Source organism: Candidatus Chlamydia corallus (assembly GCF_002817655.1).
GTDB classification, from domain to species: domain Bacteria; phylum Chlamydiota; class Chlamydiia; order Chlamydiales; family Chlamydiaceae; genus Chlamydia; species Chlamydia corallus.
Genome location: NZ_NWQK01000002.1, coordinates 230,064 through 392,662, shown reverse-complemented (window position 1 = coordinate 392,662; position 162,599 = coordinate 230,064). Strand labels below are relative to the sequence as shown.

The window sequence follows — 162,599 nt, the reverse complement described above, 5'->3', positions numbered from 1 at the left end:
CCACCAAAAACCCCCCCCCCCCCGGCAGAAAGAGTAAGCTTCTTAGCGTAAATAGCCCCACCATTAGCTACCGCTTGGTTATCCGAGAAAGTCACGCTTTGATTCCCCGATATCGCAAGATCGGCATCTCCAGAAAGAGCTCCACCGTTTCCTGTAGTCCCCGTAACACTGTTTCCAGAAAATACAAGGGCACGGTTTCCTGTAATAGTGCAATTTCCTGTGCTATTTATGGCTCCACCAGAAGCCTCAGCAATATTTTTTGAAAAGAGAATAGGAGCAACATTATTTGTAATATCTACAGTACCAGCTGCATGAATAGCACCGCCTTTCTTCCCTGATGCAGTAGCTTTATTCTCTTCGAAAGAAATGGATCCTGTATTGCTTGTTAGCGAAAGATTCTTTGTAGAAATCGCCCCACCATCTTCACTACAGTAATTCTGTTTAATAAGAAGTGTTCCGTTCTTATTAAACGTGAGGTCTCCTCCACACTTAATGGCTCCTTTCCCTGTTGGAGTCGTAATTACGGATGATGGAGCTGCTAAGAAGGTAAGACTTGAAAATCCTGTTAGAGAAAGATTTTTATTAGCTGTTGAGACAGAAAGAGCCGCACCCGTAGCGCTAGACTTTATGTTTTGAAAAGAAAGTGCATAGCCCCCTCCAGTAAAGGTCAGGCCTTCAGCGGAATCAGAAAAACAACTGTTAGTTAAAACTGTAGTATTCCCAAGATTTTGCAGTGATACATCCCCTGTAAGAGTATAGTCTACTCCGGCAGTCGTAGCTTTGGGAGTGTAGTTTCCTGAGTTAGTATTTCCATCAAAACTATCCGAGGGACCTAGATTTTCAGCAGTAGCTGCAAACACTGAGGAGCAACTACTAAAACACGCCAGTGTTGAAGAGATCACTAACCAAGAAAATCGTGATTTCATAAGCCTACTTTATTTTTGAGTATTTTAATTGCAGCATATAAAAAACGAAACTCAAAGAATCAAGTTAAAAATTTTCGAATCTGTTTTGTCATCTTTAACTTGATTTGCTTATTTTTTTTCTATATTCATCCAAACAACTCTCTAAAAAACAAAAGTACTACCATGAAGTCTTCCATTCCCTGGGTTTTACTTTCCTCTGCCCTGACTTTTTCTTGTCACTCACAATTACTGGGTACCGAGGAAATCTTATCATCAGCAGATAGTTTCGATGGAAATACCAATTCTGGAACTTTTACCCCAAAATCTACAGCCTCAGTATATTCTTTATCAGGAAATGTTTTCATTTCATTTCCCGGAAAAGGAACTCCTTTATCAGACAGCTGTTTTAAGCAGAGCACAGACAATCTAACCTTCCTAGGAAACGGTCATAGCTTAACGTTTAGCTTTATAGATGCTGGGGCTCATCCTGGTGCTGCTGCATCGACAGCAGCAAATAAAAATCTTAGCTTTTCAGGGTTCTCGTTATTGAGTTTCGATGCTTCTCCTAATGGGAAGGTTACTACAGGTCAGGGAACTCTTTCCTCAACAGGAGGTGTAAATTTAGAAAATATTCATAAATTGGTGGTTTCGGGGAATTTCTCCACTGAAGATGGAGGTGCTATCAAAGGAGCTTCTTTCTCTTTAAGTGGACTTTCTGGCGAAGGAATTTTTAATGACAATTCATCGTCAAAAAAAGGTGGGGCTATTGCCTCTAGTGGAAACACTCGCATAGAAAATAATACGGGTTCTGTTAGATTCTTGTTTAACAAAGCGACTACTTCAGGAGGCGCTCTCAATAATGAAGGCAATGCTATACTATCAAACAACAAGTTGCTCTATTTTGAAGGAAACTCAGCAAAAACCAATGGAGGCGCTATCTTCAACAATAGCGGATCCTCAGAACTCACAATATCTGACAATGCGGGTCTGATCTTCCTCGCAAACACAGCTGAAACTAGTGGTGGAGCCATCTCTGCAAAAAAACTACTACTCTCTTCTGGAGGCTTTACAGAGTTTAGGCAAAATAATGTCTCAGCAGCAACTCCTAAAGGAGGGGCTATCAGCATTGAAAACTCAGGAGAACTCAGTCTTTCTGCAGAGACTGGAAACATTACCTTCGTCAGAAATACGATTACAACATCTGGTAGTAGTGATGCTCCTAAACGCAACTCGATCAACATAGGAAGCAACGGAAAATTTACTGAATTGCGTGCTGCTAAAGGTCGCACTATTTTCTTCTATGATCCTATTACTTCAGAAGGAACCTCATCAGATGCATTGAACATTAATAATGGCCCAGTAGGAGCTCCTAATCCATATCAAGGAACGATTCTATTTTCTGGAGAAACTCTAACAGCTGCGGAAGCTAAGGTCACTGAAAATCTAAAATCTTCATTCACGCAGCCCGTTACTTTATCAGGAGGTAAATTATTACTACAAAAGGGAGTGACCTTGGAAAGTACCAGTTTCACTCAAGATATAAATTCTCTCCTTGGCATGGACTTAGGTACGACACTACAAACTACATCTGGAAGCATTACAATCACTAACCTAGGAATCAATGTAGACTCATTAAATCTTAAGCAACCTGTGAGCCTTACAGCAAAAGGTACTGGCAGTAAAGTTATTGTATCTGGAAAACTGAATCTTATCGATTTTGAAGGGAACATTTATGAAAATCATATGTTTAGTCATGATCAACTCTTCTCTCTATTAAAAATCACGGTTGACTCTAATGTTGCTACTAACGTTGATACCAGTACGTTAGTCCCTACTCCTGCTGAACATCCTAGTTCCGAATATGGATATCAAGGAAGATGGAATGTCACCTGGACTACAGATACAACTAAAAATACAACAGAGGCAACTGCAACTTGGACCAAAACTGGATTTGTTCCCAGTCCTGAAAGAAAATCTGCCTTGGTATGTAATACACTATGGGGAGTATTTACTGACATCCGCTCTCTTTATCAGTTGGTAGAACTTGGTGCTGATGGTATGGAACACAAACAAGGCTTCTGGATCTCATCAATGACGAATTTCCTACATAAGATTGGAGATGAAGAGCGTAAAGGCTTCCGTCACACTTCTGGAGGTTATGTACTTGGAGGGAGTTCCCATACACCTAAAGACGACATATTTACCTTTGCATTCTGCCATCTCTTTGCTAGGGATAAAGATTGTTTTATTGCTCATAACAACTCCAGAACGTACGGGGGAACTATATTCTTCAAGCACTCTCATACCCTACAACCTCAAAACTATTTGAGATTAGGAAGAGCAAAGTTTTCTGAATCAGCTATAGAAAAATTCCCTAAAGAAATCCCTCTTGCTTTGGATATCCAAGTTTCCTTCAGTCATTCAGACAACCGCATGGAAACTCACTATACCTCATTGCCAGAAACAGAAGGCTCTTGGAGTAACGAGTGTATAGCTGGTAGTATCGGTCTTGACCTTCCCTTTGTTCTTTCTAACCCTCATCCTCTTTTCAAGACCTTTATTCCACAGATGAAAGTCGAGATGGTTTATGTATTACAAAACAGCTTCTTTGAAACCTCGATCGATGGTCGTGGTTTTAGTAGTGGAAAGCTTCTTAACCTTTCTGTTCCTTTGGGTATGAAATTCATTCAAGGAGATCTGGGAGACTCCTATACGTACGACCTTTCTGCATTCTTTGTTAGCGATGTCTATCGTAAGAATCCTCACTCTACAGCAACTCTTGTGATGAGCAAAGATTCTTGGGCAATTCGCGGAGGCAATCTTTCAAGACAGGCATTTTTGCTGAGGGGTAGCAACAACTATGTTTACAACTCCAAGTGTGAACTGTTTGGACATTACGCTATGGAACTCAGGGGATCTTCCAGGAACTATAACATTGACGTGGGTACCAAACTCCGATTCTAGCCTATTAAAACTCCCTAACTACCCTTGCTAGGGAGTTTTCAAACTTTCTTATTCTAAATTCTTTGAAATTAAATTTATTTTCCCAAAAGAGAAACTTAAAAAATAAAGCTTGGACGTTTGTTAAAAAAATGATTTTCTAAAAATTTATAATTTTGTTTTTAAAAAATAGTTATGTGATTAACATACAACAATCTATTCTTATTGACTTCTTTTTTTCCTGTTTATTAAAGTTACCTAAACTTTATTGATTTAACGAGAATACCATGACCCTACTTCGCAATCTTCTTACGTGCTTGACGGTATTTCTCACTCTTCCCGCAACTGCACAAGTCGTATATCTTGATGAAAATGACAGCTATAACGGTTCTGTCGATACTAAGGACTTAGATCGTAGAGTTACCTGTCATCCAGAAGGAACTTCTTATATCTTTTTAGATGACGTTGGCATTTGCAATGTTCACCATAATGAAAAAGATAGTGGGGTCTTTGTAAATCAATCTGGCGACCTCTTTTTCATGGGCAACTGCTACAACCTTACCTTCAAAAACCTTATGACTGAGGGTTTCGGAGCTGCAATTTCAAATAGAGTTGGAGACACTACTCTCACTCTTTCTGATTTTTCTATCTTAGGGTTTAGTTCAGCACCCCTACTAGATCAAGGACGAGGAGCTATTTATAGTCTTGGTTCGGTTGTTATCAAAGATAACGATACGGTTACTTTCTGTGGGAACTTCTCTACATGGAATGGGGGTGCTATTTATACTCCCTATCTTTTGGGTTCTAAGGCGAAACGTCCTTCGGTGACTCTCTGCGGAAACAGATACATGTCGTTTAGGAATAATGTTTGCCAAGGTTATGGCGGTGCCATTTACACTCACAATCTCAATATAACGACCGAAGGATCCACTTTTTTTGAAAATAATCACGCGTATCACGAAGTAAATACTCACGGAGGAGCCATTGCTATTGCCCCAGGAGGATCGATCTCTATATCAGTGAAGGAAGGGAACCTTAGCTTCAGAGGAAATACTACATCGAAAGACAGCAATACAATAAGAAGCTCTATCCATCTTCAATCTGGAGCACGCTTCGACAACCTACGTGCTGTTTCAGGATCTGCTGTTTATTTCTATGATCCAGTAACCACCAGCGAGTCGCATACAATTAGAGATCTTGTAATCAATGCTCCTGAAGAAGAGCAAGCATATGAGGGGACCATTGTTTTCTCCGGATGTTACCTTAATAATGATGAAATTTTCGAAGAAAATCTTACCTCCACAATCGCGCAAGACGTGACTTTAGCAGGAGGAACTCTCTCTGTATTAGATGGGGCTACCCTGAAGCTGCATTCTTTTAAGCAAGAAGAAAACTCTGTGCTTGAGATGTCTCGAGGAAGCTCTCTGATCTGTTCTGGGGACAATCGAGTTCTTAGTCTTAACATCCTGATTGAGGACAGCAGAAACTTTATCCCCGCCAGGATTTGCGCAGAAGAAAACCAGGCTCTTGTTTCGCTAGACAAGCTTAAAGTTACCTTTGCACCTTATTGGTCTCTCTATGATCTTTCTCAGTTTAAGGAAGAATTTTCTATCCCTCTTCTTGAACTTTTAGGACCTTCTTGTGATAGTCTGATCCTATCAGAGACTACTTTAGATAGAGCCGAAATCACAATGACGTATGAAAATATTCAAGGCTGGTGGTCTTTAACCTGGCAACAGGAAAACCCTTCTTTAGATAAAAACAGAAAGATAATACCAACAAAGAAAACTATTTTTCTTACCTGGAATCCTCAAAAAACTTCTCAGCCATAGCTTACGAGCAACCTCTCTGGAGCGATTCCGAAGCTCTATATTTAGAGAGGTTGACTAAAAACAAAATTTAAAGAGGATCTTTCTGAGAATTTTATGGTAACTATCTACTTTAAAATTCTCTTAACTACCTTTGGCTTTCAAAAGCTGCTCTTTAAAGTTCTCAAAAACCTAAGTTTTTTTTCAATCATTCTTCTAAACAATATATGTAGAAAGTAAGAAAGAAAGTCCCTATACAACGGCTTTCAATCTTAAAGCTATTAAAATGAAGAGATTACAAGAGATTCTTATTATACTTGTTTTTTTACAGCTTTTCCCTTATTTGTAGGCCAATCTAGTTTCATCTCTACATGCAAATGAAAAGGTCTATTCGTAAGTTTTTAATTTCTACAACACTGGCGCCATGTTTTACTTCAACAGCGTTTACTGTAGAAGTTATTATGCCTTCTGATAATTTTGATGGATCGAATGGGAAAATGTTTCCCTACACAATACTTGCAAATCCCAGAGGAACGACTTGCATTTTTTCAGGCGATCTTTACATATCTAATCTTGATAATTCGATATCTAGAACATCTTCCAGTTGTTTTAGCAATACGGCAGGAACCCTTCAAGTCTTAGGGAAAGGAGTGACTTTTTCTTTCGTAAACATCCGTTCTTCGGCAGACGGAGCTGCGATTAGTAATGTAATCACTACCAATCCTGAAAAATACCCGATGAATTTTTCGGGATTCAATCAAATAATCTTCGAGAATTGTGAATCACTGACTTCAGATACATCCTCAGGGAGTATCAAAGCTCATGCATCAGCGGTTTATTCCACAACGCCAACAACCTTTAGAGACAATGGCACTCTACTATTTCAATACAACCGTTCTGCAGGACCTGGTGCAGGAATTAGAAGCACAGGCATTACTATAGAAAACACCAAAAAACGCCTCCTTTTCAACGCTAATGGATCAATTTCGCATGGAGGTGCTCTCACAGCATCTGCAGCGATCAACCTTACGAACAACCCAGCTCCTGTGACTTTCTCAAATAATGCTACGGGGGTCTATGGAGGTGCTGTTTATCTTCCTGCAGGATCTATGTTAACTTCTGGGAATAGTTCAGGAGTCACATTCGCTAATAATAGTGCGCGCTCTGGAGGAGCGATTTTTGCTAACGGAAACGTTACCTTTTCTAATAACAGCAATCTTACGTTTCAAAACAATACAGCTGCCCCAGAAAATTCTGTTGCTCCGCCGCCAGCGAATCCCCCTACTTTAGGCTATGGTGGAGCGATTTACTGTACTCCTCCAGCTACACCACCACCAACAGATATTAAGCTTATTATATCTGGAGAAAACACGGTAGCATTCCTAGAAAACATAGCCTCAGTACAAGGCGGAGCACTCTATGGGAAAAGCATCTCCATTGCTTCTAATAAATCTACAACATTTCTTGGAAATATAGCTGGAAAAGGAGGCGCTATTGCCATACCACAAGGAGGAGATCTTTCTCTATCGGCAGATCAAGGAGATATTTTCTTTAATAAGAACCAAAGCTTAACTAGTGGCACAGCTACTCGTAATAGCATTCACTTCGGGGAAGATGCAAAATTTTCTACTCTAGCGGCTGCTAAAGGCTACAACCTATTCTTCTATGATCCCATTACATCAGACAATTTATCTAGTGGGACAGCCGCTCCTTCTGTTATCGTCAATCCCAAAACGAGTACTGATACTGCATATTTAGGGAACATTGTTTTTTCAGGAGAAAAACTCAATGCTGATGAAGCAAAGATCTCTGCAAATTTTACATCTACACTGAATCAAAAACTTGAACTTCAAGGAGGAACCTTCACTTTGCGAGACGGTGCAACCTTAAATGTTCATACCCTCACACAAAATGCAGCGTCAACCCTTTTCATGGATGCAGGGACTACGTTAGCAACTACAAATACTAATAACACTGACGGTACTATTACCTTAAATAATCTTGTTATCAATTTAGATTCTTTAGATGGCACTAAGGCTGCTCTAGTCAATGTGCAGAGTACAAATGGAGCACTTACGATATCAGGAAATTTAAAACTAGTTAAAAATTCTCTGGATTCCTCTGACAACCATGAGATGTTCAATAAAAATTTAAACCAAGTGCCAATCTTAGAGCTTAAAGCAACTTCAGGAACTGTGACTACTACAAATTTTAGTCTCAGCTCCAATGGCTATCAGCAGTCTCCCTACGGCTATCAAGGAACTTGGGAGTTTGCCTTAGATGCAACGACGAATAAGGTCACAGGAACATGGAAAAAAACTGGTTATATTCCCCATCCTGAGCGTCTTGCTCCGCTCATCCCGAATAGCCTTTGGGGAAATCTTCTAGATTTACGAGCTGTAAGCCAAGCTTCAGCAGCGGGCGGTGAAAATGTTCCTGGGAAGCAACTCAGCATTACAGGAATCACAAATTTCTTCCATGCGAATCATACCGATGAAGCGCGTAACTACCGTCATATAGGTGGAGGCTACCTCGTCAATACCTACACACGTATCACTCCAGACGCTGCGTTAAGTCTAGGTTTTGGACAACTATTCACAAAATCCAAGGATTACCTTGTAGGTCATGGTCATTCTAACGTCTATTTCGCGACAGCGTATTCTAATATCACAAAGCCTCTCTTTGGATCATCACGTCTCTTTTCAGGATGTACTTCCCGAATTAGCTATAGTCTTAGCAATGAAAAAGTAAGGACGTCGTATACAAAATTACCCAAAGCCCACTCCTCTTGGAGCAACAATTGCTGGTTAGGAGAAGTCGAAGGTAACCTTCCTTTCATTCTCTCTTCACGTATTTTAAACCTGAAGCAGATCATTCCCTTTGTAAAAGCTGAAATTGCTTATGCGAATCACCGAGGCTTGAAAGAAAATAGTCCTGAGGGAAGGATTTTTGGGAAAAGCCATCTAATCAACGTAGCGGTTCCCGTAGGTGTTCGGTTTGATAAACATTCTCACAATCGACCAGACTTTCATACTATAATCGTAGCGTATGCTCCAGATATCTATCGTCACAATCCCCACTGTGATACGATCTTACCTATTAATGGAGCTATGTGGACCTCTGTAGGGAATAATTTAACAAGAAGTGCTTTGCTAGTACAAGCATCAAGTCATACTTCAATAAATAACGTTTTAGAGATCTTCGGGCACTGTGGATGTGATATTCGCAGAACTTCCCGTCAATATACTCTAGACATAGGAAGCAAATTACGATTTTAAATCTTATTTAACGACAGGGTTGAGGCATGCCTCTTTCTTTCAAATCTTCATCTTTTTGTCTCCTTGCCTATTTATGTAGTGCAAGTTGGGTGTTTGCCGAAACTAGACTGGGAGGGAGTTTTGTTCCTCCAATTACGAATCAAGGTGAAGAGATCTTACTTACTTCTGATTGTATCTGTTCAAACTTCTTAGGAGCGAACCTTTCAAGTTCGTTTATCACCAGCTCGAGTAATCTCTCCCTATTAGGAAAGGGCCATTCCCTAACGTTTTCTTCCTGTCAAGCTCCCGTAAGTAGCACCTATGCGCTACTCTCTGCGGTAGAGACCCTATCCCTAAAGAATTTTTCTTCTATTAACTTTACAGGCAATCAATCTACAGGACTTGGGGGGCTGGTTTATGGAAAAGATATCGTTTTCAGCTCAATCAAGAACTTGACCTTTAATGCCAACCGTGTGCCCTATTCTCCAGCATCTGTAACGACGATAGCAACTCCTGCAGTCACCACAGTAAATACAGGAGCTGCTGTTCTCCAACCCACAGAATCGCTGACAATTGAAAACATTTCAGGATCGATAACGTTTTTGGGTAACCTTTCTAACTTTGGATCTGCGATTAGCAGCACTCCAACCACGATTGTCAAGATCATGAATAACTCTGCTTCGATGAATTTCTCGCATAATTTTACTTCTTCAGCGGGCGGTGTGATCTATGGAGGGCAATCTCTCCTATTTGAAAACAATACTGGAAGTATCACTTTCTCAGGAAATTCTTGTGTCCACAGCTTAAAAGGCATCACTCCCTCACGAGGAACATATGCTTTAGGAAGTGGTGGCGCCATCTGTATCCCTACGGGAATTCTGCACTTTAAAAACAATCAGGGTCCATGCACTTTTTCTTATAATGGCACGCCAAATGATGCGGGTGCGATCTATGCTGAAACCTGCAACATCACAGGAAACCAGGGAGCCATTACCATTGATAGCAACACTGCAGCAAGAAATGGTGGGGCGATTTGTGCTAAAGTGCTCAATATCCAAGGGCGCGGCCCTATCGAATTCAAGAGAAATCGCGCGGAGAAAGGCGGCGCTATTTTCGTAGGTCCCTCTATTGGAGATACTACGAAAACAACATCGACCCTTACTATCTTAGCTTCTGAAGGAGACATTACTTTCGAAGGAAACATGCTTAATACAAAGCCTGGGATTCGTAATGCCATTACTGTAGAGGCTGGGGGTGACATTGTATCTTTGTCTGCTGCAGGAAGATCTCGTCTTGTATTTTATGATCCTATTACACATAACCTGCCGGCAACGAGCGCAACTAATAAAGATATTACGATCAACGCCAATGGCTCTTCAGGATCTGTAGTCTTTTCTAGCAAAGGGCTCTCCTCAATAGAACTATTGCTTCCTGCAAATACTACAACTACACTTTTGGGAACAGTAAAGGTCGCTGGGGGAGACCTTATTATTAAAGATAATGCTATTGTCAACGTGCTTGGCTTCGCTACCCAAGGTTCGGGTCAACTTACCCTAGGCTCTGGAGGAACCTTGGGGTTAGCAACAGCTACTGGAGGAGCAACTGCTGTAGACTTTACCATTGGGAAGCTAGCTTTTGATCCTTTTTCTTTTTTAAATAAAGACTTTGTTTCGGCATCGATAAACGCAGGTGCCAAAACGGTGACCTTAACAGGAGCCCTAGTTCTTTCGGAACACAATGATAATGAGCTTTATGATACGCCATTATTGCAATCCTCAGTGGCAATTCCTATAGCTATTTTTAAAGGAGCAACTGTTACTAAGACAGCGTTTCCTGAGGCAAACATTGTCACTCCAAGTCACTACGGCTACCAAGGAAAATGGTCCTACACATGGTCACGTCCCCTGTTAATTCCCGCTCCTAATGGAGAATTTCCTGGAGGCCTTAATCCTGAGGCAAATACCCTTTTTGTTGTATGGAATTCAGACACTCCTGTTCGTTCTACCTATATCTTAGATCCGGAGCGTTATGGAGAAATCATCAGCAATAGCTTATGGATCTCCTTCTTAGCAAATCAGGCATTCTCAGATACCCTACAAGATGTTCTTTTGGCAGACCATCTCGGGTTATCCATAACAGTGAAAGCTTTAGGAACCTATGCTGAACACACACCTAGACTAGGACACGAAGGCTTTTCAGGTCGCTACGGAGGCTACCAGGCTTCGCTATCTATGAACTACATAGACGAGACTATCCTAGGGTTTTCATTCGGCCAGCTCTATGGAAGAACAAATTCCAATCCCTATGATGCGCGTTGCTCAGAACAAATGTATTTACTATCTTTCTTTGGACGATTCCCTCTAGTGATTAAAAAAAGCGAAGCATTGATCTCTTGGGAAGCTGCCTATGGATATTCAAAAAATCACCTGAACACTACCTACACGAGGCCTAACAAAACTTCAAAATCTCAAGGGAAATGGCATAACAACAGTTACTATGTTCTAATTTCCGCGGAACATCCCTTCCTAAGCTGGTGTCTTCTTACAAGACCTCTTGCACAAGCTTGGGATCTCTCAGGATTTGTTTCTGCAGAATTCCTTGGGGGTTGGCAAAGTAAGTTCACAGAAACTGGGGATTTGACACGTAGCTTCAGTAGAGGTAAAGGGTACAATATTTCCCTTCCTATAGGATGTTCTTCTCAATTGTTAACACCATTTAAGAAGGCTCCCTCTACACTTACTATCAAAGTTGCCTACAAACCAGATATATATCGCGTAAACCCTCATAATATTGTTACTGTGGTCTCCAACCAAGAGAGCACTCCTATATCAGGAGCAAACTTACGCCGCCATGGTTTGTTTATACAAATCCATGACTTAATAGATCTCTCTGAGCAAACCCAAGCCTTCTTAAACTATACCTTTGATGGGAAAAATGGCTTTACAAACCATCGTGTCTCTACAGGAGTCCAATCAACATTCTAAAACTCTAGGCTCTGCTTAGAGTTTCTTATATCCTCGAATAGACTTCTTAAACTCATCTACAGTTCAAATCCAAGATTTTAACTTTGAATTTAAAGAAAATTCAACCCTAAAAAAAATCTATTCTCAGGAGAAGCAAACAGTAGTTGCTTCATATTCCCTTTACGAAAAGAGTCTCTTATCAACACTACTTTTCAACTTTTTTAACATTGACAATCCAGGGCATTCAAAAATCCTTGTGACAGGAATACCCAGCTTTCTTCTTGATTATCGTGACCAAATGCTACTTCTCATGTTTCATCTTCGGATTTTATAGCAGATCCAATTCGAGAATTCGCTTCATCTGATGCACACTCATTATCAGAAATAGAAAGATGCGGACTAGGGAGAGACAAAGAGCCTTTAGGATATAAGAACGCAACTTTTTTAGCCAATGCGTCAAATGATGCACAATTCACAATGATTTTATGATCCTCATTGGTGGGATAACTCTACTCTCTTCGAGAATTATGCCCTGAGAGCTTGTGTAGGGTATAGTTACCAAATTTGAAACATAAGATACTAAAGCATCTATCGCATGATCCCCTTACAGCAACTCTTTCATAAACAAAAAGACCAGGGTTATGGAATCTCCACATAGAATGTTTCATCGCTGCATCTAAGGTAAAGGTAAGATTTTTCTCGGTGGAGATTCTCTTACACAGGAGTGCTGTCAACTGCTCTCCAAATAAAGATTCGGTTACTGTTTCTTCTTTATCTTTGATGGCCTGTGCATAGGCAAGTGCACTAAAAACGAAAGCTACATGTTGAGCTAATTTTAGATTAACAAGTAAGTTACCAATACTAAGAAAAGAACTGATTAAGACAATTAAGGTAGATTTAGGATGTTAATTAAGAAGTATCTTATTTAAAAGGTTTAGGAGCCCGCGCTTGCAAAGCAGAATATAGGCGCCGGAATTTTATAGACCCTAGTCTAGGTCCAGACACTGCAGAAAAATCTGGGTCTTCCAGCAAACTAAAAAATTTATTTTTAATTTCTAGAGCCAGGGAGCGAAGTTCTGGATCTTTCCAGTTCCAGAGAGCCTGGCGTATTGCAGAGTCTAACGAAAATAGGAAATTATGTTCTGCAGCGATAGTATTGCACGCATAGATACAATCGCGATGTTCTCTTCTCAACAAGTCTCGCGAAGGCTGGCTCATTATGATCTCATCAAGACGGGTAACATGTTTTTCTTTGCGAGAAGTAAGATTATCAGGAGCTTCCCCTATCTCTGGATCGTACTGACAGTCGTTACAGTGGCTTTTTTGGACGCACCATCCAGCTTCTTTTATTGCAAAAAATGAACATCCAGCGGCATAGATATCCGAAGCCTCTTCCATTCTAGAGACGCAAATCCCTTCCGAAGCTAGCTGCAAACAACGCACATCTGCAGCACTAACGGGATCCTCAAAGAGAAGGATTGTGAACGATTTCCCACTTGTATTGTTACTTAGTATCTCTTGTGTATCCACATTGAGGCCTTTAGATCCATACGAGAAAATATTTAAATAAGAATATCCCTTACTCTTAGCCCGCCGAATCCATGATTCTCTTTCTACTTCATCCCAATTTGGAGTCTCGGGATAATTACAAAAAATCGTAAGGACATTCTTTTCAGGATGCGTAGAAGAAACCGCACATAAAAATCTTATCGATATTTCTGAAACACCAGAAACAACGTTTACAGAAACGGGCTGAAGATCGGGGCTGGCTATGTTACCTGGATCTAAAAAAGCCGAAAGTACTGAATCACGTAGCTCATCATTTTCCAATTCAGCAAGGTACGAGTGACAATAATATTCTTGAGATAATGGGGCATAAACCCTTTCTGAGTCCATGAGGAGCCCTGATTTATTCGGAGATAGAGGTCCAAGCGTTCCTAATCCACTAGAGGGAAGCCCCAATTTAAGAGTATAGGAATCGCTCTCTCTAATCCAAGGAAGATCCCATAAAGACACCAACTCTTTCTCTTCTTCATTTTGAATATGAATCCAGGGAGCGTTATTCTTAACATGTTCTAAATTTTCACTAAACCGACTCCAGGCTTCTCCAGGCTTTGTGCGTCCATGATATGCTATCCAAAGGTCAGGATGCGTTTGTACATTTTCCTCTGACTCCTCAGAATTTACAAACTGTATTTTAGAATTCAAACCGAAGTTACAAAGTTCTTTTTTCTCTTCTTCCGTTACGTTGTTCCTTCCATTATTATCGACTAAAGAGACGCAAACAGCAGCTTCTGGATAGAGTCTTTGAGTCTCATTACAAAGGCGCGCTAAGTTAAAGAGCTCGCCCACCTTTCCCATGCTTACAATATGAATTTTCTTTACTTCGGGTCTAGGGAGGTTTAAATATGCCTTAGCTAATTGACTCTGCATGCTGAAAAATGTTTCCTTCCAAACTGCTTCGTTTCTAGAACACTGTGATATCGTTGGAAGTGAATCTTGCCACGAAAAAGGATAATCCCGAACCATTTCTCTAGCCCATGTGCCTAGAGAACCTTCAAGAGAAACAGATTTAAAAGGTGCTTGAAGAATTTTGCCATGAACCTTATCCCGATCTTCCGGAGCTATAGTCGTTCTCTGACTCTTTAATACCTCTGCCACACGAGCAATATGGTCTCAACCTGCAACCTTCTCTGTTTTAAGAAGACCAACTATATCAGAAACAAAAGTTGGTTTTGTAACTTCCCTCTTTACACATGTGGAAATCAACCAGTCTATCCCCATGATAAGGTGCCCTACAATTGGGATCCCTTTGATCACCCCTAACGCAAATTCTGAAATTCGTGAACAAAGAGGTAGAGAAAAATCAAAAGCTCTAGAAAAGTGCCCTCGGACTATAGATGCCCAAGCAGACAAACAAGAAATCATAATAATTTTAAGGATAAAAAGTTAAGTTTGAAGAATTTTAACAAATAGTATCACAAAAAACCATGAATAAAATTTCAAAAATTATTTATATTTAAAATTAGAAATAAATGTTAAGAAAGGCCTAGTAGATTAATCGGCAGGGAATTTTGGCTTTTGAGCTACTACACATGGGTAGTGCAGAAGAATCTCCAAGAGGAATCGATAGTGCGGATTACTCAGCTTAATCTCACTCTGTGCAAGCTACAGACAGTTTATAGTATTGGTGTGTTTCTTGCCCACCTTTGGCATTTATTCCTTGAGTTTTCAGATAGAAAGTTAGATTTTGAAAGAATTTTTCTCCCAAAGCACGCCTCTCAATAGAGAGACGTTCTGGTATACGAAACCTCGATACAGACTGTCGGATGGCGACGTCTAAAGAAAAATCGAAATTCTGTTCCGAGGTAATCTTATTGCAAACACCAATCTCACAAGTCTCTCGCTCTACTTTCCTGAACTCTGAGGACCCAACCTTATGCCTTTCACAACACATACTGGCTATTATAAACCAGTCCTTCCATGCACTTTAGCTTGGTCTTTAGGATTCACAAACTCAGACCACCTCTGTTCAGAAAGTAAAGTTCCCAAAGTTTATAGAAACAGGACGAAGATTTTCCTTGCCTAGATTCTTGGGATCTACAAAAGTTGACAACAATAAACAACGAAGCTCTTCATTTTTTAAAATTAAGAGATATGAAGGGCAAAAATGCCCTCCAGATAAAGGCTCGTAAACTCTATTGGAAATAGAAATAAAAGTGCTTGACTAATCTAGAAGCACAAATATCTAAATCCTATAGGTCCTGTTTTTTTCAGAAGAATCAAAATTATATCGCCTAGAGATAGTGAGAGACTCCTTCCTATCATCCCATACACCCAGAAATCCCTAATTCAAAGTATTCAGATTACCAAAAGTAACTCCGAAGAATAATTGATAGATTATAATCCTTAAAGCACTTTTTCTGAATACTTTAATCATTTTTCCAAAGGGTGATTTACTTTCACCAAAAATCTCAAATTAACAGCTCGTTTTAAAAAAGATAAAAGTAGACAAATATTTTGCTAAATAAGTCGATTTTAAGATGATTAAATAAATTATAGACAATAAACCTATTCAATATTTATTAAGAACTTTTCTCTCTAGTTATGAATAGCTATGCGATTTTTTTGCTTTGGAATTCTAGTACCCTCGCTCTTTGGTTGTTTATACGCAAATGAAAGTTTTGAACTTCCTTTGCGGATCTATACTACGTTAAGTCCTGCACATCAAACATCCCCTCAGCCAGGATTCACTCATAACGAAAACCAAGATCTAACAATCTTAGGAAATCACAATGATTTCATTCTGGATTATAAATACTATGAGTCCAATGGAGGCGCTCTTACCTGTAGGAATCTTCTTATCTCTGAAAATAAAGGGGATCTATACTTTGAGAAGAATGTCTGTCCAACTTCTGGGGGAGCGATTTATGCTGCTGAGAATTGCGTTATCTCTAAGAACCAGAACTACTCATTCACCACAAATTTAGTTTCAGCAAATCCTACAGTAACTTCAGGAGCATTATTTGGTGGAGCTCTGTTTGCAACAAATTGCTCCATTACAAATAACCTAGGACAGGGAGTCTTTCTAGATAATCTCGCTTTAAATAAGGGAGGCGCTATTTATACTAGAACAAATTTATCTATTAAAGACAATGAAGGCCCGATTCTAATCAGCCAGAACCAAACACTAAATTCTAAAAGTTTAGGAGGGGGTATCTTCAGTGGGAACTCTATAAATATAGAGGGAAATTCCGAGCCTATACAAATTATAAATAACTCGGCTGGATCAGGAGGTGGTATATTTTCTTCCCAGACAATCACTATCTCCTCAAATAAGAAACTTGTAGAAATTAGCGACAACTCTGCATTTGCAACAATAGACTATCGGCCAAACTACAATCCAGGAGGAGGAGCCTTTATTACCAACACTTGCATAATAGAAAACAACCGTGGAGGGTTAATCTTTAACAATAATAAAAGCCAGTGTAACGGCGGAGCCATTTATGCTAAATCTATCATTATCACAGGAAATGGCCCTATACACTTTTTAAATAACTCTGCAACTTGGGGAGGAGCTCTGCTCAACCTTGAAGCAGGTTCCGCGAATAGCCACTTCTTCTTATTTGCAGATTATGGTGATATTGTCTTTAACAATAATACAACTACAAGGCTCGCCCCCAGTCCTTCGTACAGAAATGCTATTTACTCGACTCCAAATATAAATCTACAAATAGGAGCCCGTGTAGGCTATAGCGTCATTTTCTATGATCCCATAGAAAATGAACATCCTACATCCTTCCCAATACTATTCAACTCTAAGTCCGATCAGAAAGGCACGGTTTTATTTTCGGGGGCAAATGTAAACCCTAACTTCACTGATGAAAGGAACTTTTTTTCTTATTTATGTAACACCTCAGAACTACGTCAAGGAGTCCTTGCTATTGAAAATGGTGCGGGACTGGCCTGCTACAAGCTATCCCAGCTAGGCGGAACCCTGCGGTTGGGTAATGGTGCAGTGATCACCACTCTGGGAACTCTTCGAACAGGATCCTCAATACCAACGACATCAGGAAGCATAATAACTTTAAATCGCATTGCCATTAACCTTCCTTCTGTTCTTTCCTTTCAAGCTAAGGCTCCAAAAATTTGGATCTACCCCACAAAAACAGGATCCACCTATACTGAGGATTCGAACCCGACAATCACATTATCTGGGACTCTTACTTTAGTAAATAGTACCAATGAAGATCCCTATGATAGTATTGATCTCTCACAACCCCTCAATAGAGTTCCCCTCCTCTATCTTTCCGATGTAGCTGGACAAAAAATTAACTCTTCACAACTTGACCTATCCAAGCTAAATTCTGAAGAACATTATGGTTATCAGGGAACCTGGTCGACCTATTGGATTGAAACTACAACACTAACAAATGCTGCATCTCTAATAGGCGCCAACACAAAACACAAGCAACTCTATGCAGACTGGACTCCCTTAGGATACCGTCCTCATCCTGAACGCCGAGGAGAATTCATTGCTAATACCCTATGGCAATCCGCCTATACTGCTCTTGCAGGCCTACAAGCTCTTCCCTCTTGGAATGAAGAGAAAGTCTTAGCGGCTTCCTTACAAGGAATAGGCCTTTTAGTTCATCAGAAGAGCAGGGAAGGTTATAAGGGTTTTCGTAGTCATACTACAGGTTATAGCACAACAAGCTGTGGAAAACTTTCTTTAGGGTTTGCCCAGTTTTTCTCCAAAACTAAAGAACAGGAGTCCCAAAATAGAATATCGTCTCACACCTACTTCTCTGGAATGCGTTTAGGAAGCACTCTCCTCAAAGAGTGGGTAAGCTTATCTTTATCTTTCGCTTACACGTTTAGCTCACAACATACTCATACTATTTATCATGATCTCCTTAAAGGGAGCTCTGATGGATCCTTCTACAATCATACCTTAGGAGGGACTCTCTCCTGTGTTTTCTTGCCACAACCTCAAGGACATACTTTGCAGATCTATCCCTTTATTACTGCCTTAGCAATCCGAGGAGATCTAGCTACATTTAAAGAATCTGGAGACCATGCTCGCGAATTTTCCACACACCATCCCCTAACTAATATCTCTCTCCCCGTAGGGATACGCGCTTCTTGGAAAACCTGGCATCAGGTTCCCATGTTCTGGCTAACGGAAATTTCCTACCGTCCGACTCTCTATAGGCAGGACCCAGAATTACATTCTAAATTACTAATTAGTGGAGGTACTTGGACGTCTCACGCAACCCCTGTAGCCTATAATATTTTGGCTATCAAAGTGAGAAATAATATTCAGATTTTTCCTAAGGTAATACTATCTCTAGACTATTTTGCTGATATTTCTTCATCTACCCTTAGTCAATACTTAAATGCTGCAAGTATAATCAGATTTTAACAATAAATGATCTAAAACGTAATGGTCTTAAAAAACATAAAAAATAAAAAATCTCTAGAGTCAAAGACTACCCATACTTTCTTATCCTATCTCGGGACTTTCACGACCTTCACTCTAGGGATCACTTCTTCAGTTTATAGTCTACAAACTGACTACTTTGCAAAGTACGCTTTAGAGAAAAAAGAAGAGTATCGTAAGAGCTTCCCTCTCATAGACTCTCTGTCTAACCTTATGGGAGTTTCTTCAATTACTACGTTTGTTGGAAATAGGCATAATTCATCCGAAGACATTGTACTTTTTAACTACAAGTCTATCGATAACATCCTCTTCATTTCGACATCAAGTGGAGGAGCCTTGTCCTGTAAGGATTTCACATTATCAAATGTTAAAGACCACGCCTTCTTCAGTAAAAACCTAGCGCTTGGAAATGGAGGGGCAATTACTTGCGAAGGAGGCTGTACCATCACTAACAATAAAGGGGTCCTCGTTTTTCTCTGTAATACTGCTATCAAAAATAATAGAATAGAAGAAGAATCAAAGCCTAAAGGAGGAGCCATTGCCTGCAGAAAAGACTGCACGATTTCTTACAATCAAGGAACTCTGTACTTAATCAATAATTACTCCACTTACTGGGGAGGTGCAATCTACACTCTAAGACAATGTAACATTCAAAACAACGCCTCACCAATACTCTTTTTCAATAATACTGCTATCAACCATACTCTTAATAGCGGAGGGGGGGCTATTGATAGTGAACATACAACGATTTCTAACAACACTCGCCCTATTTATTTTAAAAACAATCATTCTAGCAATGGCGGAGCCGTTAAAGCAAATTCCACCTTTACGATCAAGAATAACTATGGCTCGATCATTTTTAATAACAACTCGGGATCTTCTCCCGCCTTAGATTATGGTTCAGGAGGAGCCGTCTATGGAACAATAATGTCTATAGACAATAATCCTGGAATTATCGTTTTCAATAATAACCGCTGCGATCGCGATGGCGGAGCTATTTGTATAAAATCTTTGACAATCAAAAATAGTGGTCCCGTGTATTTCACTAACAATCAAGGAACTTGGGGAGGCGCTATTATGCTTCGCAAAAACAGCACTTGCCTACTCTTCGCTGAACAAGGAGATATCGTATTCCAAAATAATAAGATTTTCCAAACTACATTTGGTAGATACAACGCGATACATTGTACCCCAAATAGTAACTTACAACTTGGAGCTAGTAAAGGACGTAAAACTGTTTTTTTTGATCCTATAGAACACCAATATCTAACTACAAATCCTTTAATTTTTAATCCCAATCCTAACCATCAAGGAATGGTATTATTTTCTTCAGCATATATCCCAGAAGACTTTAATTACCTATCTAATTTCATTAGCTGTTCGAAAAATAGCGCTGAGCTCCGTAATGGCGTACTCTCTATTGAGGATCGTGCAGGATGGGAGTTCTATAAATTTACTCAAAAAGGAGGTGTCCTTAAATTAGGACATGCAGCCAGCATCGCCACAAGTAGCAATGCTGACACTCCATCAACCAGTGTCGGCTCGGAGATCATTATCAATAACCTCGCGATCAACCTTCCCTTGGTCTTAGAAAAAGGAACAGCTCCTAACCTATGGATTCGTCCTACACAATCAGCTGCTCCTTTCACAGAGGACAATAATGCTAGAATTACTTTATCAGGACCTCTCACTCTCTTAAATAAGGAAAATCGCGATCCCTACGACAGTCTTAATCTCTCTGAGCCTTTACAAAATATTCGTCTTCTATCTCTATCCGATGTAAATGCGCGTCACATCAATACAGATAATTTCTATCCTGAAAGCTTAAATGCAACAGAACATTACGGTTATCAAGGTATCTGGTCTCCCTACTGGATAGAGACAGTAACAGCAACAAATAGCGCTTCTATAGATACTGCAAACACCCTGTATAGAACTCTTTATGCTAATTGGACTCCTACAGGATATAAGGCGAACCCTGAATACCAAGGAGATCTTGCCGCGACTCCCCTTTGGCAATCCTTCCACACAATTTTCTCTCTATTAAGAAGTTATGATATGACTGATGATCATTATATAGAGAGGGGTTTTTTAACAACTCAAGGAACAGCAGAAGGCCTCTTTGTTCATCAAAACAGCACCACCCAGGCTTCAGGATTCCGGATCGACTCTACAGGATATTCCTTACAAGCATCCACTCAGACTGTTTTACATCGGAAAATCTCCCTAGGCTTTTCACAGTTCTTCAGCAACACTAAAGAGATCGGTTCAAAGAACACTGTCTCTGCTCACACTATAGTTTCTTCACTTTATCTTGAGCTCCCTTGGCTTAAAGAGACCTTCGCAACATCTGCAGCGTTAGCTTATAGCTATGGGAACCATCACCTCCACAGCCTACATCCCTCACATCAAGAACGAGCCGAAGGTAGATGTTATAGTCACGCATTAGCAGCAGCTCTCGGCTGTTCTCTCCCTTGGCAACAAAGATCTCATCTCCTTCTCAGTCCTTTCATCCAGGCAATTGCGATTCGCTCTAATCAAACAGCTTTTGAAGAGATTGGTGACAATCCTCGAAAGTTTATCTCTCGAAAGCCTCTCTATAATCTGACTTTACCTCTAGGAATCCAAGGAAAATGGCATACAAAATTTCATCTATCCACAGAATGGGCTCTAGAAGTTTCCTACCAACCTGTCCTCTACCAACAAAATCCCGAAGTAGGTGTAACTCTACTTGCGAGCGGAGGTTCCTGGGATATCTTAGGACTTAACTATGCTCGCAATGCCCTAGGATATAAATTGCGTAATCAAACGATACTTTTTCCTCATGTAGTGTTCTCTTTGGACTATCAAGGATCGGTCTCCCCATCAACTTCTACGCACCATCTACAGGCAAGAACCATTTTAGGATTCTAATTTACAAAGAAAAATACAATTTTTAATTTGTAAATCTTTCATATCCGAAGGACAACTCTATAAACCAAAGCACCTTAACATAAAAACAGCTTTTTCCTGCCTTTAAGCAGGGTAAAGCATTAAAAATGTTACACAATACTTTAAAACTCAATGTGTAAACAAGTAATAGAACTTTGTTTTAAAGCTTCTAGACAACAAACAAATAATTCTCTATGGAAAAGACAATCTCTCATCACAGTTTGGATATCTATGCGCCCCATTCACTTTGGGATTCTATTTACTGTACTATGCTGTTCCTTATCAGGGAAGGAAATTCCTAACCTTTGCTCTTTTCTGAATTCCAGAGCAAATATCTCAGCTCTTCGAGACTCTTCAAACTTTCCTCTGAATTCGAATCACCTTACCTCTATTTCCACCTTTCATTCCGCGAATCCTTTTGATGGATTCAGCCATGATACAAGTCAAGATGTCCAAATTTCAGGCTATTCGAAACCATGTATTTTTGCTTATCAAACTTACGAATATAGTGGGGCAAGCATCGCTTGCAATACTCTTATGATCTCTAACAATAAGGGTCCTGTGCGTTTTGAGAATAACTTCTCTATGGCGGAAGGAGGAGCCATCTATACTAGAAAGACTTGTACCCTAACTAAAAATCAAGATTTAACCTTTAAAACGAATACCACCAATGTAACCGCCGCAATAACTACCGCCCCAGCTGGATTAGGAGGAGCCATCAAATCAGAGTTCCCTCAATATTCTTAATAACTTTGGGAATTGCATCTTTGCAAACAACCGTGCTCAAAACAAGGGTGGTGCCGTTTATGTAATCAACGATTTATCAATTAGAAAAAATACTGGTGTTATTTCTTTCAAACAAAACAACACGTTAACGCAGATAAGCTCTGGAGGAGCGATATGGTCTAAAAATCTTGATTTATCTGATAATTCTCAGCCTATCCAAATTATGTACAACGCTGCAGGTCAGGGTGGAGGATTTTTTACAAATCTCAACACTATTATATCTGGAAACAAAGAAAAAATAGAAATTAGCAATAACACTGCATTTGCAATAGAATTTATTTTTATTGATATGTCAGATCCTTGGAATCCTGGTGGGGGCGGTATTATGGCTAACTCCTTAATCATCGAAAACAACGCAAAAGGCCTGATCTTTAACAATAACAACGGAACGCGTAATGGTGGAGCGATCTACAGCCGATCTCTTATTATACAAAACAACGGTCCTATATCGTTTACTAATAACTCTGCAACTTGGGGGGGTGCTCTCATCAATCTTTTTTCGGAAAGTACTCCTTCAAATTTTTTCCTGTCTGCAGATCATGGTGACATTCTATTCGATAACAATATAGCCACAAATTCATTTCCTCAACCTAGCTATAGAAACGCGATCCGCTGCAGGCCTGGAATTAATTTAAAGCTGGGAGCAAGTCGAGGCTATAAAATCATCTTTTATGATCCTATAGAACATGAGCGGATTACGGATAGCCCTCTGCTATTTAATTATGAACCCCATCACGAGGGAACTGTGTTATTTTCTGGAGCTAATGTAGATCCCGACTCAACAAATGAATCAGACTTCTTATCAAAATTTTCAAACACTTCGCAACTCCAGAGAGGCGTTCTAGCTATTGAGGATCGGGTAGCCATGTCTTGCCAAACCATCTCACAAACAGGCGGAATCTTACGTCTAGGAAACGGAGCTCTAATCAGAACAAACAGTTCAGGAAGCTCGATAAACTTTAATTCGATTGCTATTAACCTTCCCTCAGTGTTAAAATCGGAAGCCATAGCTCCAAAATTCTGGATTTACCCCACACAAACAGAGCAAGTCTATTCCGAAGACACTTCTTCTAGCATGACTCTCTTAGGCCCCTTAACTTTTTTAAATGATCAAAATGAAGCCCCCTATGATAGCCTAGATCTTTCTGAACCCTTGAAGGAAATTCCCCTCCTCTACCTCTTAGATGTCACTCCAAAACAAATCGATACCTCAAACCTCATTGTAGAGGCCATTAACTTAGGCGAACACTATGGACATCAGGGACTTTGGTCTCCTTATTGGGTCGAAACTACTACGATATCAAACTCTAAAACACCAGAAAATACCAATACAAAACACAGACAGCTCTATGCTGATTGGACCCCTACAGGATACCTCCCTCATCCTGAACATCACGGAGAATTTATTGCTAATACCCTATGGCAATCTGCATATACTGCTCTCCTAGGACTCCAAACCTTGCCTCCACAAAATCTCAGACAACAGAACCTCGAAGCCACTATACAAGGATTAGGCCTTCTGATCAATCAGTATAGCCGCGAAAGACGTAAAGGGTTTCGAAACCATACTACGGGGTATGCCGCTTACAACTTCAGTAAAAACTGCAGCTTTACATAGTTTCTCTTTAGGATTTGCTCAAATGTTCTCTAAAACTAGAGAACGATACACTCAAAATAAAACTTCCTCTCACAACTACTTTGCGGGACTCCGTTTCGATAGTCTCCTTTTCAAAGAATCCGTTTCTACAGCACTCTCTATAGCCTACAGTTACGGAAACCACCGTGCACACTGCCAATATACAGGAACCTTAAAAGGATCATCTGAAGCTCTCTTTGATAACTATTCTTTAGTAGCTTCTCTAGCCTGCACCTTCTTGCCAGTTAGAATCACTCATAATCTTAAACTTCATCCTTTCATCAGTGCTGTCGCTCTCCGCTGTTCACAATCCTCGTTTCAAGAAACGGGAGACCACGCAAGAAAGTTTAATACAAAACATCCCCTCTCTGATCTTTCTTCTCCTATAGGATTTCGTTCTCAATGGAACACTTCGAATCATATACCTATGCTGTGGACTACAGAAATTTCTTACATACCTACCCTATACAGAAAAAATCCAGAATTGCTCACCACCTTACTAGTCAGCAACGGAACCTGGACAACACAAGCAACTTCCGTCTCCTATAATACTCTAGCTACAAAAGTAAAAAACGTTTCCCAATTCTCCTCAAGAATAACCCTATCCTTAGATTATTCAACTCAAGTTTCCTCATCAACTGTAAGACAACACCTTAAAGCTGAGAGTCAATTCACATTTTAACACTAAGGAATAAACAGTGAAAGATAACAGATTCTCTATTAAAGTTACCTTCCTTTCTGGAATCCTAATTTTAGGGACCACAATAACAACCTTTGGTATTACTCCCTTATCCGACTACCTTGGTAGTCAAGTAGAGGAAATCAAAATATGCTTTCCTCTACTTGAAGATCTTACCAATTTCTCCCCCAATTCTCTTATAACAACACTCCTTGGAAATACGAAGGATATAACACAAGATTTTACATTTAATAACTATACATCCATAGAAAGTTACCCGAATACAAAAGGAGCTCTCTCTTGCAAATCACTCTCCATAACCAATACAAAAGCTCGAATTCTTTTTTTAAATCGCTTTTCAATTAACAATGGTGGCGCTGTATTTACAGCTGGCAGTTTCAATCTTTCTGACAATCACGGTTTGATCATTTTCTTGAGAAATCAAAGCCTCTCTAATGATAATAATAGGGTTACTGATACTCAAGGAGGTGCTATTTTCTGTTCCAGTAAATGTACAATCTCTAGAAATCAAGGAACTCAATACTTTGTTAACAACATGGCAAAAAAATCAGGAGGAGCGATCGTAGCTAGTCAGATAACGATCAATGACAATACTGGTCCCATGATATTCTGTAATAATACTGCCGCCTATGCTACAACCTATACTATACCCGATACTACAATCAATGTTACGCCCATTACTGTTGGTGGTGCGATTTTCGCTGACACTACCTTTATTGAGAATAATTCTAAGCCTATTTATTTTTTAAGTAACCAATCGGGACTCGGTGGTGCAATAAGAACAACTGGCTCCTGCTCTATCAAAAAGAATCAGGGGCCTATCGTCTTTAACAATAATGTTGCATTAGATCGGCAGACTTCTCCTGACCGTTGCTCAGGAGGGGCAATCTTTTGCTCTGAATTTTTGATAGAAAACAACCCAGGAACTGTCTCCTTTGACAATAATGTTTGCGCACGTAATGGTGGTGCTATCTATACACAATTTATGACTATTAAAAACAGTGGTCCTGTGTATTTCACTAACAATCAGGGAACTTGGGGAGGCGCTGTCTGCATCCATCAAGCTGGTAACTGTACCCTGTTTGCCGAACAGGGAGATATTATTTTTCATAATAATAGAACTTTCTCAACAAATGATAGTAAGCGTAGGCATAACGCTATAAACTGTGCTAATGATACTACAGTATCATTTGGAGCAAACCAAGACCGTTCTATTATCTTCTACGATCCCATACTGCAAAAACATAACGTTAGTTCTATTCAAACTGTCAATCCTGAACCTAATCACTTAGGGACAATTTTATTTTCCTCAGCATACGTCTCAAATACATCTATTTCTCGTGAAGATTTCATTTCGATTTTCAAAAACAACATTGGGCTATATCACGGTACACTTGCTCTCGAAGATCGGGCAGAATGGAAGGTCTATAAATTTGATCAATTTGGTGGAACTCTAAGACTAGGAAGTGGGGCTATTTTTTCTACAACCTCAAAAGAGAATAACAGTATAGGTTCTGAAATCAACATCAATAATTTAGCGATTAACCTACCTTCCGTTTTAAAAAAGGAATCTGCTCCTATGCTCTGGGTTCGCCCCATATCTACAGTAGCACCCTATAGTGAAGATAATAATCCAGTAATCAATCTGTCAGGACCTCTCACACTTCTTACTGAAGAGAACCTTGATCCCTATGACAGTACGGATCTTTCCCAACCTCTCAAGGAAGTCCCTCTTCTTTACCTTCTAGATGTCACAGACAGGCATATCAATACCGATAATTTCCATCCTGAAAGTTTAAACACTGTCCAACACTATGGCTACCAAGGAATCTGGTCTCCCTATTGGATAGAAACAGTCACTATTTCTGACAATTCTTCTGAACAAACGACAAATACTGTCCATCGCCAACTTTATGCTGATTGGACCCCTATAGGATACAAGGTAAACCCAGAAAATAAAGGCGATATTGCCCTGACTACCCTCTGGCAATCTTTCCATAGTCTATTTGCGATACTACGCAATCAAAATTACCAAAGTGAAGTCTCTTCTACAGCCTCAGGAGAGGCTATCGGGCTCTTTGTTCACCAAAATAGCAATTCTAATGCTATAGGGTTCAGGATGGACGCTACGGGGTACTCTTTGGAAGCAGCATCTAATACCTCTAATCATAGATTTGCTGTAAACTTCACCCAATTCTTCAGCAATATCAAAGAGAGTGGCTCTCGCAATAAAGTGGCATCCCATACTACAGCTTTAGCCCTTCAACTCGATACTCCTTGGATGCATGAAAAGTTCTCCACATCCTCATGTCTAGCCTATAGCTACAGCAACCATCATCTCAGAGCCTTTAGAAACTATGGGAAAATAGAAACTGAAGGAAAATGCTACGGCACCACTTTAGGAGCAGCTTTCTCGTGCTCTTTACCTCTACAATGGCGCTCGCAACCCCTCCATTTTATTCCCTTTATGCAAGCTATTGCCGTTCGTTCTAATCAAACAGCGTTTGAAGAAACAGGTGATAAACCCAGGAAATTCGCTACCAACAAACCCTTATACAACTTGACTGTTCCTCTTGGAATTCAAAGTTCTTGGCAATCCAAGTTCCATCTTCCAACACATTGGAATCTAGAACTAGCTTACCAACCCGTCCTCTACCAACAAAATCCCGAAGTCAACGTTAGCCTAGCCTCTAGTGGATCGACATGGCCCATTTCAGAAATGACTCTTGCTCGTAGTGGAATTTCATTCAAATGTAAAAACCACACCTTTATATTCCCTAATTTTTCAGTATTCTTAGATTACCAAGGTTCCGTATCTTCATCGACCTCGACACATTATCTTCAAGCAGGGACAACTATCAAATTCTAGAAATGTTATAGATAATATGAGTGTTAGAGAGTTGCGGAGACTCCCAACAATAAGCATGATCCATCCGCAGAGAAGAAACAAACACCCATGTCTTTTCCTACGAAAATAAAAGAGGTTATTTATAAACCCTCACCGAATAGGTTAGAAAGAAAAACTTGAAACCTAAGCCTCTGATTCGTCACTACTACTCGCACTTACACCCCAGCCTCTTGTTAGCAAGACTCTTGTTGTAGCTACAAGTCCTCCTAATGGCTCGAATTGTAAGGGGTGTACGTATACATGTTGTTCTATGATCTCCGAAGACGGCGGGGTAGTTGTTCTCTCTATCTCTTGCCTAACACCCTCTACACCCTCATAAAGCAAAGATGCTCTTGTTTCTGTTCCATACCCAAAAGATACCCTAATCGAAATACTAGGAATGGTAATAGACATATTCTCAGGTCTTGGAAGTGGGGCAGGGGGCCTATTAAAGAGCCATACTGGGATCTCCTCATAGACAGGTTGAAAAGGAGGGGTAGCAGCAAAGGGATTTTCTGTAACACTAGGAGAAGATTCGGAGCTTTGAGAAGAGGAGGGTCTCTCGGGACTCTGCGCAAAGCGACGTCTATTCATATTCTCCTCAGTAAAAGGATTTTCTGTAATATCAGGAGAATGTATTGGGGATTCCAAGTTGCTGTCCTCTTGAATTCCCTTAGCACGATCCAAAGAGGAAGTAGGAAGTGGAGGAAGTGGAACTCCACTTCTATAACCAGGCTCTCTAGGCTCTCCTGGACGTGTAGGAAGATCATAGATTCCAGGAGTTGGTGGCCTGGGACTCATGTAGGTGTAATCCTCTCCCTCTGGTTCTAAATCAAAATTTCTAGGAGTTTCATAAACATTGCTTTCCTTTTCTTCCCAAGCACCCCTTCTATGGACACGAGGAAGATCATAGATCCCCTCTCTTGGACGAGGAGTATTATACATTTTCTCGAATAAATCTTTCTCATCTTCAAGAACAATAAATTTGATGGTGCTCTCATCACTCAAACTATTGACGACAGACTCAGGAACCGAAAAGACTGGCGGACCACTACTATCTGATGATCCTGAATCCTTATTACTTCCAAAATGCTTCTGTCCCCATTTTGCTAAAGCATACATCAATCCAGAATCGCTATTTCTTCTTGATCGGGATTCGTCAGAAGGGCTTCTCCTTTCGCTCTCATCGACTTCTGAAATAGACCTATCTGAAATAGCATCCTCTTCTGATTCTGAGGACGCACACTCCCCTCTTCGGCAGACGCAACAACGACGAACTGCCTCAGCAACTGCATGACGAGCAATACGCAATCCATTCAGGATCTTACCTAAAATATATAAAATCATTCCTAAACAATACATTAGAACATTACGAAGCGCATCCCATAATCTTCTAGCTAGACTCTCTCGAGTTCCTGCAGAAACCTGAGGACCTTCTCTTTCTTGAGTTAGAGGCAAGACGCTTCTCCCAGTGACTCCATCAAAGTCTAAAGACAAACTTGACCCAACCCTATATACTGCTTCTTCTAACTCTCCAGCAGTACTATCAAATAGGTTTTCAAGAGAGTCTCCGCGACTTATGAGCTCTGCAAGCTCAAGATCCGTCAACTTTGAACAAAGAGAATCGATCTCACTGCTACTTTCTACCCTTTCAAAACGAGCTTCTACCCGAGATTCTGAAGACAAGCCCTTGGACGCAAAGCTCAATTGAAAATTCATTATTTCTATAAGCTGTTGCAATTCAAGTTCAGCTGACAGTTTTTCCTGAGAAGAAAGTTGATTGTCATATCTTACTTCATTCAACTCTGTTTTTAAATATTCCAAACGACATGCGAGATCATCGCAACTTAAAGGCTCGCAATCTGAAGGAGAAGAACCAGTAGGAAGTAGGATGCGATCCCGAATGCGCTGCATCACCAGCTTAAGACCTCCACGACTCTCTATTGAAGAAGAAGAAAGAAACAATCGTGGAGGCTTTTGTGGAGGAGTTCCTGGAGCTCCTTCTACAAAAGAATTCTCACCCGAAACATCTGAGTCCTCTGCCGCCCCAGATTTTTTCTCAAACGCACTTTCTTGAGATGTCGTTCTTTGTGGCATTTTAACAAATGTGCGGCGCGTCTCACGAGTTTGATTCCTAGATCCTTCAGAGAAAAATCCACTAAATGCGTTTAAGACCCTGCCTACCCCAGAGCGTATCCGAGAAAAAAAGCTGGAACTAGAAGAAGATTCTGAGGAGGAGGAACTCGGAGACTCTCCTCCTCCTGCTACACGAGAGGAACCAGTGTTTTGATGAGACGCCTGGGGGGATGACCTCCCGCCATTATCTTGGGAAGGCAAGGAAATCTCGTGTCTGCCGAGTGTTCCCTTAGGAGACGAAGATCTGCTTCTATACCCAGTATTTCTGTTGGGCGGGATCCTTCCCGATCCACCAGACCCTCCTATTCCTGATGCCATAAACACTTCCCAAAAAGAAAATTTTTAAACAATTAAAATTAATTTTATTAAAAAAGAATAAAAAAAACACTTTTAATTATATTAAAAGAATCAATAACCTATTTTTAAAAAAGAAGTTAGAAAGGTTTTATAAAACCTTTCTAACTTCCCTTCAATATAGAAACACTACTTCGTTACTGCCCTTCTCTAGAAAACGACCTAGCTAAGTTTAAAGCATGCTGGACCACAATATCGTCAGGAGATCCAGCTTCCCTATTTGCAAGAAGAAGAGCATTTCTTTCGCTAATTTCTCCAGCCCTCATAGCAAGATTGATTGCGAAACTTAAGCTAGAGAAAGGTCTGTCACCTCCATCGAAAGGATTGTTGTCAAACTCTTCAGCAAAATCTGGTCTCTCCAAATGCGAAAGTTCATACATCGGGATTGATTCCCCGGGCTCTGTAGCGATTCCTTGATTTGCTAACCATTCTGATACCCTTGCTGATACAGAATCATCTCCAGGCTCTAAATCGTCTCCACGTCTATGGAAACATTGGCGAATTGCCTGTGCAGCTGCAAGACGTGCTCGATTCAATCTAGAAGCAAGCCTTCTAAAGAAGGCCGCTACTGCTCGGAATATGCTAACTACAAAATTCCTTAACGCTAGCCAGAATCTACGACTTGCTGGCACTGTGGATGAAGTTCCCTCAGCCTGAGTGGGAGCTCCTGTCTCGTCAGGAGGAGGAGTCCCATCTGTATCAGTAAAACGAATTGTTGCATACTCAACCCCAGTACCACCGCTCGAGAAAATTCCTTCTGAAGGAGCTAACAAGGCGCTTGGGTCTAATGATGCATACTCAACCACATCACCAGCTGCAAAAAATGATTCCAGTTCTTTCTGAGCTGCATCTCCATCGTCCAAGCTACCAATGAGATCACCAACAGGTACTTCATAAGGACTTTTTTCTATCTGTGCAAGAAGAGATTCAACCCCAGAGGTCAAATTTGGCGCTAAGCGACCTTGAGATACTTTCTCAAAGTTTTTTAAAGCTGAACGTAGATCTCTTGCAGCCTTCTGAACATTTCGGTCATCTTTTTCCAAGGGAGAACGTTTTACCCTGGCTTTGATATTAGCTGCTGCTCCTTGAAGTTTTGATAACCGCGAAGGACCTGGAAAAGGGCCCTTTTTTTCTGGATCGTCAATAGAGTCCCCTTCTGGTGTAAAATAGAACTTACTCCTACGCTTTCCTATGTCCTTGTAGTCACTCCACCACGAATAAACCGAAGAACGGTCATCTTCTTCTGGATTGTCAATAGGGTCCCCTTCTGGTGTAAAATAGAACTTACTCCTACGGTTTCGCAGCTCGGCACCTTCACTCTCGAGCCACGAATAACCCGAAGAATGGTCATCGTCTCCTACATCTTCAATAGGGTCCCCTTCTGGTGTAAAATAGAACTTACTCCTACTCTTTCCTATCCTCTTACCTTCACTCGATGACGACAAAGAATCCGAAGAAGAGCTCCCTTCTGTATCTGCATCATACTCTGAAGTCGATATATCCTCTGCAAAATGCATTCGACTGCCATCGGGGTGCGTCGGCATGCTTTCTGAAGTAGAATGCTTCCCTTTCCCAATACGACCTAAAGCTCTCTTAACTTTACCCGTTGCCTCCTGAGCTCTCGATAACAACGAAGTACCCGAAGAAGTGCCCGAAGAAGTGCCCTCTTCTACATCTTCAATAGGTTCCCCTTCCGTTGTAAAATAGAACTTACTCCTACTCTTTCCTGTCTCTTTCTCAAAAACGTCAGGAGAACCAGGACTCTCTGGCTTTTTCTTGTAATGCCCTTCAAAACCATCAAACCCAGGAACACGCTCCCCATGCTCAATGTATGATGGAAAACCAGAAGAAGGTTCCTTAGGCTTTGGCTCTGAAGGTTGTTTTTTGAAAAAATTTTTTACACCCAGCCAAATTTTACTCAACCCAGACTTCCCTGCAGTACCTGATGCACCCTCAGGAGTTCTATCTTTAGGTAACAAGGTTTGTTTCTCTCTTACTGAAGTGTCTCCTTCTGCAAGACTCCCGCTACTGCTAATTGTATGTTCTCCTAAGTTCTCCCGAGGACCTAAACTACTGCTATCCTTGCTGCCCCTTCTCCTAGGAGGAGGGGGAGGAGGAGTTCCTGGACCGCCTACACCACCAACTGCCATAATTGAACCTAAAATGATAAATTATTTTAATAAAACTAATAAACACATTATAAATAAAATAATTTAAAAACAAAATTTAAGTTATATAAATGGAAAATCAATAGGAATTATCTATTTATATAATCAAACAAACCACTAAATATTAAAGACTCGAGGCAGTCACAGAAAAATAAAAAGAGCATCCAAAGATTGAGGATTTTATACTAAAAGACTGAGACTAAGAGTTTCCACTTACATCTACATCAATAAAGTCTACTGGACCATCAAAGTGGAATAGGTCACCTTCGCTAGCTGCCAAGGCATCAATAACTAAATCTGTGGCAATGGAGCGCATTTTATTTTCAGGACTATAGAGAAGCTCACGGCGATTGCGTCGACGCTCATAGAGTTTAATAAGCTCGTCATACAGCCAATTGACAAACTTACTCATTAAGATAGCTCCCGCGATTCCTAAAGTAGCTCCACCAAGAGCAAGAAGACCTGGAATTATAGGAGCTAATGCAGGAACGAACGCAAGGAGCATAGTTCCTATTCCTACACCAAGTAAGATTCCGCCAACAAGGGCGCTCTTGACTTCCCCTCCCTTTTCAAAATCGCGAACCTCCTCACGAATTGCAGCATCGGTCTTTTCGATCTGTTTTTTGTAGACAGTCTTCCACATCTTATTAAACTCTTTATCCGAGACGGTAAGCCCTGATTCAATTAAAAACCTGCGTACACGATTCTTATTTTTTGTCTCTTTCCAACGTAATTTACTGATATTTAATCTCGCTTTCAGTTGGTAGGCAGCGTAGGAAAATCCTGAGGAAACCATAGGAAGTGTTACAGAGGCAACAGCAGATCCTACAGAAGCAACAAGTAGAACTTGCATTGCTGTTAATCCACCAAATCCCGTGACTATAAAGGCAGCAATGCTTGCTAACAGCAACAGCGTAGTAAGGGCAAAGATGACCTTCTGTCTGGTAGTCAGCGAAAGCCTCTTGTTGATTTCCTGAGGAGACATCCTCGTATCAGCAATCAAATCCCCATCTTCGGCTTCTATCACAGAAGTAGAAGTTTCGCTCTCATAATTAGGGGGTAGCTCTTCTAAGCGAATATCTTTTAGAGAGGTATCTACAAAAAGATCTTTTGTTTCTTGGGTAAGAAGCAAACTTCTCCATTTTGCTATACTACTGTGGAGTATTGCCTGCAAAACTGTCGTAATCCCTATAGAAATTAATGGTGGAGATAAAACAAGAGCAATAACAGCAGGAGTTCCCCCTAAAAATACAGTTCCTACAATTGCAAGGAGAATCCCCAAAATGGCAAAACCTGCGCCAAGAGCTGCGATCGACAAAGAAATATAGTGTAGTTTTTTCGCTTCTTTTATGGTTTCTGCTTCTGTAAGCCTCTCCCCCCTAGCTACTTTTTCCGAACGGAAAAACTTAGTATAGATATAGTGACTCATGCTTGCTAATGCAGTTTGACTTCCCCGAGAATAGGCACTGGATCCCAAGCTACCGACTAAACCGCCATACCCTCCAGGGACAAAGTTAGCCCCCACTTTCACCAGCAAACCCATAACAGTAAATCCAGATCCTAAAGCTATAGCACTTTTCACTCTTCTGGATTCCCGCATCCTAGGGGAAATATGGTCACGGACCATGTATACCAGGCTTTTCATTATAGAAAATCCACCAGTACCAACGCCTGAGATAGCGATTCCAAGAAGGATTGCCTGAGGAACTCCAGGTGCTAAGACTGTTAAAGCTACAACAACAACAGCAACCGCCACGAGCAAAACAACCAACCCAGCAAATAGAGTGACAGAATGGGTAAAAAGACTTTTTTGCAATCCTTTATCTTCAGCATTTATATGTGATATTGAATTGGTTGCGGGCAAGATTCTTCCACCGCTCAAAAGAAGCGAAGTTTTCTCGGTTGCTGTAGACAGCGGCAAGTATGGAGAATCGTTATTGTTAACTGGTGGTGTGAACATAAAAGAAATACTAATAATTATTTTAATTATAAAATAAATTATTAATATCAACTATAGGACAAAATAGAACAATTGCCCAAGATTTTATAAACGAAATATTTAAATTTTAATGAAAAGTTACAGAATAAATAACAGTAGCTAGAGGAGGAAGCTCTATATCAAGGCCCCAAGCTACACCACCATCTTGACAAATCACAGGGAGGCGCTTTCCCTTCCCCGAACCTCCAAAACACTCATCATCAGTGTTGAGAAGGAGTTCGCAATGATTTAGGCCCTCACATCTTAAGATATACGAAGGAAAGGTACCCGCACTGAAATGGTGCACACACAAAAGAGCTGAGGAGCGATCGCCTCCTGCAAATCTATAATAAGCAATGACATTGTTTTCTACATCATTGAAGTCTACCCAATGAAAGCACTCTCTTGTGTTCTCTTTCATCCATAGGCAACGTTGGTTACTATACAAAGCATTCAAGGTGGAGACACAGCTGCGCAAAGTTCTGTGGTAGTGTTGATTTAAAAGCTCCCAATCTAAAGGACGATCAGGACACCACTCTCCGTAGTGTCCAAATTCTCCTCCCATAAAAAGTAACTTTTTCCCTGGCAAACAAATCTGGTAACTGAGTAGTAGTCTCATTTGAGCAAATTTGCTCCAAGTATCCCCAGGCAACTTATTCACTAAGCTTCCCTTACCGTGAACCACCTCATCATGCGATAAAGGAAGAATAAAAGACTCATCGAAAGCATACCAAAGGCTAAATGTAAGGTCTTTCTGATGGTATGCACGATAGATAAAATCTTTCATAAAATAATGAAATGTATCGTGCATCCAACCTAAATTCCATTTGTAATCAAAGCCCAAACCACCAGAATCTACGTTCTTAGTGACCCCAGGAAATGCTGTGGACTCCTCTGCAAAGGTAATCACCCCTGGGCACTCCTTGTGAATTATAGAATTCAGGTGCTTCAGAAATTCTATAGCTTCAAGGTTTTCCTTTCCTCCGTAGATGTTCGGGGTCCATTCTCCATCTTGGCGACCATAATCACGATAAAGCATAGAAGCTACAGCATCCACCCGTAAGCCATCGATATGCATCTTATTAAGCCAAAATAAGGCACTTCCTATTAAAAAGTTTGAAACTTCATGACGACCATAATCAAAGGTAAATGTATTCCAATGGGGATGAAGAGCCTGGCTATGGCCCATATATTCATAAAGGGGCTCTCCGTCAAAAGAGGCAAGAGCAAACGCATCTAAAGGAAAATGCCCAGGCACCCAATCTAAGATCACCCCAATGTTTGCTTTATGTAGATAGTCCACAAAATACTGAAACTCCTGAAGAGTGCCGTATCTTGATGTCGGAGCATAATATCCCGTCACTTGATATCCCCACGATTCATTCAGAGGATGCTCAGTGATGGGGAGAAGCTCTACATGAGTATAGTGCATTTCATTGCAATATCTCGCAAGGCGATGGGCCAGTTCACTGTAACGTAAGGGCCTTTGCTCATGCCATTGCCAAGAACCTAAGTGAACTTCATAGATCGTGATTGGCCTTTCATTTTTCTCCGAGCGCCTCTCGATCCAATGACGATCACTCCAAGAGTAACTCTCAGGATCTGCAACAACAGCTACACTCTCAGGCGGGAGATCAAAGCTCTTGCCATAAGGATCTGTTTTTATAATAACGTTCCCCGATGCCGTAACGATTTCCCACTTATATCTTGTTCCCTCTCCTAAACCTGGAATAAAGAGTTCCCAAATCCCTTCATTGGAAATCTTACGTAAAGGATTGGTAAGACCATGCCAAAAGTTAAAATCACCGACCACAGAGACTCTCTGGGCATGTGGAGCCCAAAGGACAAAGAGCACACCAGAGATCCCCTGAACTTCCATAGGAATGGCCCCCATGCGTTCATAAATCTGATAATGCGTTCCTCTATGGAATAAAAAAGAGTCTACGGCTCCCCAAAGAGGAGAAAACGCATAGGGATCATGAGCTAAAAGGCCGTTCTGATGATAGACACGATAATCCCCATATCCGATTCCCTTGGGAACAGATAAGAAAAATAGCCCCGAATGATGGGGAACAGTATCGCGATGCTCTCCTAGGAGCTCAATAGCAACCGTCCTAGCTCCTGGGCGGAAAAGAACAATGCGATCTAACGAATCTTCAGAAGAAAGGATTCCTAAGAGTTTGTGGGGATCTTTCTGTCTTCCAGAGACAAGCAGATCAAGATCCGCAGGACTGATCAATTTATCAACCATGGATGGCTATCTATTTATGGAAACAATCCCATAAATATGCAGTTCCTGCTTTTATCTCCAGAGTTTCTCCTAAAGAAAGTCTCTTAGATCTAGAAAGACGTCGCTGGGACCACTCACGGAGGCGAGCACTACGTAGTGAAGAACAAAACTTTAAAGATACCTCACCACTGTGTTCTGCGTAGAGCTCGACTTGACGAACGGTCTTCTTTGTCCAGACTATGGACAACGTCCCAAGATGAGGAAGGGAAAGATGAATCAAGCGGCCACAAGGAAATTCAGGAGGAAGTGCAGGAAGGATATCTACAAACGATCCCTGTTGTCTCACAAAAATATCTTTGATCACAGCCAAGCTATGATAAAGAAGCTCGAAGGGAACTTTTTTCTCTTCATTCACACCTTGCGGTAAGATTCCTTGAAATTCTTCATCGTAAATCCTAGGAAGAAAGCATTCTGAAAAACCCGCAAGAGCCAGTGATAGCAGCGCAGGAGCAATCTCTGTAGTTTGCTTGTTTAAAACTTTTTGGTGGGTAATTTTTAAAAGGTTGCCGATAGCAGAAGTTTCTATATTCGTATAGGATACCTCAGGAACCATAATAGCCAAACGGAACCACAAAGGAAGAATTTCTTTAAGGTCACGACGACGACGAACCTGCTGCCAATCCGCGTGCTTATGCACACCAAGAGATAACAGGGGCCCTGCTTGTGCCGCCGACGGCAATCTCCCTTTGATAGATTGTGTACACTCGCCAGAGGGAAGCAGGTAATACTTATAGCTCTCGGAAGTAACCACAAGCCCCCCACGATGTAAATCTTGGAAAACAGCAAACCGCTTTAAAGGCCCTTGAACCCCTAGAGTCTGCTCATTTAAAATTTCGTGATCTGAAGAAAATAGACGCCATAATGTTGGAAATACCTGAGCGTATAACAAAGATCCTGGAATGGGTACTTTTTGTCCTGGAACCCTAGTATAGGGCTTAAAATGTTGCATTATATCAATCATACAATCTCTCCAATAAGCCCCTCTTCCTCTACCCTATTGAGACGAACAGAAACTAGAGTATTGATGGCAATGTTTCCCACCACTGGGAAAGAAATCTTTTCAAAATAAGGTGAGTGCCCTACAGCAACCTGACCCACAACTTGCTCCACAAGCACCTGTGTTGTTGCTCCTAGACGCTTGGCCATCTCCTTCTGCCCTACCTTCTTAGCGACCTCAGCAAGATACTTTTTCCTCTCATGAATTACCTGATTAGGAAGCTGATTATCAAAAGTAAATGCCTTTGTACGACGGCGAGCACTGAAAGGAAAACTGTGAACCTTGATAAAACCGACATCTTCGATAATTCGCAAAGTATCTTCAAAATCTTGATCACTCTCTCCAGGGAACCCCACAATAACATCTGTAGTAAAACCATAGTGAGGATCGTAAGCGCGAAACTTCTCTACACAATCTAAAAAATCTGCTCGGGAATACTTACGATTCATTCTCTTTAAAATCGAATTAGATCCCGATTGAAGAACAAGATGCGAAGAAGGACAGGTGTGACGAGATACGGTAATGGCACGGTGGAGGTCTTCAGTGATATCATCAGGATCTATGGATGAAATGCGTATCCGCTCAATGCCAGGAATCCGATCCACTTCGTCTACGAGAGAAGCTAGCGAGTACTCTCCATCGCAGTAATCTCCAATATTAATTCCTGCAATTACAACTTCGCGATATCCTTGCTCTACAACCTCAGAAATCTCTGTTAAAATTTTCTCAGCAGGACGTGAGATTGAACGCCCCCGCAAATAAGGAATAATGCAGTATGAGCAAAAAGAATTACAGCCATCTTGAACTTTGATAAAAGCTCGTGATTTTCCCTCAAAACTATGGATCCTGAATTCAGGGAACGTAGTTTCATAAGGGAAAATCTTTTCTATAAGACGCGATTTCTCCTTATTAGAGACAATCGTGCATTGTCGATCCAAAGAAGCAAAAAACTCTTTATCAGATTCCCCTAAACACCCTGTAACCACAATATGTGCCTCAGGATTCTGACGACATAACTGACGAACAGCATGACGACCTGAACTCTCAGCCGAAGATGTTACAGCACAGGTATTGACTATGCATAGGTCTGCGGGGATTTCAGAGTCTAGAACCTCTTGATATCCTAAGATTGTCAATTGGTCGCGATACGCTTGGATTTCATACTGATTCACCCGACATCCTAAACAGACAAGCTTAAATGTTCCTTTGATTTCTGCAACCGTCATATACCTCTATGGACTTCACTATGTTTAGCCATGCGCGGGTACATTTTAAAATATCACTCTTTTTCTCACTAACAAAGATTCTATCTCGTAGAAGAAAACTACTTAATCCCCTAAAGAATCATACAAGGTTGGCCCGTTCCCTTCCTTGTCTTCAGAATCTTCAGAAAAAAAATAGGAAATGAAAGGACGGAATTTCTTTTGGAGTTCCTTAGGAAGGTACGCTTCGACAACTAAAATATCTTCTTGGTATCTATGAGAGATAACCACGCCAGCATCACAGAGTTCAGTAAATTTTCCATATTCGGGATAGGGAAAATTCAAAGTCACATGCAAGCTTTTCTCCCAGATCACCTCCGCCATTACATTCAGAAGATTCTGAACTCCCTCCCCAGTTTTTGCTGAAATTAATACGGGACGGGGAGAAAGTAAACGTAACTTCGTGGATATTCTTCCTTGAGGGAGCCTATCTACTTTATTCAACACTGTAATGATCTTAGGCTTCTCAATCCCCAATTCCTTAAGAAGATCGAATGTCGTCCGTACATGCTCTAAAGCTAGAGGGTGTGAAGCGTCCACAACATGAAGAAGAACATCTTCATGAAAAGCCGCTTCTAAAGTACTTTTAAACGCTGCTACCAAAGTATGGGGAAGTTGGCGAATGAATCCTACAGTATCGGTAAGCAGAACGTGAAGGCCTCCTGGAAGGATACATTTGCGAGTTTTAGGATCTAAAGTAGCGAAGAGCTTATCCTCAACATAAGTCCCTGCTGATGTCAGCAAATTTAAAAGCGTGCTCTTCCCTGAATTTGTATAGCCTACCAAAGCAAAGGTTGGAATTCCTCTGCGAGATTTTACCTTACGGCGTTCAGCACGTTGTTTAATCACAGCTTTTAGTTGTGCCGACAGCTTGTGGATACGCTCACGGACCATTCTACGGTCTAGCTCTATCTGCTTTTCTCCTTCTCCCTTAACAAAGCCTCCGCTACCCCCTCCAGATTTTTGCCGAGACAGATGGCCCCACATTCTCTTAAGACGAGGAAGGAGATAGCGTGCTTGTGCTAGCTGGACTTGGATATTTGCCTCTGCAGTAAGAGCGCGATTGGAAAAGATCTCCAGGATCAACTCGGTTCTGTCCAAAACCACGAGCCCGAGACGTTTCTCTAAGTTACGTTGTTGGGATGGTGTGATCTCTTCATCTATAATTAAGGTCCCTAGAGAGGGAAATTTTTTCAAGATTTCTTCGATTTCCTCTAACTTTCCCGTATTGAGATAGGTGGAAGCGGAAGGTATTTTTAAAATCCAGGAACGAGTTTCTAAAACGCAAATACCACAAGAATCTGCAAGGGCAACCAACTCATCTAAGTGTTCTGCAACCACCTGAGGATCTGTCTTATTTTGATAACAGGTCACAGCTAAAGCTTGAGAGGCATCCTGTTCCTTACGAGGAAGGTCAAACCTTGTTCCTAAAGAAGTTCCAAAATATTGTGAAGTCTCTTCCTCTCGCTCCTTATCTACATTGTCCAAAGGACCTCCATCCCATCATAAGCAAATGTTACCTCTGGATGCTGGTCACGCTCCGCTTCTAAACAGTGGCTAATATGTGTAATAATTATATTCTTTATCCCCGCACGATCCGCAAAATCTCTAGCTTCTTCTACAGTAAGATGCGAAGACTTGTGTTCCCGAAAAGCAATAGGCATCTCTGATGGCCCAGCAGACAAGATCACTGTGTCTACGTTATCTAAGTAACTGAAAATTTTTGAATCATAGTTATGAAGATCTGTAAGATAGACAAGATTTCCAAAACGGAAACCCATCACCTGACAAGACCTTTGGTAATAGGAAATGTAGGTATAAGGAATTCCCTCAAATTCATCCTGCCCATCTTCCTCATTTAAAATTTTAAACTCTAAAACTGCGGGAAGAGCAGAATCTGGATTATGGGGAGTAAGGAGGTACTCTTTTGTCTTTTGTAAAAACCTATAGGTACTTGCAGAAAGGACTAAAGGCAAAGAACGCTGGGTGACTATATACCACGCACGTAAATCATCAATTCCACCGATATGATCATAGTGAGGATGGGTAAGAAAGACTCCGTGAAGCTCAGAAATACCTACTGCTAACATCTGTGCACGAAAATCAGGACCCACATCAATAACTAAGTTCTTCTTTTGATATTGAATGAGTACCGAAGCTCGTAAACGATGTATTCTTTTCTCTTTACAAACTGCGCACGAGCAAAAGGGCACGGGAATTCCTTCGGGATTTCCTGTACCTAAAAATATCAGCTTACCTATAGATCCGCTCCAAATATCTCTTAACATACCAATTGCTCGTCCGCATTCACAAGCAAATAAAAATTGTCAGCCAGTCTCTTGACTTTAGAACTTAAAGTCAAGAAGTTGCTAGAATTCCAGCTTGGAATTCTCTATAACTTTTTAAACAATGTTTTCCAAATATAAATCACCCGAAGTTCGGATTGGATCTATTTCAGCACACAGCTAAAGTTAGAAAATCAAGAAGTCTTAAAGGCAGGTCCCAGGCCATCTCAAAGTTATTCAGAAGGTAACTTTGCAACAGGTTGAGATAACGCACAGGTTGCAGGATATTCTGTGATCACAGAATAGTTTTCAGCATTTTTCTGTACGCGACGAAGATGACATTGATTGATATATTCGTGTGAGAGGTTCAGCCAATCACGAACTTTAGTTCTTCCGAGGTAGGCCATCAATATCCCAAACAAACATAGAATCACACCAATTCCCCCAATCACACAGGGAATCACCCAACCACTCAATCCCGCAATCAAAGGCGCTTCAACCATCACACCCACAATAAGACCTGCAAGGATGCTGAGCCCGCCAAAGACCCAACTCACAATAGAGCAGATGTCAAAATTCCTTACCCGAGAACAGAGGGCGTACATTTCAGATTCCAGCCTTGGAGTTTCCTTACCCACGGGCTCCAAAGCCCATAAAGAGGTAATAGGTCCGTGTACTGGCAGTCCTTGAAACTTGTGTTGCTTGCAGCGCATCACGTTAAGCACACCTTTAGGAGGAACGCCTTCCACATCAACAACAACAACAGGAACAATATGTGGGCTAACTACCTCGGCACATAACTGACAATAGAAGTACTTATTTTTATATTCATCGATATTCCCAGCACCAGGATAACATGGCAAAGAACCTAACATGCAATCTTGTTCCTTGTTTTAATACAAATCAAACTCTAAGCTCCGAGAGAATCACCAAGAAATTCTTTCAACTGATTATAGACTGGAAAAGGTTCAAACAAAGGCAACGCGCCTAACCAAGTCCTTGTAGGAACAGCTGTCAAATACATCAAAGCTTTCAACCCCTGAAAAGAAACCCCTTGTGCTGCCAAGCCATGAACAAGCATGACCCCTGCTTCCCCGCTTAAAGCAGCTCTTTCATTAGGAAAGCTTCCCCAACCAGATTGTAAACGCATCGCAAAGTGAGATAACATAGAATCCAGGCCTTGCAAACACACAGTGTAGTCAGCCTGGTCTTCTGGAGAGATTTCTATACCACGGATACATTCTAAAAAAGCGGCCCAATCTATCAAGTGGGATAAAGGATATTTATACAAACTGCAGAGGAACCCTGCCTCATTACTAAGGATCTCGTGGCCCAAAAGAATCTGAGCTTCAATCTGTTTTGAATCAATTCGTACAACAGAAGCATACTTCTCAAAGAGCCGTTTCATAGCAAGAACAGCAGACGAAAAATCAACAAAGAGCTTGTCTAACCTCTGACTCGCGTTCTCGCAACACTTTTCTCCCTCAAAACAACTGTGCCTCCAATCTAAAGAAAGCGCACTTACAAGATCAAGTTTCTGACAATAGCGAGAAAGAAATTCCTGTATTTGTGCTTTATAGTGCGTGACATCGATCGCTTTCTCTGGGCATCTTTCTTGTAGATGTTCTAGATGACGATATAAAAACTTCTCAAAAAATGAAGAAGACCAAATGTAGGAGAGGAACGAATCTTTCAGGAAAAGTCGTTCTGGATTTTCCAATGATAAAAGAAGATCGAATTGTAACAAAGCAGCTTCACCTGAACATTCTTCTCTCCGATAGCTAAACATCCCTTCTGCGTCTACACAAAAGGAACCCGAAGCAGCCCAATCGATAAGGGGGGAGGTTGCCTTTAAAGCATCTCCATAGCGAGCAAGTTGCAAAAGATCAGGAGAATAGTACTGCTCTTTTATCAGAAATTGTAGAAGTTCTTCAGCACATTGAGTGACTTCAGAACTGAGATCTATTCCCCTTAGGTTCCACTGTCTTACCAGATATAAAATTATATTGATGTGGACACAGTCCTTCTTTAAAAGGGCAAGGGTCGTGGATAGGGGCTCGAGTTTCAATACGTTTTGCAAACTTTGATCAATATTTAAAGATCGATCGTCAGAATAGACAATGAGAGATTCGGGTAGATAATCATGTAGGAACAATGAGACCAATTCGGAACGCCAGTAATCGTCCCCCAGCACCTCTTGTTGTGGTGTCCACTCTTTTTGTGGAATAATTTCTGCAAGAGTAGATTCTGGACTAGGTCCGAAAGTTCTTCCTAAAACTAGAGCAGAGACAGCAAAAACTATAGCCAAACCTAAAAGTAGGCATCCGAGAGCAAATCCTAAGACAATAGCCCACAACCCTACTTGTGGGAAAACTACAATCATAGCAGTGAAAATCAAACAACTCAAAGCACCTAGAACTAAAGCCACGTAATACATTCGCGATGTTCTTTCCGTCAGTCTTTCACAGGGAGACTGGGTCTCTCCTATACTAGGTAAAGTTAAAGGAAAAGAGGTTGCCATATGTACCCTCCTTACTCGTAATCAATTTCAGAAAGTTGCCATTTTTTGGATAAAGATTGAATCACTCCCTCGCTCTTTAAATCCGCAATGGCCTGTTGCACAGCCTCAATCTCTTCAGGACGGTCTTTAGCAATACCTAAACCGCAGCCCAATACCCAAGATTCCTTAGGAAGCTCCAATCTTGTTGCAATAAGATTGGGAAAGTCTTTAAGAACCACCCGTCCTACGGAGGGTTCTAGAACAGCAATTGGAGATTTCCCATAACGAACCTCCATAATTACTTCCAATGTGCTATCAAAAGAACGAACACAGATTCCAGGTTGGGATAAAAGGTAATTCTCCTGAAACGTTCCTGTTTGGACAGCAACAGAAGAATGCTGTGTTAGAGGAAACACTGGCGTCTCTAAAGAGCGCTTGGAAACGACCGTAAGCTCTTGAACTTCATCGCCATAATAGGGAAGCATTGCGATTTCCTTCTGCCGAGAAGGAGTGATGGACATTCCTGCTAAAATTGCATCAATACGGTGCTTTTTTAAATTTAAAATCAACGCATCGAAGGCAAACTCCCTAATTTCCAGTTGTTTACCAAGTTTTTCGCTGATTACTCTTGCCAAATCTATATCGAAACCTATAACTTTTCCTTGGGCATCTACGTACTCAAAAGGAGGATAGGTAGCATTTGTACCTACAATCCATACACGGTGGGGGTCGGTCTTAGACTGGCAACCTGTTAAAGATAAGAGTGTTATAAAAAAAAATACTCTAAAAAAACGGTTAATTTGTTTCATCATGAAAGCAACGCTCTGTACCCTAAATTTTATCATGTGTTAAAGTTTACATAAAAAAAATAAATACATCAAACTTGAAAAAGTTTTAACTTTGAATAATTTTGATTAAAAAAATAGTTTTGATTAAAAAAATAAGCAATTTTGAATCCTATGACGCCAATCCCCCCGCCTTGCCCCCCCAATGGTAAGGATAATTTTTATCACTTAACAACAAATCCCCAAGACCCTCTGATACTTAGGGTTATACGCACCATAGGATATATTCTTCTCCATATCATCACCTTCGGTCTTCTGCTTCTGATTCACTATTACAAACATCATCAAGCCCCCAGGAAAGGGTTGCCCACTCCTCCGACTCCTCCTATAGAACCCGACCGAAAAACTATAGAAATTGCTAAACAACCTACTGGGAGTCCCGACGACAAAAAGCCTCCTTCTAAGCCTGAATCCCCCGTCCCTCCTACTGTAGAGGTTGCCACACCACCTCCTATCCTACCAGCTAGTAAAGACTATCAGAGCTGCCTAAATAGAATGGTGGAAATGGTAATGAGGCGAGAGCATCTGCCGCTCGCCTCCATCCAAATTGACCCAAATACAGGAGGAATTAATCCTGAATTCATAGCTTCGTATCCCAATCAAGTCGAGAGGGAACAGATGTATTTCCATGTAGAACGTTTACGGGAAACGCTACGAGATCCGCATTGCACACCACAACAACAACGACTGGCTCAATTATCTCTTCAACAAATTGAATATCTAAATACGAACTACTACATTGCTAGTGTACCAGGAGATGGGAACTGTTTTTATCGTGCCTATGCTATAGGCTGGCTATGTGCTCTCTGTAGAGAGTGCGAAATAAATGGGGCCGCATTTGAGGACGAAGCAATACGTGTGCTTACCCTTCCTTTTGCAGCCTCTTCCACAATAAATGAGAATCTCTGTTCAGAAATTGCTGGGCTACTTCAGCTATGCGGCACCTATCCTACATTGACAGACGTCTATAACAAGGTGATTCTTTCTCCTCAACACACTCGAACCTTGATTACCTTTTTACAAAAACTCTCTGTATATGCTGCGCGTCGCGAAATAGCAGCCTCCATCCCTGAAGAGACAGCTAGAGCCATATATATTTCTAATTTGGAGGATGAACTCCTTCCTAAAGCCCTGGAATCTCTTTTTGCAAGTCGTCCTTGTAGTGAATTATTCCAAAATTTCATTGATCACACAGCACTTCCTCATATGCAATCTAACGACGAACTCTTACTGCTATTGGAACATCTCCCAGCTCTCTTCCTCACGGAAGAGGAATTGAACAGACTCTCTCCAGAAGCACAAGCAGGTCGGAGGCAATACGAAAACGAAATCCAAAGGGCTTTTTCTGAACTCAGTGCACATATCGCTGCTTCAGGATGGAACGATATTAGGTTTAACGCTACAATCAAAGATCGCCTTCCTGAAGGAATCAAGAGTCAATATAAACGTTTTCTTGCAAATATGGAACATAGACGAGCTCACCATCGCCCTTGGTCTTCAGCATTTTCCTTTTTTGCTTTCCTACGCACCTGTCCCTCTACGATGCTTGATCAACACTGCGCTGATTTCCACCAAGAAGTAGAGTGGCTGGTGAATGGATTCGTGCCCCCTCAAAAATCTATCCAAGATGTCTTAAAAATAAGCACTGGCTCTCTCCGCTACCTAACAGCTGATATAGATTCTAGTTGGCAACGAAGTGTGCTTGCCTCCAATCTGTTTACCCTCCTAACCACCCATAAAAGCTTGCAGTCAGAAAGCTCTATTCCTCAACTCGAAACGCTGCACACACGCATAGCAAATGTATTAAAAAAGGTGTTATCTACAGCCTTTAAAACTGCTCCTTTAAGCGATCATCCCGATCTACTTAAAAATATGGTAGAGAAACTATTATTCACGATTAGTAATACACAGGAGCTAAAACAACACTTCGATAAAGTCTGTTCTGCAAGAAGTTTAAGTTCCATGCGTCATCTCAGTGATCTAACACCAGAGGAAGACCTGCTCTATACACAAGCAGTACAACTCTTGTTCTTTATTCTCCAGCATCCTCAAGTGGAGACTCGTCGAGAGACTAAAGATGCTGTCAAAGATTTAAAAATGCTCCTGCTTCCCTTCCTACAATATACCTTTAAAAAAGTAGAAAACGAAATTAAACTGAAAAAGCTTTTAGGTTCAATTCTAGGATCTATACTATTAAATCCGCCAGCAAACTATCCTAGTATCCCTACTAATGAAGATTTATTGACCTTCTTTAAGTTCTTTTCCAAGCATCCTGAAGTGATGGTTTTAGATCCTATTCTTGAAAAGAATTGCTTAAATTTTATACAAAAGGTTTTCCCAAATACTAAATTGGAAAATGAAGCTAAACTGTTAATAAAAGAATTTCCTAATACCTTTGGAAATCTATGGAAGGCTTTTTTAAAACGGGTGAATATCCTTGGAACAAAACTGGGTTCACATCAATCCGAAACTCCTTTAAGTGATCTGTTTTCGAAATCTTTCTTAATCTTTTGTTTCCTTACAAACTACCCCCACCTTCTACACAAAAATACTACTTTAACTGCGCAACTGAAATCTTTCCAAAAAGAAGCTCAGGATAGATTCGTTCAGGGACAAAAAGAGCTCTTACATATGTTGCGACACGGATTCGCTCTAGTTGGAGAAACTATAAATCTCTACTCTGAGGCTAGAAAACAGCTGCTGTACAATCTCTTAAGAAAAACCGAAATAAAAAGAGATGGTTTTTGTCGTTCTGCTTTTAGAAGGGCATTTATTGGGTATCTTCATTCGCTAGATTCTACTGTCCTCGCGGACGTCTTGGATGAAGTCAAAGAGCAGGCGGAGGCCAACGATGTTTCCGTTATGACTACTGTACCTTTGCAACGACTTGCTGTTTGTCAGGCCGTCTCTGATCTAGATGCTGTATCGGAAGAAGTCATGCAAAACTTTATCGTGCGACACGGATTTTTAAATACATTCTCTCCAGAAGGAGAGGCTTCTATCTTTTTAATCCGATTCCCCAACCACTATGGTTGTCTCTTACCTAGAAACCCTAGAACAGAGGCCCAGAACTTGGAAACTAATTTATTGAATCCCTAGTTTTGAATGAGGTGCTTATTCTTACGTTTACCTATCCCCTACCGCGCACCCTCAAGCAGCATCCCGATGAGATCCGTACGGTTTGTATTTCCTCAAATTTATCTTTCGGAGGAGAAACACCTATACTCATTGCAGGCCCCTGCGCACTAGAAAGTTATGAGCACACGGTCTCCTCAGGGCTTATGGTTAGGAAAGCAGGAGCTCAGATATTCCGAGGATCGATTAAAAAACCGCGGACTAGCCCATTTTCGTTTCAAGGGTGGGAAAAAGAGTGTGTACTATGGCACAAGGAAGCTCAGCGCATCCATGGTCTCCCTACCGAAACCGAAGTTTTAGATGTCCGAGATGTCGAAATTACTGCCGAGCATGTCGATATCCTCCGTATTGGAGCCAAAAACATGCACAACTCCCCTCTTCTACAAGAGGTGAGCCGTTCACATCGTCCGATTATCCTGAAACGCAGCCCCTCAGCTACTCTCGAAGAGTGGCTATGCGCAGCAGAATATATCCTTTCTTCGTCGTCCTGTCCTGGGGTGATTCTTTGTGAACGAGGAATTCGCACCTTTGAGAACTCTACGCGTTACACTCTAGATCTCAATACCGTGACTCTTCTTAAAGAGATCTCTTCCCTCCCTGTAATTGTGGATCCTTCCCATGCAGCGGGAAAACGCTCTTTAGTTCTTCCTCTCGCATCTGCAGGTCTATCCGCAGGTGCTGACGGCCTTATGATCGAAGTGCATGCGCATCCTAAAACAGCTCTTTGTGATGCAGATCAACAGATCACCCCTGAAGAGCTTCACCAACTTGCTAAAAAACACTTCTCTCACGCAGAGCTGTCTATAGCAAATGCAATTTTTTGAAATTGATGAATGTGCATATCGAATAAAAAATATTTAATTGTCTTTTATTTGAGAATTCTTGAAGTAAAGTTAAATATAAACTTCTAATACTATTAGAATTTACGTTTTATTATATTGAAATGTAAATATTTTTATTGAATAGTAAATACGATTTTAACTATCTGATAGTCAACTGGAAGAACGCAAAAATGCGTCTTTCTACGGAGGTTTATGATAAAACAAGCGTGTAAATTTTACCTTTTACAGTGTTTACTTTGCGCTCTGTATTGGCTATTAAAATATTGCAGAAAGCTTCTTAAGGGCACCCTTCATCATTCTGAAGAAACGTTCTATCAAGCTTTGCTCTCTTCTCTTATCGACCTGCTCTATCAGTTAAAACAGCTCCCCGCTCCTACTAATGAATAATAAGGAATAAAACTAACCCCTCTCCTTCTTGGAAAAGAAGGGGAGGTTCTTATCAAATACTAAGCATAACCTGATAAAAAACTTAGGATCTATTTTGCTCGCAACACCTCAGCAACTGCGCTTTAGATTTTAAAGCGCTTTTTAATTTTGCTTTTCCAAGAAACCTCGATAAGTTCCACAAAGGAAAAAGCTACTAAAGAACCTAGCCAGGCCAGTAACTCTCCAAAGATCCCCAAAGAGACTATTTGAACAAATCCATAGCCCATCGCACCAACAATAACCCCAGCCCAAGCAGCGGCTTTACCAAAACAGCGTTCTTTAGGAGCTAGGAGATAAAAGCCGACAGGAACAGAAAGACAGCAAACCGAAAGGCTGTAGCTTAAAATCAAGACATCTACGATGTTTGTAAAACCAATAGCAAGAAGAGGAGCCAGGACTGCCAAACCTAACACTAAATAACGATAAGAGGAAGCTTTCAAAGTAGGGTATTCTTCAGCAATTAGCTGAGCTACCGCATTCATAAGAGAATCCGCTGTAGAAAGAATAGCAACACCAATGGCAGCAGCCATAACAGCTGCTAGCGAGGGACTGCAAAAATATGCTATGGTGTCAATAAGAGGACATCCCCCAGTAAGGCCTGCTTTAGCCCCTAGGGAACCTAAAAATAAAGGGATAAAGTTAAAGATAAGAAGGGTAAGACCTGCGCCTACAGCGGCCCACTGCAGCCGTTTTGGTGATGAGGCTGCAACACACCTTTGAACCATATCCTGCTCAACAAGCATAAAGAACATAGGCATAAATATCCAGTTAGAAAGCTTCGCACAAGGAAGGGGCTGGAAAGGAGCTAACAAAGGCAAAGTTTCGGGAACTGCGAGCCATACAGAAATACCACAGCATACCACAGCAATAAGAAGAAATCCTGCTTGGATAACATCGGTACGCACAACCCCTCGAAATCCTCCTGTTGAGGTATATGATGCTAAGACAATCCAGAATACCGTGGTTAAATACTTGCCAAAAGCAAAACCGCTAAACAATCTGTCTAAAGCAATCACCTGAGCAACTAAGATGAAAAATAAAGAACTCCCCGACAATAAAAATGCGACCTTACGAAGCTTTTTGGAACCATAGAAAACTTCAAAGATAGCGACTACTGTCGTTAATGATCCCTCTGCTAATCGTTTCCCAGGACCTATCCCTAAAAAAATCAATCCTAAGGCTACTCCTAAAGGATAAAGAATCACCCCATAACCATAGAGAAAGGCCTCTTCTGCAGCTCCAAGAAGCACACCGCCCCCAATTTGGGTGGCGATGAAAGTCATCATCAAAGGAAAGATTTTTAAGCTCCTTCCTGCAAGAAAATAGTTCTCGCGATCTTCTACCTTGCTACCGCCACGACGCCCGACATAGAGACACACTCCCTGAATTCCTATCAGGAAAAATAAAAATAATGAAAAATTCATAAAATACAGAACTCCACAACCTAACTAAACAATAAAAAACAATTTCTCTAAGCAAGCTTACTGCTAGGCTTAAAAATATAAATGCTAGGGAAATTAGGAGTGATGATGGAGATAGCGTCCAGAATAACGGAAGCTTAAAGAGAATAAAGATTCAAAAAACAAATCTAATTTTATATATAAGTTGTACATGACATAAAGGCTCTGAGCCTACGCTCTTCACAAATTATAAAAGCTATCAGATAAAAATCTATAACAAAGTTTTCTATCTCCATAAACTTAGAAATAAACAAAAGGATAATAACAATCTGAAGGAAATCAGAAAAACCCTTCTTGAGAAAGAGGAAATCAAATGAAGCTCTTTCTCTTTTGAGTCTTAAATAAATTATATAATTTTATTTGAAAATTGAGAAAAGAGCACCCGCCGCTGCGCTTCGCAACGAAGGAGCCTCATGATGGCAGCAGTCCAGAAGAAATGGTACCGCATCAAGATTCTCGGAAAAAGCGACACACTCTAAAATTGCTAATTTATCTTGCCAACGACTGTGATTGTAGAGTTCGGAGACCTTTTGCAGGGAAGCACAATCTTTTTTTTGACACAGGGCAGCTAAAGCTCCTTCCAGTTTTGCTGCAAAACAGGCATCGGTAACCAAATCTTCAGAAGTTTTCACATCTCCCTCTTCCCAAAACATTCCAGAAAAAAAACTCCATCCCTGAGCTTGCTGTCCCGAAAGGAAAGTTGCTGTTACCGCCTTGGCTTGGCTATAGCGGGCTACCGCTAAAAGGCGAATCAACTTTCTACCAATCTCACGTTTAATCATATCGGAATATAGAGGAAGAGCATCGTCTCGTACATTCCATTGTGCATCCCATAAAAAATGTTCTATAGCCCAACACATTTCAGGATTTGAAAGATAGCAAGCAATAACATCTCCAGCTCTTTCAATATCCTCACGGCTAACAAGAAGCAAAATCGCAAGATTAGCAGCAGCCTTTCGAGAAGAAAGCGTTCCCAAATATTCTCTTGCCAAAGGAACACCGTGTATTCCTAAAGAACAGAGAGCAGCGGAGGCTGCCTCACAAACAAGAGGCAGAGGAGATCGCAGGCCCTCAACCAAAGAGTCGTAACCCAAAGAGTCTCCGTGCAAATGGAGAAGGGCAGCGGCTTGAAAACGTACTTTCGAAAATGGAGAGGATCGCACCACATGGCGCACTTTATCTAAAAAAGCTTCGTGATGTAAAGGGAGTTGACGACTCCAAGCTAGAGCAGAAAGCAAGAAAGACTCTTGAACTTCAGGGTGCTCTATGGATAATAGTTCGGTGAAAATCTCGCTAGTTTCTGGCAGGACACCGTTCCGCAACACTTCACAAGAAAACAACGCTTGATCGATATCATCCTTAGTTAAGTTGGTCTCTAAAAATTGAGAAGAAAATTCTAATGACGCTTTCCATGCCTCTCGACGCTCTACACCGTCTATAAGCTTGTTCTGAGCACGTTCTCTTAAAAATGGCAACAAATGCTCTATCTGCAACAGAGCAATAACCTGATATGCTGTGATTCGAACATGAATAGAGTCGTCATCACGAGCAAGTTCTGCAAGAGCCTTTTTCAAACTCTCAGAGCCATAGTTCACAGCAACCTGAAGAGCCAATGATCGGACAATAGCACTGTCATCATTAAAACTTTGGAGAAGGAGGGGAACCAATCGAAAATCTCTAGCAAGCCCAATAGCAAGGACACTAACAGCACGGACAGTAACAGCAGGATTTTCTATTCCCTGGCGCAGAACTTGAATTGCGAATTCTTCCAAAACATCCCGATCATAAGCTAACTCTGGGTAGGAGAGCTGACACTTTTTAAAACTTATAAACCAATCATCAAAAGAGGAATTTTGAGCCAAAGCCTTTAAAACTAGCTTAGCCTGAACTAAAGAATACTCTTTAGAATCCAAAAGACGTATGCCCTCTTCTGAAGCTTTTGAAAAATCTTGAATCAACAAGTGGCATCGAAGGGACTCCGAGCCTAACAGTGACCCACAAAAACAAAAGAAAATTAGGCTATAGCACCTAAAGGACGCCCACCTAAAAGATGAATATGTAAATGAAATACGGCTTGTCCTCCCTCAGCACCATTGTTGATAACAACTCGGTACCCTTCGGCAATTCCAAATTCTGCAGCAAGCTCTTGTATGATCTTTCCAGCCTCTGCTATTAAAATCATCTCGTCCTCATTGACATCCTGAAATCTCGGTATAGGTTTCTTAGGAATGATAAGAAGATGAACAGGAGCTTGAGGAAAACGATCTTTTATAGCTATGAAATTTTCATTTTCAAAGACCTTTTCACAGTCTATCAATCCGTCAATAATTTGCTTAAATACTGTCATATAATCCCTCGATCTTGTAACGTTAACCGCAAAGCACTTTGACAACTTTCTCTGTTTGTCCATACAGAAAGGAAAAGACCTTTATGACAGAACACAGCTCCAGGAATACCTGAGACCTTAGATAACTCTTTACCTAACAAGCCAGCCCAATCTTCGGGGAAAGGAACCCGGACTTCCATACGGCGATCTAAATTCGGAGGAATGCCTCGTAAAATCCATTGATCACAGGAAGGAAAACAAACAAAAGCTGCAGGGTGCTTTTCTCCCCCCAGAAAAAAGAAATTTTCCTGCCATGCTAAAGGACGATCAAAATATAAGCACATTTCGTCTGTTTCCATTGCTTCTCTCACAATTCCCCTACAGACACGATCATACTGAAACTTCTTCCTTAGCCGACACAAAAAATCAATGGTAAAATGCAAAGCGCAGGAAAAATCTGCATCTGAACAAGTTTCTTCTTCTTCGCGGGGATTATAAATTTTAATAATATCAGAAAAAGAACAAAAACCCTCGCTGGAGAAGAATCTGCCATTATCTTGTTCATCCACACCGTGCACTAGCGTATTGTTGAGGAAATGATATTCCTCAGAATCCATATAACCACGTTCTTTAAGATAATGCAAAATCATACCCGCACTACTCCAAGATCCATTATAAGAAACTTGGTGATGATCAAAACGCTTTTTCTCTATAGAATAGACGCCACCAACATCACAAACATATTCACATTTCGACAACGCCTCAGGATCTCGAGAACGTATAATTTTACCTTCATCTACAAGATCGAAAATAATGAGGAGAGCACACGCTGTGACCTCATCTGCATGGAAAGAACCATCGTGAGTACCAATGCTTCTTGGAATCTGCATACTTACCATCCTCTTTATCCAATCCTCCATTGTATCCAGAGAGAAATAATTCTCAATTGCAAAGACTGTTCTTTACATTTTACTCAATCTCTCCGAGAGAAAATTTCTTCCCTATTTTCTAAGAAACTTTATTAAGAGGGTTGCTTTCCACTAATCAGTTCTGTGTTATGAGCGATCACTCCCCCTACCAAATTGCAGAAAATTATAACAACAAACACAATGAATTCATTATATGAAATTATTCTAGAAACGCTAGTCTTAGAAACACAAGGGTAATCCTTACCATTTTTTCAACTTTCGAACCTTAAAATATGATGAATTATGTATAATTTACTCCATGCTCGCCATGATGCAGTCTCCCCAGATGGACGGCTCACCTCTCCTTTGAAAAACCTCTCGCCCAATGTTTACGAAGGAGAAATCCTAGTCGAAAATATTCCTGCATACTTTCTTGGATTTCATCTACCCCAACACTGCATACAAGTAAATTTAAAAAGTTCCTTGGCTCAACTCGGCGTCGAAGCCGTTTTAAATCATCTAGAACTAAATATATCCCGAAAAGAAGCTCGTCTACATGTCCTCTTCATGAGTCAAGATCCCATAGCGACTGCTATGTTGGAACTCTTAGAACCTGGAAGCTTTGTCTGTAAGCTCTTTGCTGCTGATGATCGCCGACTCGTACGCTCTCCCTGCTATCTCAATAGAATGTTTACACATACAGACCGTACAGGATTTCCACTGCTACGCTTCGGAAAAAAGCTTGAGCACTTCATCACTCTAGAGATCATTAACGATCGGCTTGTAGTTTTCCTTCCTATTCTTCCAGGAACCATCTGTTACGAAGAGACTATTTATGGATTTCTTCCTCTCATCAGCAAATCCCTAACTCGTCCCTATTTAAAAATACGCAAGTTTCTTCCTTTGTATCAAATTGTAAAAGACCAGGAACCTCTCCCAGAAGATCATAGAATTCTTCTCATAAAAACAGAACCTCTGCATATCAGGACAGTCTTTGCAAGAGTAGTTCAGGACTTACTTCCTAAAGGACTTCGCCACACCTCGGCGGATATTCTTGAACCCACAACACAAGAATCTGGGGATATTTATGAATTCTATGGAAGCACTTCAGAACCTGTTGAGAGAATTCCTTTAGAATTTTTTACTCTTGAGCCTTACAAAGAACACTCTTTTTTCTTCTACAGAGACATGCTCCAAGAAACCTTAGAATCTGCTCAAGAAGTCTTTCGTGTTTTTGAATCAGCACCCAAAGGACAAGATAAAGCGGCAATGTTTATATCTAAGGGTAGCGAGCTTCTTGAGCTCTCTCCAGATTCTTGGATCATTAAACCTCTAACTTCGCTACCAGACGAAACGCATCCTAAGGAAATCCAAAACTACATTGAGAATCAACCTTGCTTCCCTTTCTTAAAAGCTATGGAAACGGATTACATCACAAGCCAGGGAGTCTTGTTTTCCCGATACTTCCCTTCAGCTATCCTGAAGGGAATGTTCCTTTCCAACCACTCTCGCTATTATCTTCAACGTATCTACTTCCAGATTCCTTCTCCAACCTCTGGAGATTTTTTTTCTAATCAAGATCGGATATTCCTTCTCGACTTATATTATGCAGGAATTTCTGTATTTTGGGCAGACTTAGAGTCGAAACGACTCTTGGAGTATATCAAACGCAGAGACAAAGATGTCGGCATGTTTGTCCCTAAATACCAAGCAGAGGAGTTTGCTCAAGCTTACTTTGTAGGGATCCACGGCTCTTGCCTCATTGCTGGAGATTATGATGAGCTTCTCCGAGAGCTTTTGCAAGGAATGCGCTCTCTTTCTCAACAGTTCACTATTCCAGGATTCTCTCCTCATACGCCATTGGCGATTCTTACAGGAGGGGGGTCTGGCGCTATGGAGGTTGCCAATCGTGTAGCCACAGAGCTCTCCATACTCTCTTGTGGTAATTTAATTAGCTTAGACACTACCAACCCCTATGTAGAAGCAAAAATGAGCTATGATCTTCCTTCTCTTTTAGAGCGTCAGGCAGACTTCCACGTAGACCTTGCTATATTCGTGATCGGAGGAATGGGAACAGACTTCGAGCTACTTCTGGAACTCATTAGTATCAAAACGGGGAAAAAATCCCTAGTTCCCGTCTTCCTCATCGGACCCGTAGACTATTGGAAATCGAAAATCACAGCTTTGTACAATGCAAATCATGCTGTAGGAACCATTCGGGGTTCTGAGTGGGTACACAACTGCCTATTCTGCCTATCATCAGCAAAAGCAGGCATTGAAGTCTTTCGTAGATATCTCAATAATACACTCCCTATAGGGCCCGAGCATCCTGTCCCCAAGGAGGGCTTTGTTATCGTTTAGAACCCATAGGTAAGACGGAAGCCGTAGTAATTACATGGTTCATGAATAAATTGCCCTTCTTTAGAAAATCCCTGGTGATATTCTAAAACAGCACGAATTTTCCTACCAATCTCCTGAAATTTGGCCCACTCCATGCCTAAAATATAACTTTGATCTAAGCCAAATTTTTGTTCTTCCCAACAACGGAAATGCATAGCAAAAATCGGTTGAGCGTGTAGATTTCCTTCTCTCAAGCCAAAAGGTCTGAGTTCCGCACCCCATTCACAGTAGAACGGCCGTTCAGGAAAGGAAAGATCCCTACTAACAATATAGCCGCAGCCGCCATAAAGGCGAATCTGCGATGTGTAACGCAGCGAAATAAAGAGATCCACTCCCTCATCACTCAAATTAAACCTCGGGAAATTGGGGTGAGTAAGAATAAACTCGTCTCCTAAATGGGAAGAGAGGTGCCACAGGCGGAGTCTAAAACTCCACTTATCTATAGCCCCCGCCCAGAGTCCAGCGACAAAAAAGTCTGAATTAACCATGCATGATTCAGGGTGATCTAAATCAAAAACAGAAAAGACACCTCCCTGAATTCCGAAATCACAATCTACATGAAATCGAGAAATATCAAAAAGACGCAAGAGAACAAAATCTCCTCCAAAGATGGTAGCCCCTACCCGATTCCCCACCACCTTCTCATTAAAACGAATGCCACTACTGTTGGTAACCTGACGAGGATCTGCAATCAGAGGAGAAAACAAAATGGTGTTCTGAGGTAACCATACTCCTTCCTTGCCACAGAAAATCGGCACTCCTAAAGCTTTCTCTTTAGGGAGCAGCGGGCGGTCCGTGGAGGACCTCGCTACACAGTCACGATAAGGTCGTTCGCAAATCTCTACAGAGCATATGAAGGGGAGATCCCTAACAAAATTGGTAATCGCTTCCGATAAACTCGAATCTACAGGCAAAGAGAAAAGATACGCCCTGTTCTTCTCAATAACAACTTGAGTACGGCTATCTAAAAAATGCATATCTAAAAGGGACTGCGCATAACCTGTAAGATAACAGTCGTTTTCATAATACCAGAGATTTTCTGGTAGTTGATCTGAACGTGAAACAGACTTATTTTCGCATTTGCAATCACGACAAGAAGGTTCTTCCTGAGCTATGCCGCCCATAGAGAGCGTCAAGAAGCTAAAGAGTAAGCCAAACCAAGAATACCAAGAGTGAAAAGCTGTTCCCATCGTAAGGACAGTCTATAGAGAAGAAAGTATTTATTTCGCAATACCCTATAGCAATCCTTAAAACCGAGACACCCCGCCCCTCTTTTCCTGGGTAGGAAAAAAGAGAAGGAAAGAAAAATTTGCAAACAGCTTACAAGAATACCCTCGCATCTTCTGAGTCCATTCTTGCTATACTAACTCCTTCCTATCTAATACAGAACTACGATTCACGAAATCCTAAGTAGAGGAACCTCCCGCGCCCTCTTCTTCTGATTGACTCTCTTTCCAGTGGACATGTTTACTCGTTTTTTCTCCCTTAGACTTTTTTAAGATTCCTTTAGGTTGCTCTATAAAAGTTGTTTCCGCCTCTGGCGATACGGTTCTCCCTGCATCTCTACATTTTTGACTTCGTTTATAGGTTCGCAAACGTATGTAAGAGGGGTGCGGTGGGAAAAAAGTTGCGGGGGAGCTCTTTTTCTCTCCTCGCCCTCCAAAAGTTCTAATCCATTGGAAAAATCTTCGAATAATTCCTCCGCCTTTCTTTGAATGGGAACCTGTTTGCTTAGATTGTTCGAAATGTGATTCTGAAACCCCCATCACTTTCTTCTCTAAAGAAGCTCGCCCCTCCTTAGAACCTGGGGATACTCCCAACAAAGAGCCTTTATGCTTTCTACGAATACCACCACGGCGATGCAAGTGAGAGCTCTGTACACCTGGCGTAGAATGTTTCCCATCTTCTGGAGAAGGATTTCTACCCCCATAACCTTCATAAGGATTTACCCTTACCATAATCACCCAAAAAATTTATTCAAAACTTAAGAGTTAATTATAGTGAATAGATTAGAAAAAAGGACTAAAAAACCTTTTAATAAAGAGAATTATAAATATCTTAATAATTATGTGAAACCAGAAAGTATTTCCTTCTTTTATAGAAATCGCTAAAGAAAAATCAGAAAATGGCTATCCAAAAAGCTAGGGCTTTCTTAAGATGTCTTCCAAGCAAATAAAGACCTTACCTGGAGATGACTTATGCGTAGAAATTCCCATTTCCTCCTTCTCAAGCCTCAGTACCTATTTTCTGAAATTAGCCAGAAACTCGCACGGTTTCGCAGGGAAAACCCAGGGATCTCCATTGTAGATCTCTCTATAGGAGATACAACACAACCTCTTAGTCGCCCTATCACTCAGGCAATCAAAGAATTTTGTGCTTCTCAAGAGAAACAAGAGACCTATCGCGGGTATGGTCCAGAAACTGGATTAGAAAAATTACGCACAAAAATTGCCTCTGAAATCTATAGAAATAGGGTTTCACCTGAAGAGATCTTTATTTCAGATGGTGCCAAACCTGATATCTTCCGCCTCTTTTCTCTTTTTGGTTCAGAGAAAACTCTTGGTGTGCAAAATCCTGTCTACCCCGCCTATAGAGACATTGCCCACATTACAGGAATTCGCAACATTGTCTCTCTATCATGCAAAAAAGAAACAGGTTTTATCCCAGAACTTCCAAAAGAAAAATCCATGGATATTCTCTGTCTATGTTATCCCAACAACCCAACAGGAGCGGTAATCACCTCTCAAGAACTACAAGTACTTGTAAACTACGCAAATCATCACGGCATAGTTATTATTTTTGATGCAGCCTACAGTGCCTTTGTCTCAGATCCTAGCCTACCTAAAAGCATCTTTGAAATCCCTGAAGCCAAATATTGTGCCATAGAAGTCAACTCCTTCTCTAAGCCCTTGGGCTTTACAGGCATGCGCCTTGCCTGGAACGTGATCCCTAAAGAACTCACTTACGACAATAACGAACCTATTATCGATGATTGGAAACGACTCTTTACAACCACATTTAACGGAGCTTCTCTCCCCATGCAAGAAGCGGGTTATTGCGGCCTAGATCTATTTCCCACACCTCCAGCAATCTCTTTATATCTAACCAATGCGCAACAACTTAAAAAAAGCTTGGAAACCGCAGGATTCGCAGTTCACGGTGGAGATCATGCCCCCTACCTTTGGGTGGAACTCCCTGAAGGAATCTCCGATGATCAGGCTTTTGATTTCTTCTTACACCAGTATCACATTGGGGTGACTCCGGGCCACGGCTTTGGTACCTGCGGACAAGGATTTGTTCGCCTATCAGCTCTTGCACAACCAGAGAATATTGCTTTGGCCTGTGATCGCCTCCTCGCAATTCCACTACATGAAACCCTGGTTCTTGCATGATCATTCTACGTAAACTATCTCGATATGTATTTTTCTTTTCGCTGCTTTGCTCTTTCATCTATGTGGTGACCTGTGGTTCCCAGGCAGATAGTGTCTCGTTGCCTAAAATCGCCATTTTCTTATCCTTTCCTCACCCCTTATTAGAAGATTGCAGCCAAAGCTGTATAGAAACCTTGAAAGATTTTGAAAACCTTCCTGAAATTGTTATTCTAAATGCCGAAGACAGTGTCGCAAAAGCAAGGAAAATTGCTCGCTCTCTACATACCGACAAAAATGTAGTTGCTATTGTAACCTTAGGAACAATCGCCACGAAGGTCATGAGTCATATTGAAACACAGAAGCCCGTGATCTATGCCGCCGTTCCTGATCGCGAAACCCTAACTCTTCCTAAAAGCAAAACGAATGTCTATGGAGTTAACGATAACTTAGACATTAACCAGTACTGCTTCGCTATACAGGCCGTAGCTACTAATGCCCAATCTATAGTTTATTTAAAACCTTCCGAACCCTTCCCCTCAGACTTACAAAAAGAAATTGTGAAGAAACTCCATGCCTCAGGAATCGAGGTAATTGAAATCCCCATTACAAGCAGTACCTTTAAAACCCAGATACGCCAGGCTATCGATAAGCGCCCTTCTGCCATCTTTATTCCTCTTTCCCCACTCCCACATAAAGAAGGCACTGCGTTCCTTCAGGAGATCCTCAAAGAAAAAATTCCTATTGTTACCGACGACATCTCCTTAATTGCTGATGGAGCTTGTATTGCCTGTAGTGTGGATTACAAAAAATCAGGAAAACAGATTGCACAAATTGTGCACCAACTACTCAACAATCACAATGTGGAAAGCTTACGTAAAATCACCGCTCAACCTTTGTCATCTACAACCACATTTAATGAAGATATCATCAAATACTTAGGAATTAAGCTTCATAAAACAGAACGTAATCGGTTCTTATCTTTCAAAAGTAAAGGATCAGAAAAAACTGAAAAAGGAAAAAACGTAGCCGTGAGTTAAATACGCTTTACGCCGATCTGCAAAGAAAAAACAATCTCTTGAACTTTTTTAGGAAGGAGAAACTTTTTCTCTCGAGAAGTCTCTCCTGAAATTAAAGTTACATCACGCTTCGGGAGGGAGAGAGCTTCTGCTAATAAGGAAATGACAGCGTCATTAGCTTTACCTTTTTCTGGAGGCTCGGTAACACGGACCTTCAAAGCCTTTCCATCAAAACCTACAATTTTATTCTCTCTGGCTTTTGGAGTTACTTTGACCTCTAGGATCCAGGAATCATCCTCCAAAACAACCCTCTGAAATGTTTAGGCAACCGTTCGTTTCCTTTAACCATTCTGCTAAAGTGTGCAGACAAACCCTTGGGGCCCAATGATATTTCAAGACTCCCTGAGCAAATCCAGGCCCAGCAAGATCGTAACTCTCACCTTTGAAAAGCTGCCCCACCCTACAAAAATCCAAACCTATGAAGGGTTGACTACTTACAAATAAAACTCGCTCTGGAAACGCCTCTTGATAAGAACGGAATAAAAGCAAAGTATCCTTACGATTAGCAACCAATCGATCTTCACCTGGCTTTGCTAGAAGGAAGGTCACTCTTACTCCCGAAGCATTATCACGCCACACTCTAGGTACAAGCATTTGCGCCCAAACAAATTTGGCAATTTCTTCTTCAGAAGATGGCGTTACCTGGTTTTCAGATTTCCAGTTCTCTTCCGTGGGGAAGGGATTATAGCGAGAATCAAAGAAATGTTCTTGCTCTTCAATAGACTGGTAGCGTCCTCGCTGACCACATAGGAAAACTATTTTCTTGAAACGTACACCACGGTGCCACTCGCGCACCAAAAAATCTAAGCGCTGACGTAGCGCTGGCAAAGGTCCACCAAAAACTACAGCACAATCATAAGTTGCAGAATACGAAGGAACAGCTTGAGTCATGTGCAACAATGAGAGGTCGTTGTAGAAAGCATGCTCATCTTTGATCTGGCAAACAGAGACTAATTCTCCAGAAAAACGTTCTTCAGGAGTTAGTGTCCAAGCAGAGGTTGATTCTATTAAACCCTCAACACTATCAGCTTCGGGCAAGCCAGAAACTTCTAGTAAACGATTGACTACTGGAATATACTTGTCAATCGAACATCTGGAATTTACTTTTGACCAAGGACAACACCCAACAGAAATGAGCGTCGTCATTGCGAACAAAGCTACTGCCCATCTTGCTTTTTTCCTATTCATAAAGGGCGCCCTCCTTAACCAGCAATATTAGGCGCCACTATATAACAAAAATTCAAAAAAAACAATAAACAAACAACCGCAATCTTAACTACAAAAACAGGACTAGAAAGTAAAATCTATCTATTCTGATTAGGGGTTTTTTCTTCTCAGGAGATCTGGCTTTATTATAAGACTGTCCCTCCTTCACCTTCACTAAGATTGCCCTGCTGCCCCCTATCTGTTGCGCGGGTTTGATTACGGCGATCCCTGTGTAAAGATTCGGGGCTTGAAGAATCCGCATCAGGTCTTAAAATCCCATCTTCTTCAGACACGTCGCTTCGGCGAGATCCGTCTACTTTCTTGGAACTAGAACGATCCGCAGCAGCAGATTGTTGTTCCTGAGAAGCATCGGGATTAAGGGTTGGTGAAGATCTGGATCCAGGCAAAAGACCCAGCCGTCTCGCTATCCACATCAAAACAAAAGTAATATTATCGTAGCAGCTCGAAATAAAACCTACAAAAGTAGCCCAAAGGCGACGCAATTCGTTCAGAAGCCGTTCGCAACAAGACAAGCTACCCTCAGGAGTGCTACTATCCTGAGAACCAGGAACCTCACTTTGCTTCATAGCCTGGAATTCCTCTAGAGTAGGGATCTCCATTTTTTCAACCTTGAGAAGCAAATCTGTAGAAGTCAGCACAATACTTGGAAGCCCTTTTTCAAAATTAAGATTCCAGTGCTCTTCTCTAGCGTTCAGCTCAAGCCCCAAGAATTCTAGCTGGTCAAGAACAACTTTGGAATCTGCAAACAACAGGTTCAGATCTTCGCGACTGGTTCCCTGTAATTTATGATGCAAATCTGTTAACAGACTTAAACTAAGCCTGGAACGCTTCTCAAATGAACGAACATATCTTAGAAGAGTCTCGTAATCCTTACGCAGCGATTCGAGTCTCTCTAAAGATGCACCCTCAGTACTTCGAGGACTCTCTTCTTTACTTCTACTTGCCCCTGCCCTTGAAGGAAAACAGGCACTTAGTTCAGAAGCAACTTCATTGACAAGTCCCTGGACACTATCGAGATCCTGTAAAAGACCCTGGACACGCTCTACAAGTGAGGTAAGTTGTTCAGAAAATATAGTGTTAGAAGAAGTCTCGGCTACGATTTCTCCCATTGTGCTATTCACTACCTCCGCGGATGTAGCCCCAATCCCTTCAGGAACACTAAGTGCAGTGACTATAGGAAGAGCCACAGCAGAAGTGCCTTGACTGTCATCTCCAGGCGAGACACCTGCACTTTTCTCTGTATCCTTAGAACGAGGTAGTTTTTCTGGTGGAGTCGGGGCTCCAGGTGTTTGATTTACTGACGACATAATATTAAAATTAAAAACACGAATAAATATAGACTTAATTATAAATTAATTATTAAATTTTTAAACAAAATAACAATCAAATTTAAATAATCAATAAACCTTATCCCCTCTGTTAAGTTAAGAACTCAACGCAAACCATTGATCTAGAAAAATCCCTGTGTTAAGATGCTTTCTTCATAGCTAAACCAAAGCCACTAGCTCAAAAGACTCTCGATATAAAATCTCAAAAGCCTGTAACCTTTATATATACAGACCCTTGGCGATCAATCATTCTGAAGACAAAAAACTCTGCTCTATGAAAACTTCCCAACTCTTTTATAAGACTTCAAAAAATGCCAATAAAAATGCCGCCGTTCTTTCAAATGAACTGCTAGAAAAGGCAGGATACTTATTTAAAGTAGGTAAAGGAGTCTACGCCTATACACCTCTTCTATGGCGTGTTGTCTCAAAGATGATGAACATTATTAGAGAAGAGCTGAACACTATTGGCGGTCAGGAACTTCTACTCCCCCTTCTCCAAAGCGCGGAACTTTGGCAACATACAGGAAGATGGCAAGCCTTTGCTTCTGAAGGACTTCTCTATACCCTCATAGACCGCGAAGAAAAGCCTCATTGCTTAGCTCCTACCCATGAAGAAGTAATCAGCTCTTTTGTTGCGCAATGGCTTTCCGCAAAAAGGCAATTACCCCTACACCTTTACCAAATTGCTACAAAATTCCGGGATGAGATTCGCCCTCGATTCGGTCTCATTCGCTCGCGAGAACTCCTTATGGAAGACAGTTATACATTCTCAGACTCTCCTCAACAAATGAACGAGCAATATGAAAAACTTCGCTCTGCTTACAGCAAGATTTTTAATCGTCTCGGTCTTGATTATGTCATCGTTCAAGCTGATGGAGGAAAAATAGGTAAAGGAAAGTCGGAGGAATTTCAAGTTCTCTGCTCTCTAGGTGAAGATACTATCTGCGTAAGCGGTTCGTATGGAGCCAATATTGAGGCTGCCGTTTCCATTCCTCCACAGTACGTATATGATCGTGATTTTCTTCCTATTGAAGAGGTTGCCACCCCAGGAATTGCGACAATAGAGTCTCTAGGAAACTTTTTCTCTATCCCCCTACATAAAATTTTAAAAACCCTTATTGTAAAACTCACCTACCCAAACCAAGAAAAATTTATAGCTATTGGAATGAGAGGTGATCGGCAAGTGAACCTAGTTAAAGTAGCTTCTACGCTTAATGCCGATGGTATTGCCCTAGCCTCTGATGAAGAAATCAAGCGCGTTCTAGGTATAGAAAAAGGATTCATTGGTCCTCTAAACTGTCCTTTAGATTTTTTCTCAGATGAAACGACTTCTCCTATGACTAACTTTATTTGTGCAGGCAATATTAAGGATAAACACTATGTAAATGTAAATTGGGATCGCGACCTCCCTCGCCCTCAATATGCTGACTTTCTAATGGCTGAAGAAGGAGATGGTTGTCCAGAAAATCCTGGCACGCCCTACCGCATTTATCAAGGGATCGAAGTTGCTCATATTTTCAACCTTGGCACAAGCTACACTAAAAGTTTTAAGGTTGCCTTCCAAGATGAACATGGGAAAACCCAATTGTGCTGGATGGGGACCTACGGTATCGGGGTCGGCAGAACACTAGCTGCTTGTGTTGAACAGCTTGCTGATGACCGCGGTATTGTTTGGCCAAAAGCCCTAGCTCCCTTCTCTATCACTATTGCTTTTAATGGAGGGGACGGCCCATCCCAAGAGCTTGCCGAAACTCTTTATAATGATCTAAAAGCTCAAGGCTATGAGCCTCTTCTTGATGATCGTGACGAAAGACTCGGATTTAAACTTAAAGACAGTGATCTTATTGGTATTCCCTATAAGCTTATTTTAGGTAAGTCCTACCAATCTTCAGGAATATTCGAAATCGAATCACGATCTGGAAATAAGTATACCGTTTCCCCAGAGACTTTCCTTGCTTGGTGTCAAGATCACCTAGTCTAGGTCTCGATTTGCGATCTTCTGTAAAGAAATTGAATTTAGCATTCATCGCGCTCGAGTGCTAAATTTCCTTGACCTTCTGACCTCCTTTTCCTATAATGCTCTCAGTTATGATTGTTCTCGTAGGACTCGAGATGGCCAGATCCAAAGTCTCAAAGCGCGATTTAAAAATTCTTGATATCCTCTTTGCAACAACAGAGCTGTATTTAAAAACAGGTCAGCCCGTGGGATCTAAAACTTTAAAAGAGAGTTTTTGTTCTGATTTGAGCACAGCAACCATAAGAAATTACTTTGCAGAGCTCGAAACCCAAGGCTTTCTAAAGAAAAATCATACTTCAGGAGGGAGAATCCCCACAGACCTAGGACTACGTCACTACGTAGATCACCAAGAAGAATCCCCCGAGACTGAGATTCCTGCTCCTGTTTTTGATAAGATTAACCAACTGCCTAAGGAAAGCCGCAATATTATCAAGGATCTACAAAAAGCCATCGAACTTCTTGGGGAAACTCTTGACTTACCCTCTTTTTTTTCTTCCCCGCGATTTGAAAACGATGCAGTAACAAATATTCAAATTACCCAGGTGGACAAACAAAGATCGGTAATCATCCTATCTACTGAGTTTGGTCAGATCTTCACGGACACTCTCTGGTTACCTGAAGCTTTCGACACTCTTTCTATTAAACGTATAGAAAAATTCCTACAAAGCTACATCCGAAAACTTCCTTCCAATGAAGAACTTTCAGAAAAAGAAGAACACCTGAGCATGTCTCTCTATAATGAGGTTGTTGTCCGTTACCTCACGCGCTACTGTAACTTTAGTGAAGAAGACCTCTATCAAACAGGGATGTCCAAACTACTGAAATATGAAGCATTCAAGGATCCAGAAATCCTAGCCCTAGGCCTAGCTCTTTTTGAAAACCGCAGACAAATGTGCGAACTTCTAAATATAGGAATGCGTAAAGGAAAGACTACAGCATTTATAGGGAAGGAGCTCTCAGATATCTTAGGAACTTTTAATTCAGGATGTTCTGTAATTACTATCCCTTATTACATGAATCGCTCTCCGTTAGGAGCTTTAGGTGTCTTAGGCCCAATCAATCTTCCTTATAAAGAAGCTATTCCTTTGCTTAAACTATTTGCTAATAAAATAAATGAAACTCTGACACAGAGTTTTTACAAATTTAAACTATCCTTCAGAAGACCTCGCTCCTCTAACTCTAAGCTTTCGAATGAGCCTATTTTAAGGACAGAGTACTCTTCTATAAAACTATTACCCTCTAAGGAGACGTTATGACAGACACCCCACCTGAGAATGAGGTACTAAGCGAAAGTAATGTTCAAAACAAAAATGAAGTTGAACATTTACAACAAGAAATCGTCACCCTAAAAACCGAATTGCAAGAAAAAAATGATAAGTATCTTATGGCCTTAGCAGAATCTGAAAATTCTAGAAAACGCTTACAAAAAGAACGCCAAGAACTGATGCAATATGCTTTAGAAAACACTTTGTTAGACTTCCTAAATCCGATAGAAAGCATGGAGAAAGCCCTCGGATTTGCCACACAAATGTCTGACGATGTGAAAAATTGGGCCCTCGGATTCAACATGATTCTCAACCAATTCAAACAAATCTTCGAGGAAAAAGGTATTATTGAATATTCTTCAATAGGTCAAAGGTTTAACCCCTTCCTACACGAAGCGGTGGAAACAGAAGAGACTTCTGAAGTTCCTGAGGGGACCATTTTAGAAGAGTTTGCAAAGGGATATAAAATAGGAGAACGCCCTATTCGAGTGGCCAAAGTTAAAGTCGCTAAAGCTCCTAATCCCAAAGAAAATAAAGAATAGAATAACCCCTAGACATTAGGTACCAAACATGAGTGAATACAAAAAATCAAGCAAAATTATAGGTATAGACTTAGGCACAACAAACTCCTGCGTATCTGTTATGGAAGGAGGCCAAGCCAAAGTAATTACGTCATCCGAAGGATCAAGAACCACTCCATCAATAGTTGCCTTCAAAGGCAACGAGAAATTGGTGGGAATTCCAGCAAAACGTCAAGCCGTGACAAACCCAGAAAAAACTCTTGGATCTACAAAACGCTTTATTGGTCGTAAGTATTCTGAGGTTGCTTCAGAAATCCAAACCGTTCCTTACAAAGTTGCTTCTGGATCTAAAGGCGATGCCGTTTTCGACATTGATGGCACACAATATACTCCAGAAGAAATTGGCGCACAAATCTTGATGAAAATGAAAGAAACAGCAGAAGCCTATCTAGGAGAAACTGTCACAGAAGCTGTTATTACCGTACCAGCCTACTTCAATGATTCTCAAAGAGCATCCACAAAGGATGCGGGGCACATTGCAGGTCTAGATGTTAAACGTATTATTCCCGAACCTACCGCAGCGGCTCTTGCTTACGGGATTGATAAAGTCGGTGATAAAAAAATTGCCGTCTTTGACCTTGGCGGAGGAACTTTTGATATCTCGATTCTCGAAATCGGTGATGGCGTCTTTGAAGTTCTATCGACAAACGGAGATACTCACCTTGGTGGAGACGACTTTGATGAAGTCATCATCAAATGGATGATCGAAGAATTCAAAAAACAAGAAGGCATTGATCTTAGCAAAGATAATATGGCCTTACAAAGACTTAAAGATGCCGCCGAGAAAGCAAAAATAGAACTTTCTGGAGTCTCTTCGACAGAAATTAACCAGCCGTTCATCACTATGGATGCACAAGGCCCTAAACACCTTGCATTGACACTCACACGTGCGCAATTCGAAAAGCTGGCAGCTTCTCTAATTGAAAGAACAAAATCTCCATGCATCAAAGCACTAAGCGATGCAAAGCTTTCCGCTAAAGATATCGATGACGTTCTTTTGGTCGGCGGTATGTCAAGAATGCCCGCGGTTCAAGAAACTGTAAAAGAACTTTTCAACAAAGAACCCAATAAAGGAGTCAATCCCGATGAAGTTGTTGCTATTGGAGCTGCAATTCAAGGCGGCGTTCTTGGAGGAGAAGTTAAAGATGTTCTTCTTCTAGACGTCATCCCCCTATCTTTGGGCATCGAAACTCTTGGAGGAGTGATGACTCCTCTGGTAGAGAGAAATACCACAATCCCTACGCAGAAAAAACAAATTTTCTCTACCGCTGCCGACAACCAGCCTGCTGTAACCATCGTAGTTCTCCAGGGAGAACGCCCCATGGCTAAGGATAACAAAGAAATCGGAAGATTCGATCTTACTGATATTCCCCCTGCGCCTCGAGGCCATCCCCAGATCGAAGTCTCTTTCGATATCGATGCGAACGGCATCCTCCATGTTTCAGCTAAAGATGTCGCAAGTGGTAAAGAACAAAAAATCCGTATCGAAGCAAGCTCAGGACTTCAAGAAGAGGAAATCCAAAGAATGGTTCGGGATGCAGAAATTAATAAGGAAGAAGACAAGAAACGCCGAGAAGCTTCAGATGCTAAAAATGAAGCTGACAGCATGATCTTCAGAGCCGAAAAAGCTATTAAAGATTACAAGGAACAAATTCCTGAAACTTTAGTTACAGAAATCGAAGAGCGAATCGAAAACGTGCGTACAGCACTCAAAGATGAGGCTCCTATTGAAAAAATTAAAGAGGTTACTGAAGAGCTGAGTAAGCATATGCAAAAAATTGGAGAGTCCATGCAATCGCAGTCTGCCTCAGCAGCAGCTGCATCGGCAGCCAACGCTAAAAGTGGACCTAACATCAATACAGAAGATTTGAAAAAACATAGTTTTAGTACAAAACCTCCTTCAAATAGCGGTTCTTCAGAAGACCACATCGAAGATGCTGACGTAGAAATTGTTGATAACAACGATAAATAACTAAAATTTTCAATCTAAGTTTCTCTACTCCCATCCTCCTGTGAGGATGGGAGACTTCCTTATAAACAAAAAATAGTCGCATTCTATTCAATTATTCGCTGATCAAGGAGTTGCAATAACAGGGCTTCTTTAGTACAATTGGCTTTGAATTTGAGACTGCATCCTTCACAATAACAAAACCCATGTAGAGGGAAAATTTTGTTGAGGCACTCATTTCACGAGTGAAACTACGGGATTTCTCGTTCAATGTCTTAAAATTACAGGCGGAGTCCAATTGTTGAAAAAACCACAAAGAAAACCAGGGAGAAGAACAAACGGTAAGTTCTTGAAAGTTTTCATTCCAGGAACCCTATTTGTTCACGCTAAAAAAGGTTTCGGTTTTGTTTCTCCCGACAACCCCGAAGAATATCCCTTTGACATTTTTGTCCCCGCTCGAGATTTACGAGGAGCTCTGGATGGTGATCACGTCATTGTCTCCATTTTTCCCTATGCAAGAGACGGACAGAAAATCAAAGGCATGATCACCGAAGTGCTCTCAAGAGGGAAAACTACCCTAGTAGGAACGATAACCTCATTAGTCAGCGCCACATCAGCTCTTGCCTATACAAGCATGGCGGGGTCTCAATCGCTAGTTCCTGTAGAACTCCTCCCCGAACAAACGTATAAAATCGGTGATCGCATTCTTCTCAGCACGCCCCCCTGGACAGATAAACCTCAAGAAGGAGCTCCCCCTCCCCTACAAATGCTCGCGTTTATCGGCCATATCACGAATGCTAAAGCAGATTTCTTGGCAATTCAAGCCGAGTATAACCTAGCTGAAGAATTCCCTCCAGAAGTCATCCAAGAAACAAGTCTTTTCTCTCAAAAACATATTACCCAAGCTCTCCACTCACGCAAAGATCTTCGTGATCTCCTTTGTTTCACCATAGACTCCTCAACAGCCAAAGACTTCGATGACGCTATCTCTCTCACCTACGATCATAATAACAATTACATTCTCGGTGTACACATTGCTGATGTCTCCCACTACGTTACACCACACTCTCACTTAGATAAAGAAGCCGCCAAACGCTGCAATTCTACGTATTTCCCTGGGAAAGTCGTTCCCATGTTGCCATCAGCTCTCTCCGATAATCTCTGTAGCTTAAAGCCTAACATAGACAGACTCGCTGTATCTGTATTTATGACTTTTACAAAATCAGGTCATCTCTCAGATTACCAAATCCTCCGTAGTGTCATTCGAAGTAAATATCGTATGACTTATGACGAGGTCGATAACATCCTTGAAAAGAAACAGGCCCATCCCCTTTCAAAAACCCTCTATGAGATGGCGACTTTAAGTAAAAAGTTCTCCGATATCCGTGAAGAGCGTGGCTGCATTCGCTTTGTCCTTCCCTCATTCACTATGTCTCTAGATAATCTTCAAGAACCCGTAGCTCTGATAGAAAATCGCCAGACCTTCTCCCATAAGCTCATTGAAGAATTTATGCTCAAAGCAAATGAAGTGGTCGCCTATCATATCTCCCATCAAGGGGTGCGTCTTCCCTTTCGTAGTCACGAGCCTCCCAACGATGAAAACCTACTTGCCTTCCAAGAACTTGCTAAAAACATGGGATTTGACATCACTTTGACTCCTACACAAGAGCCTGATTATCAATATCTTTTGCAAACAACATCGGCAGGCCATCCCTTAGAACAAGTTTTACATTCGCAGTTTGTCCGAAGTATGAAAACAGCCTCTTACTCTACAGAAAATAAAGGCCACTACGGACTCAAGCTCGACTATTACACCCACTTTACTAGCCCGATACGTAGATACATCGACCTTATTGTTCACAGGCTTCTCTTCAATCCTCTATCTATAGACCAAACGCACCTTGAGCTCATCGTAAGAGCATGCTCTACAAAAGAAAGAGTCTCTGCAAAAGCTGAACATTCTTTTGAAAACCTCAAAAAAACTCGGTTCATAAATAAATTTTTGCAAGAACAACCTAAAACTACATACCATGCTTATATCATCACCGCAAATCACGAAGGACTCTCGTTTGTAGTGACAGAATTCTGCCACGAAGGATTCATTCCAGCAGCAGAACTCCCTAAAGAATACGCCCTACTAAAAAACAACGCTCTTCTGGAGTCGCTGCCAGATAAAATGAAACCTGGAGCTTCCATAAAAGTAACTGTCAATTCGGTGGATCTTCTCACGCAAAAAATTGTTTGGTCTATAGTAACAACCGCAGACGATAGTCCTAAGAAAGTAAAAAAAACATCTTCCAAGAAAAAAGGAACGAAAAAAAGAACTTCTTAACGTGCTGCAGGAAAATTTTTTCATATCCGAGGATGTGATTACACTAGCTCAAAAGCTTTTGGGACATAAACTCATCACAACAATTGATGGTCAGATTCTTTCGGGATACATTATAGAAACCGAAGCTTATCGTGGTCCTGATGACAAAGCCTGCCACGCCTATAACTATAGAAAAACTCACAGAAACGCAGCCATGTACCAGAAAGGAGGCGCTGCCTACATCTATCGCTGCTATGGCATGCATCACTTATTTAATGTGGTCACGGGACCTGAGGAAATTCCCCACGCTGTCCTCATCCGCGCTCTCCTTCCTGATCAAGGCAAAGAGCTTATGATCCAGCGCCGCCAATGGGAAAATAAACCCCAACACCTTCTCACGAATGGACCAGGGAAAGTATGCCAAGCTCTGGGAATCTCTTTGAAAAATAATATGCAACGTCTAAATACCCTAGGCCTGTATATCAGCAAAGAAAAAATCTCTGGAACTCTAACAGCAACTCCTCGAATCGGCATCGATTATGCCGAAGAATATCGCGATGTTCCATGGAGATTCCTCCTATCTCCAGAATATTCGGGATAAAAGTTTTATCTTAAATAATCCTAAGCTCTGTATAGTAAAGAAACAAACGCTCATTTCCTCGCATTCTGTAGGAGAATCATGAAAAAATATTTTATTACAGGACTCATCATTCTCCTTCCTCTAGCAATTACCATTGCTATTGTTACTATGATCATGAACTTTCTTACCCAACCCTTTGTCGGCTTGGCCTCGGAATTCTTTGAAAAATTCAGTTTCTACACTAAACATAGAGCTCTTTTAAAATTCGTCTTGCAAATCATCCTACTCTTTGGCCTCTTCTTCGCCACAGTTCTCTTAGGCTTTCTGACAAGAATTATGATTTTTAAGTCCGTACTTTCTATCTACGACAAAATCTTACACCGCATTCCCATCATCAAGACAGTATATAAGGCCGCTCAGCAAGTCATGACCACCATATTTGGATCCAAATCGGGCTCCTTCAAACAGGTAGTTATGGTTCCTTTCCCAAACGCAAACACTCATTGCATTGGTCTCGTCGCTGGAGACGCACCAACAGTATGCTGCACAGGACAAAAAGAAGATGATCCCCTCGTTACTGTTTTCATCCCAACAACACCCAACCCTACTTCAGGGTTTCTTACCCTCTTTAGAAGATCTGAAATCGTATTCCTAGATATGAAAATCGAAGATGCTTTCAAATATATCATCTCCTGTGGCGTACTCTCAACTCCTATGGCGTGCCCCTCTTCTCCCCTCCCCGATGGGCTACACGAAGATCAAGGCACCTAAAACACGTCATCTTCTTGAAAAAAAACTCTTCTTTTACTATTCTTTTTCTTATAAAGTACTCCGTATCCTCAATTTCCGTTGTCTGGAGAAATTAAAAAATTCAATATCGAGTTATTTATGACACGAATGAGTAAACAAGCTCGGCGCAGGGCAAAAAGTCCTAAAAAACGCAAACCTAAGTATGCCATTGTGCATCCAGCGCCAGCTCCAAGAATTGCATATAAAATGCATGCCAATGCGTTGAGCAGTGATAGTGTTTTTATCCCAAAAATAGGTTAATTTCTAGAGTAGAATTATGTCTCGACATCGTAGTTATGGTAAATCTGTGAAAGGGGTTACCAAAAGAAATGTTCTAAAACGTTTTGAGCGAGTAGAAGTCTTGCGTAAGTTGGGCCGTTGGAACGATAGCACAGCAAAAAAAGTCACAGGTTTACCTAAGACCCCCATTTTAAAATAAGTTTGTTGTTCTCTGTGTAGGAATTTCAATCGTTTGATGCAGGACAAAATCAAAGTACATGTTTCCAACGAGCAAACAGGTATATCTATTAATTTGGTTTCCGTAGAGAAACTGGTTCTTACGCTCTTAAGCCACTTGCAAGTAGTAACAAATGAAATATTTGTCTACTTTCTAGAAGATAAAGCTCTTGCAAAACTTCATGATGAGGTATTTGGAGATCCTTATTTAACAGATACGATCACTCTACCTATCGATGCTGTAGGATCTGCAGCCTATCCCCATGTTTTAGGAGAAGCGTTCATCAACCCACAGGCAGCTCTTAGATTTTTAGAGAATACGTTGCCAACACATGAAGAAATCTACGAGGAAATTTCTAGATACCTCATCCATTCTATTCTCCATATGCTCGGATATAATGACAGTACATCAGAGGAAAAGAGAAAAATGAGAGTTAAAGAAAATCAAATCCTGTGTATGTTAAGAAAAAAACATGCTTTGCTAACAGCTTAACATGCTCTACATTCTTTTAGCCATATTCTGTCTTCTCCTTTTCCTAGCTTTCGGGCTGACTCAACAGTCTTGTCACGGATCCTCAAAATTTCTAAAAACCTTAAACCAACGTTTCTTCAAAGAGAAGGGGGAATACCCCTCATTCCCCAGCGCTCCCACAATTCTTGCCACTCTTCTCTGCATCTTCTATGGAGCTCTCGGCACTAAAATCTACACCATACTCCCATCAAAAACTCCCTATAAAGACATCGTATTTTGGCCCCTATACTCTCTAAGCGCCCCTATAGCCTATGGGTTCCTACCTGCATGGCTATCTATAAAAATTCCTAAAGAAAGTACAGCGCACCTACGCTTTGTGGCTTCGGTATTGCAACTCTGCCTCTTTCCCTTGCAGCTCCTGTTTTACAGACGCAATCCCCATCAACAAGTACGATCTTCAATATCATTTCAAAGTCAGCTCTCTGAAACCCTTTCTGCTTTTGATAACCTCATTGTCCGTGAAGTCATGATCCCAAAAGTAGATATTTTCGCACTTCCTGAAGAAACTACACTACAAGAAGCTCTTCTACTGGTGAGCGAAGAGGGCTATAGTCGCGTTCCTGTTTATAAAAAAAACTTAGACAACATCACAGGAGTCCTTCTTGTTAAAGATCTGTTGTTACTCTACACAACCAGTCATGATCTCAGCCAACCGATATCCTCAGTAGCAAAACCCCCATTCTATGCCCCAGAAATTAAAAAAGCCGCCTCTCTTCTCCAAGAATTCCGACAAAAACATCGCCATCTCGCCATCATAGTCAATGAATACGGCTTCACAGAAGGCATTGCTACCATGGAAGATATTATCGAAGAAATTATAGGAGAAATTGCAGATGAACATGACGCACAAGAAGATACTCCTTATAAAAAAATCGGAAGCTCCTGGATCGTAGATGGAAGAATGAACATCTCCGATGCCGAAGAATACTTCAATTTGAAAATAGATCACGAAAATAGCTACGATACACTAGGAGGACACGTCTTCCATAAAGTGGGCGCTGTTCCCCAAAAAGGGATGCGGATCCATCACGAAAATTTCGATATAGAAATTATCACCTGCACAGAACGCAATATCGGAAAATTGAAAATCACGCCAAGAAAACGTAAACTCAATATCTCCTAAGAACCTGAAAAACTGTAGGACTTTTTTCTTTGCGCTTCACTATGCCTTTCTCTTGTCGATTTCCCACGCTCCCCCTAACCTCAAACGAAGTTCTAAAATACAATGAATAAAAATCTCTTTGCAAAAAAGCTAAAGATTTATCAGAGTGAGGACTTAAGCCCCCCGTAGAGTTAGAGGAGAACTATCTAGATGAGTGATATCCAAAAAGAAGAACATGGCTCGACAACAGTCTTTCATCTCCAAGGAAAACTTGATGGAATTTCCTCTCCAAAAGTACAGGAAAATATTTCCCAATCTCTAGCAGCAGGATCCAAAAATATCATTCTAGACTGCGCTCATCTAGACTATATGTCCAGTGCAGGTATCCGAGTCTTACTGCAAAGCTACCATCAAGTAGGACAACACTCTGGAAAAATTGTCTTAACTAAGGTTCCAAAAACCATAGAACAAATCCTCTATGTCACGGGATTTCTTTCTTACTTTAAAATATTCAATACCGTGGATGAGGCTATACAAACACTAAACAAAGACGGGGATTGAGAAAAACCTCACTATTAGTATATGATGAGGCTTTTACGTCATAAAGTCCCCCTCTTACTATGCGACGATCTGTTTGTTACGTTACTCCTTCCATAGCTCGAGCAGGGCAAATTTCTACCTGGAAATTTCTTTACTCTCTCGCTACACCATTACCAGCTGGAACCAAATGCAAATTTGACTTAGCAGGAAGTGGAAAGCCGACAGATTGGGAAGCCCCATCTACGGATCTCTCTCAAACTAGAAATGTAATCTATGCAGAAATGCCCGAAGGCGAAATTATCGAAGCAACTGCCATTCCTGTAAAATATAACCCCGTTCCACAGTTCGAGTTTACCCTCCCCTATGAACTTCAAGTAGGAGAAACCCTTACTATTGTTCTGGGAGCTTCTCCGAACAATTCTCAAGTCGATGATGCTGGGAACGGAGCCCAGCTTTTCGCACAACGTCGCAAACCATTTTACCTTTACGTTGATCCTACAGGCCAAGGAAACTATGATGAACCCGATGTCTTCTCTATGGATATCAGGGGAAACGTGTTGAAAAAAATAGAGATCTTTACCTCTTCCTATGTCGTTAAAAATAAACGCTTTGACATCACAGTAAGATTCGAAGACGAATTTGGTAACCTAACAAACTTTTCTCCTGAAGAGACCCGAATCGAACTTTCCTATGAACACCTTAGGGAAAATTTAAATTGGCAACTCTTCATTCCAGAAACAGGATTTGTTATTCTTCCTAATCTTTACTTCAATGAACCTGGGATTTACCGTATACAACTGAAAAATCTCTCTACCCAAGAAATCTTCGTCTCTGCACCCATCAAATGTTTCGCAGACTCTGCTCCTAATCTTATGTGGGGACTCCTTCATGGAGAATCCGAACGCGTAGACTCGGAAGAAAATATTGAAACATGTATGCGTTATTTCCGTGATGATCGCGCTCTAAATTTTTACGCTTCTTCATCATTCGAAAATCAAGAAAATCTAACTCCAGATATTTGGAAACTTATCAATCAAACTGTCTCTGACTTTAATGAAGAAGATCGCTTCATTACCCTATCTGGATTCCAATATAGCGGAGAACCTCATGTTGAGGGAGAGCGTCAAATCCTTCATACAAAGGAAACAAAGTCCCACTCTAAACACAAAGAATACAAACACATTCCCTTAGCCAAGCTCTATAAAAGCACTGTCAACCACGATATAATTTCTGTCCCTATGTTCACAGCTTCTAAAGAACATGGTTTTGATTTTGAGAATTTCTACCCCGAATTTGAAAGAGTCGTAGAGATTTATAATGCCTGGGGATCTTCAGAAACCACAGCAGCCTTAAACAATCCTTTCCCGATCCAAGGTAAAGATACTGAAGATCCTCGAGGCACGGTAATCGAAGGATTAAAGAAGAACCTCCGCTTTGGCTTTGTTGCTGGAGGTCTCGATGATCGAGGAACTTATAAAGACTACTTTGATTCACCACAAGTACAATATCCACCAGGGTTGACTGCAATCATTTGCAATAAATATAATCGAGAGTCTCTTGTCGAAGCTTTATTCGCACGTCACTGCTATGCCACAACAGGACCAAGGATAATCTTGAGCTTTAACATCACCTCAGCTCCTATGGGCTCCGAACTCTCCACAGGCTCTAAACCTGGACTCAATGTCAATCGTCATATCTCTGGCCATGTAGCAGGCACAGCCCTACTCAAGACTGTCGAAATCATCCGTAACGGCGAAGTTCTCCATACCTTTTTTCCCGATAGTAATAACCTTGATTATGAATACGATGATATGGTACCGCTAGATTCAGTAACCCTCAAGGATCCTAACGGCAAAGCACCCTTTGTATTCTATTATCTCAGAGTTACTCAGGTAAACAACGCTATGGCTTGGAGTTCCCCAATCTGGGTAGATTTAAATTAAGAACGCGTCCTAGCAAGGATTTCTTATGATGACCCTCTTTCTTATTGTCTGCTGTGCAACAGTATTGCTGGGAGTCGGTATGGGGATTCTATTTTTAGGCTCACATTTGCTTGGCAGACCTCTATCTAAAGGATGCCAGAAGCCAGACTGTTGCCAAAAAAAAGCATGCGACAAAACAGAACATTGTGGTACAAAGTCTAGAGAAAATAGTACACCCGAGGATTCATCACATGACGATGTACCTCCCACAATGCCCTAAAACTTCTCCCGTATACCCTATAATGGAGAAGCTGGCTTGTCAAGAGCGCTTAAATGGCGAAGAGGCCCTACAACTCTTGCTCCTCGATAACAAAGAAGATCAGCAAGCACTTTGGGATTTTGCACACCACGTTTGTAAACAACGGGTGGGTACTACTGTATATTACTCTTCAACCTTATATCTCTATCCTACCAATTTCTGTGACTTCAGCTGCAAATTTTGTTCCTTCTATGCAAAACCTGGAGACCCTAAGGGATGGTTCCATTCTCCAGATGATCTTCTAAAGCAAATCCAAAATACAAAAACTCCCATTACAGAAGTACACATCGTTGGAGGATGTTATCCCTCCTGCAATCTTCAATACTATGTTGAGCTATTTACTAAAATTAAGGAGCAGGACCCTCGGATCCATATCAAAGCTCTCACTGCAATTGAGTATGCCTACCTCTCCGATCTTCATAACATCTCTGTTAAGGATGTTCTTGCAACATTAAAAACTGCTGGTCTTGATTCGATACCTGGAGGAGGAGCCGAAATCCTCGTCGACAAAATACGTGATTTCTTAGCTCCCAAACGACTCTCTTCCTCGAGCTTTCTGAAGATCCATAAGACCGCTCATCAACTGGGAATCCATAGCAACATCACTATGCTCTGCTACCACAGAGAAGCCCCAGAAGACCTGGTTACCCACATGATAAAAGTGCGTGACTTACAAGACGAAACTCAAAGTTTTAAAAACTTCGTAATCCTAAAATTTGCCCAAGAAAATAATGTCTTGGGAAAAAGATTAAAAAAATTGGGATGTCGTCATGCGATTCCTTTAAAATCTTTAATGGCAGTAGCTCGATTATTCTTAGACAATTTCGCTAATATGAAAGCCTTGTGGAATTACTTAGGTGTAGATGCAGCTCTCGACCTCCTTTCCTGCGGTGCGAATGACCTTTCTTCAACACATTTAGGAGAAAAAGTCTTTCAGATAGCCTCGTCTAAAGAACCTGTAAAAATGGACATCGAAGGAATGGCTGCTCTCATCAAGCAACAAGGGAAAACGCCATGCCTGACCAACTCGAGCCACGTATAAGCTTAGGCTGCGTAAATTATATCAATTCTTTTCCATTTTCTCTTGAACTTATAAAAAGAGACGATCTTGACTGTTTCCTTGCACCTCCTGCAGACCTTCTTAACTTTCTAATCGAAGGGAAACTCGATGTTGCTTTGACTTCATCACTAGGAACAATCTCTCATAAGTTAAGTTATATTCGAGGGTTTGGAATTGCGGCACACCAACGTATCCTCAGTGTAAACCTCTACGCAGCTCCCACCTTCTTTACCTCACCGCAACCTCGAATTGCTGCAACTTTAGAAAGTCGCTCTTCTATAGGACTCTTTAAAATTCTCTGTCGACATCTCTGGCACGTTCCAACTCCTCATATTCTAAGATTTACAACTACAGAAGTTCTCACGCAAACTCCTGCAAATTACGACGGTCTTCTCCTCATTGGAGATGCAGCTCTAAAACATCCCGAAATTCCTGGATTTACAACTCATGATCTTGCCTCAGGATGGTACGATCTTACAAAACTACCTTTTGTATTTGCTCTTCTCCTTCACAGAACTTCTTGGGAAGAAAATCCCCTACCTAACCTTGCCCTAGAAGAAGCTCTCGAGCACTTCGAATCCTCACCCGAAAATGTCCTCCAAAAAGCGCATAAACATACAGGCCTTAACCCGTCTCTTCTTGAAGAATACTACACCCTCTGTCATTACCGTCTAGGAGAAGAACACTATGAAAGCCTAGAACAATTCCGAGAATATTATGGAACGCTTTACCAACAAGTCTGACTGTAGAAAAATCTTTGATTCCATAGCTGGTAAATATGATCTCATCAATACAATACTTTCTTTAGGAATGCACCATTTGTGGAATCGCTCTTTGATTCGGATTCTGGGATCGGAACACTCCCTTCTAGACCTCTGCGCAGGAACAGGAAAAGTCGCTAAGCACTATATTGCCACCCACCCTAAAGCATCGGTAACACTCATAGACTTTTCCTTAGCAATGCTCCATATTGCCAAAAAATACCTCCCGAAATGCTCCTGCTCTTTTATTCATGGCGATATTGCCGAACTACCTTTGGAAAATAATTCGTACCCCCTAGCCGCGATGGCCTATGGTCTCAGAAACCTCTCTGATCCGCATAAAGCCCTAAAAGAAATCTCCCGGGTCCTCATGCCTTCTGGAAGGCTGGGTATTCTAGAACTCACCCTTCCCACAAAAACACACCCAGCCTATATTGCCCATAAGCTCTATTTGCGTGCTATGGTTCCCTGGATTGGGAAATCTTTTTCTAAAGATCCCCACGCCTATACATACCTCAGCAAAAGCATACAGCAGCTTCCTCAAGATCAGGATCTCGAAAACCTATTTTTTAAATCAGGATTTTATATCGGGAAAAAGAAAAAACTATTCTTAGGAGCAGCTACTATCTGGTTGTTAGAAAAACAATAACAAACACGTTGTATCCCCTATTTTCACCTGTCTCAGCAAGAGATATGTCTTTGTTTTAGTTAAATGAAAATGATTAATAATCAGAAACAATTATTAATATCTTACCAAGACAATAAGGCAGTAATTAAGGAAATAAGTTAATTATAATAAGATTGCGTAGAGAAACAATACGCGCATTCTTCTAAAAATAAAGTCCTAACGAAAGTAGAAAGTGTCATGACGTTTTTTTGCGTCCCCGCTTATTACCCTTTGTCTTAGTGACCACTTCATCCTCTTCATCTTCACCAAAAAAATCTCCAGTAGAGAGAGAATCGTAACCAAGCTTAGCTGAAAGCTCTTTAAGAGAAGCAAACCTTTCAGAAAGATTCGTAAGATTTAGTTGGTCCTCAACACGCGTTGAACCACGCAAATTAGCAAGAAATTCTTCTTCGGTATCAAACTTTTCTGAAAAGGTAATCGAAGAAGGAGAGGTAATTTCAGGTAAAAAAAGAAAACGACGAGCGACCTGAGGAACTTTTGTATAGATATCACTCGAAATTGTTGTTTCTGTTTCTACTTTAGCAGATTGTTTCGGAGGACGGCCGCGTTTTGGACGAGGATTTAATGCTTCATTAGAATAGTAAATTTTAGCTTTGTTCGATAACAACTGGCGGGCCTGTGCAATTTCTTTCCCCACCTTTGCATCAAACAAATGTATTTTCAAATGTTCTAAAACATTCTTCGTGAAATCCAGATCTTCCTCAAAAACAAAATGGAACTTATTATTGCGAAGCCATTCTATAATTCGAATTCGAGAACGCTCCACATAAAATTGTTGCCACTTCTCTAGTTCTGCCTCGTGATCATAGATAAACTCTAAAAACTGCTCGCGGGCATTCTTAGATTGCAAAATTTCAAGAAATTTCTCTTTTGTATCGATATCATAAATCTTTTCATTGATAAACGTTTCCATGATCTTTTTTACTTCATAGAACGTTAACTTTGGGATCAAACAATATCGCTCAGCATTTTCTTCCAATTCTTCGTAAATTTTATTTAGATCCTCTTGGTCTTTATCTAAATCTATATAGAGAATAAAACCTTCAACACGATCTAAATAAAAGTCTCTCTCATCGTCAGACTTAGAAAATGCATCCATAAGACGAAGGATTCTTAGAAGAAGAGGATTTTGTGGTACAGGATACGTCATCATAAACTACAATTATAGAAAAATCCTAGTTAGAGGGCAAGATCTATCCCTAAACAGGATTTTAAAAGCTTTGCGTGATAAAATCAAAAATCTAATCTAGCTGTAAATCTCTAGTTACAGGGCCTTCAAGATAGATGCGTCCTCCATTTGCACTAACAGTCATAGGCTCTCCACCCCAAGTGTTAATTCGGATAGACTCCGTCCAACCATAATAGTTCCAAGCAACAAGAGCAGAAGCTACAACCCCTGTTCCACAAGCGGCAGTTTCCCCCTCTACTCCACGTTCATAAGTACGCACACGCAACTGGCAGTCTCCCAGCAACTGAACAAAGTCTACATTTGCTCCTGCAGGAGCAAATACCTCATGATTGCGAAGGAAAGGACCCAGGATAGAAAGATCTAAAGTAGAAAGTTCGGGAAGAAATACAACTGCATGAGGGACTCCAGTATGGATAAAAAATACCTTCTCAGGAAGAGGATCAGGACGCGATTCTAATGGATGAACAGAGAACTGCCAATCTGGCATAGTCATATCCACAAGCACACGATCCCAAGAATAGAAACGTCCTGAATATATGCCACTATCCGTAGATACGGATATGTCTGATTTTCCCATCTGATTAGCTAAGTGGGCAATAACACAACGCAAGCCATTTCCGCACATCATAGGACGCGATCCGTCGGAATTAAAAATAATGAGTTGAGCGTCAGCATAAGAAGAGGGCTTTAAACATAAAAAACCATCAACCTGCGCCTCTTTGCAAAGCAAACAGACCTCTTCAACTTCAGGAAGTGTTTCACCAAGAAGGAAACGATTTCCTGCTCCAGAATATATAAAATAGTTAGAGATCGTTAAAGGAGAATAGAATGCCATCTAATAAACCAAAATCCTTAGCTTCGTTGGCTGTCATCCACATATCTCTATCGATAGCCTTTTCTATGATATCTCGAGATTGATTGGTAGCCTCTACATAGACATCTATAATGCGAGCTTTTGTTTTTAAAATTTCTCTGGCATGGATATCCAGATCTGTTGCCTGTCCTGTAATCGGCCCGCCTATTGAAGGTTGGTGAATCATAATCCTAGAATGAGGAGTTGCAAACCTCCGTCCAGGAGCTGCACATAAACTCAACACCGAACCCATAGAAGCTGCCAATCCCGTAACCACGGTAGTGACTGGTGATGTTAGCATTTTAATTTGATCCCAAACAGCAAAACCTGCATCCACAGATCCGCCAGGACTATTGATCACAAAAACTATGGGTTTTCCAGGATCTTTTAATTCCAAATACCAGAGCTTTTTAATTGCATCCGAAGCACTTTTTTCTGTTACAGGCTCTGAAAAAAATACCCTGCGCGCTTCCAACAGCTCCTTTTCTATAATGTCACGTAATTTATGAACTTCCCCATCTGCCATAAAATAATTTCTCTCCTAACTAAACCAAAGCTTCCAAATCAATTTCAGGGTAGAGCGGGAAACGCACCAACAAGTTGCGAACACGGTCTCTAGCTTCCTGTGCTATGGCTTCAGGAAGTTCGCCCCTATTTTTATTAGAATTCCCTTCAACATGGCGACTTAAATGAATATTTCGCAATACTTTCACAATAATATCTGCAACTTCTTTCATTTCATCGATACCCATACCCAAAGTCGTTAATGCAGGCGTTCCTAAACGTATACCCGAAGTGTCCCACTTGCCAATAGCATCTGAGGGTAACGAGTTCCGATTCACTGCAATTCCTACCGAACTCAATATATCTTCAGCGATTCTTCCAGAGATGCCCAAAGAACTTAAGTCAATCACCATCATGTGATTGTCTGTTCCTCCTGTCAAAAGACGTAGTCCGTGACTTAAAAATCTCTCTGCCAACTGACGAGCATTACTTACAACCCGATGAGCGTATTTCTTGAAGTCTACAGAGAGAGCTTCCTTTAGTGCGACCGTCTTAGCAGCAATTACGTGAGGCAGCGGACCTCCCATCATCAAAGGACACGCCTTATTGAGGGTACTTTCATACTCCTGAGTTGCTAAAACTAATCCCCCGCGAGGTCCTCTTAAAGTCTTATGCGTTGTCGTCGTTACTATGTCCGCATAAGGAATAGGATTTTCTTCATCGATAAAGACTCCTCCAGCAACTAGGCCTGCAAAATGCGCCATATCCACCCAGAGCACAGCCCCACAATCTTCTGCAATCTGTTTTAAAGTTGCGAAGTTTAATCTTCGAGAATACGAAGAATATCCTGCTATCAGGACGGTAGGCATATACTTCTTAGCTAAACGAGAAATCTCTGCATAATCAAAAGACTCCGTATCTGGATTGACATCATAAGGGAAGCAACGCATTAGCTTAGACATCACATTTAAACGCACGTTGCCATGAGTCAAATGGCCTCCAGAATTTAATGAAGGTCCTAAGCAAACACAAGAAGACATTTCAGCCTTAAGTAGGGTGTACTCTTCTTCCGTTAACTCATTCACAGTTTTATAACCCAACTTCTTCACAGCTGGGCTTTGAACTTTGTGGGTTAGGATTGCCATAACAGCAAGTAAATTAGCATCAGCACCAGAATGAGGCTGAACAAAAGCACAACCTGAAGCAAAAAGTTCTTTAGCGGTCTCGACGCATTCCCACTCAATAGCATCTACATTCTCACAACAGGAATAGAAACGCTTAAAGGGGCTTCCTTCACAATATTTATCTGTGAGTAAGTTTCCCATAGCTAGTTGTACTGAAAGTGAAGAGTAGTTCTCGGAAGCAATCATTTTTAAATGGGAACGCTGACTCTTCAACTCATCAATGATTCTCTCCCCAACCGAAGGAAAGGCATTTAGAAGATGGTCAAGAGCCGCTAAATATGCTGTCGAAGCCAAACTTTGTCCTTTTTTCCCCGAAGCATTTTCTAAAAACTTATGCAACAACGAAACCACCGCCACCACCTTTGTAAATATTTCTATTGCGAATTTCTTAAATTTCTCAAAAATTTTTAGTAAGAACTTCTATAGACGAAGCCTGAATAGAAAGAACCTCTAAGTCCAGAAAAAACCAGCCTAGCTTTCAAAATGAAAAATGTCAATCAACGCATTCTAGAGAAGAACTAAGGAAAGAAAGAAAAATCGTTTTCAATATATTATTTTGAAGGTACAAAAACTTAAACCACTTTCTTTTTACCCTAAAACACCCATGACTCTCTACTTAGGATTTAATCAAAAAACAGCTCATAAATACCAAGCGCATCACCTTCCTATTCTTAATCTCTTCCCTTATGCAAAAAACACACCACAAAATAAGCATGCTGTTCGGTTTCTTCCAGAAGCAACCCATGTGATTCTCACTAGCCCTTCATCCACGGGTTTATTTCTTTCCAGAATGGCTCGCCTTGCTTCTAAGTACACCTTAAAAACAAAGACGTATCTCTGTCTAGGAGAGGCTACAAAGAAAAGACTTCTTTCCTTCCTTCCACAAGCTAAGTATACAGTAGCTACTCAGGAAATTGCTGAGGGTCTTTTTCCGCTGCTACAAGCACTGCCTTCCACTGCTCGTATCCTCTATCCTCACTCCTTCCTAGCAAGACGAGTCATCAAAGAGTTTCTTTACAATCGATTTACTTTTTTTTCTTACCCCCACTACACAGTAAAACCTCGAAAACTTAAAAAAGCTCTTCTCTCTCGATATAAAAAAATTATCTTTACAAGCCCCTCAACTGTAAGAGCTTTTGCTAAAATCTTCCCACGATTTCCTGAAAAAATCTACTGGTGTCAGGGATCCGTGACTTTTCAGGAGTTTCAAAAGTTCGCCTCTCCGACGAAAGCTTTTCTATTAGAGACAATACAGGGATCCCAGTGACAAAAAAGTCGATTTTATTTAAACTATTTCATTCTCCATAAAAGATTGAATTCTTATAGTTTATGGCTACTCCAGTTACCCATAGCCCTGGTGCAACGACACCCTCTTTATTTCCCCCAGGAACCCCGTCTCGCTATAATCTCAAACTTACAGTTCTCTCCGTAGTCGGAATTGTACTAAGTTGGCTCGCTCTGATTGGAACAACTGTGGCTATTGGGCTATGTGTCCATCCTCTAGGGTCCCTTATCTTGCTAGCAGCAATTCCTCTATACTTTATATCTCACTGTATTTTCTCTCACTACGCACGTAATATCTTCATAGCTCTACACGTTGTCCCTGATCGCGCCATGTTACAGCAGACTGGCTCTCTAATTCCCGATTTGTCCTACGATTAAAGAAAAAATTTGTTAAAATTATAGAAAATCTTTTTAAAAAAAAATCTTATGTCTGGACCATCACCCACAGAGAAACCTCAAATTTCTGTAACATCCTATGTGCCTCAGGATAAAGAAATTGTACCTAAAAAACAGTTTACTGCGGCAAAAATTTCCACTCTTGTCTTCCTAACCTCTTTAGCTTTAGGATCCCTAGTAGCTGGAATCGCTCTAACTGTAGTTTTAGGGAACCCAGTATTTTTGGCTCTCCTAATTACAACGGTTCTCTTCTCAGTCGTGACCCTCTTAGTCTACCACCAAATGACCTCGAAAGTCTCCCCAGATTGGCGCAAATCCCTGCAGCAATATTTCCAAAATCTAGGGAAAGAATGGCAAGAAAAAACCGTAGACTGTTATTCAAAAGACATGCAATTTTACTACAATCGATTGAATCCTAAATTCAAGCTAGGCATTCAAACAGATTCCGCACAAGCATTCCAACCAACTTTCTTAGCTGTGGGCCTAGGGTGATCGGAAAAGGTCTATCTACAGGCATTATCTTTAACCCAGTAGGCGCAACCTTTCAAATCGATAACACTGCCCAAAACCTTTCTACTATCATCTACTCGACTCTAAAAGATAAAAGCATTTGGGAGAAATGCAAACAGCGAGACGGAGATTCTACAAAAGGAGAGGACCCCTTCTCCCCTACAGAGGTAAGAATTACAACACTTCCAGAAGGAGCCCTAGATCAAACTTTCAATCCGAATCTAAGCACTAAAGAGAAAAAAAATATTCTTCCTACCTTCTTAGGTCATGTACGCGGTCCTACATCTCATGAGTTCCCAAATAAAGAAAACCAGCAAGAATACTATCGCACAGCCCTACTCGCGTACGAGAACTGTCTTAAAATAGCGATAGAAAATCAGGCAGCAATCGTTGCCCTTCCTCTCTTTACCTCGGTATATGAAGTTTCTCCAGAAGAGATTCTTCCTGAAAAAGAAACTCTATATAGTTGGGACAACGAAATGAATGCGTTCTGCAAACGCGCCCTATTGGATGCTGTTCAAAATATGGCCCTACGCTATCCTCAAAAATCTCTACTTGTTTTACTTCAAGATCCTTTTAATGCTATAGAATCACAAAATCGTTCTGCGGAATAATCAACAAAATTTCGACACAAATCCTTTGTAAATTTTAACTAAAAGCTTTCACAATATCCGAAAGTATAGTTTTATTTTTTTAACTAAAGCTATTAAATGGCTTTGCAGGTGTTTTTGCAGGAATAGTTTCCGAATAAAAATTATAAGAATCACTAGATTTTAGTTCTAAGAGAGTGGTATTGTGTGCCTTCTCAAATTTATAAGAATTTTCCTTTAAAAAAAAACGTTCTTTACTTCTTGCTTAAAAAGAGGTAAACTAGCTTTTTCTTCACATGTATCGCATTCCTAAACTCCAGTGATTTTTGGCTTTCATTTAGGAAACTTAAGTAAGGAATAATTTTCATGCATGACGTACTTCTAAGCATTTTGGCCATCCAAGAGCTTGATATTAAAATGATTCGCCTTATGCGCGTAAAGAAAGAACACCAAAAAGAACTGGCTAAAGTCCAATCTTTAAAGAGTGATATTCGTAGAAAAGTTCAGGAAAAAGAACTCGAAATGGAGAATTTGAAAAATCAAATTCGAGATGGAGAGAATCGTGTTCAAGAAATTTCTGAACAAATCAACAAATTAGAAAATCAACAAGCCGCCGTAAAAAAGATGGATGAGTTTAATGCTCTTACCCAAGAAATGACTACGGCAAACAAAGAGCGTCGATCTTTAGAGCACCAGCTTAGCGATCTTATGGATAAACAAGCTGGAGGAGAAGACCTGATTATTTCTTTAAAAGAAAGCTTAGCTTCTACAGAAAATAGTAGTAGTGTCATCGAAAAAGAAATTTTTGAAAGTATCAAGAAAATTAATGAAGAAGGCAAAGCTCTGCTTGAACAACGGACATCATTAAAGCAAGCAACGAATCCCGAACTACTGAGCATCTACGAACGTCTATTAAATAATAAAAAAGATCGGGTTGTTGTCCCTATTGAAAATCGTGTTTGCAGTGGTTGTCATATTGTTTTAACTCCCCAACACGAAAATCTTGTAAGAAAGAAAGACCGTTTAATTTTCTGTGAACATTGCTCACGAATTCTCTACTGGCAAGAATCCCAGGTAAATGCTCAAGAAAATTCCACAGCAAAACGTCGTCGTCGTCGCGCAGCTGTATAAAGTTAATCGGAAGAGAAAGGCAACCGCTGTTTATGTTTTCAAGAAATGTAAAGAGAGGAAAGTCTGGACTTCATAAGAGAAGATACTGGAGAAATTCCAGGGGCCGTAAGGCTACGGAAAGTGCAACAGAAAACAATCCGCTATAAAATTCGTTTTATAGACAGGCTGAAAATTCCTACTTTAGGAGTAGGAGCCGTTAAGGTGACTTAATAGGCATGCAAACCCTATCTGAAGCAAGAGAAAAAAGCTTTTTGTATCTGCAAATATGAGGAGAATCGCTCCCATAGGCTTTTTCAAAATCGCTTGAGGGATCTAGTAATAGCTCCCCTAGATGAATGGTTGCCCTTAAGATAGTTCTCAAAAAACTATCCTATAGACAGAATCCAGCTTACCCTCTCTTCCGATATTTTTTCCCACTCTTAAAGTAGACCTGCCTTAGCCAAGGTATGCATATGCAATAGGCCAGTGACATGTCGATTCTGTTCGCTATCTAAAACAGGAAGAACAGCTACAGGACTATTAGACTCCATAAGTTGCAAAGCCATAGCAATATCAGCATCCTCGGTAATAAATCGAGGAGTTGTAGTCATAACCTCGTCCAAAGATAAAGAAAGTACTTCTCCCCCATGACAAGCTAAAGAACGTCGCAAATCTCCGTCTGTAAAGATCCCTATAAGGCGGAATTGAAGATCCACTATACAAACACAACCACAGCCATAAGCAGAAAAGATTTCTAAGGAAAAACCTACCTTATCCCCAGGATTACAGAAAGGAACCTCTGTTTTGGGGAACATAAAATCTTTAACCTTACCGTTAGCTTTCATCCCAATCTGCCCACTGGGATGATTGTTCCCATAGGTAGCTAAAGAAATGTCACGACTATGGAAAAGCAGCATAGCCAAAAAGTCTCCGAAGATCATTTGACATGTCGTCGAGTTGGTAGGAATTAAATTAAAAGGATCTAACTCAGCAACAGAGGGTAAAATAATCACCAAATCCGATAGAGCCGCTAAATTAGAATAAGGCACTGAAGTAATAGTCACAATAATAGCCCCCCGATTTTTTAGATGAGGAACAGTATCTATTAACTCTTGAGTTTCTCCACTTTTAGAAAATAAACATACAAGATCTCCAGGGCTCACAAGACCAAGATCACCATGCAAAAGGTCTACAGGAGAAAGGAATAAGGCTCGTTCACTTAAAGATTGAAGTGTAGCCACTACTTTCCGTGCTACACATCCACTTTTCCCCACACCAGAAAAAAATACCCATCCAGAATGGTGGAGTATTTTTTCTGCTAATTGCATAGCCTCTTCCGATTGAAAGGCCTGGAAAAAAAAATCTACGGCTTCTTTTTGCTTACCTAGAATATTTTGGCATACACCAGCAGAAATCATCGAAGGATTAATCAGAGGATTCATTCCTGGTTCTCTTTACATTGGCTATAGTTTAGCTCATCGTAACAGACTCCAAACGATTTTTCAATGAGGTTAAAAACTCACTGCCGTAAATACCATCTAATACTCTATGATCAAAGGTAAGTGTAACATAGACCATTTTTCGAATCGCTAAAGAATCGTCATCACGGACGACAACGCGTTTTTGTATTGTGCCGATTCCTAAAATAGCAACTTCGGGATAACGTATGATGGGCATACCAATCAAAGCTCCTGTCATTCCAAAATTAGTGACAGTAACGCTCCCCCCTTGAACTTCACTGGGGTCTAATTTATTCGAGCGAGCCCGTGAAGATAGATCGGCCAATGCCTTGGCAATACTCACTAAACCGCGATCTTGACAATTGTGAATGACGGGAACAACAACCCCTTCCTTATTGAGATTAACGGCAATGCCCACATTTATAGATTTCTTCATAACAATGGTGGTCCCATCTAAAGAACCATTCAATAAAGGAAATTGCCTTAGGGTCTGAGCTAAGCACTGTACAATAAAACTCGTAATCGTTAGCTTCACCCCATGCGTATTCAAAAAGCGTTCGCGTTCACCAGAAATCAGATTCATAAGATCTGTGACATCGACATCTACAATCAAAGATGCATGAGGAACCTCATCGGAAGACTTAGAAAGAGTAGAGGCGATTGCCTGGCGTAACGGAGACATGGGAATGCGATTCTCTTCTCCTCGAAATCTTTCTGGCATAGAAACTTCTCGTACTTCTAAAATATAAGCTTCTAAATCTTGACGAGTGACTCTGCCCCCTTTTCCCGTACCAATGATCTGTTGGAGCTTGTCAAGACCGATTCCCTCGCGTTGAGCTAAACTGAGTACTGCAGGAGAAAACCATCCCGAAGAGCTGGTTCTAGAACAAATCTCTGATCTTATTTCAGAAGAAGTTGGAGAGGATGGGACATTCTGATCAGAAGTTTCGGAAGTCTCCTCAAGTTCTATGAATCCCAAAACATCCCCAGAAGCAACCTCGTCTCCCTCATTTACGCAGAAACGCACTAATCGGCCTTCTTTAGGGGAAGCTAATTCCGTAGCAATTTTATCCGTAGATACTTCAATCACAGGCTCATCTCTAGCCACATGATCACCCAAATTTTTTAACCAACGGATTATAGACCCTCCGGAACTCGTTTCTCCTATTTTAGGGAATCGGAACTCAAATATCATATATCGTCACCTTCTATGTAGTTTCAACGCTTTCCTGTTTTGCGGATTCGGAAGAAGCAAGCTCTCCTTCTCGAGAAGCTACATAAGTAGCGACTACGGCATCCCCAAGGATATTCATGGGAGTGCCTACAATATCTCTTAACCGATCAATCCCAGCAAGTATAGCTATACCCTCCATAGGCAAACCTATAGATGCCAATACAGAACCCAGAGTAATCATACCTCCTCCAGGAATACCAGCACTACCTACTGCAGAGAATGTCGCGGTAACTACCAATAATAACAGGCTGCTTAAGGATAACGGACAATTGTATGCTTGAGCAATGAAAACCGCAGCCATACCTTGAAAAATTGCAGTTCCATTCATATTGACAGTAGCTCCTAAAGGCAAAACAAAACCAGAAACCTCGGTGGATACTCCCAAGTTTTTAGAAACACAACGCATAGTTACAGGTAAGGTTGCAGAGCTGCTCGTTGTAGATATTGCGCAAGAAATCGCATCCATCATCGCGGAGAGAAACTTTGAAAAGGACATCTTGCAGCCGAAACGCACAAGTCCTCCAAAAACAAGTGTCGCATGAAACAAACACGCGAGATAATAAGCAATAACAAATTTTCCTAGCTGCCAAAGCACTCCTAAACCGTGATTTCCAGAAATCCATGCCATACTGGCTCCCACGCCGTAGGGAGCAAAGCTCATGATCATGTTCACCATGCGCAACATGATTTCAGAGAAACCATCAATAAAACGCTCAACAGGACGACCACGTTCTCCAGAAAGCCTTAAGGCAATCCCCAAGAAAATCGCAAAAATAATAATCTGCAATATATTGCCCTCAGCAAAAGAGCGTACAGGATTTGATGGGAAAACTTGAGATACTATAGAAAGGAAATACGTTGCTGTCCTTTTTGAATCAATGACAGTGGTAGCTGCCGAATCCATAGAGGCCTGGGAAAGATCACAACCATTTCCTGGACGGAAAACCCAAGCAAAACATAGGCCAATAATAATAGCGATTCCTGTAGTCGCTAGATACAGGGCGACACTTTTAACGCCAATTCGTCCCAATTTTTTCATATCGCTAATCGAAGCGATTCCTAAAACCATGGAGCAGAAAACTAGCGGATACACTACCATGCTCAATAGATTTAAAAAAATGTCTCCTATAGGTTTAAAAAAGATGGCCTTATCTTCTAAAACTAAACCTAAGGTAACTCCGACAAACAATCCAATAAAGATCTTCATCCATAATTTCATTAGTTACCCCTGTTTTTATGTATTTGATCAATCATGTTCAAAAGAGAAAGCGCGTGGTCTTCATTGAAAGAAAGACGCATTTGCACCTTAGCTATGGGCAACAAGCTCGGCTCTTCTGATAAGAGAGGAAGCTTGACACTATCTTTTTCTGTACACAGTAACCCTTGTCCTTGGCGCATTGCCATTTGCTGACAAAAGTACGTTAATTCTTTTTTTGTTATTGCAGCATGATCAGGCAATAAATACTTTCCTAAAATGTGGATTCCTTCTTCCCTAAGCATATTCAAAAACCCTTGAGGAAATCCTAAACCACAGAAAACACCTACACGCAACTTTCGAAGAACCTCTTTAGGAATATGTTCCCCATTATGCGTCCAAATCACAGAGGCAATTTTAGGTCTCACAAACACCTGAGGAGCATCCGAAACACTCTTCAATAAAGTCTTTGCCTCTTCTTCTGCACCGCCGTTTACAATAATGGCATCAACAGCCTTCAACCGAAGAGGAAAATCCCTCAGTCTACCTTTAGGGAAGAAAGCATGTCCTCCCAAAGGATCCTGACCATTAACTACAGCGATTTCTATATCTTTGTGTAGCTTGCGGTACTGAAGACCATCATCTAAAAGGAGAAAATCAAATTGCTCCGCAGCTCGTGCTGCAGACACCCTTCGATCCTTATGGACCCATACAGATCCCTCAGGTAATTTCTCTGCCATTAATAGGGGTTCGTCTCCTACGTAGGACGCAGAATGTACTTTCGAGTCTACAATAGTAAGTTTCTTTTGCCGACTCGACTGACTTTTATAGCCACGAGAAAGTACACCGCAAGAATACCCCCGGGTCCTCAAAGCCTCCGCCAACCACAATACTGTTGGAGTTTTTCCTGCCCCCCCAACAACGATATTGCCTACACTAATTACTGTGGAACGCACACGATAAGGAGAAGACCAAGAAAAACGATTCCAACATGCCACCAGGCATGAGAAACCTTTGGAGAGAAGATAACCAAACCACCCCCACCCTAAAATACCTTCAAGGCTAATAGCTATGGTAACACGGCGATAAAAAAGAAAGAGAGGTGAAGGAAATCGCTTTTTCATTTTTCCTCTTTTAAACGCACGAATTTCTTTCTCCGAAAATCATGCTTTTTAAAAGATCACAACCTTCGCTGCGTTACAAGGAGATCCAGTATTCCAGAAAAAAGATTAAAAATCAAGTTTACAAAGCTTAATTAAAAAAATTATTTTAAACAAAAAAATCAATATAATTAATTCTATCTCAAAAAGAAAAGTGTCATACTATTAATCCAACGTTGACGAACAATTTCGTAAGCTACAGCAGCTACAGAAGTAGAAAGATTCAAAGAATCTGATTCCCCCAACATAGGAAGAGCAATTGGAGAAAAATCTTCCGAAAACCACTCCTCAGTCAAACCATCTTTTTCTGAACCAAACACTAAAGCAGTGGGTCCAAGATAGTTTTCAGAAAAATACATTTTTTCAGCTCGAGGAGATGTTACAAAAACTGCCCAACCCTCCTGCTTTAATAACTCTCTTACCTCATCACCTGCAAGAGAAAGAATCGGAAGAGAAAAGAGAGCGCCTAAAGAAGAGCGCACAGTATTGGGGTTATACACATCCACAACAGGATTGCATAAAATGACACCGTCAACACCAGCACCATCAGCTATTCTTAAGATAGCCCCCACATTCCCAGGTTTTTCTACCTGCTCAATAATAAGATAGAAAGGCTGGGTATTTCTACGTCGATTCAAAAAATCTTCTTTATTCCATACTCTCTTTTGTATAACCGCAACGAAATTGTCGTGATGTTCCTTAAAAGAAAGTTGGGCCAAAGTAGAGTCTAAACAATATAAAATCTCTATAGAATCTCTTTTGAATTCATTTAAAAATTCCACTTCTTTTTCTGAGAGATGTGTTCCACAAAAAATGTGCTGACATGCATATCCCGCACGCAATGCCTTCTTAATTTCACGGGCGCCTTCAACTAAAAACCATAAACTCTTTCTACAGCGAGAACGTTTTAAAGCCAGAGCCTCCTTAACTCGGGGATTGTGTTTTCCTATGCACTCCATTGAACAAAACTCCCAGAAGGCAATGCTGTGACCCCTTCTCCACAAAAACTTTCCCCGCAAGACCATGCTTCAGAAGAAAGATTTGACAAACTGCGCTTGGCTATGGCTTTTAAAAATTCTGGCGTGTGGCCAGGAGTATGAGAAGTCAAGAGAAAATATGAGGCGTCGTTCGCAATGAGCTGCGAACATAAAGAAAGTAAAGAAAACAGGTCTCTATCTATTTTAAAGACCTCTCCATCAGGTCCACGACCGTAGGTTGGAGGGTCTAAAAGAATCACGCGATATTTTTTATTTCTACGGATTTCTTTTTTTAAAAAAGAAATCACATCTTCAACAACCCAAAAAATACGCTTATCAGGAAAAGTGTTCTTCTCTACATTTCTTTGTGCCCAACGTACTGCCGCTTGGGAACCGTCCACATGGGTCACACGTGCTCCACACTTAGCAGCAAAAATGGAACCCACCCCTGTATAAGCAAAGAGGTTCAGTACCTGACAACCTTCGTGCTTCTGGATAGCTTTTTGCAAAGCAGGCCAGAATCCCATATGTTCGGGGAATATGCCTAGATGCCCAAACGGTGTTCTCTTTAATAGGCAACGCACATCAAAACATGAGATCTCCCACTCTTCAGGAAGACGTTTAAAACTTTTCCAAACTCCTTTCTCTCCTTCACGAATATACTGCAGCTGCGCTTGAGACCAGAGATTCGGTTTACTTTTTGGCCAAACAGCAACACTTGAAGGACGAATCAAAGTCACAGGACCAAAACACTCTAATTTGTTGCCGTCCCCACTATCAAGTAATTTATAATCCATAACTACTCTTTCTCTGCTAAGGCCAAACTACGTTGTATTGCATCTACCTGTACCTTTGTTGACATATCTATCTCGATATTGACTCTCTCTCCCTCTTTCTTCTTTCCTAGAGTCGTTCTTTGAAGAGTCTCTGGAATCAATCCTACAGAAAAAGTATCAAAATCGACCGAAACTATCGTTAAGCTAATACCATCAATCGCAATAAATCCCTTTCCAAAAAGGTAAGGAGAAAGTTCTTCGGAAGTACGAAAATAATAACGATTTTCTTTTATCACGACTATCTCTGTTGTTCCCAAAACATGGCCAGAAAGCAAATGGCCTCCAATCGCGTCTCCCATGTGTAATGCTCCCTCCAGGTTGACTAGATCACCACAGTTCCTTTCTCCTAAAGTCGTACAAGCTAAGGTTTCTGGAATAACATCAAAAAAGATTTTATTTTGATCTCGAGATACTACAGTCAAACAGATTCCATCCACTCCCACACTAGATCCTGGGACTAGAAGACGAGCAAACGCTGGCGTACTTTTGATTCCTAGACCTAGGCCTTTTCCTTGAAATTCTAAAAAACAAATTTCACCTAATTCTTGAATAATTCCTGAAAACATCCCACCTCGTTTAATAACAGAAGCTTTACAACAAAAGCTTTTCTAGAGTAGAATACGATTTTTTCTTCTCAATAAGCAAAATAATTTCACACACTGGCTCAAGATAACAGCAACTTCCAAGGCTGCTACTCTAAGGAAGTATTTTGTCTTCCCTTGATTTCGTGGAAAAAAACTTTGCAACTATAGTCACTTATATTTATCCTAACCTAAAAATCCAGTTTTTCTTAGACTACCTTAACCTAGGAGGTAGCTCCCATGCAGTGTCCTTTTTGCAATCATGGGGAGTTGAAAGTTATAGATTCAAGAAACGCTCCAGAAGCTAACGCAATAAAACGCCGTCGGGAATGTTTAAAGTGTTCTCAACGTTTTACGACATTTGAAACGGTTGAGCTCACCTTACAAGTATTAAAACGTGATGGTCGCTACGAAAATTTTCAAGAATCTAAATTAATTCATGGTCTGAACGCAGCCTCTAGCCACACACGAATTGGCCAAGACCAGGTTCATGCCATAGCTTCTAATGTTAAATCCGAGCTCTTAGGGAAACAAAATAGGGAAATCTCTACGAAAGAAATTGGCGAACTAGTAATGAAGTATCTTAAAAAGTCTGATATGATTGCCTATATCCGATTTGCCTGCGTCTATCGTCGATTCAAAGACGTTGGTGAATTAATGGAAGTCTTATTGTCAGCAACTCCAGATATGGAAAAATAGTTGAATTTTAAAGGAGCAGGGTTGTGCCATTATCAGATGAGGAAATAGAACAGTTTAAGAAAAGACTTTTGGAAATGAAGGCCAAATTGTCGCATACTCTAGAAGGAAACGCTCAAGAAGTGAAAAAACCTAACGAAGCTACAGGGTATTCCCAGCATCAAGCAGACCAGGGTACCGATACCTTCGATCGAACTATTAGCCTAGAAGTCACCACAAAAGAATACGAGCTTCTAAGACAAATTAATAGAGCTCTAAAAAAGATTGATGAGTCTTCCTACGGAATTTGTGATGTCAGTGGAGAAGAAATTCCCCTGGCTAGGTTGATAGCTATTCCCTACGCTACCATGACAGTGAAAGCTCAAGAACAGTTTGAAAAAGGGCTGCTATCTGGGAATTAAGTTCTATGGCCAAACGTTTTCGTAGTACACTGCTAGTCGTTGCCCTGCTTGTTTTAATCGACTGGGTCACTAAGCTAGTTGTCTTATTACAATACAAAGATCTCCAAATTTTAACGCACCCCACCTTATATACTCATAGTTGGGGGCAGTTTTCATTTTCACTTGCTCCTATATTTAATGAAGGAGCTGCTTTTGGTCTCTTTTCAGATTATAAATATTTCTTATTCCTTCTGCGTATATTTATTATTTTCGGCATTCTGGCTTACCTTATATTTAAAAAAAAATCTATATCATCAACAATCCGAGCCGCGCTGATCCTTCTCTGTTCAGGAGCTATAGGCAATGTTGGGGATATTATCTTTTACGGACACGTAGTTGATTTTATTTCTTTTAATTATAAACAATGGGCATTCCCTACTTTTAATGTCGCGGATGTATTTATTTCTTTAGGAACATTGTTACTCGTTTACAAATTTTATTTTCCTACAAAACAAACTGAAAAAAGAGATAATATAGATCCCTTTAAGAGGAAGTAAAATAATTTTTTAAAAAACTTTTTCCGTTGTGATGAACTGTCTCCTATCACTTTTATCTGTCTTTGATGATTTTTTTTGGTCTTACGTCGCCTTTCTTCTAATCATTGTTCTAGGCGTTGGTTTTTCCTGGAAGTCACGGTTTTCTCAATTTACGAAGTTCGCTCAATTTTGTAAGCTTTTTCGTTACTATTCTCAGAATGCTCAAGAAAAAGAAACAAAACAAGGTGTCCATCCTATAAAAGTATTTTTTGCCTCCGCAGGAGGAAATATCGGTATAGGGAATGTTGTAGGAATTGTCACAGCCGCGTGTATCGGTGGACCTGGGGCTCTTTTTTGGGTTTGGATTGCTGGTATTTTTGGGTCTATTGTTAAATATTCTGAGGTATACCTCGGCATCAAGTTCCGTAAGTTAGATAGTGATGGTGTCTATCAGGGCGGGCCGATGTATTTTCTTACCAAGGCATTTAAAACCCCTGTAGTTTCTGTTATTGTTGCGATTCTTCTCTGCATTTATGGAGTTGAAATATACCAGTTTTCAGTCATTACTGACAGTCTTGCCCACTGCTGGAACATTCCTAAAATCTACCCGATGCTAGCTCTTCTCTTTCTTGTTTTCTATGCAATTCAAGGAGGTTTACAGCGTATAGGAAAAATTTGTTCTCTAGTTCTTCCTTTTTTTATGCTTCTTTATTGTGCCCTAGCCCTCTATATCCTAATCAAAGAGTTTTCTACCCTTCCTCAGCTAATCACCACAGTATTCTCTTCGGCATTTAAAGGACAAAGCGCCTTGGGAGGATTTGCAGGCTGTACTGTAGCAACTACCATTCATCAAGGAATTTCACGAGCAGCCTATTCTGGGGATATTGGTATAGGTTTTGATTCCATCATCCAAAGTGAAAGTTCTGCCAAAGATCCCAGGACTCAGGCCCAGCTCAGTATTGTTGGCATTGCCATAGACAACCTGATCTGTACTCTTAGTCTTCTCATGGTGCTGGCTTCAGGCTCATGGTCTCTGGGATTCGAAAACGCTTCTCAAGCAGTAGAACATACCCTAACAAGCTATTTCCCTATGGTAAGGTTCTTCCTCCCCACCTTCTTCTTTGTTACAGGCTATACGACGATCATCTCCTACTTCCTGGTTGGCAAGAAGTGTGCAAAGTTTCTTTACGGAAACCTGGGTACAAAGATCTACACTCTCTACGGTCTTCTTATTCTTCCCCTATTTTGTTTCCTCAGCCAGAATACAGCTTTACTGATCATGTCCGTATCTGGAGCTCTACTCCTTTGCTTTAACCTCTTAGGAGTCTTCCTATTAAGAAAAGAAGTTCAGTTCCCTGAAAAGGTCTCTTCTTTCAAGGAAACCCCACTTTCCACAGAATAAAAACCTATCTTATTCATAGTAAACAGGACAGGTATTTTTAATTTTTTATTAATAAATTAAAGATTAGTTTTAGAAAAAAACACTTCATAGAAAGTAAAATAAAGAATAAAAAGTTGTAATTAATTTTTTATTTTTTATGGATAACTATCTTCTCGGAATCTTAATTTTCTGTTGCGTGCTCCTCTCGATAGGGATGTGCACCATTTTCGTGATGACGATCTTCTTCCTACGCCACATCAATAGAATCCTTAAAAACATCCATCGGATGACTACAATTTTAAATTTCGAAGCTAAAATCCTAGCTCCTTTGATGTTAGGAAAAAAGCTTCTCTGTGGATGGCTAAAAAAAAGAAAAAATCGCGACTCTCTCTCTGAGGATATTGAAGAACTCTTAGATGAAAAAAAGCAGAGAGGTTGGAAAAAAAATTTATGCCAAGGAATTAAATGGTGCGCAGCACTACTCCTCATTTGGAAAGTGTTTCGTAATAAAGATTAAAACGTTGAGGGATATCGTTATGTTCGGGAACAAACACAAATTTAAGAAAACCAAATGCAAACGATTTCGCTGGCTACGAGGTGTTTTATTCGGCGGATTCATAGCTACGTTATTAACATGCTTATTTACTCCTAAAAGTGGAGTTCAACTGCGGAAGAAAATCCTCAAAGTGAAAAACTCTGGGGCTAAAAAAAGTAGAGTGTTATTTAAAAATTCTAAGCAGCATACTAAGTCATTCGCAAAACAGGCTAAGTTGCTTGTTAAAAATATCTCTCATGAACTTCAGGATTTTAAGAAGGGAATCCTGGACGACAAAGATTAAAGTTTCTGATAAGCTCTGCGAGGTCAGAATATCTTCTCAGAGCTTTATCTAGAAAGAAAATTAACAAAACTCATCGCTATAAGATTCCTTGGTTAAGTTTTTATTTCCGTATATTTATTTTTCTTTTCTATGTAAGTTTAGATCTGTATGAGACTATAACTTATTAGGACTCCGACATATGAAGCAGATCCGTCTTTGGGGATTTTTATTTATCTCTTCCCTTTGTCCCCTTTCTTATCTAACAGGGAACGATATCCTCCTCCCTCTATCGGGGATTCACTCTGGAGAAGATCCTGAACTTTTTACTCTACGCAGTTCATCTTTAACAAAAACTACATATTCTCTACGCAAAGATTTTATTGTCTGTGATTTTTTAGGAAATTCTATCCATAAACCTGGAGCTGCATTCCTTAACTTAAAAGGCGACCTCTTTTTTATAAACAGCACTCCACTAGCGGCTCTTACCTTTAAAAACATCCATTTAGGGGCCCGCGGTGCTGGACTGTTTTCTGAATCCAATGTTACCTTCAAAGGTCTTCGCTCTCTTGTTCTTGAAAACAATGAAAGTTGTGGAGGTGTCCTTACCACCTCTGGCGATCTCTCCTTCGTAAATAATACTAGCGTGCTTTGCCAAAATAACATCAGCTATGGACCTGGGGGAGCGTTGCTCTTAGAGGGGAGAAAAAGTAAAGCCCTCCTCTTTAAAGACAATCGAGGAACCGTCCTATTTCTAAAAAACAAAGCTATGAATAGAGATCCCTCTCATCGAGCATACGGAGGAGCCATAAGTAGCGTAAGTCCTGGCTCGCCTATTACCTTTGCTGGGAATCAAGAGATCATCTTTCAAGAGAACGAAGCCGAACTTGGTGGAGCCATTTATAATGATCAAGGAGTAGTAACTCTTGAGAATAACTTTCAAACGACAAGTTTTCTCTCTAACAATGCTCTTTTAGGAGGTGCTGTCTATAGCCGCCACTGTAATCTCTATTCACAATGGGGCGACACCCTATTTACTAAAAACACCGCAGAAAAATTTGGCGGGGCGATCCACGCAGATTATGTTAACATCAAGGATTGCAAAGGTAGTATCGTCTTTGAAGCGAACTCAGCAGCTGGTGGAGGGGCCATAGCAGCATCTTCTCTTTGCGACATCGATGCTCAAGGTCCTGTTTACTTTATAAATAACTCTGCATCTGGATTAGAGGGTGGCGCTATCTATATGCATAGTACTGGATCTATAGTACGCCTATATGCAAATCAAGGAGATATTGAATTCTTTGGAAATAAAGTACGATCGAATTCCAGTAAACCTATAGGTTCAACCTCAAACTTCACAAATAATGCCATTACTATCCGAGGAGCTCCTAGGGAATTTTCTCTCAGCGCTAACGGAGGGTTTAGGATTTGTTTCTATGATCCTGTAATTTCTGCAACAGAAAGTTATAACTCTGTCTATATCAACCACCCAAGATTTATAAAATCTGGAGGGGCGGTTATTTTTTCAGGAGCTCGCCTATCTCCAGAGCATAAAAAAGAAAATAAGAACAAAACTTCAATTATAAACCAACCTGTACGTCTTTGTTCTGGAGTCCTTTCTATAGAAGGGGAAGCGATTCTTGCTGTTCGTTCTTTTTATCAAGAGGGGGGCCTTCTTGCTCTCGGGCCAGGTTCCAAATTGATCACCCAAGGGGAAAATTCTGAAAAAGATAAAATTGTAATTACAAATTTAGGATTCAACCTAGAAAATCCAGATTCTTCAGCTCCTGCAGAAATCCGAGCCACCTCAAAGGCTTCTATTGAAATTTCAGGCATTCCTGTGATCTATGGCCACACAGAATCTTTCTATGAAAATCATGAATACGCAGCAAAATCTTATACAACCTCGATTATTCTATCTGCGAAAAAACTTGTTGAAGCCCCCTCTAGGCCAGGGAAAAACGTCGGAGATCTAGTCATAACTGAATCTGAATATAGGGGATATGGGTATCAAGGCTCGTGGAAATTCTCCTGGTCTCCTAACGACACCAAAGAAAAGAAAACCATCATAGCCTCTTGGACTCCGACTGGAGAGTTTTCTTTGGATCCAAAGCGACAAGGATCTTTTGTTCCAACAACCTTATGGTCTACATTTTCTGGTCTGAACATAGCGTCTATGGTAAATAACAATTACCTCAATAACTCAGAGGTCATCCCCCTCAAGCATCTCTGTATTTTTGGAGGTCCTATCTACCAAATTATGGAGCAAGATCCTAAACAAATTTCCAATTCTCTTTTAGTACAGCACGCAGGTCATAACGTTGGGGCTAGGATTCCTTTCTCTTTCAACACCATACTTAGTGCCGCACTCACTCAGCTCTTTTCTTCCTCATCACAACAAACCGCTGCAGATAAGAGTCATGCTCAAATGCTGATAGGAACCGTCTCTCTTAACAAAAGCTGGCAAGCACTCTCTCTTAAATCCTCGTTTAGTTATACTGAAGACTCTCAGGTAATGAAGCATGTGTTCCCCCATAAAGGAACCTCTCAGGGATCATGGAGAAACTACGGATGGACAGGATCTGTTGGCGTATCGTATGCCTATCCTAAAGGAATACGCTACCTAAAGATCACTCCCTTTCTAGACCTCCAGTATACAAAATTAGTGCAAAATCCCTTTGTAGAAACGGGTTATGACCCTAGATATTTTTCTTCTTCAGAAATGCACAACCTATCCTTACCTTTAGGTATTGCTTTAGAAATGCGCTTTATAGGCTCTCGTTCTTCCTTATTTCTCGAAGTCAGCACTTCGTATATTAAAGACCTACATCGAGTCAACCCACAATCTTCAGCTTCCTTAGTGTTAAATCACTACAAGTGGGATATCCAAGGAGTCCCTCTAGGGAAAGAAGCTCTAAACATTACATTAAACAGCACCATTAAGTATAAAGTTGTGACTACCTATCTCGGGATTTCTAGCACGCAACGAGAAGGAAGCAACCTCTCAGCAAATGCACATGCAGGCCTCTCTCTCAGCTTCTAGAAGTTAACTATAGAAACGAAAAGGGATTTTCAAAACGAGTTGTTATACTTAAAGCGCTCGCTTTTTTATCCCTTGCCTAATTTATTCATCTGATTTATCTATCACTTATCGAGTCTGTGAATATATCTGATAGGTTTTCCTCTATGAAGTGGCTACCAGCTACAGCTGTTTTTGCTGCCGTAATCCCCGCATTAACGGTCTTCGGAGATCCCTCCTCTGTTGAAATAAGTACCAGCCATACAGGAACTGGGGATCCTACAAGCGACGCTGCCTTAACAGGATTTACACAAACCTCAACAGACACTGAAGGCACTACGTATACCTTTGTTGGTGATGTCACATTCTCTACATTTACAAATATTCCTTTACCCCCACCACCACCCCCACCTGCTGATAGCAGTTCTAGTGGAGGTGCAGGAGGAAGTTCTAGTGGAGGTACATCTGTAGTCGGATCAACTTACATAAATTCGTATTTTGATTTTACAAAAGATAGCTTTTTAGATTCCTATCACCTTTTCTTTCCTTCAGTTACAGATATTCTTGCTCATTCACTAGCTTCTTCCAGCGGTAGTAGCAGTAGCTCATCCTCATCCGCAACAACCACTACTCCTGACCCAAAAGGAGGTGCTGCCTTTTATAGTGACCAGCCTAACGGAACTTTAACCTTCACCACAGACTCTGGAAATCCTGGCTCCCTTACTCTTAAGGACCTTAAGATGACAGGACAGGGAGCAGCTATTTACTCTAAGGGGCCCTTAGTATTTACTGGTTTAAAAAACCTAACCTTTTTAGGAAACGCAGCGAAGAAAAGTGGAGGCGCAGTCTATACTGAAGGTGCGTTCACAACACAAGCGATTGTTGAAGCAGTAACTTTTACTAATAACACCTCGGCAGGGCAAGGCGGCGGGCTCTATGTTAAAGGAGCTACCTTATTTAACGCTTTAGACAGTCTCAAATTTGAAAAAAACACTTCTGAACAAGCTGGTGGAGGAATCTATACTGAGTCTACACTAACCATTTCGAACATTACACAATCCATCGAATTTATTTCAAACAACGCTATTGTCCCTCCTCAACCAACGAGCTCTACAGCAACAAGTAGTAGTAGTAGCAGTAGCCCATCGACTCCACTAACCTTCACGCAAGAAATTGCAGGAAACGGAGGCGCTATCTATGCTAAACAGGCTGTTCTAATCTCTGCATATAAGGATCTCACTTTCAAGTCTAACTATGCGTCAGTAGATCCAACTCTTACAGTCACTACTGGTATTACTGGAGAATCTGGGGGTGCTATCTTTGCTGGAGATTCTGTACAAATCGAAAAATGCACGGGAACTACCCTATTTAGTGGCAACAAGGCCAATAAGTCGGGTGGGGGTATTTATGCTATAGGAGCCGTCACCCTAGAAGATATAGCTACTCTGAAGATGACCAACAATATCTCTCGGGGCGAAGGCGGAGCTATCTACACTAAGAAGGATTTAGTTATCAACAATAGCTCTGTGCTCGCTACATTTTCTGGGAACACCTCGACAGATAATGGTGGAGCTATCTTTACTGTAGGCGATATCACCCTCTCTAATCTCATAGAAGTGCACCTCAGTAAAAATAAGACTGGAAATTATTCCGCTCCTATTACCAAAGTGCCTGGAGCCATAACTTCAGTAGTTTCTAGCCCTATAACTACTACAGCTGCTGTCGGTACCTCTACACCACCTCCAACAAACATAGCAAAAGGAGGAGCCTTATATAGTACGAAGGGATTGACTGTATCTGGAATCACATCCATGTTATTGTTTGACAACAACGAATGCCAAAATATGGGAGGAGGTGCTTACATTACCTCGACATTCCAGTGTTCCGATTCTCATCGAATCCAGTTTATTAACAATAAAGCACTTGATCAAGGCGGGGGCCTTTATTGTGGGGATAACATCACATTCACGAACCTCACAGGAAAAACACTCTTTCAAGGGAACACCAGCGATAAAAGTGGTGGGGGGCTCTCTCTTGCCTCAGGGAAATCTCTGACTATGACATCGTTAGAGAGTTTTTGTTTAAATGGAAATACAGCAAAGGAAAATGGTGGTGGTGCGAATGTCCCTGAGAAATTTGTACTCACCTTCACATACACTCCTTCTCCAAGTGAACCTGCCCCCGTTCAACAGCCAGTTTATGGAGAAGCTGTCATTACTGGAAATACAGGAAAAAGTGGTGGGGGCATTTACACTAAAAATGCATCCTTTTCAAATTTATCCGCTGTAACTTTTGATAAAAATACTTCTTCAGAAAACGGCGGTGGTTTACTCACTCAAACAGATACAGATAAAACGGATTGCCTTTTCAGTTATATTACTAACGTCAATATTACCAATAATACGGCTACGAATAATGGCGGGGGCATTGCTGGAGCAAAAGCACATTTTGATCGCATTGACAATTTTACAATGCAAAGCAATCAAGCTAAAAAAGGTGGAGGTATCTACCTTACAGATGCTCTCACCATTGAAAAAGTTATGAGTGGTTCTATTATACAGAATACGGCTACAGAAAGTGGTGGGGGTATCTATGCAAAAAATATCGCACTACAAGCTCTATCTGGAAGCTTCACGATTGCTGATAATAAAGTCGAAACTAATCTTACTACCGCTGGGAATTTATATGGAGGAGGCATCTATTCAACTGGAGCTGTTACACTAACTAACATATCTGGTATGTTTGGCATCACAGGGAACTCTGTTTCTAATACAGGCACAGCCCAGGATGCAGATATACAAGGTGGGGGTATCTATGCAACGACTTCTCTCACTATAAATCAATGTTCTACGCCAATTATATTCGACAATAACTCCGCAACTACTAAGAAAACTACAACAACTCAACAAGTTGCTGGAGGTGCTGTCTACGCTCCTACAGTGACAATCGAAAATAACTTTCAAACCATTACTTTCTCAAATAACTCAGCAAAGTCGGAAGCAACTGCAGCGGCAACTACAGGAAATAAAGATAGCTTTGGAGGAGCGATTGGAGCTAGTTCTGTTAGTTTAACAAATAACCCTTCGTTAACATTTACAGGCAATTATGCAGAAAGTGGGGGGGCGATTGGCTGTATTGATGCTACTGGCGGCTCACCAGCCAATAAAATTTCAATTACAGGTAACAACTCCGTTTTTTTTAAAAATAATTCTGCGTTAAACCGCGGAGGAGCTCTCTGCGCAGCGACTATCGACATCACCAACACGAATGCTTCTTTCACTAATAACTCTTCAAAACACGATGGAAGTGCTATTTGTTGTTCCACAGCCTTAACTCTTTCCGCAGAATCGCAAATTACCTTTGAAAACAATAAGGTAACAGAAACCCAAACAAATGCGACAACTCCTGTAACTAACTTAGGAGCTGCAATTTATGGAAACAATGATACTACAGATGTCACGATCTCTTTATCGGCTCTGAATGGAAATATTCTCTTCCAAAACAACCTATGTACAGCAACTAACAAATATTGCAGCATTGCAGGAAATGTAAAATTTACCAAAATGGAAGCTACGGCAGGAAAAACGATAGCTTTTTATGATGCAGTTAACGTTTCAACAAAAGAAGCAAGTGCTCAGGGACTAACATTAAATTCACAAGCTACGAGTACGGGCACAATTTTATTTTCTGGAGAATTTCACGAACATAAATCCTATATTCCACAAAAAGTGACTTTCGGAAACGGGAAGCTCATTCTAGGTAAAAATGCAGAACTTAGCGTAGTTTCCTTTACTCAATCTCCAGGAACTACAATCACTATGGGGCCAGGGACAGTTCTTTCCAACCATTCTAAAGAAGCAGGCGGAATTTCTCTGAACAACGTCATCATTGATTTTAGTGAGCTCGTTCCTCCTAAAGACAATCAAAAAGCTACAGTTTCTCCACCCAGTTTGAAATTAGTATCGAGGACTACTGCAGATGCCAAGGATAAGATTGACATTACGGGAACAATTACTCTTCTAGATCCCAACGGCAACTTGTATCAAAATTCTTACCTTGGCCAAGATCGTGATGTAACTCTTTTCAATATAGATAATGCTGGAGGAGGGACAGTCACGGTCACTAATGTAACTCTCGAGGGAAATTTAGGAGCTAAAAAAGGATATTTAGGAACCTGGAATTTAGATCCAGGTTCTTCTGGTTCAAAAATTATTCTAAAATGGACTTTTGATAAATATCTACGTTGGCCCTACATCCCTAGAGACAACCATTTCTACATTAACTCTATTTGGGGAGCACAAAACTCTTTAGTTACAGTAAAGCAGGGTATTTTAGGAAATATGTTGAACAATGCAAGGTTTGAAGACCCTGCTTTCAACAACTTCTGGGCCTCGGCTGTAGCTTCCTTCCTTAGAAAAGAAGTGTCTCGAAATTCTGACCCATTTACCTATCATGGCAGAGGGTACACTGCCGCTGTAGATGCAAAGCCTCGCCAAGAATTTATTTTAGGAGCTGCCTTCAGTCAAGTTTTTGGTCACGCGCAGTCTGAATACCACCTGGACAACTACAAACATAAAGGTTCAGGCCACTCTACGCAAGCGTCTCTTTATGCTGGGAACATTTTCTACCTTCCAGGGACAAGGTCCAGACCTATCTTATTCCAAGGTGTCGCGACCTATGGCTATATGCAACATGACACCACAACCTATTATCCTTCTATTGAAGAACAAAATACTGCAAACTGGGATAGCAATGCCTGGTTATTTGATCTGCGTCTAAGTGTGGACCTTAAAGAACCTCAACCCCACTCCACAGGAAGGTTCACGGTCTATACAGAGGCTGAGTATACAAAAATTCGCCAGGAGAAATTCACAGAGCTAGACTACAATCCTAGATCTTTCTCTGCGTGCTCTTATGGAAACTTAGTCATTCCTATTGGATTATCTATAGACGGGGCGGTATCCTCACACGGAATTATTATATACAACAAAGCATCAGCTGCTTACCTCCCTGTGATCCTTAGGAACAATCCAAAGGCCAGCTACGAGGTTCTCTCTACCAAAGAGAAAGACAAGGTAGTCAATGTCCTCCCTACGAGAAACGCAGCTCGTGCGGAAGTGAGTTCTCAAATGTATCTTGGAAGTTACTGGACAATCTATGGCACTTATACTGTCGATGCTTCGATGCGTACTTTAGTCCAAATGGCTAATGGAGGTATGCGGTTCGTATTCTAGGGAATGGGAGGATACGGAGAGAGTGGGATTCGAACCCACGGTACGCGTTAACGCACACACGCTTTCCAAGCGTGCTCCTTAAGCCACTCGGACTGGACAATCTATGGCACTTATACTGTCGATGCTTCGATGCGTACTTTAGTCCAAATGGCTAATGGAGGTATGCGGTTCGTATTCTAGGGAATGGGAGGATACGGAGAGAGTGGGATTCGAACCCACGGTACGCGTTAACGCACACACGCTTTCCAAGCGTGCTCCTTAAGCCACTCGGACATCTCTCCATATTTATAGATTTTCCAGGCAAAAAGACTTGCTGAGAACATATCGTAACCTCTCCATTTTTATCAATACCCGTCTTACTATGAAATTTTTTTACTAAGATCTTCCGTTCTTAGATATTCGTTCTTTATTAAAATTATGCCCCAATAGAATAATGGACCATCTTATCCAACTGCTTTTGTCATGCATAAAGTAATAGTTTTCATTTTCTTTACCCTATATTCGTTAAAAAGTTACGGGAATGATTCGATAGATAAGCCTCATATTCTTGTCAGTGTTGCTCCCTATAAGTTCCTTGTCGAACAGATTGCGGAGGAGACCTGCTTTGTTTATGCCATAGTTACCAATCACTATGATCCCCATACCTATGAACTCCCTCCTCGGCAAATCAAAGAGTTACGACAAGGAGATCTTTGGTTCCGTATAGGAGAGGCTTTTGAAAAAATTTGTGAAAGAAACCTAACGTGCGAACAAGTAGATCTCTCCCAAAATGTTGCCCTAATTCAAGAAAAACCCTGCTGTACTAAGCACACCACAAACTACGATACCCATACCTGGTTAAGTCCTAGAAACCTCAAAGTCCAGGTAGAGACTATCGTTACGACTCTAAGTAAAAAATATCCTCAACACGCGTCTCTATATCAAAGCAATGGAGAGAAACTCCTTAGAGCTTTAGACAAACTTCATGAAGAAATTGTTGCTATTACCTCGGAGGCAAAACAACGCCATATTTTAGTTTCACACGGAGCCTTTGGATATTTTTGCCGCGACTACAATTTCTCTCAGCATACCATAGAAAAAAGCAGTCATTTAGACCCCTCCCCTAAAGACGTTGCTCGCGTATTCCTTGAGATCGAACAATATAAAATTTCTTCTATAATTCTTCTCCAATATTCTGGAAGACGTAGCAGCGCTATGCTGGCAGATCGTTTCCATATGCATACTGTGAATCTCGATCCCTATGCAGAAAATGTCCTTGTAAACTTAAAAACCATAGCGACCACTCTTTCCAGTTTATGAAAATACGAATTCTTGCTGAGGACTTAGCTTTCCGCTATGGAAGCAAAGGACCTAATATCATTCATGATGTTTCTTTCTCTGTCTATGATGGCGACTTTATAGGAATCATAGGGCCTAACGGAGGAGGAAAAAGCACCTTAACCATGTTAGTTTTAGGTTTGCTAACCCCTACATTCGGATCCTTGAAGATCTTCCCTTCTGAGTTAAAGAGTAAGCGAGCCCATGCGATGATAGGTTGGGTTCCCCAACACTTCTCTTATGATCCTTGTTTCCCTATTTCGGTAAAAGACGTAGTTCTCTCAGGAAGATTGTTTCAGCTCTCCTGGCACGGGAAGTATAAAAAGAAAGATTTTGAAGCTGTCGACGAAGCTTTGGATCTTGTAGGACTTTCTGAATACCATTGCCACTGCTTCGCCCACCTCTCGGGAGGACAAATTCAGCGGGTACTCCTAGCACGAGCCTTAGCCTCCTATCCTGAAATTTTAATTCTTGATGAGCCGACGACAAACATCGATCCTGATAATCAACAAAGAATTTTAAATATTCTCAAAAAGTTAAACCATACCTGCACCATTCTTATGGTAACTCACGATCTTCACCATACGACGAATTACTTTAACAAGGTTTTTTATATGAATAAAACTTTGACTTCGTTAACAGACACCTCGACCCTAACAGACCAATTTTGTTGTCATCCCTACAAGAATAAGGAACATTCATGCTCTCTTCGCTAATCCATGATTCATTTCCCCTCCTTATTTTACTTCCCACATTCCTGGCAGCTTTAGGAGCCTCTGTAGCTGGCGGCGTTATGGGAACATATATCGTTGTAAAACGTATTGTTTCTATTAGTGGAAGTATCTCTCATGCAATTCTAGGAGGAATTGGCCTTACTTTATGGATACAATACAAGCTTCATCTTTCTTTTCTTCCTATGTATGGGGCAATTATTGGAGCTATTTTTCTAGCTCTTTGTATTGGAAAGATCCACCTGAAATACCAAGAAAGGGAAGATTCTTTGATTGCTATGATTTGGTCTGTAGGCATGGCTATTGGAATTATATTCATTTCCCAACTGCCCACCTTTAACGGGGAACTCATCAACTTTTTATTTGGGAACATTCTCTGGGTCACCCCTTCCGATCTCTATAGCTTAGGGCTCTTCGATCTTCTTGTTTTAGGAATTGTGGTACTTTGTCACACTCGATTCCTTGCTCTTTGCTTTGACGAGAGGTATATGGCTTTAAACCGCTGTTCCGTACAAATCTGGTATTTCCTACTGCTCATTCTGACAGCAATCACTATTGTTATGCTGATTTATGTCATGGGAACGATTCTCATGCTTAGCATGTTGGTGCTGCCTGTAGCTATAGCGTGTAGATTTTCCTACAAGATGACACGGATTATGGTGATATCCATTCTCTTGAATATATTCTGTTCTTTTGTTGGAATTTGCGTTGCATACTTTTTAGATTTCCCAGTAGGACCTACGATATCCTTGTTGATGGGCATAGGTTATACTGCGAGCCTTTGTGTGAAGAAACCATACAATCCATTAACACCTTCTCCTGTTAACCCTGAAATCAACATAAATGTGTAACTAGGGAAGCGCTTTTGAAAGCTTTGGAGACACTCCTGTTGCTCATCGGGAAGAAGATCATCGATTTTATTTAGAGCTACTAGCATATCTTTCTTTTCAAAATCTGGCTGATAAGAGTGGAGCTCGTGGATCAGCGTTTGCAAGTCATCTTCAGGAGAGTTTCTTTCTCTTTTCGAGACGTCGATGACGAACAGCAATAAAAGAGTGCGTTCAATATGGCGAAGAAAATCCAATCCCAGGCCTTTATTTTGATGAGCTCCTTCAATAATTCCTGGGATATCAGCGATAATCCAAGACTTTTGATATAAGCGGTCTTTGCAGAGAACCAGGCCCAAAGAGGGGGCTAGAGTTGTGAAAGGATATGCTCCGACTTTAACTTCGGTATGTGCGAGCGTATTAAATAGTGTAGACTTTCCAGCGTTTGGAAAACCCACTAAACCAATATCAGCAATAAGTTTAAGTTCCAGCTCTACTTGACGAATTTCTCCAGGTTTTCCTGGAGTAGCTTTTGTAGGAGCTCGATTTACTGCTGTCTTAAAGAAAGAATTTCCTTTACCTCCCCTGCCCCCTTGGCTAACTAGGAGACGATCTCCATCTATAGTAAAGTCATGAAGGATCTCACCAGTTTCGGCATCACGAAGAAGGGTTCCTGTAGGAACAGAAACAATGAGATTCTTACCACTACGTCCTGTACGATTATTCGTTGCTCCTGACTGACCGTCAGGGGCCTTTAAAAAGCGGGTGTTTCTATAAGCTTCGAAAGAATATACATTCGTGGTTGCTTCTATGATTACCGAGCCGCCGTTGCCGCCATTGCCGCCATAAGGTCCTCCCTTAGGAAGATATTTTTCCTTTCGCCAAGCAACAACACCATTCCCGCCTTTTCCAGCACGCAGTTCTAGGGTAATTTGATCTACAAACATGAATACATTCTTATCCTTCTTAAAACAAAAAAAGCTCGGTTTGATGCCTGAGCAAAAAACTGAGCTTTTTTAATATTACTGTAAAAAATCGGAAAGCAAGGATCTAAAGTTGCTCAGGAACAACAGAGATATAGGTACGATTTGTCTTTTTCATTACTACAATACCGTCGACTAGAGCGAATAGTGTATCATCGCGACCACGACCTACATTTTGTGCAGGATTCCATCGTGTGCCTCTCTGACGAACAAGAATACTTCCTGTAGAAACTTTTTGTCCAGCACCCACTTTGACCCCAAGGCGCTTCGATTTTGAATCTCTGCCGTTTCGGCTTGCTCCCTGTCCTTTCTTATGTGCCATAATTCTAAACTCTCTAGTTTCTGTTTATATCACTAACTCAAGGATTTTCACGCGAAGATACTTCTGACGATGTCCGTGCTTACGGTGATAATTCTTGCGTTTTTTATACTTATAGGCGATTACTTTTTCGCCTTTAACATGAGAAAGATATTGGGCCTTTACTTGTGCATTCGCAACCGTAGGGCTCCCTAAAGATGCCTTCGTTCCATCGAATACGAAGAGAACGTCTTCAAAAATGACTTCTTTACCCGAAGCAAGGTCACCTAGCAACTCAACATCAATCACATCGCCTGCGCGAACTTGATATTGCTTGCTTCCTGTTTGAATTACTGCGTAAGGCTCCATTAATTTTTTCCTTATGAATCTTTCTATGCTTAAAGCTAGGCGCTGTTTGCTAAGTTACTTTAGCAAACTTGAGGATTATACAAAATACAAAGTCTTGGATTATAATTTTTAACCCCTCGGAGAGCGCTATCCTCAAGCGGGTATGGCCAGAGCCGGGATCGAACCGACGACACAAGGATCTTCAATCCTCTGCTCTACCATCTGAGCTATCTAGCCATTTGTACTTAGCTATCATAGGAAAACATTCAGTTTAATATCAATGAGATTTCGAATTCATAACTTCTCTTTTTATTCTAAGGGAAACTTCGAGTATCAAGTTTTTATGGAGCATAAAGAAAGGCAGTGGTGGACGCTTCTTTTTTTATATTTTGTGCTCTTCTTGAAAGGATAAATAAATTCTTTACTATAGAATCTAGGGGGAACGTCTCTTGCACTAACCAAAGTTTCTTTTTTTGGAAGACAATGTCTAGACATAGAAAGAAAGTTCGTCGTAGATTATTGGAATGATGCGTGAATTTTAGAAATTCTGTAGTATCTTTTATGAAAGAAATTTCTAAAAAATATACCAGGTAGTTATGGATCGAGACAATGACGTTCCCCTGCCGAAGCCGAAATGGATTTACCGTACAGGCATTGGTCAAGACAGCCACCGCTTTCTCCCAGAAAGTTCCACCAAGCCCTGCATTTTGGGTGGTATAATTTTTGATCATTGCCCAGGATTTCAGGCAAATTCTGACGGTGACATTATCTTTCATGCGATTTGTAATGCCATTTCCTCGGTAACTAATAAACTTATTTTAGGGAAGGTTGCTGATGAACTTCTCCAAACACGAGGAATTACAGATAGCGGCATGTATCTTGAGGAAGCTTTAAAATCTTTGAAGCCCAATCAAAAGATTTCTCACGTGGCAATCACCATCGAGGGGAGCCGACCTAAATTTCTCTGTAAGCTATCTGCACTACGTCAAAATATTGCACAGGCAATGAATTTACCACCTACGGATGTTGGCATTACTGCAACTTCTGGAGAGGGTTTGAGTGACTTTGGCTGTGGAGATGGCGTACAGTGTTTCTGTATTTTAACTCTGATGGAATACTGCGGCTAATAGACGTCAATAACGTAACGATGCTGCTCTCTTAGGGAAGCTAAAGCATCTTTTCCTAAGATGTCTTCTAAAGCGTGTTTTACTTCTATGCCTAAGATTTTACGTCCACAAACAAAGAAAAACCCTCCTTCCTCATAGGCTTTTCTTACATCATCTTTTTGAAGCCTAAGAAGATCTTGAACATAAATCTTTTGGTCTCCTTCTCTTGAGAAGGCTAGAAAGAGTTTTAATTTTCCTTTTTCTTTTGCACGATTCCAAAATTCTCGATAATAGAAGTTTACTTTTTCTTTTCGTTCACCAAAAAACAATAGATTACTTCCTTGATCCTTATTGAAAAGGCGTTCTTCTAAGAAAGCTTTATAGGGGGCAATTCCTGTTCCTGCTCCGATCATAACTAAAGGCTTCCCTTGGGTCTCTCTAGATAGCGTGAAGTGTCTTGTAGGTTGTACGAATATAGGAACAGAATCGTGTATCTGAAGTTTACTACATAGAAACGAGGAGCAAACACCAAAACGCTTTTGATACTTTCCAGGATAGGAAACGTGTTTCACTAATAACTCTATACTCTTGGGGCATACATGTGGTGAGGAGGCTATAGAGTAAAAACGAGGCAGTAGGGGAAAAACGCTCTCAGTGAAAAGCTCTATTGGGATACGAGGACGATACTCCTGAATTGCATCATAGAGCGTGATATTAGCATCTCTATTAGGGAAAAAAGAGGTGAGCTTTGCTGGAATCTTATCAAGATCAACATAACATCTAAAAAATTTTTGGACAGGAACTTTTTCAGAACTTTTTTTTATATTTACAAGGCTCATTGAGGAATAGCCTAGAAGATATAGAAGGTGTTCCGAAGCCTCTTTAGAGTTCTCGGGTAAGACTCCTAAGGCATCCCCTACTTTATAAGATAAAGTCGTATCATTGCTATTAAAGACGATCCGATAGACAGGATCGCTATCATTAGTGGTGGAGTCGGAATCGGAACAAGAAAGTAGCTCACGCAATATTAAAGGGACTTGCTGAGCTTTCAACTTTTCTTGTAAATACATCTCGATAGACAAGCTTGAATTAAGCGGCTTTGATTTTAATATCAACTCCTGCAGGAAGAGCAAGCATTTTCAAAGCATCGATAGTTTTTCCTGTAGGATCTAAAATGTCTACAAGGCGTTTGTGAGTGCGAATTTCGAATTGCTCTCTTGATTTTTTATCGACGTGTGGCGAACGCAGCACAGTATAGACTTCTCTTTTTGTAGGCAGAGGAATCGGTCCTACAACACGAGCCCCTGTCCTTTTAGCAGTTTCCACAATATCTGCTGTGGAACGATCTAGCTGCCCCTGATCGAATCCTTTCAGACGAATACGAATTTTTTGCTTTTGCTGCTTCATACATCCCTTACTTCTTAACAATCTCTTCTTGAATTTTTTGAGGAACCCTAGCAAAGAATGCAGGTTCCATGGTCGATGTTGCACGTCCTGAAGTCAATGATCTCAAAGATGTGGTGTACCCGAACATTTCACTTAAAGGAACTTCGGCATTCACCTGAGCCATTCGTCGAGAAGATTCTTGTCCTAAAATTTTTCCTCGACGTCGGTTGAGATCTCCAATTACATCGCCAAGATGATCTTCTGGGGTAATTACTGCCACCTTCATGATCGGCTCTAAAATTACAGGCTTAGCTTTTCTACAGGCGTCTTTGACAGCCATAGACCCGCAAATCTTAAATGCCATTTCACTAGAATCAACTTCGTGATACGAACCAAAAACAATATTTACCTTAACGTCCACAAGACCATAGCCAGCTAGGACTCCAGTATTCAACCCTTCTTCTACCCCCTTAATTACTGCAGGGATATATTCTTTAGGAATGACGCCTCCAACAATCTTGCTGCAAACTTCGTTTCCTTTTCCAGGTTCATTAGGTTCTATTTCAAGGCAAACGTGAGCATACTGCCCGCGACCGCCAGACTGCTTGACGTATTTTGTTTCGCTATTTCCATTCGTAGTAATCGTTTCTTTATAAGAAACTTGAGGTTTTCCTACGTTAGCTTCAACTTTAAATTCTCGGATCATACGATCTCGAAGAATATCTAAGTGAAGTTCTCCCATTCCAGAAATGATCGTTTGACCTGTTTCTTCATTTGTCGAGACGCGGAAAGTAGGATCTTCTTCGGACAAAGAACCTAGTGCTTGAGCGAGTTTTTCTCTATCTCCTTTGGATTTTGGCTCGATTGCCATATCGATCACAGGATCAGGAAATTCTATACGTTCAAGGACAATTTCTTGATTTTCGTCACACAAAGTATCCCCTGTGACAGAAAACTTCAACCCTACACAGGCTCCAATATCCCCAACGGTAAACTCATCTCTATCAGTACGCTCATTAGCGTGCATTTCTAAAAGACGAGAAATTCGTTCTTTTTTGTCTTTTGTGGAATTTAAAATAGCGGACCCTTTCTTCAGGGTTCCAGAATAGATTCGGATAAATGTAATACGACCCACATAAGGGTCTGTCATGATTTTGAAGGCTAGAGCAGCTAGAGGCCCATCACGTCTTGGCTCTAAACTAATTTCTTGATCTGTTTTAAGATTGATTCCGCGGATATTTCCTCTATCCATAGGAGAAGGCAACCATTTTACAATTACGTTAAGTAATTGTTGTACGCCTTTGTTTTTAAAAGCGGTTCCACAAAGGACGGGGTTGATTTTATTTTCAATAACCCCCTTGCGCATTATCTGATGAATTTCATCTTCTGTAATGCTGTCGGGATCTTCAAGAACTTTCATCATGAAAGCTTCGTTGCCTTCATCTACAGTAGCGAGTTCTTCCAAAAGATCTGCTCGCAACTTTGCACAACGTTCTTTAAGATCCTCTGGTATTTCTTTTTCTTCCCATTTAGCTCCTAGGGTATCATCTAGAAAATAAAGAGCTTTTTGAGAGATTAAGTCAACCATGCCAACAAAGTGGCTTTCAGAACCAATAGGACAATGAACAGGAAAGGCATTCGCCCCTAATTTTTCTTTCATGGATTCTACAGCAGCAAAGTAGTCTGCTCCCATACGGTCCATTTTATTGACGAAGGCAATCCGTGGAACGCCGTACTTGTCTGCCTGTCTCCAGACAGTTTCGGACTGAGGCTCCACGCCAGATACAGCGTCAAACACTGCTACAGCACCATCAAGAACACGAAGAGAACGTTCTACTTCAATCGTGAAGTCAACGTGCCCAGGAGTATCAATAATGTTAATTTTTGCGCCCAACCAGAACACAGTAGTTGCAGCAGAGGTAATGGTAATTCCTCTTTCTTGTTCCTGGGCCATCCAGTCCATTGTAGCTCCGCCTTCATGAACTTCACCGATTTTGTGAGTTCTTCCAGCATAAAAAAGAATTCTTTCTGTAGTCGTTGTTTTCCCAGCATCAATATGAGCCATGATGCCGATATTTCTAATTGCACTTAAATCGAATTCTTGATTGGTCATGAACTTTTTATTTTCTCCGTAATTTAACTCATCCTACCACTTATAGTGAGCGAATGCTTTATTTGCCTCTGCCATACGATGGGTGTCTTCACGTTTTTTAATTGTTGCACCTTGTTTGTTGAAGCAGTCAATCAGTTCGGTAGCAAGCCCAACTTCCATAGATTTTCCAGGCTTATTACGAGCGTGCTTGATGATCCACTGCATAGCCAAACAATTCCTACGGTCACTAGCAACTTCAACAGGCACTTGATAGGTAGCACCTCCAACACGACGGGAACGAACTTCTAAAATAGGCTTTGCATTTTCTAAAGCTTCTTCAAAACCTTCAAGCACATTTTCTAAATTCAATTTTTTACTAAAACGCTCTAGAGCAGAGTAGACAATCTTTCTTGCCACACTTTTTTTCCCATGCATCATAACCTTATTAATAAATTTTTCTAAGATTACGCTGCCATAGATAGGATCTCCAGGGATATTACGCTTTTCAGCGGAGTGCCGCCTTGACATACAATTTAACCTCTATCTTCTAAATCTAGACCAAGAATTTTATATTATTACTTAGGTCGTTTTGCGCCGTATCGTGAACGACTTTGCTTTCTATTTTTTACTGCTGCACAATCTAGAGTGCCGCGAACGATATGATAACGAACACCAGGTAAGTCTTTGACTCTACCACCTTGGATCAACACAATGCTATGCTCTTGAAGATTGTGCCCTTCACCACCAATATAGGCAATGACTTCTTGCCCATTAGACAATCGGACCCAAGCAACCTTCCTTAAAGCCGAATTCGGCTTCTTTGGAGTTTTTGTTTTTACTTGAAGGCAAACTCCCCGTTTTTGTGGACACTTCTGCAAAGCTGGAGATTTCTTTCTAGTTAGACTTGACTTACGCTTTTTACGTATTAATTGATTAATGGTGGGCATGTATCCTTCTCGCTTCAACCTCACTACTACAAGCATGGAAATATAGAGCAAGGCTCTCTTTGTTGGCAAGGGCTTATTTTCAGATGAGGAGGCAACGTATCCTGCTTGAATTTAAAAAAATGCTACCTTTTTTAGGTGAACCATTTTTATCCTTCTTAAAAGAAATTCTAATAAGAACGAATTTATTCTAATCTATATCCAAAGGATCTTAATTTTAAGCGTCTCCTAACAAGGATTGCGCACAGTTAAAGTAGTATTCCATAGAGCCGCGATTTATGTATCCAAATAGGAATCCTAGAATAGGCTCTGTTAAATCTTGATTATAGGTAAAGCTACTTTCTTTGCCTTGCTCTATGATGTGAATAGAATCGTTAGTATAAATAAAGAGCAGAGGCACTGTGTGGGAAAGCAAGTGGGTAGCTTTGGCTAGGTCTGGGATGCCTGCAAGAATTTTAGCGGAATCTTCTGATAAGAAAAGAACTTGAATGTAGTCTAGAAGAGTCCAAAAGCGATTTACGAATTTAGTGACGACTTGCAGGTCACAAAGATCAACAAGTGTCTGGTTATTTTTCCTCTTTGTCTCTTTTAGGAACTTTTCCATACTATCACCATAGAGAACAAGTTGGCCATCAAGGAGTGTATATCCCTGATTGCAGAGGTAGGGGCCAGTCCCTATGGTTGTTTCGTCTTCCCTTTCAGAGTAGAGAAGAGTATCTGGTTGGTTAGGACAGCGTAAAACTAGTCTTAGATATTTTGGCTGTTGTAGAGCGGGTCCATTTTCTTCACTTATCATTCCTTCGGCATAATTTTCTCCATTGCGCATGCATAAAATGCCTAAATTAGAGAGATCTGACTGTGAGAGGTTTAGGGGTTCTTTACGTTTGAAAAACACAGCAGCTTCTGGAAACTTCTCTTTATATATTAAAAAAATTTCTTTTATTTTTGCATGATTTGTAGAAGAAATGGTTCCTATTTGCAGATCACACTCAGTAATAAAGTGTTCCTCTGTTGTAAGAATAATATCAATAAAAGGAGTCCCTAATACCGTCAAATAGGGAGAATCTCCCCAAGAGAAACTCTCTGAAGCTTTTAGAGGGAAGGCAGCTCTTCCTAAGATAAAAATTAGAAGCAATCTGAGGACAACGGGCCGCATACAACCTCAGTAAAAGTAGAACTCCTACTACTAAACTAAAAGTAAGATTTTATTTTAAGTGTTTTCTTACTTTTTTCTTTGTATAATATTTGTTTATATACAAAGGAAATGTACTCATGACCCTGCCCATTAACGGACAGTCGTACCTACAACAACGGTTAGAACCAAAGGTCTTTGACTCTTCACGCAGCCTTGCTATGATTGCCACAGCATTGGTATTTTTTATTCTTGCTCTCATTCTTTCTGGATTGAGCTTGCTTCCTCAAGTCGTCCTCGCCTTTTCGGGAGCTTATTTTATTGTTGGTTCTTTTTTAGCGTTTATTGCTTTAGGAATACTTCTTATTAACTGCATCGTTGATCTCAAACAGTGCATCACGACTTCTTCTTAATTTGAGCATCACAGCTCGTCTTTTTTATTTATTACAAAAGTTTTTTCCTTACTAAGCTGTTTGTAATAAATTAGTTTTCCATATTTACAAGAAATCTTTGCTAAAGACCCTTGCCTTCGTGCCGATGTTACGAATACCCATTTAAAACTAAATAGATGTTCGTAATGAAAAAACTTGTCCGTCTGTGCGTAGTTCTTCTTTCTTTACTTCCGAATGTAGTGTTTTCTTCAGACCTCTTACGAGAAGAAGGGATCAAAAAGATGATGGATAAGCTGATTGAGTATCATGTCGATACTCAAGAAATATCTACGGACATACTATCGCATTCTTTATCTAGTTACATTCAAGCTTTTGATCCTCATAAATCCTATCTTTCGAACCAAGAGGTTGCAGTTTTCTTACAGTCTCCAGAAACAAAAAAACGTCTATTAAAAAATTACAAAGCAAGTAACTTTGCTATTTATCGTAACATGAATCAAGTGATTCGTGAGAGTATTCTTCGTGCGCGACAATGGAGAAAAGAGTGGATCAAGAATCCAAAAGAACTTGTATTAGAAGCATCATCATATCAGATATCTAAGCAACCTACGCAATGGAGCAAATCCATAGATGAGGTTAAACAAAAACAACGCGCTCTACTAGTTTCCTATCTTTCTTTACATCTCTCTGGGGTTCCTGCCTGTCGGTATCAGGACAAAGAAGATCAGCTTGCTGCTTTGTGTGTACGTCAAATAGAGAACCATGAGAATGCGTATTTAGGCATCAACGACCATGGTGTTGCTATGGATCAGGATGAAGAGGCGTATCACTTCCATATTCGTGTAGTTAAAGCTTTAGCTCATAGCTTAGATGCCCATACGGCATATTTCAGTAAGGATGAAGCGTTGGCGATGCGCATCCAGTTAGAAAAAGGCATGTGTGGCATTGGTGTTGTGCTAAAAGAAGATATTGATGGGGTTGTTGTTAAAGAAATCATTCCTGGAGGACCAGCCGCTAAATCGGGGAACCTTCAGCTTGGAGATATCATTTATCGCGTGGACGGCAATGATATCGAGCATCTTTCTTTTCGAGGTGTTTTGGATTGTTTACGTGGGGCAGATGGCTCGACTGTGATCCTAGATATCCATCGTGGAGACAGCAATCATATGGTCACCTTGAAAAGAGAGAAAATTCTCTTAGAAGACCGTCGTGTCGACGTTTCCTATGAATCTTATGGGGATGGTGTGATTGGAAAACTTACGTTACATTCTTTTTATGAAGGAGAAAATCACGTTTCTAGCGAGCAAGATCTGCGTCGAGCCATTCAGGGATTAAAGGAAAAGAACCTACTTGGATTAGTTTTAGATATCCGGGAAAATACTGGTGGATTTTTATCTCAAGCAATCAAAGTTTCTGGTTTATTTATGACCAATGGTGTTGTGGTTGTATCTCGTTATGTTGATGGTAGCATCAAGTGTTACCGTACCGTATCTCCCAAAAAATTCTATGATGGTCCTTTGGCTATTTTAGTATCTAAAAGTTCAGCATCAGCAGCTGAGATTGTGGCACAAACGCTCCAAGATTATGGCGTTGCTTTAGTTGTGGGAGACGAGCAGACTTATGGAAAAGGAACGATTCAGCATCAAACGATTACTGGGGATGCCTCTCATGACGATTGTTTTAAAGTTACTGTAGGAAAATACTATTCACCTTCAGGGAAATCGACCCAGCTTCAGGGGGTAAAATCCGATATTTTAATTCCTTCTCGCTATGCTGAAGATCCTCTAGGAGAGCGTTTTTTAGAGCATCCCTTGCCCGCGGATTCTTGCGACAATGTGCTTCATGATCCTCTAACAGATTTAGATAGCCATACACGTCCGTGGTTTCAAAAGTACTATCTTCCTAATCTACAAAAGCAAGAGACTCTTTGGAGGGAGATGCTACCTCAGCTTATGGAAAACAGTCAGCAGAGGCTTTCTGAGAATCAAAATTTTCAGACATTTTTGTCTCGGATAAAATCATCTGAAAAAATCGATATATCTTACGGATGTAACGATTTACAATTGGAAGAATCAGTAAATATTTTAAAGGACATGATTTTATTACAGTCCAAAAAATAATAGCAATATCTCTACAGTTGATAGCAAAAATTGAAAGATAGCATCCCACGTTTCTAGGATGCTTATGAAATAGTCTAATTCTGAGTCTTGCGATCTAGCAAAGGTGAAGGTCCAGGTGAAGAAGATTTGGCTAAAGCCAAACTACCAAGTACTGGGCTAGAAGCCCTGGACCCTGTTTTTGATTCCGATTTCACATGGCCGAAAATCTTATTTGATTGGTTGAGGATACCGTCATCAAACTGATCTTCTAAAACACCTGCCCATTTTTGGAAAAGCACGAGTTTGTCTGACGTACAAACTTCATCAAAACATAATGATGTAACCAACAACTTAATCAAGCCCACGACTGCAGGAATAATCAACCAAAATGCATTTGCCCCCAACTCACTATGAAAAATAAACATACACGCTAATCCAGCAACAACCAAAAGAATTCCCAAAACGAGCAAGGTAATTTGGAAAGCCCTAGATTGAAAGAGCTTGGATTCACGCACAGGTTGGATAATTTTCGCTTTTACCCATCCTAAGGCGGCATTTACAACGCCAGGGCTGGACGTAATCACTTTTATACCCTCTTTCAGAGCAGTGGGATCCTCTGCTGCTTGTTCTATATTTATAACAGTATTAGTAGCAGCCGCTGCTGCTGTTGTTCCTCCTACGGGATGATTTGATGATGACATACCGTTCTCCTAATGTAGTTTCTAAAGAAGCAGATTACAATACAAAAACATTAATTAAAAATTTTAATTGTATTTTTGCGAAGAGAAGATTAGAAAAATAAATCCCAGAACATCAGAAACTTGGAGAGTATCTTGAGAATAAACCCTACTTTTTGATTCGGTGACTAAAACAAAAAAAACCGTCTTAATGCGTAATGCACTAAGACGGTAATTCTTTGAAAGCTATCCTAGGAAAGGGTGTTCCCACCCTTTCCTAGTCACTTCTTAGAATTTAATACACATGGGTATTTTCTGTATCCGATACTGGTGAGGTCAATGTATCAGAAGAAAGAATGGCTTCGCCACGAGCATCCCCAGGAGCGATACCTTTCAATGTAACAGAAAACTCTACAGATTCCTTGGAACCAAGTTTAGGTAAGGCGTCGAAAACAACGGTGTTACCTGAAATTGTTCCTTTGGTTGGTCCTGAAGAGGCTACTGGTTGAAGTTCTTTTGAGAACTTCAAGATTAAAGATACGTTAGTATCTTCAGCAGAACCACGGTTAGTTACGCAGATACGATAGACTGTATTTTCTCCTACACAGATAGGATCATTTGTATCTAATACGCACATATGGGTAGCTGCAAGACCCTTCCAATGTGTTGTTGCGTCTGCGCAACAAGTACATGTCCCACAGTTAGACTCGCTAGTCACTGCAACCTGGTTTGTAAATCTTCCAGGAACCTGAGCTTTCACTAAGAGTTTAAACTGGAGAGTTTCCCCTGGGCACATCTCTTTAATACGCCAAACCACTTTATTACAACAGATCTCTCCGCCAGGAGCTTCGATTAATGTAACACCAGAAGGAAGGTTATCTTGAATAACGACATCGTGAAGAACCAAGTCTCCAGGGTTCGATACCGAGATAGAGTATTCAACTGGCTTACATACGTAAGACCAATCAGCGCCAGAGATATTTACTTGTACACAAGGCTCATTAACAATTGTAGTTACATTTGCAGAACATTTGTGTCCACCGCAGTAAGTTACAGTAGCCACGTTAGTCACTTGTCCTCTTCTTTGAGGGCAAAATTCAACTGTAAATACCTTTTTATCTCCAGGTCTCATATCTCCTAAATTAAAGGAAAGAACTCTTTGACCAGATGCATGAGAATAGCCATCAGGAACAGGATTATCTACGGTTACGTTACGGGCAGTAGCAGATCCTGTGTTAACTACTTCAATTTTGTAGCATACAGGGCATCTTAAGCAAGCACACTCTGGTCCTTCTTGCTTAATACAAACGGCTGGTTGACCGCATTTAGTATAAGAACGGAGCTCTGGGCAAGCACATACAGTAGCAGCTGTGAAGCAGCAACCTTCTTTAAGAGGTTTTACCCAAACAGCAATTTTGCATTTATCTCCTTGGCCTAGACGATCGATTTTCCAGATTAATTTCCCATCACTTGTGGGAGTCGTTTCTGGATCACTACTTACGAATTCAGCTTCGCAAGGTAGCTGTTGTGTAATCACAACATCAACACAATCTTTTTTGCCGATAGCAAGGATTTCTATGGGGTAAGGAGATCCTACAGTAGCATATTCTGGAACGGACTGGCAAATTTCTACGTTGCAGTCATCGTTTACTTTTACAGAATACAGTCTTCCGTAGCAAGACTCTTGCTGAGCCTCTAAAGGTTGACATCGTCCCTCTTCACAGGGATAAAATTCTTTATCACAAAAAGCTCCACGGCTTTTTTGTTCAACTGGTTGTTTATTTTTACGGACAAGTCTAACCTTCTTCGCTGTCACAGGAACAGGTGCTGGCTGTCTTTCTGCACTAGCGACGATCTTAGTAATCAGAGACTCTGCTACAGCGGCCTCTATACCCCCGCTGGCAAAGCAACTCGCCATACTCGTTAGCGCAAGGACCGTAACTACTCGTCTGATGAGTTTGGACATAGGGATCTCCTATCGCATGTTTATTTTTTTCTTCTGCCATCGGGTAGAACGTTTTGTAAACTCTTACCCTCAACATTTGGGTTTATTATCTAAATTAAGGTAGTCAGGTAACTACATTAAGGTAGTCAGGAATTAGTTTATCTCCTAACTACCTGATCAATTTAAGTAAACAGTTAAGACAACTCTCCTTACTGCTTGCATCGGCCATCAGGTGATGTACAACCTTTAACTTGTGGACCTTGAGGATTGCACTCCGATGAACCACATGGATTAGAACAAGAAGGAACGTAGGATCCACAAGCACTGCCACAGGATCTTTCTTTTTTTCTCATTACTTCACACGGATTGCAAGAGGGTGCGCAAGGATCCTCAAAACAACAATCTACAATGCGGCAGCAGCTACTTAAGCTAACCACACCACAAAACATTGCAGCAATTAAAACAGCTTTCTTCATAAGTTTTTAACTCCTTTCTAATTAGAAAACTTACGTGTCTTATTTATTACTGAAAATTGAACAAAACTTTTAATAATTAATAAAGCACGTTCCCATGAACAATATTACAAATGAAAATAAAAATTTTATCAATTATTTTTTCTAGATAAATCTTTTGAGAATTAATTCTCTTTTTAGAAAAAACTGAATACTAAAATACACCCCTATAATTTTCAAAAGGAAGCAAATTAAGTAAGCTAGAGAAGGTTAAACAAAAAGAATAGTTTATTTAGTAAGACTCTTCGACTAATTTTCTATATTAGAAACACATAGCATTTAGAATCAAAAAGTTGAAATATAATTATTATTAAATAATACAATCAAATCGTTGAATTATAACAAAATAATTACGTAAAATTAAAAAATAAAAATGAGGGGGAGGAATGAAATTATTTTACTTTTGTAACATTGTTTTCCTGATATCTTTATTTTCTGTAGGCTGTACCTACGCACCTCCTCCACGTAGTTATATTCTCGCTCAAAGAGGGAGGCCGCTCGTAAACAAAGCCCTCTCCTTAGAGTTCGCTTTAGCAAAGGCCGTGTTTAACACTTGTTATAATACGAGTAACCTCAAAATAAATAAGTTATGGTAAGAGGTGTGAAGAAAGGGGTCAGGATGGAGCTGCTTAGGAGGTCTTTGTTGATCTACTCCTAAATATACACAATACGCCTTTTATGAATATAAACCGTAGTGGCTGGGTGACCTACAAATAACCACTATAAAAACTTAGAAATCAAAAACAGCTTCTTGGAAATCTTCTCTTTGTATGAATTTATCCACAGCATTAGCGAGTTTCTTCGGAACACCGCCTAAAAGCTTTTCGGCATGCACAAGACGCGCTCTTGCTCGAGGTTTCCCTAAAATTTCTATAGAGTCAAAGAGAGGGAGTCCTTGTTTTTCGCCAGTAATTGCAACATAAAGCAATGGAATGATCGCTTTTTTATGGTGGACATTAAATGCTTGGGCCAGCCACTTAGAACCAAGGTAGCAGGTATCTTTTGTCCATTGATCGCCTTTCTCAAGATACTTTACGTAGCTGTAGAGAAGGAGACTCGCTTTCTCTGGAGAGAGAACTGGTGGAAGAAGTTCTTCAAGACGGTATTTTGGCAATCCTGAGAAAAAGAAAGAAGTCAGGTTCACAAACTCCGCTAGAGTTGTAATCCGAGATTGACATAGGGGAAGAATTTTTAAGAAAAATTCATCGTTAAGCAGCCAATCCTTAAGTTCTTTTAACAAGCCTTCTGGAGAGTCCTCATGGTTGAGGTAATACTTATTCATCCAATCAAGCTTTTGAATATCAAAAACGGCTCCAGATTTGCCAATACGTCGGGGATTAAAATTTTCTACGATCCGCTCGAGAGAGTAGATTTCTTCATCCCCTTCCATGCTATAACCCATGAGGGTGAGAAAGTTAACAAAGGCTTCTTTGATATAGCCCGAGTCACGGTAATAGAAAATAGAGGTGGGATTTTTTCTTTTTGAAAGCTTCGTTCCATCGGGGTTAAGAAGAAGGGGCATATGGAGAAATACGGGAGGCTCCCAGCCAAAAGCTTCGTAGAGTAGGAGATGCTTAGGAGTAGAACTTAGCCATTCTTCTCCTCTTAAAACATGAGTGATTCCCATGAGGTGATCGTCAATCACATTAGCAAAATGGTAGGTTGGAAATCCGTCTGATTTTACTAAAATCTGATCATCAACATCTGCCCAGGGGAAAACGACCCTTCCCTTACTATAATCTTCAAAAACACACTCCCCTGATAAAGGAACTTTCAGACGTATAGTGTAAGGCTGGCCTGCGGCTTCTTTTGAAGCGACCTCCTCTGGAGAGAGGTACCGGTACCTGCGATCGTAGCCACCACGATAACCGAGAGTACTTGCAACCGCACGCATTTCAGCAAGTTCTTGAGGATTTGCAAAGCACTTGTAAACGCAATCTGTTTTTAAAAGAGCGTCTACATACCCTTGATAGATTTTCGTGCGTTCTGACTGACGATAGGGGCCGTAAGGACCGCCTACATCAGGGCCTTCGTCCCACTGGATCCCACACCAACGAAGAGCTGAGAAAATATTTTGTTCATAATCTTCGCGACTACGTGTTCTATCCGTATCTTCGATACGGAGAATCATTTTCCCTTTAAATCGTTTTGCAAAGATTTCGTTAAACAGAGCCATGTAGGCAGTACCTACATGAGGATCTCCTGTAGGAGAAGGAGCTACCCTAACACGGACATTTTCCCAATTCATGTTTCTTTTATCCTTAGACAAGAGAGACTTCATACCCTGAAAACAACTATTTCTTCAAGGGAAATCCTCTCTGTAGAAATGCATAAATCCAAAAATAAAAGAAACTCCATAATTTAATACAAAATTAAGGAGTCTCTCGAGGAATATCCTCAAAGTAGGATTACCCTTAGGTCGGGGAGCGCTTGTAAGGTATCAAAAGGAAAAGCGAATCAATAGTGCTGTAGGTAAGAATCGAAAAATCGAGAGTGAATTAGTGAAGTTCAGGAGAAATATCGGTAGGAGGTTCAAAATTTGGAGCTTGGTGTTCAGCTGGTTCAGCTCCTTTTAATTTTTTAGCTGCTTGCCTACTTAGATACTCGTTTTTATACCTTTCAATCTCGGATACATGAATCACCCAAGCGGCTCCCTTACGCTCTCCTCGTATTGTTCCCGTACGAGTTGCGTAGTACACTTTCTGGACAGGTATTCCTAGAATCTGTGCCACTTGATTTATAGAGTAACATCCCTTACCGTTATCGAAAACAAGCTCTCCTTGATAAAGAGATTTTTTTCGAGAGTAACGATTACGTTTGTACTCTTCTAGATCTTTAATATCTATTTCCCAGCGCGTTTCTTTAGAAGCTCTAAGTTTTTTCTGCTTAATTGCCACATAAATCGCTTGCCTAGTAACGTTATGTAATTTAGCAGCTTGAGTTATCGAAACCCATGTTGTATCTGAGTCTTTGATATTCTCAACTTCTTCTTGTTCTTCTAGTTCGTAGCACCCCTCATGTTGTTCGCACGCCATAAGCTCGCATCCCTCCCCCTCAACATATTTATAATTAAAACAACCGCAACAGTTAGTTTCTTCCTTGTTTTTAGAAGTTTTTAAAGAAGCATTTTCCTAAGAAAAGCTTTATTAATCAAGCTTTTTTGTTAATACAAAGTTTATGTTTTCAGATTAAAATCTTAATAAAGCGTCAGCAGGATTATGATTTATTAATATTTCTTTACGTTATAAAAAAATGTGTTTTCAAAAAAACATGTCCTGGATATCCCCTGAAGCGTTTTTCTAAACCAGGGCTTTTTCTTAAACAGACAAGACAAAATACCAAGAACCAACAAAATATCTACTCTTTTCTTTTCCCTGACGAATTATTTTTTTTTTTAATTCTCCTTACCGATCAGCAATTTACATAAGCGAAAGACAACGAAAAATATAAAGATTTCCTAACACTTTAAAATAAAAGCTCAAAATTCTTGATTTTAAGTCTGCAGTTATTCGAAAACCTACTTTCAGGCTAAAAGGATCAGTCTCTAGTTCTCGAAATGTCTCTGGACATGCCCTGCGATCGCTGTAATGACTTCATCAGAGAGCTCTTCATCATGTCTTAAACCGATTTGAGCTATAGGGATTTTCTTTCCTACACACTCTCTCAAGTTTTTATGATCTAAGAAAGGTTCTGCAAAGCAGGTATGTTTTTCGAATAGTCCGTCACCAATGAGCTTACCTTCGCAATCCTTGCCATAAATAAAGAGCTCTGGACAACGCAAGGTTCTGCTTTTCTTTTCAGAATTAATATTCCAATTGGTAAGATTCGCCATCCAAGGTCCTAGATGCCCAATAAACTGCTTAGCAACTGCTCCTAGAGAGCGGGCCCCACGATCTTTAATGACAAACCAACGGATACCATCACTGCCATCCGTCTTTTCCCTACTTAGGGATTCCGCTTGAATACTTGCCCCTAAAGAGTAGCCATAGGTAATAATTTGACGCGCCCGAGGTCCTTCGGGTTCATCTCTAAGATAGCGTACACATCCTTGAAAAGATTTTACGAGATTTTCTTTTGTTATATTCCCTCGACTCCTCATCACTCCTGGATAGTTGAAGATCAGAACATTGGATTGAGACTCTTCAGCAACACGTAAAATCCAGTCCCTGCCCTCGAGCAACACGGTTCTATATTCTAAGCAGTCGGAATTTCCGTTAGAGATTAGCATCCATCGATCAGGTTTAGCATTGGGGAAGCATATTTTTAATCCGTCAATAAAGAGATCGTCATACTGTAAGAAAATTCTTTGAGCAGACGAGACACGATCTTGGAATGAGGGAGAGAAGAGACGAGCGGCATAAACTTGTCGCAATAAATCAGAATCCCTGCATATGGCTTTACAAATCCAGCCTCCCGCACTGGGAAGAATAAAATTCTGACATATCTTATTGATTACCCAGAAAAGACCGAGGGGGATAAAGAAGATCAAGCCCAGAATAACTTTAACAACAGCCCATATGATATCAAGAAGACGATAAAGATAGGGATGCGCTTCTCTTTGTTTCCAAGAAGTTCGCGCCCGATCTGAAGAGAACATCTGGATGGAAGGTTTAGGATGGGTATCCAATATAGCTGCGTACTGCTCCCTTGTAATAGCTGCTGACATCATTACCTTATTATTTAATACAGGAATTGGCAAGCGAACTATTATAATAAAATAATTGGATAAACCAAAAAGAAAAGTAGCATTTATTTCTATCAATATTACTAATTATTTTAATCAAACCTATCTTGACTCGTTGGATTGAAGAGAAACAAAATCCTTGACTTTCAGTTAACAAAGAATCGTTCTGCTTCTTAAGATTAAAAATTAGATTCTGAGGAAATGCGAAAATCGCGCACAAATAGGTGAATGACACCTGGTGCAGAAGTTTGGGATAAGCGCGGTGTGTACACAACCTCAAGAAGACAATGCCAGCGTGCTTTCAATGCAGCAACGTGATCTCCCATACCGAAGGCTACACCTTCAAGGTTCCTGTCCTTTTGGCTAAGATAGAGCTTAAGATGGTTCCCAGGCAATACTTTTGGGTAACGTACCTGGCGAACTTTTGAATAGAACACGGGCATAGGGTTCCCCTTCCCAAACGGCTCAAACAACTCCATAGAAGCTAGGAGATCGTAATCTATAACATCAAAATCCGCATAGGCATCAATGTCAAGACGAGGAAGTGCATCGCCTTTTTTAAGAGAAGAGTGAACCAGGTGAATGAATTTCTTTTTAAAATCCTCGACCTTATTTTCGTTCATAATCACGCCTGCTGCAAAGTCGTGACCTCCATAAGATAGAAGAAGAGAGGAGCACTTCTTTAACACTCCAAGTAGAGGGAACGATCCTATAGTTCTTGCTGATCCCTTTCCTATTCCTCCTTGGATAGCGATGATTACTACAGGTTTGTTATAAGTTTTAGCAAGACGTGCTGAGATAATTGGAATCACACGAGCATGCCATGCCGTGGATGAGAGAACGATAGCAGCCTGCTTTAAAATCTCAGGGTTACTATTTAAAATCTCTTGAACATCTTGGAACACGTTGGCTTCTATTCTTTGCCTTTCTTTATTTATATTATCAAGCTCTGCAATAAGAGCGTCTGCGCGTTCATTATCTTCGGTAAGTAGAAGTTCCACACCTTTTGCAGGATCATCCAATCGCCCTAAGCTATTGAGTTTCGGCGCGATCTTCAACACAATATCTGTGGAGGTGACTTCACTTCTCTCTACTCCAGACAATACGCAGAGCTTATTCAATCCCAGTCGAGCACCTCTAGCAATTTCTTTGATCCCATAGCGCACCATAACACGGTTTTCTCCTAATAAAACGCCGACATCGGTGATCGTTCCCAATGTCACAAGATCAAGTAATTTTTTCAAACTACCCTGACTCTTGGAAACAAGATTTCTAGAAGTGAGTGCATTCAACACTCCTCTGGCAAGCTTAAAAGCCACGCCTACACCCGTGAGTTCTCGATTAGGGTAGGTATGGTCTCGTAATTTAGGATTTAGGGTGGCTATGCAGTGGGGAATTTTTCCTGTCGGCATGTGATGATCTGTAATGATTACGTCAATACCCTGTCTTGTAATGTCACTCACCTCTTTCCCTGCAGTAATTCCGCAATCTACAGTGATGAGAAGTGAAACTTGTTCCTCTTTCAACTTAGCAATGAGCATGGAGGTCTCTCCGTGTTGCTTAAGTATCGCACCAAGAAAAAAGTAGCTGACGTGGACATCAATTTCTCTTAGAAATTCTACAAGGAGTGCCACACCTGTGATTCCATCGACGTCACTATCTCCATAAATCATGACATGTTCTTTACGATCTCTGGCAAGCAGCAGACGTTCTACAGCCTTAGACATGTCTAAGAACAGTCCAGGATCATAAAGACTAGAGAGATGGTTGTATAAGAATTGATGAATTTCCTCGATCGTTTGAAATCCTCTTGAGATAAAAATCTGAGCAACTGTGGGAGGAAGGTGGAATTCTTTGATAATCATTCCAAGAAACGCAGAATCTTGCTTGGGATGAGTCCAGCACAGGCCTGCTGCAGAAGCATTATCTAAATTTTCCATAAATTTAATACCAAAGAGCCTTTGAGCTTACCAACTGAAAGGACATTTTTATATTGCTAAATGTTAGATTAAGGGTACTTATTTTGCGTTGTTTTCTTTACGAACCATCAATAACAAAAGCGGTGGTGCAATATAAAGAGATGATAATGTTCCTAGAAGAATTCCTATGGTCATAATAAAGGCAAAATTAAAGACAGAGGCTCCCCCTATAAACAACAGCATTAATAACACTGATAGGGTTGTAGCTGTTGTCATCATAGTGCGACTGAAGGTCTTCTGCAAGGCATCATTAATTAAAATATGTATAGGCTTAAACAGGTTTGCTTGGCGATTTTCGCGAATGCGGTCAAAAATGATCAAAGTATTGTTTAGTGAATAGCCCAATACGGTCATTAAAGCACCAATAGCTTGCAAATCTATTTGAATTTTTTTCAAAAAGAAATGTGCTATAAACAACACAGCACAGGTAGCCAAAAGGTCGTGTATTAAGGCACATACCGCGCTAAAAGCGTACTGCCATTCAAAGCGCAAACTAACATATAGCAAAATGATTACTAAAGCTCCTAAAAGCCCAATGCTCGCTTGATAACGCATTTTTTTTGATAGCTTGCTGCTCACTTTTGACCAGAAATTCTGGGTTTCGTTCAGATTTTCAGTAGAAAAATCGAGACCTGTTTCTGACAACAATCCTACAGCTAACGCCAACTCATGATCATTCACTTGAGGACGGGGACTGCTATCCACTTTCGTATAACTTAAAGCCTTATCACTGAAATAAATCTTGATCTTTTCTGAAGATCCAAATGTTTGAATACGAAAATCTCTAGAAGAAAGGCCCGCTTGCTTTAGTTTATCAATAACCTGCCCACGCATTTGAGCAACATCTGTTATGCCGTGCTCTCTTGGATTAAAGGTAAATGCATACCCTCCTTTAAAATCCATACCTAAAACGGAACTCCAAGCTCCAAAACCAAGGGCTACGCAACCTAAAAGGAAAATACTTCCTGAAACAGCCCAAAGTTTTTTGCAACCTCCCAAGAAATCATGTTTAATACCCACGAACTTATTCGCCATATGTAATTGTGTATGTTGGGTTTTATTCATCCACATCATGAAGAAAAACTTAGTCATGAAAAGAGCCGTAAACATCGAAGAGAAAATCCCTAAAATCAATGTTAATGCAAAACCCTTAATTGGCCCCGTATCTAGGAAGAAAAGAAGGGCAGAAGCCAATACTGTAGTCAAGTTAGAATCAAAAATAGCTCCAAAAGCCTTTGTATATCCTTTTTCTACAGATTTCTTAAGACTTTGAGACAATAAAAATTCTTCTCGGATTCTTTCGAATACAAGAACATTTGCATCTACAGCCATCCCCATAGCCAGGACGATTCCAGCGAGTCCTGATAAGGTGAGCGGGGCATCTAAATACTGTAGAGCAGCCCAGATAAGCAGAAGATTCAGCAACACAGCCCCCGAAGCAATGACCCCTCCGAATCTGTAATATACGCTCATTAAAATAATCAACATTGCTAAACCGCAGCATGCAGAAATAATGCCTTGTGTACATTGTTTTTTTCCAAGATCGGAAGAGATCGTTTCTTCGCTGAGAACCTCGGGAACAAAAGACATCGCTCCAGATTTTAAATCTGAGGCGAGTTTGCTGACTTCACGGTGGGTAAATTTGCCAGAAACACTTGCATGATTTTTCAATGGAGCATTTAAAATAGGACTGCTGATCATATAACCATCAATGACTACGGCCATACGCCAACCACGATTTCCAGAATACTGTCCATTCGCAGTACCACTGATCCCTTCTTGACAATATGCAGAAGTCCATTTATGGAAGCTCTCCGCGGGAGAAAGTTTTTGTGCGATTTTCTTAGGACCTGTATCTTTGACTGAGAAATTTAGAACATAGCCTTCCCCCGCAGCAAATTCTGGACGAATGTCTTTCAGAGAAGCTCCCTCTAATGCATAGTTTCTAAAAACAATCACTAAAGGATTTGCTTTTTGTTCTTTGTCTTTTTCGATAGCAATCATCGAAAACGTGGTATCTAAATCTTTGGAGGGCGTTTCGCATCCTACAGGAGAAAAAGCAAGTCCTTCATTCTTAAGTTTACTAATTGCCTCATGAACACTTCGAGGTACATCGACTTCCTCATTAAATAAGATGCTAGCCAAAGTGTTCACTTCTTCAGGGGATGTCGTCCCTCGAGCTTGAGAAGTAAACCAAAGATAGTCTAGAAATCTTTGCACTTCGTAGCGTGAGGAATTGTAAGAAGAGAACCTCTCATTCACAACATGGAAACTCATTTTTGAGGTGCCTAGAATCTCGGATGAGGAGATTGTAGAAGATCCTGGCACACTAAGATGGATGCAATCTCCTTCACGGCGAAGTTCTATTTCCGATATGCCAAGTTTATTCAATCGAGCATATAGCTCGTCGGAAACCTTGAGAATATCTTCTTTATCAGTAAGTTGCTGTCCCTGATGATCTTTAAAAGTGAGGAGAAGCTGACGTCCACCAACAAAATCAATACCAAGACGCAGTACGTTCTCTCCACGAGAAAATTTTCTCATGTTTAGTTTGATATTCTCTAAAAAAAGATTGCGATAAGGAACTGGAGCACTCAAACGTTCCTGAAGATCCATAGAACACTTTGCGTGGCGGTATTGCTCATGCCAACGCACTAAATCACTTTGACGATTCTTTTCAATTTGATTTACAGTGGCAAGGCGATCTTTAATGTCTTTAACTTTTAAAAATGCGCTACCTTCTTTTCCTATGACAAATCCCTCTCCCCAAATATCTATAAATTGCTGCAAAGGTTGCGTAATTTCTAAAATTTGATCTTCCCCGAGAGTCCAGGAAATGGCTTCTGTATGGGAGAAACAGTTATAGAGATTTTGTAAATCTTTTTGGAAATTGTGGAGTTCCTTTCCTCCTCCTTGTTGATACTTTGCAGTGATAGAACGTAGTCCTTTCAGTAAGATGTAGACCGAGCCTTTAGAAAAATGCTTACAGTCTGCATTAGGTGAAAAGATGTAACAACCAAAAGATTCGCTTTCTGCAGGCGGACGACAAAAGATTGGAAAGTTTTCTGGAATAAGATCGCAACATTCAGGTGCAGGCCTATGTAAAAGCAAAGTAGTCAGATGTTCTGCAATTCCTTGGTGCAAACGCTTTCCATGAAGAACGATCTTCCCTTGAGCATCTTTATCCGTCCATGCAAAAGAAAGCCCCGCATCATGATCTTCTATTTGAACTGTCAACTTCTTAGAGAGCCTTTGTTTTTCCATAGCAAAGCGACTTTCAAAATCTAAGATTTGCTCTGCAGACAGGTTCTTACGCTGTGCTAACAAATCAGGATGCAGTTTCACCACAACTTTGCGTTCCTTAGAACAATATTCTATACAACTAAAAAATAACGATGACTCACTACAATCTAATCGATTTCCCTCAATATAAGGGCAGTCTAAACTGCGAACGAATAGGCTTTGAGAAAGAACTTGATGCACACTCCTTAATAGCTTTTGGTCTTCAACATTGACTTTCGTGTCATTTGACAAGAGAGACAGGCGTAATAAAAATGTGCTTTTATCTTGATTAGAAGAAAAGGATTGTTGGCAAAACGCTGAAAGTCGAGAGGAAAAAATCTCAAATCCAGAAGCAAGGCTGTGGGCGTAGTGTAGCACTTGTTCTTGAGGTGCAGTTTCCCAGGTAGAGGGATAATTACAAGAGCAGTCTTTTTGATTCGAAAAAGTGCACTCAGAATACACCTGTTGCAAAATATTTGATATTATCTCCTGTTCATTTTCCGAAGAATACGGAACAAAGGAAAAATCACTTTCTACTAGGGAAGTATTTAAAGAGCTTGCTACCTGTATAACATGGTCTCCATGTTCTTGATTATAGCCAACCACATGGAGTCTCGAAGATTTTATTGGAACGTTAGGCTCTCCATGAACAAGGTTTTCGATAAAGTCCCCTGCATCTTCACTACTCTTAAAGCGAACACTTACAATATCTGGAATCGCAGAATGTTGTTGTATGTGCCCAGATAAATGTAAAGACGAAAGGATCGCGGAGACACGAGGAATGACGTCTTTTCGAACTTGCTGGGCTTGTTTAGTAAAAGATTTAATTATGTGCTCAGCTTCATTCGCATCGATTTTCTTGTCCAGAGGCTTGGCGTAATATAAACATGTAGGCAAAACATAATACAAAGCCAAAGCAAACACGCAAATAATGATAGCGAAGTTTCGCTTAACCTTCTGTTTCATTGCACCGCTCTACTTTTTATCAGGAAATATTAAAACCAAAATACCAGTTGAAAAAAAAATCGTCAAACGAAGAGGAGCCTCTATCTTCAAAGAGAGTTCTTTATCCCAGGTTTGCTGTAAAAGACTATTTTTAATATTACTAAGGTACAATACACGAAGAGGGGTCAAATTAAATAGAAACTATGCAAAATTACGGTTGTCCCCCTCTTCAACAAAACCAGAAAAAGAGAGAGGAACAGGACTCCGTGAAATTGACGAACGACAAGGAGAAAAACGCAATGGTGTTGCGCTTGTTGGATCTGTTAAAACAAACTTTATCCGAATGGAGTCGCGCTTTTGTTCCGCAAGCTGTTCTGCAACAAGCTCTGCAGTGTAGAGGAAAGCAGCCTGCGAAAGCAGTTTTATGGTTTGTCTTTCCTCTGGGGGTAGTGTATCAGGAAGTCCAAGTATAGGGGTGAGTATATAGATGGTATGCTTTTTCACTATAGAGGGATCACCGATTTGATTTAATGCAGTAGAAAATGCTTCAGAATAGGCATCAATATATTGTTTTCCTGGATACTCCTTGGCTCCTGCAGAAACTTCAGGAATATTTACATAAATCACACTTTTAGGATAGGTGCGATGACTCTCTTCGTTTGCTGGACTCCAGGAAATAACTTTAGGTCCCGATTCTTCCTGACTCTCCCCTTCAATTTCAGAAAGTAGCGAAGAAACTACAGAAGGATCTATATCAAAAGTTTTTTCTGACAAGGTAGTCTTCGTTGCGGTCCTTTGTTTTAGTGCAGCTCGATCCATTTCTTGGATTAGAAAGAGACTGGTATTTCTATCTGCTTTTTTTTGGCATATCTTATCAATGATCTCCTGAGACCCTTCACAGATCTCTACTTGAGGACAACCTGGATGATAGTAACAGCCAGGTCGTATTTTCCCCCAAGATTGCAATAGAGAGAGGCATCCTAACCAATTTATAGGTTTTTCAAAAATATTAGTTTTTCGAAACAGAGGAGACTCCAGTCGTAACCATCCTTTAGAGTATTGTAAGTAAGCAATACCTAAAAGAACGCATCCTATAATCATAAGACCTATGCACGGGAAAATGGTCTGACAAACCGCAGCAGCAAAGGCAGCGCATCCTAATAATCCCAAACCCAAACAAGCTAAAACACCAGCAACTATTTTTTTAGATAGGTTTTGTGTATTCGGGAGATATTGCACCTTACTTCCACCTCGCCACCAAATGACCATTTGGGTGGGAAGCAAATCTGAAATGGATATACGAGGGAATTTCATTGAAAGAATCCTTTTATTTTTAATAAAAAACTAGAATTTAATAAAATTAGATTAATAGTAACAAAACAAAAAATTAAAAAAACAAAAGAATTTGCTTTAAAATTCTTATTGAAAAAATACAAAAAACACTTTGAAAACTATTTCGACTTTGAAAAAATGAATGTCAACTTGTCAAGATATTCTAGTTTCTTCTACTATGCAACCTAATATTTTCTACTCTTTGGTTGCCATGAGCAAGCAAAGTATAATTAGATTATGAGGACGCCTAAGAAGCCCCGTTATTGTATTCATTTGAGAAGAAATCTCAGAAGTCTTTATTTTGGAGCAAATATCTGCTTATAGAATACGGCCTCCCCACGTGAATGGCAGGGGAAAAGTCCTTAGGGGTTTTTGTCTTAGGCAAGGGGGTGGATGCTCCTTTCCTAAAAGATAGGTTCGAAAAGTTGTTCCTGAGAACGAATTGTGACTTACGCCCTAATAAATGATTCTGTGGATTTGTCTTTAGCTCCAAAAAATGCTAAACCAGGTGTTCCCTCTCTACAGCCCCTTCCAAAACATGTCGCTATCATTATGGACGGGAATCGCCGATGGTACAAAAAACATCGGGACGAGTATGATTACGCATATACATCGGGTCATTATCATGGTGCCAAGGTCCTTCCAAATATTTTAAATGCTGTTCTGGATTTAGGGATTAAAGTTCTTACCCTCTATACATTTTCTACAGAAAACTTTGCGAGACCCAAAGAGGAAGTTCGAGAAATCTTTAAAATTTTTTATACCCAGTTAGATAAGCAGCTTCCCTATCTCATGGAAAACGAAATTTGCTTACGCTGTATAGGAGACCTTTCCAAACTCCCTAAAGTTATACAAACAAAGATAAACCAAGTCATCCGCATGACAGCACGATTCTCCCGTTTAGAATTAGTATTAGCTATTAACTATGGTGCAAAAGATGAGTTAGTCCGTGCATTTAAAAAATTACATCTTGATATTTTAAATAAAAAAATATCTTCTGATGACCTGTCAGAATCTTTGATTAGCTCTTACTTAGACACATCAGGACTCACGGACCCCGACTTACTTATCCGTACAGGGGGTGAAATGCGTGTCAGTAATTTTCTATTGTGGCAAATAGCATATACAGAACTCTATATTACTGAGGTCTTGTGGCCAGATTTTACGCCTCAAGATTTGTTTGAAGCTATTAACGTCTACCAGAAAAGGTCAAGACGAGGAGGGAAATAGGTGCTTAATTTAAATAAGTCTAAATCGAAGTCCAGTGCGTACGGAGATTTATTTCAGCGTGTTGTTGTTCATTCGTTAGTACTTACATTTCTAGTTCTTCTTCTCTATAGCTCCCTATTTCCCCTAACTTCTTTTGCTTTAGGGTTTATTACCGCAACTTGTGGTGCTGTAGGTACCTACGAGTACTCTTCAATGGCCAAAGTAAAAATACAGTACCCATTAAGAATGTTTAGTGCTGTCGGAACTTTTTTATTTTTAGCTTTAAGTTTTCTTTCAATTCGCTGGGGAAGCATTCTCCCAGAGTTCTTCCAAGCCCTTCCTTGGACCCTACTCATCATCTGGGTCGTGTGGAGCATCTTTAAGGTTCGAAAATCTAAGATTGGAGCTTTACAGCTATCGGGAGTCACGCTTTTTTCTATTGTATATGTAGGCATTCCGATACGTTTATTCTTATACATCCTCTATGGGTTTGTTCATACACAAGAACCCTATCTTGGGATTTGGTGGGCTTCTTTTCTTATTGCTACAACTAAAGGTGCTGATATCTTTGGTTATTTCTTTGGCAAGGCCTTTGGAAATAAGAAAATCACCCCACAAATTAGCCCTAATAAAACTGTGGTAGGTTTTATTGCAGGCTGCTTAGGAGCCACGCTTATTAGTTTTGCTTTCTTTCTACAAATTCCCTCTAGGTTTATGAATTACTTCCCTATGCCTGCAATTTTAATTCCCCTAGGACTCGTTTTAGGAATCACGGGGTTCTTTGGAGACATTATCGAATCCATATTCAAGCGTGATGCTCATTTAAAAAATAGCAACAAGCTCAAGGCTGTTGGTGGTATGCTGGATACGTTAGACTCGTTGCTTCTGTCAACACCAATTGCGTACTTGTTTTTACTCATAACCCAATCTAAAGAGTTTATTGGATGATTATTACCATTGATGGACCTTCAGGAACAGGGAAAAGCACAACAGCAAAAGCTCTAGCAGAGCATCTCCATTTCAATTACTGCAATACAGGAAAGATGTATCGCACGTTAGCGTACGCTCGTTTACAATCTCCTTGGGCAACTCTCCCTTTGGCACAGTTTTTAGAAGAACCTCCGTTTTCTTTTACTTTTGCTACAGGCCAACCTTTAGAGTCTTTTTTTAATGGTCATCTCCTTACCTCTGAACTAACGACTCAAGAAGTCGCAAACGCAGCATCAGAACTCTCCCAACTTTCTGAAGTGCGTACATTCATGCAGGGTTTGCAACGACGCTATGCTCAACTTGGCAACTGTGTATTCGAAGGAAGAGATATGGGATCCACCGTCTTTCCCGATGCAGATTTAAAAATTTTTCTAACATCAAGTCCTGAAGTGCGTGCTCAAAGACGCTTAAAAGATCTCCCTGCAGGAACTCTTTCTCCTGAGCAATTGCGGGCCGAGCTTATCAAGCGTGATCTTAGAGACTCGCAACGTACTCATGATCCCCTAGTCATCCCTGAAAATGGTATAGTAATCGACTCTTCAGATTTGACAATAACCCAAGTTCTGGAGAAGATTTTAGCTTTACTATTTCGACACCAGCTATGATTTTCCGCATTTGTAAATTTTTCACCTGGATAGCCTTTTCTTTATTCTATAAACTGAAAGTTTATGGAGTGAAAAAAAATTTTATTAAAGGCCCCGCCATTATTGCAGTAAACCACAATTCCTTTTTGGATCCCATAGCGTTGCACATGAGTGTCCACGAGTGTATCTATCACCTAGCACGAGCTTCTTTATTTAATATCCCATGGCTATGGAAGCAGTGGGGCTGTTTTCCAGTCCGCCATGACGAAGGCAACTCCGCAGCATTTAAAATCGCCATGCAACTCTTAAGTAAAGGAAAGAAGTTAGTCATCTATCCAGAAGGAGCCCGGAGCCCCGACGGTCAGCTACAGCCTGGTAAGATCGGTATTGGTATGATGTCAGTGAAATGTAAGGTTCCCGTCATCCCTGTCTATATTGCAGGGACCTTTGAAGCTTTTAACCGTCATCACAAATTCCCCAATGTCTGGAAAACCGTCACTTGTGTTTTTGGCACACCTATGCATTTCGATGATAGCATTCAAAATCCACAGATGAAAAACAAAGAAGCATATCAGATCATCACGAATCAAATTATGAACAAAATTGCCGAACTGAAGGCATGGTATGAATCAGGTTGCAAAGGAGACATCCCCTAAACTTATGTTGACATTACTTTCTATCCTATCTTCGCTATGTTCCCAGGCAATAGCAAAGGCCTTTCCCGACTTAGAAGCTTGGACTACAGAAATTACCCAATCTACAAAAGAACATTTTGGTCATTATCAATGCAACGATGCCATGAAGTTGGCTGGTATTTTAAAAAAAGCTCCAAGAAATATTGCTGAAGCTATAGTAGCCGAGCTTCCCGAAGAACCCTTTGCTTTAATTGAAATTGCTGGACCAGGATTTATAAATTTTAAATTTTCTCCAGCTTTTTTAAGTCGACAGCTACAGGACTTCAGGGACACTCTAGAGTTAGGATTTCGAGTGGCTCAGCCTCAAAAAATTATTGTTGACTTCTCTTCTCCAAATATTGCCAAAGATATGCATGTTGGACATTTACGCTCTACAATTATTGGTGATAGCCTTGCTAGAATCTTGGCTTATGTAGGTCATGATGTACTTAGACTCAATCATGTCGGCGATTGGGGAACTGCGTTTGGGATGTTGATCACCTATTTGCAAGAGATTCCTTGCGACTATAGTGATCTTGAAGATCTTACGAGTCTTTATAAAAAGGCCTATGAATGCTTTGCTAATAATGAAGAATTTAAAAAACGCTCCCAACAAAATGTAGTAGCATTACAGGCTAAGGATCCGCAAGCAACTGCCCTATGGGAGAAGATCTGTGAAACTTCGGAAAGGGCCTTCCAGAAAATCTATGATATTTTGGATATTAGTATTGAAAAACGCGGAGAATCTTTTTATAACCCCTTCCTTCCTGAAATTATCCAAGATTTAGAGAAGAAACATCTCCTTACTATTTCTAATAATGCTAAGTGCGTTTTTCATGAAGCCTTTTCGATTCCTTTTATGGTCCAAAAAAGTGACGGGGGGTACAATTATGCCACCACGGATCTTGCCGCTATGCGTTATCGGATAGAGAAAGATCATGCTGATAAGATTATCATTGTGACCGACTTAGGCCAGTCTCTACATTTCCAACTACTTGAGGCTACAGCGATTGCTGCAGACTATCTACAACCTGGGATCTTTTCCCATGTGGGCTTCGGTCTCGTCTTGGATCCTCAGGGAAAGAAACTTAAAACTCGGTCTGGAGAAAATGTAAAACTCCGCGAGCTTCTCAATACTGCTATTGAAAAAGCCGAAGAAACCTTGAGGGAACATCGGCCCGAACTTACGGATGAAGAAATCCAAGCGAGGGCGCCCGTCATTGGAATCAATGCAATAAAATATAGTGATCTCTCTTCACATCGGACGAGCGATTACGTCTTTTCTTTTGAAAAAATGCTACGCTTTGATGGCAACACGGCCCTGTTCCTACTTTATGCCTATGTGCGGATTCAGGGAATCAAACGTCGTTTAGAACTTTCTCAACTTTCCTTAGAGGGACCCGCTCAAATTCAAGAACCTGCCGAAGAGGCACTCGCATTGGCTTTGCTACGCTTCCCAGAAGCTTTAGAGAGCACAATCAAGGAGCTCTGTCCGCATTTTCTTACGGACTATCTCTACAACCTGACCCATAAATTTAATGGATTCTTTCGTGACTGCCATATTCAAGACTCTCCCCATGCGAAATCAAGACTGTTTCTTTGTGCTCTAACTGAAAAGGTCTTAGCTACAGGGATGAATCTCTTAGGGCTAAAGACTCTGGAACGTTTGTAGGTTCTTTGCATTCCGTATTAAAGATCTGAATTTTAGCTCCGAGGCTTCTAAGCTTACCTACCCAATTTGTATACCCACGATCTAGAAGATGCGTATTCTCGATAATTGAGCACCCTCCTTCTGCAATGAGAGCCGCCATGACGTAAGCAAATCCTGCACGTAAATCTGGAATGACTAAATGCGAAGCTTGTAAAGGCGTGGCCCCATGAATCACAGCGCTATGAGGGAAATTCCCCATAGCATAACGACATGCTTTGGTACTTAAGCATTGATGAAAAAGCTGACAATCTGCTCCCATTTGCTGAAGCCCATAAAGGTAGCCAAGACGATGTTCATGGACAGTCTCGTGGATTACGGAAGATCCCCGAGCTTGTGACAATAGAACTGCGAAAGGCTGTTGCCAATCCGTCAAGAATCCTGGATGAACATCGGTCTCCAAGACAATGCCTCCCGTTAAGGGGCGTTCTTGAAAAAATTCTATTCCTGAGTCGGAGACCAAAAATCCTCCGCCTATAGACCGCAACATCTTGAGAAAAGGAATCATAAGTTCTTGTCTAGCATTTCTAACAAAAACGCGTCCCCCAGAAACTACGGCAGCCATACCAAACGAAGCTGCCTCAATCTTATCTGTAAGGATTGTGTGGTCTACAGAACCAAGACTATCAGTCCCGAAAATATCTATCGTACGATCATTATCGGTAGTGATATCGGCCCCTGCCTTTTGCAAAAAGAGCACCAAATCTAAGATTTCAGCTTCAAGAGCTACATTTCTTATGACAGTTCTTCCTTTAGCATAAATTGCTGCAAGTATGAGATTTTCTGTAGCCCCTACAGAAGGATAGGGCAACTTAATATAGTTTCCTTTAAGACCTCCAGGAGCCTTTGCGTAGTAACCCGAGCTATCACAGAAAACATGAACGCCGAGTTGCTTTAACCCTTCAAAATGAAAGTTTAAGGTCCTCTCTCCTATAGCGTCTCCTCCAACAGTAGGAACATGAATACCTTCGGGGCAACGCCCTAAAAGAGCCCCTAATAAAAGGATAGGAATCCTATTGACATTTGAAAATATGGGAGAAACTTGCGTAGATTGTATCTCTGGAGTTTGAATTTCCAAAACTTCAGATTCCTTATCCCAAGAGACATGTGCTCCTAGAGATTCACATAACCTTACAGTTAAAGAGACATCCCCTATATCAGGGACATTCCGCAGTGTGCACTTTTGATCGGAAAGCAAAGAAGCAACAAGCAGCTTAGTTGCAGCATTTTTTGCTCCTGAAACCTGTACTTCACCATTTAGTCTACTACCACCAAATACTTCAGCAATCTGCATTCTGCGTTTCCTTCGGCATCAAAATCATTAAAAGAAACGTTAACGTTCTCCAAGGTTTATTGCCATTCAAACTTTTTCCTTAGATCAAAGTTACTTAATTCAAAATAATTAAAAATATTGAATAATCGTTTTTGTTTTATTAAAAACAAAAACGAAGATAAATATAATCAATCTATTTTAAAATATAACTAATAGAATTAAAAATTATTTATTTCTCAAATAGATTATGGCATCTCCTATCAATCAACCATCGACAACTACTCAGGTGACCCAAACTGGGCCGACTGTAACGACAACAACGGTAGGAGCGTTAGGAGACCACACTGTTACAACAACAGGATCTGGACAGGCAGAAAGTACAGCAGAGAAAGTAGCTACACTCTCAGGAGAGGAAATTCAAAATCTTGAAACGCAAGATGAAACTGCTGTACAATTTTCTGCCGAACACTCTTTTTCTACTTTCTCCCCATCTACTGGCGGTGCTGGACCTACGGCACAAGCAGCCCAATCTGCAGGGCTTTTTGCACTATCTGGTCGTACGACCAGAAGACCTTCTGAACTTTCCTCTTCGTCTGGAGACAGTTTTGCACCTAGAGCAGGCTCGAATGACTCTATGTCTGCCCCTACTGGAGGCACTGAACAAGCTAGGAGTAGTAGTCCAGATCTAGGCAGCTTGCACGGGTTGGAAGGAAGCGAGCGCGCTGAAGGAACTGAAGGACCTGAAGGACCTGGTGGTCTCCCTGAAAGTACTATTCCAAATTACGATCCTACCGATAAAGCCTCTATTATGGCGTTCCTGCAAAATCCTGGTGTTCAGCAGAAAATGCAAACCAAAGGAGGGCACTTTGTTTATGTAGATGAAGCTAGAAGTAGTTTCATTTTTGTCCGCAATGGCGATTGGAAAACTGCTGAATCTATAAAAGTTACTAATGCAAAAACCAAAGAAAATCTTACCAAACCTGCTGACTTAGAGATGTGCGTAGCCAAATTCTGTGTTGGATACGAAACTATCCATTCAGATTGGACCAACCGAGTCGAGCCTACAATAGCAGAACGTTCTGGCACCACAGGGGGAGATTACAATCACCTCATGCTTAGCATGAAATTTAAAACTGCTGTAGTCTACGGCCCTTGGAATGCTAAAGAATCTAGCAGTGGATTCACACCTTCTGCATGGCGTCGTGGAGCAAAAGTAAATACAGGCCCAATCTGGGATGATGTTGGCGGGTTAAAGGGCATTAACTGGAAAACTACCCCTACTCCTGATTTTAGCTTCTTGAATGAAACTCCAAGAGAAGGGACTCCAACTTCTCATCAAAGTCCTGGTCCTGGAACTCCAGGAAGTGGTGTAGTTATTCCTAATGTTAATGTCAATTTGGGAGGAATTCGTGTTGACCTTGGTGGCATAAATGTAGGTGGAACTACAACTAATGTGACTACAGGAGGAGGAGGTGCAGGAGCCGCCGACGCAACATCTACGAAAGCAACAAATACAGATCAAGAAGTCGATACAAGGTCTACAGGATCTGGAGATACCGTAGAAGAACCCGTTATAAAATTTGAAGATCCAGGTCCAGGAATGGATGATAACGCTCCTCCTCCAACTCCTCCGCCAAATATCAGCGGTTCTCGTCTTTTGACTATTTCGAATCAAACTTTAAAGGAAGTCTTACGTAATGTTAGACAACATCTTGATGTCGCTTATGATCAACAGGGTAATTTAGTCGGAAATCTAAATCAGAATTTAGGCCAGGTAGTAAGAAATAGTGAAAACGGAATTAACATCCCCACCGTGATTCTTCCCCAAACTACTGCTGGTAATACTGATGGAGCTGGTGGAGGAGGTGCAGGAGGAACTGGCGATGGCACTGGAGGTGCAGGAGGAACTACTGGAAGAGGAAGGATACCTGGAGACAACAATGGTGAAGTTACTGACAACCGAGGCCTCCTCGCTCGAATTCGCGAGCATTTAAATGATGTATATCCTGGAACGACTGGTAGTCCCGTACTCCCTCCTTTAGAAAATGGAGAGACTATAGGCTCGATCGTAAAGAATGACGTTTCTGGAAATTTAGAAAATACTTTTATAGCACCTCTCAAACCTGAAAGTGTAGCTCGTTTTGCCAAGCTTGTTTCTCAAGACGGTCCTCAAAGTTCAGACAATACTTTTACAGGACCTCTCCAATCTAAAAGTATAGCTCGTTTTGCTAAGCTTGCTTCTCAAGACGGATCTAGAAGTTCTGGAGGAGTCAGAGGCTCTACAGGAAATGCCAATAGCATTAACGTCATTAGTGAGGATGGATCTATCCACACTGCTGAACGCGTAGACGTTAATGACGACGACAACAACACTGGACACACAGGAGGCGCGCGAACTGATACTAAATCCACAACAACGAATCTTTCGCCAAGTCCTGATTTGGATCTTTCAGGACTCTTAGGGAAAATCCGTAACCATCTAGATAATGCTTACAAAGATGGCCAGCCCCTAAATCAAGGTGGCGGACATATCAGTAAGATTATCAAAGAGGAAGAGGGAAATCAAACATCAGCACCTACACAACCTTCTATAGCGAAGATAGTGACTGCTCTGACGCAATCAAATATAAGTTACAGCTCTCCCCTACAACAATCTCAACTAGCAACCGTGCTTATACCACAACCTATAACAACAAGTACGTCAACAACTAGCGTGGGAACTGGAACAGGAAGCGTATCTACTCAAGATACTGGCGTAGGGACAACTCAAACATCCACTACAGATACAGGAACTGGAACAGAAAGTGTATCTACTCAAGATACTGGCGTAGGGACAACTCAAACATCCACTACAGATACAGGAACTGGAACAGAAAGTGTATCTACTCAAGATACTGGCGTAGGGACAACTCAAACATCCACTACAGATACAGGAACTGGAACAGAAAGTGTATCTACTCAAGATACTGGCGTAGGGACAACTCAAACATCCACTACAGATACAGGAACTGGAACAGAAAGTGTATCTACTCAAGATACTGGCGTAGGGACAACTCAAACATCCACTACAGATACAGGAACTGGAACAGAAAGTGTATCTACTCAAGATACTGGCGTAGGGACAACTCAAACATCCACTACAGATACAGGAACTGGAACAGAAAGTGTATCTACGCGATCTACAGGCACTTCAGCATCACCGACCACAGCGTCTGTTTCGACACAAACACCACCAGAACCTCTTCCCACTGGGACAAGACATGTCGCCACAATCTCGTTGGTACGTAATGCTGCAGGAAGGTCTATAATAGTACAACAAGGAAGTCGGTCTCAAAGCATGGCCGTTCCTCTAAGCCCTTCTCAAAATCTGGGGCCACAACTGTGGGCAGCAGCACGTCAAGTTGCTGAAAATTTAAGCACTATTTTAAACGAAGCAACAGGAGAATCGAGTTCTCAAAGCTCCTCTGCTCAATCTTCCCCAACAAGTTCAAGAGGAAGTCGCTCTTCTCCACAATCTAGTCCAGGAAGAGGGGGCCGCAGGAGATAACATCTAGTCTCCCTAAATAAGGCGTCTATAAATTTAGGACATGTTGTGATAAACGTCATCAACATCTTCGATTTGCTCTAGCCAATCAATAAGAGCGAGGTTTGCCTCTCCATCTTTTTCATCGCAGTCTACTAGACGCAAGGGGAGATAGATAAGCCTGTCTTCACTACAAATCACACCCCGACTGATAAGCTTCTCTTTAACAGAGGCAAGTTCGCTTGGATCACAGATCACTAAAAAATTTTCTTCATCTTCAGTATCTAGATCCTCAGCGCCTGCTTCTATAACGTAAGAAAATAGCAGATCTTCATCTATAGAGCTTTTAGCCACAATACATGCCCCTTTCCGCACAAAATTATAAAGTACACTTCCAGGTTCTACAAGAGAACCACCACGTTTATTTATAGCAATGCGCATATCAGAAGCAGTACGATTCTTATTATCAGTCATAGCTTCAACAATAATTCCCACTCCACCATGACCATAAAGCTCATAGGTAACTTCTTCAAAATTTTTTTGCTCTGCAGAAGTTGCTTTCTTCAAATTCCTTTCGATATTCTCATTAGGAATATTATTATCTTTAGCTTTCTGTATCACCATACGCAATCGTGCATTCGACTTAGGGTCCGCCCCCCCTAACCTAACAGCAGAAATCAACTCTTTAATAATACGAGAAAAAATCTTGCCTTTCTTGTGATCCGCTCTTTCCTTCCGATGTTTCGTATTGGCCCACTTACTATGTCCTGCCATGTCCTATACCTATTCTTTTTTTATACCCCCGCAATAAATAAGCGTTTGCCTTTTCCCAAGCAACAGCACGGTCATAGAGGGGGAAGCGTTGTTCGTATTCTTTAAACTTTTTTCCATGAAAAATCGAACGCCCTGACCGAGAATACTCTCTAGGGACCACACTATGAACCATCTCATGATAAACAAGATATTCTATAAAAAATCTTGGAATGTCCTGACGATCTAAAGAACGATGAATCCGAATTAGCTGTTCACTTTCATGGAAAGATCCTAAGACAACACTCTGCCCTTTTCTGGTTTCTTTCCTTCCGAACCAACCGATCTGTAAACGTAGAGCACCTTGAAATAACCGAGTATTCAATCCCTGATAGATCTCTTGCAAATCATAGACCTTTCCCTGAGAATAGTCTACTGGCAAAGAAGAACGCACAAAAACGCTCTCGGAAGATACGAAGGCATTTTTAGGAAAGGGCAAGCTAAATGCTTTATAAAAAAACTTTCTCAGATAGCGTTGAAAATTGTGAAGTACTGTTTCAACCATAGTCATATGTTTTCTAAAAACTCTTTCCGAGACCTATAGATCTTTTTCCATCGTAACTTTAGCAAGATAACCAATTTCATCTTTATAAAAACGGCGTTGCCTTCCCACTTCAATGAATCCAAAGCGTTCGTAGAGATGAACGGCAGGATTGCCCTCATAAACTTCAAGATAAAGGATCTCAAGCTTAAATCGCGTTTTTGCTAAATGAATCAGATTGTTAATCAAAGCCGTCCCTATGCCTTTATTGCGATAATCTTCTCCAACAATAATGGAAATCAACGCATGGTGGGAAACCTTAACATAGGGATTAAGAATCAAAGTTGCGACTCCAGCAACATTACCCTGGCTCACTGCTGTTAAACTAGAATGATAACGGTAGAATCCTACCCAAAAATTTACAGTTTCGCGGATTTCTGCTTCTGTTTGTACAGGAAATCCACGTAAAATTTTGGGATCATTCAGCCATAGCAGCATATACGTTGCATCACTAGGAAGAGTGAATCGTATTTCTAATTCTGAAATTCCTGTATTTTCCTTTTCTGCTGTCATGAAACTTCTCCAAACTCTGCCAAATATGCCTTAATAAATTCATCCAATAGCTCGCCATCCAGCATAGCCTGTACATTTCCTATTTCATGTCCCGTGCGTACATCTTTGACAAGAGTGTAGGGTTGAAATACGTAGTTACGAATTTGAGATCCCCAGGCAATTTCCTTCTTATCCTTGCGATCGAGAGACTGTTTCTCTAAACGTTCTTGTAAAACTTGCTGATATAATTTTGCTTGCAGCATTTTCATACAGCTCTCTCGATTTTGTATCTGGCTACGCTCGTTTTGACAGGAAACAACGACTCCTGAAGGTAGATGAGTGATCCTTACTGCTGATTCTGTAACATTGACGTGCTGTCCTCCTGCTCCCGAAGAGCGAAACGTATCTATACGTAAATCATTAGGTCGTATCTCAATCTTGATCTGATCATCAATCTCAGGGAAAACATCTACGGAAGCAAAGCTTGTATGGCGTTTCCCGTTACTATCGAAAGGAGAGATACGAACCAATCGATGAACTCCTCGCTCCGCCTTAGCATACCCATAAGCATACATACCTGAAAACTTTACAGTAATATGCTTAATTCCAGCAACTTCACCATCTAAGCGATCGACAATATCTATGGTCCACTGATGTTTCGTTGCCCATCGGGAATACATACGAAAAAGCATCTCTACCCAATCACAAGATTCAGTCCCTCCTGCCCCAGCATTAATCGTAAGAAAACAAGAATTCTTGTCTGCCTCTCCAGAAAGCAACCGTTGCGTTTCCCAAACAGAAAGTTTTCTCTCACAAAAGACAAACTCTTTCTCTAAGTCTTCACAAATAGTAGGATCTTCAAGAGCCTCGGCATCTTCAAGGAAAAATTCTATGGCATCTACTTTGCTTTTTAATTCCTGATACTCATGGATTTGCCGTTTCAAACTCACAATCTGTTCAGAAATTTTGCCCGCATGAGCCGTGTTTTGCCAGAAATCTTCTTTTGAGCTTTCTTCTTCTAGGACTTGGAGCTCTTTTTGTTTTTTATGGAGGTCAAAGAGACCTCGCAGCTAAAGACATTCCAGTTCGAATTGCTTCCAAACGCTTATCTAAATTTTCCTGCATTACACTCACCTGCCCACGATTCACATCAAGATTCTAAAAAACAAAAGCCAATAAAGTCAATTACAGCAAGTACTTCCTAGAGCCTCTGTGACTTAAATAAAAAATAAGACTTTTGCTATTTTCTGGAGAGAGTCCTCTCCTATATTTTTTTTAAAGAGTCCCCTTGACGCTTTCTAAATAGAAAAGGTAAAGAGAATTCTACTTTTTTGTTTTGACGAGAAACCTCTCTGAGAGATAAAAAAGTTGGGATGAAGAGCTCTGGTCTCTTCTTACCACCTTTACTAGGAGTCACCAATGAGTCAAAAAAATAAAAACTCTGCTTTTATGCACCCTGTGAATGTTTCCACCGATTTAGCAGTTATAGTTGGCAAGGGACCTATGCCCAGAACCGAAATCGTAAAGAAAGTTTGGGAATACATTAAAAAACACAACTGTCAGGATCAAAAAAATAAACGCAATATCCTTCCCGATGCGAATCTTGCCAAAGTCTTTGGTTCTAGTGAGCCTATTGATATGTTTCAAATGACCAAAGCTCTTTCCCAACATATTATAAAATAAGGGGTTGGTTCGCTGTTGACTTAAACTTAAGAAGCATGAACTCACATTCTGATATCCTAAGCACCCTGCCCTCTAGGGCGGGGGTACGGGGTGATCTCTTATGTTTACCTGTAAAATGAAGCTTTTTCTCTTAAGAAAAACTGTAAAAACACCTGAATCTTGTAAATAGTCACCAATTTCTCGTTTTTAAAGACAGGAAATTAGACAACAAATAGTTTTGTAGTGCTTATCTCTATTTCTTTAGCAGCGATTCCTATTCTTGCCTTTTCCTGGGCCTCCTTTATTGAACCGAATTGGTTAAATACAACTGCGATTACATGGAAACTTTCAAAAAAACATGCGCATTTGCACAATCTTCGTATCGTTCAGATCTCTGATTTACATTTCCATAAGAAAGTTCCTGAGAAATTTCTTAATAAAATTTCCAAATCAATAAAAAATTTAGCTCCTGACCTGATTGTATTTTGTGGGGACCTTCTTTGTCGTGCTCGACTTGAGGATAACGCGCGACTTGAAAGATTCCTAAATACGCTAGAAGCTCCTCTAGGGATTTTTGCTATTTTAGGAAATCACGATTATTCTGCGTACATCTCAAGAAATACCAAGGGAGAGATTACCTGTATACCCGAGAAAAAAAGTCGTCCTATACAACGCGCATTAGTTTCTGTAATGCAGGGACTATTCTCGTCACCGAGCTATTGCTATGATCCATACCTGACTCCCCAAGCACCCCACCCTGACCTCTTAAAGCTACTCGAAAATACTCCCCTAACTCTACTTCACAATGCCACCCATGTAATTCCTGAAAAACTAAACATTGTAGGACTTGGCGATATTTTTGCTAAGCAATTCAATCCAGAACAGGCATTCAAAAACTATAACCCTTCTCTCCCTGGCATCCTCCTCTCTCACAATCCCGATACCATAAATATGCTGCAACACTATCCTGGAGATTTTATACTATCAGGGCATTCCCATGGCCCACAAGTCACTTTATCATGGCCTAAATTTGCTCAGAAATTCTTTGCTAGACTCTCTGGATTAGAAAATCCTCATCTTGCACGAGGTTATTTTGTTACCAACGAAGGAAAGCAACTATATGTAAACCGTGGTCTGGGTGGGTTAAAAAGAATTCGCTTTTGCTCACCTCCTGAAATCTGCTGCATTACGTGTTCCTATGATTAAGTCTTCCTTAATTCTTCTTAGTGGAGGACAGGGCAGGCGTTTTGGCTCCGATATTCCCAAGCAATACCTACCTCTACATGGACTTCCACTAGTTCTCCACTCATTAAAGACTCTCTCTTCTCTACCACAAATTGCTGAGATTATCGTTGTTTGCGCTCCCTCACACCAAGAAATTTTCAAAGAATATCAGGTTTCCTTTGCCCTTCCTGGAGAGCGTCGCCAAGATTCTGTCTTTTCGGGATTGCAGCAAGTCTCCTATTCTTGGGTTTTAATCCATGATGGAGCCCGTCCTTTTGTCTATCCCGATGAAATTTTTGATTTAGTAGCAACAGCAGAAAAAATTGGAGCAGCGGCTCTAGCATCTCCGATTCCCTATACCATAAAACAACGCAATCCTGTTCGCACTCTAGACCGAAACAATTTAGCAGTGATTCATACCCCTCAATGCATAAAAACCGAAATCCTCAGAGAGGGTTTATCTCTTGCAGAAAAAAAACGGCTGACACTGGTAGATGATATCGAAGCTGCTGAGATCCTCGGTAAACCCCCTCAACTTGTTTTCAATAAGCATCCTCAAATTAAAATTTCCTACCCTGAGGATTTAACTATTGCCCAAGCTCTCCTATGACTAAAGTAGCTCTTCTTATTGCTTATCAAGGAACTGCCTATTCAGGATGGCAACAACAACCGAATGACTTATCTATTCAGGAGGTTATTGAAAGCTCTCTAAAGAAAATTACTAAGACTCGTACCCACCTGACTGCCTCTGGAAGAACCGATGCGGGCGTCCATGCTTATGGGCAAGTGGTTCATTTTCAAGCTCCCGATCACCCTCTGTTTGAAGACTGTTACCTAACAAAAAAAGCCCTCAATGCTATTCTTCCAAAGGATATCGTAATTAGAAATGTGACTTTGTTTGATGACAACTTCCACGCACGCTATCTTGCTATTGCTAAAGAATATCGTTATTCCCTCTCTCGACTTCCCAAACCTCTCCCCTGGCAACGCAATTTTTTCTATAGCCCTCGCCACTCCCTCTCTGTTGAGCTAATGCAGGAAGGCGCCAACCTCCTTGTAGGAACTCACGATTTTGCCTCTTTTGCGAATCATGGAAGAGACTATAACTCTACTGTACGGACTATCTATACCCTGGATATTTTAGATGAAGGAGAATCTCTCTCCGTAATATGCAGAGGAAGTGGTTTCCTTTATAAGATGGTGCGTAATCTTGTTGGAGCGCTTCTAGATATTGGGAAAAGAGCGTATCCACCTCAATATCTCCTAGATATATTAGAACAGAAAAATCGTAGAAAGGGGCCGTCGGCTGCTCCTGCCCATGGTCTTTCTTTACACCACGTATGTTATCCACCTCCCTATAATTACTTCTGTTGTAGGCAATGCTCTATCAGCACATCAAACGAAGGATAAAAGAAAAATTCTTTGTCCTTAAGCTGAGGGCAGCCTTCAGGGGTAATCTGAACCATAGAGTTAATACAGACCAGGGTTGCAGGAATCGTGGAAAGCGCTCGAAGTCCCTTCACAGAATCTTCAAATCCAATAACTTTCTTTCCTGCACCAGCAAAAGTCTGATAAGCATAGTCATAACTATCTCCGTAAGGCTTAGGGCGTGAGTAATTCTCTCGGGTTACCCAGAACAAAAATTTATTTAAAATTGGATACATAGTACATAGCGAATCCGTGGCATATTTTGGAGAATTGGTTACGACTCCAAATTTTTTATTTAAAGATACTACAAGCTCTATGAAAGCCTCAACTCCTGGCATCAGTGGAGGACCTGCATTTTCCAAAGACTCGTAGTAAATCTGCAATCTTCTCTTAAAGATCTCTTTAGTATACACTTCCGCTTCGGGATATTGCTCTATAAACTTTTTGCTAAAAATTTCTGTTCCTAAGGTAGTATGACTATAGTAGGTAGCAAAATCCCAGTGGACCTCTAAAGAAAACTCAGCACAGGCTTGTAGAAATGCTCGATAAAAACAAGGTTCTGTATCTACAAGCAAGCCATCTAAATCAAAAAAGAAAACATCGTAGTCATCTAAACGCATACCATTCCTCCCACAGGGCTAGAAATTATTGCTTACCAGCATACTATAAATTCAAAATTGTCTTAAAAATGATTTTGTGGCTCCCAATCGTAATTCTTCTAGCAAGCTGTTCCTTATCGAAACACCGATGTGTGCGTTTCGTCACTGCGGAACGCATTACCTCTCAAAAAGACTGCCCAGTGGTTCTCTATCCAAAAAGCGAGCCTATTGCACCGCCCCTCTACGATTGGCTATCCCCAAACAAGCACGTCCTCACCGCCTATTCTTTCTATTGCCGAGGCGAAGAGGGCTTTTTAAGTACTCCAGAGGGGATCCTCTATGATTGTCAGGGACTCCACCACAGCATAATTAAAGAAGAGTTTCGTTATATCCATCCTAGATTGATTGAGGTGGTAAGACTCTTACAACAGCATCACCCGAAGGTCTCTATTATTGAAGGCTTTTGCTGTCGTAAGCACTTCCGTTTTTTAGAAGCCTCAGGAGTCTTCCTCTCTCAATTGCATCTCCAAGGAACCGCGGCTCTCCTTATTCTAGATCCCCCCCTCTCCGTTGAGAACATCTTGGCAATTATAAAGAAATTATACACAAAAAAATCTGATCCCTCCCTCACTAATTTTATAGTTACAGAAGCCACACTAAGCAACTCAGAGCTGCGGCTAACACGGAAAGATCTGGGCTTACATACACAAATCACATTAGAAATTCTTAATAGCCTACAAAAAGACGAGGTTGTTTCCTATACATAAGAGATTTCTCTTGCGATAATTAGAATCGAAACCGTACATTTGTGGCTCACTTTATGCTGGTGTGGCGGAATGGTAGACGCGGTAGACTCAAAATCTACTCTTAGCAATAAGGTGTTGGTTCGAGTCCGATCACCAGCATAATTCTTTCTTTTTTCAGGTTGCCAATAAATTGTTTTGTCGTTTTTCTTAGGGAAAACCAAAATAACACCCTGATTTCTTATGAATGAAAGAACCCTCTTGCTCTTGTTAAAAAAGAAGAAGGGCCTTTTCCTTGCCATTTTAGATCTTACGCAAACAGAGTCTTCTCTAACTACTGCAGAATTAGGGAAGGTATTACAACAAAAAAAAATTCTTCTTTCTTGCATCGATAGGGTAGATCTTCAAATCAAAGAGTTCCGCCATACCTTCACTTCCGTACTTCCGCAAGATATCCAAGAAGAGCTCGAAGAAATCCGAGAAGTACTTAATCGCATCCTAAATACTGATAAACTCAATTATGTGCAGAAAAAAAAGGAATTTGGTATTTATGAACGTTCCTGATTCCAATAACCTCAATCCTCCAGCCTATGAATTACTAGAAATCAAGGCTCGCATCACACAATCTTATAAAGAGGCGAGCGCGATACTTACAGCAATTCCCGATGGTATCATTTTACTTTCTGAAACAGGGATCTTCCTCATCTGTAATTCACAAGCACGTGAAATTCTAGGACTCAGTGAAAATCTAGAAATCCTCAATAAATCCTTTACTGATGTTCTCCCTGATACATGTCTTGGATTTTCTATTCACGAGACTCTTAAATCTCTAAAAGTCCCCAAAACTCTCAGGCTCTCTCTCTGCCAAGACTCTAAAGAAAAAGAAGTGGAGCTCTTCATCCGTAAAAATGAGATTACTGGGTATCTATTTATCCAAATCAGAGATCGGTCAGATTATAAACAGCTAGAAAATGCCATAGAAAGATACAAAAATATCGCTGAGCTTGGAAAAATGACGGCTACCCTGGCTCACGAAATCCGCAACCCCCTAAGTGCAATCGTTGGATTTGCCTCTATCCTAAAAAAGGAGATTTCCTCTGCTCGCCACCAACGCATGCTCTCCTCGATCATCTCTGGCACAAGATCTCTAAACAACCTTGTGTCTTCTATGCTAGAATATACAAAATCTCAGCCGTTAAACCTAAAGATTATAAATTTACAGGATTTCTTTTCTTCTCTTATCCCCTTACTCTCAGTTTCCTTCCCCAAGTGCAAGTTTGTAAGAGAGGGCTCACAACCTTTATTCAGGTCTATAGATTCTGATCGAATGAATAGTGTCGTTTGGAACCTAGTAAAAAATGCTGTAGAAACAGGAAACTCCCCGATCACTCTGACCCTCCATATATCTGGAGAGATCTCAGTAACCAACCCTGGGGTCATTTCTTCCGAGATCGTAGAGAAGCTCTTCACTCCGTTCTTCACAACAAAAAGAGATGGGAATGGCTTGGGACTTGCCGAAGCTCAAAAAATTATACGGCTCCACGGAGGGGATATCCACCTGAAACAGGGGGCCTCCACCGTGAGCTTCTCTATAACACTCCCTGCAATCCAAGCAGCCTTACCAGAAGAGCCGCTAATCAAAGTGAATTCTTGAATCGTTTACGGCGCTCATTTATCTTTTTCTATAAGATTCTTTAATCTTTCGATCTCCAATCTAAGCTGCGCGTTTTCCTCTCTTAATTGTTCAACCTGCTGCTCTAGGAAGGGCCTTACTCCAGCATCTTCTCGAACAGGAGAGAGAAGCCCCTCAAGTTCCTGGCATTTTTTCTGAGAAGCTTGGAAAGCAGCCACTGACTCTTCGTGCAGCTTGTCAAGATCTCGTAATGCTTGTTGTTGTTTAGCTATTTCGCCTCGAAGTTCCAGCAGTAGGTGTTCATTCGCATCAAGCTCAGTAACCTGTCGAGCCACTTCTTCATTCTTAGCATTCAGGGCCGCCATTAAACGTTCATTCTCTTTAAGGAGATACTTTATCTTCTGAGCTTCTTCACTGGAAGACTCTGCGATTACCCAATCGTCTTCTTCTCTCATAGTGGGTGAGATCGTTGCATGGAGACCTTGTAACGTTTTGCACAAATGTTCGTTCTCGGCCTGTACCTTCTCATATTGGTTTGCAAAAGATGTTACAGCATCTTCTAAGCTTTTTTCTTTCTGCGCTTTCTCTTCTTGAAGACGCTGATACTTTTGTTCCAAAACTTTGAGGGCTTGTTCAACTTTTTTTGCCTCTTCAGCACCTTCCCTGTACTCTTGAAGGAATGTAGTCAGGCGACGGATTTCTTGGGCTTGTTTTTCCTCTTTTTCTTCTTGTTCCCGTAATTTTCCTTCCCAACGAGCTTTTTTTGCTGTGGCATCAGCAGCGTCATTCACAACCTGCTCCTCATAACTTTGCACCGCGCGCCGTAATTTAGCGGCCTCGCTCCTCTTTGCTTCTAATTCCTTTAACAAGTTTTTAAGATCTAGTTGCTGTTCAAGGTATTTCAGTTTATATTCGCGATAAAAGAGAGAACTATTCGCAAAAGCAATGTGAGCGAGTTTCAATTGATCTTGTAATTTTTCTAATTTAGCCTTCGTGGCATGCAAAAGTTTCTCTTGTTTTTGGATGTCAGACCTCATCAGATTCCAATCTTCCATCTTTCGCAGTTGTCTAGCTAAAGCTCTCTCTATTTCAACCCTTGTTGCACGATCGATCTCTCCGGATTCAGAGATGCATTCTGCGAGTTCTTTGGTGTGGGCCTCTTGTATCTCCCGATAAGATTGGCGAATACGTTGTAAAAGACTTGCACACCTTTTCCTTTGGTCACTGATCTGGTTGTTTAAATCTTGCAACTGCTGCTGACTCAAACTTATTTCCGTTTCTATAGCAATGAGCTGTTTTTCTTCCTCTTCCGATCTAATTCTCAAAGTTCCTGCAATAAAGTTCTCGTAACTCCGATTGTTAAGTTCTAACTGATCAGCAACGCGACTACGCATTTCCAGCATTTCTATCAAAAGCTCATATTTCGTTACTACTTCGGTTTCTTTGACATTTACAGCAAACAAGCGATAGAGCATTTCCTCATTACAACGCAGCTTCCGATCAAACTTTGCAAGTCGTTCTTGGCAGCTATGAACTAGCTCTAGTACCTGAGGATCTCCAACTTCCTTACCATTTAAGAGAGCCTCTAAAAGAGATTGGCCAAGCACTTCTTTCATTTCACTTTGTAAATCTGCAATCTGAATATCTTTTAATTCAGGAGCTGAAGGGATTTCCTTTTTAGCAAATACTCGACAATCACAAAGAGATAAAAGTAAAGCTATAGCGAGTAGAACCCCTCCCAAAGCAATAACACTAATTCCGATAAACAAAGGAATTTCTGGGAGTAATACTAATAACAGTGCTCCTGCTACAATAGTTAAAAGAGCAAGAACGACAAGACTTACCTTAACAATAGTATGATTCCATCTGCACTGAATTGGTGCTACCGATTCCCCTCTTTCCTTGGGAGTCAGCGGGGAAAATAGGGAGTAGTCCTTGTTTATTATTAAACTAGGATTTTGATTTACTGGGGAGGGTTGGGTAGGTGTGGACATGTTGCTTCCTCAATCTCCGATTAAAAACAATTTGGACTAAGGATTTTATAACTTAATGAATACTAAATGCAACGATAAAATTATCTTTTTTGTTTTTTAAAAGGTGTTTTAATGAAATTTTTTTAAATTCTTTCTATTAAATAGAAAATTTTGCTTCATTTTTCGGGATTTAGTAGAAAGAAAAAATCTATCAATTTGGGGGGACAAAACATGACGATTAAAAAAATACTTATTGTTGACGATGAGCCTCTACTCCGAGATTTCCTATCGGAACTTCTTCTCTCCCGCGGATACACCCCCGATACTGCTGATAATTTAAGAAATGCTCTCCAAATGATCAAAACTCGAGAATATGACCTTATCATCTCAGACATGAGTATGCCCGATGGCTCTGGACTTGATCTAATCAAAACTATAAAGCAAAGCTCTCCACATACTCCAGTGCTTGTGGTCACTGCTTACGGTAGTATAGAAAATGCGGTAGAAGCGATGCATCAAGGGGCGTTCAACTACTTAACAAAACCCTTTTCTTCGGAAGCACTTTTTGCTTTTATCTCTAAAGCTGAGGAAATTAAGAATTTAGTCCACGAGAATCTCTTTCTACACTCCCAGACAACACTAGACTCTCACCCTCTGATTGCGGAAAGCAAAGCTATGAAAGATCTTCTTGCAGTAGCAAAAAAAGCAGCTTCAAGCTCAGCGAACATCTTCATTCATGGAGAATCTGGCTGCGGGAAGGAGGTGCTCTCCTTTTTTATCCATCATAACTCTACTCGAGCAAACCATCCCTACATCAAAATTAACTGCGCAGCAATTCCTGAAACTCTTTTAGAGTCAGAATTTTTCGGCCACGAAAAGGGGGCATTTACAGGAGCAACTACAAAAAAGGCAGGGCGCTTTGAACTTGCACACAAAGGAACCCTTTTATTAGATGAAATCACGGAAATCCCTGTGAATTTTCAAGCAAAACTCCTTAGAGCTATCCAGGAGAAAGAAATCGAACATCTCGGAGGAACAAAGACCTTGTCGTTAGATGTTCGCATCTTAGCTACCTCAAACCGAGATCTTAAAGAGGCTATCGATGATAAAAGCTTCCGACAAGACCTATACTACCGGTTAAATGTCATACCCCTGCACCTTCCGCCCCTAAGAGAACGACGCGATGATATTCTTCCCCTTTCTAACTACTTCCTAAACAAGTTCTGTCGCATGAACAATACCCCTCTTAAAACCCTTTCTCCTAGGGCTCAAGAGCTCCTTCTAAACTACCCCTGGCCAGGAAATATTCGTGAGCTTTCCAATGTTCTTGAACGCGTGGTTATCCTAGAGAATACCTCTCTACTCACTGAAGACATGCTGGCACTAACCTAACCCTCTAGGGGTTTTTCTTGTTTTTCTCAAGAGCGTGTGGTAAACTTGCTTGTTTTAATCTTTATATTCCTTAAGCACCGATAGCTCAATTGGATAGAGTACCTGGCTTCGGACCAGGTGGTTGGAGGTTCGAGCCCTCTTCGGTGCGTTAAATACTTTTTTTGAATGCTAATTTCTCCGTATAATAGAGCTTATGGAGAACTATTTCTTTTTATCTAATCTCCTGAAGCACTATTTAACCTTAGGAGATAGCATGAGATCTCATCGTAAACGCTTGCCATCTACAAGCTTAAACTCAGTCAGGCCCATGTCTACTAATGTAGAGATCACAACAAAAGCCTTTCGTCTCTCAACCCCTCTAAAAGAGCTAATCTTTGAGAAAAGCCACCATCTTCCTCCTATGGAGACTATCCATGTAGTGCTGACCTCACACAAAGATAAGCTAGGTACCGAGGTTCATGTTGTAGCTTCTCATGGCAAAGAAATCCTACAAACTAAAGTTCATAATGCCAACCCCTATACAGCTGTTATTAATGCTTTTAAGAAAATCCGTACGATGGCAAATAAGCACTACAATAAGCGTAAGGATAAGACCAAACATGATCTAGGTCTTGCTACAAAAGAAAACCGTATTGCAATACAAAAAGAAGAAGAAGATCACATCAGTGATGAGTGGCTACCTTTTGAAACCCTGGATGCCTGGGACTCTCTAAAAACCCTTGGTTATGTTCCAGCATCGGTGAAAAAGAAGATCTCCAAGAAAAAGATCAGTATTCGTATGCTATCTCAAGATGAAGCCATTCTCCAACTAGAATCCGCGCAAGACAATTTTCTAATCTTCTTGAATGAGCAAGAGCATAAAATCCAATGCATTTATAAAAAACATGATGGCAGCTATGTCCTTATTGAACCTTCCCTCAAACCAGGATTCTGCATCTGAGGACTCCAACCCGCAATCTCAAATCTTCGATCCCATCAGAAATCGGGAGTTGATTCCCACTCCCGAAGAGAAGGTCCGCCAAGGATTGCTCTTTTCTCTAATAAACACACTGAACTACCCTAAACAGCTCATCATCATAGAAAAAGAGCTGAAAACCCTCTTACCTCTGCTCATGGATAAAGGAACCCCAATCCCAAAACGCCGACCAGATATTGTAATCATCACTCCTCCGACATATACAGATCCTGAGGGAACAACACATAACCTAGGCGATCCTAAACCTCTATTACTTATCGAATGTAAAGCCCTGACCACGAACCAAAATGCGCTAAAACAACTCCTTAGCTACAATTACTCTATCGGAGCGACCTGTCTTGCTATGGCAAGTAAACACTCTCAATTGTCAGCCCTCTTCAATCCTAAAACACAAACTTTTGATTTTTATCCTGGTCTTCCAGAGTATTCTCAACTCCTTAACTATTTTATTTCTTTAAACTTATAGCTAATCTTCCATGCAGATCTGTGTTACTGGCCTCGTACTTCAAAGCCGTCCCTCAGGGAAAAATCATATACTTACCACGTTATTTACTCCTGACGGGCTCTTCACTTTTTTTGTGAAGCAAGGGCAAACCCTCCAATGTGACTATCGAGACACCCTTGTACCCCTATCTTTAGGGGAATATACCCTAAATCATAAGGGCTTGCGCCTTCCCACATTAATCCATGCAGAGATCCTAAATCTCTTCGAAGAAATTAAACAAACATATCCTCTGCTAGAGGCAAGTGGGAAAATGATTCAAGCCATTCTTGCTTCTCAATGGAAAGAAAAGCCCTCGCACAAGCTCTTCTCATTATTCTTAAATTTCCTCCATCGCATTCCTAAAAGCAGTAATCCAGAATTTTTTTCGGCCATCTTTGTACTTAAACTTCTCCAATACGAAGGAATCCTAGACCTGACTCCAGCATGTTCATTATGCAAAGCATCTCTACCCCACGCCTGCTACCGCTATCAAGGCCATAAGTTATGTAAGGAACACGAGCATAAACACGCCATCGCTATCGAAAAAGAAGAAGAACACATCTTGCAAGCTATCGTCCATGCTAAACAGTTTCGTGAACTTCTAACCATTGCAGAATTCCCAATTGCTATAACTGAAAAAATCTTTTATTTGTTTGATTCACTACAGGAGGAAAATTCCTCAAAAGAAATTCCTCCGAAGTTAAGTACCATGAAATCTTAAAACTTTCTAAAGCATGCAACCGATACTGCTGAAAGACATTTATAAGCTATCTAAATTTTAATAATGAATATGAAGTGTAGCGGTCGTTGCCATCAAATCTTAAGATGCGTGCCCCCATAGAAGAGTTGTGGTAAGAATTCTAAATAAAAACTTTAAGAGAAGGTAATCGTACCGCCCTCACTGGATACGTTAAATACTAACGTCACTTCAGATAATCCGACTAAATCATTATGGTATGTTTTATTCCATATGCCCCAACCCTGTTTTACAAAATTCCCTCCAATACAAACGTTTCCTTTTAAAGAGGTTTTTGTGTTTACAATTACACCAACATCTTCGGGAAGTTTTAAATGGATAGGTTCTTGCTGATTGGAAATGATAATTGTACCACTTTTGTTCCATTTGCCACGGAAATCCATATCCATCTTACAAGAACTACAAGAAAAATTTAGAGAAGAGAGAACAGGATAGACTCCCCTGCATTTAGCACGAAGATGACCAAAAGAACCTCTATAATTTATAGTCTCTAACTTAGGAAACTCTCCAGTCAGATTGAATTCAACACGCTTTTTCCTCTGTGCCTGGATTTCCATATTCTCCATATCAGGATAACTTTTCGAAAAATCAAAACGATGGGTATAAAAGGATTCTTCTTCAGAAAGCCAACAGGGAGCAGAGAGCAATTGATTCCCAAAGGAAGCCAAAGCAAAAAAAACAAAGACAAAAAATAAATATCGACAAGCGAATCTCAAATTATGATCTCCATACAAAAATAATCAAAAAATAAATATAAAGAAGGGGGACATCATGAAGTTATTGCGAAAGAGGGGACTCGAACCCCTAAGGAAAGCTCCACTACCACCTCAAGATAGCGCGTATACCAATTCCGCCACTTCCGCAAGAAGAAACTAGCTTACCGAGGCTATACCCTTTACCTCAAGAAAAAAAGTATTCCCCTATCATGAAAAATCAGATACATTGTCTTATAGATAGAAGGAGTTAAGCCTAGTTATGCGTTGCACTGCCTATTGTACAGCATCCGCTTACAATCTCCACGTCCTTTTTCACCTACTCAAACCTCGCTATCCTACCATTTTATCTAGAGAGTATGTTTTTGCAAACCTAGATAGTGCAAGTGCGCAGGAAAGCAACCAGTTAGCGATCTTTTTTCCTTTTGGAGTCGCAGTATTCTGGGGTTGGGAAGAGTCCGAAGAAATCAAATTTTTACAAACAATAATTACAGCATCGCCAGAAATCCTTCCTCAGCCCGAGATCGATTGTTATAATTTTCATTACGGAGATAAACTGCAAATCCGGAGGGACCGCCTCACTCTTGCTGACACTACATTAAATACAAAACTTGCCATTGCCTTTGGCCTGGCACAATCCGTAAAACTGACAACCTTCGAAACCACAATCTACAAAACTATAGAAGATTCAAAACGACTTCCCCAAGATCTTGCTACTAAAGGGAAAATCTCAATGTCTCGGAAAGCGATTGCGAAAAAAATTGGCAAACTCTTCCTTGATAAAGCCTCAGTAAACCTCCATTCGGATATATTGGACGAACCCGATTTTTTCTGGGACCATCCAGAAACACAGGCTATTTATCGTGACGTTCTAAGCTGCTTAGATATTGAGGCAAGGATCAATGTTCTTAACCATCGCCTGACGATCCTCGGAGATGTCTTAGAAATTCTTAATGACCAACTCAACCACCAGCACTCGTCATCTCTAGAATGGACAATCATATGGTTGATTATGTTAGAATTCTCTGTAGCTCTCCTCAAAGATGTTTTCAATGTCATTTAAATACTTCTTTCAACAAATCCCTCTACGTTTGTGTCTACTTATTATTTACCTCTACCAATGGCTGATCTCCCC

130 protein-coding genes, 5 tRNA genes, 1 other RNA gene and 4 pseudogenes (1 of these 140 only partly in view) are annotated in these 162,599 nt (G+C 40.7%); 75 read left to right on the top strand and 65 right to left on the bottom strand.

The genetic code is table 11. From position 1 onward, the window contains the following. Positions 1-926, bottom strand: a pseudogene (locus tag CMV32_RS04200) (polymorphic outer membrane protein middle domain-containing protein); the annotation flags it as partial. A gap of 162 nt (positions 927-1,088) precedes the next feature. Between CMV32_RS04200 and CMV32_RS04195 the strand changes: the two are divergent. From CMV32_RS04195 to CMV32_RS04180, 4 genes are all read left to right on the top strand, one after another. After that, positions 1,089-3,869 (top strand): polymorphic outer membrane protein middle domain-containing protein, encoded by a 2,781-nt coding sequence (locus CMV32_RS04195; RefSeq protein ID WP_100934677.1) that lies wholly within the window; start codon positions 1,089-1,091, stop codon positions 3,867-3,869. Between the two features lie 263 nt (positions 3,870-4,132). Next, positions 4,133-5,677, top strand: coding sequence for a polymorphic outer membrane protein middle domain-containing protein (locus tag CMV32_RS04190; RefSeq protein ID WP_100934655.1), 1,545 nt, complete (start codon positions 4,133-4,135; stop codon positions 5,675-5,677). Between the two features lie 353 nt (positions 5,678-6,030). Beyond that, the gene (locus tag CMV32_RS04185; RefSeq protein WP_100934676.1) at positions 6,031-8,931 is read left to right on the top strand and encodes a polymorphic outer membrane protein middle domain-containing protein; all 2,901 of its coding nucleotides are present in this window, start codon (positions 6,031-6,033) and stop codon (positions 8,929-8,931) included. A gap of 26 nt (positions 8,932-8,957) precedes the next feature. After that, positions 8,958-11,894, top strand: coding sequence for an autotransporter domain-containing protein (locus tag CMV32_RS04180; protein WP_100934654.1), 2,937 nt, complete (start codon positions 8,958-8,960; stop codon positions 11,892-11,894). A 287-nt stretch (positions 11,895-12,181) separates the two neighbouring features. Here the strand turns inward: CMV32_RS04180 and CMV32_RS05480 are convergent, their stop codons facing one another. The 4 genes and pseudogenes from CMV32_RS05480 to CMV32_RS04165 all read right to left on the bottom strand — a co-directional run bounded on the left by CMV32_RS05480 (position 12,182) and on the right by CMV32_RS04165 (position 15,330). Continuing rightward, positions 12,182-12,349: a hypothetical protein gene (locus CMV32_RS05480; RefSeq protein ID WP_192940645.1), complete on the bottom strand. Its 168-nt coding sequence runs from the start codon at positions 12,347-12,349 to the stop codon at positions 12,182-12,184. 445 nt (positions 12,350-12,794) lie between these two features. Beyond that, a complete protein-coding gene (locus tag CMV32_RS05630; protein WP_239923156.1) occupies positions 12,795-13,769 on the bottom strand; it encodes a DUF562 domain-containing protein in 975 nt (324 codons plus the stop codon). A gap of 738 nt (positions 13,770-14,507) precedes the next feature. Then, a pseudogene (locus CMV32_RS04170) lies at positions 14,508-14,801 on the bottom strand (DUF575 domain-containing protein); the annotation flags it as partial. 226 nt (positions 14,802-15,027) lie between these two features. After that, positions 15,028-15,330, bottom strand: coding sequence for a hypothetical protein (locus tag CMV32_RS04165; protein ID WP_100934651.1), 303 nt, complete (start codon positions 15,328-15,330; stop codon positions 15,028-15,030). 660 nt (positions 15,331-15,990) lie between these two features. Here CMV32_RS04165 and CMV32_RS04160 point away from each other — a divergent pair. The 7 genes and pseudogenes from CMV32_RS04160 to CMV32_RS04140 all read left to right on the top strand — a co-directional run bounded on the left by CMV32_RS04160 (position 15,991) and on the right by CMV32_RS04140 (position 27,738). Beyond that, positions 15,991-18,798, top strand: coding sequence for a polymorphic outer membrane protein middle domain-containing protein (locus CMV32_RS04160; RefSeq protein ID WP_100934650.1), 2,808 nt, complete (start codon positions 15,991-15,993; stop codon positions 18,796-18,798). 21 nt (positions 18,799-18,819) lie between these two features. After that, positions 18,820-21,729, top strand: coding sequence for a polymorphic outer membrane protein middle domain-containing protein (locus CMV32_RS04155; protein ID WP_100934649.1), 2,910 nt, complete (start codon positions 18,820-18,822; stop codon positions 21,727-21,729). A 150-nt stretch (positions 21,730-21,879) separates the two neighbouring features. Beyond that, complete coding sequence (locus CMV32_RS04150) at positions 21,880-22,494, top strand: hypothetical protein (protein WP_100934648.1); 615 nt, start codon at positions 21,880-21,882, stop codon at positions 22,492-22,494. Next, positions 22,487-22,534 (top strand): annotated as a pseudogene (locus CMV32_RS05700) (hypothetical protein); the annotation flags it as partial. The gene CMV32_RS04150 and the pseudogene CMV32_RS05700, both read left to right, overlap by 8 nt. 162 nt (positions 22,535-22,696) lie before the next feature. Then, positions 22,697-24,151: a polymorphic outer membrane protein middle domain-containing protein gene (locus CMV32_RS05435; RefSeq protein WP_151899117.1), complete on the top strand. Its 1,455-nt coding sequence runs from the start codon at positions 22,697-22,699 to the stop codon at positions 24,149-24,151. After that, a complete protein-coding gene (locus CMV32_RS05430) occupies positions 24,111-24,851 on the top strand; it encodes an autotransporter outer membrane beta-barrel domain-containing protein (protein ID WP_151899116.1) in 741 nt (246 codons plus the stop codon). Before CMV32_RS05435 ends, CMV32_RS05430 begins: the two co-directional genes overlap by 41 nt. Positions 24,852-24,867: 16 nt before the next feature. Beyond that, positions 24,868-27,738 carry a polymorphic outer membrane protein middle domain-containing protein gene (locus CMV32_RS04140; protein ID WP_100934647.1) on the top strand — a complete coding sequence of 957 codons (2,871 nt, stop codon included), beginning with the start codon at positions 24,868-24,870 and terminating at the stop codon, positions 27,736-27,738. A gap of 162 nt (positions 27,739-27,900) precedes the next feature. Here the strand turns inward: CMV32_RS04140 and CMV32_RS04135 are convergent, their stop codons facing one another. From CMV32_RS04135 to CMV32_RS04085, 11 genes are all read right to left on the bottom strand, one after another. After that, on the bottom strand, positions 27,901-30,210 hold the full coding sequence (locus tag CMV32_RS04135) for a hypothetical protein (RefSeq protein ID WP_100934646.1): 2,310 nt from the start codon (positions 30,208-30,210) through the stop codon (positions 27,901-27,903). Between the two features lie 173 nt (positions 30,211-30,383). Continuing rightward, positions 30,384-32,396, bottom strand: coding sequence for a hypothetical protein (locus CMV32_RS04130; RefSeq protein ID WP_100934645.1), 2,013 nt, complete (start codon positions 32,394-32,396; stop codon positions 30,384-30,386). 217 nt (positions 32,397-32,613) lie between these two features. Then, complete coding sequence (locus CMV32_RS04125) at positions 32,614-34,374, bottom strand: hypothetical protein (protein ID WP_100934644.1); 1,761 nt, start codon at positions 34,372-34,374, stop codon at positions 32,614-32,616. Positions 34,375-34,480: 106 nt separating this feature from the next. Then, positions 34,481-36,643 (bottom strand): 1,4-alpha-glucan branching protein GlgB, encoded by a 2,163-nt coding sequence (glgB, locus tag CMV32_RS04120; RefSeq protein WP_100934643.1) that lies wholly within the window; start codon positions 36,641-36,643, stop codon positions 34,481-34,483. A 10-nt stretch (positions 36,644-36,653) separates the two neighbouring features. Further along, positions 36,654-37,643 carry a hypothetical protein gene (locus tag CMV32_RS04115; protein WP_100934642.1) on the bottom strand — a complete coding sequence of 330 codons (990 nt, stop codon included), beginning with the start codon at positions 37,641-37,643 and terminating at the stop codon, positions 36,654-36,656. Continuing rightward, positions 37,640-38,905, bottom strand: coding sequence for a tRNA (N(6)-L-threonylcarbamoyladenosine(37)-C(2))-methylthiotransferase MtaB (gene mtaB / locus CMV32_RS04110; RefSeq protein ID WP_100934641.1), 1,266 nt, complete (start codon positions 38,903-38,905; stop codon positions 37,640-37,642). The genes CMV32_RS04115 and mtaB overlap by 4 nt, the downstream gene beginning before the upstream one ends. A gap of 102 nt (positions 38,906-39,007) precedes the next feature. Then, positions 39,008-40,429 (bottom strand): GTPase HflX, encoded by a 1,422-nt coding sequence (hflX, locus tag CMV32_RS04105; RefSeq protein ID WP_100934640.1) that lies wholly within the window; start codon positions 40,427-40,429, stop codon positions 39,008-39,010. Continuing rightward, positions 40,417-41,229 carry an MBL fold metallo-hydrolase gene (locus tag CMV32_RS04100; protein ID WP_100934639.1) on the bottom strand — a complete coding sequence of 271 codons (813 nt, stop codon included), beginning with the start codon at positions 41,227-41,229 and terminating at the stop codon, positions 40,417-40,419. The genes hflX and CMV32_RS04100 overlap by 13 nt, the downstream gene beginning before the upstream one ends. Positions 41,230-41,459: 230 nt before the next feature. Further along, positions 41,460-42,101 (bottom strand): hypothetical protein, encoded by a 642-nt coding sequence (locus CMV32_RS04095; protein ID WP_100934638.1) that lies wholly within the window; start codon positions 42,099-42,101, stop codon positions 41,460-41,462. A gap of 35 nt (positions 42,102-42,136) precedes the next feature. Next, positions 42,137-43,747: a hypothetical protein gene (locus CMV32_RS04090; RefSeq protein WP_100934637.1), complete on the bottom strand. Its 1,611-nt coding sequence runs from the start codon at positions 43,745-43,747 to the stop codon at positions 42,137-42,139. 11 nt (positions 43,748-43,758) lie between these two features. Continuing rightward, complete coding sequence (locus tag CMV32_RS04085) at positions 43,759-44,538, bottom strand: transporter substrate-binding domain-containing protein (RefSeq protein WP_100934636.1); 780 nt, start codon at positions 44,536-44,538, stop codon at positions 43,759-43,761. Between the two features lie 147 nt (positions 44,539-44,685). Here CMV32_RS04085 and CMV32_RS04080 point away from each other — a divergent pair, with 147 nt between their 5' ends. From CMV32_RS04080 to CMV32_RS05625, 3 genes are all read left to right on the top strand, one after another. Then, entirely contained in the window at positions 44,686-47,670 is a 2,985-nt protein-coding gene (locus CMV32_RS04080) for a hypothetical protein (protein ID WP_100934635.1), read from the top strand. A gap of 2 nt (positions 47,671-47,672) precedes the next feature. Continuing rightward, a complete protein-coding gene (aroF, locus tag CMV32_RS04075; RefSeq protein ID WP_100934634.1) occupies positions 47,673-48,530 on the top strand; it encodes a 3-deoxy-7-phosphoheptulonate synthase in 858 nt (285 codons plus the stop codon). A gap of 210 nt (positions 48,531-48,740) precedes the next feature. After that, positions 48,741-48,935, top strand: a complete 195-nt coding sequence (locus CMV32_RS05625) for a hypothetical protein (RefSeq protein ID WP_014517661.1) — start codon at positions 48,741-48,743, stop codon at positions 48,933-48,935. 122 nt (positions 48,936-49,057) lie between these two features. Here the strand turns inward: CMV32_RS05625 and CMV32_RS04065 are convergent, their stop codons facing one another. The 4 genes from CMV32_RS04065 to CMV32_RS04050 form a co-directional block, all read right to left on the bottom strand. Beyond that, positions 49,058-50,398, bottom strand: a complete 1,341-nt coding sequence (locus tag CMV32_RS04065) for a sodium:solute symporter family protein (RefSeq protein ID WP_100934633.1) — start codon at positions 50,396-50,398, stop codon at positions 49,058-49,060. 392 nt (positions 50,399-50,790) lie between these two features. Beyond that, complete coding sequence (locus CMV32_RS04060) at positions 50,791-52,425, bottom strand: HEAT repeat domain-containing protein (protein WP_100934632.1); 1,635 nt, start codon at positions 52,423-52,425, stop codon at positions 50,791-50,793. Between the two features lie 23 nt (positions 52,426-52,448). Beyond that, positions 52,449-52,781, bottom strand: a complete 333-nt coding sequence (locus CMV32_RS04055) for a histidine triad nucleotide-binding protein (protein WP_100934631.1) — start codon at positions 52,779-52,781, stop codon at positions 52,449-52,451. Beyond that, positions 52,778-53,650 carry an MYG1 family protein gene (locus tag CMV32_RS04050; RefSeq protein ID WP_100934630.1) on the bottom strand — a complete coding sequence of 291 codons (873 nt, stop codon included), beginning with the start codon at positions 53,648-53,650 and terminating at the stop codon, positions 52,778-52,780. The genes CMV32_RS04055 and CMV32_RS04050 overlap by 4 nt, the downstream gene beginning before the upstream one ends. 321 nt (positions 53,651-53,971) lie before the next feature. Between CMV32_RS04050 and CMV32_RS04040 the strand changes: the two genes are divergently transcribed. Continuing rightward, positions 53,972-56,029 carry an LOG family protein gene (locus CMV32_RS04040; RefSeq protein ID WP_100934629.1) on the top strand — a complete coding sequence of 686 codons (2,058 nt, stop codon included), beginning with the start codon at positions 53,972-53,974 and terminating at the stop codon, positions 56,027-56,029. On the opposite strand, the gene CMV32_RS04035 is transcribed toward CMV32_RS04040, so the two are convergent. Continuing rightward, on the bottom strand, positions 56,026-57,192 hold the full coding sequence (locus CMV32_RS04035; RefSeq protein ID WP_239923154.1) for a DUF1207 domain-containing protein: 1,167 nt from the start codon (positions 57,190-57,192) through the stop codon (positions 56,026-56,028). The genes CMV32_RS04040 and CMV32_RS04035 overlap by 4 nt on opposite strands. A 282-nt stretch (positions 57,193-57,474) precedes the next feature. After that, complete coding sequence (locus CMV32_RS05620; RefSeq protein WP_239923150.1) at positions 57,475-58,026, bottom strand: hypothetical protein; 552 nt, start codon at positions 58,024-58,026, stop codon at positions 57,475-57,477. A gap of 240 nt (positions 58,027-58,266) precedes the next feature. On the opposite strand from CMV32_RS05620, the gene CMV32_RS04020 reads away from it, so the two are divergent. Both CMV32_RS04020 and CMV32_RS04015 read left to right on the top strand, forming a co-directional pair. Beyond that, positions 58,267-59,460: an LL-diaminopimelate aminotransferase gene (locus CMV32_RS04020; RefSeq protein ID WP_100934628.1), complete on the top strand. Its 1,194-nt coding sequence runs from the start codon at positions 58,267-58,269 to the stop codon at positions 59,458-59,460. After that, entirely contained in the window at positions 59,460-60,476 is a 1,017-nt protein-coding gene (locus CMV32_RS04015; RefSeq protein ID WP_239923153.1) for an ABC transporter substrate-binding protein, read from the top strand. Before CMV32_RS04020 ends, CMV32_RS04015 begins: the two co-directional genes overlap by 1 nt. On the opposite strand, the gene CMV32_RS04010 is transcribed toward CMV32_RS04015, so the two are convergent. The 3 genes from CMV32_RS04010 to CMV32_RS04000 form a co-directional block, all read right to left on the bottom strand. Beyond that, on the bottom strand, positions 60,473-60,757 hold the full coding sequence (locus CMV32_RS04010) for a DUF167 family protein (RefSeq protein ID WP_100934626.1): 285 nt from the start codon (positions 60,755-60,757) through the stop codon (positions 60,473-60,475). The genes CMV32_RS04015 and CMV32_RS04010 overlap by 4 nt on opposite strands. Beyond that, a complete protein-coding gene (locus CMV32_RS04005) occupies positions 60,747-61,703 on the bottom strand; it encodes a hypothetical protein (protein WP_100934625.1) in 957 nt (318 codons plus the stop codon). Before CMV32_RS04005 ends, CMV32_RS04010 begins: the two co-directional genes overlap by 11 nt. Before the next feature lie 164 nt (positions 61,704-61,867). After that, on the bottom strand, positions 61,868-63,049 hold the full coding sequence (locus tag CMV32_RS04000) for a CT392 family protein (protein ID WP_239923149.1): 1,182 nt from the start codon (positions 63,047-63,049) through the stop codon (positions 61,868-61,870). 295 nt (positions 63,050-63,344) lie between these two features. On the opposite strand from CMV32_RS04000, the gene CMV32_RS03995 reads away from it, so the two are divergent. From CMV32_RS03995 to ubiE, 17 genes are all read left to right on the top strand, one after another. Further along, entirely contained in the window at positions 63,345-65,051 is a 1,707-nt protein-coding gene (locus CMV32_RS03995; RefSeq protein ID WP_100934624.1) for a proline--tRNA ligase, read from the top strand. Between the two features lie 95 nt (positions 65,052-65,146). Beyond that, positions 65,147-66,343, top strand: a complete 1,197-nt coding sequence (gene hrcA, locus CMV32_RS03990) for a heat-inducible transcriptional repressor HrcA (protein ID WP_100934623.1) — start codon at positions 65,147-65,149, stop codon at positions 66,341-66,343. After that, positions 66,340-66,894: a nucleotide exchange factor GrpE gene (locus tag CMV32_RS03985; protein WP_100934622.1), complete on the top strand. Its 555-nt coding sequence runs from the start codon at positions 66,340-66,342 to the stop codon at positions 66,892-66,894. The genes hrcA and CMV32_RS03985 overlap by 4 nt, the downstream gene beginning before the upstream one ends. Positions 66,895-66,922: 28 nt before the next feature. Beyond that, positions 66,923-68,905, top strand: coding sequence for a molecular chaperone DnaK (gene dnaK / locus CMV32_RS03980; RefSeq protein ID WP_100934621.1), 1,983 nt, complete (start codon positions 66,923-66,925; stop codon positions 68,903-68,905). Between the two features lie 277 nt (positions 68,906-69,182). Next, a complete protein-coding gene (locus CMV32_RS03975; protein ID WP_420807404.1) occupies positions 69,183-71,213 on the top strand; it encodes a ribonuclease R family protein in 2,031 nt (676 codons plus the stop codon). A gap of 1 nt (position 71,214) precedes the next feature. After that, a complete protein-coding gene (locus tag CMV32_RS03970; protein ID WP_100934619.1) occupies positions 71,215-71,793 on the top strand; it encodes a DNA-3-methyladenine glycosylase in 579 nt (192 codons plus the stop codon). Positions 71,794-71,871: 78 nt separating this feature from the next. Then, positions 71,872-72,543: a DUF502 domain-containing protein gene (locus CMV32_RS03965; RefSeq protein WP_100934618.1), complete on the top strand. Its 672-nt coding sequence runs from the start codon at positions 71,872-71,874 to the stop codon at positions 72,541-72,543. A gap of 117 nt (positions 72,544-72,660) precedes the next feature. Then, entirely contained in the window at positions 72,661-72,822 is a 162-nt protein-coding gene (locus CMV32_RS05615; RefSeq protein ID WP_100934617.1) for a hypothetical protein, read from the top strand. 16 nt (positions 72,823-72,838) lie between these two features. Beyond that, the gene (locus CMV32_RS03955; RefSeq protein WP_010883146.1) at positions 72,839-73,000 is read left to right on the top strand and encodes a small basic protein; all 162 of its coding nucleotides are present in this window, start codon (positions 72,839-72,841) and stop codon (positions 72,998-73,000) included. 36 nt (positions 73,001-73,036) lie between these two features. Continuing rightward, complete coding sequence (gene ybeY / locus CMV32_RS03950; RefSeq protein ID WP_420807403.1) at positions 73,037-73,510, top strand: rRNA maturation RNase YbeY; 474 nt, start codon at positions 73,037-73,039, stop codon at positions 73,508-73,510. Position 73,511: 1 nt separating this feature from the next. Further along, positions 73,512-74,672: a transporter associated domain-containing protein gene (locus tag CMV32_RS03945; protein ID WP_100934615.1), complete on the top strand. Its 1,161-nt coding sequence runs from the start codon at positions 73,512-73,514 to the stop codon at positions 74,670-74,672. 189 nt (positions 74,673-74,861) lie between these two features. Then, positions 74,862-75,212 carry an anti-sigma factor antagonist gene (locus CMV32_RS03940; protein WP_100934614.1) on the top strand — a complete coding sequence of 117 codons (351 nt, stop codon included), beginning with the start codon at positions 74,862-74,864 and terminating at the stop codon, positions 75,210-75,212. Positions 75,213-75,271: 59 nt separating this feature from the next. Beyond that, positions 75,272-77,134: a DUF3604 domain-containing protein gene (locus CMV32_RS03935; RefSeq protein WP_100934613.1), complete on the top strand. Its 1,863-nt coding sequence runs from the start codon at positions 75,272-75,274 to the stop codon at positions 77,132-77,134. Between the two features lie 25 nt (positions 77,135-77,159). Then, a complete protein-coding gene (locus CMV32_RS03930) occupies positions 77,160-77,393 on the top strand; it encodes a hypothetical protein (RefSeq protein WP_100934612.1) in 234 nt (77 codons plus the stop codon). Then, a complete protein-coding gene (locus CMV32_RS03925) occupies positions 77,365-78,474 on the top strand; it encodes a CofH family radical SAM protein (protein WP_100934611.1) in 1,110 nt (369 codons plus the stop codon). Before CMV32_RS03930 ends, CMV32_RS03925 begins: the two co-directional genes overlap by 29 nt. Then, positions 78,447-79,235, top strand: a complete 789-nt coding sequence (locus CMV32_RS03920) for a menaquinone biosynthesis protein (protein WP_100934610.1) — start codon at positions 78,447-78,449, stop codon at positions 79,233-79,235. Before CMV32_RS03925 ends, CMV32_RS03920 begins: the two co-directional genes overlap by 28 nt. Continuing rightward, the gene (ubiE, locus tag CMV32_RS03915) at positions 79,210-79,902 is read left to right on the top strand and encodes a bifunctional demethylmenaquinone methyltransferase/2-methoxy-6-polyprenyl-1,4-benzoquinol methylase UbiE (protein ID WP_100934609.1); all 693 of its coding nucleotides are present in this window, start codon (positions 79,210-79,212) and stop codon (positions 79,900-79,902) included. The genes CMV32_RS03920 and ubiE overlap by 26 nt, the downstream gene beginning before the upstream one ends. A gap of 214 nt (positions 79,903-80,116) precedes the next feature. Here the strand turns inward: ubiE and CMV32_RS03910 are convergent, their stop codons facing one another. The 4 genes from CMV32_RS03910 to CMV32_RS03895 form a co-directional block, all read right to left on the bottom strand. After that, on the bottom strand, positions 80,117-81,094 hold the full coding sequence (locus CMV32_RS03910; protein WP_100934608.1) for a UPF0158 family protein: 978 nt from the start codon (positions 81,092-81,094) through the stop codon (positions 80,117-80,119). Positions 81,095-81,182: 88 nt separating this feature from the next. After that, on the bottom strand, positions 81,183-81,965 hold the full coding sequence (gene dapF, locus CMV32_RS03905; protein WP_100934607.1) for a bifunctional diaminopimelate epimerase/glutamate racemase: 783 nt from the start codon (positions 81,963-81,965) through the stop codon (positions 81,183-81,185). After that, positions 81,934-82,509 (bottom strand): ATP-dependent Clp protease proteolytic subunit, encoded by a 576-nt coding sequence (locus CMV32_RS03900; protein WP_100934606.1) that lies wholly within the window; start codon positions 82,507-82,509, stop codon positions 81,934-81,936. The genes dapF and CMV32_RS03900 overlap by 32 nt, the downstream gene beginning before the upstream one ends. A gap of 19 nt (positions 82,510-82,528) precedes the next feature. Further along, complete coding sequence (locus tag CMV32_RS03895; protein WP_100934605.1) at positions 82,529-84,022, bottom strand: glycine hydroxymethyltransferase; 1,494 nt, start codon at positions 84,020-84,022, stop codon at positions 82,529-82,531. A 253-nt stretch (positions 84,023-84,275) separates the two neighbouring features. Here CMV32_RS03895 and CMV32_RS03890 point away from each other — a divergent pair, with 253 nt between their 5' ends. The 6 genes from CMV32_RS03890 to rnpB all read left to right on the top strand — a co-directional run bounded on the left by CMV32_RS03890 (position 84,276) and on the right by rnpB (position 87,989). Further along, positions 84,276-84,938 (top strand): uroporphyrinogen-III synthase, encoded by a 663-nt coding sequence (locus tag CMV32_RS03890; protein WP_100934673.1) that lies wholly within the window; start codon positions 84,276-84,278, stop codon positions 84,936-84,938. Positions 84,939-85,000: 62 nt separating this feature from the next. Next, on the top strand, positions 85,001-85,333 hold the full coding sequence (locus CMV32_RS03885; RefSeq protein WP_100934604.1) for a hypothetical protein: 333 nt from the start codon (positions 85,001-85,003) through the stop codon (positions 85,331-85,333). A gap of 48 nt (positions 85,334-85,381) precedes the next feature. Next, positions 85,382-85,843 (top strand): hypothetical protein, encoded by a 462-nt coding sequence (locus tag CMV32_RS05610; RefSeq protein WP_239923148.1) that lies wholly within the window; start codon positions 85,382-85,384, stop codon positions 85,841-85,843. Next, positions 85,840-86,475: a macro domain-containing protein gene (locus tag CMV32_RS05605; RefSeq protein ID WP_239923147.1), complete on the top strand. Its 636-nt coding sequence runs from the start codon at positions 85,840-85,842 to the stop codon at positions 86,473-86,475. Before CMV32_RS05610 ends, CMV32_RS05605 begins: the two co-directional genes overlap by 4 nt. Positions 86,476-86,817: 342 nt before the next feature. Continuing rightward, positions 86,818-87,582 carry a zinc ribbon domain regulatory protein CdsZ gene (cdsZ, locus tag CMV32_RS03875; RefSeq protein ID WP_100934603.1) on the top strand — a complete coding sequence of 255 codons (765 nt, stop codon included), beginning with the start codon at positions 86,818-86,820 and terminating at the stop codon, positions 87,580-87,582. Between the two features lie 7 nt (positions 87,583-87,589). After that, positions 87,590-87,989, top strand: an RNA gene (gene rnpB / locus CMV32_RS03870) — RNase P RNA component class A. 12 nt (positions 87,990-88,001) lie between these two features. Here rnpB and CMV32_RS03865 read toward each other — a convergent pair. The 7 genes from CMV32_RS03865 to CMV32_RS03835 all read right to left on the bottom strand — a co-directional run bounded on the left by CMV32_RS03865 (position 88,002) and on the right by CMV32_RS03835 (position 94,989). Beyond that, on the bottom strand, positions 88,002-89,003 hold the full coding sequence (locus tag CMV32_RS03865; protein ID WP_100934602.1) for a KpsF/GutQ family sugar-phosphate isomerase: 1,002 nt from the start codon (positions 89,001-89,003) through the stop codon (positions 88,002-88,004). 28 nt (positions 89,004-89,031) lie between these two features. Next, complete coding sequence (locus CMV32_RS03860; protein ID WP_192940648.1) at positions 89,032-90,213, bottom strand: dihydrolipoamide acetyltransferase family protein; 1,182 nt, start codon at positions 90,211-90,213, stop codon at positions 89,032-89,034. 16 nt (positions 90,214-90,229) lie between these two features. Further along, entirely contained in the window at positions 90,230-91,474 is a 1,245-nt protein-coding gene (locus CMV32_RS03855) for a dicarboxylate/amino acid:cation symporter (RefSeq protein ID WP_100934600.1), read from the bottom strand. Beyond that, positions 91,474-92,574, bottom strand: a complete 1,101-nt coding sequence (gene lpxK / locus CMV32_RS03850) for a tetraacyldisaccharide 4'-kinase (protein WP_100934599.1) — start codon at positions 92,572-92,574, stop codon at positions 91,474-91,476. Before lpxK ends, CMV32_RS03855 begins: the two co-directional genes overlap by 1 nt. A 173-nt stretch (positions 92,575-92,747) precedes the next feature. Then, entirely contained in the window at positions 92,748-93,569 is an 822-nt protein-coding gene (locus CMV32_RS03845) for an RNA methyltransferase (RefSeq protein ID WP_100934598.1), read from the bottom strand. After that, positions 93,557-94,384 carry an RsmD family RNA methyltransferase gene (locus tag CMV32_RS03840; protein WP_100934597.1) on the bottom strand — a complete coding sequence of 276 codons (828 nt, stop codon included), beginning with the start codon at positions 94,382-94,384 and terminating at the stop codon, positions 93,557-93,559. Before CMV32_RS03840 ends, CMV32_RS03845 begins: the two co-directional genes overlap by 13 nt. Positions 94,385-94,386: 2 nt before the next feature. After that, positions 94,387-94,989 carry a riboflavin synthase subunit alpha gene (locus CMV32_RS03835; protein ID WP_100934596.1) on the bottom strand — a complete coding sequence of 201 codons (603 nt, stop codon included), beginning with the start codon at positions 94,987-94,989 and terminating at the stop codon, positions 94,387-94,389. A gap of 255 nt (positions 94,990-95,244) precedes the next feature. On the opposite strand from CMV32_RS03835, the gene nrdR reads away from it, so the two are divergent. The 8 genes from nrdR to CMV32_RS03795 all read left to right on the top strand — a co-directional run bounded on the left by nrdR (position 95,245) and on the right by CMV32_RS03795 (position 107,065). Then, positions 95,245-95,703 (top strand): transcriptional regulator NrdR, encoded by a 459-nt coding sequence (gene nrdR, locus CMV32_RS03830; RefSeq protein WP_100934595.1) that lies wholly within the window; start codon positions 95,245-95,247, stop codon positions 95,701-95,703. A gap of 23 nt (positions 95,704-95,726) precedes the next feature. Further along, positions 95,727-96,101, top strand: a complete 375-nt coding sequence (locus CMV32_RS03825) for a TraR/DksA family transcriptional regulator (protein WP_100934594.1) — start codon at positions 95,727-95,729, stop codon at positions 96,099-96,101. A 5-nt stretch (positions 96,102-96,106) separates the two neighbouring features. Then, positions 96,107-96,637 carry a signal peptidase II gene (gene lspA / locus CMV32_RS03820; RefSeq protein WP_100934593.1) on the top strand — a complete coding sequence of 177 codons (531 nt, stop codon included), beginning with the start codon at positions 96,107-96,109 and terminating at the stop codon, positions 96,635-96,637. A 31-nt stretch (positions 96,638-96,668) separates the two neighbouring features. Then, positions 96,669-98,018 (top strand): amino acid carrier protein, encoded by a 1,350-nt coding sequence (locus tag CMV32_RS03815; protein ID WP_100934592.1) that lies wholly within the window; start codon positions 96,669-96,671, stop codon positions 98,016-98,018. Between the two features lie 136 nt (positions 98,019-98,154). Beyond that, positions 98,155-98,514: a hypothetical protein gene (locus CMV32_RS03810; protein WP_100934591.1), complete on the top strand. Its 360-nt coding sequence runs from the start codon at positions 98,155-98,157 to the stop codon at positions 98,512-98,514. A 19-nt stretch (positions 98,515-98,533) separates the two neighbouring features. Next, entirely contained in the window at positions 98,534-98,836 is a 303-nt protein-coding gene (locus tag CMV32_RS03805) for a YtxH domain-containing protein (RefSeq protein ID WP_100934590.1), read from the top strand. 178 nt (positions 98,837-99,014) lie between these two features. Beyond that, positions 99,015-101,855 carry a polymorphic outer membrane protein middle domain-containing protein gene (locus CMV32_RS03800; RefSeq protein WP_100934589.1) on the top strand — a complete coding sequence of 947 codons (2,841 nt, stop codon included), beginning with the start codon at positions 99,015-99,017 and terminating at the stop codon, positions 101,853-101,855. A gap of 143 nt (positions 101,856-101,998) precedes the next feature. Next, positions 101,999-107,065, top strand: coding sequence for an autotransporter domain-containing protein (locus CMV32_RS03795; RefSeq protein ID WP_100934588.1), 5,067 nt, complete (start codon positions 101,999-102,001; stop codon positions 107,063-107,065). Positions 107,066-107,259: 194 nt separating this feature from the next. Here CMV32_RS03795 and CMV32_RS03785 read toward each other — a convergent pair. Further along, a tRNA-Ser gene (locus CMV32_RS03785) sits at positions 107,260-107,346 on the bottom strand. Positions 107,347-107,527: 181 nt separating this feature from the next. On the opposite strand from CMV32_RS03785, the gene CMV32_RS03780 reads away from it, so the two are divergent. The 3 genes from CMV32_RS03780 to CMV32_RS03770 are packed head-to-tail and all read left to right on the top strand — an operon-like array spanning position 107,528 to position 109,964. Further along, positions 107,528-108,364 carry a metal ABC transporter solute-binding protein, Zn/Mn family gene (locus CMV32_RS03780; protein WP_100934587.1) on the top strand — a complete coding sequence of 279 codons (837 nt, stop codon included), beginning with the start codon at positions 107,528-107,530 and terminating at the stop codon, positions 108,362-108,364. Then, entirely contained in the window at positions 108,361-109,098 is a 738-nt protein-coding gene (locus CMV32_RS03775; RefSeq protein ID WP_100934586.1) for an ABC transporter ATP-binding protein, read from the top strand. Before CMV32_RS03780 ends, CMV32_RS03775 begins: the two co-directional genes overlap by 4 nt. Further along, positions 109,083-109,964, top strand: coding sequence for a metal ABC transporter permease (locus tag CMV32_RS03770; protein WP_100934585.1), 882 nt, complete (start codon positions 109,083-109,085; stop codon positions 109,962-109,964). The genes CMV32_RS03775 and CMV32_RS03770 overlap by 16 nt, the downstream gene beginning before the upstream one ends. Here the strand turns inward: CMV32_RS03770 and obgE are convergent. The 4 genes from obgE to CMV32_RS03750 all read right to left on the bottom strand — a co-directional run bounded on the left by obgE (position 109,880) and on the right by CMV32_RS03750 (position 111,806). After that, positions 109,880-110,887, bottom strand: coding sequence for a GTPase ObgE (gene obgE, locus CMV32_RS03765; RefSeq protein ID WP_100934584.1), 1,008 nt, complete (start codon positions 110,885-110,887; stop codon positions 109,880-109,882). The genes CMV32_RS03770 and obgE overlap by 85 nt on opposite strands. 103 nt (positions 110,888-110,990) lie before the next feature. Then, complete coding sequence (gene rpmA, locus CMV32_RS03760) at positions 110,991-111,245, bottom strand: 50S ribosomal protein L27 (RefSeq protein ID WP_010883183.1); 255 nt, start codon at positions 111,243-111,245, stop codon at positions 110,991-110,993. Positions 111,246-111,269: 24 nt separating this feature from the next. Beyond that, the gene (gene rplU, locus CMV32_RS03755) at positions 111,270-111,590 is read right to left on the bottom strand and encodes a 50S ribosomal protein L21 (protein ID WP_100934583.1); all 321 of its coding nucleotides are present in this window, start codon (positions 111,588-111,590) and stop codon (positions 111,270-111,272) included. 143 nt (positions 111,591-111,733) lie between these two features. Continuing rightward, a tRNA-Phe gene (locus tag CMV32_RS03750) sits at positions 111,734-111,806 on the bottom strand. Between the two features lie 359 nt (positions 111,807-112,165). Between CMV32_RS03750 and ispF the strand changes: the two genes are divergently transcribed. Beyond that, positions 112,166-112,696: a 2-C-methyl-D-erythritol 2,4-cyclodiphosphate synthase gene (gene ispF, locus CMV32_RS03745; RefSeq protein ID WP_100934582.1), complete on the top strand. Its 531-nt coding sequence runs from the start codon at positions 112,166-112,168 to the stop codon at positions 112,694-112,696. On the opposite strand, the gene CMV32_RS03740 is transcribed toward ispF, so the two are convergent. From CMV32_RS03740 to CMV32_RS03715, 6 genes are all read right to left on the bottom strand, one after another. Then, positions 112,693-113,745: a ferredoxin reductase domain-containing protein gene (locus CMV32_RS03740; protein WP_100934672.1), complete on the bottom strand. Its 1,053-nt coding sequence runs from the start codon at positions 113,743-113,745 to the stop codon at positions 112,693-112,695. The two genes, ispF and CMV32_RS03740, sit on opposite strands and share 4 nt — an antisense overlap. Positions 113,746-113,764: 19 nt before the next feature. After that, a complete protein-coding gene (gene rpsJ, locus CMV32_RS03735; RefSeq protein ID WP_010883187.1) occupies positions 113,765-114,082 on the bottom strand; it encodes a 30S ribosomal protein S10 in 318 nt (105 codons plus the stop codon). A gap of 7 nt (positions 114,083-114,089) precedes the next feature. After that, a complete protein-coding gene (gene fusA / locus CMV32_RS03730; RefSeq protein ID WP_100934581.1) occupies positions 114,090-116,174 on the bottom strand; it encodes an elongation factor G in 2,085 nt (694 codons plus the stop codon). Between the two features lie 33 nt (positions 116,175-116,207). Continuing rightward, positions 116,208-116,681 carry a 30S ribosomal protein S7 gene (rpsG, locus tag CMV32_RS03725; RefSeq protein WP_100934580.1) on the bottom strand — a complete coding sequence of 158 codons (474 nt, stop codon included), beginning with the start codon at positions 116,679-116,681 and terminating at the stop codon, positions 116,208-116,210. Positions 116,682-116,728: 47 nt separating this feature from the next. Further along, entirely contained in the window at positions 116,729-117,100 is a 372-nt protein-coding gene (gene rpsL / locus CMV32_RS03720) for a 30S ribosomal protein S12 (RefSeq protein ID WP_100934671.1), read from the bottom strand. Between the two features lie 214 nt (positions 117,101-117,314). Further along, on the bottom strand, positions 117,315-118,253 hold the full coding sequence (locus CMV32_RS03715; protein WP_100934579.1) for a hypothetical protein: 939 nt from the start codon (positions 118,251-118,253) through the stop codon (positions 117,315-117,317). A gap of 116 nt (positions 118,254-118,369) precedes the next feature. Here CMV32_RS03715 and CMV32_RS03710 point away from each other — a divergent pair, with 116 nt between their 5' ends. Together CMV32_RS03710 and tsp are read left to right on the top strand one after the other, a co-directional pair. Beyond that, positions 118,370-118,642 (top strand): hypothetical protein, encoded by a 273-nt coding sequence (locus CMV32_RS03710; protein WP_100934578.1) that lies wholly within the window; start codon positions 118,370-118,372, stop codon positions 118,640-118,642. A 164-nt stretch (positions 118,643-118,806) separates the two neighbouring features. Then, the gene (gene tsp, locus CMV32_RS03705; RefSeq protein WP_192940647.1) at positions 118,807-120,741 is read left to right on the top strand and encodes a tail-specific protease Tsp; all 1,935 of its coding nucleotides are present in this window, start codon (positions 118,807-118,809) and stop codon (positions 120,739-120,741) included. Positions 120,742-120,815: 74 nt separating this feature from the next. On the opposite strand, the gene CMV32_RS03700 is transcribed toward tsp, so the two are convergent. The 9 genes from CMV32_RS03700 to CMV32_RS03650 all read right to left on the bottom strand — a co-directional run bounded on the left by CMV32_RS03700 (position 120,816) and on the right by CMV32_RS03650 (position 136,058). Then, entirely contained in the window at positions 120,816-121,421 is a 606-nt protein-coding gene (locus tag CMV32_RS03700) for a cysteine-rich outer membrane protein (protein ID WP_100934576.1), read from the bottom strand. A 271-nt stretch (positions 121,422-121,692) separates the two neighbouring features. Next, positions 121,693-123,363, bottom strand: a complete 1,671-nt coding sequence (gene omcB, locus CMV32_RS03695) for an outer membrane complex protein OmcB (RefSeq protein ID WP_100934575.1) — start codon at positions 123,361-123,363, stop codon at positions 121,693-121,695. Positions 123,364-123,551: 188 nt separating this feature from the next. Then, positions 123,552-123,818, bottom strand: coding sequence for a small cysteine-rich outer membrane protein (locus tag CMV32_RS03690; protein WP_100934574.1), 267 nt, complete (start codon positions 123,816-123,818; stop codon positions 123,552-123,554). Between the two features lie 766 nt (positions 123,819-124,584). Continuing rightward, positions 124,585-126,102, bottom strand: coding sequence for a glutamate--tRNA ligase (gltX, locus tag CMV32_RS03680; protein ID WP_100934670.1), 1,518 nt, complete (start codon positions 126,100-126,102; stop codon positions 124,585-124,587). A gap of 250 nt (positions 126,103-126,352) precedes the next feature. Next, positions 126,353-126,889 (bottom strand): helix-turn-helix domain-containing protein, encoded by a 537-nt coding sequence (locus CMV32_RS03675; protein WP_100934572.1) that lies wholly within the window; start codon positions 126,887-126,889, stop codon positions 126,353-126,355. A gap of 509 nt (positions 126,890-127,398) precedes the next feature. Continuing rightward, complete coding sequence (locus CMV32_RS03665; protein WP_100934570.1) at positions 127,399-128,520, bottom strand: CPn0927/CPn0928 family alpha/beta hydrolase fold protein; 1,122 nt, start codon at positions 128,518-128,520, stop codon at positions 127,399-127,401. Positions 128,521-128,717: 197 nt separating this feature from the next. Continuing rightward, positions 128,718-130,478 carry a single-stranded-DNA-specific exonuclease RecJ gene (recJ, locus tag CMV32_RS03660; protein ID WP_100934569.1) on the bottom strand — a complete coding sequence of 587 codons (1,761 nt, stop codon included), beginning with the start codon at positions 130,476-130,478 and terminating at the stop codon, positions 128,718-128,720. Positions 130,479-130,556: 78 nt separating this feature from the next. Then, positions 130,557-134,765, bottom strand: coding sequence for a protein translocase subunit SecD (secD, locus tag CMV32_RS03655; RefSeq protein ID WP_100934568.1), 4,209 nt, complete (start codon positions 134,763-134,765; stop codon positions 130,557-130,559). A 180-nt stretch (positions 134,766-134,945) separates the two neighbouring features. Beyond that, positions 134,946-136,058 (bottom strand): phage holin family protein, encoded by a 1,113-nt coding sequence (locus CMV32_RS03650; RefSeq protein ID WP_100934567.1) that lies wholly within the window; start codon positions 136,056-136,058, stop codon positions 134,946-134,948. A gap of 495 nt (positions 136,059-136,553) precedes the next feature. On the opposite strand from CMV32_RS03650, the gene CMV32_RS03645 reads away from it, so the two are divergent. Genes CMV32_RS03645 through argS form a run of 5 tightly spaced genes read left to right on the top strand, consistent with a single transcriptional unit; the run spans position 136,554 to position 141,205 of the window. Continuing rightward, positions 136,554-137,306 (top strand): isoprenyl transferase, encoded by a 753-nt coding sequence (locus CMV32_RS03645; protein ID WP_100934669.1) that lies wholly within the window; start codon positions 136,554-136,556, stop codon positions 137,304-137,306. Then, complete coding sequence (locus tag CMV32_RS03640) at positions 137,307-138,233, top strand: phosphatidate cytidylyltransferase (protein WP_100934566.1); 927 nt, start codon at positions 137,307-137,309, stop codon at positions 138,231-138,233. It begins immediately after the preceding gene. Then, complete coding sequence (gene cmk, locus CMV32_RS03635) at positions 138,230-138,880, top strand: (d)CMP kinase (protein ID WP_100934565.1); 651 nt, start codon at positions 138,230-138,232, stop codon at positions 138,878-138,880. Before CMV32_RS03640 ends, cmk begins: the two co-directional genes overlap by 4 nt. Continuing rightward, a complete protein-coding gene (locus CMV32_RS03630; RefSeq protein ID WP_100934564.1) occupies positions 138,877-139,515 on the top strand; it encodes a 1-acyl-sn-glycerol-3-phosphate acyltransferase in 639 nt (212 codons plus the stop codon). Before cmk ends, CMV32_RS03630 begins: the two co-directional genes overlap by 4 nt. A gap of 4 nt (positions 139,516-139,519) precedes the next feature. Then, the gene (gene argS, locus CMV32_RS03625; protein ID WP_100934563.1) at positions 139,520-141,205 is read left to right on the top strand and encodes an arginine--tRNA ligase; all 1,686 of its coding nucleotides are present in this window, start codon (positions 139,520-139,522) and stop codon (positions 141,203-141,205) included. On the opposite strand, the gene murA is transcribed toward argS, so the two are convergent. Further along, positions 141,159-142,535 (bottom strand): UDP-N-acetylglucosamine 1-carboxyvinyltransferase, encoded by a 1,377-nt coding sequence (gene murA, locus CMV32_RS03620; protein WP_100934562.1) that lies wholly within the window; start codon positions 142,533-142,535, stop codon positions 141,159-141,161. The genes argS and murA overlap by 47 nt on opposite strands. 226 nt (positions 142,536-142,761) lie before the next feature. Here murA and tarP point away from each other — a divergent pair, with 226 nt between their 5' ends. Continuing rightward, entirely contained in the window at positions 142,762-146,061 is a 3,300-nt protein-coding gene (tarP, locus tag CMV32_RS05425; protein ID WP_151899115.1) for a type III secretion system actin-recruiting effector Tarp, read from the top strand. A 33-nt stretch (positions 146,062-146,094) separates the two neighbouring features. Here the strand turns inward: tarP and CMV32_RS03605 are convergent, their stop codons facing one another. From CMV32_RS03605 to prfB, 4 genes are all read right to left on the bottom strand, one after another. Beyond that, the gene (locus tag CMV32_RS03605; RefSeq protein WP_100934561.1) at positions 146,095-146,811 is read right to left on the bottom strand and encodes a YebC/PmpR family DNA-binding transcriptional regulator; all 717 of its coding nucleotides are present in this window, start codon (positions 146,809-146,811) and stop codon (positions 146,095-146,097) included. Then, on the bottom strand, positions 146,798-147,352 hold the full coding sequence (locus CMV32_RS03600; protein WP_100934560.1) for a hypothetical protein: 555 nt from the start codon (positions 147,350-147,352) through the stop codon (positions 146,798-146,800). The genes CMV32_RS03605 and CMV32_RS03600 overlap by 14 nt, the downstream gene beginning before the upstream one ends. A gap of 33 nt (positions 147,353-147,385) precedes the next feature. Beyond that, positions 147,386-147,901, bottom strand: coding sequence for a GNAT family N-acetyltransferase (locus CMV32_RS03595; RefSeq protein WP_100934559.1), 516 nt, complete (start codon positions 147,899-147,901; stop codon positions 147,386-147,388). Continuing rightward, a protein-coding gene (prfB, locus tag CMV32_RS03590; protein ID WP_100934558.1) for a peptide chain release factor 2 occupies positions 147,898-149,005 on the bottom strand; the annotation gives its coding sequence in 2 pieces (ribosomal slippage) (positions 147,898-148,942 and positions 148,941-149,005; 1,110 coding nt in all). Before prfB ends, CMV32_RS03595 begins: the two co-directional genes overlap by 4 nt. Before the next feature lie 294 nt (positions 149,006-149,299). On the opposite strand from prfB, the gene CMV32_RS03585 reads away from it, so the two are divergent. The 4 genes from CMV32_RS03585 (at position 149,300) to truA (ending at position 152,176) form a co-directional block, all read left to right on the top strand. Beyond that, a complete protein-coding gene (locus CMV32_RS03585) occupies positions 149,300-149,563 on the top strand; it encodes an SWIB/MDM2 domain-containing protein (RefSeq protein ID WP_100934557.1) in 264 nt (87 codons plus the stop codon). A 222-nt stretch (positions 149,564-149,785) separates the two neighbouring features. Next, complete coding sequence (lpxG, locus tag CMV32_RS03580) at positions 149,786-150,748, top strand: UDP-2,3-diacylglucosamine diphosphatase LpxG (protein ID WP_100934556.1); 963 nt, start codon at positions 149,786-149,788, stop codon at positions 150,746-150,748. Then, complete coding sequence (gene ispD, locus CMV32_RS03575) at positions 150,741-151,376, top strand: 2-C-methyl-D-erythritol 4-phosphate cytidylyltransferase (protein WP_100934555.1); 636 nt, start codon at positions 150,741-150,743, stop codon at positions 151,374-151,376. The genes lpxG and ispD overlap by 8 nt, the downstream gene beginning before the upstream one ends. Then, the gene (truA, locus tag CMV32_RS03570; RefSeq protein WP_100934554.1) at positions 151,373-152,176 is read left to right on the top strand and encodes a tRNA pseudouridine(38-40) synthase TruA; all 804 of its coding nucleotides are present in this window, start codon (positions 151,373-151,375) and stop codon (positions 152,174-152,176) included. Before ispD ends, truA begins: the two co-directional genes overlap by 4 nt. Here truA and CMV32_RS03565 read toward each other — a convergent pair. Continuing rightward, complete coding sequence (locus tag CMV32_RS03565; protein ID WP_100934553.1) at positions 152,128-152,814, bottom strand: HAD family hydrolase; 687 nt, start codon at positions 152,812-152,814, stop codon at positions 152,128-152,130. The genes truA and CMV32_RS03565 overlap by 49 nt on opposite strands. 68 nt (positions 152,815-152,882) lie before the next feature. Between CMV32_RS03565 and CMV32_RS03560 the strand changes: the two genes are divergently transcribed. The 4 genes from CMV32_RS03560 to CMV32_RS03545 all read left to right on the top strand — a co-directional run bounded on the left by CMV32_RS03560 (position 152,883) and on the right by CMV32_RS03545 (position 155,190). After that, entirely contained in the window at positions 152,883-153,560 is a 678-nt protein-coding gene (locus CMV32_RS03560) for a hypothetical protein (RefSeq protein ID WP_100934552.1), read from the top strand. Between the two features lie 55 nt (positions 153,561-153,615). Continuing rightward, a tRNA-Leu gene (locus CMV32_RS03555) sits at positions 153,616-153,698 on the top strand. A gap of 81 nt (positions 153,699-153,779) precedes the next feature. Next, the gene (locus tag CMV32_RS03550; protein ID WP_100934551.1) at positions 153,780-154,100 is read left to right on the top strand and encodes a hypothetical protein; all 321 of its coding nucleotides are present in this window, start codon (positions 153,780-153,782) and stop codon (positions 154,098-154,100) included. Beyond that, complete coding sequence (locus CMV32_RS03545) at positions 154,087-155,190, top strand: two-component system sensor histidine kinase NtrB (RefSeq protein WP_100934550.1); 1,104 nt, start codon at positions 154,087-154,089, stop codon at positions 155,188-155,190. Before CMV32_RS03550 ends, CMV32_RS03545 begins: the two co-directional genes overlap by 14 nt. Positions 155,191-155,204: 14 nt before the next feature. Here the strand turns inward: CMV32_RS03545 and CMV32_RS03540 are convergent, their stop codons facing one another. After that, entirely contained in the window at positions 155,205-157,163 is a 1,959-nt protein-coding gene (locus CMV32_RS03540) for a coiled-coil domain-containing protein (RefSeq protein WP_100934549.1), read from the bottom strand. Positions 157,164-157,373: 210 nt separating this feature from the next. Here CMV32_RS03540 and CMV32_RS03535 point away from each other — a divergent pair, with 210 nt between their 5' ends. The 5 genes and pseudogenes from CMV32_RS03535 (at position 157,374) to recO (ending at position 160,747) form a co-directional block, all read left to right on the top strand. Continuing rightward, on the top strand, positions 157,374-158,534 hold the full coding sequence (locus CMV32_RS03535) for a sigma-54-dependent transcriptional regulator (RefSeq protein WP_100934548.1): 1,161 nt from the start codon (positions 157,374-157,376) through the stop codon (positions 158,532-158,534). 74 nt (positions 158,535-158,608) lie between these two features. Then, positions 158,609-158,682, top strand: a tRNA-Arg gene (locus tag CMV32_RS03530). Between the two features lie 105 nt (positions 158,683-158,787). After that, positions 158,788-159,474, top strand: coding sequence for an HPF/RaiA family ribosome-associated protein (locus CMV32_RS03525; RefSeq protein ID WP_100934668.1), 687 nt, complete (start codon positions 158,788-158,790; stop codon positions 159,472-159,474). After that, positions 159,431-159,976 carry a type I restriction enzyme HsdR N-terminal domain-containing protein gene (locus tag CMV32_RS03520; RefSeq protein ID WP_100934547.1) on the top strand — a complete coding sequence of 182 codons (546 nt, stop codon included), beginning with the start codon at positions 159,431-159,433 and terminating at the stop codon, positions 159,974-159,976. Before CMV32_RS03525 ends, CMV32_RS03520 begins: the two co-directional genes overlap by 44 nt. A 10-nt stretch (positions 159,977-159,986) precedes the next feature. Then, positions 159,987-160,747: pseudogene (gene recO / locus CMV32_RS03515) on the top strand (DNA repair protein RecO). Between the two features lie 120 nt (positions 160,748-160,867). Here the strand turns inward: recO and CMV32_RS03510 are convergent. Next, positions 160,868-161,467: a hypothetical protein gene (locus tag CMV32_RS03510; protein ID WP_100934545.1), complete on the bottom strand. Its 600-nt coding sequence runs from the start codon at positions 161,465-161,467 to the stop codon at positions 160,868-160,870. A gap of 65 nt (positions 161,468-161,532) precedes the next feature. After that, positions 161,533-161,614: transfer RNA gene (locus CMV32_RS03505), tRNA-Leu, on the bottom strand. Between the two features lie 112 nt (positions 161,615-161,726). Between CMV32_RS03505 and CMV32_RS03500 the strand changes: the two genes are divergently transcribed. Further along, the gene (locus tag CMV32_RS03500) at positions 161,727-162,527 is read left to right on the top strand and encodes an RMD1 family protein (RefSeq protein ID WP_100934544.1); all 801 of its coding nucleotides are present in this window, start codon (positions 161,727-161,729) and stop codon (positions 162,525-162,527) included. Then, positions 162,517-162,599, top strand: partial view of a membrane protein insertion efficiency factor YidD gene (gene yidD, locus CMV32_RS03495; protein WP_100934543.1) — the beginning only. 229 nt of this gene lie beyond the right edge of the window; the window shows 83 of its 312 coding nt (coding positions 1-83); its start codon is at positions 162,517-162,519; the stop codon falls past the right edge of the window. Before CMV32_RS03500 ends, yidD begins: the two co-directional genes overlap by 11 nt.

Coding starts and splice junctions, on each gene's coding strand:
- CMV32_RS04195 (WP_100934677.1), top strand. CDS start 1,089: ATGAAGTCTTCCATTCCCTGGGTTTTACTTTCCTCTGCCCTGACTTTT.
- CMV32_RS04190 (WP_100934655.1), top strand. CDS start 4,133: ATGACCCTACTTCGCAATCTTCTTACGTGCTTGACGGTATTTCTCACT.
- CMV32_RS04185 (WP_100934676.1), top strand. CDS start 6,031: ATGAAAAGGTCTATTCGTAAGTTTTTAATTTCTACAACACTGGCGCCA.
- CMV32_RS04180 (WP_100934654.1), top strand. CDS start 8,958: ATGCCTCTTTCTTTCAAATCTTCATCTTTTTGTCTCCTTGCCTATTTA.
- CMV32_RS05630 (WP_239923156.1), bottom strand. CDS start 13,769: ATGGACTCAGAAAGGGTTTATGCCCCATTATCTCAAGAATATTATTGT.
- CMV32_RS04165 (WP_100934651.1), bottom strand. CDS start 15,330: ATGTGTTGTGAAAGGCATAAGGTTGGGTCCTCAGAGTTCAGGAAAGTA.
- CMV32_RS04160 (WP_100934650.1), top strand. CDS start 15,991: ATGCGATTTTTTTGCTTTGGAATTCTAGTACCCTCGCTCTTTGGTTGT.
- CMV32_RS04155 (WP_100934649.1), top strand. CDS start 18,820: ATGGTCTTAAAAAACATAAAAAATAAAAAATCTCTAGAGTCAAAGACT.
- CMV32_RS04150 (WP_100934648.1), top strand. CDS start 21,880: ATGTGTAAACAAGTAATAGAACTTTGTTTTAAAGCTTCTAGACAACAA.
- CMV32_RS05435 (WP_151899117.1), top strand. CDS start 22,697: ATGTACAACGCTGCAGGTCAGGGTGGAGGATTTTTTACAAATCTCAAC.
- CMV32_RS05430 (WP_151899116.1), top strand. CDS start 24,111: ATGCCGCTTACAACTTCAGTAAAAACTGCAGCTTTACATAGTTTCTCT.
- CMV32_RS04135 (WP_100934646.1), bottom strand. CDS start 30,210: ATGGCATCAGGAATAGGAGGGTCTGGTGGATCGGGAAGGATCCCGCCC.
- CMV32_RS04130 (WP_100934645.1), bottom strand. CDS start 32,396: ATGGCAGTTGGTGGTGTAGGCGGTCCAGGAACTCCTCCTCCCCCTCCT.
- CMV32_RS04125 (WP_100934644.1), bottom strand. CDS start 34,374: ATGTTCACACCACCAGTTAACAATAACGATTCTCCATACTTGCCGCTG.
- glgB (WP_100934643.1), bottom strand. CDS start 36,643: ATGGTTGATAAATTGATCAGTCCTGCGGATCTTGATCTGCTTGTCTCT.
- CMV32_RS04115 (WP_100934642.1), bottom strand. CDS start 37,643: ATGATTGATATAATGCAACATTTTAAGCCCTATACTAGGGTTCCAGGA.
- mtaB (WP_100934641.1), bottom strand. CDS start 38,905: ATGACGGTTGCAGAAATCAAAGGAACATTTAAGCTTGTCTGTTTAGGA.
- CMV32_RS04100 (WP_100934639.1), bottom strand. CDS start 41,229: ATGTTAAGAGATATTTGGAGCGGATCTATAGGTAAGCTGATATTTTTA.
- CMV32_RS04095 (WP_100934638.1), bottom strand. CDS start 42,101: ATGTTAGGTTCTTTGCCATGTTATCCTGGTGCTGGGAATATCGATGAA.
- CMV32_RS04090 (WP_100934637.1), bottom strand. CDS start 43,747: ATGGCAACCTCTTTTCCTTTAACTTTACCTAGTATAGGAGAGACCCAG.
- CMV32_RS04085 (WP_100934636.1), bottom strand. CDS start 44,538: ATGATGAAACAAATTAACCGTTTTTTTAGAGTATTTTTTTTTATAACA.
- CMV32_RS04080 (WP_100934635.1), top strand. CDS start 44,686: ATGACGCCAATCCCCCCGCCTTGCCCCCCCAATGGTAAGGATAATTTT.
- CMV32_RS05625 (WP_014517661.1), top strand. CDS start 48,741: ATGATAAAACAAGCGTGTAAATTTTACCTTTTACAGTGTTTACTTTGC.
- CMV32_RS04065 (WP_100934633.1), bottom strand. CDS start 50,398: ATGAATTTTTCATTATTTTTATTTTTCCTGATAGGAATTCAGGGAGTG.
- CMV32_RS04055 (WP_100934631.1), bottom strand. CDS start 52,781: ATGACAGTATTTAAGCAAATTATTGACGGATTGATAGACTGTGAAAAG.
- CMV32_RS04050 (WP_100934630.1), bottom strand. CDS start 53,650: ATGCAGATTCCAAGAAGCATTGGTACTCACGATGGTTCTTTCCATGCA.
- CMV32_RS04040 (WP_100934629.1), top strand. CDS start 53,972: ATGTATAATTTACTCCATGCTCGCCATGATGCAGTCTCCCCAGATGGA.
- CMV32_RS04035 (WP_239923154.1), bottom strand. CDS start 57,192: ATGGGCGGCATAGCTCAGGAAGAACCTTCTTGTCGTGATTGCAAATGC.
- CMV32_RS05620 (WP_239923150.1), bottom strand. CDS start 58,026: ATGGTAAGGGTAAATCCTTATGAAGGTTATGGGGGTAGAAATCCTTCT.
- CMV32_RS04020 (WP_100934628.1), top strand. CDS start 58,267: ATGCGTAGAAATTCCCATTTCCTCCTTCTCAAGCCTCAGTACCTATTT.
- CMV32_RS04005 (WP_100934625.1), bottom strand. CDS start 61,703: ATGAATAGGAAAAAAGCAAGATGGGCAGTAGCTTTGTTCGCAATGACG.
- CMV32_RS04000 (WP_239923149.1), bottom strand. CDS start 63,049: ATGTCGTCAGTAAATCAAACACCTGGAGCCCCGACTCCACCAGAAAAA.
- CMV32_RS03995 (WP_100934624.1), top strand. CDS start 63,345: ATGAAAACTTCCCAACTCTTTTATAAGACTTCAAAAAATGCCAATAAA.
- hrcA (WP_100934623.1), top strand. CDS start 65,147: ATGCTCTCAGTTATGATTGTTCTCGTAGGACTCGAGATGGCCAGATCC.
- CMV32_RS03985 (WP_100934622.1), top strand. CDS start 66,340: ATGACAGACACCCCACCTGAGAATGAGGTACTAAGCGAAAGTAATGTT.
- dnaK (WP_100934621.1), top strand. CDS start 66,923: ATGAGTGAATACAAAAAATCAAGCAAAATTATAGGTATAGACTTAGGC.
- CMV32_RS03965 (WP_100934618.1), top strand. CDS start 71,872: ATGAAAAAATATTTTATTACAGGACTCATCATTCTCCTTCCTCTAGCA.
- CMV32_RS05615 (WP_100934617.1), top strand. CDS start 72,661: ATGACACGAATGAGTAAACAAGCTCGGCGCAGGGCAAAAAGTCCTAAA.
- CMV32_RS03955 (WP_010883146.1), top strand. CDS start 72,839: ATGTCTCGACATCGTAGTTATGGTAAATCTGTGAAAGGGGTTACCAAA.
- ybeY (WP_420807403.1), top strand. CDS start 73,037: ATGCAGGACAAAATCAAAGTACATGTTTCCAACGAGCAAACAGGTATA.
- CMV32_RS03945 (WP_100934615.1), top strand. CDS start 73,512: ATGCTCTACATTCTTTTAGCCATATTCTGTCTTCTCCTTTTCCTAGCT.
- CMV32_RS03940 (WP_100934614.1), top strand. CDS start 74,862: ATGAGTGATATCCAAAAAGAAGAACATGGCTCGACAACAGTCTTTCAT.
- CMV32_RS03935 (WP_100934613.1), top strand. CDS start 75,272: ATGCGACGATCTGTTTGTTACGTTACTCCTTCCATAGCTCGAGCAGGG.
- CMV32_RS03930 (WP_100934612.1), top strand. CDS start 77,160: ATGATGACCCTCTTTCTTATTGTCTGCTGTGCAACAGTATTGCTGGGA.
- CMV32_RS03925 (WP_100934611.1), top strand. CDS start 77,365: ATGACGATGTACCTCCCACAATGCCCTAAAACTTCTCCCGTATACCCT.
- CMV32_RS03920 (WP_100934610.1), top strand. CDS start 78,447: ATGCCTGACCAACTCGAGCCACGTATAAGCTTAGGCTGCGTAAATTAT.
- ubiE (WP_100934609.1), top strand. CDS start 79,210: ATGGAACGCTTTACCAACAAGTCTGACTGTAGAAAAATCTTTGATTCC.
- CMV32_RS03910 (WP_100934608.1), bottom strand. CDS start 81,094: ATGATGACGTATCCTGTACCACAAAATCCTCTTCTTCTAAGAATCCTT.
- dapF (WP_100934607.1), bottom strand. CDS start 81,965: ATGGCATTCTATTCTCCTTTAACGATCTCTAACTATTTTATATATTCT.
- CMV32_RS03900 (WP_100934606.1), bottom strand. CDS start 82,509: ATGGCAGATGGGGAAGTTCATAAATTACGTGACATTATAGAAAAGGAG.
- CMV32_RS03890 (WP_100934673.1), top strand. CDS start 84,276: ATGACTCTCTACTTAGGATTTAATCAAAAAACAGCTCATAAATACCAA.
- CMV32_RS03885 (WP_100934604.1), top strand. CDS start 85,001: ATGGCTACTCCAGTTACCCATAGCCCTGGTGCAACGACACCCTCTTTA.
- CMV32_RS05610 (WP_239923148.1), top strand. CDS start 85,382: ATGTCTGGACCATCACCCACAGAGAAACCTCAAATTTCTGTAACATCC.
- cdsZ (WP_100934603.1), top strand. CDS start 86,818: ATGCATGACGTACTTCTAAGCATTTTGGCCATCCAAGAGCTTGATATT.
- CMV32_RS03865 (WP_100934602.1), bottom strand. CDS start 89,003: ATGAATCCTCTGATTAATCCTTCGATGATTTCTGCTGGTGTATGCCAA.
- CMV32_RS03855 (WP_100934600.1), bottom strand. CDS start 91,474: ATGAAATTATGGATGAAGATCTTTATTGGATTGTTTGTCGGAGTTACC.
- lpxK (WP_100934599.1), bottom strand. CDS start 92,574: ATGAAAAAGCGATTTCCTTCACCTCTCTTTCTTTTTTATCGCCGTGTT.
- CMV32_RS03845 (WP_100934598.1), bottom strand. CDS start 93,569: ATGGAGTGCATAGGAAAACACAATCCCCGAGTTAAGGAGGCTCTGGCT.
- CMV32_RS03840 (WP_100934597.1), bottom strand. CDS start 94,384: ATGGATTATAAATTACTTGATAGTGGGGACGGCAACAAATTAGAGTGT.
- CMV32_RS03835 (WP_100934596.1), bottom strand. CDS start 94,989: ATGTTTTCAGGAATTATTCAAGAATTAGGTGAAATTTGTTTTTTAGAA.
- nrdR (WP_100934595.1), top strand. CDS start 95,245: ATGCAGTGTCCTTTTTGCAATCATGGGGAGTTGAAAGTTATAGATTCA.
- lspA (WP_100934593.1), top strand. CDS start 96,107: ATGGCCAAACGTTTTCGTAGTACACTGCTAGTCGTTGCCCTGCTTGTT.
- CMV32_RS03815 (WP_100934592.1), top strand. CDS start 96,669: ATGAACTGTCTCCTATCACTTTTATCTGTCTTTGATGATTTTTTTTGG.
- CMV32_RS03810 (WP_100934591.1), top strand. CDS start 98,155: ATGGATAACTATCTTCTCGGAATCTTAATTTTCTGTTGCGTGCTCCTC.
- CMV32_RS03805 (WP_100934590.1), top strand. CDS start 98,534: ATGTTCGGGAACAAACACAAATTTAAGAAAACCAAATGCAAACGATTT.
- CMV32_RS03800 (WP_100934589.1), top strand. CDS start 99,015: ATGAAGCAGATCCGTCTTTGGGGATTTTTATTTATCTCTTCCCTTTGT.
- CMV32_RS03795 (WP_100934588.1), top strand. CDS start 101,999: ATGAAGTGGCTACCAGCTACAGCTGTTTTTGCTGCCGTAATCCCCGCA.
- CMV32_RS03780 (WP_100934587.1), top strand. CDS start 107,528: ATGCATAAAGTAATAGTTTTCATTTTCTTTACCCTATATTCGTTAAAA.
- CMV32_RS03775 (WP_100934586.1), top strand. CDS start 108,361: ATGAAAATACGAATTCTTGCTGAGGACTTAGCTTTCCGCTATGGAAGC.
- CMV32_RS03770 (WP_100934585.1), top strand. CDS start 109,083: ATGCTCTCTTCGCTAATCCATGATTCATTTCCCCTCCTTATTTTACTT.
- obgE (WP_100934584.1), bottom strand. CDS start 110,887: ATGTTTGTAGATCAAATTACCCTAGAACTGCGTGCTGGAAAAGGCGGG.
- rpmA (WP_010883183.1), bottom strand. CDS start 111,245: ATGGCACATAAGAAAGGACAGGGAGCAAGCCGAAACGGCAGAGATTCA.
- rplU (WP_100934583.1), bottom strand. CDS start 111,590: ATGGAGCCTTACGCAGTAATTCAAACAGGAAGCAAGCAATATCAAGTT.
- ispF (WP_100934582.1), top strand. CDS start 112,166: ATGGATCGAGACAATGACGTTCCCCTGCCGAAGCCGAAATGGATTTAC.
- CMV32_RS03740 (WP_100934672.1), bottom strand. CDS start 113,745: ATGTATTTACAAGAAAAGTTGAAAGCTCAGCAAGTCCCTTTAATATTG.
- rpsJ (WP_010883187.1), bottom strand. CDS start 114,082: ATGAAGCAGCAAAAGCAAAAAATTCGTATTCGTCTGAAAGGATTCGAT.
- fusA (WP_100934581.1), bottom strand. CDS start 116,174: ATGACCAATCAAGAATTCGATTTAAGTGCAATTAGAAATATCGGCATC.
- rpsG (WP_100934580.1), bottom strand. CDS start 116,681: ATGTCAAGGCGGCACTCCGCTGAAAAGCGTAATATCCCTGGAGATCCT.
- rpsL (WP_100934671.1), bottom strand. CDS start 117,100: ATGCCCACCATTAATCAATTAATACGTAAAAAGCGTAAGTCAAGTCTA.
- CMV32_RS03715 (WP_100934579.1), bottom strand. CDS start 118,253: ATGCGGCCCGTTGTCCTCAGATTGCTTCTAATTTTTATCTTAGGAAGA.
- CMV32_RS03710 (WP_100934578.1), top strand. CDS start 118,370: ATGACCCTGCCCATTAACGGACAGTCGTACCTACAACAACGGTTAGAA.
- tsp (WP_192940647.1), top strand. CDS start 118,807: ATGAAAAAACTTGTCCGTCTGTGCGTAGTTCTTCTTTCTTTACTTCCG.
- CMV32_RS03700 (WP_100934576.1), bottom strand. CDS start 121,421: ATGTCATCATCAAATCATCCCGTAGGAGGAACAACAGCAGCAGCGGCT.
- omcB (WP_100934575.1), bottom strand. CDS start 123,363: ATGTCCAAACTCATCAGACGAGTAGTTACGGTCCTTGCGCTAACGAGT.
- CMV32_RS03690 (WP_100934574.1), bottom strand. CDS start 123,818: ATGAAGAAAGCTGTTTTAATTGCTGCAATGTTTTGTGGTGTGGTTAGC.
- gltX (WP_100934670.1), bottom strand. CDS start 126,102: ATGAATTGGGAAAATGTCCGTGTTAGGGTAGCTCCTTCTCCTACAGGA.
- CMV32_RS03675 (WP_100934572.1), bottom strand. CDS start 126,889: ATGGCGTGCGAACAACATGAGGGGTGCTACGAACTAGAAGAACAAGAA.
- CMV32_RS03665 (WP_100934570.1), bottom strand. CDS start 128,520: ATGTCAGCAGCTATTACAAGGGAGCAGTACGCAGCTATATTGGATACC.
- recJ (WP_100934569.1), bottom strand. CDS start 130,478: ATGGAAAATTTAGATAATGCTTCTGCAGCAGGCCTGTGCTGGACTCAT.
- secD (WP_100934568.1), bottom strand. CDS start 134,765: ATGAAACAGAAGGTTAAGCGAAACTTCGCTATCATTATTTGCGTGTTT.
- CMV32_RS03650 (WP_100934567.1), bottom strand. CDS start 136,058: ATGAAATTCCCTCGTATATCCATTTCAGATTTGCTTCCCACCCAAATG.
- cmk (WP_100934565.1), top strand. CDS start 138,230: ATGATTATTACCATTGATGGACCTTCAGGAACAGGGAAAAGCACAACA.
- CMV32_RS03630 (WP_100934564.1), top strand. CDS start 138,877: ATGATTTTCCGCATTTGTAAATTTTTCACCTGGATAGCCTTTTCTTTA.
- argS (WP_100934563.1), top strand. CDS start 139,520: ATGTTGACATTACTTTCTATCCTATCTTCGCTATGTTCCCAGGCAATA.
- murA (WP_100934562.1), bottom strand. CDS start 142,535: ATGCAGATTGCTGAAGTATTTGGTGGTAGTAGACTAAATGGTGAAGTA.
- tarP (WP_151899115.1), top strand. CDS start 142,762: ATGGCATCTCCTATCAATCAACCATCGACAACTACTCAGGTGACCCAA.
- CMV32_RS03605 (WP_100934561.1), bottom strand. CDS start 146,811: ATGGCAGGACATAGTAAGTGGGCCAATACGAAACATCGGAAGGAAAGA.
- CMV32_RS03600 (WP_100934560.1), bottom strand. CDS start 147,352: ATGGTTGAAACAGTACTTCACAATTTTCAACGCTATCTGAGAAAGTTT.
- CMV32_RS03595 (WP_100934559.1), bottom strand. CDS start 147,901: ATGACAGCAGAAAAGGAAAATACAGGAATTTCAGAATTAGAAATACGA.
- CMV32_RS03585 (WP_100934557.1), top strand. CDS start 149,300: ATGAGTCAAAAAAATAAAAACTCTGCTTTTATGCACCCTGTGAATGTT.
- ispD (WP_100934555.1), top strand. CDS start 150,741: ATGATTAAGTCTTCCTTAATTCTTCTTAGTGGAGGACAGGGCAGGCGT.
- truA (WP_100934554.1), top strand. CDS start 151,373: ATGACTAAAGTAGCTCTTCTTATTGCTTATCAAGGAACTGCCTATTCA.
- CMV32_RS03565 (WP_100934553.1), bottom strand. CDS start 152,814: ATGCGTTTAGATGACTACGATGTTTTCTTTTTTGATTTAGATGGCTTG.
- CMV32_RS03560 (WP_100934552.1), top strand. CDS start 152,883: ATGATTTTGTGGCTCCCAATCGTAATTCTTCTAGCAAGCTGTTCCTTA.
- CMV32_RS03550 (WP_100934551.1), top strand. CDS start 153,780: ATGAATGAAAGAACCCTCTTGCTCTTGTTAAAAAAGAAGAAGGGCCTT.
- CMV32_RS03545 (WP_100934550.1), top strand. CDS start 154,087: ATGAACGTTCCTGATTCCAATAACCTCAATCCTCCAGCCTATGAATTA.
- CMV32_RS03540 (WP_100934549.1), bottom strand. CDS start 157,163: ATGTCCACACCTACCCAACCCTCCCCAGTAAATCAAAATCCTAGTTTA.
- CMV32_RS03535 (WP_100934548.1), top strand. CDS start 157,374: ATGACGATTAAAAAAATACTTATTGTTGACGATGAGCCTCTACTCCGA.
- CMV32_RS03525 (WP_100934668.1), top strand. CDS start 158,788: ATGAGATCTCATCGTAAACGCTTGCCATCTACAAGCTTAAACTCAGTC.
- CMV32_RS03520 (WP_100934547.1), top strand. CDS start 159,431: ATGTCCTTATTGAACCTTCCCTCAAACCAGGATTCTGCATCTGAGGAC.
- CMV32_RS03500 (WP_100934544.1), top strand. CDS start 161,727: ATGCGTTGCACTGCCTATTGTACAGCATCCGCTTACAATCTCCACGTC.